Raw genomic sequence first — 230,686 nt, 5'->3', positions numbered from 1 at the left:
AGCGGGCTCAACAGCTTGGCGCACGAAGCGCTTTGGGACATCACTGCCTGCTCACCTGAACCTCAACAGAGCAATGAATGGCAAACGTCCGTGGCCGGCTCAGAGGAAGTCCAGGCAGCATCACAGCCTGGCCTGACCCTCTGGCAGCGGTTGACCAAGGTGCTGGCACCGCCGGCCGCCGCGCCTCGACCTCATCAGTCTATCGAAGCACTGTCCCCGGCAGAAAAACGCATGACCCAGGCAGCCGACCATATCGCTCGCGCAGTGCAGCAATGGGATCGGCTATTAGGCAGCGCCCATACCACCCTCACTTTCATCCTTCAGCCCCTGGTGCACTGGTGTCGCGAGAGTCTGCCAGCGGGTGAGCAGGCCATGCTGAGCGCGCTCCAGCAAACGCCGGGAAGCACCGACCGTTTGCTCGAAGGCGTTTTCGATCGCAGGGTACACGCGGCATTCTTTACCCGCATTCGCGAACAGGCCGCGCCGGTGCCCTGCTACGACATGAACTGCATGCTCGACAGCTCCCCAGCCTTCGGTTCGGACCTGTTCATTGATCGCCTGCACCTCAACGATTTGGGACAGACTGCGTTGGCTAAAGTGATAACGGCCAAGCTCGGACTTGCCCAGGAAAAACCGCAGCGCGCAAGCACACTGTAAGCGTGTCTGACTGACAATCGTCGGGTGGTCTTTCGGACCGGCCTGTTGCATGGCTAGAATAGCCTGTCGTTCCGATTGCCTGAGGCGTACGCTTGACTGTCATGAATAGAGAAGCCGTCCATCCTTGCCTGGCAACTTGCGAGGCAAGCCTGTGAGTCGCTTGCCACAAATGGCACTGGTACTGGCCGCCCTGGCACCTGCGGCGGGGCATGCACTGGAAGTGTCCATCGACCCCCATGCCGATCTGCTCTACCGCCAGGCATTGCCCCTTCTGGAACAGGCCGATACCCAGGAGGATGAAAGCGTCTTGCGAACGGCCCTGGGTAGCGACCCAGAACTGCGTCGTCAGGGGCAGGCCATGGCACACACCTTGCCGACTGCGGTGGCACTGCTCAAGAAGTCGGTCGCACTCGGTCACCCAGTCGCGCAGTACCGTCTGGCGCTCTATTACATGACTTACTTGCCCGCCGCGCAAATACCCGACGCTGCCTGCCCTTTGCTCCAGGCAAGCCTCGACCAGGGGTTTGCGCCGGCGGCGCCTGCCATCGCCACCTGGTGCCCACCTTACAACGCCAGTGCCCAGTACCGCGCCGCTTTGGAGGCCGTACCCAGCATGGCAACCCTCTATGCGCCTTACTACCCCCAGCCTGCCACCCGCATGGCCTGCAGTCGCAGCCAGCCCCAGGGCCTTGAGATGCTGTGGGGACGTCAGCGCGATTACCAGGCTGAGGTCTACCGCCTGCTGGGTGATCTCGATCCGCAACACCGCCACTCATTGCTGCAAAAAGCCGTAGAGACCAACGGCTGTGTCACGGCGCAGCAGCATTTGACCAGCCGGCCCTGACCCACCCGCCGCGGGTCTGGGCGCGGCGCACCAAGCGCGTGACAAGAGAGCAAGAACGTTCAAGCCATCGCCTGTGATGGCTTGGCATGCTGGCCTGCCTTGTCCAGATGCCCATACCTATGCCGTCCATCGCACGCCACGCCTTCCTGCAGGGCGCCATCGCCATCCTGCCGTTGTCGCTTGCTGTCGCACCCTGGGGCCTGCTGGCCGGGTCCATGGCCATCGCAGCCAACCTCAGCGCCTGGGAAGGCCAAGGGCTCTCGGCGATCGTCTTTGCCGGCGCCGCGCAGCTGGTGGCCATCGGCATGCTCAAAAGCGGTGCCAGCCTGGCCTCCATACTCCTGACGACCTTGTTACTCACTTCACAGCACCTGCTTTACGGGTTGTCGATGCGCCCAGCGCTCTCCCCTTTGCCACTGCGCTGGCGCCTGGGCCTTGGATTTCTGCTGACCGATGAGTTCTTTGCCCTGACCAGTCGGCACGACCCCCAGCATTTCAATCGCTGGTATGCCTTGGGCATAGGCTTCACATTCTACGTTGCATGGAATCTGTTCACCTGGGCCGGAATCTTGCTGGGGCAAAGCATTCCACACCTTGATCAGCTAGGCCTGGACTTCTCAATCGTCGCCACGTTCGTCGCCCTGATCACGCCCCTGGTACGTAATCTGCCTACCCTGGCTTGTGTCGCCGTTTCACTGGGCGCCTCAGTACTGTTCAGCCAATGGCATTGGGAAACGGCCTTGGTCAGCGCTGGCCTGCTTGGGATGGGCACCGGTTTCGCGTGCCAGAAGCTTGGGAGGGCTGTGTGATGACCTGGCTGCTTATCATCGGCATGGGCGTAGTGGTCTTCCTCAATCGCTATGCTTTTCTCGAACCGCGCTTACCGTTGCGACTGAGCGCCAATGCGCGTCAATTTTTGGGTTTTGCGGTGCCGGGCATGCTCACGGCCATCTGCGGGCCTATCATCTTCATGCCGGCGCATACGCTCAACCTGCAACCGCTGAACCCTTACCTGTTGGGGGCGGTGGTGGCCGCCGCACTGGTGTGGTTGACCCGCAACGTGATGCTGAGCATGCTGTTGAGCATGTTGATTTTCTTCGTCCTGCGAAGTGTCCTCTCATGAACGCCACGACCTGTGAGCAAACGCACCTATGGCAGGCACCGGCGCTGGGCGATGTGGAAATGCTGCACGCCCGGTATGTGCAACAGCGGTTCGCACCCCATGTGCATGAAGGCTATGTGTTCACGGTCATCGAGTCCGGCGCCCAGCGCTTCTGGCACCGAGGCAGCGAGCACCTTGCCCCCGTTGGCAGCATGGTCCTGATCAACCCGGACGAACTGCACACCGGTGCCAAGGCCCACGAAGCCGGGTGGCGCTATCGCGGGTTCTACCCTGAACATGAGCGCGTAACCGGCGTGCTCGATGAACTGGAACTTGGCCATGCGGGGATGCCGCGCTTTCGCGATAGCGTGATCCACGACCCTGGCCTTGCCAGCGCCTTCAGCCAACTGCATCAACTGTCCGAGAGCAGCGCCAGCGCACTGCATCAACAAACCGTATGGCGCCAGGCGGTATTGGCGCTGGTTCAACGCCACGGTCGCCTGGCCGAACTGTCTGCCCCAGGTCAAGAGCCTCGCGCTGTTGTACGTGCCCGGGAGTTGCTGGAAGCCCACTTGGCCGACCCGCCGTCGCTGGAGTTGCTGGCGGCTGCCGTCAACCTGTCGCCGTTTCACTTCGCACGGGTGTTTCGCCAGGCCACGGGCATGCCCCCTCACGCCTGGCTCAAACAGCGACGTCTTGTAAGGGCCAGGGAACTGCTCAAGCAGGGGCAGCCGCCTGCGGCAGTGGCGTTCAGCCTGGGTTTTGCCGATCAGAGCCACTTGAACAGGCAGTTCAAGCAAGCCTATGGCATCACCCCGGGGGCCTATCGGTTAGCCTGTTTCGCCGCTTGAGTGCGTCAACGCGGCGCAGTCGGTTGGCCGTGGCGCTGCTACACTTAAAAGGCTGAAAGGAGGAGCCGTCATGTCTGAAAGAGAGATCACCACCCTTCTGTCACTGATGAATCAGCGGCAAGCGTGCCTAAGCACCGCCTGCAAGGAGATCGCAGACTGGATCGACCGACAGGGCGACCTGCCGGCGGCCGGTAAGATAAGGGCGAGCCTGAAGGCCCTGGAAGCTGACGAAGCACGTGTGCGCCGAGCACTGACGTCATTGACGCTGGACAGGCCACTGCCGAAATTTCGCAGTTGACCTTGCTGGGGCCGCAAAGCAGCCCCATTGAGTGTTACGGGTGGTCCATGTGCATATGATCATGCTCACCTGGCGCCTGGGCAGTGAGCGCACGTACCTGAGCTTGCACGGCGACTGACTCGGTAGTGCCATCAGCGGCTTGCACCGTCAGGGTCAGCGGGACCTGCTGGCCTTCCTTTATCTGATCGTTCAAGCCCATCAACATTACGTGCAAGCCATTGGGGTCCAGGGTGACGGGCTTGCCGGCCGGCAGCGGAACCGCCTTGACCTCACGCATGCCCATGACGTCCCCGTTCATGGTCATTTCATGCACTTGGACGGTCTTGGCCACGGGCGAGGCGACACTGACCAGCTTGCTGTCGCCACTGGCGGTAATGGTCATGAATGCGCCGGTCGACTGCTGGTGAGGCACGCTGGCGCGCACCCACGCTTCGCTGACGGTGGTCTGGGCCAGTACCGGCCCAGTGATGCCCAGCAGAACCAAGGCCGCCAGGCCGCGCTTAACGGATTGCAATGACATTCAGCAGATCTCCATCAGGGTAACCAGGTCTTCGGCACATTCCTTGGCTGTCAGGGAATGCCCGAGGCTCAGCCGCAGGGTGCCACGGGTGTCGTAGACGTAGCTGGTGGACGAATGGGAAATGGTATAGGTGTCGCCGGCCGGGACCTTTTCGTAGAACACCTTGAACTCCCTGGCCACGGCGTCGATTTCTTCAGGCGTACCGGTAAGCGCGGTGAAGGTCGGGTCGAACGCCTTGACGTAGGCATCGAGCACTTCCGGCGTATCGCGCTCTGGATCGAGCGTGATGAACACCACCTGGAACAGATCACGGTCACGGCCGCGCAGCAGTTTGCGAATTTGAGCAGCTCGCGCCAGGGTGGTCGGACAGATGGCCGGGCACTGGGTGAAGCCGAAGAAGACCATCGGCATGCTGCCATAGAAGCTTGACAGGGTACGGACGTTGCCTTGTGGATCCCGCAGCGAGAACTTTCGCCCAAGGATTTCATTGCTCATGTTCTTGCCGTACTTGAACTCAAGCCCACGCGCCGGACTGCAACCTGCCAGCAGGCCAAGTCCAAGAACGCCCATGCCGGCGACGACTGAACGCCGGGTCAGAAGATCATTCATGAAACCATCCTTTACAGGGAAGGTGCCGACCCTCGGGACGGGCCGGCCAGAAAACCGGCGCATTCTGGCATGCCCCCCATGTCCCTTCTACCCACCGGCGGCGATTACCTCTCCAGGCCGCTGAATACAGGCAGCGGCCAATTGTCGCAGAGGTTGCAAACGTAACAGTTTGTTGCTAGCGCAAAGCGGCACGTCGGCTTACAGGGCCCACGCCAAGTCCGATTCCAGCTCGGCGCAACCCGGAAGCCCTATTAGTAGTAGGCGTTTTCTTTCTGGCTATGGTCAGTCACGTCACGTACGCCCTTGAGCTCGGGGATACGCTCCAGAAGCGTGCGCTCGATGCCTTCCTTGAGGGTAACGTCTGCCTGACCGCAACCCTGGCAGCCACCGCCAAATTGCAGTACTGCAATGCCCTCGTCGACCACATCCACCAGGCTGACCTGACCGCCATGGCTAGCTAGGCCAGGGTTGATTTCGGTCTGCAGATAGTAGTTGATGCGTTCGTTGATCGGGCTGTCTTCATTGACCATGGGCACCTTGGCATTAGGCGCCTTGATGGTCAACTGGCCACCCATCCGGTCGGTGGCGTAGTCCACCAGCGCGTCTTCCAGGAACGGCACGCTGACCGCATCGAGGTAGGCGGTGAAGCTCTTGAGGCCCACAGCAGTGTCATCAGGCTTCTCTTCGCCCGGCTTGCAGTAGGCGATGCACGTCTCGGCGTACTGGGTACCCGGCTGGGTGATGAAGATACGAATGCCGATACCGGGCGTGTTCTGCTTGGACAGCAGATCGGCCAGGTAGTCATGGGCGGCGTCGGTAATGGTTATAGCGCTCATGTAGGTTCCTCACAGACTTGCGCGTCAGTGTACGCCAACGCAGCCCTCTAACAAAGTCCTAGTATTTGACTCGGGAAAGCACATACGGCTGCGCCTGCGCGCTCGGTGCTTGCATCCAGGCCTGCATGCAGCGGTACAGCCCGCGCTCGATCCACTGGTAACTGAGCCACGACAGGGTGGCGATGCAAGGCACGCAGAGGGCGAATGTCAGGTACGGGTCCAGCCCCAGTTGCTGACTGGCAAACCAGCCCAGGTGCAGGACCAGCACATGGATCAGGTACACCGAATACGAGCAGTCGCCCAGCGCCTTGAGGATGCGATTACCCTTGAACAGTGGCTCCATGGCGATGAAGGCGAGGACAACCATTGCACTGGGCAGGCCCCAATGCAGCAGCCTTTGGGACGCGTCGAGCTGATAGATGGCCAACGCGGCTACGGCCAGGAGCCCCATCGGGATCCAAATACCCTGACGGACCAGGCCACGGCGGTAAAGCACACCTATACCAATGCCCAGCAGAAACTCATAGACGATGTCGTTGTTGTAGAAGTGACTGACCACGCCCAGGCGCCCCAGGATTTCACTCACCCCAACCAACAGGCCGGCGACCACCAGTAAATGCAGGCGCCGGCTTACGAGAAACGCCATCCCGAACAGCAGGTAGAACATCATCTCGAAGTTCAGGGTCCAGCCAACGTTCAAGGTAGGGTACATACCGTAACCACCTGGGTTTTCTGCTGGTATGAAAAAGAGTGAACGCAGCAGGTGTTGCCAGGTGAATACCTGATGCGGCATCCATTGACTGAAGGCGAGCAGCATCAAGGCCATCAACGCCGAGTAGAACCAGTAGGCTGGCACGATACGCAGCACGCGGTTGAGCACAAACTGATGCGGGACAACCTGCTTGTCGCAGGTCGAAAGGTAGATGACCAACCCACTGATGACGAAGAAGATATCCACGCCCACCGCACCCCGGTCAGTGAACAATTGGCCGACGGGGCCGGAGGCGTGAAAGTCGAAGAAAACCTGCATGAAGTGGTGGCAGACGACCACCCAGGCGGCGAAAGCACGAAGTGCCTGAAGCGAATACAGCATGAAGTACCCTGCGTTTGCCGGTGCATTCAGGCACCGGCTGCAGCGCAGCTGCCGGTGCCACTCATGGGTTGGGACCGCAGGAGGGCGCGAAAGGTCAGCGCGCCCCGATCAGAGGTTTTCGTAGCGATTCATGTCCAGCACGCCCGTTTCCACGGGGTCGGTTTCCAGAATGAACGCGCTCAGGTCATGGAAGTAACGCCAGAATTGCGGATGGGTACGGCGTATGCCCCACCGCTCTACGATGCGCTCGAAACGAGCGGTATCATCCTTGGCCTGACTCATCAGATCGACGAAAACCGGTACTTCGGCGGCTGGCACGTTGAACATGAAGTTGGGGTAGCTGGTCATGACCCCGGGCTGCAAGGTCAGGGTATCGAGGCCCGGCTGGTAACGATAAGCCTCGCCCAGCAGGAATGCCACGTTGCTGTGCGCCCGGTTGCGCATCAAGGTGTAGACCTGCCGCTGCCCACCCTGCCCTTCGATGCGCAGCAGTGTCGCCTCAGGCAACTGATTGATCACTTTCAACCCGGCTGCAGGACGCGAGACCAGCCGGCTGAGCGACTGCTCTGCGTTGCGAAACTCTTCACTCATCTGCGGGCGCGAGCAATACGCCCCCTGGCAGCGGTTGATCGGATCGGGTGAGGCATTGATGCTGGCGGTACGCGCGATCAACTGCATACCGAAATCGCGCTTGGGATCGCGTGGGCTCAAGGCAAGGCCGCTCGGCGTATCGGCGTCGATGTTTTCATAGTCGAGCCACATCTTTATCTTGCCGCTGTCCTGATACCAGTCGCTCAGGATGTCTTGGCGCGCCTCAGCCGGCATCAGGCGCAGGAAATTGACCTCGGCGCCGTTGCGGATCAGGTCGAAGTACAGGCGCGTCTGCAACTGGTGCGACAGGTTGCCGAAGACGTCGAAGTTGACCGCCAACTGATAGTAAGTGCGTTCCAGCAAGGGATAGTCGAACAGCCACATCGTCAGGGGTACGTCCCCCACCAGGCCCTTGGTCACCGTCGCGCTGTCGAAATGACGGAAGATGCTCAGCAACGCGTTGTCGTTGCCCGTCCACAATGTCGACCAGCCCGGGGCCGGCATATCGGCATAGGCCTCACGGCGCAGTTTCTCGTACTCGTTGCGCTTGTCGCGATAGGCGCGCCACAACGCAAGCACACTGCCCACGTCATCGTTCTGACCTGGCATGGCGAGCAAGGGCGTGGCCTTGCCACGGTAACGGGCATCGGTGACGTAGCGATCGAAAGCCGGCTCCTGGAACAGCGCCCAGAAGTTGTCGCGGATCACGTCCGTGGCAATCTGCCCACGGCAGACCGGTCCGCGTATGAAGGTGCGCACGAAGTACTCGGCGTTGTCGAGCATGAACTGGTAGCGCGCCACCGCCGGGATCGCCTCGAACGTTTCGAAGGGATTGGCGCGGTGCCGAGGGCCGTAGCCTGGCAGCGTGGTCACCTGCCAATCGCCGGCGTAGAAGAGCTGCTTGACCCGCTTGAGTTTTTGCGGCCCGAGGGGGTAAGTAATGTGAGTCTTGTGCACGATCACACCCTGCACGGGAATCAGGCGATAGAAGAACGCTGTGCCGGGCGGATCATTGGGCCTGCGCGTGGCAATGATGTCGGCAGGCTGCCCGCTGGGCGTGCGCGAGCGTACCCATTGGAAAAAGTGCCCCTGCTCACCCCCGGTAAAGTGAATGTGGGCCAGGAACAGGTGCTCGTACAGCCAGCGCCCCACCAGGGCTTCTGAAGCCCCTGGACGATTGAGCAGCGCTTCCCATTCGGCGATCTGACGGGCTTCGCTGGCACTGGGCTTGATCGCCTGGTACTCGACGGGCGCACCCGCCGCCAGCCAGCCACGCAGTGTCGCGTATTCCTGGTCGGTCAGGCCGGTCACGGCCAGCGGCATGCCCTCCTTGGGATGCACACCGGCATAAGCATCGAACTCATGGGGCAACGGGCACATGTTGTTGCGGTTCAGGCCAAGTGCAATCTCATCCGGTACCTTGGCATTTGGGGTGAGCGGCGTCTTGTGCCCCAGTTCGAGCATGCGTGCCATCAGCGCGGCCTGGCCGCTTTGATTGTCGAGCACCGAATAGAAGCCTTTCTTGCGCCACTCGGCCTCGCTATGGGCGTCATAGAACAATCGCGTGGGCGCTACGGCCTTGCTGCGCTCGCCCTGATAGACGGGCACCTTGCTGGCACCGCGCACGGCACCTTCGGCGCCCTCGAGCTTGAGCTGGCAGGCGGCGTCGTTGCAGGCGTGGCAGGCGACGCACTTCTCGGTGAAGATCGGCTGGACATCGCGGGTATAGGAAATGGTTGGAGCTGGTTGAAGACCTTGCCCGAGCACCGCGCCACTGATCAACAGGGCAGCGAGGCCGGCAAGCATACGATGCACCATGTGCGGGATGTCCTGATTATGTGCAGCCAATGCAATGAAAAATTGGCAATGCTTGTATTAATAGCTGGGATGAAGGGTTGGCAACATGAACATATTTCATGAAAACCGGGCGCACCCCTAAAAACCGTGCAGCTTTGTTATGATTCAGCACTTTCTGATTTCCGCCCGACCAGGTAGTTCATATGTCCGACCGCAGCGCTCGTCTTCACGCACTTCAACAAGCACTTAAAGAGCGCATCCTGATTCTCGATGGCGGCATGGGCACTATGATCCAGAGCTACCGGTTGGAGGAAGCCGACTATCGTGGCACGCGCTTCGCCGATTGGCCAAGCGACGTCAAAGGCAACAATGACCTGCTGCTGCTCAGCCGCCCCGATATCATCGCCGCCATCGAGATGGCCTACCTGGACGCGGGCGCCGATATCCTCGAGACCAACACCTTCAATGCCACCCAGATCTCCCAGGCCGACTATGGCATGGAATCGCTGGTGTATGAATTGAACGTGCAAGGCGCGCGCATCGCCCGCCAAGTGGCCGATGCCAAGACGCTGGAAACCCCTGACAAACCGCGCTTCGTGGCGGGCGTGCTCGGCCCGACCAGCCGGACCTGCTCGATCTCCCCCGATGTGAACGACCCGGGCTATCGCAACGTCACGTTCGACGCGCTGGTGGAAAACTACATCGAGGCTACCCGCGGGCTGATCGAGGGTGGTGCCGACCTGATCCTGATCGAAACCATCTTCGACACCCTCAATGCCAAGGCCGCTATCTTCGCCGTGCAGCAGGTGTTCGAAGATGATGGCATCGAGCTGCCGATCATGATTTCCGGCACCATCACCGATGCCTCCGGCCGCACGCTGTCCGGACAGACCACCGAAGCCTTCTGGAACTCGGTCCGGCATGCCAAGCCGATATCCGTGGGCCTGAACTGCGCATTGGGCGCCAAGGACTTGCGTCCTTACCTGGAAGAGTTGTCGAGCAAGGCCGACACCCACGTTTCGGCACACCCCAATGCGGGCTTGCCCAATGCGTTCGGTGAGTACGACGAAACCCCGGCGGAAATGGCGGCAGTGGTCGAGGAGTTCGCCGCCAGTGGCTTCCTGAACATCATTGGCGGTTGCTGCGGCACCACCCCTGGGCACATCCAGGCCATCGCCGAGGCGGTGGCCAAGTACCCACCACGGCCAATCCCGGAGATCGCCAAGGCATGCCGCCTCTCGGGCCTGGAGCCCTTTACCATCGATCGCCAGTCGTTGTTCGTCAACGTCGGTGAGCGCACCAATATCACCGGCTCGGCCAGGTTCGCGCGACTGATTCGCGAGGAAAACTACACCGAGGCCCTGGAAGTGGCGCTGCAACAAGTAGAGGCTGGCGCCCAGGTCATCGACATCAACATGGACGAAGGGATGCTCGACTCCCAGGCGGCCATGGTCCGTTTCCTCAACCTGATCGCCGGTGAGCCGGATATCTCGCGCGTGCCGATCATGATCGACTCTTCGAAGTGGGAGGTGATCGAGGCCGGCCTCAAGTGCATCCAGGGCAAAGGCATCGTCAACTCCATTTCCATGAAGGAAGGCGTTGAGCAGTTCAAGCACCACGCCCGCTTGTGCAAGCGCTATGGCGCCGCCGTGGTGGTCATGGCCTTCGACGAAGTCGGCCAGGCCGATACCGCCGCGCGCAAGCAGGAAATCTGCAAGCGCAGCTACGACATCCTGGTCAACGAGGTTGGCTTCCCTGCCGAGGACATCATCTTCGACCCGAACATCTTCGCTGTCGCCACCGGCATCGAGGAACACAACAACTATGCAGTCGACTTCATCGAGGCCTGCGCCTATATCCGCGACCACCTGCCCCACGCCCTGACCTCGGGCGGGGTGTCCAACGTGTCGTTCTCGTTCCGGGGCAACAACCCGGTGCGCGAGGCGATTCACTCGGTGTTCCTGTACCACGCCATCGCTAACGGCCTGACCATGGGCATCGTCAATGCCGGTCAATTGGAAATCTACGACGAGATCCCGGCGCAGTTGCGGGAAAAGGTTGAAGATGTAGTACTCAACCGCACGCCCCAGGGCACCGATGCGCTGCTGGCCATTGCCGACGACTACAAGGGCGGCGGTGCCACGCGGGAAGTCGAGAACGAGCAATGGCGCTCGCTGCCGGTGGAAAAGCGCCTGGAGCATGCGCTGGTCAAAGGCATCACGGCGTTCATCGTCGAGGACACCGAGGCGTGCCGCCAGCAATGTGCACGGCCGATCGAGGTCATCGAAGGCCCCTTGATGAACGGCATGAACGTGGTCGGCGACCTGTTCGGCGCAGGCAAGATGTTCCTGCCCCAGGTGGTCAAGTCGGCCCGGGTGATGAAGCAGGCCGTTGCGCACCTGATCCCGTTCATCGAGGCCGAGAAAGGTGACAAGCCCGAGGCCAAGGGCAAGATTCTAATGGCGACGGTCAAGGGAGATGTGCACGACATCGGCAAGAACATCGTCGGCGTGGTGCTGGGCTGCAACGGCTACGACATCGTTGACCTGGGGGTGATGGTGCCCGCCGAGAAGATCCTGCAGACGGCACGTGACGAGAAATGCGACATCATCGGCCTGTCGGGCCTGATCACACCGTCGCTGGACGAGATGGTGCATGTGGCGCGCGAGATGCAGCGCCAGGGCTTCGAGCTGCCGTTGATGATTGGCGGCGCGACCACTTCCAAGGCTCACACGGCCGTGAAGATCGAGCCCAAGTACAGCAATGACGCCGTGATCTACGTGACCGATGCGTCCCGCGCCGTGGGTGTGGCGACTCAATTGTTGTCCAAGGAGCTCAAGTCAGGTTTCGTCGAACGCACACGCCAGGACTACGAAGAGGTACGCGCGCGCACGGCCAACCGCAGCGCCCGGACCGAGCGTCTCACCTATGCCCAGGCAGTGGCAGCCAAACCCCAGTACGACTGGGCCGGCTACCAGCCAGCGGTACCCTCTTTCATGGGTACCAAGGTCCTGCATGACATCGACCTGCGCACCCTGGCCCAATATATCGACTGGACGCCGTTCTTCATTTCCTGGGACCTGGCAGGCAAGTTCCCGCGAATTCTCACTGACGAAGTCGTTGGCGAGGCGGCGACCGCCCTGTACGCGGACGCCCGCGAGATGCTCGACAAACTCATCGACGAAAAACTCATCAGTGCTCGCGCGGTGTTTGGCTTCTGGCCTGCCAACCAGGTGGCCGATGACGACATCGAGGTGTACGGTGAAGACGGCGCTGCGCTGGCGACCTTGCACCACCTGCGCCAGCAGACCATCAAGCCCGACGGCAAGCCCAACTGGTCGCTGGCCGACTTCGTGGCGCCCAAGGCCAGCGGTGTGACCGACTACGTCGGCGGGTTCATCACCACGGCGGGTATCGGTGCCGAAGAAGTCGCCAAGGCCTATCAGGACAAAGGCGACGACTACAGCTCGATCATGGTCAAGGCCCTGGCCGATCGCCTGGCCGAGGCCTGCGCCGAATGGCTGCATGAGCAGGTGCGCAAAGACTACTGGGGGTATGCCCGGGAGGAGCAGCTGGACAACGAGGCGCTGATCAAGGAGCAGTACCGTGGCATCCGTCCGGCGCCGGGCTACCCGGCCTGCCCCGACCACACTGAGAAAGAGACCCTGTTCCGCCTGCTCGACGGCAGTGCCATCGGCGAAACGGGCCCAAGTGGCGTCTTCCTGACCGAGCATTACGCGATGTTCCCGGCCGCGGCTGTCAGCGGCTGGTACTTTGCCCACCCGCAGGCGCAGTACTTTGCGGTGGGCAAGGTCGACAAGGATCAGATCGAGAGCTACAGCACCCGCAAAGGTCAACCCGTGAGTGTCAGCGAGCGTTGGCTGGCGCCGAACCTGGGGTATGACAGCTAAGGCTTAACTGGGTCCGTCCAGCTGTTCCCGAGAGGGGCAGCTGGAAATACGGCGCGTGGGTGCCACTGCGCCGTGTAATCGGTAAGCAGGATTACGGGTGAGTGCCCCAATACACCGCCGTGATGACGACCAGCGCGACCAGGCACAGGATTGCCCAGGTATCGACGCTATGGCCGGGCTTGCGCAACTTCGTTGGGTTGGTCATGGCATTGCCTCTTCTAGTGATTATGGGAATGCACCGCACAATCGGCAGTTAAGACCAGCAAAGACCTTTGCTCAAGCAGGGTTTCTCAGTATTCGACCGGTGACGTGAGAAACGGATACTGATAGCCAGCCGTACGCCCTATGGCGCTGTACGCTTTGAAGTCCATGCCGTAGTCGGCCAGCTCCAGTCGTTTGAGCCATTGCCCGGCCTTGGCCTGGTCGATGCTCTGCATCACAGGCAGGCTGTAGTCGCGCAGGCCATCGCGGCCAAACGGCAGGCCGTGGGCATCGTCATTGAGCATGACCATGGCCCAGCCCCCAAGGCTGAAATGCCCGCCCATCAGGACACTCAAGCGTCCGTCCAGACGCGCACGCAATGCCTCACCCGAGCTGTTCACCGCACTGAACATCACATCCTTGCCTGGCTTGAGCCCCGCCTCCTCGAACGCCTGCATGGCCCCAAAGGCCATCTCGTCATTGGCCGACCATACAAGCCGTGTTTGCGGGTAACGTTCGAGCAGAAACCGCGCCTGCTCGTAGGCGCGCTGCCGGCTCCACCCGCCGTATACCACCTGGCGCAAGCGCACCTGGGGGAAGTCGGCCAAGGCGCGGCGCATGCCGTCTTCCCGGCGCTGCGAGGCAGGCGTAGTTTTCACGCCTGAAAACGCGACCAGATCCACTGGACCGCTTGCGGCAGGCAATTGCGCGATCATCTCGCGCAACATCTGGAACCCGGCTTGTTCGTCATTGGTGGTCAGAGACCCCAACGGCTGAGCGAATTTGTCAGGCCGGGCGCTCACAGCCCGTGCCTGGCTGGGCGTCAAGCCGTTGTTGACCAACAGCAGCTTGACCCCCGCCCCTTGCGAGAGGCGCATGATCTCGGGGGCGATGTACTGTTCGTTCACCAGTACCAGGTAATCTGGTCGCCTGGGCCCATCGAGGGCCGCCCGGGCCTGACTCAGGGCGAGATCGGTCCGGCGCTCGCCATATTCCACACGCAAGTCCATGCCCAGTTCATCGGCAGCGGACTGCATGAATCGGCTGTAGCTGGCCCAGAACGTCTCGCCCGGCGAGCCCGGGTTGAGGAAAACCACCGACACCGGCTGCGCACCTGCGGTCAATGGCAGGGCGAAGCACAGGCACAGGCAGCGGCACAGGGCCTTGAGCATAGGCTGAGGTCTCTGAAGCAAACCCAGGATTATACCCACCGGGTCAGGACAAGCGCATAAATGGCAGTCAGTCTCACATAGTTCGTTTGGTTCTTTTCATATGCAAAAACATCACTTTTGCGCATAAATACAACCTGCTATGGTGCCCCGGCTCCGAACCGGAGTGCGCGGCCGTGCGCGCGAATAGCTGCATGCCTGAGACAGGACTTTTATGTACGTATATGACGAATACGATCAGCGGATCATTGAGGACCGCGTCAAGCAGTTCCGTGATCAGACCCGCCGTTACCTGGCCGGTGAGCTGAGCGAGGAAGAATTCCGCCCGCTGCGCCTGCAGAACGGCCTATACATTCAGCGATTCGCGCCGATGCTGCGTGTCGCCGTTCCTTATGGCCAACTCAATGCCCGACAGGTGCGTACCCTGGCCAAGATCGCCCGCGATTACGACAAGGGCTATGCGCACATTTCCACCCGCCAGAACGTTCAGTTCAACTGGCCGGCCCTGGAAGACATTCCCGACATCCTGGCCGAGTTGGCGACCGTGCAGATGCACGCCATCCAGACCAGCGGCAACTGCCTGCGCAACACCACCACCGATCAGTTCGCAGGCGTCGCCGCCGATGAAGTCATCGACCCGCGCCCCTGGTGCGAGATCGTCCGTCAGTGGACCACGTTCCACCCGGAATTCGCCTTCTTGCCGCGCAAATTCAAGATCGCCATCAACGGTTCGAAACAGGACCGCGCCGCCATCGAAGTGCACGACATCGGTCTTGAGCCGGTGCGCAACGACGCTGGCGAGCTGGGCTTCCGCGTTTTGGTCGGAGGCGGGCTGGGTCGCACGCCGGTGGTCGGTTCGTTCATCAATGAATTCCTGCCCTGGCAGGACCTGATCAGCTACCTGGACGCCATCCTGCGCGTCTACAATCGCTACGGTCGCCGGGACAACAAGTACAAGGCGCGGATCAAGATCCTGGTCAAGGCCCTGACACCTGAAGTCTTCGCCGAGAAGGTCGAGGCCGAAATGGTCCACCTGCGTGGCGGCAGCAGCACGCTGACCGAGGCGGAAGTGCAGCGCGTGTCGCGTCACTTCGTCGACCCCCAATACCTGGCGCTGGACGATGTCGACTACAGCGCCCTGGATAGCGAACACCCAGGCTTCGCGCGCTGGCGCTCACGCAACACCCGTGCCCACAAGCGCCCTGGTTACGTGGCCGTGACCCTGTCGCTCAAGCCCACCGGCGTTGCTCCAGGTGACCTCACCGACAAGCAGCTCGACGCCGTGGCCGACCTGGCAGAACGCTACAGCTTCGGCTTCCTGCGCACCTCCCACGAGCAGAACATCATCCTGGCCGACGTGGAGCAACGCCAGCTGCATGCCCTGTGGCTGGAGCTGCGCGAGAGCGGATTCGCCACCCCGAATATCGGCCTGCTGACCGATATCATCTGCTGCCCAGGCGGTGACTACTGCTCCCTGGCCAACGCCAAATCGATCCCCATCGCCGAATCCATCCAGCGCCGTTTCGACGACCTGGACTACCTGTTCGACATCGGTGAGATCGACCTGAACATCTCCGGGTGCATGAACGCGTGCGGGCACCACCACGTCGGTCATATCGGCATTCTGGGCGTGGACAAGAAGGGCGAAGAGTTCTACCAGGTATCGCTGGGCGGTAACGCCGCGCGCGACGCCAGCCTCGGCAAGATCCTGGGCCCCTCGTTCGCCCAGGACGACATGGCTGATGTGATCGAGAAGCTGATCGCCGTCTACGTCGAACAACGCACCGAAGAAGAGCGTTTCATCGACACGTACCAACGCATCGGCATCGACCCCTTCAAGGAACGCGTGTATGCAGCGAATCATTAAGCACAACCAGATCGTCGACGAAACCTGGCACCTGCTGCCCAAGGAAACCTCGTTCGACGAACTGACCAACTGCGACGACTATATCGTGCCCTTGCAGATGTGGCGCGACCATGCCCATGCCCTGAAAGCCCGCGACGGTGGTCTGGGCATCTGGCTGGACAGCGATCAGGAGGCCGAGGAAATTGGCGAGGACGTCCAGCACTTCCAGGTCATCGCCCTGAACTTCCCTGCCTTCACGGACGGGCGCAGCTACTCCAATGCCCGCCTGCTGCGCGACCGCTACGGCTACAAGGGTGAGTTGCGCGCCATTGGTGACGTGCTGCGCGACCAGCTGTTCTTCATGGCCCGCTGTGGGTTCGATGCATTCGCCATCCGCGCCGACAAGGACCCTGAAGACGCCCTGCAGGGCCTGAAGGACTTCTCGGTCACCTATCAGGGTGCCACGGACCAGCCGCTGCCCTTGTTCCGCCGGCGCTGAGCCATTTGTTCGTCACGACCGTGCACCAGACACGGTTGTGGCGGGCAGTGCCCAAACCCGATCACACCGGGTCTGCGTACACATCGACATTGTTGTCGCCGACGCAATTGTGAAGTCTGCCCGGTGATGATTCTCGCTTTGCCCCTGGCACGCTACGCTTTTCGGACACATTCATGCCGAGGAGTCGAACAATGTCCCGTCCACCCCTGCCACCCTTCACCCGCGCCAGCGCCATCGAGAAAGTCCGCCTGGCCGAAGACGGCTGGAACAGCCGCGATGCTGCCAAGGTGTCGCTGGCCTATACCCCTGATACCGAGTGGCGCAATCGCGCCGAGTTTCCCCGCGGGCGGGCCGAGGTTGAGGCTTTCCTGACCCGCAAATGGAATCGCGAGCTTGAATACCGACTGATCAAGGAGCTTTGGGCCTTCACCGACAACCGTATTGCCGTGCGCTATGCCTACGAGTACCGTGACGACAGCGGGCAATGGCACCGGGCCTATGGCAACGAGAACTGGGAGTTCGCCCCGGACGGGCTGATGCACTATCGGCACGCGAGCATCAACGAGCACCCTATCGCAGAAAGCGAGCGCAAGTTCCATTGGCCGCTAGGTCGACGGCCTGACGATCATCCTGGCCTGAGCCAGTTGGGGCTCTGAACCAAGGCCAGGCGCACGGGGGCGCGACGACGCCTGCAAGCGGTGTACAGTATTGGCACAACAACACCGCCAAGGAGCCCGCCCCATGACCGTGACGCTGTCACCGCTGCATATCGATTGCGACTTCGATTCTGGCAACATCGAAGTCATCGACGCCAGCAATCCTGCCCAGGTCCGCCTCGCCATCCGGCCGGATACCCACAGTGGCCACTACCAGTGGTTTCACTTTCGCGCCAGCGGACTGACGCCTGGGCAGAACATCGGTTCAGCCTCGACAACGCCGCTGGCTCTTCCTACAAGAACGCCTGGAGTGGCTACAACGCCGTGGCCTCCTACGACCAGCAGACCTGGTTTCGGGTGCCGAGCCAATTCGATGGCAGTGCACTGAGCTTCGAGATCACGGCGCAGCAAGCGCAGGTCTGGTTCGCCTACTTCGAGCCCTATCCCCGTGCACGCCACAATCAATTGATCGAACGGGCGCTCGCCCTCCCGGGCATCACATTGCTGGCCAGCGGTCGCAGCGTCCAGGGTCGCGATATTCCATTACTGCGCGCAGGCGACGGCGCGGCGGGCAAGCGCAAAGTGTGGTTCATCGCCCAACAGCATCCCGGTGAGCACATGGCCGAATGGTTCATGGAGGGGCTGATCGACCGCGTGCAAGCGGGTGACGCCACTGTCCAGCAACTGCTGGAGCGCGCTGATCTGTACCTGATTCCCAACATGAACCCTGATGGTGCCTTCCTGGGCCATCTGCGCACCAATTACGCCGGCAAGGACCTGAACCGCGCCTGGCAGGACGCCAATGTCGAGCTCACTCCGGAAGTGTTCTTTGCCCAGGCGCAGATGAAACAGCATGGGGTGGACGCCTTCATCGACGTGCACGGGGATGAAGAAATCCCCCATGTGTTCACTGCCGCATGCGAGGGCAACCCAGGTTACACCGCCCGCCTCGCCCACCTGGAGGAAACCTTTCGCAGCACACTGATGAACCTGACGGCAGACTTCCAGACCACCCACGGGTACACCCGCGACGCGCCTGGCCAGGCCAACACGACGTTGGCATGCAATGCCGTGGGGATGGCTCACGACTGCTTGTCGCTGACCCTGGAGATGCCTTTCAAGGACCACGACGATGCCCCCGACCCGCACACGGGCTGGTCAGGCCTGCGCTCCAAGGCGTTGGCCAGCGCCGTATTGGATACGCTCGCCGCGATGGTAGACGACCTGCGCTGAGCCTGCCTTGTCCCTCAGAACTGTACGTCCAGTACGACGCTGTCCGAGTAGCTGGCCGCCGGCGGCGTAGCCTGATCGGTATAGACCCGGGCGCTGTAGTTGAATACCTGGCTGCCAGTGCCAGTGCCAACGCCTGGGTTGACGTCGGCGTCGGCACTGGCCCGCCTGGCGCTGCCGGTAGCGCCCCAGCGAACGGTACCTGCGCCTTTGTAGATGTCGTACGCCAGGTAGTTGTTGGCGGCCGACTTCATGCGCCGCCGTCCGCTCAGCACGTTCTGCCCATCACTGAGCCCGACACTGTAGGCACTGCCTTTGGTGCAGGAGACGCTCAGGCTCTGGCTGACCGTTGCGAAGGCGCTGACCACAGGCGCAGACCCGAAGTTGATATTCGGCGTAACGATCTGGCAATCATTGGTCACCGTCAGGCTGACGGTCAGGTACTGGGTGCCTGATCCGGTATCCCTCCCGATGCACAACCCGCCCAGCGAAAGCCCTTCGCAATAGTTCCAGGTCCAATCCAGCCGGAGGGTTTCCTGATAGAGACCTGCCGCCACGTTACTCCCGATCTGGGTACGAAGGTACAACGGCACAGTCTTGGGCGTACCGTTGAGCAAACCCAGCAGATCGAGGATGCCCGTGCGTCCATATTCGAAAGCAACTCCTCGGCTGATGGGGAAGTTGGTGGTGGCGTCGGCGTACAGCGTGTACGGGATGACATCCCCCGTGGGGCCTAGCAGCCCACCCGTGGTCGGCTGTACCGTCAGCTTGAATGAGTCAGTGTTGCTGAGCACGCTCAACACCGTGCCATTGCACTGCAGGCCGGCGTTGGTTGTGGACGCCGTCTGCACGGCTGTGCGTACCTGCGTCGAATTGAGGGCACCGAACAAGGCTGGCGCGGTGGCCACCGACGCGCATTTGGCCTGGGCAGGCTCTGCGCAGAATACTAGAAACCCTGCGCAGAGCCATGCCTGGTGACGGTTCACTTGCACACCAACGGCCCGATTAACGGGATCGAACCTGTGCTTTCTGGCATGACGAAATCGACCTCACACTGCCCTCCCCCCGCCAGTTCGACCTGCACGCGATTGGTGGGCTGTAAATTTTCCAGGTAGACCAGCCCGTCCCAGCCCACCACGGCTTGCGCGCCGCTTTGCACGTGCCTGACGCGGCTCCCCAGGCCCAGCGGTCGCTGATCGCCATCCACCAGTTCCAGGCTGGCTGCTCGCACCTGCTTGAGTTCGAAGTCGAGCAGGTAACCGCTGCCGCGGCGCACGGCAACGCGCTGCTCCACCTGCGGTGCCAGAATGTCAGGCGGCAAATCCATCGGGTCTATTTCATATTTGCCCCGGTAGTAGGCACTGCTATAGGGCACAAGCAGGTGCCCACGTTTGTCGGTGCGGCCTACCGGCTGGTTTTCGTAGCGCACGGGCACATCAGCGTAACCGGAGGTGCTGACCACGACGAACGCATCATCGATGCGGTTGGCCGCGAACAGGCCGGCGTCCATCCACACGATCGAGCCGCTGGCATCGGCCCAACGGGTCATTTCTCCACTGCTGCCGTAGACACCCGCCTGCAACTGGACCGATTGCAGGCGCCAGGTGGCATCGGCCTGGCGGTAAGCCCTGCGATCGCTGCCGGTGGCATACCCGAGGTTGTAGCCCACCCCGGTGCCCACTGGAACGGCCCGGCTGTAATTGACCCGCTGTTGGTGCTGGCCCTCTTTGGTGCGTTCGATGCCCAAGGCCAGGGTGCCGGTCATGTCGAACGGAATCACCAGCTGCGCCTGCATCGCCCACTGGCGATCACCGACCTCTCGGTTAGCAGAAAGGTAAACGCTGCTGTTGCCCCATAGCGGTCTGCTGTAACTGAGGTTGATCAAACGCGTGCGGGTGCCGTCCCCTGCACGCACATCAAAATAACCTGCGCCTAGATTCCCGTACTGGTTGAGGTTCAGACTCAGCGTCACCTGCTCACTGCTCCTGCTAAGTTGCATGTCGCGCCGATCGATGCGCGTCAGGTCGGCGTAATCGCTATGGCGTTGCAGGCGCTGGTAGCTGAACCCCAGGCGTTGACTGTTGTATTGATAACCCAGGGCGGTTTGCTGACCTTGGCTACCTTCGAAACGGCTTTGAGCAAGCGCAGCATTGAGCACCCCGAACTGCCCTAAGCGCACGTTCGCCCCCAGGCCGCCGAGCATCAGGGACTCGGCCGTTTGCGCATGGGCCTCCAGCGTGAAGGTGTCGCTCAGACCGTGGCGCAGGCTGGCCGAAGCCACGCCTGGGCCGTAACCGAAGTCGCGCACCCCGTAGTCTCGCCTGAGGCTGCCGGCTGCCACCGCGTAGTCAGTCAGACCTTTTTGCAACAGGTTGCTGGTCACGTAGAACGGCAGGGTCGTGGAGACTTGCCGGCCCAGGGTGTCGGTGGTCACCACCACTGCCTCGCCAGCACCGTTGATGAAAGGGACGTTGGTCAGGGTGTAGGGGCCGGGTTGCAATTCGGTGGTGCTGGTTCGATAACCATTGATGAAAAGCTCAAGGGACGTTGGCACGGCCGCTTCGCCTGCAAAGGCGGGCAACGGGTAGGTCACAAGATCTGGCCGGGCGGCAAAGTCCCTGGACAGCTGCAGCCCACCCACGCGCACCGAGCTGCTCCAGGGCAAGGCGGCAGTGATCAGGTCGCCGGCCTCGAAGGTCAGCAACCGTTGCTCGTCGGTGAAGCGCCAGGTGGTGTCGTAACGCAGGAACCCATCACCCGTGCCACTGCGTGTCACACCGTTGAACGAATGCCGCCACTGGCCCGTGCTGGAGACGGTGCCCCAACTGTCGAACATGCGCAGCTCGTTCCAGGCGGCGAGGTAGGTGCCGCTGTCGTCGGTATCGTTCAGGTACAGGTCATAATTGAACACGGCACCGAAGCTGCTGCGCGCATCGGTAGGCGGGTAAAGCGTGCGCTCACCGACTTGCTGATCCGGCAACCAGCCTGGGGGCACATCCAGCAGCAGTTGCTGGTTCTGGCTGTTATATTCGGCATGCATCCCCGCAACGGCGTCCAGCGCCACGTCGCCCGAGGGGTCGCCGGGCAGCGCAAGGCCTGCTGCACGCAGCACCTCACTGTCTATGTAAAGGCGCCCGGCTCTTTGTTGCACCGGCACCAATTCAGCCTTAGGCATCTGGTTCACCGTGAGGTCCAGGTACAAGGTGGCATCGGCAACCGCCGACAGCTCCGTGGGGGGCGGCGGCAGGTCGTCCGCGAGCACCAGGGTTGAGCCGGCCAGGGCCAGCCCCAGACACCCCAGGCGCTTCGTCGCGAACCTCTTCACGCATCGGTCCTGACCATTGTCGGGCCCTCCCTGGCCCCGTGACTTGCCTGTGACTTACCGGCCCTGGCTGATGACGGTCGCCTCACCCTGGCCGTTGACCCGCCCCTTGAGTACCCCCCCGGCACCCACGGTCAGCGGCGCCGGCCAGCGCATGCTGGCCCCAGGCAATACATAGCCCAGCAGTCCTTCTGCAACAGGCTTGGCCTGGTTGCCTTGCTGCACCACCACATCGGTCAAGCGTGCATGCACAGGGCCAGTGTTTCGCAACTCGATATACGGCTTGCCCTGAACCATGACCGGCTGCCAAGTCAGCTGCGGCTTGCCTACCCCCTGCTCGTTGCGCTCGCCGTTCGGGTCCGGGCGACCCCAGAGGCCCTCCCCGTAAACGAATAGCGGCACCGAGTAGCGCATTTGCAGGCGAATCGCGGCCGTGGTGCCGGCCTCGGCCTTGTCCACTGGCACTGCTGGCGGAATCTCATCGATGATGATGCGGTAGGCCTGTTCCTGGCCGGCGGGTGCCGCACCGGTGCGGGTCAGGCGAATGAGTTGCTTCTGACCGGGTGCGACAGTGGCGACCGGAGGGCTGCCGATGATTTCACGTTGCGCGCTGAACTGCTCCTCGAAGCGGCCTTGACGCCAGGCAAACACCCGCACTTGAAGGCTTGCCGCCACTGTGCCGCGATTCTCCAGCCACAGCGCCCCAGCCTTCTGCCCCGCTTCCAATACAGGGTCGATGGGCCAGATCAGTACGGACGTGGCGGCCAACGCCGGCTGGCCACCCACACTGCACAGCAGTAACAAGGCCCGGATCCATTTGCTGCGTGCTCTCATGTAGCCCTCCCTGGGACGGTATGTTGGCGAATCGACCGGTCACCAGGTCAATGTCACCTGGACTACGTCGGTATAGGTGCCGGCAGGCACCGTTCCGGGTAGTTGAAGCCTTCCGTAGACAGGCAACCTTACAGCTGCAGGGTCGGCATAACTCACGTTCACGTTCTGCCCAATGCCGATGCCCTGCGCCAATGCAGCATCCTGGTACAACTGGTAGGGCACTACCTGCGTGCCTCCCGTACGCTTGAGGTTTCGCATGCCTGCGTTGGCGTTCTGGCCAGCATCCAGGCTCATGCTCAACACGACCCCAGGCGTGCATTGCAGCGACACGCTCGAACCGCCCAATGCCGTACTCAACACGGCCGTGGACAAGGCCGACTGCGTACCGTAGTTCAGGGTGCCGTACTGCGTGGCGCCCCCTGTGACCAGACAACCGGCGACAACCTGCGCGTTCACCGCAAAGGTACTGGTGGTGGCTGCACCCAGCGGGCCAGCCAGCATCAGCAGACAGCCGGCAACGCTCCCTGTACGCCAGACGCGCATGTCTCAGAACGTCAGCTCGACGGCGACGGTGTCGGTATAGACACCCGCAGGCAACCCGGCCTTGCCACGCGCTTGCCCATAGAGATTGACGGTTTGCGCTACCCCGGTGCTGGTCGGCAATGTGATCGTGCCGTCGATGGCCAGCAACTGCGTGCGCCCCGCATCGGTATAGAAGTCATAGGGAACGAAATTGCCGGCGCCGTCTGCCAGAGCACGGGTGCCACCGGTGGACTGACCATCGTGGGCGCCTGCGCGTACCCGAATGGCGGGCACCGTGCCCGCGGAACACAGCACGCTCAGTGCCCCGCCGCTGCCGCCGAGTACCTGCGCGTTGGCCGTACCGAACAAGGCATCCTGAGTACCGAAGTTGAGGCTGCCGAAATTCAGGCCTGAGGTGCCAGAACTGCCGTTGACCTGACAAGCCGCAATCAGGGTCAGTGTCGAGTTGATGGTACCTGTGACGGTGGCTGCCGGCGCCTGGGACGCCAGCGCCATGCCCAGCCCGGCGAGGATACAGCGTGAGAGGTGGGTTCGCATCGATATCTCCTTGATGGGTTACCAGTCCAGGGTCACTCTGAGGGTGTCGCGATAAAGGCCAGCGGGTAGCGCACGAGGCTGTGCGACCAGCACGCCGTAAATGGGAATAGGCATTTGCCGAGTGCTGTTGATGACAAAGGGCCGAGCCTGGCCGACCGGGTAGTGGCTGCGGCCCGCTGGATCGACAGCCAGTTGGTACGGGATCAGTTCGCGCCCATTGCTCAGGCGACGTATTCCGTCATCGCCGTTCATGCCAGCGTTGATACTCACCTTGAATGCACGCACCTCAGGCGTACAACTGATCTGCAAGCGGCCTTGGGTGCCAACGTCATCTACCCGGCTGCGAACAGGTTCTTCCCAGTTGGGGCCGCGGGCACCGAAATCCATCAATCCAGGGTTGGCCAGTGTCGCAGGTTGCGTTTCATCACTACTGATCTGGCAAGCAGCACTGATGATCAGTTGCGCCTGGATGAAGCCGGTGGTGGTGCCATGCGCCGCGCCGCCCGGTATGAGCAACGGGCCGAGCGTCAGCAGCAGCATTGATGATCGGTTCACAGCTTCACATCCTTGTGCATGGGTTTACCTACCAGGTGACCGTCACTTTGAGCAGATCGGTGTACCGCCCTGCCGCAGGGGACCAGGCCAGCTTGTCCAGCCTCGCGTACAACGGCAGGTCGACCTGGCCGCTGCCAGGGACCCGCGATGACTGTGGCTCATCGACCATCAACGGCTGGCGTCCGGCGGCATCCCGGTACAGCCGGTAGGGAATGGGTCTGGCACCGGAGCCTGAGATAGCCAGGAACCGCACGGCCCCGCTCCCACCATGCTGGCCGGCGTCCACACGTACCTGATAAGGCGTGTCCGGATTACACGCCAGGCGGGGTACAGAGGGCCCCAACAGCGTCCCACTTCGAGGGGCCTGCGGCCCATCCAATCGTGACACTGCGCCAAAGTCGATGCGCCCGAGTGCTTGTGCACCCGCCTCCCGGGCAGGGTTGACGAGCATGCAACCGCGCTCTACCAACACCCTCACTTCGACCAGAAAATCTGCCGCCAGAGCACTGCCCAGCGGCAGCAGGCCCAAGAGCGCGGCAAACGCGTGCTTGTTCACGTCAGCGTCCCTGTCATTCACACTGTTTTCAAGATTAGCAGCGGGCTTACCCTCAAACCGTTCGACACGCCTGTTTTTTGGTATTAGCAAAAAAGCACTAACGGCTGTGGCAATACCTGAAAGTGCTTGGCAGCTTACATGCGAGATGCGTTTTGACCGCCAAAGCAAGGCAGGCCTAGCGATATTCTGATAGGGTGTATCGCCACCATCCTGCCCCAGACCCATGCGGCATGCAGGTCCCAAACGACAGGAGCGTTTTCTTCGATGACTACCGACCAAACACTTGCCCAGGCGATCGAACGCTGCGCTCAGGAGCCCATTCAAGTGCCGGGTAGCATCCAGCCTCACGGGTTTGTCCTGGTGCTCGATCCCGAGCATCTGCACATCCTGCAGGTCAGTGAAAACATCGTGCAGTGGCTGGGCAGGCCTGCCGAAACATTGCTCGGTTGCAGCTTCGACGAGATCGTCCAGGCTGGCTTCGACATGCGCCAGCACCTGGCGCGGCTGCCCAAAGACGAAGCCTTTCCATTCCATATCGGTGATGTGCGCTTGCACGACAGGGCACCTTACCGAGAGGAGCTTCATCTGCTGGCACACAGGCATGACGGTGTGCTGATCGTCGAGCTCGAGCCACCCAGAGTCCCCGAGGACCTGACTGCCCAGGGTGATTACTACCCGTTGGTGCGCGCCTTCGTCAGCAGCCTGCACCTAGCGGGTAGCCTGGAGGAATTGCTGCAGCAGACCGTGGTTCAGCTCAAGCGTGTGACCGGCTTCGGACGGGTCAAGGCCTATCGCTTCGACGCCCATGGCAACGGTGAGGTCCTGGCCGAGGTTGCCGACCCGGGTTATCCCAGCTTCCTGGGCCTGTGCTTCCCTGCCTCGGATATACCGCGTCAGGCGCGTGAGCTCTATCGGGTCAACCGCATCCGCGTCATCGAAGATGCCAATTATCAGTCGTCACCCTTGTTACCGCCGCTCAACCCAGTCACTGGCAACCCGCTGGACATGAGCTTCACAAGCCTGCGTAGCGTATCGCCCGTGCACCTGCAATACATGCGCAACATGGATACGCTGGCATCGATGTCCTTGTCCATCGTGGTGGATGGCCAGCTGTGGGGGCTCATTTCGTGCCATCATGCACAACCCAGACCAGTGGCTCTGCGCACGCGTACCGCCTGCGAGCTGCTGGCCAGCGTACTGTCGTTGCAGATCGAATCCCGTGAAGCCCACGCCAGCACCCGTCAGTTACTGGAACTTCGCCAGTACATCGTGCGGATGATTTCGTCCATGGCCGACCATGACAGTGTCAGCGAAGGCCTGCGCGCCTTGCCCGATGTACTCATGGCCTTTGCAGGCGCCCAAGGCGCTGCGATCATTTCAGCCGAGTACTGCGAGCGGGTCGGCATCACCCCGCCAGAGGCGCAGGTCAACGCGCTGGTACATTGGCTGGCCCGCCAAGGTGAGGATGTATTCCAGACGGATAATGTACGCCGTGACGTCAGCGAGCTGCCCGAACTGGCCGAGCATGCCGGCGGCGTGCTGGCAGTGGCCATCTCTAAAATTCACTCGCACTACCTGCTGTGGTTCCGGCCTGAGCAGGTGCGCAGCGTCCAATGGGCTGGGCAGCCCACCAAGGAAGTCGCACCGCTAGGCAACCTCGCACCTCGCCATAGTTTCGAACGCTGGCAGGAGCAACTGCATGGCTATTGCGCACCGTGGGACCCGCTGGTCATCGATGGCGTCATGGAGTTGCGTACTGCGGTCTTGGGTATCGTGCTGCGCAAGGCTGAAGAGCTGGCGCAGATGGCCAACGAATTGCGCCGCTCCAACAAGGAGCTCGAGGCCTTCTCGTACAGTGTTTCCCACGACCTGCGTGCGCCCCTGCGCCACATCGCGGGCTATACGGAGTTGCTCGGCGAAATGGAAGGCGCCGGTCTGAGTGAACGTGGCAAGCGGTTCTTGCAACACATCGGCGAGGCTGCTCATTTTGCCGGCAACCTGGTCGACAATTTGCTACATTTCTCGCAGATGGGTCGCTCTGCCCTGCGGATGTCGGACGTGGACCTCAACGCGCTGGTCGAAGCCATTCGCGCCGAACTGGCACCCGACTATGCCGGGCGTGAGATCATCTGGGACGTCGCGCAGCTGCCCCGCGCCTACGGCGACCCGGCATTCATCAACCTGGCATTGAACAACCTGGTGGCCAATGCCATCAAATACACCCGTGGACGTACACCTGCCCGCATCGAGATCACAGCCGTGCAGCATCCAACCGAGACCGAGGTCTGTGTCCGGGACAATGGCGTGGGCTTCGACATGGCCTATGCCAACAAGCTGTTCGGCGTCTTCCAGCGTTTGCATCGCATGGAGGATTTCGAAGGCACGGGCATTGGCCTGGCCAGTGTTCGCCGCATCATTGAAAGGCACGATGGCCGTGTCTGGGCCGAAGGCCAGATCGACAAAGGCGCCAGTTTTCATTTCACATTACCGCGCCCATCCGCGACGCACTGAGGCACCGCACTTACCATGCTAAAACCCATCCTGCTGGTCGAGGACAACCCTCGAGACCTGGAGCTGACGCTCCTGGCCCTGGAACGTAGCCAGTTGGCCAACGAAGTCATCGTGCTGCGTGACGGCGCAGATGCCCTGGATTACCTGTTGCGCCGCGAGGCCTACGCTGACCGCGACGACGGCAACCCTGCCGTGATCTTGCTCGACCTCAAGCTGCCGAAAGTCGATGGGCTGGAAGTACTCAAGGCGCTGCGTGCCTCCCCGGAGCTGCGCAGTATTCCGACCGTGATGCTGACTTCGTCCCGCGAAGAACCCGACCTGCTGCGCGCTTACGAACTGGGCGTCAACGCCTACGTGGTCAAACCCGTCGAGTTCAAGGAATTCGTTGCCGCCATTTCCGACCTGGGCATCTTTTGGGCAGTACTCAACGAGCCACCACCCGGCTCGTTGCGCTTGAACCGTCGCGGCAACTGAGGCCTGCACCACGATGCAGTCTACCCCGCTGAACCTACTGATGGTCGAAGACAGCTCGATGGACGCCGAGCTCACCCTGATGCGCCTCGAGCGTAGCGGGCTGCGCATCCAGTCTCACCTGGTCTTCGATCACAACGGCGTCGAGCATGCCCTTCGCGAAGGGCGCTATGACCTGATTCTGTGTGATTGCGTACTGCCGGGCTCATCGGGCACCGAAGTGCTTTCGATCGCCCAGCGCCTGGCCCCTGATGTGCCCTTCATTTTCCTCTCCGGTATCTACGGAGAGGAACATGCGGTAGAGATGATCCGCCTGGGCGCCACCGATTACGTGCTCAAGAAAAACCTGCCGCTGCTGCCCAAAGCCGTGCGCCGTGCTCTCACCGAGGTGCAGGAGCGCCAGCGCAGACGCCGTGCCGAGGAGGCCTTGGCTGAGGTAGAAGCCCGCGCGCGCATCGCTATCACCGCTGCGGGCATGGGGACCTGGGACTTGAGACCTCAGGAGGGGTTGCTGGCGTGGGATGAACGCTGCAAGGCGTTGTTTGGCCTGCCGCTGGACACCGAGATGAGCCTGGAGGTGTTCTACGCTGGCATCTATCCAGACGACGTCGAGATGGTTCGCAAAGCTGTCAACCTGGCCATGCTTCCGGACAGTGGCGGCAACTATCGCATGGAATTTCGCATCGTGCCGCCCGATGGCCAGGAGCCCCGGTGGGTGCTGAGCAGTGGCCAGAGCCAGTTCGTCGACGGCAAGTGCGTACGTTTTTCAGGCGTTCTTCAGGATGTTCACACCCAGCGCGTGGCCACTCAGGCATTGCGCCAACTCAATGAAATGCTCGGCGAGCGTGTCGAGCGACGTACCCGTGAGCGCGATCGTGCCTGGGAGCTCTCCCAGGACCTGCTGGCCGTGCTCAACCACGACTTGACACCGGTGGCGCTCAACCCGGCCTGGGAAGCCAGCCTGGGCCTTTCGCGGGAACGCCTGAGCCAGTCTTCGTTGCTGCACCTGTTGCCGGAGCCGGATCAGGAACTGCTGCTGACCGAACTGGCGTCGCTGGCCCATGGACGCACCAGTGCCCGTTTCGTGGGCCGGATTCTCCACGCAGGCGGCCAGCAGCGCTGGCTGTCATGGGTCGTGGTACCCGAAGACACCCTGCTCTACGTAGTCGCGCGGGACATTACCAGCGAACGTGAAACTGCAATGGGCTTGGCTGAAGCCAACGCCCGTCTGCGTGAACAAATCAGCGAGCGTGAGCGTATCGAGGCCGCCCTGCAACAGATGCAGCGTCTGGAGGCGGTGGGCCAGCTTACCGCGGGCGTGGCCCACGACTTTAACAACTTGCTGACCGTGATCCTGACCGGGGCGAGCTTTCTGGAGCGCGACCTGGTAAAGGCCGATGTCGAGAAGGCACGAACCCGGCTTACCCATATCAGGGAAGCGGGTGAACGCGGAGCCAAGCTGACCTCGCAGTTGCTGGCATTTTCCAGGCGCCAACGGCTCGAACCTGTGCCGCTGAACCTGAACCGCACGCTTGATGGCCTCGAAGAACTGCTACGCCGCACCCTGGGCGGCAATGTCTCCGTACGCCTGGATCTGGACAAATCGCTCTGGCAGGCGCTTACAGACCCGACCCAGACCGAGATGATCATCCTGAACCTTGCGATCAACGCCCGCGATGCCATGCCGGAGGGTGGGCAATTGACCTTGTCCACGCGCAACACGCGCATTGACGACTTGCCACGCCGCCCGGAAGATCCGGACCCCGGCGAGTACGTCATGATGAGCATTCGCGACACGGGGTGCGGCATGAGCGAAGAGGTACTGGCCAAGGTCTTTGAACCGTTCTTCACCACCAAGGATATCGGCAAGGGCTCTGGCCTGGGCCTGGCGCAGGTCTTCGGGTTTGCCAAGCAGTCGGGCGGCGGTGTGCGCATTGATACCGCACCGGGCAGCGGTACTGAAGTGGCCGTCTATTTGCCTGCGGTGAAGGACCAGGTCGCGAGCGAACCGGAACCGCTGCCATTGACCCATACCATCACCGAAAGCGGTTACAACCGTAACGTGCTGCTGGTGGATGACGACCATCTGGTGCGCGACATGCTGGGCGATGTCCTGCGCCAATATGGGTATCAGGTTCGCCAGGCACACAGTGGGGAGCAGGCACTGGCACTGCTGGACGATGATATCGACTTGCTTCTTACCGATTTCGCCATGCCTGAGTTCAATGGCGCTCAGCTGGCCATGGCGGCGAGAGAGCGCTACCCCAAGCTGCGCGTGGTGTTCCTGACGGGTTATGCAGAGCTCCAAGGGCTGGACCTGCCCGACAGCCTGGTCATTCAAAAGCCAGTACAAGCTGACGAACTCGCCAGGGCACTGAACGAGATGCTGGGTACAGCGACCTGACGCAGAGCACCATGGTCCGCCCCGCGCGGCTTTTGAGAGGAGGCGCATGACACGATGCGCCTCTCGATCAAAGGCCACCCGCCAAAAAACCCCGAATCGCAGAAACGACGAATTCAGCGCTGGTAGCCCATGCACTGAAAAAGAAATGTAGAAAAATGGCAGGGGCGGCTGGATTCGAACCAACGCATGGCAGGATCAAAACCTGCTGCCTTACCGCTTGGCGACGCCCCTGTTTCGGATGCAGCTGAAGCTGCTCTGAAGATTCCAAGTAACTGACAACGCGTTGTTGTCTTGGAATGCGCGGCACTTTATCAACAATGTTTGGGTTTGGGAAGCCCTCTGATAAAAAAATTACCAAAAAACAGCGAGTTAGTCTTCAGCAGCGGTTGAGCGCTACCGTTCGTCGCATTCCTGCCCCTTCTCGTCAACGCAATCGCAAACCTTCATTCCAATGGTTATCGCCACTGTCATGCCCCAAGGAGGATGCCATGCCCGTATCACACGATTTGTACCAAGACCTGCACTACCCTCGCGAAATCGTTCAGCAACGTCGCCAGACCGATAAGGACCTGGACCGTTTGCTCGACGAATACGTCGACATCGATAACCAGGTGCTGGCCGCCGAATCCATCTCGGCAGGCAATTTCGAGGACGACGACCTTCGTCGCCTCAAGGAGCGCCGGTTGGCCGTGAAATACATGATCGAGAGTCAGCTGCAACTCAAAGCATGAGCTGCCCGTAGGCTGTGACCTATCGCAGCAAGCGATCAGTCGATGTCACTTTCTCGATTGGTCACACAGCCCAGGCTGGTGCAAGATCCTCGCTACCGTCTGTTACAAGGAAACGAGCCATTGCCCGCCTGGTTACCTGCCCCGCTGCGCCACCTTGGCAAGCGCCTTCGTCATCGTGCAGTGGCGCCGAGCAACGATTTGGCTGCCGCCTTCGATGACAAGGCGCGTCGATGCGGCTTCACGCTTAGCGAGAGCCAACGTCAGGCCATCATCTGCCTGTCCCAGCAGGTTGAACGGCACAGGACGGGGCAAGCGACGGGCGTGTACCTATATGGCCCGGTCGGTCGGGGTAAAAGCTGGTTACTCGACAGCTTTTTTCAATGGGTGCCCAACCCATCGAAACTGCGCTGGCACTTCCACGACTTCTTTGCCCGCCTGCATCACGGCGTGCACCGCCACCAAGCGATGGGCAATGCCATTGGCATCACGCTCGACGAGTTGATCGGACAAAACGACATCCTGTGCTTCGACGAATTTCATGTGCATGACATTGGTGATGCCATGCTACTGACTCGATTGTTCGAGGCCCTGTTCGCACGGGGCACGCTGCTGGTGCTCACCAGCAACTACGCACCTGAGGGGCTGTTGCCCAATCCGCTTTACCATCAGCGGTTCCAGCCTGTGATCGACCTGATCAACCGTTGCATGGTCATCAAGGAAGTCGGCGGTGAAACGGATTTTCGCAGCCTGCCGGTCAACCGGGCGCTGCAACGTTTCACGCAGGGCCGTTATGTCTGGCCCGGGACCGGTGCGCAGCGCCAGTCCCTGCACATGCCGAAGGGCCACGGCGATACCCTCATGGTCAATAATCGCCCACTACGCGTGCAGGGCGCTGAGGGTGACCAGATCAGGTTCACCTTCGAAGACCTGTGCGAGCAGCCCACAGCCGTGATCGATTATCTGGCATTGGCTCGGCAATATTCGCACTGGATCATCGAGGGCCTGGACGGTTTGGAGGCGTGTTCGCTTGCTGCCCAGCAGCGTTTCGTAAACGTGGTGGACGTGCTCTACGACCAGGATCGGCAACTGACCCTCATTGGCTCGCGCCCGCTGGCGGAAAGTCTCGAGGGATCGCTGCCAGACCTGATGCGCACCCGCAGTCGCCTTGGCCAGCTACAGCAAATGGGCCCCGCAGGCGCCGAAGGCTGAGCAGGGTCGGATTTGCCTTCTCAGCTTGCCCGCGCAAGCCCTGACAGCACCGCTTCGATTTCTTGGAGCACTGCCGGATCGTCCACTGTAGAAGGCGGCGTGTACGCTTGGCCATCGGCGATCTTGCGCAGCACCGCGCGAAGAATCTTGCCAGATCGGGTCTTGGGCAGACGCTTGACCAATCGGACTTGATTGAAGCAGGCCAAGGCGCCAATCTCCTCGCGTACGCTGGCCACGAGATCGACCAGCAGCTGCGATTCAACGATGCCGGCGCCGTCCTTGAGCACCACCAATGCCAATGGCACCTGCCCTTTGATGTCATCGTGAACGCCGATCACTGCACACTCGGCGACAGCAGCATGACGCGCGACTAGATCCTCCATCTCACCTGTAGAAAGACGATGCCCGGAAACGTTGATCACATCGTCCGTGCGACCCATGATGTAGACGAAACCGTCTTCATCGAGATACCCGCCGTCACCTGTGTGATAGTAGCCAGGGTACGTGCTCAAGTAGGCCTGGACATAGCGCGAGTGATCGCCCCACAACGTCTGGCTGCAGCCTGGTGGCAACGGCAGGGCGATGACGATTGCGCCCTGGTGATTGGGGCCGGCCAGATGCCCTTCGTCATCCAGCACCTGCACGTGGTACCCAGGCACCGCACGATTGCTCGACCCTGCTCTTGCCGCGCTCCCCTCGAGCCCCACGCAGGGCGCAGTCACCGGCCAGCCGGTCTCGGTCTGCCACCAGTGATCATGCACCGGCTTGCCGCTTACCCGTTCCAGCCATTGATGGGTACTGGAATCGAGTTTTTCACCTGCCAGGAACAACTGGCGCAGTGAACTCAGGTCATGCTTGCGCAGCAGTTCGGCGTCAGGGTCCTCCTTGCGGATGGCACGCATGGCTGTGGGCGCACAGAACAGCGCATTGACCTTGTACTGCTCCACTACGCGCCAGTAGGCAGAAGCATCCGGCGTGCGGACGCTGATTTTGCTAATTTTACTTTCTTGTCAAACCACGATTGAGGCGAAGCTTACCCTTGGAAAAGCCTGAGCAGGGGCGCCAAGCAGATCACTGATTGTGGAGTGTAGGAAGGGCCCTTTGATAGCTGCATGGAGTCTTGCCATCTGGAGTCAGTTGGATGCGAGCGATCCTGCTTCGCTCATCGACAACCTGCAGTGAACCCGCGATGGGGTGGGGAAACCTGGAGCCAGCATCGCTGACCACGTGCGGTATGAATCAGCGCTGAGACGAGGGCTTCCCTTCAGCCCGACCCTCTTCTGTCGCGTAGTCCTTTCGCAGTGCCTCAACGGCTTTTTTGAATCGGCTTACAAAACCCTCAATATCTCGAGATTTTTGTAACCGCTCGACTTCATAATCAATATCATCCAAGAACAAACGAGTAAACCGCATCATTGTGACCGCTCGAACGGTAGTTTTTAATCCAGAAACCTCCTCAAACGCCAAATTGATATAGGTATCAAGAGAGTCAATAGTTTTACCACCAGTCCACTTTAAGACCTCAGCTTTAAGCTTTTGCCCATCCAACATCAATCGACTGAATTCTTCGGGATTTTCGATTTTATGCCGCTCAATGAGAAGCACAAATAGAGTCGTAATGAACGCATGCCGAAACATATGTGCACATGCCTGCTCCTCAATTTTCGCGATCTTGCGAAGATCCGAAATCTCATTAGTGATAGTGGTGCAACTCAGATGCTTAGCAGTAACAGCCGAAACAAACAAGTAACCGTGATCTTCATCACCAAGCTTTTCCTCAACAAGAGGGGCTCGCCACAATTCGATGTACTCATCCAGCTTTTGTAGAAAAGGTCGTGAAACCGGAACTTCCCGTGACCCCCCACCCCGTTTAAACGTAGGAAGTGTTAGCATTGGATCTTTTTGCCTGAGGGCCTTCTTGATATCAGGAACCTTGAGCATGCCAATTTCGCCACGCCTCCCTCCGAGGTTGACCAATGCGAGAATCATCAATTGCCGCCTAAAAGTGACGAAATCGCTAGTCCCTGCTTCATCGGCGGCCAACCGCAGGTCTTTGATGTTCTTCCGAGAAATAGGATTTCTCTTTTTCTGGCGATCGCCAACAGAAAAGCTACTGTGATACCAGTAATAAACGACCTTTTGCTTGGCATGCGACTCTATACGATACTCTCTTTCAAAAGCCTTAATAATTCCTTCTTCACCTACATACTGATCAACTCCATGCAACCGCCCCACATACTCCAAAAACTTAATACATTCACGACCAACAACTGTAATCCGCTCCTCAGATTTCTTTAAAACTCCCGTCGCTCCGGCCTCCTCCTTGCGAAGCTCATCAATAAAATCACTAAAATCCCCATCAACCAATTCATGAAGCTGCAAACCTCTCTTGTAACAGTAGCGTATTATCTGAGAGATCTTTGAAGCAGATTCTCCGACCGTCCCTCCTTTGCTACCTGAAGTAGTAAGGCCTCCGTGCCCTCTTCCTGGACGGCGCAACAATGAGAGAATATACAGGTTTGCCTCATTGCAAGGCCGGCCATTCGGCCAACTCAGATGGGATAAACCCTGAACTACTTTGCGATAAGCCTTCCCCCTGGCGTAGTAGTCATGCAGTTCCACAGTACCAATGATACTGAAGAGCTGCTTGGTCAGATCAGCCATCAGCGTTTGAACTCGAGGACATTTGCGCCGTCACGGCCCTGACCTTCAGCTGATTTGAGGGGGTATTTTATTGAGATAGCAGACCTCATATCATTCAAGATATCTTCAGCAAAGACAGCACGCTTCCCCGCATCAGCAGTATCGCGCAAGAGCCCGATATTAAACATAGCAGCCGAGACAGCTTGTAAGAGAACCATGTTGGCTTGTCTTGCCACATTCAATTGCAGCAAAGTTTCGTTATACATATTCTTATAATATGCTTTTGTGTAATTTTTTCTGTCATGGCCTTTTGCAATAAACTCATCAAAGGCATCTAGCGCACGGATTCTCATCCTGTTTAGATCATCGAACCCTCCGGGAAAAATCTTTTCCGCATGACTTCGAACGGTATTGAGCGCAGCCCCCTCATATAAAATTCGTTCGCCACCACACATCCTATCAATGCTCATTTTGGCCATACCCCCCTGACTTTTGAGCTTGTTTCTTAGTTCAGGAAGGTCGGTGAATTTTCCCGGCTCACTCTCAACAGCCGTTAAGAATCTTGCCAGCATCATCACATCACATTGCGTGTTCAAGGAGTTCTCCTTTGATCAGAACCATAACCTTCATTGCCTGACCTGATGCGCCATTGAAGAATTTTGGCTCCAAGGTAATTTTCCCTTTCTGGAGAAGCCTGGTCAGATATTCGTCGACACGCTCGGTGACGCCCACCTTGAAGTTATCAACTCCGAACTCTTCCTTGATGAGCTTTGCGATGCTCTTGTACGCTGACCAATCTTCATCAGCAAGCCGCTCGATAAGTGCAGCTGACCTCGCACCCCGAAGCTCTTCGCCGGGAACGCTGGCAGTGATATAATTATAAATATGCTGGAAATTGGAGTGCCCAAAGTACCACCGAAGCGTGCTAAGACTTGCATGTTTATAGCTAGTGTAGAACAAGAGCGCGAAGAACCTTCGCATCTGATGCTGGCGAATATAGTAGCGCCTACCATTCTCATCCAACGGGGACTGAATATAATCCTGAAACAAATCAATGTTTCGATTATAGATATGAACATCTGGCTTGATTAACCAGTTTGTGCCTTTCAGCCCAGGAACCGAAAATAAAGGGTATGTATCATCCGCAAAACCAAGCGCAGATAATTCATCATGTAGCCTCTGCAAATTCTCGAGCATCTCGATCGCAAGCGGATCAAGTGGCCTGGCAATAAGCTGACGAGTTGCAGAAGTTTGTCTTGAAGATTTCTGATTGAAGTACAAAACCCATGCCTTCGAGGCATCAAGACAATTTCGCGGAAGATCTCTAAGCTCTGTACTTCGTCTAGCCGAGAGCAGACCGACGGTTATTTGGATCGCACCAAAGTAAATAGCGATCAACTCTAATAGCCCAGCGTGGGCCCTGACCTTCGCAAAATATTCTGCACTATCGCCCAGTACAGGCGCAGTCCACTCAGCCCAGCCCTGCCGGCGACACGCCAACCCAATCTTGCTGATTTTCAGGTCTTTCAGATCTCTATGTAGGCAACCTCGAAACTCTGCCTCACTCAACCCTAATAGCTTTACGTCCAGCTCCTTGCATTTTCTAGCCAGCGCGCAATAGGACTCAATAAGGCCCCTTCCATATTTTTTATGAAATTTGATCGCCTTTTTCAACGAGGTGCGCATAATCTGAGAGGGTACAGTCTCAAATCGCCCCTGCTCGCCGCCGTCGATGAATACAGCCAAGGAGTGCTCAATGCTTTGCAATGGCGGTAAAGGTAGATTAAGGACACGCAGCAATTTCAAATCTATCAAGGCCATCCGATAGAACCGCAAGCACTCTTTGGACATTGTGATGTGCACTGCAGTTTGAATCGGTACGCCTTTGGCCTCTCTTGTAAAAACCTCATCCGCCATACTGAACATCAGAATAGGCACTATAGGTTTTTGGGACTTGACACCTCCAAGAGTATTCCTATAGAGCACTTGACTCACACGAAGCGAGTGCACATTGTAGCCTTTACGGGCGTTGTACACGTACAGCTTGTTAAGGAGCAGCGCGGCCCTAACTTTAGGAATGATTTCTAGAGGAAGGCCAAGAATGTCCCCTTCAGCCTGAGCATCAGTGATCACCTTCAAATATGGTTTATCGCGAAGGGTCTGCTCAATTTCTAGCGGATCTGAACCATCTAGTAACTCTAGGCAATAATCCCTTAGCCGTGCAGACCACTCATAGACACTTTCAGCAACGAAGTTGCTCAAAGACACTCGCTTAAGAATATCTGTAACATTGTTCGCCGTCAGCGTCTCTAAACCAAACCGAGTGACATTATACTCCTGACTGTCCATTAAGAGCATATCGATGATATGCAGTACCGTATTAAACCTGACGTACTGCGATTTGAGCGCTGTGGTATGAAATCCACTGCCGTCCTTGTTGCTTGTCGCAGCAATCAACCAATGCTTAAAAATGTTTAGCAGAAGAGAGTGCTTAGCCGAAACCAGGCTGACACCGTCTGACAGTTTTACATCCCAATTCAGCTCAACCGGCTTAGAAAAGCCAAAATCGAACAGCCACACTGTACTTTCAAATGGCGTTAGTAACCAAGGAGCCGAATCAAAAGCCCGGCGACTTGAAAGCAGGTATGGCGTCAGAAAAGCCAGTTGATCAGGCAGCGACACGCTGGATGCTCTCCATAGGCCATGGTTTAGCGAGCTCCCGGGCGGCGCGCAGGTGTCTTTTCACCATTGGGTCGATCATTTCTTCAATATGCGACGCAAGCAGATCAGCAAACTTGGCCCAGTACAAAGCCAAGCTATTGATCTCCTGATGTCCCTTAAGATCATCCACGCCCATCTTCAGGGACAAGAGATCGGTGAGAATTTCCGTATTGACGCTGATAACCAAATCATTGTTGTTATCAAGTATGTTTTTGGAGCCCGTCGGATCCGTCAAGCTATCGGGCAACTCCCTCAAAGCGTTGACTTTCATAAACTCGTCGAACTCATAAATAGACTGGAAGCCAAGCTGATTATGGAGAGCCAAAGCTTCGTCATCCAACGACCAGCATACAACCGCCCTTTGGAAGATCCTGACCCAACGCTCATCGAAGAACTCTTGCAGCTTAACTGGCAAGTATGAATCAAGAAGATCTGGACGATACTCGGTGTGACCTAGAGCCTTCGCCATTTCTTCGACACTTCGAGTTAGGATGAACACCCTTACACCACAGGATGCCCTCAATCGCCTCAGGCTCAACTTGACTACTAGCCGCGTCAGCTTTTCGGGAGGGGTTGACGTGCACGACTTGAATTGATCAACTATCTTCTCGATGACATGAGGTTTCGAATCGAGATGGTCAGCAGTCCACGGCTGAGCGTTAGCTTTTTTTGGATATGCAAACCCTTTCGCTGAGGTTAGGAATAGCTTTCGCCACAGCGGGTCACCCACACTTTTCAGATATTTCCGCAACGGCTTAGTAATCTCAATTACCTGCCTAACCAAGACTGCGGTGCGAGGAGACAGCAAAATTTTTTGCTCACTCAAGTCCTTGCCTTTACGATCTTTATAGCCAATCAGGTAATATCCACCGTCAAGCTTTACGAAGCCGGATCGCTGCCCTTTTTTGTTATAAAGATCGAAATCAGCCAAAAAACTCTCAGTGATATCATTGTGAGCTATGACCATCAAGCACTGAAACGGATAGAGTGAACGAGACGTTGGCATGCCGAACAACCGGGCTAACTCAGTCAAGTTGTTGCCGTATCGGTTATCGCTTGTCCGGTCATTTGGGCAGAAGCCCTCGACCTCAAATGTAGCACACATGTTCTCCAGGCCTAGTTCCTGGATTGAAGGGCTTCGACCATTTCTTGATCTTTGACTGAGGATGTAACCTTTCTTCGCTAAAGCCTTTCTACGCAGCTGTGCCCGCCGCAAGGCCCATGCCTGCTTCCGAGCCCAGCATTGAGTGTCATTAATATCTCGATCGATATCCTCGAAAAGGAACTTGATAGCAGCTTCGTTTGTGAAATGAAGGGGCACATCAGTCAGCAGATTGTCGACGTAGTAATCACCGTCGCTGCTCTTTTTCAGGTTCTTCCTCGCCCCTTCATGATCCCCTGTGCTGGGCCTAGGAAGATCGCCATAGTAGGATTTTGCCCATACCCCTGGGTGAACAAATACCGATTCAACAGCGACCACAAAATCTTTCCAACGCTTGGTGGCGTGTCGAAGATCCTCGCCTCGCTCAGACACCCCCCTAAAGAAGCTCACCATGAAGGACTCAAACAAAGCTGGGATACGCATTGAGTCAGTGAAGGTCTCCACCGGCCATATTTTTGGCGAGGCCGATACATGATTGACAAACTCGTTAAATAACGGAATTCCGCCTCGTGCATTTTTAAGCGAATACTTCGCCATCTTGTCGTGAAGCCCAACTACAAAATCATGGCCATGACTATGCCAAAGCCGCGAGAAATCGAGATAGATGGTTTTCCCTTTACGACTTTGGACAGGCCACCCATTCCAGTAAATAGCGTGCTCTGGATTGACCTTATCGCGGACGCTTACCCAGTCGGGATAGTGCTTCTCTAAGAGGTCAGGGCTCCATTCGAATGTTCTTATGTTTGCGCCTTTAGCTGAAGCCGCCTTGAGCATATCCAAAAACCTGCGCGCCACGCGTCGACGGTTCATCAGGTTCCAACCCAGAAACTCATCATTGTGGAGCGCCCCGAGAAAAGCAGGCGCCACCACGTCATTGAAATGCGCCTGGGAGAGGGCATTGAAATCAATCTTGAACCCGAGCAAATGACAGAAGCATTCGAGCACCTTCAAGCTCGCGCTCATCCCCCCCGAAATGTTGGTTTTAGCCCCGTCAAACAACGTGATGACTTTGCGTGAAAGCATCACATAAGGATAGCGCGGGGTAAATTTCGTGGAGTCTAGTAAGGCCATATGAGCACCTTTAGTTAAATTCAGCGCAAACGACGGCTTCCGACCAATTGCAGCCGGCGCTCGAAAGGATACGATATGACAATACGATGACCCGAAAACCTCCCATTTGGCAAGCACTTTTTTTGAACTCGAAACAATGCCATTAAGTACAAAAAAGATATACGACTTAATGCCAAAAACATCAAAACAATAATTATTCAAATATTGACAATTACCCCAATTACAACAAATAAGAAAACCAAAAAATCTTCACTTCTGACGCTTGACTCCGCAACTTCGCTGACTATCATTTGCCTGACATTCAGCCCTCGCTGGGCCATCGTCAGACGGGGATTATCATGGGCTCAAAGCGTAAGCCATTCATCATCGCCAAGGCCGTGAGTGAATCGTTACTGAAGTCTGGGGACATGAATGGCTGGGATGATTCCGAGATTGAGGAGATCTGGAATCTGGCCTCAATCCAACTGAGCGATAGCGATGTCAGCGCTGCTTTTGACGAGATTCTCTCGGACACGCAATGCGTATGTGTCCTTTCCAGACGCCTGTACAAGGTCGATGGTAATGAGACCCTTCGTATTGCGAGCGGCGCTGACAGAATTTCAAACCCGATCAACGTTTTGACTGAGCGATTGCGTGCTCTGGTCAAAGCCGAGTGGCCTTGGCCAAAGCCTGTTACTCAGCATTACACGTGGCATGATTTTACTGCTTCGCTGCTGAAGACTCTTATGGTGAAAGGGGTGGTTCCCAGGCACCTGAAGATAAAACAACTTGAAGATGACTTTGGTATTTAACCCTGCCCAACGTTAGTGTTTCGCTCTAACGGTGGACTATTGGGAGGGGCACCTGGGCTCCTGCAGTCAGCCTTTGCAAAGACGGAGAGTTCCAGGGCAGAACACCCTAGTTAGCCAGCATGTCATGTGTGATGCCGTCCGGCTGACGACGGCCTAATCTTCATGAGAGGCCTGGGTTCTAACTAGGCTTTGTACAGCTCTCAAAATCGCGTACTAGCGAGATTGAGAGCGTTTTAGAGGCTTACCTGAAGCCTGCGCTCAGCCCGCTGAAACCTCTGGTATCAGGCTAGATCACCCTGCCCAATCTGCATGTCATGAGAGATAGGTCGTTGCTGAGTACGACAGTGCACTCCGTGATTACCATGTAGGTTGGGCAGGTTTTATTCCTGGGCATGGATTTACCAGCGGCCTTTCCCGAGGCCATCTATGACGTAATTCCGAACTCGATTATGGATAGTTAGTTGAAGTCTCATTTATCGGCCGGATAAGTCAGGCCACATTTACCTATGTGTTAGCGCAACTAAATCAGCAGCTTTATGAAGCCCAACCAGTAAGGAGATAACCACCATGAGCGTATCATTGGTATTTCAGTACGGAGAGCAAGGCTGGACAGATGCAAACGAGGCAGAGTACCAAATCCTCAGCTGCCTGCAGTGGAAGACAGAAAATCTCCACTCTTTGGAGATCGCTACCAGGCAGAAATTTGCGATCCTGAGCAAAGGTCAACTAGAGCAGAGTATGGTTGATCTTGTGGAGCGTGCTCACTCACTTGGTGCCTTGTCTCCCGTCAACCTCATCGTTGCGGAGGTGGATCAGATTTTTCTCTTCTTGGGTAGCGGCGTTGCCAGCACTACGATTGCTACGGTTGAATCCCTCTGGAACAAGGCCGTCAACGTCAACAAGGATGAGCCGTGGGCGATTCGCCTCGCGAGTGTTGATGAGCTCGCCAACGTTGATTCCGACCTGGACTTCTGGCCTGACGCACAAGAAATCCTGCAGTCGCATGAATTGGGGCTGTCGGAATTCACAACCACGGTGGAAGAGCTACTCGCCTATAGCCCACCTATGGAGCCATCACTTTCTGTTGATGATGGCGCTGAGTTTAGTAAGCCTGATGTTTTGCGAGACCTCTGCATACACGCTTTGATGTCACACGGAGTACGCAAGGGTGAGATCTTGAGTATGACCGTGCGTGAATATCACTCGCTGGTACGAGGCGACTTCCCAACAATCAAGAGCGGCTCGGAAAACAAACCTGTGCCGGTTGAAATCTCAGCTCAGACGGCCAATTTACTCTCCGAGCACATCGCAAATATGAAATTTACGGAGGATCAGTATCTGTTCCCCTCCAGTCGCGACGCTAGCCGTCACATCGCCTTTCATAATCTGTTTCATGTTTATGCATCATGGCGAGAGGAGCAGATCAATAAGGTATTGGAAAATTTCTACGTCATGCAGAAATTGGGACATGCACCGCAGCAAGACATCGACGTTTCCAGGCTTATCAAAGAACGGATGGGACACCAGGCCCTTGAAGCACTGCAGTGCTTTGTCGAGACGTCTGCTGGTTACGTCAAGCCTGGGCAGCAACAGGGGCCTGACGGGTCTTCGAACGCAGGCTCAGGCACCAGCATTAAATGAGTGCGCGCCCTGCGGGACGGCTGGCGTGAACCAAGCCGCTCGCAGGGCGGCGTCTTGGCCCTTCGGGCTTTCATCCTCGCGCCTTCGGCCAGGGCCTGCGCGCTCCGCTTGCTGTTGACGTGAACATTTGATCAAGCTACCAGCAGGAAGACGAACCATCATGTCTAAATCAGCGTTACCCCACTTTCAGATCGACGCTGAGGTGTCTGCAGACGCCTCCTTGCATCTGACCCTCTTACGAATTCAATGCATGCTTGCGCTCATCTCCGCCGAGATGAGTTGGCAAGCGCAGCGATTGCTAATTATCGGGAAAAACTTCAGGTTACAAACAGGTACAGGTTTGAGCTTCTCGTTTAGGAGAAATGAACGATGCTGTCGAACGATTGCACTGGACAAGGCAACAGAGCATCTACTTAATAGGTACATGGAGGTAAGCGGACTTGGGCTTGGTCAATTCCTGTTTCCTTCCATAAGCGATCCTAGCCAGCCCATGAGCAAGGTTGCGGCGTTCGCAATCCGCAAAATGTGGCGGTCTGAAAGCGAGATATCGATATCGCCAGTGGACTTCAAGCGCGGACTTGCAAGGTATCTCCGAGCTTCGGGGCTTATCGCTCAAGCTATGAGCCTTGAGCGTCATCTACCCAGCCGGCCGAAGATCACCTTGGCAGAGCCGATCAAGGCTCAACTCAAGCGGTCTCTGGATAAACGTGGCCCTGAGCTCCCACCCACCTAGCAGTTGCGGAGATGACGTCGCAACGGCTAGCGGGCGCCCCTTCAGGGTCGGCGGGCGTGAACCAAGCCGATCGCTCTGCGGCGTCTTTACTCTTAAGAGCTTCCATCCTCGCGCTTTCGGCCAGGGCCTGCGTGGTCAGTTGCTCTCACAGTGAGCAACTGACCACGCAGGCCACTACCACCCTGCCTATCTAACTATCTGAGCTCTCGGGAAAGCCCTTTCAGACCTTCCCTATCACAAGCTTTTCACGGATCAAGTTGAACAGCTCTGCCTGGTAAACGGCGTCGTCCAAAGCGTCGTGGTTGCCTGAGCTTTCAGGGTTAACAACCTTCTCAATCTCGCTGGAGCGCGTCGATTTCCAGCTGCAGTCAGTAGCACCAAAGTACATCGACTTGATGTCGAGGGCAGCGATGCCGAAGGGGTTTTCGCCCAGGAACAAATGGAAGTAGTAGTTCACGAAGCTCCAATCGAAGGAAGCGTTGAAGCCAACGAACACTACCGTCTGGCCCGCGCCGGCGAGCGACTCGACCCAGGCCTTGAACTGCGCCATCGCATCACGAGGCTCCAAGCCTTCCTCGCGAAGTCTCTCCAGCGACAACCCAGTGACCTCCAGAGCAGCCGGCACGAACTCCTCGGAGATGGGCTTCAGCAAGCATGAGAACTGCTCAGCCGGACTCGAAGTCAGGCACGCGCCGATCGACAGCATGCTGTACTTGCCCGGGATCGGGCCAGACGCCTCGATATCGACCGAGACGAAGATTTCTTTTTCGGCTTTCATAACTACTCCGCTTGAGCTGGTGTCTGGGTGACATCCGCTGGTACCACTACCAGACACCAAGAGCCTGGAAAGATCACTGACCTGGTCGGTATTGAGTGTGGGCAAGGCCCCCTCCTCCGACCTCATCGGACGATCTGCCGCTTACTTGTCTTCCATGACCGGTGATGGTTTCATCGTCAGAATCGACTCAGTCAGATCCTTGAACTCCAGTGGGCGATTCGGAAACGCTTTCGCCATTGCTGTTGGATACAGACGAGTCCGGATATCAGAGTATGTCCACGCAGGCTGACCGTTGCGCTCACCGGTCACAGTTGCCAGGTCGGTCAGTTGTTTGTCCGAAAGCCCCATGCCAGCCAGATCCATGCTGAACAGCTCCTTCCGCTCCGAAGCATCCGGGCGAGTGAACTCTTCAACGATGGCGGCACGTCGGCGGAGGGCTGCATCCAGCACGGAAAGTCGGTTGGTGCATAAGATCACCACGATGCGGCCGCCATACTTACGTAGCTCATCGACGCCCTGAATCAGGGTGTTCACTGCCACCTTGTCTTCGTGGTGACTCTGACTCTGCGATCGGGAGGCCGCAATCGAGTCACCTTCATCGATGATCAGAATTGCCCGGCGTTTCTTGCCCGCAGCCTCAGCGACCTCTGCAAATGCCTGGGTCAACAACGTGCCCATCTCGCCGACCTTACCGGAACCACGAACCCGGTTGCTCAACTTGAACAGTACCGAGTCCTCAGTGCGTGAATCACGGACGATACGGTTGGCAATGCACTCGGCTGTTGCGGTTTTCCCGGTACCGACGTCGCCGTGGAAGATCACTAGAGGATACTGATCGGCCACTAGGTTGCAGATCGGCAGCACACTTTTATGGTGCTGCTTGCTCCACTCGGACAGCTGGCCTTGGTTCAGCAGCAGCTGGAGTTGGTTCTGCACACGCTCATAGCGGCCAGCAAACCCGAGCAATACTTTCTCGCGGTCAGTCAGCTGGATGTCCGGCAGATCAATGGCCGAGTCAAAAACGGAGGTAGTGCTCATCGGGTGTAGTCCTTACGTTCCATGCCGTAGCCATTGCTGGAGTATTCACGCCCACCGCTCTGGGTCAGCTGGGAGTGAGAAATATCCGCGTAACTGGTCGACCAACTGCATTTCATTTTGCTGGCCATCTTTTGCTGGGCATTCGCATCGTAGGCGTCAGTGGTGCCGAGAACGATCCGCAGCTCTGGATTCGAGAGTCTTGGCCAGAGGGCATTTCCTGGGCGCTGGTTCGCAAGCGAGCCAGACTCATTGACGTAGAACCGCGCAGCCTTGTACTCGACTCCGTAACTCAACAAGGTGATATCGACATACTCGAGGTAGCCGTACTTGGCCAGAACCTCAATGTCGTGCCCCCACTGACGTGCCTCAGTTTCGGTGATCGCGCCGCTGCTGGAAGCGATCATCACGAGGTCAGCCGTGATACGCCGCATGACCGCTTCAATATCAGTCGTGGTGAAGGTGCTGGTTTGGGTGGAGGTAGAACTCATGCTGCGTCCTCCACCTTGAAGCCTTTACCGAACAGCTCTTTCCAAACCTCGAAATCATCTTCGATCGATGCGAAGTGCGCGGTTTCCCAAGAATCCTCGGCCAGTTGAACGATTTCCTTGCGCTCATCCTCCGTGATGCGGCTCGCAACGTTGTTGGTGTCACATACCGGGTCGATGATCACCACTGTGTCCTGGAATTGAGGCACCCAGCTGTTCTCAGGGAATTTGATGACCTCCTTGAGGCCGGACTGCGCGATGTACAGTAGGAAATCCCGGAAGCGCTTCTCCAATGAGCCAGCCTTGCCGTTCACTTCAAGCACGTGGGCCATGATCAGTTCGATGTGGAAGGACTTGAGTGGTACTTCCTTCCAGGTACGCCAGCGCTTGGCCAGGCGCACCAAGGTACGGAAGTCCGGATCCTCGTCCTTCCGAACCTTCACGAAATTCACTTGGCACGGTGCGCAGGTTTCAGTTTTCGAGCCATCGATACGGTCGAACTGCCAGCCGTAGCCGTCCTTGTTCGGGTTCTCGATGACCGGAACGATATCAACCTCCAGCCCGGTACCCACGAAGGTCACTTTCGCTGCCTTACGCTGGATTTCGAAGTCTTCAACAGACTTGTTGGGGTACAGGTTGACCAGGGCGTCGTAGATTTTCTGGCTGAGAGTCGAGAAGGTCTCTTCATCTACCTTCTGGCCGCTGATGTAGAACACCACGTCTACGTCGGCCGGGTTCTGAGCGTTGGGCCGCAGGATGGTGTGCTTGGCGAAGGAGCCGGCCTTTACCACCTTCTTGATGGTGATCTTGTCCTGCTTCTTCAGGCTGTCCTTCAACGCTGCGATCAGGCGGTCGACCTGGGCGTTGTAGGTCTCCCGCTTGTCCTTTGGCAGGCGTAACACGTTGCTGTCGTACCATTTGATCTGGGTGTTGGTGAGTGGCATGGGCCATCCCCTCCTAAAAAATGTTGTGTTAGTCGCAAAGCATCCCTACCAGCAGCTACACCACATGCCGACGGATGAGATGGCGCGGCAACTCAAGGCTCAGCCCTGAGTCACCCCTTACGGCTAGCTGCAGTTCACCCTCCCCCTCGCATCCTCCATAACCGTCTAAAAGATCCGGCAGGGAAAATTGCGAACCACAGCTTGCTAGCGTATGATTACTATACGCATAGTTTTTAGATGCAGTCTAGTTTTTATACGCTATCGAGGTTCGAGCATGACAAACGATTCCAAACCCACGGACGACCAACCCACCAGCAAGGGACGGCAAGGAGCACGTTGGGGCCAGGAACGTCGGTTGGAATTCATCGACTATCGACTCCGCTGGGATGGCCAGATCAACCGCAGCAGTCTTACTGACTTCTTCGGAATCTCGGTGCCCCAGGCGTCACTGGACATCACTGAGTACGCGAAACTCGCCGAGAGCAACCTCGAGTACGACACCCGGGCCAGGGTCTATCGGGCAACTGAGTCATTCAAAGCAGTCTTCCCTTCCAGCGCAGTCGAGCGCTACCTGGATGATCTGCTGCGCGTCGCCGTTCAGCCTGAGATCCCCTACGGCAGCTTTCTGGGCTGGCAATCCCCTGTCGCAGCCGTACCCAAGCTGGGTCGGCGCCTGAACGCAGACATCGTTGGGGTAATTCTCCGCGCGATTCGCGAGAAAGAACTTGTCGAGGTCTTCTACCAACCCCTGACAGACCCTGAAGGCGGTGAGCGAATGCTCTCTCCACATGCCTTGGTGCATGACGGTAACCGCTGGCACGTCCGGGCGTACTGCCACAAGCGTAAGGCCTTCCGGGATTTCTCACTGACCCGTATCAAGCACTGCAAATACGTGGGGCAAGATCGGGATCGGGCTGATGAAGACTACGCCTGGAACACCATGGTGAATGTGGTTCTCACCCCCCACCCTGGCCTCACGCCCGCTCAGCGTAAATTGATCGAGAATGACTTCCTGATGGAGGGCGGCGAGATGCATGTCGAATGCCGCCGAGCACTTCTCTTGTACCTCCTGTTCCAACTCAACCTGAATGAAGATCAGGCTGATCAGAGGCCCGAGGTCATCCAGCTAGCCCTCAAAAACAGGGATGAGATCAAAGACCTCATCCAGTATTAACACCTAAAAAATCAGCCAACACTCAACACCTCAGCTACCGGAATTGTCACGATGGCAAAGCTTGAAAATGAATTCATTCTGATTGCGGGCAGCATCTCCAAAAAGACAGAGAAGGCCTCAATCGACCTCGCGCACGACTTCACTCGCGCGGTAACGAAAAGCGTCTTGGCCGCACAGGGTGGCCTTGTGGTCTACCTGGCTGGCTTACCTACCAATGAGGCTGGTGATGCTCTGACCTTCGATTGGACGGTGGCCTATGAGGCAGAGAAACTGTTGGTTGAGTACGCTCCTGCCCATCAGTTGAAAATCGTCACATCGCAACTGGCCATGCGGGAAAAAATGACCCTTGAACAACGGACATTGATTCGCCGTCTTGCCGCCGAGGACTATGCACAAATCGTCTACATCGAAGACGACCTGGTCACCGGCGGGAACATCGGTGATGAACAAGTTGAGGTGGCCACGGCAATGATTGCCCTGGGCGGTGGTAAGGGGGTATCCGACCGAGCACGTAAGCTGCGTAAACGTAAGCTTCCAGTGCTGCCGTTTGACCTGCAGCTAGGGGGCTTCAGCGAAGATGGAGAAGGAGCCCGCGGTCTACGTGATGCCTTCTTCAAGGAACCTCTGACGCTGTTCCCTTTCACTGGCGAGCAGGTAAAGGGACGCCTGGACAGCATGTCCTTGCAGGAGCCTCTTTACAGCCTGGACATGCTTGCAGACCTTTCTGTTGGACTTTTCCAAGCAGAAATCGAGGCCAAGGAGGCAGCACGCTCTCCAGATCTTCTGGTCATCACGGCTATCGCCATTGAGCTCGCCGCGGCGAAAAAAGTCTTCGGCATTGGCGAAGATGTGCCTGCACGCTACTCCAAGAATGGCATTCACTTCTGGCCCGTAACCATTCAGCGAGCAGACGGGCCTCTCTCATGTGTCGTCGCCTCTCTCGGCAACGCTGGCAACGTCAATGCGAGCGCCATCACTACCCTGCTACTTTCAGAGCTGACCCCCAAGAAGGTTTTGATGATGGGGATCGCAGGCGGACGTCGTAAAAAGCTCAGCCTCGGCGAGGTCATTCTGTCCGAACGCGTCGTGTACTACGAAGGGGGTGCAGCACACGCTGGGGGCACGATTGCGCTTAGGCCAGAGATGCAACGCCCAGGTCTGTCTACCCAGCAAGATCTCAGTGCTTACTTCGCAACCGCGTCATTGCCTGATCGCCTGCAAGAGCGTGCGGAGAAGCTGGGCTTCGCGATCCCTATCGAGTCTCCAGCTGGGGAAGTTGCAGCAAGGCTCGTGGTATCGCCGGCAACGATCGCCTCCGGCGAATTGCTCATTCGAGACCCAAAAGTCTTCGAAGGCTTCCAAGGCATTCATGAAAAAGCCCTTGTGGCTGAGATGGAGGCTTACGGGGTCTTCGATGCCTGCGAAAAGCAGAACGTGCCCGTGTTGGTTGTCCGCGGCATCAGCGATTACGGCGACACGACCAAGGACAACACCTTCCACAAGGTTGCGTCAGAGGCGGCGGCCATCGTGACCCTGGATTACGCGACGCACGGATGGACTCGTAAACTGGCTCTCTGAACCATCGAGTCTCGTTGGCGTAAGCACCCTAAAGCCTGAACTGGCCGCCGCATTCGGCGGCCAGTGATTTCCCAGGTCAGCCAGCTGAAAAGAAATTTTCAGCGAGCATGCTTTCGCCCCTGATGATTTTCGTTTGAACTCTCGCTTTCAGCTTACTGCTCAAGTGAGGCAAAGCCGTACGATAGGTTTCTAAAGCCTGCTCCATGTGTCGCTTCTCACTGCCCCTACCAGCCAGATAGAAAAACGTATGCCCGATCCATGCGGTGGTTTTCGCCCATGCGACAGGGTCGCTTTCGAAAGTACGTACAAGCAATGCATCCTGATAAGCCTCAATGGCGCGATGCAGGCACTCTGTGCTCTCGTCAAAATCAGCAAGGGTAAAAAAAGCGTTTCCCAAATTGTGCTTTGTCATCGCCCAATCGCGAGGGTTATTCACTTGACTAAGCTCTTCTAGGGAGTTTTTGTATGCCTCAACCGCCTGCTCTATCAGCTGAGAATTGTTTTTCCGATCCCCCAGCTCGAGAAGTGCATTGGCTTGAGAGTTCAGTGTTCGAGCCCAATCCAACGGAGCGCGCGCTCTAGTACGTTCTTCTAAAGCTGATAGCGCAGCCGCCAAGGCCAGCTCAAGCCAGTCGGAATCCCCATCCCGGAGAGCAAGCTGGAAGTAGAGGTGGGCGAGATTATGATGCGTGGTAGCCCATTCTAGTGGTACCTGTTCCCGCGGCATCTGGGACAATGCGGCCTGATAGGCCTCATCCGCCTGATGGAAAAAATCGAGGTCATCTGTATGTTCGCCCAAGGCGAGTAATGCACTGGCCAGGTCATTCTGTGTAATGCCCCAATGCAAAGGCGAACTCTGCCCACGCTCAAGCAGAGCTGCTCTAAACGCCTGAACACTTTGCTGAAGGAGCGAAACACTATGTTCACGCTCGCCAAGGACACGCAAAGCATTACCCAAGTTATTCTGAGCTCGTCCCCACTCTCGCGGCAGCCGACCAAGAGCTGGCTCAAGCAGAGCATCCTGCAGGCAGGATACGGCCTGACGAAGCCGAATCACGCCACTCTCACGCTCTCCAGCCAGTCGCAGTGCCGCGCCAAGATTGCTTCTTACGATAGCAACCATTAGGACGTCCCCCGCCTCGCTGAAAAACTGCAAAGGCACATTAAAACGTTCAACAGCCTCCACCAAGAGATCCGAGCGGCTATCCCTGCAACCTAATGACATGAGTACGCCACCTACGCCATTTTGAGCGTGAGCGTATGTGACATTGCGAGAGGCACTTGAAGCCGCAACCGCTTCCTTGAACGCTGACTCAGCTAATCGGAGAAGATCATCATGGGGCGCTCGCTCACCTAAAACAGCCAAAGACTTTCCAAGCCAGAGCAATGCTTCACTCCTATCTTGGCCATCGACCGCTTGATCAATCCACTTACGAGACAGCTCAATTGCTACGTTGAGCGGGAAGCTCAAGCCATACTCTTCGCCCTTACAAAAATACGCATCAAGCTCATTTACGAAGGCTTTGCTGAGGATGGGGGCGTCGGGATGATCGAGCGAAATACGCCTGATTACATCGTCAGCTACCTGCTGAGGGTCTTGCAGCAATGTGTACTGCTTAATCGAGGCCTCAAGAAGATCAGCACGCTGACGTTTGATTGACTCGCGCGTGTCAGCCTCTTGCTTATCTAATGTGGCAAGAGCCTCCTCAATTGACTGGGCGCCGTGTTCAAGCTCGCCGGCCTCAATCGACTCACGCACATCAGCCATGGTGTCGTTGACTAGACGGTCGCGGTAGTAGGCAGTGGTGCCTGTTGCATTGATTTCCTCTAGAACGGAAACAGCGAAATCCAGCTCTTTGAGCGCTTGAGATCGATCTAGCAAAAGCTCTGGTCTTAACCGCTTAGCCAGCGCCAGGATTGCCTCATCCGAAATTCGACTATCACCGTCTCTCTGTTGCAGCTTGATGGCTTCAAGAATCTGGGCAAGTGCCTCTTGCGTCTGAGCACTCTGCTCGCTGGCAGCTGAAATTCCCTCATCGACCTTGGAGCCAATCACTCTCACTTCAGCACTGATCGACTCCAGACGTTGCACACAACCCGTCTCGACGTCTTCCAGCCAGGTCTGGAGCCCCCCAGCACTGGGCAGGTCATCCAACCTATCGAGCATCTGATCGATGCGTTCGTCGATGCCTTCTAACGTCTTTAGGCATTGCCGCCCCAGTTTTACCCCAAGACTGCTGACCGTCATCTGAAAAGCCTTTCCAGCTTCAGAGTACTTGTTGGGGGCCTGGATGGTCTCCACAAACACCAAAAAGACGAGATCACCGAAGGTCTGCTGGACGGTACTGAGCCGAGTGAAAATCCCTGCCGACGCGATTTGGGTATACAAAGCTGGAACATCGCTCGCCTGACAGCCGACGATTGCAGCAGCGATTTTGCCAAAGTCCCGAGTCAGCGGGTCAGCACTTTCAGACCCCTTCCCTACCTGCGTAGTGGGAGCGTTAAGTAGAACGAGCTCAAAGTGATCATCAATCAGTGAACCCTCAAGGCTTTTTCCACGCTCAAAGGCCGCAGCGCGAAGCTGAATGAGTTTCGCCTTGAACTTGCCTGAGAAGGTGCCTATGACGGTCGCTTGGCCATCTCCTTCAAATGACTTGCAAGCGGTCAAAACCGATTTGTTCACCTCTAAGGCTGCTTGGATCCAAGCTATTCTGAGGACGCGAAGAAGGTCATCGTTGGCTCCAAGCGAGGCGAACAGGTTGTGATCGTTCAGCCGTGCCGCAACGTTTTTCTTGCGCCACTCTGGCACCAGCTTGATTAACGTTGGGAGGCCTTTGACAACCGTCCCAATCAGCTTTTCCGTCCAGACCATTTGGCACCCCGCTGCAGAAGATTACCGTAGGCTACCAATTACTCCTTTCTTCCGGGTAGCCCGAGATAGAGCGTCCAGGTGAAATCAAGCGATCGGTTAACCCTCCCGTGACAGATAAGGTAGCGCAGCGTATTGCAGCCCTTCGAAGCCGAGCTGTTGTGATTTGCAAGATGGGTTTGCGTTACCAATCTCGAGGCTTTGCCTCCCCATATCATAAGTGGGAGGCTAGGCCTTACTCGCCATCTAAATCACTTCTACGCCCTGGAAGCGCTAGCTGCCTGACGTCCATTTGCGGAACGCCAATCATCGAGGCTGGTAGGCACCGAGATCATCCGGAACTCGTTGGGCGCGAGCGTAACCTTGTAAACCGGAATGTTGATTTCGCTGCAGATGTTCAAAATCTCGAGTGCGTCAGCATCCGAGATTTTAGCTCCGAGATGAACGGCCTTCAGGGGCGCATCGACATTGATACCTTTGACTTCTCTATCGCCATCTGGAACTACCCAGCGCCACTCGCGCTCGTACTTCCAATCGACAGCCTTGCACAACGATGCAGCGATGCCGAAAAGCTCGTTGAAGTCTTTGCCGAGGCGATGAGCTCTGAGGATATGGGTAACCTCGAACAGCTTATCTGTGTAGGCGACAGGCCATAGCGTGAGGGTGGAAAGCTTATTCCGGTGAAGACGCGTGAAGTCGTACTCCATGGCAAACCCGGTGTGGTGGGCGCCGTAGTGGCTCCACATCAACACCGAATCCACACGCTCGCTCAAGCTGCAGATTTTGTAACTGCTTTTGAGCTGATCAATGAGGTTCGGTAGTTGCCCCGCCTGGTGATTCGGCGCCAAGACGTCAACTTCATGGAGCCATTGCTCAACATTCAGGGGGCATGGCTCTCGACCCGATGCCAGCGCCACTACCGCAGCAACGGGGTCGTCGGACGAGAGAGCAGTAGCAATCTGGTCTTCGCAGAAACCTAGCTCGTCGAGCTTTTCCCAAGCAGCGAGTTTCCTATAGTCAATCCAGAAGGCCGTGTCGTATGGGTCATTGAACTCACTGGCTACGCTCAGCCAGAGGGTTTTCTCAGCCAAATTCCTAAATGCGTACTCACCGCAGGGTCGGATCTTGAACAGCCGATCGGGCGTGTGCAGGGTCTTCCCATTTACAAGCTTCGGAATGTCCATATCGCCGATAGTGGCGGACGAAAAATTCTCGATGAAATCCCTTACCCAATCCCTATCCACACGATTTCCTTTTTCTACGTGGCTGCTCAGGCACGAGAAGCTATCACATCCCTGGACGCGTTCAACCCGCCTACGGCCGTGCTCGACATGCTTCCTGAACTTGGATTGCCCAGCCTACCGAACGTAGCCATTCATGCCTGTGGCCCTTACCATTGGCGCTCCCTTGTAGCTGGTGGGTACGGGTATGCTGAAATTACTTGATCGACTCTGGAGCTGGGCCTTCCCCGACAAGAGGCCCGAGCGCGAGAAACAGCAGGAGCGCGACTTCATTCATGCCGTCAACCAGCTCAAGACGTTGAGGGTCACCCCCAGCGGGAGCATGTCGATCGACCCTGAAGAAGTCCGCGACCAGGTGCTCAAAAGTCGCGAGGCATACCGAGATTTGGTCTCTCCTCTGCATCGCAAGCGCTGAGCCGATTGAGGGTGCCGGATCAGGCCCGCCAAGCTAACTTCCCGCAAAGGGTATGCAGATAACATATTGTTTTTTCGTCGGAAATTCTGTAATCGCACCCGTTTCGACCTTGACCAATCTCCCCCAATCAACTTGATTTCAAGCTACTGATAGGGTGAGGAACCATCATGCTCAGATCACTGTTGTTTCAGGTTGAGGAAGACGTTGAGGTCTCTTCGAACGGCGTTTCTCTCGGGGTTGTCAGTTGCCTTCAGTGGAAGTCACCCAACTTCGTGCCGCTAGAGGTTGCGGCCAAGCAGACCCTTGCCTTGATGTGGTGCGGAAGGCTTGATGATGGGGTGCTCAATGTCCTGGAAACGGCTCATATCCATGGCGCGCTTGCTCCGGTCAGGCTGATCGCCGCGCGTGCTGACGTGCTGCATCTCTTCCTGGCCGACGGGGTCTCAAGCGAGACTCTGCCTGCGGTTGAAGCACTGTGGGAAAAGGTCAAAGATGCGGCCAATGTTCAATCTTGGGCCGTCCACTTTATGAATATCAGCGAGATCATGGCCGATCAGACTGCTGATGATTTCTGCGTGACCGCCAAAGAAATCCTCTGGCTGCATAACCTCGGGCTGGCTGATTTCGAAGGCAGTGCCAAGGGTAATCAACTGCGCTGTCATCAAGTCCCGGCGATGTGCGTGACAGATAACTCCCAATGGCATCAGCATGTGCTTTCTGGCCTGGACAAAGACCTTCGCAGGCTTCAAGACCTTATCGTCGAGAGGGACAAGGCTCTGAGCATCGATAAGGGTTGAATCGTTATGTCCGGAACCAGGCTGTTAACGCATTTGATCATACGAAGATTGATCGCCACGCATCTAATGTCGAATTCGCGATGGGTCATGATCAGAGCAACATCTTGGAGCATGACCTCAAGAGCCAGGATTGAAATCAGGGCGCGCCCCTTCGGTGCCGGCTGGCGTGAACCAAGCCGCTCGCTTTGCGGCGTCTTGGCCCTGACGGGCTTTCATCCTCGCGCCTGCGCGCTCCGCTTGCTAAATGAGTACATCTGACTTTTTACACGAGGCACTCGATATGGCGATTGCAGATCTTTTTCGGTTGAGGGCAGATTCATTGGCACAGAGTGATCGCCCGCGTTTCAAGATCTACAGCTGCCTTCAGTGGAAAGGCCGAAACCTGGAAATGATGCCCCAGATCGCTGAGCAGCGGTTTTGCGTGATGTACAACACCTTCCTGGATGAACGCCTGATCACCGCGCTGGAACGAGCCTATGCGCGTGGATTGATGTCTCCAGTCAAGCTGATCGCTCTCCATGACAATGACCTGCGTATGTTCTTGGACACCAAGACGTCCAACAGTACCGCAGCTGCCATGGAGGAGCTTTGGAGGGACTTCACGGATCTCGATGCGACTCGCAGGTATTCGGTGACATTCGCTAGCGAAGACCAGATCCTCTCAGGGCGCTCTGATTACCCATACCTGGACGCGGCTAGAGTGCTTCTTGAAAGCTCTTCTCTTCACCTGGAGCCATACGAGTTTCCTGACCTCGAGCCCTTCGACCCGGAGAGCTTCTCGCCAGATGATCAGTCGTCGTTTATCCATCCACCTGAAGGCTTCTGAATGACCAGAGCGTGCCGTGCCCGGTAGCCAGCAACGCTCGAGCTACAGGCCGGCCATAGATCAGCTAGGGGAAGCACGTCTGAGCATCACAGCTTGTTTTCAGGTAAGGTGAACGGTTTGTTGTCGCTTCCAGGCCGCGAAGCATCTCTTGAACGAAGTCGATTGATCCCTGCAGTTCTTCGATCATTTCCGTGAAGACAGCCTCAAGCTCGCCATGTGCTCCTGAGGCTCGCAGCTCAAGAACCAGTTTCATGAATTCTTCGCCTTGCGCCAGTGGCATCTGAAAACGGCAGTACACCGTATCCTTAGCATCACGACTCATGCCTATCTCCGACTTCGCCCAGTAAAATAGGTATTTGTAACGTGGTTTTTGGAATGTAACACTCTCAATGTTACATTCCAAAAACCACGTTACATTCGCTTATAGCCGGCTCCGAATTCAGAACAGAGACGACACCTGCAGGCGCCTATTTTATCAACTGGCTTCCATTGATGCTAAGTAGGCAGCGACCTGAAGGCTTTCCATAAACCAAATAGCTTCGTCGAGATCCAGATTGAAAGCTCGATGGTCGACCGAGATGCACGGCAGCCTAACGTCTTCATCGAATGCCATCACCACGCGATGAAAGGTCGACCCGCTTACGGATGTAGTTTTTCGCTCGAAGTCATAGGAGGCGATGTACTCGTACCCCTCCCCGCTACCGGAAAAGACATTCATCGTTTCTTCACGAGTCAAATCCGAGCGTTCCGCGATCAATTGCTGCCAGTCCCGGGAGGCGTTAATCAGATCAACCTCTGCATGATCCGCTCCCAAAGAACCTAACAACACATATATAATCAGCAAAGTAGCCAGCTTGTTAGCAATTTCAGCACACTGCAGTGCAGTAAAAACTGATTCCGACTCATCCAAGGTCACCAACACCTGCTCGCCATGCACGTCAACTGATCCGGTGAATTCTCCGTCAAGCCCATAACCATGCCACGCCAATGTCCGCGTAGATCTGTATGAGACCCTCCTTTCTAAGGCGGCCTTGCCTGGCACGCTGTGGCTTTGGCGCCCTACTGTCACGCATTCAAAGTGAGGCTCTATTTGCGCGGTAAGGTAACCCGCAATCCTGAGGTACTCCACCAACCTTAATCCCTGGTTGAAGTCTAGATAAATAGCGTTTCCGTCCAAGAAAATACATGGCTGCAACGAAACCGGATCTGGAATGACAGAGATTTTGAAATAGTTTTGACCTTCGCCGTCAGTTTTAAACGCTCTGAAATCGCCAAAATAAAACCGCTTATTAGCACCACGACTAAGCGTGCAGGATGTCAGCAGCTCCTCTTGCTCAGAAATGGTTCGTGCCTGGATTAGGCCACACCACGCCTTGCTATTCTGGAGAGATTTAACTCTGACTTCGGACATCTCTGCTTCGAATGCCCCTTTGCAATGAAGGATCAAATCGCCAAGGCAATGTGCTAATTCTGCACATTGCTGCGCAGTCAGATAGTGGCTGCGCCCATTAGCAGAAATCATGCAATGGCCTTCCTTTAACTCGAGATCGACTTTACACAAGCGATCATCCGAAAAAGATTCGCAACCGCTTAAAAACTCAACACAGAAATTGGTGTGACTGACTTGCAAAGCTTGATCACTCATAATTTAGGCCGTAATTATTGAAAATAATAATTATATAAACGGCTCAAAATATTCAAACCTTTAGCAAGAAAAGGAAAAATTGATGAGATTTCTGGGCGCTGACGCCACATATTCAAGATACTTTTCAAAACACCACGCAAGCGGATGAGCTGCCTAATAAGCACGTGCTATAGCGATCGCGGCTTCGCTTAAGATTTTTCCTCGGTGGCAATCGGCAAAGTCGTAGAGGTTGTGCCCACCGGCCACTTCTCGAAGCTGGGTTGAGAGTGCCTGACTGGCGCTAACAAGTGATTTGGTACAGCCTCCATCACGTATAGGAGACTTTTCTTTCACTCAATTTTCACGCCCCATGATAGATACTCAAGCTATCCCTACGTGATAGATGCTCCCTTGCCCGCCTAGCAGCGGGCTTTCTTTTGCCTGTGGCTGCGCTTGGCTGACCACGCAGAAACATATCGGAGCATCGGACTACTCGGGCGCGTCCGGGGTGACAAGCAGTTGAAGCAGCTCCCCGATCAACCCTTCTGCATCACTTTGGTACCCTTCACGCCAACTGTATGACCAATCTTGAGGAGATCCGCCCTCCTCCCACTCGGCCAAGGCAAGGGCATTGACGATTTCCATATCAAACCAGATGGCCTGCCACCCTTCAGCGTCTGAGACCAAGTTTGGCTTTTGCCAGACGAATTCAGTCCTCGCTACGAAGTGCGACCAGCTCATCAGATCTTGAGGTGCATCTTGGGCCAGTACCCTTAGCGCCGACACTGTCAGCACAGGTTTCCTCCAACGAACAGGATGCTCGACATCCTGCCAGAGAGTTCGATAAGGGCGTGCCCCATTCGGGGGCGGCTGTCGTGAACCGCACCCTGCCGCTGGCAGGTTACGGCCCGGTAGGGCTTCCATCCTCACGGGCCATCCTGGCCGGCGCGCTCCTCTTGCGGGGCGGATCGCAACGACCTTTATCGCGCGAGACGTTACCCTTTACGACCTTCCGTGCCCCCGGTCAGGCCATCCTCGCCGGCATTGCTCCACTATCTTAGCTGCATCATCGATCACCTCGACTCGAATCCGCGTTGAGGCAACGAGCGACCCGCGAATTAGAAAGCTACGTTGGTCTGATCCTGCTCGGGCTGACGATGGTAGCTAACTGAGGTACCCAGGGTGTCGAACACCACTCCCGTCACTTTGTGGATCACGATTTCGTTCCGGATCAATTCAAGAGCAGGTTGATGACGTCTAATGGGCGCACCGTCCATAAACTCGTCCGAGGCATCCTCCTCCGATTGATCCGCTGGCCAAAACTCGGGGTTGAAATACCTGCCGTCCTCATCACTATCCCAGAGACTCACATGGGAAGCGGCATGAACATTTTCGCAGTTGTGTACCTGCGAGGCCTTGTTGAAAAGGATCACGTTATGGCCATCTAAATCGTCGTCCTGCTTCGAAACTTGTATCGACGGGAAGTAAATACCATCTAGGTTCAATGTCGGATGGGTCGACAGGAAATCTGCTATCGCTTGGGTAATCAGATAGCCTTGGTCAACGCTCTCAGGCATAACGGGCAACAAGAGTTGTTCGCGCAGCTCGGCAAGGAAGGCGCACCGCTGAGCCTGTTCCATGCGCTGCGGTTCGAAGTAGCTCAGATCCCGATTGGGGCGGATACTGCTCAACGCAGCCAGGTTAAGCAGTCGCAGGGGACGGGTGACTTTGAACGTGGCAACCAAAACCTGACTGCCCACTGGGGGGCGAACCTCAGCGATAGCCGTTTGGATGTCGGTGGCACCGTAGAAAACAGACACGCCTTTGGCGTTCATCCGGCCAGCGGCACCAATGCCAGGCGGCGGCGGCCCCAAGAACTTCTCGGGATGCGAAAGCGCCTCAGCCACACCGGCATCATTTGAGAAAACCCGGGCACGCTGAAAGCGATCAAGAGGTGGCCCTGGAGCAATGGTTAGTATCGCGGAGGCCGATCCTCCGACAATGAGCTGCTCGATGCCGCCAAACACCTCTTCTAGCACGCGAGCGGCCGTCGGATTAACGTAGCGGGCTTCGTCACGCAGACTGCGCTCCATTTCTGACCATGCAGAGGACATTTCAGAGGTCGGAGTAACTCCCTCGGTGAAGTGAGGGTCGTCATCATCCCAATCACTCCAGGATTCGAGCAGCACCTCCGCGATCGCCATCATCAGGTCTTCTGAACAACCAAGCATTCGATCAAGTACCTGATGGAGATGCTCTCCAACACAGGGCCGGTCATAGAGTTCCACCGATAGAGGTTGGCGGACGTACTGGAAACTTGCATGAAGCGCCGTTTCACAGGTCTCCACGAGTTCGTCGAAACTGACCACATCCGTCTCGAAGCCACACACGCTGCATTCGTCTTCAGCCTCGAAATCTAGCGCCTCCTGCAGAAAGCGTTCGGTAACACAGTCACGACATACATAAGTGCTCATTAAACAGGCATTCCTTGATATCCGCCCCGAAATCAGTGCCTGAGCAACTGAGAGCATCTGATATAGCACATCCCCACAGCACTCACCCACGACAAGAGCCGCCTTCAGCCCGCAGGTAGGCCGAGCTCAGCCTGATTTTCGTCTGCCTGAATCCACTGGCGAGACGCTCTGACGTGGCCTGCGCACCAACTCGCTACTGGTGAGGCCGAGTAGGCATTGACCTGGGGAGGCACAAACCCCTCTTGGCAGGCTCGTAACAAGACATTCCGGCCAGTGCTTTGAACATCTCAAACCTAAACCCGCTTCTCACGCTTCCTCAATCTTACGATGGATGGCGATTAGCTCTGGCATGAACTGAAGACAATGCGATGTAAAGAACTCACGCGATTTGTTGATCCGATACTTGTCGAACAAACAGTGTAAGGCCTGCTCTAGCTTGGAGTAGTTGGTGGTTTCAAGTTGACTCAGAATCGTGAAGCGGAATGGCACTCCAGTTGTGTAAAGCTGGGTGATTCGTTTGTCGACCGAGCCAGTGGTGATACCGATTTTGACAATCTCAACCTGGTCAGCGGTATAGAGCCCCGTGGAAAGCACGTACAGGGTGCCGATATCTGCTTCCAGCTTGGCGAGATCTTCCCCCTCAATGAAATCATCAGCCTTAATCTCGGCAGAACTCGCATCTGCCAGGAGCGTCATCAGGTGAGGTTTTCTACTCTTGTCTGCCGAAATGTCCGAAGCGCTTCTGCAGGCTAGGTAGATTCGCGCCAGCACCGCATGATCCAAATCCTTGTAGTTGCCTGCCTCAATGTTTCTCAGGTGGCTAGGGGTACCAACGTGTTGCGGGTACTCCGCCTTCACAATTTCTCGGATTTGCTGAGGGGTCAACCCGTCAGGGTGCTGGCGAAGAATCTGCCGAATTACATCGGTAAAGCTGAGTTCGTCCTGCATCATCAATCCTAAAAAATGGCCTGTATCCTACTTAATCGACTAGATACCTTACCTATCTTGTGAGCGAGGTTATCTCTAGCTCTTGAGTGTGAAAGAAGCTATAGCCTTATGCCGATTTCACCAACACTTGCTAGCGTCACTGCCGCGAATCTCCGCAGAAAAAACTCGGCGGGCATCAGAGGGCCCCTTGGCAATCAAGTGCTAAAGCACTTTCATAAGTCATGCGAGCCGTCAATAGTGGGCCCAGCTTCCTCTGAGCATTACATGCCGGCTCCTCAACAAACTACTTGGCCTGAATCGCTTTGCTCGACCAGAAGTCTTGCCAAAGAAGGTTCTCGAGAAACCGGGCACCGCGAGGCTTTCAAGAAAATCAAAAAATGGCGCAGCATACTCTGTACGTAGTAGGAGGCGACCTCTCCTAGGGTTGTGTGGGTTCCCCTTGATAGATCGTCTGACGACAATTCTCATGATTAATCTCGTGTGTAGAAATGATAGATCACCATAGGTGTAGGTTTACGCTGCAGAGCGTGATGATGGTGACCATAAGCTTCGGCATAAAGTAGGCACGACACCGCCCCCATAGCCAGAAATTTCATAACTATCGCACGTCAGGATTTAGGCGTAGGAGTGGGTTGAATCAAGCAGAACATACTTGCAAAAAAGGGGCAGCCACCCCCTAGGGGGTTTAGAAGTTACCGCTGTGGGAGCGAGCGACGATGCTTGCACACCGTCTCCCAACGACCCAGGCGGAAACGCTCGTATTGCCGTACAGGCACTACCTTCTCACGATTGCTCATGATCAGTTTCTCCATCCGTCCTCAGCGGGCTGCTGAGCGCCTTCACACTCCGTATGCGAAGCAGTGCACGTTGAATGCGCGGCGGTACTAGAGATCCTTGGGGGTAGCTGCGAAGGCAATACTAGCAAGGCCAGATGCTGTTGAGAAGGCCATTAGCCACCACCAACAATGCATCCGCCCTAGACTTTAGTAGCCCCAACCTGGCGTCAAAGGCTGATGGGATGAGGCCACAGCGTCAGGCCATCATCAGGTTGTAGTGCTCTTCGAAATCTGTAGCGACAAAGATCTTTTTAAACTGATCTAGGTATTGCCTAGGGTCAATGCCGCCAAATTCACCCAGATTGACGGGGTCGGAGTGAGATTCGCGGTTGATGTACCGGTAAAGAGCTCGGAACTCGGGGTTCGCATCGGACAGGTCATCGATCACCTTCCAGAGCTTTTCCTTACGCTGTACGAAGCCGAAGTAGTATTCCAAGATGTTTCTCATCATGTTTGGGATGAGAGCCGGGGAAGCTTTGCCTTCGAGGGCGTCCTTCATCGTGTGCCAGAAGGCATGGTAGTCATTCCGAATGTCCCGTCTTTGAAGAGGCTGGATGGTACTGTGATCGGCCTTTGACACCTTGAACAAGGTCATTTCGTTTTCGCGCCGGTCGTCCTCTATCAGCTTGATCAGCTCATGGTAGAAGAACAGGTTGTGGGTCATGACAATGACCTGCTTGAAGCGATTGGCCGGAAGGAGTACGTGCTTGCGGATGAGCGAGGCGACATCGTAGACGTAATTATGGGACAGGCTGGAAATTGGATCGTCGATCACGACGATGCGTTGGCTTTTGAGCTTCTTTGACGCGGAATCCAGCTCTCCGTTGCACACCTCTAGGAAGTAGAGGAACGAGATCAGCGTCTTTTCCCCCTCACTGAGCGTATTGAAAACCTTTTCCCTCGCACCTGCCCTCTGCAGTCGGTATTGAGGGATAGGGCCCTCCTCTTTAACCAGCTCGAAGCCTTGCAATCCCAGTAACCCGAGCCAACGGTTGATGTTCTCGACAGCCTGATCAATGTTGGTGGTTTGGGATGTGTACTCCGCTTTTTTCCTTCGAAGCTCGATGATTTCGTCACGCATCGCTTGCACGCTTTCACGCTTCTTGTTGCGAAGCTCTCTGAACTCCTCAATTTTTGGAAGCGTGTCTCGCAGCAGCTCATCGCAAGCGTCTCGATAGCAGTACCAGAAACGCTCGGTGATCATCACCAGATGCCTACCCTTCTCACGAAGCTTGTCGTTGAAAGCTTTTATACGAACCTGCTCCACCTCAATCAGCTGATTGATGCCTGCGATCAGATCGTCGCTTGAGGAGAGCGTGACCACGATAGATGGATTCGAAACCTTCTTATCGAGCAAGGAGAGGTTATCGATCAGTAGCGCTTTGAGGTCGGCAGTCAGCTGAGCCAGTTTTGGAGTGGGGTAGTCTGCGCTGTCAATTTGGGCAACCAGCGTTTCCATTCCGGAACTGTACTGTGACCGTAGCTTTTGCAGCCGGCCGAGCCGTTCCTCATAGGTCTTGTCGAACACCTTTTTGATGTCGTCGTAGAAATCTTTGGGCAGGTTTTGCTGGCAGAGCGGGCATTGCTCGGCATTTAGTTCGAGGTAGCCGAAAGATTGTTTCACCCAGTCGGAGTTACCCAGGGCAAGGATCAGGGCTGAGAGGTAGGACTCGTCAGAAGCGACGATCTGCTCCTGAAGCAGTGAATCTTGCTCGACCACCTTCGCCCAGAAGGAAACGCTCTGAATGGAGCGGATGGGCTGGTCATTAGCCTTGACCAGCTCATTCGCTTCATTTGCTAGTAACTCAAAGGTGTCAGGGGTCTCCGAAAACGCCAGGCTAGTGACCTTATCAAGCATGCGATCTTTGGTGTGGACGCCCTGCAGACAGTAGGCTAGCGCCGTCGACTCTACCTGCTTACGCAGCGCCCAGATACCATCCTTAAAGGATTGCTCCAACGCCTCTTGAGCGGCTTTGGACTCCTTCCCTACCGTCATTTCTGCTTGGTAGTCGGCTTCCAATGCTTGAATCGCGGCCTCAGCCTCCCTGAGTAATTTCTCAGCCTCAACGTTGTCTTCGTTGAGAGTGAATACACCTGGCTGACTACCTCCATGAAAATTCTTCTCGATGAAGGCTTGGTTGTAAACGCAGATATCAGGCTCTACGGCTTGCTCTGAAATGCTGCAGCGTCCGAACGACGGATGATCCAAGGTTTGCAGATAGTTACCGATCGTTGACTTCCCCGCGCCATTTTGGCCGTAGATGAGGTTTATTTTCTTCAGTGGCCCAAGCACCACTGGAGCGACTGGGGAATAACTGGAGACATCACACAACGACACGTTTAGCAGCATGAGGGCAGTCCTTGGCAACCGGCCGATCTGGTTTGGATCAATGATATGGGGCTATCTGCTGATGTTAATAGCACCATAGTGGCAACGAAAGGGCTGCCCCGCACTTCCCGGTTACCTCGGCAGTAAGCAATCCCCCAAATGAGTACATTTGTACTCATGGCCGTATCAAGCCTTCGGACGCCTCACAAGTTGAAGAAGAGCTAGCCGGCCTCTTCGAGTCCAGATTGGCGATAGGCGCATAACCTTCGCTCAACGTAATCAAGGCATTAAACGCTGATGCGAGGGGTCAGATTGACATTCCCTGCCATTCAAGATCGATCGCACTTGCATACCCGCCCTTGGCATACCAGGTCGTCATAGCACGCGACAACATCCTCCAGGCCCATATCCGAGCGTGTCATCAGCACTTTCATCTCAGGGTCGAACGCTTGCAGCAACTGAATCAACACACCAACCTTCATGCACTCCCCCCACTCCGCGACGATTACCCTGACGCAACTGGTTGCCCCTACCCTACAAGCTCAGGATAGAAGGCTTCGGGATGATGCAGCCGGTCTCTTCGAGCCCGAAACGCCGATAGCTATGACCAAGCAGCTTGCCGCACCGTGCGGTCACCAAGCCTTAACAGATGACCGAACCGTCGATGGCCATGATGGATCTGAACGCTACGCCATGAGCCTCAAAACCAAGCTTCGGCCAGTCAGACCTGTAATTGAGAGAGTCATGATGATGTCCATGCACGACCATTTTGGCGCCCATTGCCTGGGCGAGCTCATCGATCTCAGAATAACCGTGCGGGTGGCAGCTAGGAGCCTCATGAGTGACTAGGATGTTCGCGTTCTCCATCGAGAGCGAGAAGTAGTCGTCTGGGTAGATTGCAGAAAGCGCGTGCTGCTTCTTCGTCGCTACGATGTCTTCGTGCTGAGGTCTGTGCGCCAGGCGCTCGAGGTAATCTGCGTAATTCTGAATACCAGTATCAGGGCTGCCTGGTAGCCAGACTTGCGACTCGAAGGTGCCGCCCAGCCCTGCTATACGATGGCCAGCAATCTCCACTACACGGCCATGCAGGCTGCGCTCAGAGAGGCCGCAGCCATAGAGGTTATGCCAATAGGCTGGGCGATCCGTGTCATGGTTGCCGTGAATGAACCAGATCTCGGTGATGTCGAGGATAGGGCGCAGGATCATATCTAGGGGCAAGCTGCATTCGAGGTCACCCAGGAAGACCACTGCCTCGGGACGATGAAGCTTCACCAGTCGGATCACATGATCAAAGCGTCCATGTACGTCGCCGAGAAACCAAATCATTCCTTAGATCCTGCTGCAATATTGCGGTTGGATAGCGATGCATGCTGAGCTGAGGTCATCCAATACGCAGCGCGCGCTGGATGAACATCCGATCCACGTAGCCAATGGATTCTACCCAGGCGTGCTGGTTGTCTCGAATGAATTGGCCAAGCTGATCCACGTCCGCCTTCTCAGGGAAATCCATCAGGTCAGCTAGGCGACGCAGAGTCTGAATAGGGATGCCCATTTCCTCCAGAGCATTTACACCGGGTGGCAGGTGGAAGCTTTCAAAGACCATTCTGACGTGCGTGTAATCGACCTTGCTGTGGATGCCACGCTTAAGCGCATGGTGTTTGACTACATCCTCCATAAGCGCGAGAAGCTTGGGCAAGGTGAATCCGTAGGTATTGGTGATGATTTTCAGGTCGTTGTTCAGCGCTTCGGAGAGTGTGCGCTTCGTCCCCTCGGTCACCCATTGCCGAGCGTATTCAATCTGGCTCTTCAAGTAATTCGAATAGCTGGGCGCGTTGACGTAGCCAGCCAGCTTGGCGATGAGAAGATCTGGCGGATTGACGCTGACGCCGTTGCGGCTGAACGTATGAGGCACCAGCCTGGCGATGATTTTCGCGAATGTCTTGAGGAAATTGGTTGCCGGGCCCCAGTGGAACACGAGCGTGGCGAATTCCGTATCGTCCATCATCTCGACCATACTCTGCAGCTCTTCGAACTGCTCGAAGCGGAAGTAGGAATGTTTTTTCACAAGGTCGAAGGAGACACGATCGCTCGCAAAGACTGCCTCGAAGCGATCCTGAGAAAACTCAGAAAGGTGATCCGGCTGAACGCTAGCGAGCAGGTTAAGCGGCGTTTCGACGTCCTGAGTACCAAGCGGAATTTCAACCTCCTGGTTGAGGTTGTCTTCCGGGATCTCCTCCAGGCAGTAAATCGTACCAACGAAATGCACACCCATCCGCCCAGCGCGCCCTTTGATATTGCCGTGGGTGAATTTGTCGATGCTGCGAGTGCCGTCACGGTTGTCGTAGATCACCACGTTCTTGGCAATGGTGTTTACGCCTTCGATGATGGTCGAGGTACAGATGAGAAAGCGCAGATTGCCAGCGTTGAACTGGTCAGCGGTGTACTGCTGCAGCGCTCTGGGCAGTGCGCCGAAGTGCAAGCCGATACCGTTCTTCAATGCCACGGCGTAGTCCCACTCGGGATCGAATTCCTGGCTCACCCAATCGATATATGGATTGCTGGTCGGGGTGCCATAGCCATACCGGATCAATTCACGCGCCACGGTGCCGGCGACCGTTGGCGACTTGCAGTAGATGATTGTCGCTTCGTCGCAGTGTTGGGCGATCTTTCCAAGCGCCTTGAGCTTGCTTTTTTGATCGTTGGGTTTGATGCCGAACGTGTGAACGTCGAGTGCTACAGTGTTGAAGTCACTGGAGACGAAGGTGTGTGGGTAGCCTAGGTTTTCCAGGCCGCGAATGCTGTTGATAAACGGCCCAGTGAGGTAGAACTGCTTGGAGACTTTAAGTAGTTTACTCAGCGCGATATTGAGCTCGATGACGCGCTCGTCTTTGTAGTCCGTGGTGCCGTTCTTGAGCTCCCGGAACGCCAGCTTGTAAAACTCATCAATTACGAACAGATCGATGTTGACGATGTCGTTTCGCTCGTTCACGCGCTCCTGGGTGAGCACGTACACAGCCCGGTCGGAATGACACTCCTGCGAGCTGTGGTGAATTATCTGGTACCGCTCACCGAACCTGACCTGGAGTCGACGCCGTGTCTCGTCTGCAAGCGCCACGGTCGGCACCACCAGGACAAGCCGCTTCAGCTCACCCAGGCCCAGCAACGAGTCGACGATTGCACTCTTGCCCATGCTGGTAGGTGCGCTGAGCACCACATTGCGCCCTGCTTTGAGCAGATCAAAAATGTGGAACTGCATCGAGTGGAAAACAAAGTTGTCCGAGAAGGGGGTACGGTACAGATCCAGCACCCTCAGCTCATCCGATGTCAGGTCGGAGAACTCCTTTTTCAGGTAAGGGAACAACCCGGACTTTCTCACCATATTTTTGAGCAAGGTGGTGTGTTCAGAGAAGCGTTCACGTGCATCGAGAGCTCGGACGATCAAGTCACGTCCCAGGTCATACGACACTGGGTTGGACAGCAGCTTGTTGATCACAGCCAAGTATTTGAAAGACGAGAAGTCCTTGCTTTGAAGGCTGTGTTTCGCTTGCTCATACACCTGCGTCATACCACTTCCCTCACCTTGTCTTCGACCATCCTGGCTAGCTGCTTAAGGCTTGGTGCGGGGTAAATGAAGATGTGGATGCCTAACTGCCCAAACGGCGAACCCTCTACAAGATCGGCGGCGAACTCTTCAAACAAGGCTGCCGTTTCCCGCTGTAGCTCGTCTTCATGCCCTGGGGTTTCAGGGTCGGTTACCAAGCAGGAGTCATAACCAACAAACAGTACGAACCTGAAGCGATCGAGGTGTGCGTCCAAAGGACGACTGCCGTCCAGGATTTCATCGATGTCATGTCGCAGTAGATACTCATCGTCCTTGACGTCCAGTATTTTGCTACGCGCCGAATCGAAGCATTCCTCGATGACCTCATAGAGCTCATTCCGGAGTTCCGGCAACCGCACAGAGATGTCAGTTTCGGTCACCAGTTCGCTGAAGCCGATCCAAAGCTGATCACCTTCCGATTCGCGACGAACAATGTGCACGTTTTCGAGAATTCTCTCTTCCCCAGGGTTTTCAACGTGCAGCATGCAGGGTATTGGCTGGCTTTCATGATGTTGCCGAATGGTCGCGTGGAGCAGCACTCGCCCCAGGAACTCTCGGACATCGTTAAGCGACTTGAAGACAGATGTACGCAGCCGCTCGCGTTTCTCCACGAGCGTGAGCTTGTGTATATCGGCAATCTCCCTGGGGCGGAGAAAGACCTCGTCGAGCCATTTGCACACGTTCTCGACAATATGTTTGTAGCGGTATTGGCTCAGAAAATATTCTTGGTGCAGTACCTGTCCTTGACGCTTGTCGCAGACCGAAGCCATCGGGGCTCTGAAGGGAGTGAGGATGTGAGGCAACTTACGTTTGACGTAGATTTTGCGGCCTGCCTTGGTCTGGTCATCCACCACCCGTTGGTTAAACCACTCAAAAAGGTCTGACCTGACATAGCACTTGTCGTCTGCACTGTGGATACGGCGAGAACGCTCGCCCTTGCGGGTCACCGTATCGAGGATCAAACACCAAATATCCTCAGCAGCAGCCTCAGAGCTGAGGGTAACCCCGTGCAGATCCTCGGACGACCTTCGAATGTTGGCTATCCCCAATAGCTCCAGCTCGCGAATGGTGTGATACACCTCCCAGGTAGCCGCATCAACCCAATCAGCGACGGTAACGCCAGAGGGCGTCTGGTAGTCCCTGGTTCGCTCGTTGAGGTCGTCGATCAGCTCTTGCCTGCCAGGCTTGCCCGTCCGAGCCGAGGACTTGATCGTCAGATACTCCAGGGTCTTGTTGACCTTGTCTTCAGTGACGATCGAGTATCGCCGTGCCAAGCCTGGGTCTGACTCGCATTGCATCGACTTGTGCAGGATCGAACTGCTAGGAATGGTTTTCTTGTCGGCACCCTTCCCGTTTTTGACAATGTCCGAAATGTTCCAGCGGGTCTTCTCGGTACTTTTGACCTGTACAAAATCGACGTAGCCGTCGGAGACGATATCGATATCGTCCGTGACCTCGCAGCGGACACTGCGGATGGTCTTGTCGCGGAGCATCCGGGTGACATGGAACGCGGCAACGCAGTCCTGGAACAGGAAACCGTGCTTGGCGGCTACACCACCCGAATCATTAGAATCCATCTCGACGTCCGTGACATTTTGCAGAGAATCTAGGGGATTCTACTGCCTTAGTCCATCAAATGGTGGCATTTAGCCCTCTAGCAGCAGCGTTGCACCTCACCGTATGGAAATAGCTTGCCGGTTGTCTTGATGGCAAAGCGGCACTAGCTTGGGCTTTTTTCAACGGGGCCCACATGATGATTCGAGCGATGGAGCTGAGATTTGGCCGGCCACCGCTCTTCATATCAGTCCAAACTCACTAAGCTTTTGACTTGTTACGAGCTAAAGTCGCGACGCCTATGAAAGAAAGATTCCCTTTCAGCGAAACTGCTTCGGCTACTGCCGAATTAGCCCCGACGTCCATTGCAACTCTTAGTCCTAAGCAGAGAAGATTTAGGGCTTCGTCGAGAGCGTACTCGGTCGCTCGCCGCTTATCAACCTTTTCTCTAAACTGCCTAAGCTCCGCACTAAGCCTAACAGGTGCGAATATCAACCTAAGAGACATGATTGCTTCTTCGGCATCTTTGAAGCAGTTATCAAGATAAGCATTATATAGCTGCCTGAAGCCTTTACCTATTGTAGCAATACAGCCTTTCACATCGTCTACTGTTGGCCTGCTAGAGGCGCATTGATCGCTAAGCGTGTAGGCTGACAGTATCGTACTCTCGATAAAGTTTCGACATTCCGCCTCTGACAGTGACCATTCATGGTAGAAGGGGCGGTTTTCAGTTATCAAATTAGCTTCTCGATAAATGCGCACAGCGTCCTGAGGCTCATTGGATACACGATGAAGATACGCCAAGTTTGTAATAACCCTCGGTTCTTCTGGCTCAAAATCAAAAACCGTCTGCGCAAGATCGATAGCAAGCAAAGGCCTATTGGTTTTATGAAAATGCTCAGCCAAATCATATCGCCAAGAGTGCAGACCCTTAATAAAAGCTCCATCCAGGTGCGCTGACAACGCTGCTTTAACTAGACTCTGGAAGTGCTCGGCAATATTCTCAAGATATCCATTCTCCAAAACCTGAACGATCGCTTGGGCAATGTACTTGTGTCGTGTGTAAACGCATGTTGAGGTCGTTGTTGCAGCAGCCTCCTGCCCAAGTGGGCGAATAACTGAAGCGTGGAACTTCCCTACATCACAGCCCAGTACACGCGCCAGCACGGGGATAGAGAGATAGTCTTGCCCTTCGGCATGCATTATAGAAATAAATGCCATAGCATCTTTCAATGTGCCTCCAGACGGGATTTCAATAGTTCCTAATTTATCTAGCATAACTCTAGCATGATCAATCAAGTCAGAGCCATGCCGCACACCAAGCAATGCTCCAAAGAACGCACCCGAGTCCCCCGCAGAATTTGCCTTAGCTTCTTCACGAGCTAGCTTAGTAAAGCGTTCAGCGCGTGCTTGCTCGTCGACGTTAGCTAACTCGCCAAGGCCCGCATCGCCAAAATTAGCCCATGCATCAACAATTTTAGTTGCGTCGTTAAGACTAAGGCCAAAAAGCAGCTCGTGCTTAAAACTACACACTGATTTCCAAGCAAGTTTGTCCGCGTCGCACGCCAGCCAATCTGAATCTCTACTCCCTAGCAAAAACGAAACCTTCCCGCGCGCTAATTCCTGACCACTCGCAACAAAGTTAAATACTGCTTGCGCGGACTGATCAGCACCATCCAACAAGACAAGCCACTTCCCATTGCCAGCCAGAAGTGGAGCCAGCTCTTGGATATTGAATGGCCGAAGGTCGTTTTTCCTTCGAAGTACTGACCATTCTGAATTGTCCTTAACAATTTCGTACGCAGCTTGAAGTAACGCGGTGGTCTTCCCTTCGCATCCGGCCGCAGTCAATAGGGTAACCGTTGCCGTGTCAGTTTCATTTTTCGCTCTAAACGGCGAAACTATCCGCTCCACAATTTCGCGCCGAGGTATAGACCTGGACAACGCTGTTGACCATCCTGGCACGGCTCCATCAAAAAAAGCGAGTGCTTGTGCAGAATCAAGTGCAGCCAGATGCGGCTCGAGATCACTTCCTCTGAGTATCTCCCATCCTCCCGGGGGATGACTCACGGTAGGCTTTCCGCCGACTATCGGCTTCAGAGACGAAGGGAGACGATATTCCCACCAGTCCCCTTTACGATTCAGATCAGAGAACGGGTCGGTATTCAGCACCCAACTTTGATGATTAGTATTCCAATGATAGGATTGCAACGATACAGTACCAGCCTCTATATCCGCACGCCCCCAAAGCAAACCGTTACGCCATGGATCTCCTTCTCTTGATTGAAATGCAGCACCAGACTGAATTGCTAGAAAAAAATCTCCATCTCCATAGCTGGGCTCACTCCATGCATCATGTAAATGACCATGCAGATAAATGCAATTTTGATGCGCAAGCATAGATTTTATAGGGCGCTGCTGTTCTTTCGTAAACCATGATATTGGATGGTGTCCCAAGACGAATGTCAGGCTAGCGCCCTCGACATTACTTAACGCAGCTTCAAGCAGAGGTTTCCCGAGAGTTAAGAGGCCTTCATCTTGGTCATCCTTACAAAGCCAGGCAGTATTAACCCCAACGATACCGACATCTACACCATTGACCGAGGCTCTCGTACTAAAAGCACCCTGCGACGCTTCAAAGTTAGCAGCGTTATTCGTCAAGTCGTGATCAATGTAATTTCTAAAGCGTTCAACAAGCATTTTCCGCTCCCGAGCCCCGCTTTCCGTAGGGTCAAAATAGGGCTCGCGCAGCTTGGAAAATTCAATACGATCAAATGCCTTATTTACTCTACGATCGAGATCATGATTTCCAGGCACCATGAAGGTTTTAGCCTGAATGTCTCCACCGAAAATTTCTAGCAGAGGATGCAGAAATTCATCGCAGAATTTTTCGTATTGATCAGAGGCACCTTTATCAGCTACATCTCCTGTGATGAACACGAAGTCTGGCTTAAATCCATCGGCCACTTTTTTTCTGGCATGACTTAATATCCGAGTAAACATCTGAGACTCTGCATAACCGTCCTTGCCTGTATGGAAGTCAGACAAATGTAACCAGTTGACAATAGGCGACACCGCAAGATACTCCTTGGCATAGATATCATTTGGCCATTATCCACAAATTCAAAGAAAAGTCTACGATTGACATCTGTTATTTTCACTCGCGAGATAACTGCCGTCACAACTGCATCCAGAATCTATTTAAAATCTATAATTGCCTGCATCGAATAGTTTATCTATGAGAGCCGAGACTGCTACGTGCAAGTTTACCATTGCGTGCCAGGACAGATCCCTAGAGGGTATCACGCCAGGAAACAGATTCGTTCAGCCTCCTCTAGCCTTAAATGAAAATTGGAGCCCCTGCGGGGATATGCGACAGCTCTCGGCATCTTTCCGCATAGCACCAGCGCAGATACAAGCTTCAGCTGATGACCGAGCGATTATGGTCATAATGGATTTTAAACGCAGCACCGAAGGCCTCAAAACCCAGCTTCGGCGGTAATGGCTTAACCCTGACGAGCTTCCCGGCGCTATGTGTTGATAGTCAGTAGCGGCTTGAAAACTACATTTAGCAATAAGACGCAGACGCTAAAGATCGGCACCGGAGATAACTGCAGCTTGAGCTTGGTAATATTGCTTAAGCGCCTCCACCGCATCGTTGTATATGGGATGGTCGGGGGAAGAATTTTGAACGGGGAAGACTCAATACCACTCGACGGTAAATCATTAATCGGCGTGTGAGTCTACTACTGAGCTCAAGGCTTCTTAACGGCTCGATGAGCAGATTTAATTTTTTCCTTCTCCTCTTGCGCCTTCTTGAAAGCTAGGGCCATGGTGGTTTTGCCGAGCTGTTGAGAGTGGCGGCTTGGTTTACGGCCGAGGGCTTTCGGTCGTTTTTTCGAGTGAGCCGCAGCGGTGGTATGAGCGCCGCCCCTTTTGGCTGCTTTCGCCTTGATCCGCTGAGTCAGATCGTTTCGGGCATCCGCTAACAGCAGGAAGGCGGTAAGTGTGATCGGCGTGGCATTGGGCAACAGGATTGAGAACTCATGGCTGGTGTCGGGGTTGGCTTTAACCTGGGCTAGGTTTCTCTCTGAAAATGCCTGAGTGTGGAGATGGTGTTCGACTAGCCGTCGGATGTAGAGGCAAATGCTCCGGTCGCCCCAGATGCCCGTGATCTTGAGAAAATCTTTGTCGATGCCGATGATCGACTTCATATAAAACGGCTTCCAGCCTGTTTGTTGCCAAGAATAGCTGGAAGCTTCGGTGGTGACACACGGGATAGAAGGGAGTCTACCGGGGCGACTGCTGTTGTCTGTACACGGGTGCTTGGGCCATGGCGGGCCGAGTTCGTCGAAGAAGACCCGGCCACCACTGGAAGATTGGTAAAAGAATACCGCCGCACCACACACGGGGCAGCTGGCATTGGGATTGACGAAGCTGTCGTATGTGCTGGTCAGCGCACGTGGCCACCAACCTTGTGAAGCGGGAACGACATTTGAAAAGGTCGAACGCCCCGACTGCCCATCCCCACCCCAGCCGCAGGTGCAGTTCAGTGGATGATTCCATGCGTTGCACATAACCACCTCCATACGGCCATGAAAACTAAACGCCTAATCTTACAGTGCATTGCAGCGTAGCATCCTTCAGCTACGCAGCACTTCGGAAGCAGGATCGGAGGGCCGGCCTGTCAGCCTACACCCCTTCTGCCTCGGCTTCGGCCTGGAACACCTCGATGAGCTTTTGGTTGTAGTCGTCGAGGTAAGTCTGGAGACCTTCGCGATCAACCAGTCGCACCGCCGCCGTAGCTGCCAATTCCTTGGCTGACTTGGTGAAGTAGGAGTTGGTGACAACCATCGCTTCATCGCAGCCGTAGAAAGCTTTGGCAGAAATCGCTTGCTGCACAGCAGCGTTGCCCACCGAGCCGCTGTAGTTCTTGGCCTGGATTACCATCGTCTTGCCGAATCGGCTCACGAACAGATCCGCGCCTTGATCAGCAGTCTTCTGTGTCTCTCTTACGTCGTATCCGATGGTTTGGAAAATCTCGACCAGGAACGCCTCAAACTGGAATCCATCCATCGCATCGACCAGGTACATGGTGATGAAGCGATTCGGGTTGAAATGCTCAAGCTGGCTTCCCAAGCGCTCAACTAGGATGTCGAAGTAGATTTCTTCGCACAGGCCCAATCCAAACTGGAAAGCCTGAAGCGGGAGCAAAGGAACGCCGGTCGTGGTCGCAGCCTGAGGGTTGAATTGCAGTCCCGAGAAGGAAGCATCGCTCTCCCACAGGTAGTAGTAAAACAACGCTAGGTCAGCCCGGAAGGTCGTACCAGCCTCCTCGATCCACGACCTCAGCGAGCTGGCCAGGTCGGATCGGATGTGGCGAGTGACCTCGCGAGAAAAGCCGGCATACACAGAGTTGAATGCGGTCGTGAGCAGTAACTTGTCCAACAAGGTAGGCAGTTGCTCAAGCTCGTCAAAGCCCCTGCGAATCAGCACCTCCCTGAAAAGCTCACGTTCGGAGTAAACGCCATTCATCCGAGCGCCTGGCACCGCTGCATCATCCCCACCTCCCCCTACAGGATCGCGGGTGGTGTGAATGAAGTTGGTGAAATACGGCTGCTTCAGCTCTGCGTACTTTCTGAGAACGCTGTTCAGCAGCTCATTGAGCTGAGCCTGCTCCTTCTTCTTGCCCCAGATGTCTTTCAGAAATCCCTTCGACTGGTACTGAAAATCGGGATAGAAGGATGGGTCAAGCGGCGTCATACCTTGCTGAACAAGCTGAGCCTGGGAGGCAGGCTCTGAAGCCCCGCACTGAGGGCAATGGGTCTCAAAGGTCGAGCGATGACAATGATTACATTGATAGATCACGGTATGTCGTCCCTGTGCCTTTAGCCTCGCGCGGCCACTCGCTCTGCTTGCTGAATTGCTGGTTTCGGCAATGCCATACGAAGGCTTTCACGATATTGCTCTGCCGGCGCCTCATGGGTGACCTCGACGACAGCATCATAATTTTCTCTAATGACCTTCTCGATCTCAGCAATCTCGGCTCGGAAGAATTCTTTCCGCCCGTTGACCTTGTTGAGCCGACCAGATGCAAAATGCTCGTGGAGTTTCGCTTCTAATGCAGGAGCGTTGTTCGAGAAAACCATCGCATGCACGTCGAACCAGAACGGTACCGACGCGTCACCCAGCTCGTCGACTCGATCCATAGGCTCAAGGCGACGAGTCATGCCGATCTTGTAAATGCCCTCGCCGAATGCGCCGAGATTAGAGATCACATACACATACCCGGCTTTGGCATTCTGCTCGCGATAATCAATGAGCTTTTCTTCGCTCTCGAGCTCGGCTCGACCTGCCTCAACTTCGGCTAGCTTCACCAACAGCGCCGAGCGCTCCTCATCAGATTGCACTTGCTCAAGGCGAGCCTGCAGGTCACGCATAGCAGTCGTGAAGTGCTTCCGCTCCTTGGCAATTTTCTCTCGCGCCGCACGAATTTCCTGCTCGAGCTTCTGCTGCTCTCGAAGCTCCTCTCGGGCGCGTTTTGCCTCTTCCTTTTCTTCTTGCTTCTTGATCTGGAATTCATGAGCAAGGTGCAGCTCATCGAGCTTGAGATCCAGGTAGATACCGGAAATCTCTACGCTCATAACCTTGCCCAGTCGATTGCAGGCTTCGTACGATTTGAGGATTCGTTTCTCGCCGAGCTCGACGTTGTCGAATTTCACATTGGCTACGCAAGCATCGGCCTCGTTGTTGAACGAGCGGATCACCAGCTTGATCATGTCGTTCACAAGCTTGCGGCCTTGGGCCTGGCTGTTGTTGACCGTCCAGTGCATGTTGCCGGTTGCGGCCTGCCCATTCTTGATCAGGATTTTCTGACGATCACGGACGTGATCCAGTCGAGCCTTGTACTCCTGGCTGCTGGTTAGCTTGAACTTAGGCTCATAGAGGGCAAAGCTTTCAAGGAGCAGCGTCTCTTCCCAGACCAGTATCTGTCCCTGCAGATCAGTCGAGCGCTGTGCGAGAGCAGCCAACTCCCTCTGCGCACGTTGGGTCTCCTCGCGTATGCCCGAGAGCCTGGATTGCTCTTGCGCAATCAGCTGCTGGATACTCGCTACGTCCATGGCGCCGATCTTCGTGACGAGCTCTTGCAACTGCGAATACTGTACCCGGAGCTCCGCAAGCTGCGTTTCTAGAGCCTCCGCTCGCTGTCGGTGAGCTGGGCCTTTCAGATAGTCGCTAAACGACATGGGTTCCTTCCTCGTTTTGAATCGAATGCATAGACCGGAGAAGCACGAGGTAGGTATCGGAACGCCCTACGATGATTTGCCGCTCAAAGCCCACACGACACTAGCTCAATGCACTCTTCCCTGCTGCGAATGAGCGTAACCGGAGTGAAATCATAAAGCCATCATGAAGACAGCTAGGGTGAATAGGTTTACGAGTGACCAGTGGTGCTCATATCAGGCACTGGTGCTCGAGCAGCTCCTCTCGCGAGAAAAACGCGAAGCAGTCTCCCTGGGTCTCGTGTGAATTCTTCATAGTGCTCGTCACCGCATGGAGTACAAATGTTCTCCTTCTGAGCTTAGCGAGATACACTGTATGCATCAACAGTGCGTCGACGCAGGGGAACGCTCGTCACACCTCCTCGCTGTCCTGAACAGAGGAACATTCAGACTGAGGCAGGCCGTGACCTCTACGTGGCATTACTGAGGACGAGCACATATGGAGGAGTTGCACATGTCACTGAAGTCATCATTCGCCATCGTGCTGCGGACGCTTCGCACCAGGCGAAAAATCTCGCAGCGCGACTTCGGAGATACCAGCCGGACTTTCCTTTCCAAACTGGAAGGCGCCCGATCAAGCCTAACGCTGGACAAACTTGAGCAGGTGAGCCACCGGCTTGAACTGAGCTCATTGACGTTGCTGACCCTTACCCTGAGCCAAGAGTCTGGTTGAACTGCCGCAGAACTCATCAATGACGTCCGCTCAGAAATTGAGAGATTGGAACGCGATGGGGATGTGCCGGGCCTAGAACAGGCTGCCCGTCAATCGTGCATACCGCTGGCGTCGTAGGCACGGCTAACACAGATGTGCCCTCCAGCATCATGAATCACAGGCAGTATTCCTGCGAGTCGCCCGCTGGGTGTCGCATAACCTCAATCGCGCCCGGACGCCGCTGGTGATGAGATGGTCGGCCAAGGTTCGTCACTGCTCCAGGTTTCTTCAAGGATCGTTCTGAACACGTCACTGAGCCCTGGGTATCTCCCCGTCCCTTGCAGTACTTGGACGAGCGCGCGCAGATCCTCAGCCTCTTGAGCTGTCAGGATCAAGTCACAGTAGTGCAGCCCTTCTGTGGCTTTGTGAGCTGAGCTTTGTAGTCGTCCTGAATCGCCCCTGGTTTCCTAGACACTCTCCAAGCTCAGGAAATAGCGTTTCTCATACTCTACTGGAGACAGCTGCATAGCACTGCTGTGTCGACGTTTTGGGTTATAGAACATCTCGATGTAATCGAAAATATCACTCCGGGCTTCGTCACGTGTCGCGTAGGTCTTTCGTCGAACCCGTTCCCGCTTCAAAAGCTGGAAAAAGCTCTCGGCTACGGCATTGTCGTGGCAGTTTCCCCGTCGGCTCATGCTGCTGACCACATTGTTGGCCTTAAGGAAGCTTTGCCAATCTGAGCTACTGAACTGACTGCCTTGGTCTGAGTGAATCATCACTTGCTGCTGTGGCTTGCGTCGCCAAACGGCCATCAGCATCGCGTCGATAGCAAGGTCGCTGCACATCCTTGGCTTCATTGACCAACCAATTACTTGGCGTGAGAAGAGATCCGTATCCGTCCGGCAAACACACCTTCCCGACACTACCGCCGAAGGCCATGGTGTCCACCTAATTTAAGTGGACACCAGTTCTAGCCTTTTAAGCGGGTATTTCATGCAGCCAACACGTCGCACCTATTCCAAGTCTTTCAAAGCCCAAATCATTCAAGACTGCGCCCACCCCGGCGCCTCGATTGCCAGCATCGCGCTCAGCCACAGCCTCAACGCAAACCTCGTCCACAAATGGATTCGGCTCCAAGCGCAGAAAAGCACAGCCCTGCAACCTGCATTTGTTCCATTACCTGTTTCGCTGACCAGCGCGAACTTGCACCCGGCAGGATTTAGCATCTGCGTTGAAATCCAGCATCCGCGCGCCACCATCAAAGTAAACTGGCCCACTGAACATGCGGCTACCTGCTCGACTTTTCTTCAAGACCTACTCCGATGATTCGCATCGACGCCATCTGGCTCGCCACCGAGCCTATGGACATGCGCGCGGGCACTGAAACGGCGTTGGCCAAGGTGATTGCGGTGTTCGGTGCGGCGCAGCCGCACTGTGCTTATCTGTTCGCCAACCGCCGCGCTAATCGCATGAAAGTTCTGGTGCATGATGGCTTCGGCATGTGGCTGGCGGCGCGGCGACTGAACCAAGGCAAATTCCACTGGCCTGGCGTTCGCCATGGCGCTGAAATGGAGTTGGATACCCAGCAACTTCAGGCATTGGTGTTGGGTCTGCCATGGCAGCGCGCAGGTGCTGGAGGTTCGATCACACTCCTTTAACGGCTGCCATTAGCCTATCGCTCTATCGCCGCGATTGGCCTGCTCGGGCAATATCGGCGCCATGAATTTACTACCCGATCTCGATCATTTGCCCCCTGAACAATTGCGCGCCTTGGCGGGGCAGTTGATGCAGCGTGTCGCGACACTCGACCAACAAATCGAGACGATGGGTAAGACCGTTGATTTCATGGGCAAGAAGATCGGCCAAGACAAAACGCTGATCGAGAAGCTGACCTTTGAGATCGCCCAGCTCAAACGTCTGAAGTTTGCCAAGCGCAGCGAACAGATGAATCCCGAGCAGGCTAGCCTGCTCGATGATCTGATAGACACCGACATCGCTGCGATTGAAGCTGAGCTTCAGAGCTTGCAGGCCGTGATAACTCCGACCGAGAAAAAGCAAACGCCCAAGCGCAGGGCTTTGCCGGCAGAGTTTCCACGCACACTGATCCATCACGAGCCAGAAAATACCCACTGCCCATGCGGCTGCGCCCTCAAGCGCATCGGCGAGGACTTCAGCGAGAAACTGGACTACACGCCCGGTGTGTTTACCGTTGAACGTCATGTGCGTGGCAAATGGGTTTGTGACGACTGCGAAACGCTGATCCAAGCACCCGTTCCGGCGCAAGTCATTGATAAGGGCATCCCGACTTCGGGCCTGCTCGCCCACGTCATGATCGCCAAGTTTGCCGACCATCTGCCGCTTTACCGTCAGGAGTCGATCTTCGGTCGAGCTGGCCTGGCGATTCCACGCTCAACCCTGGCTCAATGGGTGGGCGTGACGGGCGTACAGTTGCAGCCACTGGTCGACGCGCTGCGCGACGTGGTACTCGGGCAGCAGGTCATTCATGCCGATGAAACACCCGTGCAGATGCTCATGCCGGGAACGAAGAAGACTCACCGTTCCTATGTATGGGCCTATGCCACCAGCCAGTTCTCGGACGCGGCAGCGGTGGTGTACGACTTCAGTCTCAGCCGTGCCGGAGAGCATGCTCGCAATTTTCTGCAAGACTGGAAAGGCAAACTGGTCTGTGATGATTTTGGCGGCTACAAAGCCAGCTTCGAACTTGGCGTGACCGAAATCGGCTGCATGGCCCATGCGCGGCGTAAGTTCTTTGAACTGCACGCCACGAACAAAAGCACGCTGGCTGAGCAGGCCCTGCGTTATATCCAGTTGTTGTACGAAATCGAGAGCGAAGTCCGCGATCTTGAGCCGGATGCGCGACGCCGAATACGGCAAGAAAAAGCCATCCCTGTGATGGAAAAGCTGCATGCCTGGATGATTGCCCAGCGCGATCTTGTGCCCGAGGGCTCAGCCATCAGCAAAGCACTCGATTACAGCCTGAAACGCTGGACAGCGCTGTCGCGCTACCTCGATGACGGAGCTGTACCCATAGACAACAACTGGGCAGAGAACCAGATCCGACCATGGGCTCTTGGGCGTAAGAACTGGCTCTTTGCGGGCTCATTGCGCAGCGGTAAACGTGCGGCTGCAATTATGAGCTTGATCCAGACGGCACGGCTCAATGGACATGATCCGTATGCGTACCTAAAGGACGTGCTCACCCGCCTGCCAACACAGCGGGCGAGTGAGATTACTGAGCTACTTCCGCATAAGTGGGTTCACTCTAACAGTCCAGATTCTCTAGTGAGACATCAGCCTCTTTGGAACGTAGGCAGCTACTGACTTGCGGATTTCTTCCCTAGCCTCATCTGCGCTACCCCATCGCCCCATCTTTACCCACTTACCCGGTTCCAACGCCTTATAGTTTTCGAAGAAGTGCTGGATCTGCGCGAGGAGTAATGCAGGCAGGTCTGAGCACTCCTTAACGTCGCTGTACATAGAGCTGAGTTTTTCATGAGGCACTGCGATCACCTTGGCATCCGCTCCAGCTTCGTCCGTCATGTACATCACACCAACCGGGCGACTACGAATGACAACGCCAGGTGATACCGGGTAAGGACAAATCACTAGGACGTCGAGAGGATCGCCGTCATCGCTCAGTGTATTTGGAATGAACCCGTAGTTGGCCGGGTAGAACATCGGCGTGCTGAGGAAGCGGTCAACGAAGATCTGTCCGCTTGGCTTGTCCACCTCGTACTTGATCGGCGAGTGGTTTGCAGGGATCTCAATAACGGTGAAGAAGTCATCGGGAATCGCTTTACCAGCTGAAATGTCCGTATAGCTCATGTTCATAGCTCCGAAGTTGTAGACGGGGCTGCGCTGGAAGGCGCTTTTCCAAGTGTGCCCATCTCGATTGGCGTTTTTGTGAAAAACACCGAAATTTCCTCACAGTCCAGTCGCTTGAATAATAACTCTGACTCCTCCTCCGTCATTGCCAAGCGAATCTCGGTAGGTTGATCAGCCAGCTCAAAAAAGTGCGATGAGTGAAGTTTTCCAGTGTGTCCAAAACCTTCGATTCCGGTGCATAGCGTGGCACCGCGCAGCCCCATTTCCTTAGCTATGTCGACGATCCATTCGCCGAGCATCTTTCCTTGATAACGACGGTTTTGTTGGGTGAAGAAAACGACCATATAGCCTTTCATTTCAATTTCCTCAGCGAGTACCAATCATTTGGTAGGAAAGTAGTCCGGCAGCGGTCATCGCTAACGAACCTACAACGTGCAATGAAATTGAGCCGAGCGCCCACAGCAATCTTCCTTCTTGGATGAGGGCAACTGTTTCGGCTGAAAAGGTGGAAAAGGTGGTAAGTCCCCCACAAAAGCCCGTGATTATCAGCAAGCGCCATTCTGGACTTAAGGAGGGAGATGCGGCCAAGAGCGCGATGGCTAGGCCAATGATGTATCCCCCGACCATGTTCGCCACTACAGTGCCTGGGGGAATAGTCGGGAACAGAGCGTTGAGCTTCATACCCAAGAGCCAGCGCAACCAGGCACCAAGTGATGCGCCGATGGCGATGACAAAGAGTGATTTCAGCATGACTGCAAATCTCCTCGAAGCTGGTAGGGCCGAGGAGGTGCTGATAACCGCAGATTGCGATAGAGAGTTAATACGGAATTTTGAGTCAATTTCCTGTCCTAGATTCGCGGACAGGGGGCACACCTACGCACCCTGTCCAGGGTTCACGTAGGCATCATCAGCACGGGGCGGTTGTGAGGAGGAATGCCATCTCCTTAGAAGCAACATATCACTCGCGCGATTGTCACGTAAATAGTGCTTCGCAATCGTTGACGCGAGCACGGTTTCCCCTCGACGCCTAGAGACTAGATGAATATTCAAGATACCCGCAGACATCGTCTGTACTCCCAGCCTGCTGGTATTCTGAACAAGTGGGTAGACGCCCGGAGCCTGGGAGCTAGACGACTGCCGTACTTTGATCCGCTGGATGGTGGGGTCGATGCGTCTGTTCTGATATTGCTGGAATCTCCGGCCAGGGATTGCTCGTGGCCACGCTTCGTTTCCCGCGACAACACAGGGCCCTCCCAGCGCAACCTGAAGCGCTTCCTTGAACAGGCGTGCCTCGCGCGTGAGCAGACCATTTTGTGGAATATCTATCCGTGGCTGCCGAAGCTGGACAGTCCTGCCGAAGCGATCACCCGCTCGAAAATCACAGAGGGCGTCACACTGCTGAAAGAGGTAATGGATCTGCTCCCGTGCCTGCGCGTCGTGGTCTTGGCTGGACGCGTGGCTCAAAGAGCGGCACCCGAAATCGAGCATCATCGCCCCGAGGTCAGGCTGTTCGCCATGCCGCACCCAAGCCCGCTTTCGGTGTGTCAGCATCCTGATGTCGCTAAAGACATTGTCGCCACGCTGGCCCGGGCGGCGAACGTGGCGAGTGTCTGATCGTTAGCGACTGGCGCGTTTGGCGTTCAGCGACGCGATACAAGGCGATACAAATAGATTGCCACGGTATGCACCGGCAGCGGTTTTGGTCGCAACCACCAGCCACATGATGGCCAACATCATCACCAGGATAATGCCCAGCACATCAAAAAAGGCCAAGTTCAGCGTCGCGCCGAGCTTCAGCGTGGTCACCGCATATACCCCCAGCGGGAATGTGAAGCCCCACCAGCCAAGATTGAAGGGTATGCCGCCCTTGGCATAACGCGCGGTGATCAACAGCGCCAACAGCATCCACCACAAGCCCAAGCCCCAGAACAGGACACCCGATACTACCCCGATACCCCCGGCCACCACGCCGGCGCCTGACATGCCGTGGGCAGCGAAGATTGCCGGTGCATCGTTACCAATGACCAACATGCCCAGAGCGCCCGTGCCAATTGGCCCCAGCGATAACCAAGACGACGCCGCCATGCTCTCATGGGGCAATTTATGAAGTGCCAGACGCAGTACCAGAATAACCAGTATGCTTAAGGCAACTGGAACCGAGTAGGCCCACAAGACGTAGCTGGTGATCAGCATCGTGAACTGAGCACTGGTATCAGCCAGATGCGGTGCGATGGTACCGCCGCTCGCCGCTGCCACTTCCGCCGCTACCACAGGAAGCAGCCATACAGCAGTCATCTGATCGATGCTGTGCTCCTGCCGGGTAAACATCATGAACGGGATCAGCACCCCACACGCCAGTGCCATGGCGACGTCCAGCCACCAGAGCGCATGGGCCAAGGGGATCACACCGTCTCCCCAGTTCGGCAGGCCGTACTGAACCAAGCCGTTGATGATCGTTGCCAGGCCCATCGGTATCGTGCCGAAAAACATCGAAACCGTGGAATGCCCAAAGATCTGTTTGGCCTCATCGAAGAAGAACACCCAGCGGGCGGCGTACATCAGGGTAAAGACGGTAAACAGCAGGATATTGAACAGCCAAAGCGCCTCCCCAATACCTGTAAGCAGCATACTGTGACCCGGCAACTGCCCCAGGGCCAAGGCCAGAATGCCGGTGCCCATCGTTGCGGCAAACCAGTTAGGCGTGAACTGTCGAATCGCTTCCTTGGGATTGGAAAGCGCCGAGAGCGGCTGGCCGCCCTGCATGACCTTGATAAGGCTGATCTCGCGCATAAAACCTCCGAATGATTGCGATGCGGCAACAGGTTCAGAATAGCGGCATGCATCTATCTGGAAAAACGGATATTTTGAATATGGCATACCTATTTTCAAGGTAAGAAAGTGAAGCTCACACTTCGGCAACTCCACATCTTCCGCGCTATCGCCCAGCTGGGTTCAACCACCCAAGCCAGCGCAACCCTCGCTCTTTCGCAGTCAGCCACCAGCGCAGCACTCCAAGAACTCGAAGGCGCATTGGATATTCGACTCTTCGACCGCGTCGGCAAACGCCTGGTGCTCAACGAAAACGGCCAGGCACTATTGCCCAAGGCTATCCGCCTGCTGGAGGCTGCACTGGAGATCGAGGGTGGTTTTCGGACTGACGTGGTCGCGCGGCTGCGGGTAGGTTGCAGCACGACGATTGGCAACTACATCATGCCGCTGCTGATGCAACACATGGCCGAGCGTGCCGGCGGGACACAGATCGATGTCATCCTGGGCAACAGCGCAGAGATCGCCCGGCAGGCGGCACAATTGTCAATTGACGTTGGCCTGGTCGAGGGGCCGAGCCATCAGCCCACTCTGGCCGTGCAGCCCTGGTGTGAAGACGAGTTGATCATTGTCGCAGCGGCAGATGACCCTCTGGCACACAAGGGGCGGCTTTCGCTTAGTGACCTGCAAGAAGCGCGCTGGCTGGTACGCGAAGAGGGATCGGGTACGGCTGAAGAGGTTCAGCGCTGGCTTTTTCCACACCTGGGTGCCTGGCGCAATGCCCGGCAGATTGGCAGTTCAGAAGCTATCAAGCGGATGGTCTCGGCTGGCGTCGGAATCAGTTGCCTTTCCTATTGGGTGGTTGGAGATCTCATCGCCGAGGGGAGCCTGATCTCGTTGAACCACATGATTCCTGAGCACAAACGGCAGTTGCACGCGATTTATCACAGAGACAAGTTTATCTCCCGCTCTCTTGAAACCTTTTTCAGTGTGATCAAGGATTTCGCGTCGGCCAATGCGAGATGACGGTCAGACCACGCGATGCCCTCATCAAAATGGAAGACGTGTTCACCAGCCGCTTACAGAGATCCAGCACTACCGCCAGATAAAGCCATCCTTCATAGGTGCGGATGTAAGTGATATCGGTCACCCAGACCTTGTTCGGCTCGCTGACCTTGAACTGCCGGGCAAGGTGGTTGGGGTTGGTTTTCCGCCATAAAACCCAGGACGACGGCGATAACCCGTTTGCGAACGCAACCCCTCTGCTTGCATCAAACGACCGACTCGATTTCGCCCGCATGTCTCTCCCAGCTCACGCAGGTCACCATGAATTTTGCGATAGCCGTACACACCTCCGCTTTCGAGCCAAGCATGTTTGATCAAACCAAGCAGACGATGATCTTCTTTTGCTCGGGCAGATTGAGGCTCCGCCAACCAAGCGTAGTAGCCGCTGGGATGCACCTTGAGGGTTTGGCAAAGGCGCCGCACCGGGTAATCCGTCGAGTGCTTCTTGATGAAGGCGTACTTCAGCCGCACTCCTTGGCAAAGTACGCGGCGGCCTTCTTTAAGATGTCTCGCTCTTCCGTCACGCGCTTGAGTTCAGCGCGCAGCTTGCGCAGTTCGGCCTGCTGATCATTGTCTTGCTGACGCTGCTCTTGGGGCTTGCTGTAGACCTTGATCCAGGCGTAAAGGCTGTGCACGGACATGCCCAGGCGCTGGGCAACCTCAGCGACAGGCTTGCCTTTCTCGGTCACTTGCTTGACCGCTTCGATCTTGAATTCTTCAGGGTAACGCTGACGACTCATGGCACCTCCTATTTGGGCCTCATTATGAGGCTTGGAGGTGTCTACGAAACCAGGGGCGATTCATTTTTGACATAGAATCATCGTGATAGAGCGTTACGAGCTGCCGTGGGGCTGAGCGCCTTCGCGCTGCAAGAGTTCATAGGTTGAGTCTTTTATCTGAGGGATTTTCGATGAGTCGTGAGCGTTATCTGGTGTCGTCTTATGGAGACAACCAAGAAGGAACCCGAGTGGGCTTGGCTAAGCTTTTCGAGCTATGCCAAAGACATGGCTCCGGAGTGATTGTCGTGCCAACAATCGGCAATGTGAAGGGTACGATGTTTAGTCAGGTACTACCTGAAGCTCTAGCCAATACCCTGATTACCAAGCGTACAGTCACGTTCGCCGAGGGACAGACCATTACGCTATGCGGATCAACCACCCTCAAAAATTTTACACAAGCAAAGGTCTATCTCGCGTTGTGGGGCCAAGCTGATACCATCGAAAAAATAGAAAGGGATTGTTACTCATGCACAGCTGAGGTCTTCGTAACCTGGCAGCCTGATGACTCTAAAGAGTGGGCTCGCAAACATAAGGTGACGACGATCTATGACGACGGCGTAAAATCAACGCCGGGCTTCTGAGTCGCGCCACGAAGAGCCGTGAGCTCACATCCGATGCCGCGATCTAAGTCGCTCTCTTTAGCCCTTCTGCCCACTATGCCTATCTCGCATGATCAGATATGCCCTAGGGTTCAAAGGAGTTTCCGGATCGCACCCCACCTCTCAGCAATCAGATAGCTCACGGTTAAAAGAAAAGGAACGTGCCCAACCGTAACGTTCGCGAATCTGTAGCTGGGAGTCCCACCCTGAGTGGGATTCCCCGTTCCTGTAGTGGTCTACTAACCCCGGACACCTTTTTAGGCGAAAATGATCGCCACACAGAGGTGTTCGATGAGCAGACAACGACGTACTTTCACTCCCGAATTCAAGCGCGAGGTAGCCTGCCTGGTGCTCGACCAGGGCTATAGCCTTACTGAAGCCGCCCGGTCGCTCGACTTGGTTGAATCGGCGCTACGCCGTTGGGTGAATCAACTCCAGTCAGAACATGGCGGTGCTACGCCAACAAGCAAGGCGCTGCCCCCCGAGCAGCAGAAGATCCAAGAGTTGGAAGCTCGGATCAACCGGCTGGAACGGGAGAAATCGATTTTAAAAAAGGCTACCGCGCTCTTGATGGCCGAGGAACACGAGCGCTTGCGTTCATCGATCAGCTCCGCCGCGACGAGCCTGTCGAATTACTCTGCTCGGTGTTTGAAGTCACTCGCTCGTGTTACTACGTGCATTGCCATAAACGGCGATCTCCCGACGTTGCGGGACTGGCACTGCGTGTTCGGGTTAACGAGCTGTTTACACAGAGCCGTAGTGCCGCAGGTAGTCGAAGCATCATGTGCATGATGCGCGAAGAAGGCATTCAGATCGGCCGCTTCAAGGTGCGCAAGTTGATGCGCGAAATGAAGCTGATCAGTAAGCAACCGGGTTCACATGCTTACAAGAAGGCCACAGTAGAGCGCCCTGACATCCCGAACGTGCTGGAGCGCGCATTCGATGTTACGGCACCGAATCAAGTATGGTGCGGCGACATCACGTATGTGTGGGCTCAAGGCCAGTGGCACTATGTGGCGGCAGTTATCGACCTTTTTGCACGTCGCATGGTGGGCTGGGCGTTTTCACCCAAACCGGACAGCGAATTGGTCATCAAGGCGCTGGACATGGCGTACGAGCACCGCGGGCGGCCGCAGAATGTACTGTTTCACAGTGATCAGGGCAGCCAGTATGGCAGCCGAGCTTTTCGTCAGCGGTTGTGGCGTTACCGCTTCAAGCAAAGCATGAGCCGCAGAGGTAATTGCCTGGACAATGCGCCTATGGAGCGTTTGTTCCGCAGCCTGAAAACGGAGTGGGTGCCAAGTGTGGGCTACATGAGTGCTGCGCAGGCACAGCAGGACATCGGCAGGTTTCTGATGCAGCGCTACAACTGGGAGCGACCGCATCAGTTCAACGGTGGGTTACCTCCGGCGATTGCCGAGGAAAAACTTAATCCGGTGTCCGGGATTAGTTGACCACTACAGAATGACGCAAAGCATCCCGCTTCTCTTCAGCCTCTAATGAGGCTTGTGCCAGTAGGACATAGTTCTTAGTTGGCGGATCAGTATCGATGCGAAGATGATGCTCACCGTGGTGAGGAAGGAAGCGGTATCTACGTATTTGTGCTGCTCGCTGGGCTCCAATCTCCTGCTGGATGCGATGCAGGAACTCTTCGGCATGTGATGTGAGGATGACCTGCTTCGCATCGAGCAAGCCACTCTCAAAGAACGTGCGCCAGATGCCATCCCGATGCTCATCATCAATGGCGTTCACGACGTCGTCGAAGATCACTACTGGGCAGTTTTCGGCGAGATTCTTAGCCAGCAATATTGCTAGGCCCAGACACCGGATATGGCCCTCGCTCAAGATCATCAATGCATCAAAACGCTCACCTGGCTGACCTACAAACTCAATTTCAATTTTTCCGTTCTCGGCAAGCGGCAACCTGAGAGCATGGATTTGAGCAGGTGGAGGATCTTCACGGCTGAACAGGTTGTACAGATCGCGAGCGCTATCACCTAGTCCCTGCAGTAGCTGGGCTGGCAACGCTGCGAGGTAGGCCTGCAACTGAGGCAGGTATCCATCATAGGCGGCCTTGATCCGCCTATTGTGTTCAAGAGTCAGCGCTTCACGTCCGACCTCTTCGATCAGTTGCTGGTTGTCAGCTTCGAACTGGGCAATCGTTGCCTGAGCCTGCGTGAAATCTGTGAGGGCTTGTGATCGAAGAAATTTGCATCGCTCTATCTCGGTCTTGAACCCATCAAGCCTCATCCTCTCCTGGGCCAGAGATTGCCTTTGCTCAGTGATCTGACGGGTAGCGGCATCAGCCTGCTCAACACGATTGACTAGCTCCAAGAGGGCCAGCCATGCCCTATCATCCGCATCCACCCATGGTTGAAACCAGTTGCCTACAGCCGCCGGCGGAAGTTCTGGCAATTGCGCAGCTTGAAGCTCGTTAGGGCACACCTGTGTGACGGCACCACAAGCACGCTGCATTTCGGCATGCAGGGAGCGGAACGACTCGTTAAATCTGTTGGTTGCCGTTTCTGACCGCTGCTGCAAGCCCCTGAGCTCAGCCAATTGCGCTAGCCCTACGCGTGCACGCTCGAATGGGTTTTGGGCAACCTGATCCAGGTGAGTGCCACACGCTGGACATGATGTCGCGTTATCTGTCAGCTGAAGGAGCGCCTCATACAGGTTCGAATACGAGACTTCACCAGCCCGGGCAGTCAGTGCCTGCTGCGCTGCTTGGCTTGCCGCATAAGTCTCATAGGCCTCTCTCCGCTTTTCCTGCAGAGAGGCTGCTGTACATCCATGTATCGCGGGCACAGGCGATTCTAAGACGCCTTGGAGATATGCCAGGCGCCCCGGCGCCTCTTGTGTCCCCAGAATCCAGTTGACGCATGCTTCATAGGTACTGCCCTGATGGATTCGTGCGGCTAGACCCTCTTCTTCCTGGGCTAGACCGGCAACACGCTGCTCGAAGGTGTCAATCAACTGCTGCGATGCTGCAACCTGGTTACGCCTCCCCTCAAGCTGCAAAGCTCTAACGCTTGCGATGCTCAGGTTCTCATCAAGCGTGGCGTTGAAACCCCGGACAAACTCGCTGAACTGATCAACACCAAACAGCGTCGCGATGAGCTGACGCTGGTCACCTGGCGTTCGGGCTGCTATCCGGCCGAAGTCATCGAGCCGGTTCTTCTCCACGAAACAGAACCGATAGTCTTTCTCGCTCGCCTGAATCTGGGAAATGTTCCCACCGTTGAATGACCCAAGCAGCCGTGGGACTTCGTGGCGTCGAAGCCGTGCATTATCGCAGTATGATCGATGGGTAAAACGCTTGGCCTCCGCTTCACTGATCGAGCCAAGCATTGCGGTTTCGAGAGCTTCGAAAAAGCTGCTTTTCCCCGTCCCATTCGGGCCGTATACCAGCGTTATGTTGTGGCTCAGGTCAAAGACTTCAGACTGCATGAACCCACGAAATGGGCCTACCTCCAATCGATTCAACCGCAGGTGAGCACGATCGGCCTGCGCAGGTTGAATGGCCTCCGGCATGTGTGGAACTGTGTTTGCCAAATGCTGGAGCGCAATCGGTGCCAGACGACTGGAGCGTGCCCGCCTCTGCGCACCAACCTCGGCCAAACTCTGCAAATTGGCCATGATCAAATTCGCCATCCGACGCACATCGTCGTACACAGGCTGACCCGCCAGGTAAATCAAGAATCGCTGATACTCCGCTTGTAGGCTCGACATGACAGCTCCATGTGTTGACCAATCATCGTTCCGCTACCTCTTTTGGGTAGTCGAACATGGAGCGTAGATCGAAAACGCCATAGTGGCCTTGTGACACAGATGCAAGTGACGCCGACTCTGTATCTTCCCATTTTCGCCCCCAATGACTAGGACAGGTCACGCAGGAAAGGAGCACGTTGACCAACACTCGGCAGCTGTTGAATGCCCGGATTTCCGGCACAGAGAAAATCCGAAAAATCTCGCCTGATAACGTTGTTGAGCTAAGCGGTATCCCTCGTAAACAAAGGCTTCCACAGAAATAGAAATCAGAAAATAAATCCGCAGAAGGCCTCGTTCGGAGCCTGGAGCAGGCGATCTCAGAAGCTTGAGGCACAGCAGCGTCCGGCTTAGGCAACTGGACGAGCAGATTCCAACAAAGCAAGCGGAACGCGCAGGCCGCTCCGGCCGAAGGCGTGCAGGATGGAAGCCCGCCCAGGGCCGAGACACGAAGGGGCTCGGTTCACGACAGCCTAGCCGCTGGCAGCGGCACGCCAAAAGTAGCCGACACTTCCCCTTCGCTAGATCAATCCGTAGAGACGCGATATTTTTGACAGATAGTGGCATCCAGCCAGCTGGATACCGAGATAGTCACGCTTCAGGTTTGTCAGGAAGGTCTAAGTTGGAAGGCATGGAAAAGCGCCACCCGCGAGAACGGTTCACCAAGCACCTCGTCAAGATGTGCCGCGCACTCGATAAGGCCGCTGCACACGATTTCGAAGTCGATTGCTACGGCGAGACGCTGACTGGACGGATGGAGGCCCTCCAGCTTTGGGTCGTCGGCTCATATGCGAGAGGCGCCCTTACCTGCCCAGACCTCGATGTCGTAGTGAATTTCGACACTACCGGATCAGCCCCATCCCCAGGTGCGATTCAACGTCAGTTCTTCGGATCCCTGCCGTTACTACGCGTGTATGACGGCTCTCCGGAGAAAAACAGATCCGGCGTACCATTCCCTGACGCCGTGCTGATTTGGACGAAGACAGACACGGCCTGGCAATCCAGGATCGACTCAATACGACTCGACCCCACCGCCGGCAGAGCACCACGCGACACCGACATCATCCCATTGCGCGCAGAGCAAATGAGCCTGTGGCCTGAGGACTTGCAGAAAGCCGTGGAGCAACACCAGCAGGGCATTCTCGAGTGGGAATTCATTCCCTTCAACGAGGCCATGCATCACCCAATTCCTGAAAGTGACAAGGGCACACATGAACGCCGACTGCACCTGTTGACACAAGACCTCGGCAAGAAGACTAGAGAGCTGATTCCTGCTGTCTGGCGGCTAGCTCGAGAGCTCGAACCCGACGAGGAATGGGACTGTGGGAAGTACGAGGGTGGAACCCTGACCTGTGGCTCCACCCTGATTCACATCGGTAGGCCTGCCCTACCCCTGCGAATCTTCAACGAGACAACGTACAAGCGGTTGATGCTCATCCCTCATCTCACTGCACGAGGCCCAAATGGAGCATGGTTGATTCGGCGTGGCCCCAAACATTCGCATCTGTCGTTGACGGAGGATCGGACGGCCTACTACGTCGCATTCGATGGCCAGCCAACCTACTACAGCTCCCTGCATAGCTACACAGAGATTTCGACTCTCGAGCTATTCAGAACGCATGACGAAGCCAAGGACTCAATCTTTGACGTTTCTGAAGATGAGATTGAGAAATACAAGGTTTGCCAGGCCAGCAGCAAAGACCTTTACGATCTGATGATCGGAATGGACGTTGTCGAATACGAGGGCCAGCACGTGGCGCTGACTCGAGTCGGCGCCCACCATGCTGAGGAAGAGTATGAGGGCAGCGAGATGGATCATACTCTCCTCAGCTTCCTGAAGCTTCTCAGTGTTCCGGGTCAAGCATCTGGTTCCTGAACGCATTCTCACAAAGGCTCCTGTGATTTCTAATGCTGAAGCCGGCAGAATTCTGCAGTACCTATCACCATTTGTACTGCTGTCGATATGATTTGGTTGGGGTGTGTCCAGGTATCTGGATCAGCGCCCGGAACGATGGACTGTTTGAGGTGCTGATGAAGATCGCCAAGGCTCTGAACACATACGAAATCGAAGATTTGTACCCGCTTTGCCGAGAAGATACGACCCTCCGCCTGCCCAAAAGCATGAGTCACGGCGGCCTATTTGGGGTTGACGCAGCACTTGCTCAGTTGGTGATCAGCTGGGCCCGGGCTCACGAGCAAAGCGTACTTCACCTATACGCGGGCGCTGAAAGCGCTCCTGTTCGAATTCTACAATTGGGCCAGACTGCTGCTGGCCTGACAGCGTTAATCATGTCTTCCCGCATCGAGACCGAGGGTCATGAGGCGGTAGATAAGCGCGCGGCGCTTACTGTCATTAGGCCCTTGATTGAAGCGATGTACGAAGGTGATCTTCGGAACACCTCAAGCGATCGAGGAGCACGTCCCAACACCATCAACCTCTTCAGCATTAATTTCGCGAAGATGGAATTCATCAAGCCCTTCTACTACGGAGGGGCGACGCCTCAGATCCATTCTCACTCCTCCTTTGCAAGCCTGCTGGAGCTTTCATCCTCCCTGATGCATACCAAGCAGGATAAGAGGACGCTCCAAAAGGGTGGGCTGCCAGCCCTCGGTAGCGTACTGGCCGAGCTGATCGCTAACGCCGACCAGCACTCAGTGACCGACGTCCATGGTGTGAAGTACAAGAAAGGTCTTAGGGGCGCGTCGGTAAAGGCCGGCAAGATCAAACGAGAGGACATACATCTCGTCTCGGACAAGGAGCCTCAGTTCGCAATATTCGTGATGCGAAACATGCTCAGGGATTCGGAATACCTTGAGTTCATCGAGATCTCTGTCATCGACAGCGGGCCAGGCTTGGCAAGACGCTGGCTGTCGGCGAAGAGAGGAACCCCTGTAGAAGCGCTCAACGACCTGCCCTTGTCAGAAGAGCTTGAGGCCACCTTGGAGTGCTTCAAGAAGCATGTCACGACAAAAGACTCAGCCACTTCTGGTATGGGCCTGCACAACGCAGTCCAGGCACTCAACAAGCTAAAGGCCTACGTCCGTCTTCGTACAGGCAGGGTTTGCCTATATCAGGCATTTCAAGGCCAAGACCAAGTCGTGGAGTTCAACCCCAAAAACTGGAGCGGTGACCGTGAGCTGGCGGCAGCTGAAGGCACTGTATTCACCATCTGCATTCCGGTGAACTGAGATGCCTGATCTGTTTGACTTCGAAGTAGTCCTCACCCCTACCGCAACCGCTGAACCAGCCCATGTGGTGGTTTTTTTCACGGGCCCTGAACGAATCACAGACGCCCACATTACTGAAGCGCTGCAGAATCGTTTGAACGAGTACGTCCTGCCCGACCACGTCACATTCCTTGTTCCCGAGTGTCACCGGGAATGGATCAAGGAACAGTGTGCAAGCAAGTCATCCGCCATAGCCATCGCTCTGGAGCGTCGCGCCAACGGCGGAACACCTTCCTACGGTTTCTCGTTTTTCAATGAGCATGGCGAGATCAAGAAATACGTCAATGTTGCCGGAGCCGATAGGAAAATTGGCGAGCTGATCACCCGAGCGGCAGATGACTTTGTTCAGGCCGGGATGAAGAAGCTGGTCAAGTGTACATCCGTGCTGACAAAGGCGCCGGCAGGTTTCCTCTTCTCTAAGCCATCGTCACGATCGTCCAACTATTTCATTCGAGCTGAGAACCTGCTTACTGAGGCCCTCCACTCGCATTTCCTGGCATTCACGTGCCTGAAAGTGATCAAAGACTCTACGGGGGCGGGCCTGCGCGAAGCTGACACCGTATACCTCGACACCATGGCATTCCTGCCAGTAGCGCTGTCCATTCAACTTTTCCAAGAAAATTTTGGCAAGCCAACGATTCAGAATATCAAATCGTTCCACTCCCACGATGGACTGAAGGATGGCCCACTCCCCGATGGCGCCTCATCGCTATGCCTTATCTCTGCCTCCACTAACTGCGGTCTGGCCAAGGAATGGATCAAGGTCAACGGCGCTTCGCCAGCTCGGGTAGCCACATTCTTGTCCTTCCTCACTGATTCCGATTCATGCAAGGTGCTGTACACGGTAGAGAAACCTGAAGATTTTGAGTCAGTGTCCGAGTCGGAATCGACCGAAGGTCGCCGTCTGATCCGTATTCACGGTGAGCGGTTCGTAGCACAGCACACCGAAACCAGGCTGCTCAACATCAGCATGAGTCACCTGCCCGAAGGCCTTCAGAACAGATTTTTCTCGTTCATGGGCAAAGGTCTGTTCACGTGCTTCAGTCAAATCCCGAACAGGGAGCGATTCCGGACTGTCCAAGTGGACAAGAACAAGCTTGTCCAAACCAAAGAATTCACTGAGTGGTTTCAGAAGGTGCTGATGGAGGAGTCGCCAGCATCGACTTCTCTTATCATCCATGATGATGACCAAGCCAGCGAAACGATGGCAGCTGAAGCTTTGAAGTTTCTCCAAGTCAGGGGGCTCACCTGCGATGTGGTGAGCGCAGCTAAATTCAACCCTAACGAAAAATTTGATGGATCAGTAATCATAGTGGCTGCCGCTGCTGAACGAGGTACTTTGCTCCTCAGCATCAGTCGCCGCCTCCGGTCAGCTCAGAAAACTGGCACTCGGATCTACCTGGTTGGTGCGCTTCTAGGTCGCTCTTATGAATTGATGAATGAGCTAGCAGCGAATCTCACTCAGCCACCCAAGGGAAGTCGGAAGTACGTCTTCAAGCCTTTCATCGAAATTCCAGCCGCTAGTTTGTCCTGTAACAGCCATTGGAACCAGGAGTACAAGCTGCTCAGTCGGATGATTGCGTTCGATGGATCCAGCGCATCCGAGTCGGTAAAAGCTCGGGTTGCGGCTTTCGACAATGCGGGAAGGGATGGACTCTCAGACCAAGCGTTCTGGCCGAGCAGCTATCAACCTGGGCAGATGAAGCTCACCAAAGGTTTTGCCTTTGTAAGCGGTGATAAAGACGTCACCGTGGCCGCCTGCACGGACATCTTCCTGACAATTCTATGGATTCTTCAGAACGCTCGAGAAAGCGCCAAAATCGCTGACTCGAAGCGACTAGAGTCAGGGGAGCTCCAGCAGGTGCTCCTCTCCCCTGAAATCTTTTCCCGGTACGATGACGGGATCATCCAAGGGGCGTTTCTTCGCGCAGCACTGCCGACCGAATTGGACTACAGCGCCCATGAAACCCACAGCGCGTCCATGGCCGACATCATCCTGCGGGTTGTTCAGGGGCACGGCTTCGAGCGTGGTGATGCCTCCATGGAATTCATCACGGCTCTCGCAATCGGAAAGATTCGTCTTCACAAGGAAGTAGAGGAGAAACTACGAAACAGCATCAAACAAGCTCTTGTAGCCAAGGTTGGTAACATCGACCTTCTACTAGGTGAGGAATCACCAATCTAGAACCCTGATGAACGCGACCTCGGTTAACCGGTGCTCCGATGGCCGAGGTCGCGTTATTAAATATCAACGGCCGCCTCACTCGAAACACTGATTTTCAAGGACTGGTAGGCTGCTTTGCTGCCAAAAACGAGGCGACCCATAATTGATTGGCGAGCCACTGCGTTTCATCAGGGCTGAACAGCCATTCCTCACAACCAAATTTCAGCAGGACTGATGCCTCGTATGGCCTGATCAACAGATCGTAAGTGGCCTGCTCCTCATCACTGAAGCCGAAATCTGGATCTGGGGATGGGTCTGGGTAATGTAGCGTTCCACTTGCAACAAAATTTGCACCATGCCCCTTGTGAGTAATGGGGTCGGTGGCGTCATGGGAGAGATGAAGGCTAGGGATGATCAGTTCGGCCCAAAGAAAAACTGAGTCGTGGAGCTTCGTGTCTTCCTTGCTCCAACCACCTGTTAACGAGCAGCGTAGATGGAAGAGCGCATGCACCAAGCTTGATGCGACCAGATGGGCCTGGCGCGGCGTGTACGCTACTCGCAAGCCATTAAACCAGGTATTGATGAGGCCTGACTCCATCAGCCTTAAAGAAACTCCAAAGGTTTCACTTGTGCCTGAAACATAGAAAATCGAAGGAGCTTTAAAAGAAGTGTTAGGCTGAAGCAGCTTACGGGAGGCCATGATATTACCTAAATTATGCGCTTATTCTTATAAACGGTTCATTTCACAAAACCTTGAGCACAATTTGATTCTTAACCGCAAAATTTTCCAAGCAAAACCTTCAATGACAGTAATCGCAGCTGTCCAAACAGCAGGGAACGGATACAGCTTGGCTATGAGCTCTCCGATGGTGATTGCTGAACAAAACGGAGGCAGCCCACAATGTATCGCGCGTCATGAGCAAGCGGAGCGCGCAGACCGCTCCGGCCGAAGGCGTGCAGGATGGCAGCCCGGAGGGCCGAGACCTGCAAAAGCAGGGCTCGGTTTACGACAGCCTGTCCGCGGAGCGGCACGCCCAGACTTCAGCCCCTAGGAATTTATTACTTATGGAGCTTGCTAAACCGCTCGATTACGACACTTGGCGCAACACTCGGCCAAGATTCTAGATTTCCGGACTTGCGCCAGAAGTTTATGATGCACCAGGCAAAGAACAACGCAGGCACTGCACCGCCGAGCATTGAATAGCTGTGCAGAATCGATATGACTTCTGACTGTCGGTGATGCGCCAAAACGGGCAGGAGCGCAAGAAGAAATACAGCTACATACGCCACTGCGAACCAGATTGCTCCGTAAAACATCATATACACAGGAGTCGCCAGACGAAGCTTAGTCAGAGTGCGAATCCGTCCACCTTCCTCTTTGAAGGCATAGATCGCGCCTGTGTTTTTGAGTTTGTTCCTTGACTTTTTGTAGACACAATAAAAGTCATAGTGCTTACCAGCCTCGATTTCTTCGTAAAGCTGAATTGGAATGACGGTATTCGGCACCAGAACACCATCAATCTTCATTATGACTTGAACACTACCCTCCCTGTGCTCAAAGACTCGAATATCTTCAAGCTTTCCAGAGACCTTGATGTAATCAGCAATCACTACGACTAACTCCTGTCATAAAAATTTCCATCACCCGTTTTCAGGCAAAGGCAGAGTGTCAGCAGCTTCACGGGGAAGCCGCTTAGTTCAAAAAACTATTCTTTAGTGCAAGCGGCCAGGGCTAATAAAGAACCCCTTCGACCCCACCTTCAAAAAATCTCTCAATCCAGCCCGGCCGCCATCCCTGCGAAACGACGCTAAGACGTACCGTGAATTCAGCGTAGTAACGACCCAAAAGCGGCCTTCTTTCTGAATGCTCTGAATATCGGACGTGCGTAGGTAGTGCCCATCAGCAAATCGGCCGATTGGATTGGCTGCATGTACATGCCCAAATACGACGCCCACAGCGCTGCAGGCAATAATCTGGGCATTCACAAGAAAGGCAGTCACTGGCTTCGTGTACCCCTGCCCCACTGCACGCGCGATTCGCAAGAGATCAAAGTCGGAATACCGCCGGCTGTGCAGATCTACTTCGTAAGTGTTGGAGTCGGACATGTAACTAGCCCTTTGCTCTGGAGATGAGTGAGGTTGAAAAGGGAAGAGTGAAATCAGCTTGAGGCTCGATATAGCTCTCTCACCTTGCTGAGTGAGGCTCGGTCAAAATCTGCATCGCAGGAGTCGTTGTAGATTTCCCCGCTTTCCACCTCAAGCAAACACACAGGGCAATCATTCCTGTCAAACCCTAGGGACACCGAAGTCAGACGCTCCATACGCCAGCGCTCGCTGCCATTCAGGCGCCCGGGGGTTACCACCTGGACATCTTCGACGACGAATTCATCATTCTGGGTCTTGAGCAGTTCATGAAGGCGAGGCTCATCATTCAACATCTCTTCACTCCTGATGAACCTACCTTCGACTAGGCGTTTCACACTCAGGTGGTACCAGTGAGTAGAAAGAGACCTCGAAATCGAATGCCAATGGGACAGGCCTTCGCCGAACATTCCAGGCACGCCTGCCATTTCATTTAGGTGTGTACGAAACATGGGAATGCCTCAGAAACCAGCTGCACCACGTCAAAGCGATGATGGTTAGACGATAGAAAAGATGGCTTGGATCGACGACAGCGTCCGATGCCCAGGGCCCATCAGTACGTAGATGGTATTGCGCGTTGCGAACAGGTAACCGTCCTTGAACGAGGTTCCCATTGATGAGCGCACCCAGTGGCCTGGCTCAAAGCGACGCTGCTCGTCATGCACGACTTTATGAGCAAAAAGGAACATTGGCTCGCAGCCGGCAGCGGTAACTTTCGCCCGCTCATCATCAGTGACGATGGCATCGAGGATCACCCACTCCTCTACGACACACAGAGGCATCCTTTTGTAGTGCTCCCGTGCAGCCTTCAGGACTTCCTCAAGGGATAGCTCTGACCCCATGAGCTCAATACCAGAATCACTTAGGAGGCCGTCCTTCAGGGGAATGTCCACCAGCTCCTCGTCCTCGCTACGCAAATTTCAACAAAATTGAAGGGCTACTAAACGCATACCGCCACTGCCACAAATATATCTTTTTGTGTGGCGGCAGGCAAACGCGGCATACCGTCTCTTTTTGAAGGGATAGTCCTATGTCGTTGCGCAGCTCGTATGCGTCCGTCCTCCAACTGCTCCGGTCGCATAAGGGTCTTTCTCAAGAAGATCTTGCTCGCTCCGTCACCCAGGCGACTGTCAGCAGCCTAGAACTCGCTAAGAGCTCGGCCACCGTTGACACCAGCTTTCAGCTAGCCAGTGCTCTCCAAATTGAACCTGTAACGCTATTAGCGCTGGTTGCCGCTGCTCATCAAGAATGCACAGCTCGAGAAGCCCTTACAGCAGCGCTAGAGCAGCTAGAGGGCTTAGGGCTGGCAGATACCCCAATGCCTAACGAAATCGAACAGGTCGTTCCGCAACGGCTTCTCCAAGCTAGAGAGCGATGGGCTGCTGTACAGGAGCTCAAGTCTCGGGGCTACACGCGGTCACAAGCAAAGAAAGAGTTGCAGCTCCCGGAGAGCACCCTCAGGCGACTTTGGAACCAAGAGCGCTGAGTCGGCACCAGCAATCGAGGGGGCCTTGCAGGATGGTGTGGGATTGGTCGACTGGCAGTTCAGGTTCACTCCCTATCAAACCGCTCCAGGTTGAATGGTTTGGTCAGTGAACAGCAGGCGCAGGGGCGAATTATCGAGAAATGGGTGGAAGCCTACGATTTTGGGAGGTGCGCCGAGGTGGCAGAACGAGTGGGCAAATCGATCTGACAATTGTCAGAGGTTGAGCTGATTATTGAGAAAGGCTGTAGGGCCCGGAAATGCTCAGGCCGCCATGCGTGGTGCTGAGATTTTTGACAAGAAATGGGGGGTTTTGGGGAGTTCTAGCAATTTGGGCTTGCCTTCGTAGAAGACGCTCGTGCAGCCGCACATCAGCGGCCCATACACGATCAACGAGTGCCCCACCACCCAGCCCACGTCGGAGATACCCCACCAGACATCGCCTGGCTGCATGCCGTAGACGGTGCGCATGGCATAGTGCAGCGCAACGGCATTACCGCCATTCTCGCGAACGATGCCTTTGGGTTTACCGGTGGTTCCTGAGGTGTACATGATGTACAGCGGGTCTGCCGCATCCAGCTCCACAGGCGCCACTGGCTGAGCACCGACGACGGCCTGAGCCCAATCCAGGTCTCGGCCTGCCTGCAACGGCGCTTGCGCATGGGGCCGTTGCCAGACCAACACGTTGCGCGGGCGGTGCTGGGCCAGTTCCAGAGCGCGATCGACCAACGGCTTGTACTCGATGACGCGCTCGAACTCCAGCCCACAGGAAGCGGTTAGCAGCAACACCGGGCGCGCATCATCGATACGCAATGCCAGCTCATTGGCCGCAAACCCGCCGAATACTACCGAGTGAACAGCACCGATGCGCGCGCAAGCCAACATGGCCATGGCGGCCTGGGGCACCATCGGCATGTAGATGATGACGCCATCGCCCTTTTGTACCCCAAGCTGGCGCAGCAGGCCGGCCAGTCGCGCGACTTCTTCGCGAAGCTGAAGGTAGGAGAGCGTCTGCTGGGTGCCGGTCACCGGGGAATCGTAAATCAGCGCCAACTGATCTCCCCGACCCTGCTCGATCTGGTGATCCAGAGCCAGGTAACAACTGTTCAATCGTGCGTCAGGAAACCACCGGTGAGTGCCATCGGCATTGTTCTCGAGAACCACGGTGGGTGCGCGGTACCACGCCACCGAGCGCGCCTGCTCTGCCCAGAAGGCGGCGGGGTCGGTAATGGATTGGGCGTAACTGTGCTGATAGCTCATGGTGAGTTGACCCGATGTTGTTGTTCTTGAAGGGCGAACGCTGAGTATGGATGCCCTGCACCCAGGCGCCAGGCGCGATATGGCCTAACTGACCTGCATTTTTGCAGCGTGGGCAAAAGCCATTCAATGCGGCGATAAACTCACTAGAATAGCGACCAGTTTTTACGGTGAGTACCTCAATGGACATCGATCAGGCCCGCACTTTTCTGGAGGTTGTGCGCAGTGGCAGCCTGGTGGCGGCTGCAGAGCGCCTGTGCGTGTCGCAGACAGCAGTCACCGCCAGGTTGCAGCGGCTCGAGCAGCAACTGGGCTGCACCCTGTTCACAAGAAGCCGGGCTGGCGCCCGCCTGACCAGCCACGGCGAAGCCTTCGTCGGGTATGCCAACCAGCTGGTGCAGACTTGGGAGGCAGCACGACGCGACCTGCCCCTGCCACCGGGCTATCAGCAGGTGCTGCACCTTGGCGGCGAGGTGAGCCTTGGCAACCCGATGATGCTCGACTGGGTCACTGCGCTGTACCAGGAGCTTCCTGGCCAGAGCATCCACAGCGAAGTGAGCGATGGCGAATCATTGCTGCGCAAGGTGGAGATGGGCGTACTTGACGCCGCGCTGGTGTACCAGCCGATCTACGGGCCGGGCTTGCAGGTGGAGCAGCTGATGGAAGAAAAGCTGGTGCGGATCCGGCGGGTCGAGCGACCGGAGCCGTACATCTACATCGACTGGGGTGAGGCGTTCCGCCGGCAACATGACGCCGCCCTGCCCGACTGCGCCCGCGCCGCACTGCGCTTTAACCTGGGGCCGCTTGCCTTGCAGTTCATCCTCGACAAGGGCGGGAGCGGCTATTTTCGCACGCGAGTGGTGCAGGCTTACCTAGACAGTGGCGTCTTCGAGCGCGTACCGCACGCGCCGGAATTTACCTACCCCACTTTTCTGGTCTACGCCCGCGAGCGTGACAGCGACGCGTTGCAACAGGCCCTTGGCATCCTGCGCCGGCTTATCGCAGCCGAGGCCAGCGACTGGTCACAACGCTGGGATCCGACGCTCTGAGGCATTGGCGCTGCTGAGCAACTGGCGCTTGAGCCCGGCGATCAGGTCGGTCTGGGTGACCACCCCTACCAGCACGTCGCCGTCGAGCACCGGCAGGCAGTGCAGCCCCTGCTCGCACAGCAGCGGCAGCAGGCGCTCCAACGGGTGTTGGCTGCTGACACTGACGACCCGGCGGCTCATCACCTGCGCCATGCGCACGGGCTTGCGCCCGAACAGCCCCCGCCAGCTCAAACGCGCCTGCTGCATGGCCGGGCCTACCAGGTCGCTCAGGCTGACGATCCCCACCAATGCGCCGTCCTGCACCACCGGCAGGGTCTTGACATGATGGCTGTCGAGCAGCTTCCAGGCTTGCTGCAAGGTGGTGTCAGGGCTGACGAACTGTACGTCCTTCGACATCACCGACGCCGCCGTGATGCCCCCTAGGCTGCGCTGCAGGGCGTGCTGCTCGGTGGCGAGGATGATGCGCTCCAACTCGTCACGGGTTACGTCGACGAACTCGCCCAACTCTTCCAACGCCTGAGCCAGGTCTTCACTGCGGATGCCGACGCGCTCACTTGGCAGCGGGTCGTGAGTGTGGTGCAAATCCTTACGCGGTGCAGCGCCTTTGGGGTAGCGCACACCGGTCAAGCGGTTATAGACGATGGCCACCGCGACGAGAATCAGCGCGTTGAGCAGTACCGGCTCCAGCAGATGGTCACCCAGGGCGGTCAGCCCTGGGTCGGCCAGAACTGCACTGACCGCCACTGCGCCACCGGGCGGGTGCAGGCAGCGCAGCAAGCACATCACCAGGATGGACAGACCCAGGGCGGCGGCGGCGACCCAAAGCCCGGGACCAAAACCGTCCCGCATTGCCAAGCCAACGATGCCGGCCAAGGCATAACTGCCAAGCACTGGCCAAGGCTGTGCCAGGGGGCCTGAATGAACGGCGAACACCAGCACCGCCGAGGCTGCCAACGGCCCGAGCAGGTGCAAGGCGATATCCGGGCCATAAGCCAGGCTCGTGAGCCAGCCTGCCAGGAACAGGCCGACCAATGCGCCGACACCGGCACGCAGCCATTGGGTGGGAGGGATGTTCATGGGGGCAGGTAATAGCCACTGCAGAAGACGTTCGGTACGCGAGGCAGGCATGTCGTTTCGGGTTCTGTATAGGTCTGGACGAAAGAGGAACCGTAAGCCTTGGCCAGTGGTGCGCGGTATTGACAGTTGTCTTGGACGCCGGCGAGCGAAGGCTACGAGGAGCGATTCTGCCGAGCGACGTCGATTTGGGCTAATTCAAAAAAATGTGGCAGTGGTGCATTTTTTTTGCAGTACAGCCGTTTGCCTGCTGGCAAGTGGGAACCGGGCCGCGCTGTGGGACTCAGCGCTGATCACAGGCTACGGCGCGGCAATTGGATATCCACACGCAATCCGCCCATCGGGCTTTCTAGCAGTTGCAGCTGCCCACCCCAGGCCTGGACGATGTCACGCACGATGCCCAGCCCCAGACCGTGCCCATCGACTTCCTCGTCAAGGCGAGAACCCCGTTCGAGCACTTGCACACGTTGCTGATAGGGGATGCCAGGGCCGTCGTCGTCGACCCACAGCTGGTAATGGTCCTCGGAGGTTGCGATGCCCAGGTGTACCTCACTGTCCGCCCATTTGCAGGCGTTATCCAGCAGGTTGCCCAGCAGTTCCAGCATGTCTTCGCGATCCCAGGGCAGCAGCAGGCCAGATGGCACGGCATGGCTCAGCACCAGGCCCTCGCCATGGATCATGCCCAAGGTGCTCAGCAACCCTGGCAACTCCTCATCACAGGCAAATTGCGCACCTGGCAACGCATCGCCTGCCAGGCGTGCGCGGTTGAGCTCGCGAGCCAGGCGCTGCTCGATCTGCTGCAACTGCTCGCGCATCTGTGCACGCACCTCAGGCAAGCCCTGCAGGCGCTCGTTGGACGCCAGGCTAAGCAGTACCGCCAGGGGTGTTTTCAGGGCATGGCCCAGGTTGCCCAGTGCATTGCGCGAGCGTCGCAGGCTGTCTTCGGTATGGCTGAGCAAATGGTTGATCTGGCCAACCAACGGCACCAGCTCACTGGGTACTTGGGCATCGAGTTGGGAGCGCTGACCCTGCTGCAACTGGGCGATTTGCTGTCGAGCCCGCTCCAGTGGGCGCAGCGAGCGGGTGACGGTCATGCGCTGAAGCACCAGCACCAGGGCCAGCGCGACCAGGCCCATGCCCAGCCCAATTTGCTGAAGGCGCCGGAAGCCTTGGCGGACAGGCGAGTAATCTTGGGCGACACTGATGGATATATCCTGCCCCAGGCGCCGGTAATCAGCACGCAGCGTCAGCAACTCCTGCCCCTCAGGACCAAGCTCGTGCCGGTCCGACAGACCAGGGGCCGACGGTTTGGGCAGGTTCATGTCCCACAAGGAGCGTGAACGCCAAGTGCCTTGGGCAAAGTCGATGCGAAAGTAGTAGCCAGAAAACGGCCGCTGATAAGCCGCCGAGATGCGTTGCTCGTCGAGCTGCATGCCTGCAGGCCCGCGCACCAGTGCTACCAGCAGGTTCTCGCTTTCATTGCGCAGGCCGTTTTCCAGGTAGCGTTGCAACCCGGCTTCGAACAGCCATAGCGTCAGCTGCGCCAGTACCACCCCGACTACCACCAGCACGGCAATCAAGCCCAGGCTGAGCCGCGCCTGGATCGACTTCACGCAGCGCTCCCGGCGTATAGGTAGCCCTGGCCGCGCCGTGTCTCGATCACCGTGCGGCCAAGCTTTCGGCGCAAGTGGTTGACGTGAACCTCGAGCACGTTGGAGTCGCGCTCGGTCTCGCCATCGTAGAGGTGCTCAGCCAGGTGGCTTTTGGACAAGATCTGCTGGGGATGCAACATGAAATAGCGCAACAGGCGAAATTCTGCAGCCGTGAGCTGAATATCGACGCCCTCGCGACTCACGCATTGGCGACGCTCGTCCAGATGCAAGCCGGCAGCTTCGAGCTTTGGCTGGTTGACAAGCCCACGCGCGCGGCGCAGCAGCGCCTGAATGCGTAATTGCAATTCTTCGGGGTGAAAAGGTTTGCTGAGGTAATCGTCGGCGCCGGTCTTCAGGCCTTCGATGCGCTCGGCCCAGGAACCACGTGCCGTCAGGATGAGTACGGGTGCCAGTAGACCGCCTGCACGCCACTGCGCCAGGACTTCGAGGCCAGGCAACCCTGGCAGACCAAGGTCCAGGATGATCAGGTCGTACGGTTCGCACTGGCCCTGATAGACCGCATCACGGCCATCGGCCAGCCAGTCGACGGCGTACCCCTGACGCTGCAGCGCCGTGGTGAGTTCGTCTGCCAACGGGACGTTATCCTCGACAAGCAACAAGCGCATTCAGTCATCTTCCTCATCTTTGAGCAGGGCGCCAGTAGCAGCATCGAGCTTGATTTCCCGTACTACGCCGTCAACCGTCAGCAACTCGACCTCGTACTCATAGCGGTCGTCGTCTTCTTCAAGCTCTGCCTCCAGCAAACGCGCGCCTGGGTGACGGGCCATGGCCGTCTCCAGCAGGTGTTCTAGCGGTAGAATCACGCCCTTCTGGCGCAAAGCCAGTGCCTCATCCTGGTCCAGGTCACGGGCAGCGGCCAGCGAGCACGCGGCCAGCAGGGCGAGGGCCAGATAGCGCGCTGCCCGTGGTGGTGGGTTCATCAGTTGTCTCGCTCATCCTTCAGCAGTTCACCGGTCTTGGCATCGAAGGCCACGTCCCACTCCACATTCTGGGGATCGCGCAGTTCGACCTTGTACACGTAGCGGCCGTATTCGTCTTCAAGTTCCGAGTCCTTGACGGTGGAACCCGGGTGCTTGGCAATCGCGGCCTTCTTGAGTTCATCCAGGGACTTGATGGTCTTGTCGTTGACCAGTTTGACCACTTCGTCAGGCTGCACATCCTTGGCGAATGCAGCAGTGGCACCCAACGACAGGGCAGCGGCGGTGAACAGTGCAGTCAAGGTTTTCATCGTTCGTTTCTCCATAATGCTGTACACGTTGTCTACGCAATCAACATTAACCAGCAGTCCTTAACTCAACCTGAAAACAGCTGGCCGCATGATAGCGCAGCCGGCAGACACCCGGACACGCCTCGAACTGCTGCATCACTCTATAATGCTGCGCCCGTCGCCGCAGAGGACCACCATGAGCGCCATACACGTCAAGTACCCCGCCCTTACCCTGAAGGCTGGCCATCGCGCCTTGCGCCAAATCAGAGAGCGCGGGCTGCAGGCTGTCGACGTCGGCGTGCTCCCAGGTGCAGCAGGGGGGCCGAAACCGTTGGGCATTCAGGGCCTGGACCTGGCGCTGTTCGGCCAGTTCCTGCCAGCGGCCCCTCGCCCGCGCGCGCTGATCGGCGCATCGATTGGCGCCTGGCGCTTTGCAAGCGCCTGCCTTGACGACCCGGTTGCCGGGTTGCGGCGGCTAGGGGTGCTCTATACCGAGCAGGATTTTGCAAAAGGCGTCACCCCGGCCCAGATCACGCGCAGTTGCCAACGCATGCTCGATGACCTGTTGCAGGGTCGTGACGGCCAGGTGCTGGCGAACCCGGCGTACCGGTTGAACATCCTGGTCGTCAAAAGCCATGGCCAGCTCGCTCACGATCATCGCGGCCGACTGGGTATGGGCCTTGGCTCGGTGATCGCCAGCAACCTGCTGGGCAGATCTCGCCTGGCCCGACATTTCGAGCGCGTGATTCTGCACGACAGCCGCAGCCAGCCACCGCTTGATGCCCTGACGGATTTCCCGACGCGCTGCCTGCCGCTGGACCTGGCTAACCTGCGTCATGCCCTGCTTGCCTCGGGTTCGATCCCCATGGTCATGGAGGGAGTACGGGACATACCTGGAGCCGGCTCCGGTATGTACCGCGATGGCGGGCTGCTGGACTACCACCTTGACCTGCCCTACGGGGGCGATGACCTGGTGGTCTACCCGCACTTCACCGACAAGGTCGTCCCTGGCTGGTTCGACAAGGCCCTGCCGTGGCGCAAGGGCGATGCCAGGCGCCTGCAGAACGTACTGCTGCTGGCGCCCTCGCCGGCCTACCTGGCAACCCTGCCTCACGGGAAGCTGCCCGATCGAAACGACTTCAAGCGCTTCATGGGCGATGCACCGGCGCGCAAGCGCTACTGGTACAAGGCCATCGATGAAAGCCAACGCCTGGGCGATGAGTTTCTGGAATTGGTCGCCACCGGGCGGCTGCATGAACGACTGCAAGCCTTGTGATGGGCATGCTGGTAAACTGCGCGCATTATTGATTCAGACAGAGTTTGACTGCGTGGAAATCTTCAAAGAATTTATGTTCGAATCCGCCCACCGCCTTCCCCATGTGCCCGAAGGCCATAAATGCGGGCGTCTACATGGGCATTCGTTCAAGGTCGGCCTTCATCTGACGGGTCCACTCGATCCGCATACCGGCTGGATTCGCGACTTCGCCGAAATTAAGGCGGTGTTCAAACCCATCTACGAGCAGCTCGACCATAACTACCTGAACGACATCCCTGGCCTGGAAAACCCCACCAGCGAAGTCATCGCCAAATGGATCTGGGATCAGGTCAAACCGTTGCTGCCAGAACTGTCCAAGGTGCGTATCCACGAGACGTGCACCAGTGGTTGCGAATACAGCGGGGACTGAGCCCGTAGGCAGGCTCGTCAAGCGCTGACGCTCACCCCCACAACGCCTCGCCTGGTCCGGCGTCCTGGGGGCCCAGCAGCGAACCTGCCCCGATCCAACTCCACCCGATCAGCAGCGGGCAGCCGTCTCCAGCACATGAATCGTTAGCGAACCGTGCTGCCCTTGCTGGCCCGTGATCAACCGACGGCCATGCTGGGGCCACAGCAACGTCGCAGGTCCGCCGTTCAAGTGCTGCAACTGCACATTGAGGACAGATGTACCTTCGTCCAAGGTTTTGGGATCAAGTCCTTCGAGCTTCCAGAGAAAGTCTGGGAGCGCTCGCTGGCTGGTCCAGCGCTTGGCCAGGCTTGTCGTCCAACCGCGCTGCTCTCTTAGGGTAAAGTCGAGGCGCCTGCCGTGACTGTCGAGCGGCCATAGCTCATAGACATGGCTGTTCCCATCGCTGTAGGCGGCAAACCAAAAGTGGTCGCATGCCATGCGAAATTCGGCGATGTTCCAGCGATTCCCAAAGAAATCATTCGTCTCGACCACTAGCCCAGCTCTGGGAGACCACTCACTGCCTTCGTCGAACCTTGCCGTTACCAGGCCTCCTGCGGTTGATTCACCGTCAGGCCGCCACCAGGCACGTCCAATGAAGCTGTATTGAGGCTGAAATCTGTACCTGGCACGCGCCTTTTCCAGCGCCGTTCCCCAAGCCCACTCGCGAGCCTGATGTCCATAGTCGAGAATCTCCAGTGCTATCCGGCCAGGCTCGCCGCGTACGGTATTGATGAGCGATGCGTCTGCTTCTTTATAGCGCCTTACGCGATGCCCTTGGGCATTCTCCAGAATCAGGTTGCACATTCGCGCACCGCGCTTGATACCGGCGTAGTTCATCGCCTGCACCGACCATAAATGGGTGGGATTGGAAAGACGCGGCTGCCCGGCGCTTGGCTCATTCGCGCGTTTGACCGCAACGTACCCCGACACCGTAGAGGGATTGTTGTAGAGGATACGGTTCAACGGCCGCCACCCGCTGTCGTAAGGCCGGATTTCGTTTCGCCCCATCCTCCCCTGAGGCAGCAACGTAGGCACCGAACCAGAACAGCTCGCCATACCGGTGGCCGTCCTTGGTGTAGTCCTCTGGCGCCAGTTGCAGTGGCCCCTTTCCCTCGGGCTCAGCTCGCCAGTAGTTATACCAATGATCGTTGTGGATACCGGCCCCGCCGACGTGAAGCCACATAGGGGCAAGCTTGTCCTGGTAGTCCCACCATCGATCCGGCTGAATCAGCTCGTCGGTCAACTGCCACCAGCAGCGGGCAAGAAACGAGAGTTCAGGATGATAAATGTAGTCGGTCATGATGGCTCACTCTTGGGTCGCAATGTGAGCTAAACGCTAAGCAACGCCGGCCGCGCATTGCAGAAGGAAGCGCTCTACATCAAGAATGTCGAATCGATCGACCTGAGTTCACCCCCGCTGGCACTGACCGAGGTCCCCCTTGAATCGCAAGCTCGACGCTAGTGGAGGGCCAAACAGCGAAGTAGAGGAGAAGACGACTACTCCAACGCGCTGTTGAGAAACGATGGCGCGATGTAGCGCTGGTAATGCGCCTCTGACAACAGAAAGAACTCACGATCAATCGCATCGCGCAGTTGCGGCAGTTCCCAGTCGCGGAACTCGGGCAGCAAGGCCATGCCGTAGGCCTCCAAATCCCGAATCATGCGCGCGCCCCTGGCAATGAGCTGGTAGGCCCAGCAGTACTCGGACTGCTGCTCGACATACCGTATGGCACGCTGCTCCAGTTGCTGGCGCAGCACGCCTTTGTCGAACACCTCAAGCTTGGCCATCATCACCTGAACCAGCAGTTGCTCCAGGCGTAACCAAACCGCGCGTTTCTGCGCATCGTCGTAGCCATTCCAGTGGATGACCTCATGGTGGAAACGCTTGCATCCCCGGCATACGGTGTCCCCATAAACCGTGGAACACAGGCCGACGCAGGGCGTTTTGATGGACTTGTTGGACATGAAATACAACGGCTTGAAGGTGGAGTACGCGGCCATGTTAGCCCTTTGTCTAACCAGGGTCACCCGCTAAAGTCATCATCGCCGCCTTACCTTCCAGCGATTTATACCGTAGAATCATCCGGCCTTTTCGAAGGCAACAATGTCCGTTGGAAGCTGTTTTCAAAGCGTCACGAGCACAGTTGATCCGGCAGAACGACGTTGGTCCGGGCCTGCATCCCCGCAGGCCCGAGCCAGCCCTCATCAGATACTCGTTCTGCAGGCGTAAAACTTTGAAAGCAGCTTCCGCAAGGATTTCTTGCGACCCTGGCCAGGCGGCCCAAGAAGCCATGACGGCGCATGGGTGCAAGGAATGCTGGATGAGCGTCCCGGACCCCTTAAAGGGGCCACTGATGAGGGAAATAACTGTGCTTGAAGCCTACCGCAAACACATCGAAGAGCGCGCCGCGCTGGGTATCGTGCCCCAGCCGCTGAACGCCGAACAAACTGCAGGCCTGGTCGAGTTGCTGAAAAACCCGCCGGCCGGCGAAGAAGCCTTCCTCGTAGACCTGCTCACCAACCGCGTACCGCCTGGCGTCGATGAGGCGGCCTATGTCAAGGCTGCTTTCCTTTCGGCTCTCGCCAAGGGCGAAGCCACTTCGCCGCTGATCGATCGCAAGCACGCCACCGAACTGCTGGGCACCATGCAGGGCGGCTACAACATCGAGACGCTGGTTGTGCTGCTGGATGACGCCGAGCTGGGCGCCGTCGCGGCCGAGCAGCTCAAGCATACCCTGCTGATGTTCGATGCCTTCCATGACGTGGCTGAAAAAGCCAAGGCCGGCAATGCTCATGCCAAGGCCGTGCTGGAATCCTGGGCCGCCGGCGAGTGGTTCACCTCGCGCCCGGCCATCGCCGAGAAATACACCCTGACCGTGTTCAAGGTGCCTGGCGAAACCAACACCGACGACCTGTCCCCTGCCCCAGATGCCTGGTCGCGCCCTGACATCCCGCTGCACGCCCTGGCCATGCTGAAAATGGCCCGCGACGGCATCGAGCCGCAGCAACCAGGCTCGGTGGGCCCGCTGGCTCAGATCGAAGCAGTCAGGGCCAAGGGCTACCCGGTCGCCTACGTGGGTGACGTGGTGGGTACCGGTTCTTCGCGCAAATCCGCCACCAACTCGGTGCTGTGGTTCTTCGGCGACGATATCCCGTACGTGCCAAACAAGCGTGCTGGCGGTTTCTGCTTCGGCACCAAGATCGCCCCGATCTTCTACAACACCATGGAAGACGCCGGCGCCCTGCCGATCGAGTTCGACTGCACCGACCTGGCCATGGGCGACGTGATCGACGTCTACCCGTTCAAAGGTGAAGTACGCCGTCACGAAAGCGATGAGCTGGTAACCACGTTCGCGCTCAAGACCGAAGTGCTGCTCGACGAAGTGCGTGCCGGTGGCCGTATCCCTCTGATCGTCGGCCGCGGCCTGACCGAAAAAGCCCGTGCCGAGCTTGGCCAGGGCCCATCGGACCTGTTCAAGAAACAAGAGCAGCCTGCCGACACCGGCAAGGGCTTCACTCTGGCGCAGAAGATGGTCGGCCGTGCGTGTGGCCTGCCGGAAGGCCAGGGCGTTCGCCCAGGCGCCTACTGCGAGCCGAAGATGACCACCGTGGGTTCCCAGGACACCACTGGCCCCATGACCCGTGACGAACTCAAGGATCTGGCTTGCCTGGGCTTCTCCGCCGACCTGGTGATGCAGTCGTTCTGCCACACCGCGGCCTATCCGAAGCCAATCGACGTCACCACCCACCATACCCTGCCAGACTTCATCCGCACCCGTGGCGGCGTGTCGTTGCGCCCAGGGGACGGCATCATCCACAGCTGGCTGAACCGCATGCTGATGCCCGATACCGTGGGTACCGGTGGCGACTCGCACACCCGCTTCCCGATCGGCATCTCCTTCCCTGCAGGCTCCGGCCTGGTAGCCTTCGCTGCCGCCACCGGCGTCATGCCGCTGGACATGCCAGAGTCGATCCTGGTGCGCTTCAAAGGCAAGCTGCAACCTGGCATCACCCTGCGTGACCTGGTGCACGCCATCCCTTACTACGCCATCCAGCAAGGCCTGCTGACCGTCGAGAAGAAGGGCAAGAAAAACGCCTTCTCCGGTCGCATCCTTGAAATCGAAGGCCTGGACGAACTGACCGTCGAGCAGGCCTTCGAGCTCTCGGACGCTTCGGCTGAACGTTCGGCTGCCGGTTGCACCATCAAGCTGCCGGAAAAAGCCATTGCCGAGTACCTGAAGTCCAACATCACCCTGCTGCGCTGGATGATCGGCGAAGGCTACGGCGATGCACGCACCCTGGAGCGTCGCGCCCAGGCCATGGAAGCCTGGCTGGCCAACCCTGAACTGCTGTCGGCCGACGCCGATGCCGAATACGCCGAAATCATCGAAATCGACCTGGCCGACGTCAAGGAGCCTGTGCTCTGCGCCCCGAACGACCCGGACGATGCTCGCCTGCTGTCCTCGGTACAGGGTGAGAAGATCGACGAAGTCTTCATCGGCTCGTGCATGACCAACATTGGCCACTTCCGCGCCGCTGGCAAGCTGCTGGAAAAGGTCAAGGGCGGTATTCCGACCCGTCTGTGGCTGGCCCCGCCGACCAAGATGGATGCACACCAGCTGACCGAAGAAGGCTACTACGGCATTTACGGCAAAGCCGGTGCGCGGATGGAAATGCCGGGCTGCTCCCTGTGCATGGGTAACCAGGCGCGAGTTCAGACCGGTTCGACCGTGGTGTCGACCTCGACCCGTAACTTCCCGAACCGCCTGGGCGACGCCACCAACGTGTACCTGGCATCGGCCGAGCTGGCTGCGGTGGCTTCGATCATCGGCAAGCTGCCGACCGTCGAAGAGTACATGCAGTACGCCAAGGACATCGACAGCATGTCTGCCGACGTCTACCGCTACCTGAGCTTCGACCAGATCGCCGAGTTCCGCGAAGCGGCCGCCAACGCCAAGATCCCAGTGGTCCAGGCGTAAGCCAGGCAGCCATCGACTGGCTGCATGAAAAAGCCCCGGCAGTGATGCCGGGGCTTTTTTTGCCATTTCAAACGGTCGGGCACCTGCTAAAGACCTGCAGACGCCTTCGTGAACGTGACCAGGCGGCGGCGAGCACGCCTATCAGAAACTATCACCAGGAACGCGCACCCAGCCCTCCATCAACACGCGAGCGCTGCGACTCATGATGGCCTTGGTCACCGACCACTGCCCATTGATCAGGCGTGCTTCTGCACCAACCCGCAGGGTGCCCGATGGATGCCCGAAGCGTACTGCACTGCGCTCACCGCCGCCTGCAGCCAGGTTTACCAGTGTCCCCGGGATGGCCGCCGCCGTGCCGATCGCGACGGCAGCAGTGCCCATCATCGCGTGATGCAGCTTACCCATGGACATGGCGCGCACCAGCAAGTCGATATCTTCCGCCCTGACCTGCTTGCCACTTGAGGCGAGATAGGCATGTGCCGGCGCCAAGAATGCCACCTTGGGGGTATGCTGGCGGGCGGCAGCCTGCTCTACATGCTCGATCAGCCCCATGCGCAGCGCACCATGGGCCCGTATCGTCTCGAACCGCTCCAGGGCAGCCGGATCTCCATTGATGGCATCCTGCAATTCCATACCGCTGTAGCCGAGGTCGGCTGCATTGAGAAACACCGTTGGGATACCGGCATTGATCAACGTAGCCTTGAAGGTGCCAACCCCTGGCACCTCCAGATCGTCCACCAGGTTACCGGTAGGGAACATCGCCCCGCCTTCCCCATCGTCGTCGGCAGCCGGATCAAGAAACTCCAACTGCACTTCGGCGGCCGGGAACGTCACGCCATCAAGCTCGAAGTCGCCGGTCTCCTGCACCTGACCGTTGTCCATCGGCACATGAGCCACGATGGTCTTGCCGATGTTGGCCTGCCAGATACGCACCGTGGCAACACCGGTGCCGGCTAACTGCGCGGAGTCTACCAGGCCACTGCCGATGGCGAACGCACCTACTGCCGCGGAAAGGTTGCCGCAATTGCCACTCCAGTCCACGAAAGGCTTGTCGATACTAACCTGGCCGAACAGGTAGTCCACATCATGATCAGGCCGCTCGCTGGCGGACAGGATCACGACCTTGCTGGTGCTGGACGTTGCCCCGCCCATGCCGTCGATCTGCTTGCCATAGGGGTCGGGGCTGCCGATTACCCGCAGCAGCAAGGCATCGCGTGCCGGACCTGGCGTTTGCGCTTGTTCCGGCAGATCTTGCAAACGGAAGAACACGCCTTTGCTGGTGCCGCCACGGATGTAAGTGGCCGGAATCTTGATTTGAGGTGCATGTGCCATTAATTGAAGCCTCTTGGATGGGCCCGAGCCAGGGCGGGCGCCTAGGGCCGCAATGCGGCCACGTCGCGTTAAACGGTCGCTTCGAGGAAGTCCTGGGCAAAACGTTGCAACACACCGCCCGCTTCGTAGATCGACACCTCTTCGGCCGTATCCAGGCGACAGGTCACCGGTACGTCAAAACGCTCTCCGTTGCGACGGGTAACCACCAGGGTCAGGGTGGCGCGCGGTGTACGGGTGCCGATCACGTCATAGGTTTCGCTGCCATCCAGGCCCAGTACCTTACGGTCTGTACCTGGCATGAATTCGAGGGGCAAGACGCCCATACCCACCAGGTTCGTGCGGTGGATGCGCTCAAACCCCTCGGCGACGATGGCCTCCACGCCTGCCAGACGAACCCCTTTGGCAGCCCAGTCGCGTGAAGAGCCCTGGCCGTAATCGGCACCGGCCACGATGATCAGCGGCTGCTTGCGCTGCATGTAGGTCTCGATCGCTTCCCACATGCGCATGACTCGGCCTTCGGGCTCAAGGCGTGCGAGCGAGCCCTGCCTTACACTGTCATCTTCGTTGCGCACCATCTCGTTGAACAGCTTGGGGTTGGCGAAGGTGGCGCGCTGAGCCGTGAGGTGATCTCCACGGTGGGTGGCATAGGAATTGAAGTCTTCTTCAGGCAAGCCCATTTTGGCCAGGTACTCTCCCGCCGCGCTGTCGAGCATGATGGCATTGGAGGGCGACAGGTGATCGGTGGTGATGTTGTCCGGCAGTAACGCCAGTGGGCGCATGCCACGCAAGGTGCGCTCCCCAGCCAAGGCGCCCTCCCAGTAGGGTGGGCGACGGATGTAGGTGCTCATGGGACGCCAGTCGTACAGCGGCGCGACCTTGGGCCCGTGGTCCTGCTCCACGGCGAACATGGGAATGTAGACCTTGCGGAACTGTTCGGGCTTGACCGCAGCGCGAACCATCGCATCGATTTCGTCATCGCTGGGCCAGATATCCTTGAGGCGGATTTCCCGCCCATCCGATGCCACACCCAGCACATCCTTCTCGATATCGAAACGGATCGTACCCGCGATGGCGTAGGCCACGACCAACGGTGGGGACGCCAGAAATGCCTGTTTGGCATACGGGTGAATACGGCCATCGAAGTTTCGGTTACCAGACAGCACCGCGGTGGTGTACAGGTCCCGGTCGATGATTTCCTGCTGGATGGTCGGGTCGAGGGCGCCGGACATGCCATTGCAGGTGGTGCAAGCAAAAGCGACGATGCCGAAGCCCAACGCTTCGAGCTCCGCCTCCAGGCCCGCCTCTTCCAAGTACAGCTGTACAGCCCTGGATCCAGGAGCAAGCGATGACTTGACCCAAGGCTTGCGCGCCAGCCCCAGCCTGTTGGCATTGCGTGCCAGCAACCCGGCGGCAATCACGTTGCGCGGGTTGCTGGTGTTGGTGCAGCTGGTGATGGCTGCAATGATCACCGCCCCGTCCGGCATCTGCCCGGGTACCTGCTCCCAGGCACCCGCAATCCCCTTGACGGCCAGCTCGCTGGTGGCCACCCGGGCATGGGGGTTTGAGGGGCCCGCCATGGTGCGCACTACGCTGGAGAGATCGAAGTCCAGTGTGCGCTCGTAGACTGCGTCGGCAAAGCTGTCGGCCCATAGACCCGTGGCCTTGGCGTAGGTCTCTACCAGTGCGACCTGCTGTTCCTCGCGGCCCGTCAGGCGCAGGTAGTCGATGGTCTGTTGATCGATGGCGAACATGGCCGCCGTGGCGCCATATTCTGGAGCCATGTTGGAGATGGTGGCGCGATCGCCGAGCGTCAGAGCACGGGCGCCTTCTCCATGGAATTCGAGGTAGGCGCCGACCACCTTCTGCTTGCGCAGAAATTCGGTCAGGGCCAATACCAAGTCGGTTGCCGTCAGGTTGGGCGCCAGCTTGCCGGTGAGCTGGACGCCGATGATTTCCGGCAGACGCATCCAGGAGGCGCGCCCGAGCATGACGTTCTCGGCCTCAAGCCCTCCCACGCCGATGGCAATCACGCCCAATGCGTCCACATGAGGGGTGTGGCTGTCGGTGCCGACACAGGTGTCCGGGTAGGCCACGCCGTGATCGTTGTGTACCACGGGCGACATCTTCTCCAGGTTGATCTGGTGCATGATGCCGTTGCCAGGCGGGATGACATCGACGTTCTTGAACGCTTTCTTGGTCCAGTTGATGAAATGGAAGCGGTCTTCGTTGCGGCGATCCTCGATGGCCCTGTTGCGTTCGAACGCCTGGGGATCATAGCCGCCACATTCGACGGCCAGTGAGTGATCGACGATCAGCTGTACGGGCACCACCGGGTTGACCTGGGCAGGGTCACCGCCCTTGTCGGCGATGGCATCGCGCAAGCCGGCCAGGTCGACCAGCGCGGTCTGACCCAGGATGTCATGGCAGACGACCCGGGCCGGATACCAAGGGAAATCCAGGTCGCGCTTGCGCTCTATCAGCTGGGCCAACGACGCCTGGAGCGTACCGGGGCTGCAGCGGCGCACCAGGTTCTCGGCCAGCACGCGCGAGGTATAGGGCAAGCCCTGATAGGCGCCGGGTTTGATGGCCTCGACGGCAGCGCGGGCATCGAAATAATCCAGGTCGGTGCCTGGCAAGGCTTTGCGGTAGGCAGTATTCATATCGTTATCAGGCTCGGTCACGGATGGCGTTCAAGGGTGCGCGTGCGGGCAGACATGCTGGGCCACCCCGCGAGGCCAACAAGACCTGCGCGGGGTGGGCGCCCATCAGCGCTGCTCGATCGGCACGAACTGACGCTGTTCGACGCCGGTGTATTCGGCGCTCGGACGGATGATGCGATTGTTCTCACGTTGCTCGAACACATGCGCTGCCCAGCCGGTAAGCCGCGAGCAGACGAAAATAGGGGTGAACAGCTTGGTCGGTATGCCCATGAAGTGATACGCCGAGGCATGGTAGAAGTCGGCGTTGGGGAACAAGCGCTTCTGCTCCCACATGGTCTTGTCGATGGCTTCGGACACCGGGTACAGCACCGTGTCGCCCACTTCATCGGCAAGGCGCTTGGACCAGCCTTTGATCACCTCGTTACGCGGGTCGGACTCTTTGTAGATGGCATGGCCAAACCCCATGATCTTGTCCTTGCGCTCGAGCATGTGCAGCAACTCGGTCGACGCTTGCTGCGGGCTCTGGAAGCGCTCGATCAGCTCCATGGCCGCCTCGTTGGCACCGCCGTGCAGCGGGCCGCGCAGCGAGCCGATGGCGGCGGTGACGCAGGAGTACAGGTCCGAGAGGGTCGAGGCACACACCCGGGCGGTGAAAGTGGAGGCATTGAACTCGTGCTCGGCGTAGAGAATGAGCGATACGTTCATCACCTTCACATGCAGCTCGCTGGGCGGCTTGCCATGGAGCAACTGCAGGAAGTGGCCGCCCAAGGTGTCTTGGTCGCTGACGCAGTCGATGCGCACGCCGTGATGGCTGAAGCGGTACCAGTAACACATGATCGCCGGGAAGACGGCCAGGAGCCGGTCGGTCTTGTCGCGCTGGGCATCGAAGGTGAGCTCGGGCTCGAGGGTTCCGAGCACGGAGCAGCCCGTGCGCATCACGTCCATCGGGTGAGCGTCGCGCGGGATGCGCTCCAGTACTTCTTTCAACGCCTGCGGCAGGTCGCGCAGGCCTTTGAGCTTGTGCTTGTAGTCGGCAAGCTCGGCTTGGCAGGGCAGCTCGCCATACAACAACAGGTAAGCCACCTCCTCGAATTCGGCATGGGCGGCCAGGTCACGGACATCATAGCCCCGATAGGTCAGCCCAGCGCCGGCCTGACCGACCGTCGACAGGGCCGTCTGCCCGGCAACCTGACCGCGCAGGCCTGCGCCGCTGAGTACTTTTGCTTCGGCCATGGTGCTTCTCCTTTCTTGAACTTGTTATGGAATGCTGGCTGGCTAACCCTTACTTACCCCTGAACCTGGGCGCTGCAGCGCGCTCAGCTGGCAGGTCAGCCTTTTTTCTGTGCAAACAATGCATCGAGATGCTGCTCGAAAGCGTGGTACCCAATGGCCTCGTAAAGCTCCATGCGTGTCTGCATGGTATCGATGACGTTCTTCTGCGTGCCGTCGCGGCGCAGGGCCGCGTAGACGTTTTCGGCAGCCTTGTTCATGGCGCGGAACGCCGACAGTGGATACAGCACCAGCGACACATCGACCGAGCCCAGTTCTTCGGTGGTGTACAAAGGGGTGGCACCGAACTCGGTGATGTTGGCCAGGATGGGAGCCTTGACCCGGTCGGCGAAGGTCTTGTACATCGCAAGTTCGGTGATGGCTTCGGGGAAAATCATGTCCGCACCGGCCTCGACACAGGCGGCCGCCCGATCCAGCGCCGCATTGAGCCCCTCGACCGCCAACGCATCGGTACGGGCCATGATCACGAAGCTGTCATCGGTGCGGGCATCGACCGCCGCCTTGATACGATCGACCATCTCCTGCTGGGTGACGATTTCCTTGTTCGGACGGTGGCCACAACGTTTGGCGCCTACCTGATCCTCGATGTGAATGGCCGCGGCGCCAAACTTGCTCATGGCGCGCACGGTACGGGCAACGTTGAAGGCCGAGGCGCCGAAACCGGTGTCCACGTCCACCAGCAATGGCAGGTCGCACACATCGGTGATGCGCCTGACGTCGGTCAGCACGTCGTCCAGGCCACTGATGCCCAGGTCAGGCAAGCCCAGCGAGCCTGCCGCCACACCGCCGCCGGACAGGTAGATGGCCTTGAAGCCGGCACGCTTGGCCAGCAAGGCGTGGTTGGCATTGATGGCGCCAACGACTTGCAGCGGGCGCTCGGCGGCCACTGCATCGCGAAAACGCTGGCCTGGGGTGCTCTTGACGGTCATTTTTCACCTCGTGTGCTGGGGGTGTGGTCGCCTTGGTAATGGCGCTCGATGTTGCGTTTGGACGCAGCGATGTGACGGCGCATCAACAGCTCGGCCAACTCGCCGTCACCCTCGGCGATCGCGTCCAGGATGCGGTGGTGCTCGGCGAAAGCTTGGCGTGGCCGATTGGGTGTGGCCGAGAACTGGATACGGTACATGCGCACCAGTTGGTACAGCTCGCCGCAGAGCATCTTGACCAAGGTCTGGTTGCCACTGCCCTGGATGATGCGATAGTGAAAATCGTAGTCACCCTCCTGCTGGTAGTAGCCTACGCCCGCCTGAAAGGCAGCATCGCGCTCATGGGTTTCCAGCACCTGGCGCAGCTCGTCGATCTCGGCCCTGCCCATGCGCTCGGCCGCCAGGCGGCAGGCCATGCCTTCGAGCGACTCGCGGATTTCATAGAGTTCGATGAGTTCGGCGTGGCTCAGTGAAACCACACGTGCGCCCACATGGGGCACACGAACCAGCAGGCGCTGGCCCTCGAGGCGGTGAATGGCTTCACGCAGCGGGCCTCGGCTGATGCCATAGGTGCGGGCAAGCTCCGGCTCGGAAATCTTGCTCCCTGGGGCTATGTCCCCCCGCACAATGGCCGCTTGAATCCGCCTGAACACATGCTCGGACAGGGTTTCCGATTCCTCGTTGCCAGCAGCGTCACTGGGTGAAAGCACCTGCATATTGTTGACACCATGCCTAAATAATTGCCATCAATCTAGCTGAACCACATGCACCGGTCAAAACATTATCCCTGATTGTCGACAATAACCGTTCCAAGAAACTAGCTTCCGATCAGGGTGTCAGATCGCGCACCGCTGGCGTCAATACGTCGGCGTGATAGAATGCCGCGCCTTCGATGGAGTATGGATAGCCCGTCTGCCCCGCCAGCATGGTGCCGGCAGATCAACGAGGAAGCTTGTGCAGCCGTTGCCAGTCGCCTTACCCCGAACCTTGCACAATACCGCGCCAGGACTATGAAACTGACACCCTTTGCTTTGCTGATTAGCCTCCTCCTGTTGCCGGCCCTGAGCCAGGCAGCCGGCAAGACCGTGTACGGTCTGAACGAATATGCTCGCCTTGGCGACCTCGACCTCGAAGTGGCGGCCAAGCTCGACACCGGGGCCAAGACTGCCTCGCTCAGCGCCCGCGACATCAAGCGTTTCAAGCGCAATGGTGAAAGCTGGGTGCGTTTCTATCTGGCCATTGACGCTGCCCATTCCCATCCCATCGAACGCCCGCTGGCGCGCGTTAGCAAGATCAAGCGCAGGGCTGGCGACTACGACGCCGAATCGGGCAAGGCCTACACCGCGCGCCCCGTCATCGAGCTGGACATCTGCATGGGCCAGGCCACGCGCACCATCGAAGTCAACCTCACCGATCGCAGCGCTTTCCAGTTCCCATTGTTGATCGGCTCGGAGGCCTTGAAGCATTTCGACGCCCTGGTCGACCCAAGCCTTAAATATGCGGCCGGCAAACCTGCCTGTGCCACCGACGCTCCCAAAGCAGAGTAATTCCGATGCGCTCTCTTACCCTCCATCTGAAAGTCCTGATCACCGTCCTGGTGTTGCTGGGCGTAGCGGTCACGGCTTATCAGATCTTCGTACTTGGCATCCCGGTGACCGAGGATGAAACGGACGATCTGTGGAACATCGATGCCAAGATCGAATTTGTGGCCAGCACCAAGGACCCGGTAAAGGTCCAGATGTTCGTGCCGCCCCTGAATCGGGATTATGTGAGCCTCAACGAAAGCTTCATCTCCAACAACTATGGTGTGAGCGTCAACCGCGCCGATGGCAACCGCAAGGTCACCTGGTCCGCTCGGCGCGCCAGCGGCAATCAGACCCTGTACTACCGGCTGGTGCTGACCAAGCGCTACAGCACTGAGAAAGCCAAGGTCAAGGGCCCGACTTTCCGCGACAGCCTTGCAGTAGAAGGCCCTGAGAAAATCGCCGCCGAAGCTTTGATGGCACCGATTCGTCAGCATTCGGCTGATGTCGAGACGTTCGTCAGCGAAACCATCAAGCGCGTCAACAACCTCAACGACGACAACGTCAAGCTGCTGCTGGCAGGCGATACCTCGCCGATGAAGAAAGCGCAGGTCATTGACCTGCTGCTGTCCATCGCTCACGTGCCGATGGAGAAGGTGCACACGATCCGCCTGGTGGCCGACACCCCGCAAACCCCGGAACTGTGGTTGCGCAGCTTCAACGGCAATGACTGGCTGTATTTCAACCCCGAAACCGGTGAGCAAGGCCTGCCCAACGATCGGCTGCTGTGGTGGACCGGGGATGACAACCTGATCACGGTCGATGGCGGCAAGCGGGCCAACGTAACCTTCAGCATGAACAACAGCGAGATGAACGCCATCCGCCTGGCCAAGCTGACGGACGAGAACACCGACGCCGACTTCCTCGAATACTCCCTGTACGGGCTGCCACTGCAGACCCAGCAGACCTTCATGATCATGGTCATGATCCCCATCGGCGTGCTGGTGATTCTGGTGCTGCGCAACCTGATCGGCATCCAGACCCTGGGCACTTTCACACCGGTCCTGATCGCCCTGGCCTTCCGCGAAACACAGCTGGGCTTCGGGATCGTGCTGTTCACCGTCATCACCGCGCTTGGGCTATCGCTGCGCTCCTACCTCGAACACCTGAAGCTGCAGATGCTGCCCCGCCTTTCGGTGGTGCTGACATTCGTCGTGGTGTTGATCGCCGCCATCAGCCTGTTCAGCCACAAACTGGGCCTTGAGCGCGGCTTGTCGGTTGCGCTGTTCCCGATGGTGATCCTGACCATGACCATCGAACGCCTGTCGATCACCTGGGAGGAACGCGGCGGCGGTCATGCCATGAAAGTGGCCATCGGCACCTTGTTCGCCGCGTCTCTGGCTCACTTGCTGATGATGGTGCCGGAGCTGGTCTACTTCGTGTTCACCTTCCCGGCCGTACTGTTGATCCTGGTGGGCTTCATGCTGGCAATGGGTCGCTACCGCGGCTATCGCCTGACCGAGCTGGTCCGCTTCAAGGCATTCCTGAAGAAGGCGGACGCCTGATGTTCGGCCTGATCAAGACGTGGAAAGCCCTGGAGGCCCGGGGCATCATGGGTATCAATCGGCGCAATGCAGACTATGTACTCAAGTACAACAAGCGCCACCTGTACCCGATCGTCGACGACAAGATCATCACCAAAGAGCGCGCGCTGGCAGCCGGCATCCACGTGCCGGAAATGTACGGTGTCATCGAGACTGAAAAGCAGATCGAGAAGCTCGACGAGATCATCGGCGGGCGCAGCGACTTCGTGATCAAGCCAGCTCAGGGTGCCGGGGGTGATGGCATCATGGTCATCGCCGACCGTTTCGAAGACCGCTATCGGACGGTGTCCGGCAAGATCATCAGCCATGAAGAAATCGAGCACCAGATTTCCAGCGTCCTCACCGGGCTTTACTCGCTCGGCGGCCATCGCGACCGCGCCCTGATCGAGTACAGGGTCACCCCGGACCAGATCTTCAAGAGCATCAGCTATGAAGGCGTGCCGGACATCCGCATCATCGTCCTGATGGGCTACCCGGTCATGGCCATGCTGCGCTTGCCCACGCGCCAGTCCGGCGGGAAGGCCAACCTGCACCAAGGCGCCATCGGCGTAGGCGTGGACCTGGCCACGGGTGTGACGCTGCGAGGTACCTGGCTGAACAACATCATCAGCAAGCACCCCGATACCACCAACGCAGTGGACGGCGTACAGCTGCCGACCTGGGACGGGTTCATGAAGCTGGCAGCCGGCTGCTATGAGCTGTGCGGCCTAGGGTACATTGGCGTGGACATGGTGCTGGATCAGGAGAAAGGCCCACTGATCCTCGAGCTCAACGCGCGTCCAGGGCTGAACATCCAGATCGCCAACGATTGCGGCCTGACGCAACGCACCCATGCGATCGAGGCGCACCTTGAGGCACTGGCCAAAGAGGGTGTGACCGAAGACGCCGAGCAACGCGTGCGCGTGGCCCAAGGGCTATTCGGCCACAGGCCCGGCCACTGAGAAGGGGGCTGACCACCAGCCCCGGCAAGATGAAGATGGCGAATGTCGCCCTGACGCTAGGCGCAATGCCTGCGCCGGACTACAATCGCCGTCCTCGCTTTTACATCGCCGTCCCTACTGATGCCGACCTGTACGTTGTACGCCCTGCCCTACCAGCCCGACCCGGCTGCCTACTTTTCCTGCCTGCGTGATGCGCCGGGTGCCATTTTGCTCGACAGCGCTCGCCCCGGCGCAGAGCGCGGCCGCTTCGACCTGATAAGCGCGTGGCCTGTGCAGCACCTGCAGGTGCTGGCGGACGAAACGGGGCGCGCCTTCCTGCAACGGTTGCGCGATGCGCTGGCTGCCTTGGGACCTGCACAGCTGCCACCAGAGAGCGAGCTGCCGTTTGCCGGTGGGTTGATCGGTTACCTGAGCTACGATTTTGGTCGTCGGCTTGAACACCTGCCGACCCAAGCGGTGGACGACCTCGGCCTGCCGGATGCCCAACTGGGCGTGTACGCGTGGGCGCTGGCGACCGATCACGCGACCCGTACTAGCCAACTGGTGTTCCATCCAAGCCTGGGCAGTGAAGAGCGTGAGCGACTGGTGCACCTGTTCGAGGAATGCGAGCCTACGGCCAATGGGGCTTTCAAGCTGCTCGCGCCGATGACCGGGGACCTTGCGCCCGAGCAGTACCATGCAGCCTTCGAGCAGGTTCAACGCTACATCCAGGCAGGTGACTGCTACCAGATCAACCTGACCCAACGGTTTCGCGCTGCTTGCCAAGGCGATCCCTGGCGAGCTTATCAAGCGCTTCGCCAGGCGTGCCCAACACCGTTTTCCGGGTTCCAGCAATTGGCAGATGGCAGCGCCTTGTTGAGCTTCTCGCCTGAGCGTTTCATCCGCGTCAGCAAGGGGCATGTGGAAACCCGTCCGATCAAGGGCACCCGTGCGCGGGGCCTGGATGCTGCCGAGGACGCGCGCAATGCCGAGCAGCTACGGCAAAGCCCCAAGGACCGGTCGGAAAACCTGATGATCGTGGACTTGTTGCGCAATGACCTGGGCCGTACGTGCGAGATTGGCTCTGTCAAAGTGCCTGAGTTGTTCAGCCTGGAAACCTACCCCAATGTGCACCACCTGGTCAGCAGCGTGACGGGGACGCTGGCGGCTGACAAGGACGCACTGGACCTGATCGGCGACAGCTTCCCTGGTGGCTCGATCACCGGCGCGCCCAAGATCCGCGCGATGCAAATCATTGATGAGCTTGAACCCACTCGCAGAGCGCTCTACTGCGGATCGCTGCTGTATGTCGATGTCCGCGGCGAGATGGACAGTTCTATCGCCATCCGCAGCCTGTTGATCAAGGACGGCCAGGTCAGTTGCTGGGGCGGTGGCGCCGTGGTGGCCGACTCTGAATGGCAGGCCGAGTACGAGGAGTCGATTGCCAAGGTGCGGGTGCTGATGCAGACCTTGCAGGCGATCTAAGGCGGTTTTACCCCGTCAACCGCTGGACGCACCTCGGCGCGCCCGCAACCAGGGTAGGTTTTTTGTTACCATTGCCTCACTACGAGCGCCCAGCGCCACAGCCAAGATGGAAACCGCCTGATGAGCCAACCTTTCGACGTCGCTGCCCTGGCAGCGGCTTACGCGGACAAATCCCCACAGGACATTCTAAAGCTCGCCTTTGAGCATTTCGGCGACGACCTGTGGATCTCCTTCAGTGGTGCCGAAGATGTGGTGCTGGTGGACATGGCCTGGAAGCTGAACAAGCAGGTCAAGGTCTTCAGCCTCGACACCGGACGGTTGCATCCAGAGACCTATCGCTTCATCGAGCAGGTGCGCGAGCATTACAACTTGCCCATCGAAATCCTGAGCCCCGACCGCAGCAAGCTCGACCCTTTCGTCAAAGACAAAGGCCTGTTCAGCTTCTACCGTGACGGTCACGGCGAGTGCTGCGGCATACGCAAGATCGAGCCCCTGCGCCGCAAGCTTGCGACCGTCAGCGCCTGGGCGACGGGGCAGCGCCGTGACCAGAGCCCAGGGACGCGCAGCCAGGTGGCAGCCCTTGAGGTCGACACAGGCTTCTCCACCCCGGAGCGCACGCTCTACAAGTTCAACCCCCTCGCGCAGATGACCAGCGAAGAAGTATGGGGCTATATCCGCATGCTTGAGCTGCCCTACAACAGCCTGCATGAGCGCGGTTTCATCAGCATCGGTTGCGAGCCCTGCACGCGCCCTGTGCTACCCAATCAGCACGAGCGCGAAGGTCGCTGGTGGTGGGAGGAATCGACCCAGAAGGAATGCGGCTTGCACGCCGGCAATCTGATTACCAAGGCTTGAAACGCGGGCGGCATCAGTAAAAGGGCCGCTTGACGGCCCTGGCATCCAAGCATCAGTGCACCGGTAGCTCGACACCTTCGAACAGGGCCTCAAGCTCCTGCTTGTTGTGACACTGAATGGCCTTGGCCATCACTTCACGGGTCAGGTGCGGCGCAAACTTCTCGATGAAGTCGCACATGAACCCACGCAGGAAAGTGCCACGCCGGAAGCCGATCTTGGTGATACTGGCCTCGAACAGTTCGCTGGCGTCCAGGGCCACCAGATCACCGTCCAGCTTGGCGTCGACCGCCATGCCCGCAACGATACCCACGCCCAGACCGAGACGGACATACGTCTTGATCACGTCCGCGTCCGCCGCCGTGAACACCACCTTGGGCGTCAAGCCACGGTTGCTGAAGGCTTCATCCAGCTTGGAGCGCCCGGTAAAGCCGAACACATAGGTAACGATGGGGTACTCGGCCACCGCTTCAAGGGTCAGCTTGGGCAGCTTCGCCAATGGGTGGCCCTGCGGAACTACCACGCAACGGTTCCACTTGTAGCACGGCATCATGATCAGGTCGCCGAACAGCTCGAGCGCTTCTGTGGCGATGGCGAAATCCACCGTACCGTCGGCGGCCATCTCGGCGATCTGCATCGGGGAGCCCTGATGCATGTGCAGGGACACTTCCGGGTACTGCTTGATGAAGCCACTGATCACCGGAGGCAAGGCGTAGCGAGCCTGGGTATGAGTAGTGGCGATGGAGAGCGTGCCCTTCTTCTCGTTGGAAAACTCCTGGGCGATCTGCTTGATACTTTCGACCTTGCGCAGGATCTCGCCAGCGATGTTGATGATGCGCTCTCCAGCCGGGGTGACACGCGTCAGATGCTTGCCGCTGCGAGCAAATACCTCGACGCCCAGTTCGTCTTCGAGCAGGCGAATCTGCTTGCTGATCCCCGGCTGCGAGGTATACAGGCTTTGCGCTGTCGCGGAGACGTTGAGGTCATGGTGCGCTACTTCCCAGATGTAGCGCAGTTGTTGAAGCTTCATAGGTTTCCCTCAGTTCAGCATGGGTCAGCGGCAGCGGGCAGCGACGATATATAACTATATTAGTGGTAATCGCAATAAATCTAGAACTATTTTGTTACACAGCTTGGAATATGCCTACAGCGTAATTCAGGCCTTCCTACGACCTAAATGCTGTGCCAAAGGGACCATGTAGACCGGCACCGGCGAAAGCTGTAGCAGTCTGACCGCGGTCCTACCCAAGGGCACGTCCACGCCGGCCCCGGCGCTGTGGCTGCCGAAGACAAGCAAGTCGACGCTCATACGCTGCGCCTGATCCAGGATCACTTGCGCAGGGTCGCCCTGGCGTACGCGTACCGCCTTGAGCACTGCCAGATCGGCTTGCTCCCCCAGCTCTTCTCGAAAATTTTCCAGTACACGCTGCTCGATGTTGGCCATTACCGTGCCTACGCCCTGGCTGTGCAGCTGATCAAGGGTGTGTTCATCCAGGTAACTTTGCAGGAGGGATTCAGCAAACTGGCCCATCGGTTCGACCGCATGAATCACGTACAACTCGGCACCGAATGTGCGCGCCAACGCAAGCGCATGCTGCATCACGAATGGCGCATAGACGCCGAGGTCTGTGGCGTACAGCAGAGAGCGGATCATTCGACCTCCTCGACTGCCATGGCGGCAGGGCAAGCTTGAGCTTAGCAGCGCATCAGCGCCTCGCTTGCCAAGGCTGATGCATGACTGCGCCTAGCGCATGGTCCCTTCACTGCGTTTACCGAGGTACGTCAGCGACTGGTACAACATATCCATGCGGGGCAAATGGCAACCTGCCGCCTGGACGCGGGCCAGAGGTGCTGCATAGATGGCTTCTATTTCGAGCGGCCGATGGTGAACATGGTCGTGGTACATGCTGGGCCAGTAATCGGGCATGCGCTCGGTCATGCTCAGCAGCTGCTGGGCGTAGCCTGCGGGCATGGCATGACCACAAGTGGCGGCGCCCCCTATCACCTCCTCCATCAAGGCTTGCACCAGCGTGCGAGCATGGCTGTCGCCCAGCAGCTGGGCCGTGCTGGCATCGAGCAGCACTGACAAGCCGTTGAATGGGACGTTCCAGACCAGCTTCTGCCACCGTGCGCCAGCCAGATCAGGCATGCCGACGGCATTCACCCCCGCAGCCTGGAACAATGAAACCCCCTGCTCCACCAGGCGGCGTCCGCCATCGCTACTGGGGCCGCTGTGGTAACCCAGGTTCACGGTGCCTAACGCCTGATGGCGAATCACGCCGGGCGCCTGGCGGTCGGCGCAGACGAAGCACAACCCGCCAAGCAAGTGCATGTCAGCACGAAGCAACGGGCGCAGTTGCGCTTCGACATCCAGTCCGTTCTGCAGCAGGACCACGTTCGCATCCGGTGCAGCGGCCTGCACGATCAGCGGTGCCAGTTGAGGGTTGCCAGTGGCTTTGGCACCTATCAATAGCCAATCGCACGGCGGCATTTGCGCGGCGTCGGCGTAGCAATTCACGTTGCCATGCAGCTGCCCATGGACAGCACTGTGTACGGTCAGCCCATGCTGACGGACCGCTTCGTACTCGCTTCTGAGCAAAAAGTGCACATCGAAGCCGGCCTTTGCCAGCAACAGCCCGTAAAAGCCGCCTATGGCGCCACTGCCGATGATGCCAATCCGGGGGTTGCGCGCGCGCATGCGGTTCTCCTGCTCATGTCAGGCTGTTTTCACACCGGTCAAGCACCTTCGCGCAGGTCAATGTTCGCTGTCCACCCCGCCACCCGGAAAAACCCCGTCTGCGCGGGGCAATGCCCATTGTGGCGCAAACGCTAACGCGCTAAGGTTCGGCTCCCCGCTGCGATTATTCTTGCTGCTGGGCCGCACGGGGATAGCTGGCGGCCGGCACCCGTGACCTGACGAGTAACACGATGGCTGATTTACCGATCGATGACTTGAACGTTGCATCCAACGAGACGCTGATCACCCCCGACCAGCTCAAGAAGGAAATTCCCCTTAGCGCCCAGGCCCTGCAGACCGTGACTGCTGGCCGTGACGTGGTGCGCAATATTCTCGATGGCAAGGATCACCGCCTGTTCGTCGTGGTCGGCCCTTGCTCCATCCACGACATCAAGGCCGCGCATGAGTACGCAGAGCGCCTTAAGGCCCTGGCCGAAGAAGTGTCAGACACGTTGTACCTGGTCATGCGTGTGTATTTCGAGAAGCCGCGTACCACTGTGGGCTGGAAAGGCCTGATCAACGACCCCTATCTGGACGACTCCTTCAAGATTCAGGATGGCTTGCACATCGGTCGCAAGCTGCTGCTGGACCTCGCCGAAATGGGGCTGCCCACAGCCACTGAGGCACTGGACCCGATTTCCCCTCAATACCTGCAGGACCTGATCAGCTGGTCAGCCATCGGTGCACGTACCACCGAGTCGCAGACCCACCGCGAAATGGCCTCGGGCCTGTCGTCGGCTGTCGGATTCAAGAACGGTACCGACGGTGGCTTGACCGTCGCCATCAACGCCCTGCAGTCGGTGTCCAAGCCGCACAGGTTCCTTGGGATCAACCAGGAAGGTGGCGTTTCCATCGTGACCACCAAGGGCAACCCCTACGGGCATGTCGTGCTTCGCGGCGGCAACGGTAAACCCAATTACGACTCGGTCAGTGTCGCCCTGTGCGAACAGGACCTGGCCAAGGCCAAGATCAAGGCCAACATCATGGTCGACTGCAGCCATGCCAACTCCAACAAGGATCCGGCATTGCAACCGCTGGTGATGGAAAACGTAGCGAACCAGATTCTGGAGGGCAACCAATCGATTATCGGGTTGATGGTCGAGAGCCATCTGAACTGGGGCTGCCAGTCCATTCCCAAGGACTTGTCGCAGTTGCATTACGGCGTCTCCGTGACGGACGCTTGCATCGACTGGTCAGCGACTGAGAAGACGTTGCGCAGCATGCGCACGAAGTTGAAGGACGTACTGCCTCAGCGCAATCGCGCCTGAGACCTCAAGGGGCCATCCAGGCCCCGTTGCCCGAAGCAGTGGTCACACCTTGCTGGCGTGACGCTGCTGACGCTCCATGTAACGTTCCACGTACGAGCACGAGGGTATCACCGTGTAGCCCATCTGCTCGGCATACTGCAGCGCGCGCTCGGTCAGGGCAGCGGCGATCCCACGTCCGCGCAAGGCGTTGGGTACGAACGTGCGGTAGATGTCCAGCGTCTGCTTACCCAAGTCCATGTAGGTGAGGTAGGCACGATGACCGTCCACGTTGGTCTCGAACTGATGACCCGCCTGGTCATGGTGGATGGTCAGCGCTTCGCTCATCACTACTCCTTGCGGGCCTTTCCGGCAGACCCTTAGCCTGATCGATAGTCAATACCCGGCACACTTGGCACATGCATCATCTATTGCGCGTTGGACCGCTGGACGTCTGCGTTCGTTCGGGCTTTCTGTAAACCCACATACTAGGCGCATACCCGTGGATTGCTCAAGTGAAGCGCTTTGAATGAATGCAAGCTACCAACCGCTTACGCTGTTAAGTGTGACGTTAGCTTTGCCGACAAATGATGTACGACTAAGACGCACAAAGACAGTAGAAGTCACCCTTAGTTCAACACGAAAGTTGCCGTTAGTGTCGTGTTGCACCGCTGCCTCGGGGCTGGGAGCCACTGGCCAGTGTGGGCGCAGACACTGCGCACTGTTTTTTTTTGCAGTTCTTGCGTTCAGTCAGTTTACTTACTACAAGTAATGGGTACTATGTACGCCGGCCAGTTTCTCTTTTCTGAGAGATGGCTCATTAATAGAAAGTCCTTGAAGGGGAACACGATGAACAACGTTCTGAAATTCTCTGCTCTGGCTCTGGCCGCAGTTCTGGCTACCGGTTGCAGCAGCGTCTCCAAAGAAACCGAAGCTCGCCTGACTGCAACCGAAGACGCAGCAGCCCGCGCACAAGCTCGTGCCGATGAAGCCTACCGCAAGGCTGACGACGCACTGGCAGCCGCTCAGAAAGCTCAGCAGACCGCTGACGAAGCCAATGAGCGCGCACTGCGCATGCTGGACAAAGCCAGCCGCAAATAATAGTCCTTCGGGGCTGTTATCAAGCCGACCCCCTTGGGGGTCGGCTTTTTTTTGGTTTCGAAATCGCACGTTGGCGCGATGCGCCGCCCAAGACGCCTGGTGCGCCTTGGCAACGCCGTTCGCACAGCGGGTTACTGCATCTCCTCTGGAAGCGTCGAGACCATGGGTGTGGCGCCCTGATTGTCGACGGGCACGGCAATCTCCACCGGCATACCGTCTTCAGCAGCCACGACATCGCGGACCATGTCCCAGTTCATGCGCAGGTTATTGGCTAGGTCTTCGCGCTTGAGCAACGCGTTGATGACCGCCGTATGCTTGTCGACCACCGACGGATTGCCCTGATCATCCAGCGGCGTATGGGCTTCGAGGTATACCTTGCCCCCGCTCAACCCGAACTTGTACGGTTCGTTGATGATGCGAACCGGCGTACCCACTGGCACCATGCCCGACAGTTCCAGCACATTGTTGTTGAGCATGCGGAAGCAGCCATGGCTGGTACGCATGCCAATCCCGAATTTCTTGTTTGAGCCGTGGATCAGATAACCTGGTACGCCCAGGGTGAACTTGAAGGGCCCGAGCGGGTTGTCCGGGCCGGCCGGAACCACGGCAGGCAAGATGTCGCCATCGGCCGCATGTTCGGCCCGAATCGACGCCGGCGGCGTCCAGGTAGGGTTTGGCGTCTTGGCGATGATCTTGGTATTGGCAATTGGCGAACCCCAGCCTTCGCGACCGATCCCCAGCGGGAAGGTGTGCACGACATTCTCGCCCTTGGGGTAATAATACAAGCGGTATTCGGCAAGGTTGATGACGATACCTTCGCGAGGGCCCGGTGGCAGGATGTAGCGCGTGGGCAAGATGATTTCGGTGCCGGCGCCAGGCAGCCAGGGATCGACGCCCGGGTTGGCGGCGATCATCTCCAGATAGCCCAGATCATTGGCCGTACCGATATCGGCGAATGTATCCTCGTACTTGGCCTTGATCACATGCACCTGACCGACGATGTCGTCCCCAGGTGGCGGCAGTGGCAACTCCAGTGCGACAGTGGGCCCCGCTACCAGCAAGGCGGCCAGGGACAGGCTACGAGTGACGGCGGGAAAGCGCGGCAACATCCGGTAAATCCTTTGGAAGGTGGGACGAAAGCCATGATTGTACACCCCCGCCCCAAGCAGCGGGAGGCACCCGGAGCCCGACACGGTTACAGATGATGAAAGGTGCGCGCCTAGACTGCCTGCAGCTGGGGCCAGATCGGCCGCATGCCCCGCCGTTGCGCGTCCAGAATGGCACGGCACAGCTCGCACAGTCGGGTATCGCGATAGATGGTGCGTGGTACGCCGGACCAGCGGGGGTGCGCGGGCAATAAACCCCCGCACAATGTTCTGTCTACCGGCACGCCGAGTTCGAGCTGCCGCGCGACCAGGTGAACGCGACTTTCCTGGCAGGCGAACAGGTCAAGCTGTTCGTCGGGCTCGATCAATTGGTAGGCGAAAAGGGACCAGGCAGGGCGCGGCATCGGGGGTACTCGGAACGGGGGGCGCAACATTAGCCCAAACCCGCCCCCGTTTAAAGCGTCAGAGCAACGGTTTAAGCACCGGCCAGGCATTTTCCAGCAGCCGCTGCTGGGCGCCCTGGGCGGGATGGATGCCGTCGGCCTGCATCAACTCAGGAACGCCCCCTACCCCTTCCAGGAAAAACGGCACCAGGGCCACCTGCTTTTCCTTGGCCAGCTCCTCGTACACCTTGGCAAAGGCCGTGGTATAGCGAACACCATAGTTGGGAGGCAGCTGCATGCCCAACAGCAGCACCTTGGCACCTGCCTGGCGCGACTGATCGACCATTGAGGCAAGGTTTTGTCGCAATTGCGCTGGCGGCTGCCCGCGCAACCCATCGTTGCCTCCCAACTCCAGCACCACCACCGCCGGCTTGTGCGCCGCCAGCAACGCAGGCAGCCGCGCTTGCCCGCCGGCGCTGGTGTCGCCACTGATCGACGCGTTGACCACTTTGTCGTCGAAACCTTCCTGGCGCAGGCGGGTCTGCAACAAGGATGCCCACCCGTAGCGGGTATCCAGGCCAAAACCTGCGCTGATACTATCACCGACAATCAGCACCGTTCCCGCAGTCGCGCTCTGGGCCAGGCAATACAGGGCCAGGCCGGCACTCATCAACCACATTCGCATCGGATTCTCCATGGGCCCCAGCATGCTCGTTGCGCAGCACCTTAGCAAAGTGGTCACCAGCGCGGAAGGTGAACTCACCATCCTGCACCCCCTATCGCTGGAGCTGGCCGCGGGGGACAGCCTTGCCATCGTCGGCGCCTCAGGTTCAGGCAAGTCGACCCTGCTTGGGCTGCTGGCCGGGCTTGATCAGCCCAGCGAAGGTTCGGTGACGCTCGCCGGGCACGACCTTGGTGCGCTCGATGAGGACCAGCGGGCGCGCATCCGGGCCGAGCACGTGGGCTTCGTGTTCCAGTCGTTCCAGTTGCTCGACAGCCTCAATGCACTGGAAAACGTGATGTTGCCGCTGGAACTGCATGGCCGCGCAGACGCGCGCGATCACGCGCGCGCTTTGCTCGAACGCGTAGGCCTAGGGCAACGGCTGAGCCATACGCCGCGGCAACTGTCGGGCGGTGAGCAACAGCGGGTGGCCCTAGCCCGAGCCTTCGCCGCTCAGCCCGCCGTGCTGTTTGCCGACGAACCGACGGGCAACCTCGACAGCCACACGGGCGAGCGTATCAGCGACCTGCTGTTCGAGTTGAATCAGGAGCGCGGCACCACGTTGGTCCTGGTAACCCATGACGAGCGACTGGCGCACCGTTGTCACCGTCATATCCGCCTGGACGCGGGCCAGTTGGTCAGCCCCCTGGAGGCCGGATGAAGGGCATGCCGGCGTCGCGCCTGCTGGGGCTGGCCTGGAGGCAGCTGCTGCGTGATCTCAGGGCCAGTGAAGTTCGGGTGTTGTTCTTCTCGCTCCTGGTCGCCGTAGCGGCCAGTACTGCCATCGGGTATTTTGGCGCACGGCTCAACGGTGCCATGCAATTGCGCGCCAGTGAGTTTCTGGGCGCCGACCTGGTGCTGCAAGGCAGCGCCCCAGCGGCGGCGTCACAAATTACGGTAGGCGAGGCCCTGGGGCTGCATCACGCCCAAGTGGTCGAATTCACCAGCGTGGTCGGCGCAGATAACGGTATCCAGCTCGCGGGGGTAAAGGCCGCCGATAACGCCTATCCACTGCGTGGCCAGGTGCGCAGCGCCGCCGAGCCTTATGCCGAGGAAAACCCAGGCGGCGGGCCGGCAGCCGGCGAGGTGTGGGTAGAGCCCCGGCTGCTGGCGGGATTGGGCATGAACATCGGCGACAGCATCGATGTGGGCATGAAGACCCTGCGCATCAGCCGCGTGCTGACCTATGAACCGGATCGGGCGAACAACTTCTACAGCCTGACCCCACGGGTGATGATGAACCTGGCGGACCTGCCGGCGACCGGTGTGATACAACCCGGCAGCCGCGTGACTTACCGTGACCTGTGGAGCGGCCCTGCCGCGGCATTGGCGCAATACCGTGCCAGCGTCGATAACACGCTTTCGGCCAGCCAGCGGTTGCGCGACACCCGCGATGGCAACCAGCAAATCGGCGGCGCACTGGGCAAAGCCGAGCGCTACCTGAACCTTGCCAGCCTCGTTGCAGTATTGCTGGCCGGTGTCGCCGTGGCGCTGTCTGCCAGCCGCTATGCCGCCAGGCGCCTGGACGCCAGCGCCCTGCTTCGTTGCCTGGGACTGTCGCGGCGCCAGGCACTGCTCCTGTACAGTTTGCAGCTGGCCATGCTCGGGTTTGCAGCGGCGATCGTGGGGGCCGCAGTAGGCTGGCTCGCGCAGCTGGGTTTGTTCGAGCTGCTGCACGGATTACTGCCCAGCGACGTACCGCCAGGCAGCCTGTGGCCGGCCTTGGCTGGAATCGCCACGGGCCTGGTCGCGCTGACAGGCTTTGCCCTGCCGCCGATTGCAGCTTTGGGTAAAGTGCCCCCGTTGCGGGTGTTGCGTCGTGACTTGCTCCCTGTCCCTCCCAGCAGCTGGCTGGTCTACGGTGCAGCCTTGTTCGCCCTGGGTCTTATCATGTGGCGGCTAAGCCTTGACCTGCTGCTGACCTTCGCACTCCTGGCAGGTGGCCTGGCGGCGGCCCTGGTCCTGGGCGGGTTGCTGTGGCTGGGTTTGCGTAGTCTGCGTCGGCTCCTGTCAGGGGCGCCGTTGGCCTGGCGGCTAGGGCTGGGCCAGCTGCTTCGCCACCCCACGGCCGCCGCTGGGCAGGCCCTGGCCTTCGGGCTGATCCTGCTGGCCATGGGCCTGGTCGCGCTGCTGCGTGCAGAGCTGCTCGACACCTGGCAGGCACAGCTGCCTGAAGACGCCCCGAATTATTTCGCACTCAATATTCTGCCTGACGATCAGGATCGCTTCGCCCAACAGCTCAAACAGATCAACGCCGCTGCTGCTCCTCTGTACCCGGTCACCCCGGGGCGGCTGATCGAGATCAACCAGCAGCCCGTTCAACAGATCGTCACGAAGGACTCCGCAGGCGAACGCGCCGTGCAACGTGACCTGAGCCTGACGTGGGCGGCGCAGTTGCCTGACGGCAACCAATTGACCGGTGGCCATTGGTGGCAAGGGTCACCAACCGATGTCGAGGTACCTGGCGTATCGGTAGAGGCCCAGCTCGCCGAAAGTCTTCAGCTGAAGTTGGGCGACACACTCACGTTCGATATTGGTGGCCAGCAACGTCAGGCCAAGGTGATCAGTCTGCGCAGCGTGCATTGGGACAGCTTCCAGCCCAACTTCTACATGATCTTCCAACCCGGCACATTGCAAGGGCTGCCTACGACCTATCTGACGAGTTTTTACCTCGCCCCCGGGCATGATCAGGAGATCGTCGCCCTGTCACGCGCATTTCCTGCGGTGACCATCCTCCAGGTCGATGCATTGCTCGCCCAATTGCGCAGCATACTTGCCCAAGTCACGTTGGCAGTAGAGTATGTGCTGCTGTTCGTACTGGCCGCGGGATTGGCCGTTTTGTTCGCAGGCCTTCAAGCCACCTTGGATGAGCGCATTCGCCAAGGTGCGCTCTTGCGTGCCCTGGGAGCCCAACGCCAGTTGCTGGTCAAGACACGGCGCATCGAATTCGGCTTGCTGGGGGCTTTGAGCGGTTTGCTGGCGGCGCTAGGGTGCGAGCTGATTACCTTGGTGTTGTATCACTACGCTTTCGCTTTGCCCTGGAGCCCGCACCCGTGGTTGCTGCTCATGCCCGTCGCAGGCGCGCTGCTGGTAGGCTGCGCGGGTGTGCTCGGCACTCGCCGCGCACTTGATGCCTCACCGCTCACCGTCCTGCGTGAAGGGTGAAGCCAAGGCGGTCCTGCGTGACTCGGGACCGTCTTGCCGACGTGCCAGGCTTACGGCGAGCAGCTGCCCTGGCCGTGCTTCTCCAAATACCGCTGCTGGTCTTGGTCAGCCACCTGAAGGTGCGATGCGCTCTGGCTCGATCCCGATGTGTTCATGAAGTTGTTCGATATGCTCAGGGCGGATACCGCAGCACCCGCCTATGATCGTGGCGCAGGGGAAAGGCGCCACAGCATAACTGTTGGCCGTCACGATCCGCGCCGGCGCTTATGAACATCTAATGCGCCTGGAGCACGTGCTCTGGGGGCTCGATCAGCCCAAACGCCAACCGTTCCGGCTGCCTGAAGGGGGTTCCGCTGCGCTTGAGCACCTGCTCCGTTCCACCGTCAAGCAGGTGATTGCGATAAGCCATTTGCATTGGTGACAAGCGCCGAGGGCGAAGGTCGCCAAGCCTGACGCACCTGGCGCCTGCGGGTTGGAGAAGCCTCGCAGATCACCAGGCTGTCGAACGAGTACCACGCCTGTGAAACGGCGGTGAACGGTTGGCTGAAAAAGCGTTGAAAAACTACGCGGCCTTGCAACCCAGGCTGCGCATCAGATCGCGGGTTGCGTCGAGAAAGACCTCGTTGATCGCCTCGGCACACTCTGGCGTCAAGCGGCTTGAAGGGCCTGACAGCACCAATGCCCCGACCAGTTCATCGCCTGCCCCGTAGACGGGAAAGGCTACCGAAGCCGCATGCGGGTCCGTGGCCCCCATCGAGAAGAACGGCTTCTGCATGGTGATGCCGCTGGCAAACGGTGTACGCAAGGCCTGGGCGCCGGCCGCATCGTCCATCGGACGCATATCGCCAGGTTGAACGTGCATGCGTAGGCGATGGGGGGAGTTCACCCGGTACTGACACATGCGGTAGGCGCCGTGGCGCACGTAGAACGACGCCGTTTCACCCGTACGCTCGGCCAGAAGGTGCAGCCTGGGCATCACGTGCCGCTCCAGATCGATACCCTCTTCGTACACGGCGTTAAGCCGCATCACTTCACTGGCCAGCTGGTAGCGACCGTCGGCCATGCGGTTGACATAGCCGTGATTCTCAAGCGAAACCATCAGGCGCATGATGGTACTTTTGATCAGCCCGGTACGCTCGACGAGCTCGACGAGCGTCAGCGCCGTGTCCCCCACCTGAAACGCAGAAAGTACCGTCAGCACGCGGTCGGCCGAAGCCACTCCATTGACCGCGGGACGCGGCCGGACATTTACCATCGAGAGTTCCTCACCTGTGAATGATGCAAGTCATTGTCGGCATTGAAAGCGCCCATTATCTGGCAATGCCCTGACGACCGCCATCACAGCTGACCACATCGATTGGGTGGTTGCGCAATCTGCAGCCAGTCGTCCGGGGCTTCTTGCAAGCATGCGGACGCACCATGAACTCGGCCATGGCCATGACGTGGCTCAGCTGCACGGACCATTCACCGCTGACTCCAGTGCTTGATCCAGTGCTTGAACATGGCGCATCTGGGCGGTTAACGTCTGTAGCCTCCCGGCTACCCTGTGCCACCTCCCCGTGCGCGCAGCGACAATGTTGGCCGGGTTCGGATATGGAAAAAAGCAAACATGGCAACTGACCTCATCACCGAAGCAGGCTACCAAGCCCTGAAAGATGAACTGGACTGGCTTTGGCGAGATGAGCGACCAGAGATCACGCGCAAAGTGACCTGGGCGGCGTCACTGGGCGATCGCAGTGAAAATGCGGACTACCAGTACAACAAGAAAAGGTTGAGGGAAATCGACCGTCGTGTCCGCTACCTTCGCAAGCGCATCGAGAACCTGCGCGTGGTGCCTTACTCGCCCGCGCAGGAAGGAAAAGTGTTTTTTGGAGCATGGGTGACCATCGCCAACGAGCACGACCAAAGCAAGCGGTTCCGAATCGTCGGCGCGGATGAAATCTACGACCGCAAGGACTTCATCTCCATCGACTCACCGATGGCCCGGGCCTGCATAGGCAAGTGCGTCGGGGACGAGATCATGGTGCGCACACCCACGGGAGAAGCCTACTGGGACGTCACCGACATTCAATACGATGCACACGAAGCCGCGCCACGATTCGTCAAACCCTGATCGCTTTGCACCGTCACAGGAGACGGCAGACTTTCAGCGTGCCGTGATCAGCCCTTGGCGCGCGATACGGACCAGATGGCCGATCACTTCGGCCGAGGCCTCGGGCGCGGGCGCTTGAATCACGGCAAGGTCGAACCGGTCATTGGCGTACTGGGCGAAATGCTCGCCGGTCTCGGCAAACTGGATCAGGAATGCACGGGCCTGGCCTCGTCGACGAGACAAGCCTTCAAGGTGGCGCAAAAGTGTGGGCTGGTGCGCCCCCCCAAGCAGGATGCGCGGGGTGCGCGACGCCTGACTGACAGGCAGAGGGCTTAGACAGACACTGGTACGTGGGCAACTCATGGTGAATTCTCCGCCTCGCCAATCTCGCTGGGCAGCGGTGGGAGGCGTCACCGAACCAGCGCTTTAGCGGTATTTCGGGACACCCCTCGGGCGTCTCTGCGCCCCGCAAGTAGCTGTTTAAATCGGCGCAGGCGTCATGCTAGAGCGATTGAACCGAACATGCAAGCGCACGATTCTGGCCAATTGCCCGCCTCGGTGCAGCCTCGCTTAGTGCTTGCCCTTGGGCTCCAGCACCCGCCGCTCCCGATTGAACGCCAGGAAGTACTTGTTCACGCTGTTGACGAAGTTGACCGGCCCCATGCCCACCTGCTCCATGGCGATGCGTTCGGTCTGGAAGAACCATTGGTTACCGTTGAGCCCACGCTTGCGCGCTTCGGCGCGCATGGCTTGCACGCGCTCGGGCCCCAGGTTGTAGGCGGCCAACACGAACGCCATGCGCTCACGTTCATTGATGCGGGGGCTGGAGAAGAACTTGCGACGGATCAGGGCCAGGTAACGCGCACTGGCCTGAACGTTGCCGTCCACCGTCTTGATGTTACTGACCCCGACCCGCTGGGCAGCCGCCGGCGTGATTTGCATCAACCCGTGTGCGCCCCCTGCCCCCCGCGCGGCCGGGTTGAGGGTCGACTCCTTGAATGCCAAGGCGGCAAGGTTGAGCCAGTCGATCTGCTGCGCCTGGCCATGCTTTTGCAACACGGCGCTGACCGAGGCCAGCCGTTGACGGTCCTGGCGGGCGAGCGGGTTGTGTACCCGGTACTGACGCCGATAGATGCGTTCGAATGCTGCATCCTCGTTGTCAGGGGCGCGATAGTTCTGTAGGAAGCGGTCGACCGATGCCTGCAACTGCGGCGAGTCACGACCAACGTACCAGCGCATGGCTTGCGAGGGCCCCAGGTGCACGCGCAGGTTGACACGCAGCTTCGGCATGACCTTTGACCAGCGGCGGGCGATCGGCTGTTCGACCACGGTCAAGTGATAGATACCGGCCTGGACCATCTCCAGCACATCCTCGATCGCTAGGGTCGGATCGACCCACTCCACCTTGACCGGGGGACGCTTGCGCATGGCCAGACGCTGGTTCAGTTGCTCGATCAACGGGCCCGCGGCACTGGCGCTTGTCAGCGCGATGGTGCGACCTGACAATTGTTCCGCCTGGCTGAAGGCGCGCTCCCCCTTGCGCCCAACCAACACCAGCGCCACCTGATCACGCACTGGGGCAGTTGCTACTACGTTACGCACCGTGGCAGGATCGAGCAGTTCCCCTGGTGCAGCCAAATCGCCTTCGCCGCGCCCCAGTGCGCCTAGGAGCTGCTCCTTGGCGCGTGGGATCAGTTTGAGCTCGATACGCTGGCTGTCCTCTACCCGGGCATTGAGAAAGTGCTCGAGCGCGCGCAAGCGGTAGTACTCGACGCCCACTGGCTCGCCTTTCACTTCCCCAGAGCTGTTGCGGCTTTGATTGACCAGCACGCGCAAGACCTTGCTGCTGCGAATGTGCTGGAGGTCGCGGGCATTGGCCGGCGCAATGTGATGCTGCGGGCCCGGTGGACGTACCTGCGTCTGCGCTTGGCTGACCAGAGGCAACCCTAACAGCAGCATGAACATGAGCCAGTAGCGTGGCATTTGAGGTATCCGTCGTGAGTGGGTGGCCAGCATGACGTTCGCCACGTTTGGGCTTGAGGTCAAAAAGACCATGCCCTGGACTTGAAGTTCTTGGACAGCCAGTTCGGCACGGGCTTTTGCTATGCTGGCGTCCCTGCGGCACGAGGTAGCACCATGCAATTGATCGATATTGGCGTCAACCTGACCAACAGCAGTTTCGATGGCCGCCAAGCGGAAGTGGTCCACCGCGCCTTGGAAGCGGGCGTCGAGCAAATGGTCCTGACGGGCACCAGCCTGCCTGTGAGTGAACAGGCCATTGTCCTTTGCCAGCAACTGGACAGCGCGCAGACTCACCTGTTCGCGACGGCTGGCGTTCACCCGCACGATGCAAACAGCTGGAACAGCCAGAGCGAACAGCACATGCGCCAACTGCTCGCCGAGCCGCGGGTGCGCGCCGTGGGCGAATGCGGCCTGGACTTCAACCGCGATTTCTCTCCACGCCCTGCGCAGGAGAAGGCCTTGCACGCCCAGCTGGCATTGGCCGTGGAGTGCCAACTTCCGGTGTTTCTCCATGAGCGCGACGCCAGTGAGCGCCTGCTGGCCATCCTCAAAGAGTATCGCGACCACTTAAAAGCAGCCGTGGTCCACTGTTTCACCGGGGAACGTGCTGCGCTGTTCAGCTACCTGGACCTGGACCTGCACATCGGCATCACTGGCTGGATTTGTGATGAACGGCGCGGGACGCACCTGCATGGATTGGTGGGCAGTATACCCACCGGCCGCTTGATGCTGGAGAGCGATGCCCCCTATTTACTGCCGCGCAGCCTGCGCCCCAAGCCCAAGAACGGGCGTAACGAGCCGGCGTACCTGCCTGAGGTCCTGCGAGAAGTGGCACTGCACCGCAGGGAAACCCTGCAAGATACCGCCGCGCACACCACTGCCACGGCCAAGGCATTCTTCGAATTGCCGTCGCAATCCTGATATCTCTTGATACATATCAACACCCCTCGAGTCGCCGCGGGCACAATGATGGCACCTTGCCAATATTGTTTCCGCTCAACTCAGAGAAGACCTGCCCATGGGTGCCTGGCTTAGCAATGTTTCCCTGAAATACAAGTTCTGGGCGGTCAACGCCGTCGCTTTCGTGACCACCTTGCTGCTGGTGCTGTACGCCGTCCATCTGGAGCAGCGCGCCCGTGCTGAAGGCGCTGAACATCAAGCAAACGCCCAGGCAAACCTGCTGGCAGCGTGGCCACAAGGCCAACCTTTGCCTCTTTCGGCAAGCGTCATCACCTGGGGTGCAGGGCAGATGCCCTCCTTTGCCGGCGAGCCCCTGGAGGCCTTGCGCGGCGCTCAGGGCTGGATAGCGCTGCCCTCCAACCAACTGTTGGGACAAGACCCCATTCAGGGCGCTCATGTGCTGCAGAGCGGTGATCAGCGTGTTGCCGTGATCGCCCAGTCACCCAGCCTGCGCCAGGTCTTCATCGATCGATTTACGCATTACGCGGTGTGCGTGTTGATTCTGATGCTGGCCATGCTCGCCGCTTCGCAACTGCTGATACGCTTTCTACTCAGCCAACTCAACACGCTCAAGGACGTGATGCTGCATGTGGAAAAAACCGGTGATCTGGCGGCGCGTGTACCGCTGGCCGGCGGTGACGAAGTCGGTCAGATGGCGGGCGCCTTCAACGCCATGCAGGGCACCTACCACCGTATCGTCAGCACCGTCGCCACCACCGCAGCACAGCTCGACTCAGGTGCCGCGCGTCTTGCGGCCAGCATGAACGAGGTCCGTCACGGCATGCTCGGCCAGCAAAGCGAAACCGACCAAGCCGCGACAGCCATCAATGAAATGTCCGCCACTGTCTACCATATCGCCCAGCATGCAGGGGCGACCCGCGATCTGTCCCAGACTGCCGACACGCTCGCCGGCGGTGGGAAAGACGTGGTCAATCGCGTGCAGACGTCCATTGCCGGGCTTTCCAGCGGCGTTCAGCAGACCGCCGAAATGATCCGTCAACTCGCCGAAGACAGCCAGAAGATCAATGGTGTGGTCAGTGTCATTCACAGCATTGCCGAGCAGACCAACCTGCTGGCATTGAACGCGGCCATAGAGGCGGCCCGTGCCGGTGATCTGGGTCGTGGGTTTGCCGTGGTGGCCGATGAGGTCCGCAACCTGGCCAAACGCGTTCAGTCATCTACCGACGAGATCACTACCATGGTGTCTGCCCTGCAGTCAGGCACGCGTGATGCGGTCGAGTTTATGCAGGAAAGCTCCTACAAAGCAGACGATTGTGTGAAACAGGCCCAGGAAGCAGGAGCGGCATTGGCCGAGATCACTGGGGCAGTGGCGCAGATGCGTGAAAGCAACACCCAGATCGCCGTGGCTGCCGAACAACAGAGCCAGGTGGCAGAGGAAATGAACCGTGCCGTCGTCAGCATCCGTGATGTGACCGAGCAAACCGTGCAGCAGACCGTAGGTTCGGCCACCACCAGTTCGGAACTTGCGACACTGGCCGGGGCGCTGAACAAGGCTATAGGTCAACTGAAGCTATAACGGTCATAGGCAGTGGCGATTGGCTCTGGCCGCGCCTGCACACTACGCTTTGGGCATGACCGAGAGGAAATGCCCATGAACAAACGTCTACCCAATCTGCTCGCCTGGCAATGGCGCGGCTACCCGCACAGTCATCGTCACCCTGCAAACCTGGTGCTGCATTTGATTGCGGTTCCGCTGTTCATTCTGGGCGTCCTGTTGATCGTGTCCGGATTGTTAGGGCTGGATATCGTGCAGCTGGCGGTCGGCGTGCTCGCCCTGGTCGCGGCCCTTGGACTTCAACGTCACGGCCATCGCCTGGAAGCTGATACCCAAGAGCCCTTCATCAACCGCACCGACCGTGTTCAACGTGTACTCAGCGAGCAGTTCATCACGTTCCCGCGTTTTGTGGTGAGTGGCGCGTGGTGGCAGGCCTGGCGCGACCGTCACAAGCCTCGGCGGTGACGGGCATCACCCAAACACCGTCACCGTTTGCCTGCTCAAGGCCAACAATGCGCCGTCTGCACTCCATAATGCAGCGGCCGCATGGCCATATCCCTCGCGTGCGTACTCGGTTTCCACACGGTACTGGCACCAATCGCCAGCGTTCAGCGAGCGTACAGACTGGACGAACTCGATGGTCCAGGTAAGTGTACTGCCGGCTGCAGGCTGTCTGAGCATGGGCAGAACGCTAGGTGGCCAGGCGTCTACCAACGCCAGCAGGTGCGCCTCGTTCATTTCCCCGTCTTGCAGGTCACGCAGGCGCACCCAGCCCCCCATGGTGCGCGAGTCATTGCCGCTGAACGGAAGCCCACCGATCGCCCAGCGCAACTCCAGGTTTTTCATGAATTGCGGTGTCACACCTGGGATATGAGGCAATGGTGCTGCACTCGCCTCAAGCGCCGGCATTTCTGGTGCAGGTACGGCGGGTACGGACACGGCAGAGCTTCGTGCAGCCCCGAAACTGCCCTGTACCAGCGTCACCACCTGTCCTTGCTGCACGGCGCGGCCCAGCAGCGTGCTGACACCCGTGCCATGGCGCAATAGCTCGACCTCCAGCCGAATCGGGGTATCTGCCGAGGCAGGACCCACGAAAGTAATGGCCAGTGAGCGCACCGGGCGGTCATGACCTAGCCGGGAACGCATCGCCTCGAACACCATGGCAGCCATCAGGCCGCCAAAAATCGCTCGCCCCTGGCCCCAGCCTGCCGGTACGCGCACGCTGTCGGGATGAGCTCTGGCAGCCTCGAGCACTTGTTCGAACGTCATTGGGCAGCTCCTGCACGGGTAACGGTGCTCCCATCCTAGCCGGCCCTGGTCCCTGCAACAGCCTTCATATCGGTCATTGTCCGGGCTTGCGACGGGCCAACGCAGCACCCAACGCGTCCAGCGTGCTGTCCGACCGCCGCTCGGCCTCTTCCAACTGGTGTTGCCATCCGCTAATGCAGCCCGCCAGATCGGCGTGCTGTTGCGCTTGCAGCAACCATTGCAGACGGTCATGCCAATCCCCCAGATCGCCCTGTGCTCGTTTCAGGGTGCGTTTGAGCTTCTTCGGGGCGTGGCCGAACGGGGGGTAGGCTTCGTCTGCGTACCGCGCTCGTTTGATCAGCAACCGCAACCGGTGACGATCGTGATTGGGATCCTGCAAGGCCTCGGTCAGCTTGCGCCACTGTTTGCGCAAGCGTTTCTCGATACGCTTGTCCAACGCCTGAATCAGGCCATCGCGATCTGCGCCACGCAAAAACGCGGGAAACGCATCCACCGCCCCCAGTAATCGGGTCAGCTGCGGGCTGCGTGCGACGCTGGCGTAGGATGGCCCTCGCCCTTGCAGACGCCTGCGCCCGGCCTGCTCGAACCCTTGGGTAATGAGGGCGGCGCCCAGCACTTCGGCATCGCGCAGCGGCGTGGTGAGCGTCCCTAGCGCCTTGGCGGCACTTTCGAGTTGCTCCACACCAGGCAGCCCGCGCAGTGGTCGTACCAGGCTGCGCAGGCGGCGCACGGTGGTGCGCAGGTCGTGCAGGGCTTCACTGTCGGTGTCGACCGCCAGGCGTTCGCGGCACGCCAGGAGCCTGACGTGCAAGGTGATGATCTGGGCGATGAGGTGATCAAGCATGTCAGACATGTGGCAACCCTCGATCAACGGCCGGCACGGGACTCACGGATGTAGAAGCGTGCTTTTTCAGCCTTGCGCGTGCAGCTTTCGTAACCCTCGAATTGCTGCTGCGTCTTGGCGCCTGTAAGCAGCGACAGCGCCTTGGAATAACTCACGGCCCCCGCAAAGCCTTCAGCCTTGGCCAGGTCAAGCTCCTTCCAGGCGGCGTCCAGTTGTGTGGCACAGCTGTCACGGTACGCCGTCTTGCCAGCGCAACCAGCAAGGGTCAGGGCAATCAACGGCAGGCAGATCCAGGCTTTCATCAGCTAAACCTCTGAGGGAGAGAAACAATGCATGTTCGACGCCAACCCCTTGTAAAAGTGCCCGCCTGGCTTTGACCAAGCAGGTCCTCGACAGGTTGCGCATTGCTGCCAAGGGTACGATGCGTGCATTGTAGAGCTTAAGTGGCGAACGCTGAGGGAAGTTGATGAACAAACGCGTGGCATTGGTGCTCGGATCAGGCGGGGCCAGAGGGTATGCGCACATCGGCGTGATCGAGGAGATCGAACGTCGCGGATATGAAATCGCATGCATTGCCGGGTGCTCCATGGGAGCGGTCGTTGGCGGCATTTACGCTGCAGGCAAGCTTGAGCAATACAAACGCTGGATCGAGAGCCTGGACTATCTGGATGTCCTGCGCCTGGTGGATGTTAGCTTCAGTCTGGGCGCTATTCGGGGCGACAAGGTCTTCGGTCAGATCCGCAAGATAGTAGGCGACATCAACATTGAGCAATTGCGCATTCCTTATACCGCCGTTGCAGCTGACCTGACCAACCAACAGGAAATCTGGTTTCAGGAAGGCTGCCTGCACCAAGCCATGCGCGCCTCGGCTGCCATACCCAGTCTATTCACGCCCGTGGTTCAAGGTAACCGAATGCTGGTCGACGGCGGCATCCTCAACCCGTTACCCATCGTGCCCGTGGTATCGAGCCACTGCGACCTGATCATTGCGGTCAACCTCAACGCCACCAACCAGAAGCAGTATCAACTTCCAGTGATAGAGCGACCTGCAGCCTTCAAGATGAGATTCGATGCACTGATCAACTCGCTTGGCTCGCACCTGCCGTTTCGCCGCAAGCCCGCCGAAGAGTTGGTCCGTATTGAAAAAGGCATGACGCGCGATCGTTTTTCTCCCGTGAACCCGTGGCTGGCCGAATCGGCAGATCCGCAGGCACAGCAGCCTACGGCGGCCCCCGAAAGCGAAGGCGCACCCAAGTCTGCCACCGGTTCGTTCATCATCGACAACGTAGGGCCGGCCTCGCTGCTGGACTTGATCAACCAGAGTTTCGAAGTCATGCAGACTTCACTGGCGCAGTACAAGATCGCCGGCTATCCGCCTGACGTACTGATCAACGTGCCCAAGCGTGTGTGTCGCTTCTTCGAGTTCTACAAGGCGCCCGAGCTGATCGCACTGGGCCGCGAGATCGCACGCGACACATTGGACAATCATGAGGGTGTCAAACGCTAACGCTTGCGGTGCCTGCGCACAGGAAAAAAAACAGGCCGCTTATAGCGGCCTGTCGCGTGTTTCCAAACGGCTTTAGTAACGCGTGATGTCCGCGTTGGCCTCCAGCTGTTTGCGGTAGGCGGCGAAGTCCTGCTGACCCGCACGAGACGCCAAGTAGCGGCGGATCTGCTGCTTCTCTTCATCAGTGGCCGCAGCACCGTCATTGACACCCTTGAGTTGCAGCACGACCAGGCTGCCATCACGCAGCACGACGCTGCCATAGACGGGCTTGTCCTTGGCTTGCGGCTTGCCGAGACGGAACAATGCCTGCAGCTCGACAGGATCGATACCTTCCTGACCACGCGAGACGGCTTCATAGGGCTTCCAGCCCTGGTCTTCCTGAACGCTTCCAGGGGCGATGGAGCCGTCACGCAGCCCCGCGATCAGCTTGTCCGCCTTGGCCTTGAGGGCAGCGGTGGCTTTCTCTTTGGCCAGATGCTCGCGAATGTTCTTGGCAACCGTCTCGAGTGGCAGCTGTGCAGGCTTGCGGTGTTCCTTGACGCGCAGTACCACCGTCGTCTCCGGATCGAGCTCGATGGCGGTGCTGTTGGCACCCTCTTCCAGCACTTCCTCCGAGAACGCTGCCTGCACCACGGAGCGGTTGGCAGTGATACCGTCGCCGCCTTCGCGACCGAACGGAGCGGACGTTTGCACCTTGAGGTTCAAGTCCTGGGCCGGCTGCACCAGGTCGGAGGCCTCGTAAGCGGCATCCTGCAACTGCTTGCTGGCGTCCACGTAGCGTTGCTCGACCAGTGGCGTCTTGAGGTCGCGGGTCAGCTTGTCTTTCAGGCTCGCGAAGCTCGGCACCTCGGGCGCTTCAACGCCCAGCAGCTTAATGATGTGATAGCCGTATTCGGTACGAACCGGGGCTGAGACCTGACCGTCGTGCAGCTGATACAGCGCCTGTTCGAACGCCGGATCGTACACACCAGGGCCGGCAAAGCCAAGGTCACCGCCGTTGCTGGCCGAACCTGGGTCCTGGGAAAATTCCTTCGCCAACGCGGCAAAATCTTCACCCTTGGCCAGGCGCTGTTCGATTTCGTCAGCACGCGCCTTGGCTTGGGCATCGGTGGTCTTGTCGTTGACCTCGATGAGGATATGCGCCGCGCGGCGCTGTTCGGCCAGGTTGGCGATCTCTTTCTCGTACTGAGCCTTGAGCGCCTCGTCAGTGACCTTGGCCTGGTCAAAGAACGACGATTTCTTGAGCTCTACGTAATCGATGACGACTTGGTCAGGCGACATGAACTCTTTGGCATGGGCGTCATAGTGCTGCTTGACCTCTTCGTCGCTGATCTTGATCGCGGCTGGGTCGGCCTTGAAGGTCAAGGACGCGAAATCGCGGGTCTGCTTCTCAAGGCGTGCAAACGCATCGACTTGCTGATCGGTTACGAAGCTGCTGCCGGCGATCCCGGCACGTAACTGCCCGATGAGCATTTCTTCACCGAGCATTTCGCGAAACTGCATACGCCCATAGCCCATCTGGCGGATGACCTGGTCGAAGCGGTCGCTGTTGAACTTGCCGTCAACCTGGAACTCCGGCGTTTGAAGCATGACTTGATCGAGCGCAGCATCGGAAAACGCGAATTTGGCATCCTTCGCACCTTCGAGCAACAGCTTGCGGCTGATCAGACCCTTGAGGGCCTCTTCACGCAGCAGCTTGTCGTCAAGCAGCGCAGGATCGAAGTCCTTGCCCAGTTGCTGCACCAGCTGGCGGCGCTGCATGTCGGCCGCCTGGCTCAGCTCGTTCTGGCTGATCGTTTCGCCGTTGACCTTGGCAGCATCCTGGCTGTGGCTGGCGGCTTGGAAAATGGCTTCGAACCCGGTCAATGCCATTAATACGACAATGAGACCGATAATGGTTTTGGCAATCCAACCTTGTGAATTGTCCCTGATATTTTGCAGCATGCGTCCCCCAGAGACGGCTGTACCACTGCGTCGACAACCGCGGAGCGTGGGTAGAGTCCTGATAAAAGAAAGGCGCATCCGAGGATGCGCCTTTTCTTAGCATACGAATCAGGCGGTAACGTTTGCGTCCCGCCTTCAGCGTGCTCGGACCTGGCCTGGCCGGGTCCGGCTGAAAGAGACGACTTAGTTGACGGCGTCTTTCAGGCCTTTACCTGCCTTGAAACCTGGAACCTTGGCGGCTTCAATTTTGATCGCCTTACCGGTCTGCGGGTTACGGCCAGTACGCTCAGCGCGTTCCTTGACAGTGAAGGTGCCGAAGCCGACCAGAACGACAGAGTCGCCTTGCTTCAGGGCGCCGGTGACGGTTTCGATCACTGCGTCCAGCGCTCTGCCAGCAGTGGCTTTGGGAATGTCTGCATGTGCGGCGATAGCGTCAATCAGTTCCGACTTGTTCACTCGTAAGTCCCCTTGTGCTCTATTGAGTATGTTTCTAAGTATGTAAAGAAAAGCGTGTGAAAACGGTGCTGGGTGGCCTGATGACACTCACGTGCCGCTTTATAGCAAGGCGCCGAAAATACTGTCAAGAAAGCCACCCGGGCTGAAACTGTTAGTGCGTGCTAATTCTTTCCTTTGCCTCACTGTCGCGCTTATCGTCCTTCGCGACAATCTCGGAAGCCACATCTGGCAAGGGCTCCGGGGCGTATTGCAGCGCAATTTGCAGGACTTCGTCAATCCATTTGACCGGTTTGATCTGCAGATCCTGTTTAATATTTTCCGGGATTTCCTTCAGGTCGCGCACGTTCTCCTCAGGAATGATCACCGTCTTGATGCCGCCCCGGTGTGCGGCCAGCAGTTTTTCCTTGAGCCCGCCAATGGCCAGAACCTGGCCGCGCAACGTGATCTCGCCTGTCATCGCTACATCCGCGCGCACAGGTATCTGAGTGAGTGCCGACACCAGCGCGGTGCACATGCCGATGCCTGCACTCGGGCCATCCTTGGGGGTGGCGCCTTCGGGCATATGAATATGAACGTCGTGCTTTTCATGGAAGTCTGCTGCGATCCCCAGGCTGCGGGCACGGCTGCGCACCACTGTCTGCGCGGCCGTAATCGACTCGACCATGACGTCACCGAGCGAACCGGTCTTGATCAATTGGCCCTTGCCAGGAATAACCACGGACTCGATGGTGAGCAATTCGCCGCCCACTTGTGTCCATGCCAGACCCGTCACCTGGCCGATCTGGTCCTGCTGCTCGGCCAGGCCATAACGGAACTTGCGCACGCCCAGAAGGTGTTCGAGCTGCTCGCCGGTCACCTTGACGTTGACCTGCTTTTGCCCTGCATGTTCCTTGACGACCTTACGGCAGACCTTGGCAATCTGACGCTCAAGACCACGCACACCCGCTTCGCGCGTGTAGTAACGAATGATGTCGCGAATGGCCGAGACATCGATCTCCAGCTCTTCTTTTTTCAGGCCGTTCGCCTTGACCTGCTTGGGCACCAGGTATTTGACTGCGATGTTTATTTTTTCATCTTCGGTGTAACCCGGCAGACGAATGATCTCCATCCGGTCTAGCAACGCTGGCGGGATGTTCATCGAGTTGGAGGTGCACAGGAACATCACGTCCGACAGGTCGTAATCGACCTCCAGATAGTGATCGTTGAAGTTGTGGTTCTGCTCGGGGTCCAGCACCTCCAGCAGTGCCGAGGCCGGATCGCCGCGCATGTCGCTGCCCATCTTGTCGATTTCATCGAGCAGGAACAGCGGGTTGCGAACGCCCACTTTGGTCATCTTCTGAATCAACCGGCCGGGCATGGAGCCGATATAGGTCCGGCGGTGGCCGCGGATTTCAGCTTCATCCCGTACCCCGCCCAGGGCCATGCGCACGAATTTACGGTTGGTCGCAGCGGCAATGGATTCGGCCAGGGACGTCTTGCCCACGCCAGGTGGGCCAACCAGGCACAGCACTGGGCCACGGATTTTCTTGACGCGCTTTTGCACGGCAAGGTACTCGAGAATACGGTCCTTGACCTCTTCCAGACCGTAGTGGTCTGCATCAAGAATGTCTTCGGCCTTGGCAAGGTCCAGGCGCACTTTGCTCTGCGCTTTCCAAGGCACCTGAACCAGCCAGTCCAGGTAGGAACGCACTACGGTGGCCTCAGCCGACATCGGCGACATTTGCTTGAGCTTGTTCAGCTCAGCCTGGGCCTTGGTCATGGCGTCCTTGGGCAGGCCAGCGGCCTCGATACGCTTTTTCAGCTCCTCGAGCTCGTTGTGACCCTCATCACCATCGCCAAGCTCTTTCTGAATGGCCTTCATCTGCTCATTCAGGTAGTACTCGCGCTGGCTGCGCTCCATCTGCTTTTTCACCCGGCCACGGATGCGCTTTTCGACCTGCAGCAGGTCAATCTCGGCATCAAGCAGGGCCAGGACATGCTCGACCCGCGTTGGCAGGTCGACGATTTCCAGAATTTCCTGTTTCTGCTCGATCTTCAGGGCCATGTGGGCGGCCATGGTGTCGACCAGACGCCCGGGCTCATCGATGCTGTTGAGCGATGACATCACTTCGGCAGGCACTTTCTTGCCCAGTTGCACGTACTGCTCGAACTGCGAAAGCAGTGTGCGCACAAATACTTCCGACTCGCGCTCTACAGCCTCGGTTTCGTCGATCAGGGACACTTCGGCGCGCACATGGCCATCGACTTCACTGAAGCGCTCGACAGTACCCCGCTGCTCACCTTCGACCAGCACTTTCACGGTACCGTCAGGCAGTTTCAGCAGCTGGAGCACGGTGGCTACGGTACCAACGCGGTATAGCGCGTCTTCGCCCGGATCGTCATCAGCCGGGTTTTTCTGGGCGAGCAGGAGAATCTGCTTTTCGCCCGTCATCGCGGCTTCGAGGGCCTCGATGGATTTCTCACGCCCCACAAACAGCGGGATGACCATGTGCGGGTAAACAACGACGTCGCGCAATGGCAAAAGAGGCAAGTCGAGGGTGGTCTTCATGATTTCGCCTCTACAGCGGCCTTAGTGGCCGGAAACCGTGGAATTGATGTTTGGACCTAATGTGGGGGTACACCCACGAAATTACAAGCGCTGGCGCAGGAAAAGCAAAAAGGGGGCCCAAGGCCCCCTCTGTGCTACACGGTCAGGCGACCTGCCCCTTGATCAGGCGTCAGGCGCGGCCTTGGCTTGCGGCTCGCTGTTCTCGTAGATCATCAGCGGCTGCGAGGTACCCTCGATGACGCTTTCATCGATCACCACCTTGCTGACTTCCTTCGCAGAGGGAATCTCGTACATGGTGTCGAGCAGCACGCCTTCCAGAATGGAACGCAGGCCACGGGCGCCAGTCTTGCGCTCCAACGCTTTGCGAGCAACGGCCTTGAGCGCATCACTGCGGAACTCGAGGTCGACGCTTTCCATCTCGAACAGCTTGGCGTACTGCTTGGTCAGCGCGTTCTTGGGTTCGGTCAAGATCTGGATAAGCGCTGCTTCGTCCAGCTCATCAAGCGTTGCCAATACTGGCAAGCGGCCCACAAACTCGGGGATCAGGCCAAACTTGACCAAGTCGTCAGGCTCGACCTCACGCAGAGACTCGCCGACTTTCTTGCCCTCTTCCTTGCTGCGCACTTCAGCACCGAAGCCCATGCCACCTTTGGTGGAGCGGTTCTGGATGACCTTTTCAAGGCCGGAGAACGCGCCACCACAGATGAACAGGATATTGCGGGTATCAACCTGCAGGAATTCCTGCTGCGGGTGTTTGCGGCCGCCCTGTGGAGGGACGGAAGCAACAGTGCCCTCGATGAGCTTCAGCAAAGCTTGCTGCACACCTTCACCCGAAACGTCACGGGTGATGGACGGGTTGTCCGACTTGCGCGAAATCTTGTCGATTTCGTCGATGTAGACAATACCCATCTGGGCTTTTTCCACATCGTAGTCGCACTTCTGCAGCAGCTTCTGAATGATGTTCTCGACGTCCTCCCCCACATAACCGGCTTCGGTCAGGGTGGTGGCGTCCGCGATCGTGAACGGTACGTTCAACAGGCGCGCCAGGGTTTCGGCAAGCAAGGTCTTACCCGAGCCCGTCGGGCCGATGAGCAGGATGTTGCTCTTGCCCAGCTCGACGTCGTCACCCTTCTTGTCACGCTGGTTCAAGCGCTTGTAGTGGTTGTAAACCGCCACGGCAAGCACCTTTTTCGCGCGTTCCTGACCAATGACGTACTGGTCGAGGATACCGCTGATTTCTTTCGGCGAAGGCAATTTGTGCGCGCTGCTTTCGGCCTGGGCTTCCTGCACCTCCTCGCGGATGATGTCATTGCACAGGTCGACGCACTCGTCGCAGATAAATACCGAGGGCCCGGCAATCAGTTTGCGCACTTCGTGCTGGCTTTTGCCGCAGAAGGAGCAATAAAGCAATTTGCCGCTGTCCTCGCCGTTACGGGTGTCAGTCATTCGATCGATCCAATCCGGTAGGCTTGCAACACAAGATGAAGGCAATTGCGGGCTTTTTCAAGTCCGCAGGCAGGCGCGTCATGCGCCTACCTGCCCTGGCCTCCCGCTTCAGGAAGCCAGTTGCCGCTTGTCGTATACCGAGTCGATCAGGCCGTACTCGGCTGCGCGCGAGGCGCTCATGAAGTTGTCACGCTCGGTGTCGCGCTTGATGGTTTCCAGATCCTGGCCGGTGTGGTAGGCCAGAAGCTCGTTCAGGCGCGCCTTGATGTTCAGGATTTCCTGGGCATGGATCTCGATATCGGTAGCCTGGCCCTGGAAACCGCCCAGTGGCTGGTGAATCATCACGCGCGAGTTCGGCAGGCAGTGACGCTTGCCCTTGGCACCGGCGGCGAGCAGGAACGCACCCATGCTGCAGGCCTGGCCGATGCAGATGGTCGATACGTCCGGCTTGATGAACTGCATGGTGTCGTAGATCGACATGCCGGCGGTCACGGACCCACCCGGCGAGTTGATGTACAGATGGATATCCTTGTCCGGGTTTTCCGCCTCAAGGAACAACATCTGTGCGACGACGAGGTTGGCCATGTAGTCTTCGACCGGGCCAACAAGGAAGATCACGCGCTCCTTCAGGAGGCGCGAATAGATGTCGTAGGCGCGTTCGCCACGGGCGGACTGCTCGATAACCATAGGGACCAGGCCGCCTGCAGCCTGGATGTCAGAGCTCTGCTGAATAAAAGAATTGCGGGACATGTCCTGCGCTCACTCCCAAATAGTCATGGCTTGAATACACACAAGCCAGCGCGAAGGCTGGCTTGTGGGGGCTTCCTGCGAAAAGACCGCTTACTCGGCTTCGTCAGGTGCCTGGGCTGGCTTGACGGCCTCTTCATACGAGACCGACTTGTCAGTCACAGTCGCTTTCTGCAGAACAGTATCCACAACTTGTTCTTCAAGTACAACCGAACGCACTTCGTTCATCTGCTGGTCGTTCTTGTAGTACCAGGCGATGACTTGCTCAGGCTCCTGGTAAGCCGAGGCCATCTCCTCGATCATTTCGCGAACCTTGGCATCGTCTGGCTTGAGGTCATACTGCTTGACCACTTCTGCGACGATCAGGCCCAGCGCAACACGGCGCTTGGCTTGCTCTTCGAACAGCTCGGCCGGCAGTTGCTCAGGCTTGATGTTGCCACCGAACTGCTGAACAGCCTGCACGCGCAGACGGTTGACTTCGTTTTCCAGCAGAGCCTTCGGCGCTTCGATCGGATTGGCGGCCAGCAGACCGTCCATGACCTGGTTCTTGACCTTGGTCTTGATGGCCTGGCGCAGTTCACGCTCCATGTTCTTGCGAACTTCGGCGCGGAAGCCTTCCAGGGTCGATTCCTTGATGCCGAACTGTGAGAAGAACTCTTCGTTCAGCTCAGGCAGCACAGGGGCCGACACGCTGTTGACGGTGATGGTGAACTCGGCGGCCTTGCCGGCCAGGTCCAGGTTCTGGTAATCCTCTGGGAAGGTCACGTTGACGACGCGCTCTTCACCAGCCTTGGCGCCGACCAGGCCGTCTTCGAAGCCTGGGATCATGCGGCCGGAGCCCAGCACCAGCTGAGTACCTTTGGCCGAGCCACCGGCGAACGTTTCACCGTCAACCTTGCCAACGAAGTCGATGTTGAGCTGATCGTCGGTTTGAGCGGCGCGCTCGACGGCTTCGAAACGCGTGTTCTGCTTGCGCAGCACTTCCAGCATGTTGTCCAGATCGGAATCGGCGACTTCGGCGCTCAGGCGCTCGACGTTGATCGACTCCAGGCCGGCAACGGTGAACTCCGGGAACACTTCGAAGACCGCGACGAACTCCAGGTCCTTGCCTTTTTCGAACGACTTGGGCTCTACGGACGGCGCGCCGGCAGGGTTCAGTTTCTGCTCGACGATGGCTTCGTAGAAGGAAGCCTGAACCAGATCACCGAAGGCTTCCTGGCGGGCATCGGCCTCGAAGCGCTGACGGATCACGCTCATGGGCACCTTGCCAGGACGGAAGCCGGCAACCTTGGCGCGCTTGGCAGTCTGCTGCAGACGCTTGTTGACTTCGTTCTCGACGCGCTCAGCCGGAACGGCGATGGTCATGCGGCGCTCGAGAGCGGAAGTATTTTCAACAGAAACTTGCATGGATATTCCTCGTTGCACAGACGTTAGCCGGCGTTAGCCCGACTCCAGAATCAAGGGCAAGCATTCTAGTGAGTCGCGCTGCAGAAGTCACCCCACTCGGGACGACCTGAAACAACGCCGGTCGATTAACTTTCAAGGGCCGCACGGCACACCGCGCGACCTGTTTCCAATAAGCCTGGCCCGACATTCCGGCCAATACGTGCCGCAACATCTTGCTCAACAAATACACCTTGAACCGCACGGCCCTTATTCGAGCTCGATCTCGTTGAACTGGCAGTACTCCTCCCAGGACAATCCAAGCGCATCGGCCACCTCTCGATGGGTCTCCAAGCGCATGGCCCGCAATTGCTCCGGGGTTTCAGCGATCAGCTCAAGTGCGAGCTCCCAGGGCTGGATGCCTCGTTGTTCAGCGGCATCCTCGAACGCCCACTGAATTTGCTGCGCCTGTTCACGAGCATCCAGCGCGCGGATCTCTTCGAGCAGGTGAGGGTTCGCTTCGGCGAAACGCTGCAGCGCGGCAGCCTGGCGGGCTTCTTTTGAGATCATTGGCTATGTCCTGGTACTTCCCGCTTCACCGGGTTTCAACCGGCTGAAATCTATCAGCTTTTATTGGGATGCCACCAGCGGATTGCAAGGGCGGCTAGCAACAAATACCGATCCCCCGCTTCATGTCGGCGGTTCACCTGAAAGGTGCGGCCAGCAGCGGAGCCGCCCGTGTGGCGAGCCAGCCCCCTTGGGAGCGGGCGAGTCGAGCGCGATGACTGCCCTGATTACCACAGGATCAACCACGCCACGCACTCACTCAGGGTCCGGACGCACCAAAAACAAAAGGCGCCCGATCTCACGATCAAGGCGCCTTTCATATAAAGATGGGGTGGACGATGGGAATCGAACCCACGACAACTGGAATCACAATCCAGCGCTCTACCAACTGAGCTACGCCCACCATATTGCGGTGTAACGGTACTGCCTTACTGAAGCATGGTGCGGACGAAGAGACTCGAACTCTTACAGCTTGCGCCGCTGGAACCTAAATCCAGTGTGTCTACCAATTTCACCACGTCCGCGTAACGCTTAAAACAAAGGCGCCAGTTACAGCGCGGCGCCTTCGAAGAATATGGGGTGGACGATGGGAATCGAACCCACGACAACTGGAATCACAATCCAGCGCTCTACCAACTGAGCTACGCCCACCAAAACGCGTTCAATCACCTTGCTTGCCAAAGCTGCCTAAGTGGCGCACCCGGCAGGACTCGAACCTGCGACCATCCGCTTAGAAGGCGGATGCTCTATCCAGCTGAGCTACGGGCGCTTAAGCATGAAGCCTAACCGAACAAGGCACTGACAGCTCACTGCCAAACGACTCATTCTGCCCGACTTCGCCAACCAGTGCTAGGCTGTGCCCGACAAGTGCGGCGAATCTTATAGCCGACCCCTGGGGTCGTCAACAACTTTCTAAAAAAAATTTAAATTATTGAAGGGGTTAGGGCATTTGCCCGACCGCCCGCCTTTGCCCTCCGGCCATGTCGTGCGAGAATACGCGTTCTTTATTGTTTCCCTTCCGATGGTTAATCACGCGTCTATGACTGCACAACTAATCGATGGCAAGGCGATTGCCGCCAAGCTGCGCCAGCAAATCGCTCAACGTGTCGCGCAGCGGCGCCAGGAGGGCCTGCGCACGCCGGGCCTGGCAGTGATTCTGGTCGGCACCGACCCTGCCTCCCAGGTTTACGTCTCGCACAAGCGCAAGGATTGCGAAGAGGTAGGCTTCCTGTCGCAGGCCTTCGACCTGCCGAGTCACACCACGCAAGAAGCACTTACTGAACTGATCGATCGTCTCAATGACGACCCGTCCATTGACGGCATCCTGCTGCAACTGCCGCTGCCCGCGCACCTCGACGCATCGTTGCTGCTCGAGCGCATCCGCCCGGACAAGGATGTGGACGGCTTCCACCCCTACAACGTCGGTCGCCTCGCACAACGCATTCCGCTGCTGCGCCCCTGCACACCCAAAGGCATCATGACCCTGCTTGAAAGCACGGGGCAGGACCTGTACGGCATGAATGCCGTGATCGTCGGGGCCTCCAACATCGTTGGCCGGCCAATGGCGCTGGAGTTGTTGCTCAGCGGATGTACGATCACCGTGTGCCACCGCTTCACCCAGGACCTGGCAGGACATGTTGGGCGCGCGGACCTGGTGGTCGTAGCCGCGGGCAAACCCGGGTTGGTCAAGGGTGAATGGATCAAGGAAGGCGCCATCGTCATCGATGTCGGCATCAACCGTCAGGAAGATGGCAAGCTGGTGGGCGACGTCGTCTACGAAACCGCCCTCCCCCGTGCTGGCTGGATTACCCCGGTACCGGGTGGCGTGGGCCCGATGACCCGCGCCTGCCTGTTGGAAAACACCTTGTATGCGGCCGAGACGCTTCACGGCGATTGAGGCGAGCGAGCATGGCGGCCCTGCCGTCATTGCGTGAGCGAGGGGCGGTCATCGGCCGCCCCATTTTGATTCAGGCGAATTCGATTATCGGTTAGCCTGCGCATCCTGCCACCGCATGTAGTCATCGCTAATCACTGCCCCTGCCATCCAACGCCAGAACTCCTCCTGGCCCTTCCTGCCAACGCGCGGCAATTCCCACTGTACAGAATGATCTAGCAACTCATTACCGCATTGGGCTTGCAAGAAACACGTCTGCGCTATACATGCTGAGCCCGCTCGGGCCTTTAGGCCACCTGCGGCCTATATCCCATAGTCCCTCGCGCTTAACGCTGCGCTCCACTGGCAAGCTTATTGCTGCCTATATCCCGCCGCCTAGGCTCTGGGTTCTTGAATTGGTGATCTCGCGCTCACTGCACATCGATAGAGCATAAAGAGCCTTCGCGCACCATGACTGGTCAGACCGGTAAGGCCAAAAATACTTGCATTGCTCCGCGATTAGGCGTTTTATGGCCAGGCGCTGAACAAACCGGTAAGACCACAATAATTAAGTCCTGCGCTCATTCGCCCCGTGCGGCCAACGAAGCAAGGACACCGACCTGAGATCACTCCCATGCTCAAATGGTGCTCGCGTTCGATCTTCCTTCAAGTCGTGCTGGGGCTGGCCCTTGGCGTTGCTTGCGGCCTGAGTTTCCCCGACCTTTCCTTGCAGCTCAAACCCCTTGGCGATGGTTTCATCAAGCTGATCAAGATGTTGATCGGCCTGATCGTCTTTTGCGTAGTGGTCAGCGGCATTTCCGGTGCCGGTGACCTAAAGAAGGTCGGTCGCATCGGCCTCAAATCGGTCATCTACTTCGAAGTGCTTACCACGCTGGCCCTGATCATTGGCCTGGTGTTCGCATTCACCAGTGGTATCGGTAGCGGCGCCAATATCCACCTCGACCAGTTGTCCGGCGCTGACGCCAGCAGCCTGGCCGAACGTGGTCAGCACATCCATGGCGCCACAGCATTCTTCATGGACCTGATCCCCACCTCGGTGATAGGCGCCTTCGCCGACAACAATATCCTGCAGGTACTGTTGTTCTCGGTACTGTTCGGCAGCGCGCTCAACCTGGTCGGCGACTCGGCTGCGGGCATTTCACGGCTGATCAACGAGCTCAGCCATGTGATCTTCCGCATCATGGGCATGATCGTGCGCCTGGCGCCCATTGGCGTGTTCGGCGCCATCGCTTTCACCACCAGCAAGTACGGCCTGGAGTCGCTGCAGCATCTGGGCGGCTTGGTGGCGCTGTTCTACCTGACGTGTGCAGGGTTCGTGCTGATCGTGCTGGGTACCGTCATGCGCTTGTCGGGGCTGAAACTGCTGCCCCTGATCAAGTATTTGCGCGAAGAACTGACCATTGTTCTGGGTACGGCTTCTTCCGATGCCGTGCTCCCGCAAATCATGCGCAAGCTCGAACACCTGGGCATCGGCAGCTCGACGGTCGGGCTGGTGATTCCCACCGGTTATTCCTTTAACCTTGATGGTTTCTCCATCTACCTGACCTTGGCCATCGTCTTCATCGCCAACGCGACCGGTACGCCCCTGGCGATGACCGACCTGCTGACGATCCTGCTGGTTTCACTGGTGACGTCCAAGGGCGCGCATGGGATTCCCGGATCGGCGCTGGTGATCCTTGCCGCGACACTGACGGCAGTCCCTGCGATCCCGGTGGTGGGCCTGGTGTTGGTACTGGCCGTGGATTGGTTCATGGGCATCGGGCGCGCACTGACCAACCTGATCGGAAATTGCGTTGCCACCGTGGCCATCGCCCGCTGGGAAAAAGACATCGACCTGGAGCGCGCTCAGAATGTGCTCGACGGCAAGCCTGGTTTTGCGCACAACCCGCGTAAGCAGCCTGCAGCCCACCAACAGGAATTCTGAAAGAAAAGGGCCGGCTCGCATGCCGGCCCCTGAAGGAGCGAAACGTGATCAGCTCATCAACCGTCGTCAACGCTGTGGTGGAAAAGCTGCGTCAAGCCCTCGCCCGTGGCCAATGGCGCAGTGGCGACATGCTCCCAGGCCAGCGAGAACTGGCCGAACAACTGGGCATCAGCCGCCCGAGCCTGCGTGAGGCGGTCATCGTGCTCGAGACCCTTGGGCTGGTGCGCGCTTTGCCTGGCAAAGGTGTACTGGTGCTGGATGCCGAGCCAACTGCCTCGGTTTCGGCGCCCACTAGCAGTGCACAGGCCAGCCTCGCCGATGTGCTGGAGCTGCGTTACACCCTCGAACCCTTCATCGTCGGACTGGTGGCTCAGTCGGCCAACAGCCAGGACATCGGCCAGCTACGGCTGACCCTGATGGATATGCGTGAAGCCTTGGAGGCCGATGACAGCGAAGCAGGCATGAACGCCTACATTGCCTTCCACCAGGCGCTGTTTGCCCTGACCACCAACCCGATCTTCCAGAGCGTAGTGGAGCAAACGGGAAATGCCCTGAAACAAAGCGCCGACATGCTGCGCAATTCGCCCGAGCACCTGGCTGCCCGGCTCAAGGAAAATGAAGCCGTGGTGCGCGCGATCCGTGAGCGCAACAGCACACAAGCCAGCGCCCAGATGCGCCAACACATTCTTGCCGAGGGTTCGCGCATGGGCATTGCGCTCAATGTTCCTGACGAACATCGGCACCCATAATCCAGGAGAGCGACCATGAATGGTACACATCGCCTGCCCGATCTGCTTGCAGCCGGTGAGACCCGACTTTCTGCTGAACAGATCTACCCACGGTTGTTCGATGCCATTCTGGAGCAGCGCCTGCCGCCTGGCACCTTGCTGCCAGAGCAAGCGCTGGGCCAGGCATTCGGCGTGAGCCGCACGGTCATCCGCCGGGTGTTGGGCCGCTTGAGCGACCAGCGGGTAGTGGTGCAACGTCCAAGCCACACGGCTCACTTGGCTGCGCCCGATCCTAATCAGGCGCGCCAGGTACTGAGCGCGCGGCGGCTTGCCGAGACCACGCTGATTACCCTGGCCGCCGAGCGCGCCCGTCCCGGGCAACTCAAGCAGCTACGCCAATTGGTCGAGCGTGAACGCATGCACCATGAAAAAGGCGAACGCTGCGCCGCTATACGTCTGGGTGGGGAGTTTCATCTGAAACTGGCCCAGATGGCTGCCAATGAACCGTTGTCGCGCTTTCTCAATGGGTTGGTGCCCATGACGTCCCTTATCATCGCGCGCTACGAGTCACCGTGCTGTGACCATTGCGCCTGGCAAGAACATGCAGCGCTGATCGACGCGCTCGAGCGAGGCGATGCACAGGCAGCCCTCACCCTGATGAACGAGCATCTTGACCGGCTTGAAACCAAGCTCCGACTGGACTGAGCCGGGTTGGTCGTCAAGGCCTACTGACAGCGTCGCCTCACGCTGCAGCCATTGCCGAACTGGGCAGGCCGAATAGTTTGTCGAAGGCCCAGTTGTAGACGAAGGTGTAGCAAGGCACCAGCACGATGAATGCCATGTCCACCAACAGTGCATCGACCAGACTCATGTCCAACCACCACGCGATCAGCGGAATCAGGTAGATCACGAGGGTCAGCTGAAACCCTACTGCGTGCACTACGCGCCTAGCCACGCTGCGCCCTCGTGTGGCTTGCCGGCTTTCCCAATACTCAAACAACGTGTTGTAGATAAGGTTCCAGATCATGGCGATGGTCGTGATCATCACCGCAAGCGGACCCGTGTGAGAGGCCTGGGTATCGGACAGGTAGGCCAAGCCCAAGGTGGACATGCACAACCCAATCAACTCATAGAACGTTACATAAACCAGTTTGCGCTTCAAACCCTGCACTGCATCGACCTCATTCAAATAGCGTGGGCCGGGTATAGTGAGTCATTAGATCTGACAGCAAAAGTTAGCAGCTTTCAGTCTGACTGACAGGAGAAGCGTATGTCATTTAACAGTGAAACCATCCAGGTCTTTCTCACCGTACTGGACAGAGGCTCGTTTTCTGCTGCCGCGCGCAGCCTGCAGCGCGTGCCCTCGGCAATCAGCATGGCAATTGGCAACCTGGAGGCCGAGCTGGGTTATGACCTGTTCCAGCGCGGACCTCGCGAGGTTCGCCCCACAGCCCAGGCCCTGGCACTTGAGCCCCATGCGAGGTTGATTGCCGAGCAGTTGGGTTTGCTGCAAGTCCATGCTGTAGAGCTTTCCCAAGGCCTGGAGAGCAACCTCACGTTGGCGGTTGTTCCAGATGTTGACCAGCGGCCCTTGATAGCTGCCATTGCCGAGGTCGGCGAACGTTATCCATTGCTGGAAATAGCGATACTGAGTGCGCCGCAAGAACAAGCGTTGGGTTTGCTGGACAGTGGTCGGGCAGACCTGTGCGTGGCATTTGCAGGGCTTCAAGTTGACCCGCAGCGCGGGTTTCAGCTGATGGGTGTCGAGTCTCTGGTGGCGACCCTCGCTCCCCATCACCCGGCCGCACGGCCTGGTGCAATCCAGAACCTCGAAGACCTTACAGGCGTGCGGCAGATCCTGGTACGCAGCCGCGACCTGCCATTGAGCGATCCGCGCATGGTCATTGGTGCCACGCATTGGACGACTGACAGCTTCGATATCGCCCTGCAGATGGTCGAGGCAGGCCTGGGTTGGGGTGATCTGCCGCTATCCAGAGTCGCGCCTCTACTGGACGCGGGCCGCCTGCAACGTCTGACCTTCCATAACACGCGCAATGAGCTGCAACTCCCGGTGCATGTGTTCTGGCGCAAGCAGCAACCGTTGCTGAAAGCTGCAAGGATGCTGGTCGAGCGGCTGGCCTTGAGGTGATCGCCGCTTGTCGAAAGCTGTGAGAAATTTCCGTAGGCGTATCAACCTTTTATCCGCCACGCCGATACCCCTTTCGACAGGGCTGATAGCGCACTACACCCGCGCTGCGCCCTCCCGTTAATGGCTCAAGGTCTCGAAACATGAACCTGAAATTTCGCCACAAGATTCTGCTCAGCGCCAGCGGCGTAGTAGTATTGGCATTCGCCTTGTTCACGCTGTACAACGATTACCTGCAACGCAATACGATCCGGCAGAACATCGAGGCTTCGGTCGAACAATCCGGCGCATTGACCGCCAGTAGCGTGCAGAACTGGATGAGCGGGCGCATTCTCGTGCTGGAAAACCTTGCGCAAGACATTGCCCAGCTTGGAACGGGGGAAACCCTCGCAGGCTTGGTGGATCAGCCTTCCTACACACGCAACTTCCTGTTCACCTACATGGGCCAGGCCAACGGGGTGTTCACGCAGCGCCCGGATGCGCAAATGCCTGCCGACTACGATCCACGTAAACGCCCTTGGTACAGCGCAGCTGCCAATGCCGGCCAGACCCTGCTGACCCCACCCTATCAAGCGGCCGTGGGTGGCTTGGTGGTGACGGTAGCCATCCCGGTCAAAAGTCGGTCCAATGGCGAGCTATTGGGCGTGGTGGGCGGCGACGTCAGCCTCGATACGCTGGTCGAAATCATCAACAGTGTCGACTTTGGCGGCATAGGCCACGCGTTTCTTACCGACAGCGACGGCCAGGTGATCGTCAGCCCCGACAAAGACCAGGTCATGAAAAACCTGAAGGACATCTACCCTGGCGCCAATCTGCGCGTAGCACCGGGTATGCAGGACGTCGTGCTCAATGGCCAGGAACGTTTGATTTCGTTTGCGCCGGTAGCGGGCCTGCCCTCGGCCAAGTGGTACATCGGTCTTTCGATCGACAAGGACAAGGCTTATGTAGCCCTGAGCCAGTTCCGTACTTCGGCGCTGATTGCCATGCTCATCGCGGTCGCTGCTATCGCAGGCCTGCTTGGCTTGCTGATTCCTGTGCTGATGCGCCCCTTGACCACCATGGGTCGCGCCATGCGTGACATCGCCGAAGGCGAAGGTGACCTGACCCGCCGGCTGGCGGTGCAGCATCAGGATGAGTTCGGCGAGTTGGCCACCTCCTTCAACCGCTTTGTCGAGCGTATCCATGCCTCCATCAGCGAGGTGTCGTCGGCCACACGACTGGTCCACGACCTGTCTGAAAAAGTCGTCAGCGCTTCCAATGCGTCCATCAACGGCTCTGAAGAACAAAGCATGCGCACCAACAGCGTGGCAGCAGCGATCAATGAACTGGGTGCCGCGACCCAGGAAATCGCGCGTAACGCAGCTGATGCATCGCAGCATGCGAGCGGCGCCAGTGAGCAGGCCCACGATGGCCGTGCCGTGGTGGAGGAAGCGATCAGCGCCATGACCTCGCTGTCGCAACGCATCAGCGAATCGTGCGCACAAATCGAAACCCTGAACGCCAGCACCGATGAAATCGGCAAGATCCTTGATGTGATCAAGGGCATTTCTCAGCAAACCAACTTGTTGGCCTTGAACGCGGCCATCGAAGCCGCTCGTGCAGGCGAGGCCGGCCGTGGCTTTGCCGTTGTGGCCGATGAAGTGCGAAACCTTGCCCACCGTACGCAGGAATCGGCCGAGGAAATTCATCGAATGATCACTGGCCTGCAGGTAGGCTCACGCGAGGCGGTGCATACGATGAATACCAGCCAGGTTTCCAGTGAGCAAACCGTCCAGGTAGCCAACCAGGCAGGTGAGCGCCTTGCCAGCGTCACTCAGCGCATCGGCGAAATCGACGGCATGAATCAGTCAGTGGCCACTGCCACCGAAGAACAGACTGCCGTAGTGGAAAGCCTCAACCTGGATATCACCCAGATCAATGCCTTGAATCAGCAGGGCGTGGAAAACCTCAATGAAACGCTGCGCCATTGCGATCAATTGGCCCAGCAAGCCGGCCGATTGAAGCAACTGGTGGGTAGCTTCCGAATCTGACGGTCAGGGTCGTATCGGGGGCAGCTCCATAAGCAGGGCTGCCCCAGTTATAACCTAATAACGAACAAGTCTATTTAGCTATAAAAAAATCTATATGCTGGCTGCATCCGATAACGGGCAAAGCTGGGCAGTCGAGTAGCGTATGGATGTAGGTTCTTTCGGTTTTACCATTGCAGGATTGGTCGTAGGCTTCATTGTTGGCATGACGGGTGTAGGCGGTGGCTCGCTCATGACGCCAATCCTGCTGTGGTTCGGGATTAACCCGGCAACGGCAGTAGGCACCGACCTACTCTATGCGGCGATCACCAAGGCCAGCGGCGTGTGGGTGCATGCGCGCAACAAGAACATCGACTGGAAGATCACGGGGCTACTGAGCTTCGGCAGCGTTCCCGCCGCTGCACTGACGTTGTGGTTCCTCAGTACGCTTCACACCGACACCACGGCGGTAAATGCGATTATCAAGCAGGGCCTGGCCGTTGTATTGATCCTCACAGCCTTGGCTATCTTGTTCAAATCGCGTCTGCAGGCATTCGCCAGCCGCCATGCCGGTGACCATTACCATCTGAGCGATCGTAGCCTCAATACTCTGACTGTTCTGACCGGGGTGGTGTTGGGTGTCATGGTAACGCTCACTTCCATCGGGGCTGGCGCCCTGGGCACCGTCGCGCTTTTCCTGCTCTACCCTTCCCTGATCACACGACGCTTGGTGGGTACCGAGATAGCCCACGCCGTCCCGCTCACGCTGGTGGCTGGGCTGGGTCATGCGGGCATGGGTAACATGGACTGGTCATTGCTCGGCTACCTGCTGCTGGGTTCACTGCCAGGTATCTACCTGGGTAGCCATCTGACTGGGCGCATATCGGACCGAGTGCTGCGCCCATGCCTCGCTACGATGCTGCTGTTGATTGGCTATAAGCTGGCGTTCTGAGGGCAGTTGATCCGCAACCGCCACTGCCCGCTGAAGCTTAACTCGATGCGTGACAACGGCAGGACATCGATACGTTGTCCTGCCGTCATTGGGCAGCCCAGCACCTGTACCAATACTGCACGCATGACCATTGGGTGAGTGACCGCGGACCATTCACCCGGCCAATCAAAATCTCCTAGCCAAGCGCTCATGCGTTGGCAAAGCGTCTGAAAGGACTCCCCTCCATGTACCTCGCTCGCGGGGTTCTCCAGCCAGTCGGCCAAGGCCGACGGCTGCTCGGCTTGTAGGCGCTTCAATGGCAGCCCTTGCCATCGCCCCATGTCGCAATCTGCCAATCCTGACGCAATCTTTGCATCACCCCAGGCCAGGGCGGTTTGCTGAGCGCGTTGTTCCGGCGCTGTGAGGATCTGAGATCCGCCGTGCGGTACGCTGCGGTGGGGCATGGACACCAGTGAGTCTGCCGGCTCAGGGAAATATCCGCGCTTTTGGGCCAGCGTTAATCCATGGCAGATCAGGGTAAGGCGAGTGGCTTTCACCTTGTAGGCCTCGGGTGTAGGAATGAACAGGTTAACAGGGAAGGCGACTGTTCTAATGACCTCGTCAGGATCGGCTTAGCGTGCACCAGGTGATTCATTGGCCTAAGGCATTTATTGTCGTCAAACGTCCTGAGCACGGTCATATGAGTACACAGCATTGAGATTTTTCACAGCCCAAAGACAAAACCCCTACCTGCATACGCAGATAGGGGTTTTGCGAAATGAATCTTGACAATGACCTACTCTCACATGGGGAAACCCCACACTACCATCGGCGATGCATCGTTTCACTACTGAGTTCGGGATGGGATCAGGTGGTTCCAATGCTCTATGGTCGTCAAGAAATTCTGTAGCCAGAATGTCCTGTTGGACAGCCCAGCGAATTCGGATATGTGATGTTTGTGATGCGTTGCGAACTTTCGGTTCATGTCATCTTCACCACCGCAATCTGCAGAAGCAAATTGCTTGGGTGTTATATGGTCAAGCCTCACGGGCAATTAGTATTGGTTAGCTCAACGCCTCACAGCGCTTACACACCCAACCTATCAACGTCGTAGTCTTCGACGGCCCTTTAGGGGATTCAAGATCCCAGTGAGATCTCATCTTGAGGCAAGTTTCCCGCTTAGATGCTTTCAGCGGTTATCTCTTCCGAACATAGCTACCCGGCAATGCCACTGGCGTGACAACCGGAACACCAGAGGTTCGTCCACTCCGGTCCTCTCGTACTAGGAGCAGCCCCTCTCAAATCTCAAACGTCCACGGCAGATAGGGACCGAACTGTCTCACGACGTTCTAAACCCAGCTCGCGTACCACTTTAAATGGCGAACAGCCATACCCTTGGGACCGGCTTCAGCCCCAGGATGTGATGAGCCGACATCGAGGTGCCAAACACCGCCGTCGATATGAACTCTTGGGCGGTATCAGCCTGTTATCCCCGGAGTACCTTTTATCCGTTGAGCGATGGCCCTTCCATACAGAACCACCGGATCACTAAGACCTACTTTCGTACCTGCTCGACGTGTGTGTCTCGCAGTCAAGCGCGCTTTTGCCTTTATACTCTACGACCGATTTCCGACCGGTCTGAGCGCACCTTCGTACTCCTCCGTTACTCTTTGGGAGGAGACCGCCCCAGTCAAACTACCCACCATACACTGTCCTCGATCCGGATAACGGACCTGAGTTAGAACCTCAAAGTTGCCAGGGTGGTATTTCAAGGATGGCTCCATGAGAACTGGCGTCCCCACTTCAAAGCCTCCCACCTATCCTACACAAGCAAATTCAAAGTCCAGTGCAAAGCTATAGTAAAGGTTCACGGGGTCTTTCCGTCTAGCCGCGGATACACTGCATCTTCACAGCGATTTCAATTTCACTGAGTCTCGGGTGGAGACAGCGCCGCCATCGTTACGCCATTCGTGCAGGTCGGAACTTACCCGACAAGGAATTTCGCTACCTTAGGACCGTTATAGTTACGGCCGCCGTTTACCGGGGCTTCGATCAAGAGCTTCGCTTGCGCTAACCCCATCAATTAACCTTCCGGCACCGGGCAGGCGTCACACCCTATACGTCCACTTTCGTGTTTGCAGAGTGCTGTGTTTTTAATAAACAGTCGCAGCGGCCTGGTATCTTCGACCAGCAAAAGCTTACGGGGCAAGCCCTTCACCTTCGCCGGCGCACCTTCTCCCGAAGTTACGGTGCCATTTTGCCTAGTTCCTTCACCCGAGTTCTCTCAAGCGCCTTGGTATTCTCTACCTAACCACCTGTGTCGGTTTGGGGTACGGTTCCCAGTTATCTGAAGCTTAGGAGCTTTTCTTGGAAGCATGGTATCAACCACTTCATCGCCTAAAGGCAACTCGTCATCAGCTCTCGGCCTTGAAATCCCGGATTTGCCTAAGATTTCAGCCTACCACCTTAAACCTGGACAACCAACGCCAGGCTGGCCTAACCTTCTCCGTCCCTCCATCGCAATAACTGGAAGTACAGGAATATTAACCTGTTTTCCATCGACTACGCTTTTCAGCCTCGCCTTAGGGACCGACTAACCCTGCGTCGATTAACGTTGCGCAGGAAACCTTGGTCTTTCGGCGTGCGAGTTTTTCACTCGCATTGTCGTTACTCATGTCAGCATTCGCACTTCTGATACCTCCAGCAAGCTTCTCAACTCACCTTCACAGGCTTACAGAACGCTCCTCTACCGCATCATCATACGATGATACCCGTAGCTTCGGTGCATGGTTTGAGCCCCGTTACATCTTCCGCGCAGGCCGACTCGACTAGTGAGCTATTACGCTTTCTTTAAAGGGTGGCTGCTTCTAAGCCAACCTCCTAGCTGTCTAAGCCTTCCCACATCGTTTCCCACTTAACCATGACTTTGGGACCTTAGCTGACGGTCTGGGTTGTTTCCCTTTTCACGACGGACGTTAGCACCCGCCGTGTGTCTCCCATGCTCGGCACTTGTAGGTATTCGGAGTTTGCATCGGTTTGGTAAGTCGGGATGACCCCCTAGCCGAAACAGTGCTCTACCCCCTACAGTGATACATGAGGCGCTACCTAAATAGCTTTCGAGGAGAACCAGCTATCTCCGAGCTTGATTAGCCTTTCACTCCGATCCACAGGTCATCCGCTAACTTTTCAACGGTAGTCGGTTCGGTCCTCCAGTCAGTGTTACCTAACCTTCAACCTGCCCATGGATAGATCGCCCGGTTTCGGGTCTATACCCAGCGACTAAACGCCCTATTAAGACTCGCTTTCGCTACGCCTCCCCTATTCGGTTAAGCTCGCCACTGAATATAAGTCGCTGACCCATTATACAAAAGGTACGCAGTCACCTAACAAAGTAGGCTCCCACTGCTTGTACGCATACGGTTTCAGGTTCTATTTCACTCCCCTCTCCGGGGTTCTTTTCGCCTTTCCCTCACGGTACTGGTTCACTATCGGTCAGTCAGTAGTATTTAGCCTTGGAGGATGGTCCCCCCATATTCAGACAAAGTTTCTCGTGCTCCGTCCTACTCGATTTCATTGATAAGAGATTTTCGTGTACGGGGCTATCACCCACTATGGCCGCACTTTCCAGAGCGTTCCACTAATCTCAAATCAACTTAAGGGCTGGTCCCCGTTCGCTCGCCACTACTAAGGGAATCTCGGTTGATTTCTTTTCCTCAGGGTACTTAGATGTTTCAGTTCCCCTGGTTCGCCTCTTGCACCTATGTATTCAGTACAAGATAACCAGCTTGTGCTGGCTGGGTTCCCCCATTCAGAGATCTCTGGATCACAGTCTGTTTGCCGACTCCCCAAAGCTTTTCGCAGGCTACCACGTCTTTCATCGCCTCTGACTGCCAAGGCATCCACCGTATGCGCTTCTTCACTTGACCATATAACCCCAAGCAATCTGGTTATACTGTGAAGACGACATTCGCCGAAAATTCGCACGTCGCTCTTTCGAGCAGAACTCACAAATTTTACCTTAGCCTGAATTCCAGCAGTGAAACTGGTCTTCAGTCTATTTCTATCACATATCCGAATTTTTAAAGAACGATCTGACAAAAGTCAGAAATCAACATTCACACCGGAATGTTCATTTCTGTATTCTGAACAGTGCTGCAAACCTGAAGGATTGGTGGAGCCAAGCGGGATCGAACCGCTGACCTCCTGCGTGCAAGGCAGGCGCTCTCCCAGCTGAGCTATGGCCCCGTATTCTACGGCTGAACCAAGTAATGGTAGGTCTGGGCAGATTTGAACTGCCGACCTCACCCTTATCAGGGGTGCGCTCTAACCAACTGAGCTACAGACCTATAACAGGGTCGCGTTACAGCATCGTCTTTTACAATGAATCAAGCAATTCGTGTGGGAGCTCATCAGCAGGCTGATGTCGTCGATTAAGGAGGTGATCCAGCCGCAGGTTCCCCTACGGCTACCTTGTTACGACTTCACCCCAGTCATGAATCACACCGTGGTAACCGTCCCCCCGAAGGTTAGACTAGCTACTTCTGGTGCAACCCACTCCCATGGTGTGACGGGCGGTGTGTACAAGGCCCGGGAACGTATTCACCGCGACATTCTGATTCGCGATTACTAGCGATTCCGACTTCACGCAGTCGAGTTGCAGACTGCGATCCGGACTACGATCGGTTTTGTGAGATTAGCTCCACCTCGCGGCTTGGCAACCCTCTGTACCGACCATTGTAGCACGTGTGTAGCCCAGGCCGTAAGGGCCATGATGACTTGACGTCATCCCCACCTTCCTCCGGTTTGTCACCGGCAGTCTCCTTAGAGTGCCCACCATAACGTGCTGGTAACTAAGGACAAGGGTTGCGCTCGTTACGGGACTTAACCCAACATCTCACGACACGAGCTGACGACAGCCATGCAGCACCTGTGTCAGAGTTCCCGAAGGCACCAATCCATCTCTGGAAAGTTCTCTGCATGTCAAGGCCTGGTAAGGTTCTTCGCGTTGCTTCGAATTAAACCACATGCTCCACCGCTTGTGCGGGCCCCCGTCAATTCATTTGAGTTTTAACCTTGCGGCCGTACTCCCCAGGCGGTCAACTTAATGCGTTAGCTGCGCCACTAAAATCTCAAGGATTCCAACGGCTAGTTGACATCGTTTACGGCGTGGACTACCAGGGTATCTAATCCTGTTTGCTCCCCACGCTTTCGCACCTCAGTGTCAGTATCAGTCCAGGTGGTCGCCTTCGCCACTGGTGTTCCTTCCTATATCTACGCATTTCACCGCTACACAGGAAATTCCACCACCCTCTACCGTACTCTAGCTTGCCAGTTTTGGATGCAGTTCCCAGGTTGAGCCCGGGGCTTTCACATCCAACTTAACAAACCACCTACGCGCGCTTTACGCCCAGTAATTCCGATTAACGCTTGCACCCTCTGTATTACCGCGGCTGCTGGCACAGAGTTAGCCGGTGCTTATTCTGTCGGTAACGTCAAAATTGCAGAGTATTAATCTACAACCCTTCCTCCCAACTTAAAGTGCTTTACAATCCGAAGACCTTCTTCACACACGCGGCATGGCTGGATCAGGCTTTCGCCCATTGTCCAATATTCCCCACTGCTGCCTCCCGTAGGAGTCTGGACCGTGTCTCAGTTCCAGTGTGACTGATCATCCTCTCAGACCAGTTACGGATCGTCGCCTTGGTGAGCCATTACCTCACCAACAAGCTAATCCGACCTAGGCTCATCTGATAGCGCAAGGCCCGAAGGTCCCCTGCTTTCTCCCGTAGGACGTATGCGGTATTAGCGTTCCTTTCGAAACGTTGTCCCCCACTACCAGGCAGATTCCTAGGCATTACTCACCCGTCCGCCGCTGAATCAAGGAGCAAGCTCCCGTCATCCGCTCGACTTGCATGTGTTAGGCCTGCCGCCAGCGTTCAATCTGAGCCATGATCAAACTCTTCAGTTCAATACTGCTTGGGTTTTTAAGAAACCCTAAACTTGGCTCAGCAATCTCAAATGACTATGTGATTTCTCGCATGGTCACTTGTGATGCTGATAATCTTTCTGACTATCAGTCCGTACTCACAAGCACCCACACGAATTGCTTGATTCGATTTGTTAAAGAGCGTTTGGCTAAGAGTGTTTCGTCTCAACCGAGGCGCGCATTCTACGCTTTCCTCATTGCCTGTCAAGCGTTTATTTTGAAGTTTGTTTCGAGAAACTCGTTCAACTTCAAAGGCTTGCAGTCGTCCAGCGCGTCAACTTGATGCCCGACTGCGCTGGAGTGGGGCGAATTATAGACACTAATTTCTCAGCGTCAAGCATTAATCTTCTCCGGATGTCATTTCAGGGGAACGCCTAACGCGCTGTTGCTGTCTCTCTCACCATTGCGCACTATAGTGCGCAAAAAACACCCTCAGGTAATTCGCCCTCATGACAAAACCGCCTCGCAGCCTGGCTTCGGTGCTATTCCCAATAGGCCTGCTGCTCATCGCCATGGCATCGATTCAGACCGGCGCTTCAATCGCCAAAAGCATGTTCCCGCTCATTGGCGCACAAGGCACGACCTCACTGCGCCTGATTTTCGCCAGCCTGATCATGATTGCACTCTTAAGGCCATGGCGGGCGCGCTTCAATACTCGCACCCTGCGCAACGTCGTGATCTATGGCTTGGCGCTCGGCGGCATGAATTTCCTCTTCTATATGTCCTTGCAGACGGTGCCGATTGGCATCGCGGTGGCCCTCGAGTTCACCGGACCACTGGCAGTGGCAATATTTGCCTCACGCCGCGCGATCGACTTCATCTGGATCGCGCTGGCCATTTTCGGTCTACTGATGTTGCTGCCCGCAGGCCATGGCGGAGAGGCGCTGGACCCACTGGGCGCCTGCTACGCAATCGGCGCGGGGGCGTGCTGGGCACTCTATATAGTCTTCGGCCAACGGGCTGGTGCTGAACATGGCGTGCAAAGCGCAGCGCTGGGGGTGCTGGTCGCAGCACTGTTCATCGCACCGATTGGCATCGTGCATGCCGGTAGCCTGCTGCTGACGCCCGCGGTCATCCCCATGGCGATCGCTGTGGCGGTATTGTCTACCGCCCTTCCCTATAGCCTGGAAATGGTTGCGCTCACGCGCATGCCCGCGCGCACCTTCGGCACCCTGATGAGCATCGAGCCTGCCTTCGGCGCCTTGTCCGGGCTGCTGTTCCTGGGCGAAGTGCTGTCATTTACGCAATGGCTCGCCATCGGCGCAATCATCGCGGCCTCCGTAGGCACGACTCTGTCCATGCGCCATGGCCCAGGACCCGCGATAGTTGCCGATTGACAGGGAAAAACTTTCATCGGAGGCTGCGTGGGTGTTGTGGCGTCACCGCTCGCTGATTAAGCTGTCCCAGCGCAGTCGAATAGGGACGCTGTACTCTTCAGGACGAACCCGAGCGAAAACGACGGACCCAGCCAGCTGATCCGTCCTGCATTTAAGGACAGGAATGAAACGTATTTTGCTCATCCTGGCCATCTTGGCTATTGCTGGATGTGCCGCCACGGCTAAGACCGAGGTCAAACGGGGCAAGAAAGGCCTGCATATCAATTGCTCTGGCCTGTCTTCTTCATGGGACAACTGCTACAGCAAGGCCGCGAGCGCCTGCACCACCCGCGGGTACCGCGTCGTCGCCCGCTCAGGCGACAGCGACGAAGAGGACGGCGATTATCTATTCGGCATCAACCCTGCCGGCTACACCAGCCGCAGCATGATCGTCATTTGCAAATGACCGGGGCAGCCTGATGGCTGCCCTCATCCACTAAATCGCCACGGTACGTGACAGCAGCCAGGCCAGCGCCTTTCCTTCCAGGAGCGGAGCCAATCGCTCTCGCACCGTGGAGTGGTACGCATTGAGCCAGCAAACCTCTTGCTCAGTCAGCCGCTCCAACAACAGACAACGCGTATCGATGGGGCACAGCGTCAACGTCTCGAAATCGAGAAATTCACCGAATGCACTGCGCCCGACGCTTCGCGCGGCTACCAGGTTTTCAATACGTACCCCCCATTGCCCAGGCCGGTAGGTGCCAGGCTCGATTGAGCTGATCATGCCTTCCAGCATGGCGGTCTGGGGCGTGGGCGCTGCCAGATAGGCGATCACCTGGGGCCCTTCATGAACATTGAGGAAATAGCCCACGCCATGGCCTGTGCCGTGGCCGTAATCGACCTGGTCGGCCCAGATTGGCGCACGGGCTATGGCATCAAGCATGGGCGACAACACGCCACGCGGGAAGGTCGCCCGCGACAGCGCAATCATGCCCTTGAGCACACGGGTACAGTCGAGCTTCTGCAAATCGCTCGGTTGCCCGATGGGGACCATACGCGTGATATCCGTCGTCCCACCGAGGTATTGGCCGCCTGAGTCGATGAGCAGCAGGCCGTCGCCCTCGATCACCGCGTGTGACTGATCGGTGGCCCGGTAGTGGGGCATCGCACCATTGGCATTGAACGCCGCAATGGTCGAGAAACTCAGTGAGACGAAGCCCGGCCGCCGGGCGCGCGCCGCAGTGAGTTGCTCATCGACGGTCAGCTCGGTCACCACCTGGCTCCCTCGCGCTTCTTCAAACCAGGCGAAAAACTCACACAAGGCGGCGCCGTCCTGTTCCATCGCCCGACGAACATGCTCAAGCTCGCCCTCAGCCTTGCACGCCTTGCTCAGGGTGCTGGGATTCGGGCCTTCCACGAGCACTACGCCCTCTGCAAGCGGCTCAAGCAATCCGCACGTCACCCGCGCCGGGTCCACCAACAAGCGATTTCCAGGTGACAGTTGACCAAGCGCGCGGGCGGCCTCGCTGTAGTCTCGTACTTCGATGCCATCCTGGCGCAGCGCCTGACGCAGGGGCTCATCGACTTTTGCCGAGGCGATGAAAAGCTGCGCACGCTGCGTATCGATCAGGGCAAACGCCAGAAACACCGGATTGTAGGACACATCACTGCCGCGCAAGTTGAACAACCAGGCAATGTCATCCAAGGTGGCGATGAAATGACTGTCCGCGCCTTTAGCCTGCATCGCCTGCCGCACCCGTGCCAGCTTCTGCGCACGGCCCACCACCGCGTATGGCGCAAGATGTGAGTACACCGGGCTGGACGGTAGCGCCGGCCGGTCGCTCCAGACGCGGCCCAGCAGATCCTGGTCAGTCACCAGCTTTGCGCCTCGTTGGCCAAGGCGCTCTCGCAATTGGCGCGCCGAAGCCAAGGCCATCGCACGACCATCCACACCCGCGCAACCTTGTGGTTGAACCTGTTCAGCCAACCAGTCCAGCGCGCCCGGCTGCCCGGGTGACAATTTCATCAATTCGATGCCGCTACCTGCCAGCTCTCGCTCAGCCTGCTCCCAATAGCGGCTATCGACCCATAGCCCGGCAAACTGCTGGGTGATGACCAGGGTGCCAACCGAACCGGTGAAGCCCGACAGCCATTGGCGACCTTGCCAATACCCTGGCAGATACTCGGAAAGATGAGGGTCGGCCGATGGAACCAGCAGGGCATCAAGCCCTTCTGCGGCCATGGTCGCACGCATCGCGGCAAGACGCTGGGCCGTGGTCTGTTGGGGAGTGGTGTGCACGATCATGCCCTTTTCTGTGGCGACATCGGTTATGCCTGAGCAATTGATGATGGAATAGCTACCCGCGTACTGCAATCAGCAATTGCTGGGCTACACGCCTCCGGGAAAGGTCCTACGCCGGACTGTACCGCCGATCCTGCCATGCTGAACTTAACCAAGGTCCCGGATTCATAGGCAGTACAGTCTCCCTGCAAGGCGGATCGCCATGCCCAATGCCTGTCAGCACAAACAAGGCGTCGTGATACTCGACACTCGCCCCCATACCCCCGATCACGAGCACGCCGTCTACCGCAAGCTATCGGAAGGCTTCGCACAGCTGCTGGGTTGCCCCGTGGTTGACCTGAACGGACCGCCAGAAGCGCACGCCTCCTATTACTACATGCTCACACAGCCGCTGGTTGACCCGGCCCATCTGACAGCCCTTGGCATAGAGAGCGAGGCCGACTTTTTCGGCGGTGCCGTCGCCCATCCCTTCATGGCCACCAAAGCCATTTCGCATCCTCTGCCGCCAGGTGCTCCACCGAAGCCTGACTGGCCTGAAGCATTTGCGCGGCAGGCGTGCGAGGCGCTGCTCAAGGGCTACACCGTGTTTGACAAGGCCACCGCACGGCGCGCGGCTCAACTACTATTGGTGGAAGGGCCCGCACGACTCAAACCCGTGCGCGCATGCGCGGGTCGAGGGCAAGTGGTGTTTTCTACGCTTGAGGAATTCGAACCCCTGCTCTGTTCAGTGGATGACGAAGAACTCATGACCTGGGGCCTGGTGCTGGAGCAGAACCTGACCAACGTCGAGACGTTCAGCGTCGGCCAGGTACGGGTTGCAGGATTGGTGTGCAGCTATTACGGCACACAACAACTGACCCAGGATCACCAAGGTATCGAGGTGTACGGCGGCTCTGACCTGACCTTCGTACGAGGAGGCTTTGCGTCTCTGCTGGGCGAGCCCTTGGAAGACAGCGTTCGCCTGGCGATCGAGCAGGCAATGGCTTATGACCAGGCTGCCGAACGACACTTACCTGGCTTCATCGCCTCACGCCGCAATTACGACATTGCCCGCGGCACCGACACCAAAGGTCAGATCCGCAGTGGCGTGCTGGAGCAATCCTGGCGGATGGGCGGTGCCAGCAGCGCCGAATTGCTCGCCCTGCAGGCATTCGCTGCCAACGGCCTGGTCAATCGAGTGCGCGCTAGCACCCACGAAGTGTTTGGCACGCCCGCGCTACCCGCGCACGCTACTCTCTTTTACCAAGGAAATGACAGTGAACTCGGACAACTCACCAAATACGCGCAGCTCCGACACGTTGGCCATTCAGAGTGAGACGATAGAGTTGCCGGTGAACGGGGATACCATCTGCGCGACCCTGGTCAGCCCCGGCAGCAAAATCCCCGGCATCCTGTTCGTACACGGCTGGGGCGGTAGCCAGCAACGCGATCTTGCCAGGGCGCGGCACATCACAGGACTTGGCTGCGTCTGCATGACCTTCGATCTTCGTGGCCATGAAAAAACCCAAAGTCAGCGTCTGACAGTGACGCGAGAGCAGAATCTGCAGGACCTGCTGACGGCCTACGACCGGCTGGTCAGTCACCCCACCGTGGACGCCAACGCCATCGCCGTGATCGGCAGCAGCTACGGCGGCTACCTGGCCACCTTGTTGACATCAATGCGCCCGGTCCGCTGGCTGGCCCTGCGGGTACCGGCCATGTACTGGGACGAGGAGTGGAATACGCCCAAGCAGTCCCTGGACCGACAACGGCTCAATGACTATCGCCGTCGCCCCCTGGCGCCATCTGACAACCGCGCACTGGCTGCTTGCGCCGGGTTTGGCGGCGATGTTCTGCTGGTGGAGTCCGAGCACGATGATTACGTACCCCACAGCACGCTGATGAGTTACCGCTCAGCCTTCAGCAGTGCCCACTCGCTCACCCACCGGATCGTCGACGGCGCCGACCACGGCCTGTCCACCGAAGAAAGCCAGAAGGCCTACAGCGCACTGCTGGCGGCATGGATCAGCGAAATGGTCATTGGTGCTCGCCTGGACCGCTATCCCCACTACGCCCCCTGGTACGCATGAAGCTCACACCATCTGGCAGTACAACGCTCCGTCAGGATGGCGAGCCAGACTCCGCAGCGCCGTGAAGGCAGTGAAGTTCACGGCGCTGGCATGATACTGCTGGAGCATGCTCAGAAACGACCCGTCCAGCACTTGCTCGATGGCCGCCTCACTGGCCTCCCGGTTGGTCCACTGCAGCGACTGCAACACACGGCAGCCATCTTCGCTGGCCTGGACACTGACCGCCCGCAGGTCTTCACAGCCTGCTGCCAATGACTCACTGCGCAGCACCAGTGCCTGGGCCAATGCCTGCTGAAAGACGACGGCGACCCGATATTCGATCATCTGGGTGTACCAGATGGCAGGGACACTTCCTGACATCAACAACCTCCTGACAAGGGATACACATCGCAATGCCCGGAAGGTTAAAACCTCAACCAATCTCGAGGTCAAGAGGTTCGCTGTCCATTTCAACCTGCCCTCCAGGCTGTGGTGCCACCACCTGCCGCCGAAACGCACTGGGGGTGACACCTGTAGCGCGCTGAAAGACCTTGCGAAACGCCCCCGGGTCCCGATAACCCACATCCCAGGCGATCTGGTCGACTGTCCTGCGCGTGAACTCCAGCAGACGTGCTGCCCGGCACACCCTTATCTGCTGACAGTATTCGGTAGGGCGCAACGCTGTGGCCAAGCGAAACCGCCTCAAGAACGTGCGTGGTTCCAGGCAGGCGCGCGCCGCCATCGCTGCGAGGTCCGCCGTGCGTGCGCCTGTAGCTTGTAACCAGTGCTGAACCTTCAGGACGGCTTCATCGCCATGATCGAGCAACGGGTTGAGGCGAGTACCGGGCAAAGCGTCAGGTACCGGTTCTACTGCCAGGAAGTTCGCGGTGTCGGCTGCAACGGTATTGCCCATAAATCGTTGCACCAGGCACAGGCCCAAAGTGGTCCATGCCATCAGGCCAGCGGAGCTGACGATATCGCCGTCATCGAGCAACGCCTGTTGAACCTCGGCCCTGGTGTGCGGGTAACGCGCCTCGAGTATCTGCACATGATTGCGGTGAGCGCATGCAGTGCGTCCATCCAGCAGACCACAGGCCGCAATGAAGAATACCCCGATGCACACGCAGGCCAGTACGGTGCCCTCCTGATGCAATCGGCACAAAGCCGAACGATGGCGAACCAAGCAGGCGTCGTCGGGAATGGCATGCAGGCTTGGCGGGATGATCAGAACACGCAGTCGAGCATCACTGGCATCCCCTAGTGGGGGCTCAGCCAGCAGCTCCCCCTCCGCACCCACACGCCATACGCTGATACGTACACGAGGCGCCTGGGCCGCACCCAAGGTGTCAGCCATGCGGTTAGCCACGGCGAACAGGTCTTGCAGGCCGTGGATCGCTGCCTCTTGTGCATCGGGATAGCGAAGCAGGCCAATCTCCAGAAAACGAGCCATGTCAGTTTTGCCCCGCATAGTGTCTTTCGCGCCGATTCACGCCTATCGCGCGACAGCCTATAACTAAGCAACCGCCAAAACCACTGCCCTTGGAGGCAACATGAGCACCCATGCACTGATCATCATCGATATCCAGAACGACTATTTCCCAGGCGGAAGGTGGCCACTGGAGGGCGCCGAGCGCGCCGCTGAAAATGCGGCCCGCCTGCTCCAGGCTGCGCGCGATGCGAAAGACTTCGTCGTGCACGTACGCCACGAGTTCGACAGCGCCGACGCTCCCTTCTTTGCCCCAGGCTCTTCGGGCGCAGCCATTCACCCGCGTGTTCACCCGTTACCTGGAGAGGCTGTGATTCTCAAGCACAAGGTCAACGCTTTTCTCTCGACCGATCTTGCGCCGACGCTCGAACGCCAGGGTATAAAGTCGCTGACCGTCGTGGGCAGCATGAGCCACATGTGCATCGATGCGGCGGTGCGCGCAGCAGCCGACCTCGGGTATGTCGTCACGGTCGCCCATGATGCCTGCGCCACCCTGGCCCTGGAGTTCAACGGCAAATGGGTACCTGCTGCACAGGTGCATGACGCATCGATGGCGGCCCTGGCGTTCGCCTATGCCTCGGTGCGCAGCACTGATGCACTGCTCGAAGAAGCTGCCGGTCGCACCTGAGCGGCTTTCGGCCAGTACGGCCCTCAGATTACAACGTTGCGCACGAACTTCACTGCCGTCGCGCCATCGTTGCGATAGGCGTAACGGCAATTGCTGGCGAATACGTGAAAGCGGCCCTGCTCGAGTCGGTGCTCGACACCCTCGATGATCAGCGTCAGTACACCTTCGACCACGTAGATCTGCTCGCTCCAGCCTTCGGCATCCGCCTCGCTGCGATAGTGCTCGCCGACCGCCAGCGTCCATTCCCACAGCTCGACTTCACGACGGGCCATGCTGCTTGCCAGCAGGATGGCCCGGCTTTGCGGATGTTCACCCGCCCAGGCCAACTCTTCGATACGACCAGGGTTACGCTGGTCAGGCGCCTGGATCAATGTACTGAACGCCACCCCGAGTGCCTCGGCGATGAGGTCGAGCGTGGTAAGGCTGACATTTTTCTCGCCAGCCTCAATCGCCACCAGCATGCGACGACTCACACCTGACCGCTCGGCCAAGGTTGCCTGGCTGATGCCAGCAGCGTTACGCAGACTGCGAACGTTCAAGCTCACGTGTTGCAGCACCGAAGCGCGATGCGAAGCGTCGTTGTGCACTATAGTGCTCATCCCTAGTTGTTGCGCAGTATACTGCCCACTTTGCGCCGATTGTGCGCCCTGTCCTACGAGCCTGCAACCGCATGAATCAGTCACGCCCGCAACGCCCCACCCTTACGTTCCGTCTCAGCAAAGCCGAGTGGGTGCTGGTGTTCATCACCATGCTCTGGGGCGGTACCTTCCTGCTGGTGCACAACGTGATGGCCGTCAGCGGCCCCATGTTCTTCGTGGGTCTGCGCTTCGCCGCGGCCGCCCTGTTCGTCGGCATGGTCTCGGCGCGCGCTCTGCCAGGGTTGACCCTTGTCGAACTCAAGGCAGGCCTGTCGATTGGCGTGTTGATTATGTTGGGCTACGGCTTGCAAACCATGGGCCTGCAGACGATCAGCAGCAGCCAGTCGGCGTTCATCACGGCGCTTTACGTGCCCTTCGTACCCCTGCTGCAATGGCTGATACTGGGCCGGCGCCCGGGCCTGATGCCCAGCCTTGGGATCGGCCTGGCTTTCGTTGGGCTGATGCTGCTGGCCGGCCCGCAGGCCGGTAGCCTGCACATGAGCGAAGGCGAGCTGGTTACACTGGTCAGCGCCATCGCCATCGCGGGCGAAATCATTCTGATCAGTCGCTTTGCCGGGCGCGTCGACGTTCGCCGCGTTACAGTGGTGCAACTGGCAACGGCCTCGGTGCTGGCATTCATGATGATGCTGCCTACCCAGGAATCGGTACCCGACTTCTCCTGGCTTTTGCTGAGCAGTGCGATTGGCTTGGGCCTGATGAGCGCGGTGATCCAAGTGGCGATGAATTGGGCACAGAAATCGGTATCACCCACACGGGCTACGCTGATCTACGCCGGTGAGCCAGTCTGGGCCGGCCTGGTCGGACGGATAGCGGGAGAACGCCTGCCGGGATTGGCACTGTTGGGCGGCCTGCTGATCGTCATCGCCGTGGTGATCAGCGAGTTGCGAGTGCGTCGCAGGCCTGAACCTGCCGATACCGAACTTGCACAGAATGAACGTCAACTCAAGACCGGTCTCTAAAGGTCCGACTGTCCTTTGTAAAAAACTGTTATAAAAAAACAGCCTGTCACAGCCCTTTTGTATGATTCTGCGACAGGTTGTGTGTTGGTCGATGACCCGTCCGGCACGTATGATCCTTGGAAAACCTCTCAGAATAGAACTCTATGTCTTTGATAGTGCTATTGCTTCTGCCGTTCGTGGGCAGTTTGCTGGCAGCCGCGCTGCCGCACAACGCACGTAACGCCGAGTCCATACTCGCCGGGCTCGTGGCCTTGGTCGGCACCGTCCAGGTAGCACTTCTCTATCCACAGGTGGCCCATGGCGGTGTCATCCGTGAAGAATTCCTGTGGCTGCCCAGCCTCGGGCTCAACTTCGTTCTGCGCATGGACGGCTTTGCTTGGCTGTTCTCACTGCTGGTGCTGGGCATCGGTACGTTGGTGTCTCTGTACGCGCGCTACTACATGTCGCCACAGGACCCGGTGCCGCGATTTTTTGCCTTCTTCCTTGCATTCATGGGCGCAATGCTGGGGCTGGTGCTGTCGGGCAACCTTTTACAACTGGTGTTTTTCTGGGAGCTCACCAGCCTCTTCTCCTTCCTCTTGATCGGCTACTGGCATCATCGGGCCGACGCGCGCCGTGGCGCCTACATGGCGCTGATGGTTACCGGTGCCGGAGGCTTGTGCCTGCTGGTGGGGGCGCTGCTGCTCGGCCATGTGGTGGGCAGCTATGACCTGGACAAGGTCCTGGCTGCAGGTGACACCATACGCCAGCATGCGCTTTACCCAGTGCTGTTGCCCCTGATCCTGATCGGCGCCCTGAGCAAGAGCGCGCAATTTCCCTTCCATTTCTGGCTACCGCATGCCATGGCAGCACCCACGCCGGTGTCGGCGTATTTGCATTCGGCAACCATGGTCAAGGCCGGCGTATTTTTGCTGGCGCGCCTGTGGCCAGTGCTGTCGGGTACCGACGAATGGTTCTGGATCGTCGGGGGTGCTGGTGCGCTGACGCTGCTGCTCGGTGCTTTTGCAGCGATGTTCCAGAATGACCTCAAAGGCCTCCTGGCCTACTCGACCATCAGCCATCTGGGCCTCATCACGCTGTTGCTGGGCCTGAACAGCTCGCTGGCCGCCGTCGCGGCGGTCTTCCACATTCTCAACCATGCAACCTTCAAGGCGTCGTTGTTCATGGCCGCTGGCATCATCGACCACGAAAGTGGTACGCGTGACATCCGGCGCCTGAGCGGCCTGGTCCGGCTGGTTCCCTACACAGCCACTCTGGCCATGGTCGCCAGCGCCTCCATGGCGGGGGTGCCGCTGATGAACGGCTTCCTGTCCAAGGAAATGTTCTTCGCCGAAACCGTGTTCATCACTTCCAGCGCCTGGGTCGAAGCCATGCTTCCGGTGATCGCCACCCTGGCCGGCACTTTCAGCGTGGCCTACGCGCTGCGCTTCACGGTCGATGTGTTCTTCGGCCCCACCGCCCAAGACCTGCCGCATACGCCACACGAACCCCCGCGCTGGATGCGCGCGCCGGTCGAGCTGCTGGTGCTGACATGCCTGGTGGTCGGTATTTTCCCCGCCCAGTCCGTAGGCCCGTTGCTGGCCGCTGCGGCACTGCCGGTGGTAGGGGGTACGCTACCCGAGTACAGCCTGGCCATCTGGCACGGCTGGAATGCGCCTTTGATCATGAGCCTTGTGGCCATGAGTGGCGGCGTGGTTCTGTACCTGCTGTTGCGCAAGCAACTGCGACGGGGCCGCTTCCCCTGCCCTCCCGTGATGGGCCGATTCGACGGCAAACGCCTCTTTGAGTACGGCCAGGTGCAGCTGATGCTGATGGCGCGGCGCATCGAGCACCTGCTTACCAGCCGGCGCCTGCAGGCGCAGCTGTTCATGCTGGTGGTAGCCGCCTTCCTCGCCGGCCTGACACCCATGCTTTACAGTGGCCTGACCTGGGGCGAACGGCCCAAGATCCCGGGGTCAGGGGTATTCGTCGCACTCTGGGTGATCGCCATTGCCTGTGCGATCGGTGCGGCGTACCAAGCCAAGTACCACCGTCTGGCGGCCCTGACCATGGTCAGTGTGTGCGGCTTGATGACCTGTATCACCTTTGTGTGGTTCTCCGCGCCTGATCTGGCCCTGACCCAGTTGGTCGTCGAAGTGGTGACCACTGTCCTGATCCTTCTTGGTCTGCGTTGGCTTCCACGTCGTATCGAAGGTGTGTCGCCTCTGCCCGGCAAGTTCGACCGCGCCCGCGTGCGTCGCTTGCGCGATCTGCTACTGGCGGTGTTGGTTGGCGCAGGGATGGCCGTGCTGTCCTACGCCATGCTCACCCGCCCTACGCCCAATGACATCTCATCGTTCTACTTGAGCCGCGCGCTGCCACAAGGTGGTGGTACCAATGTGGTCAATGTGATGCTGGTGGATTTCCGCGGCTTCGATACCCTGGGCGAAATCACCGTGCTGGTCGCGGTGGGGTTGACGGTTTTCGCGCTTCTGCGTCGCTTCCGCCCACCCAAGGAAAGCATGCAATTGCCGACCCAGCAGCGCCAGTTGGCACCAGATGTCGTCACCGACCTGATCAACCCGCGCCACGCTGCCGATACCGCACTGGGCTTCATGATGGTGCCCGCTGTACTGGTGCGCCTGTTGCTGCCAATCGCGCTGCTGGTGTCGATGTACCTGTTCATGCGTGGTCACAATCAGCCAGGCGGCGGCTTCGTCGCAGGGTTGGTGACTTCGGTGGCGTTCATCCTGCAATACATGGTCGCAGGCACCCAGTGGGTAGAAGCGCAGATGCGCCTGCGGCCCTTGCGCTGGATGGGCACCGGCCTGCTCTGCGCAACCTTGACCGGTGGCGGCGCCATCGTGTTCGGCTACCCGTTCCTGACCACCCATACGGCGCACCTGCACCTTCCTCTGCTCGGAGACATCCATCTGGCAAGCGCATTGTTCTTCGACGTCGGTGTGTTCACCGTGGTCGTCGGCTCGACCCTCTTGATACTCACAGCCCTGGCCCACCAGTCGGTACGTGCCTATCGCCCGGCCAGTCCAGGCAAGACCCGTAAAGCAGGAGCCGCCTGATGGAAGAAGTGATCGCAGTGGCCATTGGCGTGCTTGCCGCCTCCGGGGTCTGGTTGGTGCTACGCCCGCGCACCTATCAGGTGATCATGGGCTTGTGCCTGCTTTCCTATGGGGTCAACCTTTTCATCTTCAGCATGGGCAGCCTGTTCATCGGCAAGGAGCCCATCATCAAGGAAGGCGTGACCCAGGACCTGTTGCACTACACCGATCCGCTGCCGCAGGCCCTGGTACTCACGGCAATCGTCATCAGCTTCGCCATGACCGCCCTGTTCCTCGTGGTGCTGCTGGCATCGCGCGGCCTGACCGGCACCGACCACGTAGATGGCCGGGAGCGTGAGGAATGAGCGGCATGAGCCAACTGATCGTTGCCCCTATCCTGCTGCCGTTGATTACCGCGGCAGTCATGTTGCTGCTGGGCGAAAAGCATCGATTGATCAAGGCACGGCTGAACTTGCTGTCGACCTTCGCCGGTCTTGGCATCGCCGTCAGCCTGCTGCTCTGGGTGCGTACCCAGGGCCAGGCAGAATCGATCGGCGTCTACCTGCCGGGCAACTGGCCAGCCCCGTTCGGCATCGTGCTGGTATTAGACCACCTGTCGGCGCTGATGCTAACCCTGACCGGCGTCATCGGGCTAAGCGCCCTGCTGTTCGCACGGGCACGCTGGGATGGCGCCGGTGCAAGTTTTCATGCGCTGTTCCAGATCCAGCTGATGGGGCTGTACGGCGCATTCCTGACGGCAGACCTGTTCAACCTGTTCGTGTTCTTCGAAGTGCTGCTGGCAGCTTCATACGGTCTTCTGCTGCACGGGTCCGGCCGCGCACGCGTGCGGGCCGGCTTGCATTACATCGCCGTCAACCTTTTCGCGTCGTCGTTGTTCCTGATTGGCGCGGCAATGCTGTATGGCGTGACGGGTACATTGAGCCTTGCGGACCTGGCCCTGAAGATTCCGCTCGTACCCGAGGCCGACCGCGGCTTGCTGCATGCAGGCGCAGCGATCCTCGCCATGGCGTTTCTGGTCAAAGCAGGCATCTGGCCCTTGAACTTCTGGCTCGTCCCAGCCTATGCGTCTGCCAGCGCGCCAGTGGCTGCACTCTTTGCGATCATGACCAAGGTAGGGCTGTATGCCGTGCTGCGGGTATGGACGTTGCTGTTCTCCGGGCAAGCGGGGGCATCGGCCCACTTCGGCGGGGATTGGCTGGTTTACGGAGGCCTGGCGACCCTGGCCATGGCGGCGGTGTCGATCCTGGCAGCGCAGCGCCTGGAACGCATGGCGGCGTTGAGTATTCTGGTATCGGCTGGGACCTTGTTGGGGGCGGTGGGCTTCTCACAATTGGCGTTGACCGGAGCAGCGCTGTTCTACTTGGTGAATTCTACCCTGGCCTTGTGCGCCTTGTTCCTTCTGGCCGAACTCATCGAGCGCTCGCGGTCTGCCAATGAGTTGCCATTGGACGAGGAAGAAGACGCCATGCCGGCCTTGCTGGAATCGCTTCACCCCCCAAAAGGCATCAACCTCGATGACAATCAGAAAGCCGTCATCGGGCAGGTCATTCCATGGACCATGGCATTTCTGGGCTTGAGCTTCATCGCTTGCGCGCTGCTGATCATCGGCATGCCACCGCTTTCAGGCTTCGTTGCCAAGCTCAACTTGATCAGTGCCCTGTTCAACCCCAACGGTCTGGGGGTTCCGAGCCCATACACACTGGGCGCCGCTGGCTGGGGCCTTGTGGCCTTGCTGGTCTTGTCGGGAATGGCATCGCTGATCGCTTTCGGACGCGTCGGCATTCAACGTTTCTGGAAACCCGAAGAGCGGCCCTCTCCGGTGCTCAGGCGTTTCGAATGCCTTCCGATCGTGATATTGCTGGGCCTGTGCATGCTGCTCAGCTTCAAGGCCGAGCCACTGCTGCGTTATAGCCTCGACACCGCCGCCAGCCTTCAGGCGCCTGATGCCTATATCGATGCAGTCATGGCGGCGCAGCCGAAACCTGGCCCCACCTCGCTCGACGTTCAGGTGCAGCCATGAGCCGACTCTTTCCTGCCCCCCTGCTATCGGCATGCCTGTTCGGCCTGTGGCTGTTGCTCAACCTTTCGCTGAGTCCGGGTAACCTCATCCTGGCCGCTGTGTTGGGGACACTGGCTCCGCTGCTGATGGCGCCATTACGGCCGCAGCATGCCCACGTCCGACGGCCCTGGGTCATCGTCAAGCTGATCGGCCGGGTTGGGGTGGACGTCATCCTGTCCAACCTGCAGGTCGCTCGCGGCGTTCTGGGTGCTGGAAGGCGACCGCCTCGCTCAGGTTTCGTCCACATTCCCCTGGATCTGCGCGAGCCCCATGGGCTTGCGGCGCTGTCCATGATCACGACGGTGATCCCTGGAACCATCTGGTCGGAACTGGCCCTGGACCGTAGCGTGCTACTGCTGCACGTATTCGATCTGGATGATGAAGCGGCATTCATCCAGCATTTCAAGGAAGTCTACGAACGTCCCTTGATGGAGATCTTTCAATGAGTGGACTGCTCGCCAACGCTGTTCTCGCCAGCTTGTTCATCTTTGCGCTGGCTATGTGCCTTACCCTGCTTCGGCTATTCCGAGGCCCTTCTGCGCAGGACAGGGTTCTGGCCCTGGATTACCTGTACATTCTGGCAATGCTGACCATGCTGGTACTGGGCATCAGGTATGCCAGTGACACCTATTTCGAAGGGGCCTTGCTCATTGCATTGTTCGGCTTCGTTGGCTCCTTCGCCTTGGCCAAGTTCCTGCTGCGTGGTGAGGTGATCGAATGACCGAGGCACTCAATCTGCCGTTCTGGCTTGAAATGATCACAGCCATACTGCTGGTAGCTGGCAGCCTTTTCGCACTGATCGGTGCAATTGGCCTGCTGCGCCTGAAAGACTATTTCCAACGCATGCACCCCCCAGCGCTGGCCTCGACCATCGGGGCCTGGTGCGTCGCGCTTGGCTCGATCATCTACTTTTCATGGCTGAAAGAGTCATTGGTGCTGCACGCATGGCTGATTCCCGTGCTGCTGTCGATCACGGTGCCCGTGACTACGTTGTTACTGGCGCGCGCCGGGCTGTTTCGCAAGCGTCAGGCCAAAGAGCCGGTACCCGAGGAGGTCAGCAGCGGTCTGGACCGTGGCAATTGACCGCAGTTAGCCTGGTTGCTCACTCAACTGCTGCAGTGCGCGTCTGACCATGGCGACGTAATGAGGCGGGCCTTGGGTATACAATTGGGCAGCTACCCAATCCAACCATCGCCCGCGCATCGCTTCACGGGCTGCGAGCAGCCGCTGCGCCTCGGCCATGGCGCGCGCCTGGTGCTCACGGTGATAGCGTTCCCGTGATCCAGGCGCTTGTTCTGGCAGCGTCACTCGCTTGCCTTGAACGTCGTCAGCTCACCCTTGCGCCATTTAGCAACCTTGCCGGTTACGGCTTTCAATAGCTTGCCGAGCCCTTCCTGAATTTGCTGCTCGGCGGCAAACACCAGCATCACGCCATGGCCTTCACGCAGTACGACCCCCTCGCCTTCCGGGACCGATACGAACGCGTAGTCGCCTATCCCATACACATTGAGCTTGATATCGCGAAAGCGCATTTCCAGCTTGCCGCCTTCGCGGCTGGGCAGCACGGCGGCACGAAAATGATCGCCGACTTTCAACTCAAGGCGCTGCTTGTCGTCGACCACCAGCGCACTTTCCGTGTCGATCTCGGCCATGTAGAGGCCTTCGGGGTTTTGCTCGGTGACATAGACGAATCGACCCTGGAACAACTGGGCCAGTTTCCCGCGCAAATCGCCAAGGACGAACAACGCGTGTGTATCAAGAGTGCTGACTGCCAATGAAGTAATCCTCAACCGTTTACAACCCGCCCTCGCAGGTGCTCGCGAAGCACGGCCATTTCAAATCGATAGGCAATGAGATTAATAAAACGCTGGGCGACATGTCTGTGCCCGCTGACGATGCAGCGTGCAGGATTTTTTACTCTAACGGCCGGCGTTGTTGTCGCTTACATACCCTTGGCCATGCCCAAGCGCTGCCGGCGTAACGTCTGACATTGCATGCCCATGAAAATGCGATTCCGGATGGGTGCATGACCTTGGAGCCTGATGGCGGCTCACACACTATCATCGGCGGGATATCCGAAAACAGTGAAATCCTAGAGAGACGCCATGTTTTAACAGGCTTGCCGGTTACTGCGCAACTGCTCCAGGCGAATTGCATGGGGCGTTGCGGTTTGATGCCTGAAATGCAAAAAGCCCCACGAATCGCTCCATGGGGCTTGGCAACCTGAGCGGCTCAGGCCTGACGCTGATGGCGATCAAGCTGCTCGTGGCGCTCTTGTGCTTCGATGCAGTATTTGGTGGTTGGGCTGATCAGCAAACGCTTGAGACCGATCGGTTCACCGCTGTCGTCGCACCAGCCGAAGCTCTCGTCGGCGATACGGTCCAGCGCCATCTCCAGTTGGGGAAGCAGGCGCTGATCGCGATCGATGGCATTCACCAGCCAGCTACGCTCTTCTTCGACCGATGCTACATCGGCAGGATCCGAGGGGGTATCCAGGCCTTCGATGGTGGCACGGCTCAGCTCGATGCGTTCATGGGTCTCGACTTTCATTGCTTGTAGCAGCTGAGTGAAGAAGCTCAGCTGTTCAGCATTCATGTAGTCATCGGCCGGCATGGCCAGCAACTGTTCCTTGGTCATCGATTTCTCTATGAAAATAGGTGCATTTAGGCGATTCGTTTGCCGCCGACGCCTAGGCATCGGCAGCGGAATTTTTTCAAGCGCCAGTCGGCACTCTTCAACAAGGGGCGGCAGTCTAAGGCGCAGCGTCGCCTTGAGCAACAGCAAAATGGGGTGGCGTTGGCATTCGCTGCTTACAATCCGCCGGCCGGTGCTTGCGTCTGAAGGCCTAGGCGCGAGTTTGAGCAGCGCGGGTAGATTCGGGAACATGTTTACTGCAAGGCAACGGTAACCTTAGAAACTATAATGCCGTGCTACCTAGATGGCGATGAGGGAGCGCTTCGCACTCCATCGCGGGACAAGCCCGCTCCTACAAAGGGCGCTTCATATACATGCCATTTATAAGCCTCACTGTAATAATCAATTACGAGGCAGCAACCACTGAGCGCAACGAAACTTCAAATTCAAGATCAACACGCCCATCCCGATCTTGATCTTGATCTTGATCTTGATCTTGATCTTGCTCTTGCTCTTGCTCTTGCTCTTGCTCTTGCTCTTGCTCTTGCTCTTGCTCTTGCTCTTGCTCTTGCTTTTGCTTTTGCTTTTGATCTTCGCGACTTCAGAAGGCCGAACGCAGGTCTTGCGGAGGGAGGTGACAGGCATGGATGCCTGTCAAGCGCTGGGCCCCAGGATGGGGCCTGCAGCGCGGTCCTCCCGGGAGCAAGACCGGAGTGAGGGGACCCCGAAGCGCAGCGTAGGGGCCGTATGAATGGAGCGCAGCCTTTTTTGGTTACTTTTTGTGGCGTTTGACAAAAAGTAACTCGCCGTAAGGGCGAAAAGGTGATTAAGCGTCGCCATCGCAAATGGACTATGCTCTCTTTCAATACCCACACCAACCCAATCAAACTTCAAACTTCAAACTTCAAACTTCAAAGCGTTGGCGCCTATATTGAGTTGGTATTCATTGGCGCGGGTGGCGCACAGTCACCCTTCCGCCCTTACGGCGGCTCACTTTTTGTCTTGTCAAAAAGTAAGCAAAAACCGCCTGCTCCTATCATCCGGCTCCTACGCTACGCTCCGGGGTTCCCTCGCTCCGGGCTTGCTCCCGGGAGGACCGCGCTGCAGGCCCCATCCTGGGGCCCAGCGCTTGACAGGCATCCATGCCTGTCACCTCCCTCCGCAAGCCCTGCGCTCGGCCTCCTGAAGTCGCGATCTGTGGCGCCTGGACTATCGCGCGCTTAGAAGCAAGAGCAACGGCAATGGCAATGGCAATGGCAATGGCAGCATCAGCATCAGCATCAGCATCAGCATCAGCATCAGCATCAGCATCAGCATCAGCATCAGCATCAGCATCAGCATCAAGGATTGCAAACCACTTAGGCTATTTGGTCAATGCCTCCGATTCCAGCTGCCGCAGACGCCGCCCGTCCGGCAACATGATCTCAACGGTCGTCTCGGAGACCCGCCGCTCAGGCTGGACCGCCTGTTGCTGCGCCTTGCGCGCTTCAACCCTGCGCTCGATCACGCTGGGGTAGCGAGACGCCAACAGGCCAAGCGCAGCAACAAACAGGACCACCCACACTATCGCACCGGCATCACCCTGAGCGCGACGCCTCTTCATCCTTGAACCACCGTGCAAATCACTGCAAAACGCCCCCTGTCAACGATCCTTGAACTGCGCTTCACGCTTGGCAATGAACGCGGCCATGCCCTCTTTCTGATCTTCGGTCGAGAACGCCGCATGAAACACTCGCCGCTCGAACCGCACACCTTCGCTGAGCGTGACCTCGAACGCGCGGTTGACGCTCTCCTTGACCATCATGCTCACCGGAATGGACTTGGCAGCGATGGTGGCGGCCACTTTCAGCGCCTCCTGCAACAGCTCGTCCTGCGGCACGACACGCGCCACCAGCCCTGAGCGCTCCGCTTCCTCAGCACCCATCAGGCGACCGGTCAGGCACAACTCCATGGCTTTGGCCTTACCCACCGCACGGGTCAAGCGCTGCGTTCCACCCATGCCCGGCAACACCCCCAGGTTGATTTCCGGCTGACCGAACTTGGCATTGTCACCCGCCAGAATGAAGTCGCACATCATCGCCAGTTCACAACCACCGCCCAGCGCAAACCCCGACACTGCGGCGATGATCGGCTTGCGCCGATTGGCAATGCGGTCGGCATCGCTGAACAGGTCGTCCACGTAGATTTGCGGGTATTTGAGCTCAGCCATTTCCTTGATGTCTGCGCCAGCTGCAAACGCCTTCGCCGAACCTGTGAGCACCACGCAGCCAATGCCAGGGTCGCGCTCAAGCTGATCCAAGGCCTGGTTCAGTTCGTTGACGATCTGCGCGTTCAAGGCGTTGAGCGCCTGCGGGCGATTGAGCGTGATCAGGCCAACCTTGCCATGAATGTCCAACAGGATGGTTTCGAATGCCATGTGGTCTGCTCCTTCAAAGATTGCGCGCAATGACCATGCGCTGAATATCGCTGGTGCCTTCGTAAATCTGGCAAACCCGCACGTCACGATAGATGCGCTCCAGCGGGAAGTCGCTCAGATAGCCATAACCGCCCAGGGTCTGCAAGGCATGTGAGCAAACCTTCTCGGCCATTTCCGAGGCAAAGAGCTTGGCCATGGACGCTTCCATCAGCGCAGGCTGCCCCGCATCGCGCAAGGCGGCAGCGTGCAACACCATCTGCCGGGCGACGGCGACCTGGGTTGCCATGTCCGCCAACCGGAAAGCCACGGCCTGATGCTCGATCAGCGGTTTGCCGAAACTCTGCCGCTCCTTGGCATAGTCACGGGCCACTTCGAACGCGGCGCGCGCCATGCCTACGGACTGCGCCGCGATGCCGATGCGTCCGCCCTCGAGATTGGCCAAGGCAATCTTGTAGCCTTCACCCTCCTCACCCAGTCGGTTGGCCACAGGCACGCGCACGTTCTCGAACACGATCTGACAGGTGTCGGACGCATGCTGGCCGAGCTTGTCCTCGACGCGGGCCACCTGATACCCCGGTGCGTCGGTCGGCACGATGAACGCGCTGATGCCGCGCTTGCCTGCCTGCGGATCCGTCACGGCGAACACGATCACCACCCCGGCATTCTGGCCGGAGGTGATGAACTGTTTGCTGCCACTGAGCACGTAGTCGTCGCCCTCGCGGCGCGCACGGGTTTTCAGGCTGCTGGCATCGGAACCTGCCTGAGGCTCTGTCAGGGCGAACGCCCCAAGCATGGCGCCGGTTGCCAGCGGCGTCAGGTACTCGCGCTTTTGCTGCTCCGAGCCAAAACGCAGAATAGGCACACACCCTACCGAGTTGTGCACGCTCATGATGGTCGAGCACGCACCATCGCCGGCAGCGATCTCCTCCAAGGCCATGGCATAGGCCACATAACCGGTGTCGCTGCCGCCCCACTGCTCAGGCACCAGCATGCCGAACAAGCCGAGCGCTGCCATTTCCTCGATGGCTTCGCGCGGAAACCGATGGTCCTTGTCCCATTGTTCGGCAAACGGTCTCAACCGTTCCTGTGCAAAGCTGCGCACAGCATCGGCGATTTGTTGTTGTTCCTCGTTGACCAGCATGGTTCACCTCACTCCAGGCATTCGACAGCCATGGCCGTGGCTTCACCACCGCCAATGCAGATGGCCGCCACCCCGCGACGCAGGTTGTTCTGGCGCAGGGCATGCAACAGGGTGACCAGAATGCGCGCCCCTGAGGCGCCGATCGGGTGGCCCAAGGCGCAAGCGCCGCCATGAATGTTGACCTTATCGTAGGGCAGGTCCAGATGCTTCATGGCTGCCAGGGTCACAACCGCGAACGCTTCGTTGATTTCGAACAGGTCGACATCGCTCAGCGCCCATCCCGTACTCTTGATCAGCTTGTCGATGGCCCCAATAGGCGCGGTCGGAAACAGGGCCGGGGCATCGGCGAAGGCCGCATGGCCGTGGATGATCGCCATCGGCTTCAGGCCTCGCTTGTGCGCCTCGGAGCGACGCATCAGCACCAGCGCTGCCGCACCATCGGAAATGGAGCTGGCGTTGGCAGCCGTCACCGTACCGCCGTCTCGAAACGCCGGGCGCAATTGGGCGATCTTGTCCAGGCGTGCCTTGGGCGGCTGCTCATCGTCTTTGACCAGACGGCATTGCTTGCCTTGCGTCACCTCTACCGGCACGATTTCATCCGCAAAGCGGCCACTGAGGATGGCCTGTTGGGCACGGGTAAGCGATGCGATGGCGAAATCGTCTTGGTCTTTACGGCTGAAACCATTGGCCTGGGCACAGTCCTCGGCAAACGTGCCCATCAAGCGACCCTTGTCATAGGCGTCCTCAAGACCATCCATGAACATGTGATCGATCACCTTGCCATGGCCCATGCGGTAACCGCCGCGGGCCTTGTCCAGTAGATAGGGGGCGTTGCTCATGCTCTCCATGCCGCCGGCGACCACCATGTCGGCGGTGCCTGCCGCCAGCAGGTCATGGGCGAGCATGGCGGCCTGCATGCCGGACCCACACATCTTGTTGAGCGTGGTACAGGTGGTGTGCTTGCCCAGGCCAGCACCCAGTGCAGCCTGACGCGCCGGCGCCTGGCCAAGGCCAGCCGGCAACACGCAGCCGAACAGCACCTGATCGACGCTGTGCGCCTCCACGCCCGCGCGCTCAATCGCGGCGCCAATGGCCGCGCTGCCCAACTGCACGGCAGAGAGACTGCTAAGCTCGCCTTGTAATCCACCCATCGGGGTTCGGACTGCGCTGACGATGACGATGGGATCTTCGCGGGTGTTCATGGGTGTAATCCTCACTTGGCTGCCATGCGCAAGGCACCGTCCAGACGGATGACCTCACCATTGAGCATGCTGTTCTCGATGATGTGGCGCGCCAGCGCCGCGTATTCCTCTGGACGCCCAAGCCGCGGAGGAAAAGGCACACCCGCTGCGAGCGAGTCACGAACCTCGGGCGTCATCCCGGCCATCATCGGCGTTTCGAAAATGCCTGGCGCGATTGTCATTACACGAATACCGTAACGCGCCAGCTCGCGCGCGGCGGGCAACGTCATGCTGGCAATGGCCCCTTTGGACGCTGCATAGGCACATTGCCCGATCTGGCCGTCGTAGGCCGCGACGGAGGCCGTGTTGATGATCACGCCCCGCTCGCCTGCGTCGTCCGCCCCTCCCTCGGCCATGGCCTGGGCACATAACCTCAGCAGGTTGAAGCTGCCCACCAGGTTGACATTGATGACGTGGGCAAAACTGCTCAGACGGTGCGGGCCTTGCTTCCCCACTACCTTTTCAGCGCCCACGATGCCTGCGCAGTTCACCAGACCGTGCAGGCTACCGAACGCTGCCAGTGCCGCCGATACGGCCGACTGCGCAGCGGCTTCGTCACTGATGTCGGCCACGCTGAAGCGCGCGCGCTCGCCCAGCTCGTGGGCTTTGGCTTGCACGGCGTCGCCGTTGAGGTCCACGAGCATGACCGAAGCGCCTGCCTCGATCAGCATGTGCGCGGTAGCGGCGCCCAGACCGGAGGCTGCGCCGCTGACGATGAAGTGTTTGTTGGCTATTTGCATGATCGGTTTCCTCTCAAACGCCGGCCGTGGTGGCGAGCTGCGCGTGTTGTCGAGCTACTTCCTGATTGCGCAGGATGAAGCGTTGCAGCTTGCCGCTGGGTGTCTTCGGCAACTCGCTGACGAACTCGACTTCTCTGGGGTAGGCATGGGCGTAGAGGCGCTGGCGGACATGCTGGCGCAATTGCTCTTCAAGTTCGGCGCTAGGGCCGTAACCCGTGGCCAGCACCACGAATGCCTTGATCACCTCGGTGCGTTCAGGATCAGGCTTGCCGACCACTGCCGCTTCGATGACGGCCGGGTGCTCAATCAGTGCGCTCTCCACATCGAAGGGCCCAACCCGATACCCGGACGTGGTGATTACATCATCGCTGCGCCCGACGAAGCTGATGCTGCCATCGGGGTTCAGTTCGACGGTGTCGCCGCTCAGGTAGTACTTGCCAACGAAGGCCTTGGTTGGCAACCCGTGGTAACCGGCGAACCAGCACAGGGGCGATCGTTCGCGATCCACCGCCAGGATACCCGGCTGACCGGCGGGCAGTTCGCGTCCCTGCTCATCGAGTACGACAATGCGATGCCCCGGTATGGCAAAACCTGCAGATCCCACGTGCACCGGGTGGGCCAGGCCGTGATGGTTACACAGCACCATGCCCAGCTCCGTCTGCCCATAGTGGTCATGAATGGTTACCCCGGCATGCTCGGCGAACCAGCGGATCACTTCAGGGTTCAACGGCTCTCCTGCACTGCTCACCACGCGCAGGCGTCCTTTGACTGGGGTGCTGAACTGATCACCGGCTGCAATGAGCAGGCGAAAGGCCGTTGGCGAGCCGGCCAGGTTGTTGATGCCCAGCTGGGTAATGACCTTCGTACAGCTGTCGACACTAAAGGGGCCGTTGTAGAAGGTGGTCGCCTGCCCGAGTGAAAGCGGCCCGGTCACTGCGTAATAAAGTCCGTAGGCCCAGCCTGGGTCCGCCAGGTTCCAAAACCTATCCTCTGGGCGCAGATCGATGGCATCACGCATGTAGCCTTGGAACGCTACGATGGCCCGTAGCGGGACCTCAAGGGGTTTGGCAGGGCCGGTGGTTCCGGATGTGAACATCAGGAGGAAGGGATCGTCACCTGTGAGCATGACCGGTTCACATTCAGGCGAGGCGTTTTCAAGGCACTCCTGGAAGTCCAGCTCGCCGTCACGGGCATCGACCGTTATCGTGAGCGGGCAGCCGTGTACGTCATCGAGCTTTATCCGGTTGCTGCGGTCAGTCACCACGACACGGGCATGCGACTGGTGCAGTCGATGTTCGATGGCAGCAGGCCCGAAGGCGGTGAACAACGGCTGATAAACGGCACCCAGACGCCAAGTGGCTAGAATGGTGATCAACAGTTGCGGGGTGCGCGGCAACAGCCCCGCTACACGGTCGCCCGCACTCACCCCGTGGGCGCGCAAGACACTGGCAAAGCGGGTGGCCAGTGCCTGCAGGTTGTCGAAACTCATCTGTTCGCAGTTGCCTTCGCTGTCCAGCCAGTTCAGGGCCAGCTTGTCGAAGCCAGTGTGGCGATCACAACATTCGACACAGGCGTTGAGGGCCTGCAGTTCGCCCTGCAGGGCAGCCTGCGCGGCCCCAAGGTAATGGAACGAGCGAACGGCCTCGGCGTAATCACGCATCGTCAGACTCCTGCTTTTTATTGTTGGAGTGCACTGTCAAGTCAGGACGATGTTCGCGCCGCTCAGGGGTAACCACAATGGCCAAACCATTCATTGTGAATGATCGGTTTGGCCACAACGGCGGTTAAGACAATCCGCGTTCGCGACCTATAAGAAACTGCCGAGTCAGTTCGAACACCAGCGACTGGTCCTGAGTGGCTTGTTCGGTGTCCAGGCTGTCTAGCAGAAGCTGATAATCGATGGCATCCAACGTTGATTGTCGCAAGGCCAATGCCGATCGACGTGCGGCGAACTGAGCGTGCAGCGCCTCGAACACCTCGGTATGCCGCTCATGGATATAATTCGCCCAGAACACACGTTGGGACAGGCTCATCGACAGCGCATCAGGGGTCATCGCTGCGATCACCTCACGGTAGGCGTTCTCAAGCTGAGTGCTGGTCAGCTCGGCAGCATCGGCGTAGAGCATGCTATGGGGCTGACACGGCAGGTTCAGGCGAGCCCGCAACCTCACACGGTAAGCCAGGCTGACGGCAGCCTGATCCACCCTCTCCAGCGCTGCGAGGCGCTGCAACACATCTCGCCTGGCGACCTGCTCAAGCCGGTCCAGACGAAACAGTTGCTGCCCGATACCCAATAGCTCATTACCGCGCTCCGGCGCGACGTTGTGCTCAGACCTATCGATAAGTGCTCTGACTTGAAGCTCACTGAACCGATCAGCAACGGTGTTCATGCAGGTTAACGGCAGGCGAGCCAGACTATGGATTCTCTGGCGCAGCTGCTCGTTTGCGTCAACTGCTTCGAGTAATGCCCACACTCGCTCCGCCAGCTGGAACGGTGCAGTGTCGTAGTCGCCGGTATCCCCGAGAAGCCCCAGCAACCGTACCAGACCATCGCTGCCCGGATCAGCCACCAAGCGTGACCAAAGCGCCTGACGGCTGACGCGCAAATGCGGATCGCCTGCATCGAGCCATAGATCACGGGTCACCTGCCGGTCGATTACGCGTCGTGGCTCGGGAAGATGGAAATGCTCGGCGATCGAATCAAGGGCAAACAGCCGCTGCATCTCGACGCTGCTCAACCGGTTTCGCTCCACCATGAAACCCATTCGGCGGGCATGTGGCAGCTGTACAATTTCCGCTGGCACAACGTGCAAGAGGTTGTCACGCAGGTCGGCGCGTTCCAAGGTGCTGCACAACTCCAACCCCGAGGGCCACGCACCCAACCTGCAGCGACGCAAGTTCAATTCGACAAGGCGCGTCAACTGGTTATAGCGCATCTCGAATGCCCCCAGCGGGTTGTAGCTCAGATCCAGGTGAGTCAACTGCGGCAGGCGGGTCAATGCGTTCAAGGCCTGATCGTTCAGCCGAATGTTGTTGCGTGCCAGGCGCAGGGTGCGCAAATCGACCAGGTAGGCGACTTCTGTAGGCACGCCGAGCAGGCCGGTGCTGCTCAGGTTCAGCTCTCTTAAGCGGGTGAAGCTTGAAAGGAACCCAGTAGGCATATGCGTGATCGGCACATCACGGATGACCAATGAGCGTGTCAGCTCGAACTCGATATGGGCAGGCAGTTCGGGGAGACTGCCGACATTCAGGTTGATAATGCTCAGCCGTTGACCAGCCGTCTCATCGCCCAGAGGTTCGCCCATCTGTCGCCAGGCGCGGCGGATCTGATCGGCGACCTGTCGACGAGCCCGCTGACGGGCCGGATTGGACTCAAAGCCTGTCCAGCGGCTCAGGTGTCTTTCAAGGTCAGCATGGTCCTCTTCCAGTTCCAGCAAGGCGTCATAGGCAGTATGTGGGCCTGTAAGCAAACGCGCCAAACGGTTGTCGATCGCACTGTCGTCCAGGCCAGGGTACAGGTTGCGCAAACGGCTTCGCAGTAGGCTGTCGGGGTTACGTCGTCGAGCCGGGCTACCACTGAGTGGGTAGCCTATGCGACCGTCGGGCATACGACGGCCTGGATTGAACCAACGATCCTGTCGAGGCCAGCCCAGCAGTTGCTCGACTTCGGCGTGCGTTTCAGGCAACTGCTCAATCAGGCGATCACGCAAGGTCGAGGCAGCGTGATCGCCATCCAGATCAAGCGCAGTACGCTGGGAAGGCTCCAGCAATGCGAGCAGCGTCTGGTAGAAGTCGTTCGACTCATCGACCACTGCTCCATAGCCTGCTTCTGGCTCTTCGATCGCCCGGAAACGCCCCTCCTTGTGAACGATCTTGACCAGATTGGCGCCCGGCAGCTGATTACCTACCGCCGCAATCCGGCGCGCACCCGGGCCGTCTGTCCAGAGCTCGATGTGACGGGCCGGCCATGCATCCAATCGCTGCAGCAGGGCCAACGCGAGTTCGCCCGCTTCATCGCAGTAAGCGTTAGGGAGGTACACACCGCACATGGCCCGGGTCAACCTGGCAACACGCAGCAACGAAGCACCCTGGCGTAGGCAACGCAACGGCAGTTTTCCCATGCTCAGAGCAAGATCGCGCTCGGTTCGCCCTACGTCCGCGGCCAACGCTTGAACGTAACGCTCGGGCAAACCCGGCATGCCTGTTCTGATGACGGCCGACAACGGGTCATCGACCGCTGGCACCTGGCACAGGTGCTGGAACATTAGCCCACGTAAGCGATCTGCATGCTCAAGTAGGTTTTCCTGCAGCTGCACAAGGCTACCGCTACCGGTTTGTTCCAGGCACCACTGCACCAGCGCGCTTTCATCTCGCGGGCTCGCACTGTGTTGAAGGGCGGTAAAAAACCTGCTGACACGCGCATTGGCTTCGAAACGCTCCAGGCTGTCACACAAACTGGCTGGAATGTCCCGCGCCTCCACCAGTAACCCGCGAAGTGCCGCGACATCCATTCCGGCGGCCTGCATCACCCTGCTGGCCTGCTGATGAGTGAGCGATCTAGGCTGAGGCCAAAGCTGTTCAAGCATGAGATCAGGCTGATCCATTTCCACTGCTCGACCAGCGTTCAACTGCCAGCTTCGCTCGCCGAAGTGCTCCAGAACTGGCCCAAAGCCTGCCGGACGCCGAGCATGACGCAAGCGCCATGGCTCATTTGGATCAGGGCGATGCGCCTGGAAATAACGTTTGCCACTACGGAAAAAGGCTCGCCCCCAGTCTCTGTACAGACCGTCGCTGTGCAATTGCGGGTCCTCCGGCAAGCTGGCATAGACCTTGAGGTCGTTGGCCCATAGCCGCGATTTCCCATCGACCCCGCGCACGGGTTCCAGCCCTTCTACGAAATCAGTGGCCGCATAGCCTCTGGCCAGAACATTGGCTCCGGCGCCGACAACCGCAGTCACCGCCAGCGTCTCGGCCACGCCAAGCATCTGCTCCAGAGCCTCGTGCTGATGACCGTGATACCAATCAGTTGCACCCTCGAAGACTTCCGAAAGCGTTTGCACCACCAACTGCCCAAGCAGCATCGCGCCCACCACAGGTATGAAAAGCCCGGCCAGGTTGACCAGATTCCAGCCCAACGAGCGCCACTGCTTGCGTCGCGCTTCAGAGGCGTCTCGGTCCACCTGTGCGGTGGGTACCAACAGCAGACGGGCGTCGTCTTTGATTCGCTGAACCTGTTGGTCGACCAGCCTGGAGAAGATATCCTCAGGTCCCGTGACGCCTTCAAGGGAAAGGTCAGACACGGCGTCGCTCAAGCGCTTGCTCAATGTATCGAGGAAGCGTGCGCGCTCTTCCACAGACACCAACTGACTGAAGTAAGCCCGGTAATCCTCCTTCTGCAGAGCGGCCGCGAGCACGGTGTTCATTTCCTGAATGGACGTGAAATGGCGCAATGCCTGGCCAGGATCGCTGGGTCTGTAGAGTACGATCCCTCGATCCACACCTTGCCGATCGCGCAACTGGACGACTACGACATCGCTCAGGGTATGCCCCAGCATGCTCAGCATACCCGGATAGGCACCCAGCTCAGCGTGAGAGGCCTCATCGTTTGCCAAGCCCGCCAACGCAATCTGCTGTCTTGCCGTTAAATCACCGCGCAGCGCCGCCACTTCGGTGGCCAACGCAAACGCCGCTCGCTTGTCTGCAATCAGCGCTTGGCAGGTGTCATCGGTGAATACCTGCGACAAGAGCTTCTGGTAACGCCCGCCCGCATCCAGGTCCCGGCACGCTTGCACCAGTGCATCCGTGCCCGCAGTGAGCAGGGCGTCTTCACCTGTACTCACCAAACCGGTGCCCAGATAGAAGCTGGCCTGCTCGTTAAAATTCTGCATCAGGCGCAAGACGGCAGGCTCTCTCACCTCGATGACCTCATCGACAGGCAGGACCATGCCATGCGGGACCTTGAAATTGCGCCGTATCTCCCGCCACTGCAGCGCATCCAGGGCCGGACTGCCCGGCAGGTGTGCAACCAGCCTCTGCATATGCAGCTCAGCGAAGCTTTGCAGTGGAATCAACCGCCGAGTAAAGGCGCGCACACGCTCCTGGCTGCCCTGGTGGGCCTTGAAGCGATCACGCAGGCGGTTGAGTTGAGCGGGAGAACCCCGCTTGAGCCACTCAGGTAGGCGCGCGGCTATGAAGTCATGGGTAGCGCTGGCGACCTTTGCAGAGGAGGGATTCGGGCCGGGAGCGGTCGTGGGAGAAGCTGTCATCGTGTAGTCCTGTCGATGCTGATTCAACCTCGACTGTGTGATGGGCGCTCAGCGACTGGCACACGGAAACCTCACCTAACCGACCTTCCCTGCACCCAGGGCCAACGTTCGATAGTGACCCGGATTGCAACCAAACCACTTGCGGAAGGCCTTGTAGAACGAACTGCTGTCGGCAAAGCCCAGACGCGCTGCAATTTCCAGCATCCCCACCTGCTCTTGAGCCAGCCAGCTGATAGCCAATTGACGCCGCACGCTGTCCTTGAGGGCCTGATAGCTATGCCCCTCCTCTGCCAACCTGCGCCGTAGCGTGGAGGCCGACAGGCATAACTGGCGGGCAAGTTCATTCGCATCGGGCCACGACGCTGGGTCGCGCTCGCTCAGATCGCGTCGAATGCGTCGAGCGAGGCTGTCAGGGTCCCGATACTTGACCAGGATATTGGCCGGCGCCTGGGCCAGAAAACGCTGCAGCTCATCGTCGCTGCGCCGGATGGGCTGATCGAAGCAGTCGGCTGCCAGGATCATGCGGGTGCGCGGGCGCGAGAACTGCAGGTTTTCCGAGAACATGACACGGTAGTCATCGCAGAACGCAGGTTCGGTGCAGCGCAACTCGATGGCCAGGATCGGGATGCGACGCCCTGCCAGCCAGCACGCTACACCATGGACGATCATCCAGAATGTGAAGTAAGTGAATGCTCGTCGAGGCTCATCACAGGGCTCGAAGATGACGATCTCGGCCAGGCTTTGCTGCCGAATCAAGTGGGGCTGTAGATGATCCAGGGTCAACGACAGGAAAGCCAGTGCGGTTTCGATACCTGCTCCGATCGTCGGTTGTCCCCTGCTGGCACGGCAGAGAAATGCCAAGCTGCCGCTGCGTAGCCCGCGCGGGTCCATGGCAAAGAACTCATCGTTGCAGCGCCGCGCCAGCAGGCGCCAGAGGCGTGCGTAAGCAGTTGCCGGCACGCGCGCACCTGGCATCGTGAGCAGATGCGGCTCGATGCCTGCCTTGCGCAGCACCAGAGGCGCGTCGCCTGCTTGATGACAAGCCTGCAACAACGCCTCGCGTACCAGTTCGATGGAGATAGTGTCCTTGTCGCTCATTGACGGCCCAGTTTGCTCGAATGCAGCCATCTTAGGACCACAGCGCCAAAAGGCTAGCATTTGATCACCACAGGCCCAATCACCCTGGTAAGGCTTCACCCTCCCGGGCCAGTGCTTGGCGTGTGAGTTCGAGCGCCTTGGCCTTTACCGCCTCATCACACGCCTTGGCGATTGCCCTGGCCTGGGTATCGTACTGGGCATCTGTCAGACTCTCACGCCCTGCATAGAGCGCCTCCATCTGCTGCACGAACGGCTCGCATAGAACGTCAAAGGCTGTGCGGTACTGGCGTTGCAGGTGATCGAACCAAAAGCCACGCTCACTGATGTCCATGGCCAGATCATCGCTGGCCTCGGCTGCGCGAACCGCTGCTTCGGCTGCGTTCAGGTGCTCTTCCGTGACCCCTGCAATCGTCCTGAACTGCATGGTGGTTGCCTGACCTGGCAACTCCAGCGTGCGCGCCAGCCCCACCCTGTAGGCAAGGCTGACTTCGATCTGATCCACCTCCTCGCCACGGGTTTCGCGACTACTCATGTCTTGGCGGGCGTAGGCCTCCACTTGGTCCAGGCGGAAGAAACGTCGCGCCAGACTTAACAGTTCGCCTTCTGCGTGTTCTCCAGCGGCCGCCTCGACCGACGCACTCAGTAACCTGATCTCAAGCAAGCCGAAACTGGATATGACACTGTCCACGCACGTACGAGGTTCACTGGCCAAGGCAAAAGTTTGTTCGCGCAGTGCGGTGTTACTCTCGATTCTGTCTAGCATTGCCCAGACCCTGGCCTCCAGATCGTCCCTGGCCAGACGAAAATCACTGGTGTCAGTGAGTTCACCTATGAGCGTGAAGAAATCGCCACTGCCAGACTCATCCACCAAACGGTTCCACTGGGCGGTACGAGCGTCCTGTTGTGCTGGGCTCAAGCGCTCGACCCAACGGCTGAGATGAAACGCGTCACCGTCGGCACTGACCTCGCTTTCGGAGGTGCGACTGGCATCGATCCACAAGTCGCGGTAAAGGGCAGGCAGAGGGTTGCCCGTCAATGCCAATCTGCTTCGCCAATGGTTTCGCTGAGCCCGCAAGGGCAAGGGCAGCTCGCCGATATGGTTGTCACGCAGGTCTACATACTCCAGCGAAACCGCTCGCTCCAGATGGACCGGGACTTGCGTCAACCCCACTCTACGAAGCCCCAGCTGACGCAGGCGAGGTAATCGGTCCATGGCAATCGTGAAATGGCCGATACTGTTGTCGCTCAGGTCAAGCACACTCAGCCTCGGCATGCCCGCAAGCACTTCTAAACCAGCATCGTCCAGATGCAGGCTATTGCGCGAAATCGTCAGCTCCTGTAGTTCACGCAACTGCGAAAGCCCAGAGGGGAGCCGGGTCAGGGCGTTGTTGTCCAGGTTCAGCGTCGTAATGCCATGAAAGGGCCTGAGAAAGCGTTCGGGCACTTCACCCAGCCGCATGTTGGCCAACACGACCTCGCTGACATGGCCGAAACCCTCCACCGCGCTCAAGTCGGGCAGCTCGCCAGCACCAATATCCGATAGCGATAGCAGCATACCTGGGTCCCCATTGGTCTGCCGCCTACCTGCGTGCCCCTGAAAGCGCCAGCAGCGCCTTAGCTGGTCGCTGACTCTACGTCGCAGCGCTACATTGGCCGCATCGGCAGGCAGTGCAGTCCATTGCTCAAGGGTCAGGTCCAGGCGCGAGTATTGGCCCTCGAGCTCCAGCAAATGGGTGAAAGGCGAACCGGGCTGCTCCTCAAGCACTTGAAGATAGAGTTCGAGTTGTTGTGCGCTGAAACCTGGATACAGGCTGCGCACGCGATCCTGAAGCGTCCGCTCGGCCAGGTGGTTGACGCTGCCGCGACCACTTAGCAAGTAGCCATAGCGATGATCAGGCAGGCGGGCGGGTGGGCGAAAGGTCGGCTGGCTCACCTGCATGCCCATCAGTTCCTGCACAGCCCTTCTTTGTGCCGGAATGCGCGCTTGCAAGCCTTCCCGCAGCGCTTTCACACCATCGGTTGTTGACCACCCCAAGCGACTACGCTGGTCTTCAGGCAGAAGCTGCCAAAGCCTCTCAAGCAAACCGCAGGCGCCAGGCACGTCTTGTGGAACGGGTTTGCCCCCCTCATAGACCGACATCTGCCCATGCTCCCACACCAGTACCTTCACACTGGCGGGATCCGTCACCGGGTACAGCTGTGCCAATACGCGCCCTGTGGGTGACGCTTCGCGAACCTGGACATTGTGGGCCATGGGCCATGCAGGTTCTTTTCGCAAGAGCCCGAAGACCAGCGACGCCAGGTCAGGGTGATAGGCATTTTCAAGGTACAGGCCTTGTAATGCGCGACAGGCGCGGGCCTCCTGTAATGCCAGGCGCGCCTTCTCGGCAAGCCCCAGATCAAGACGGCCCTGCGCGAGCAATCGCTCACACTGCTCGGCAGTGCCATTGGCTATTACCCCTTCAGCGTAAGCATCGGGTAACCCTGGAAAATCACGTTGGATTGCCGCCGCTTCGGGACTCATGGCAAGCCTGTGCGTCAAGTGGCTCATCAGGCCCTCACGCAAGCGAGGCGCCTGCGCGAGGATCGACGCAGATACGGAGGCAGGTGCGCGCTGTTGCTCGGTCAGCTGATCGAGGCACCATTGCAACAGAGGGGGATCGTTCTTGCCCTGGTGGCTCGCGAATGTGGCGAAGAAGTCTTCGATGCGCTTATCGGCTTCAAACCGTTCCAATGTGTCGCGCAGACGTACCGGCAACGCCCTCTGCTCAGCGACCGCCCGGCGCAACTGAGCCTGGTCCACGTCGGCGACCTTGAGTATCTGAGTCACACGTCCCGAATCCAGGTCGCCAGTCACGGGCCAGAGATGACTCAACAAGGCTCGCTCGCCACTCCACAATTGCGGTCGCTGCCAGTTCAGCCGCCAGCCATGCTCACCGTTCCAGTCCAACGCCGGCCCGAAGCCCGTCTTGCCATCGTTGCGCACTAGGCGCCAGGGGGATGACGCAGTCTTTCTGCTGACGGCGTAATAAGCGCCTTCATGAACCCACCAGTGCCTGTCGCCGTGCTGGAACAGACCATTCTGGCCTCGTACGGCATTGTGAGGCACGTCAACTGCTCGATAGCGCCTCAAGTCTTCAGCCCACAGCCGAGGCGATGCATTATCCAGTTCGACTGGCACCATCTCGTCAACGAAGGCGCTGCGCATGAAGCCGCGTGCAACCGCCGCGCCACCTGCCGCCGTCAGTGCGGTAACTGCAACCGTTTCGGCCACACCCAGTACATGCTCCAACGCTTCGTGCTGATGGCCCCGCGACCAGTCATACACCGCTACGCCAATTTCACCCAGCACGTCGACTACGGTCGCGGCCAACATCATCACGCCCAGCTCCGGGACGAACAACGCTGCCATCTGTGCCAGGTTCATTCCCACCTGTTCAAGCGTCTGCAGCCGTTGAAGCCTTTGCAGCCTATCTACCTCTTCGACAGGCACCAGAAGAAACAGGGCGTCCGCTTTGATGCGGGCCACTTGCAGCCCAGCCAGCTCGGCAAACAGCGATGCGCCGGCGGTTTTGCCGGTCACTTCAAGATCAGGGGCTGCATCACTCAGACGCTTTTTCAGCACTGTCTGAAACGCTGCCCGGGCATCGGCCGCCACTAGCCTCAATAGATCGAAGGCATGCGCTGGCGTTTTGAACAGGTTCACCATGTGGGCCTTCAAACTGTCCAGATCGTCAAACTTCTTCAAAGGCCCATGGGGCAGGTAGAGCACCACCCCTGCACCCGGGCTGGCCTGGCCGCTGGCCCCGCCGTCGGACAGTTCGATCACCAGCGCCCCGATCAGTGCATGTCCGAGCACATGAAGGTGCTTGACCACGACTGCCAGTTGCTTCGGATCAGGCGCCACCACCTTGTCAAAGGTTTGCCCCAGGGCAGCGGCATCCACTTCGCTGATGTCGCCTCGCAGCCCGGCAACGTCAACGGCCAACGCAAGGCGCGCGCGCTGGCCCTGGGCGAGCAGCGTGCAGGCGGCGTCGTCAAAGAAGCTTTTGAGGTAGTCCTGATAGCGCTTGCCCGTGTCCACCAAGCGGCAGGCAGTGGCCAGGCTCGCACTGTTCACCAGCAGTGGCGCGGTCAAAGACATGCCATGAGCCCCGGAGATGATGCCGCTGCGGGCGTCGAAGCTCGATCCGGAGGGAAAATTCTGCATCAGGTGAGCCATGACAGGGTGAAACGTGTAGTGATGACGTAGCGTCTCGCCCCCAAGCACGCTATAGCTGTCCCAGCGCTCTCGCCAGAGCGCATGCGTCAGATCCACCTGCACGCCCAGCTTCTGCTCTATCGTGGCAGTCAGCATCTGCTCTGCGTACCACTTCGGCGAGACCATGCCTTTGAACAGTGACGCCAGGCGCTGCTCGATACGGCGGTTTTCTTCAGCGTGCATGCGCAGGGCTTGTATCTGCCCTAAAGAAGCGGCACGCAGCCATTCAGGCATGTGCTGTGCGATGAATCTGTCGGTATGGTTCGAAGGCGTAGTGAGGACGGCCATGCTAGGCTCCAGGTTAAGGGTTGCCGCGCACCTTTACCGAACCTTGCGAATCAATACAGAGGGAACTCGATCACCTCACACAGCCGCATTGCCCTTCTGCGAGGCAGGATGCCAAGGGGCAGACCTGGCAGCCAACCCCTTTACCTCCAAAGCCAGTACCTGGTTGGCGGTTATCGCGGTAGCTGCACCTGAGGCTTGCTCGAAGCAAAGATCGCCCAACTGGAGATGAACAGCGCGGCGATCAGCGGGCCGATGACGAAACCGTTGAGGCCGAACACCGACAGGCCGCCCAGAGTCGATACCAGGATCAAATAGTCGGGCATGCGGGTGTCCTTGCCGACCAGGATAGGCCTAAGCACGTTGTCTACGAGGCCGATCACCAGCACGCCGAATGCGGTCAGGATCACGCCTTGCAGGATTGCGCCGGTCATCAGGAAGTAGATCGCCACCGGCCCCCAGACGATGCCTGCGCCAACGGCAGGCAGCAGCGAAAGGAAAGCCATCATCACCGCCCAGACCAGCGCGCTGGGGATCCCCAGGATCCAGAAAATCAAGCCGCCCAGCGCCCCTTGGGTGATGGCCACCAGCACGTTGCCCTTGACCGTGGCGCGCACCACACGTTTGAACTTCAACTGCAGGCGACGCTTCTGGTGTTCAGGCAGCGGCACGGCCATGCGCACCTTGCGCACGACCTCGGCGCCCTCGCGCAGAAAGAAGAACAGCAGGTACATCATGATGCCGAAGCCAACCACGAAGTCGAATGTGCCCTGGCCAAAGCTGAAAGCCTGGGTAGCCAGAACCTGGCTGCCTTGGGAGGCCCAGGTGGTGATCTTGTCACGCAAGGCTTCCAGGTTGCCCATGCCCAGGTTATCCAGCGCGTTCTGGGCGAACGTTGGCAGCATGTCCTTGCCCCGCTCGACATAACCTGCGATGTCCAGCTGGCCGCTCTGGATGCGTTGATACAGCGTTGCCCCCTCCTGCACCAGCAGACCGCTGATGATGATCACCGGCAGTACCGCCACCAGTAAGCAGATGAGCGTGGTCACGGCAGCGGCCACATTGCGTCGGCGCCCGAAGCGCATGAGCAGGTTGCGTTGCAACGGCGCGAACAGGATGCCAAGGATTACCGCCCAGAAGATGGCGCCGTAGTAAGGCAGCAAGATCCAGACGAAGGCAATGGTGACCAGTGCCAGGAGCACCGCCAGCGCCTTGTTCTGCAAAGCAGTTTCGTTCATTTCCGGTCCTCGGATGGGTTCTGGGGTATTAGTGCGTGGTGCTGGGGTAAAAGTGCCACCTGCCCCTTGATTCAGATCAATAAGGCCCAACCGCAAGCGGCTTAGCATCCGCGCCCTTTAACCGGTGTATTCATGAACTCCGTTGCCAAGCCCGAATTGCTGGCGCCTGCCGGCACGCTCCACACCATGCGCTACGCCTTCGCCTACGGTGCTGATGCGGTCTATGCCGGCCAGCCCCGCTACAGCCTGCGGGTGCGCAACAACGCCTTCGACCATGCCAATCTGGCGTTGGGCATCCAGGAGGCGCACGCGCTGGGCAAGCGCTTCTATGTGGTGGTCAACATCGCGCCTCACAATGCCAAGCTCAGGACCTTCCTCAAGGACCTGGCCCCTGTGATCGCCATGGCACCGGACGCGTTGATCATGTCCGACCCGGGCCTGATCATGCTGGTACGCCAGCATTACCCGCAGATGCCCGTGCACCTCTCGGTACAGGCCAACACGGTCAACTGGGCCAGCGTGCAGTTCTGGCAGCAGCAAGGCATCAGCCGCGTCATCCTCTCGCGCGAACTGTCGCTTGAAGAAATCGAAGAAATTGGCCAGCAGGTGCCTGGCATGGAGCTGGAAGTATTCGTGCATGGGGCACTGTGCATGGCCTACTCAGGCCGCTGCCTGCTGTCGGGCTACCTGAACAAGCGCGATGCCAATCAGGGCAGCTGCACCAACGCCTGTCGCTGGAAGTATGATGTTACGCCGGCAACCGAGAGCGTCACAGGCGATATCGTGCGCGAAGTGCAGCCGACCTTGGGCCAGGGTGCGCCCACCGACCAAGTGTTCCTGCTGCAGGAAAGCGAGCGTCCCGGTACCGAAATGCCCGCATTCGAGGACGAGCACGGCACCTACATCATGAACGCCAAGGACCTGCGGGCCATCCAGCATGTCGAGCGACTGGCGCGCATGGGCGTGCACTCGCTGAAGATCGAGGGTCGCACCAAGTCGCATTTCTATTGCGCACGGGCCGTGCAGTCCTACCGAAAAGCCATCGACGATGCGGCCGATGGGCAGCCTTTCGACCGCACCTTGATGGACAACCTCGAATCCTTGGCGCAGCGGGGCTACACCGAGGGCTTTCTGCGCCGCCATGTGCACGACGAGTACCAGAACTATCAGCGGGGCAGCTCGGTTTCCGAGCGCCAGCAGTTCGTGGGTGAACTGACCGGACAGCGGGTAGACGGCTGGGCCGAGGTCAAGGTCAAGAACCGCTTTGCCCTGGGCGACCACCTGGAGCTGATGACACCGCGCGGCAATTACCACTTCGACCTGAATCAGTTGCATGACCGGCAGCAGCAGGCCATCGAAGTCGCACCCGGGGATGGCCATGTGGTGTACCTACCAGTACCTGAACAAGTGTCGTTGGCGTTCGGGCTACTAATGCGCGACCTGAACGGTGACCCGGCCGCTGGCTGACGGAACTGTAATGCGCCGGTCAGCAGGTTGAAAGCCAGACGGGGCGACCCTGGCGCCTTGCGCGTTTGGACCAGGCCGTGCGCTATGCTGGGCGCAGGCCACACGTTTATCAGGAGCTCATCCATGCTGCGATCGAATCGGCTGGCCCTTGGCCTGCTGGCCTTCACCACCCTTGCACAGGCCACCGACACCATTGATGTCTACCGCGACCCCAACTGTGGGTGCTGCAAAGCCTGGATCAGTCATCTCAAAGACAACGGCTTCACTGTGAACGACCATGTCGAAACGAACATGAGCGCCGTCAAGCAACGCCTGGAAGTCCCGCAGCGGCATGCGTCGTGTCATACCGGCGTCATCGCTGGCAAGTTCGTCGAGGGCCATGTCCCCGCAACCCAGGTCCATGAGCTGGCTAGCCGCAGTGACCTCAAGGGCATGGCCGTTCCCGGCATGCCGGTCGGTTCGCCGGGCATGGAAATGGGCGAGCGCAAGGATGCCTATCAGGTCATCGGTATCGACACTGAAGGCAAGGACTCGGTGGTCGCCGATTACTGACCCGGGGCTGGTTTCACGCTTGGTAACACCTTGCGCCTCTATGGCAACTGCCCGGCTGCTACAGTCGAGTCTTCCTACTTGATCTGACATGGAGTGCCTCATGCTGCGAGCATCCGCCCTGGCCATGGTGTGCCTGGCCAGCAGCCCGGCCATTGCCGCCGAATCGCCTACCTATGGCGCCCAGCTCGAAGGGTTCGACTACCCGCATACGCTCAAGCATTTCGACTTCGAATCACAGCGCCAATCGCTGCAGATGGGTTACATGGACGTCCCGGCTTCGGGTAATGCCAATGGCCACACGGTCGTGCTCATGCACGGCAAGAATTTTTGCGCAGCGACCTGGGAAACCAGTATCGATGCCCTGACCAAGGCAGGCTATCGCGTCATTGCCCCTGACCAGATCGGCTTCTGCACCTCCAGCAAACCTGCCCACTACCAGTACAGCTTCCAGCAACTGGCCAGCAACACCCATGCACTGCTCGAACACCTGGGCGTGAAGCAGAGCATCGTGCTGGGGCATTCGACCGGGGGCATGCTCGCCACCCGCTACGCCTTGATGTACCCGCAGCAGGTCACGCGCCTGGCCATGGTCAATCCGATCGGCCTTGAAGACTGGAAAGCCCTGGGGGTGCCCTACCGCACCGTTGACCAGTGGTACGACCGCGAACTCAAGCTCGACGCAGCCGGGGTGCGCGAGTACGAGCGCAAAACCTACTATGCCGGCCGCTGGAAACCTGAATATGAGCGCTGGGTGCAGATGCTGGTGGGCCTGAATCAGGGCCCAGGTCACGAACGGGTCGCGTGGAACTCGGCCTTGATCTACGACATGATCTTCACTCAGCCGGTTTATCACGAGTTCAAGGACCTGCAGATGCCGACCCTCTTGTTGATCGGTGACAAGGACACTACGGCAATTGGCAGCGACATCGCGCCACCGCAGCTCAGGGCCAAGCTGGGCAATTACGCCTTGCTCGGCCCGCAGGTGGCCAAGCTCATTCCCAAGGGCGAACTGATCACCTTCGAGGGCATGGGCCACGCGCCGCAGATCGAGGAACCCAAGCGTTTCAACCGCACGCTGATCCAATGGCTGAACCGCTGATCGGGCGCGGCCGCATCAGGCAAAGCGCTGCAGCTGCATTTCACGCAGCCGGCTGAGGGTGCGCTGGTAGGGAAAGGCGAGATACCCCTACGTGTACAGCGCCTCGAGCGGCACTCCTGCTTCCAGGTACAGCGCCACCCGGCGGTCGTAGCATTCGTCGACCAGGGCGATGAAGCGGCGCACGGCATCGTCCTTGGGCGAGAGTGCCGGCAAGTCGCGGTCGCCCGCTAGTACACGCGAAGCACCGTCCTCCGTGCCGCGGGCAATGCGTCCGGTCTGTTGCTGACCACTTAGAGCCGGTATGTCCGACACCAGGATCGCCGCGAAACGGTCACACAGCATCATGAATTCCTGGGTAGCCATCGGTTGTTCGCACAACGCGTCGAAACGGCACCAGATGGCCTTCGCACTTCGGCGCACTACCTGTACCTGGCGACTCCCCAACATGAGGGGCCGGTCGGTGCCTGGATCGTCTGGGCTCAGCCGCTCGAAGACCGCAGCCAGGTGACTGCCCCGGTCGTCGGTCACCCAGTAGCGCTGGCACGGCAGACCTGGGTGTTGCCGGTGGTCTTGCTCGCCCGCTACCGGCAGCACACGCATGTGCCGCTCGATGGCAGCGATGGCGGGCAAGAAACGTTCGCGGTTGAAACCGTTGCAATACAGTTGGCCGGGCGGTTGATTGGACGTGGCAACCACGACCACGCCCAAGTCGAACAGGACCTGAAACAAACGGCCTAGGATGATCGCGTCGGCAATGTCGCTGACAAACAGCTCGTCGAAGCACAGCACGCGAATCTCGCTTGCCAGCCCCTCTGCCAGCGCCATCAAGGGGTCCGGCGTGCCGTTGAGCTCAAATAACCGACGGTGCACCCAGGCCATGAAATGGTGAAAATGCTGGCGGCGACTCGGCACGGTCAGGCAACGATGAAACTGATCCATCAACCAGGTCTTGCCACGCCCTACTGGCCCCCAAAGGTAAAGGCCGTGCGTGGATCGTCTACCTTCGACAGCCTCGTAGCAGGCCTGGAGCGCCTCGATGGCAAGGCGCTGTGCGGGGTCCACGACAAAGCCCTGGGTTTCCAGGGCTTGCTGGTAGCGCTGCAAGGGATTGGTGGTCATGGCGCATTGTACCTGTCGCCTCCTTGCCGACGACAGTGCTGCTTCAGTCTGGCTGCGCCAGCCCCACCTTCAGCAGCTCGCCATCCTTGTCATCGGTCAACACGTACAGGTAACCGTCTGGTCCTACCCGAACATCACGAATGCGCGCTTTCAAATCGCCCAGCAGGCGCTCTTCGTGTACCACCTTGTCGCCCTCGAGCTGCAGGCGGATCAGCTCCTGCGTGGCCAACGCGCCGATGAACAGGTTGTGATCCCACGCCGTGAACACGGGGCTGTCATAAAATGCCATGCCACTAACCCCGGGCGACTTTTCCCACACGTGGTTCGGATCGACCATGCCATCGACATGTTTACCCTTGGCCTCCGGAATGGGCAGCATCGAATAGTTGATGCCGTGGGTTGCGATGGGCCAACCGTAGTTCTTGCCCGGCTTCGGGATATTGATTTCGTCACCACCGCGGGGACCGTGTTCGTTAGTCCACAAAGCGCCAGTCCAAGGATTCAACGCAGCACCCTGCTGGTTACGGTGGCCAAACGACCAGATTTCCGGCCGCACGTTTTTCTGGCCATAGAACGGATTGTCCTTGGGTACTTCGCCGTCTGGCAGGATGCGCACCACCTTGCCTTGCAGCTTGTCCAGATCCTGAGCCGTCGAGCGCTGATTGTTCTCGCCCAGGGCGATGAACAGGTACCCGTTGCGGTCGAACACCAGGCGCGACCCGAAATGGTTACCCACCGACAGTTTGGGTTGCTGACGGAAGATGACGGTGAAGTTTTCCAGCCGGGCACGATCGGTCGACAGCTGGCCGCGGCCCACAGCGGTCCCCGCCTTGCCGTCGCTGCCCTCCTCGGCATAGGACAGGTAGACCGTGCGGTCCTTGGCGAACTCGGGCGACAAGGCCACATCCAGCAAGCCGCCTTGGCCCTCGGCCCAGACTTTAGGCACGCCATTGATGGCCGGGCCGACCTTGCCTTCGGCGTTGATGACGCGCAGGTTGCCTGGGCGTTCGGTGACCAGCATGTCCTGGCCGCCAGGCAGGAACGCCAGCGCCCACGGCGTACGCAGACCATTGGCCACGGTATCGACGGTAAGGGTGCCCTCTTCACTTTTGAACGTCTGCTGGGCAGCGGCATTGGCCAACAGAGGCGATAACGCGGCAGCGGCCAGGGTAACCAGCCAGGTTGCTCGAGACATGCGAAGTTCCTTTGACATATACAGGGTACTGGAGTCAGGGCGCGCGCGGGTTATCCCGCGGGGGCCGCACAGGCTCCAGATTGGGCGTTTGCTGCTGACGGCGCAGGTTTTCACCGTTGCCGATGCCGCGGTTCTCTACCGTCGGGGTGCGCGGTATGGGCTGGGTAGACGGACCGCGCACAGGCGGCGTCGCCGGGACGCTGCCCTGGCGGCTGTTGGGATTGGCACGCTGTACGGGGCTGTTGTAGGGGTTGTTGCCATTGGCGGCAACGTGCAGCCACGGCTGCGCGGTCGCATGGGTAGGTAGCCAGACGGCCATGCCTGCTACCAACAACGGTATTGTCAGTTTCATGCTTCACCTCCGTACGAAAACGCCTGGCCTGGTGGCTTTGATAGCCTACGGCGCAAAGGGTTCGAGTCAAAAGGCTTGGCGACGCTACAGGTGATTCACGATGTTTCAGCCAGCGCCCACTGATCGGGGCGCCGGTGTGGGTTAGGCCGTGCGCAACGGCCTCAGTAGGCCAGGCTCCAGGTCAGTGTGTAGGTCCTGCCTCGACCTTGATAATCGTAGAGGTAGGCAGGCCCATAGGTGGGCGCGTAGAACAGCGTCGCACGCTGGCCCCATACGGTGCTGTACTGCTTGTCCAGCAGGTTCTGGACACCTGCGCTGAAGGTGCCGTAATCGGTCTCCTGGCTGCCCAGCAGATCGAGCGTGGTGTAGCCATCGATCTTGTGCTGGGCGTCGTCCTTCAAGCTGAAAGCGCGATTGGCCTGCAGCCGCGCACTGCGCCCGTCATCCTTCCAGCCAATGAAAGCGGTGGCTTTGGACAAGGAGGCATAACGCGCATCGCGCTTGCGCCACCCGCCGCCGTCTGCCTCTTCCTCGGAACGGGTGAGGTGCAGCGTGCCGCCGGCTTCCCAACCTTGGTCGAAGTGGCGCGTGAGTGCCCCCTCGAAGCCAAAGTCGCGACTCTTCTGGTCTTCGACGTCAATGGTGAGGGTTTGCGAATCCACATTGATGATCTTGTCCGACCAGATGTAGTACAGCGCAGCTTGAGCGTCCCACTGCACGTCGGCATAGCGCCAGCCCACTTCCACCTGGCGGCTCTTGATCCCAGCCAGCGGGTTGTCCCCGACACTGAGGCCGGGCTTGCCGTAGTACTTGGCCGGATCGGGCAAGTCAAAACCTTCACCGTAGTTGGTCCACAGCTGATGGCCGTTCTTGAAGTCGTAGATCGCCCCCAGGTTGTAGAGATTGACCTGGTAGTCGTTACTGCCGCCCGGAACGCCTTTGTAGTCACCCACATCCACATCCATCTGCTGGCGCCGGGCCCCGCCGGAAAACGTCAGGTTGTCGGTGGCGCGCCATTCGAGCTGGCCATACAGCGAGACCCCATCGACGACATAACTGGGGTAGCGCGCAGCCTTGCTGGCCTTGTCCAGGTCCAGCCCGCCACTTTCGGAGGACACACGTGCATCGAACACGGTTTGGTCAGCGTTGAAACGTTCGCGGTCAATGTCCACGCCATAGGTGAACTTCAGCGTGTCCCACTGCTTGGCGAACAACCCTTTGAGGCTGGTGACCTCGAAGTTCTGCTGCGAGGCTGCAAAATACACCCCGCGCGAGCCGGTGGGTGTCCCTCGGTTGTAGTAAGGGAACGGGTAGAAGTTGTTGTTTTCCTTGCGGTAGGAAGCCTGCAGGTAGAAATCCTGGCCCAGCACATCATTGTGGTGGTAATTGGCGTTGAGCAGCAGGCGCCGGGTGCGTGGGTTCAGGTCAGACGAGTACCCACTGCGCAATTGGGCCTCTTCCAGGTCGGAGGGGCCGTTGTAATTGAGGTTGGGAAACCAGATGCCGGTGCTGCCATGGTTGCCGGAATCGTAGTACTGGGCCAGCAGGTCAAGGCTCTGTTGCTCATCGAACTGCATGCCCAGGCTACCAAGCAGGTCCAGCGTGCGGTTGTATTGCAGGTCGGTCTGGGTATTGTCGATGAAGATCTGATCGCCTGCCCCATCGTAGAACGCCTCGTTCTGCTCGCCGGACACACCAAGACGGGCGGTGAAGCGCTCGTTGCCACCGCTGACCGACTGGGCAAAGCGGGTCGCCAGATCATCGCTGTTGTTGAAGCCGCTGCTGGCGCCGAGCTGGGTTTCGAAATGCGCAGGGCCCGCCTCGCCCTTTTTGGTCACGATATTGATGATGCCCCCGGTCGCACCGCCTCCGTAGATGGCGCTGGCGCCGGACAGTACTTCGACCCGCTGGACGTTGAACGGCGAGATACTGTCGAACTGGCGCGACAGGCCTCGCGAGCTGTTCTGGCTGACGCCATCGATCATCACCAGCACGCTGCGCCCACGCATGTTCTGCCCGTAATTGGTGCGCCCCTCCGGCGCCAGGTCAAGGCCAGGCACCAGTTTGCCGATGGCTTCCTTGAGGCTTACGCCACTGTCGATCTGCTCGCGAAGCTGCTGCTGATCGACCACCCATACGGTGCCTGGGATCTCGCTGATGGCGGTGCTGGTACGTGAGGCCACGCTCACTTCGATCGGCTTGAGGTTGATGGCTTCCAGGGTGGAATCGCGCTTGCGCAGCGTCACCGTGCGCGCATCGGTGAACTGCCAGCTCAAGCCGCTGCCTTCGAGCAACCGCTGCAAGGCGTGTTCGACACTGTAGGCGCCCTGCAAGGTCGGGCTCTGCAGACCCGCCACATCAGCCGTGGTGTACAGCAAATGCAGGCCGGCCTGATCGGCAAAGCGCGTCAACGCCTGGTCCAGCGGCTGCGCCGGGACGCTCAGCTGAACCTGCGCGGTCTGCACCTGCCCTTGCTGTGTCGCCGCAGCGACATGAGCAGGCAGCGTGCCGGCCAACACGGCCAACGCGCCGCACGACATCAATACAGGTGGCAGAAAACGGCAGCGGCTATTCGAGGGCTTGGGCATGAGAGGCACGAGAAAAGCTTCCAGGCAAGTCGTGAGTGGGAATGGTTTGCGGCTTAGCCCCACTACGACGATCCAGCTCACAAGAACTTGCAGTACCGATGGAAACTTTTTCGGATGAGTCTCGAAACGACCGCTGCGAGGATCAATACACCACTGCGAGCCACGGCAAGTAGGTGACTTTCAGGCCATATCGCTGCTCCAGGGTGCGCAGCATGGCTTGCGGTTCGTCCAGGTCGAACACGCCACTGACCTCAAGACCCGCCAGCTGTTGGTCGGACAACACGATGCGCCCAAGGCGGTAACGCTCAAGCTCAGCGAGCACCTGCCCCAGAGGCTTGCCATTGAAGATCAACTTGCCCCGTTGCCAGGCCAGCTGCGCCTCGGCATCGGGCGCCACGCTCAAGGGCTGGGCGCCCTGCCGAGCAGCCCCCTGGCCAAGCACCACATGCCCGTCGCGCCGCACGCTGAACCTCGCGCCGGTGCCGTCTACCGGCAGCCCTGTCGTTTCGACCACGAAAGGACGGGCATCGGCGGACGTCTCGAACAGCGCTTCGCCAGCCACGACCACCACCCGACGTTCGTGCGCGTCGAATTCCAGCTTTATGGCACTGGCGCTGTTAAGGGTGACACGGGTGCCATCGGGCAAGGTGAGCATGCGCCGCTCGCCGGTGCTGGTGTGATAGTCGGACAACCACACAGGTGCCTGCTGCCACGCCATCCAACTGCCCAGCATCAACGCCATGCACGCGGCAACGCCTGCCTTCTGCAGCCATCCCCGGCAGTGCCGCAGCGCCTGGCCGATGTATTTGGCCACCATGCTTTCGGACACGCCGAGCCTTTGCGCGACCTGCCTTTGCGTCAACCCTTCCACGCGGTTGAGCAAGAGCGCCTGACGCGCTTTGGGGGGCAGTTGCAGCAGGGCCTGGTCAAGAATCATCAGGCGCTCGCTCGCCAGCAGCGCCGCCTCCGGTGCCGGCGCGCCACAGGCCACGTGTGCCATGCCCTCGCTGTCGTCGTGGCACGCGGCGAGGCGCTGATCACGACGCAGGGCATCGATCGCAATGTTTCCCGCCACGCGAAAAATGAAGCGGCGCGGGTGCAGCACCGGCACGCCGTGCGCATCGATCTGCGCAAGCCTCAGGTAAGTTTCGTGGGCAACCTCCGCAGCGCGCTGGCGGTCACGCATGCGCCGTGTCAGAAACTGCAACAAGTCGTCATAGTGTTCCTGGAAACTTGCCAGCAGGCCCGGCACGTGAGACGTCAGCATGGTTAGGCAACTACACAGTAAGAGAAATTGTCGGGCGTTAATGAGAAACAGTATCTTTCATCTTCACCGACACTTTCAACGCTGCCGAGCATTTGCCACACTGCCGGACGATTCTTCCCAAGGCCTGCCCCATGACCCTACGCCCTTTGCGCCTCACCCGTCTGCTCACTGTCCTGCTGATGTCGGCGACCTTGAGCGCGTGCGCGCTGTTGCAAACCCGGGACCCGGTTTCGATCAGCGTAATCGGCCTGGAACCCTTGCCTGGACAGGACTTGGAAGTGCGCATGGCGGTAAAGCTGCGGGTACAAAACCCCAATGAAACACCGATCGAGTACAACGGTATTGCAGTGAACCTGGAGGTCAACGGCCAGCCCTTGGCAGCGGGCGTCAGCGACCAGGGCGGACAGATTGGCCGGTATGGCGAGGCTGTGGTCCAAGTGCCGGTGAGCATCACCGCGTTTGCGTTTCTGCGCCAGGCGTATGGGCTAGGCCAGTTGAACACGCTGCAAGGTCTGCCCTATACGCTGCGCGGCAAACTGGCCAGCGGCCCCTTCGGCACGGTGCGGTTCAGTGACAAAGGCACGCTGGACCTGCCCAAGGGCAGCGAGTGGTAGGGCGACACGTGCAGGGCTTAGCGAGCGGCGCTGGCAGCGGCCATCAGCTTGTTGACTTCGCTGCGCACCATGCTGGCGTATTCAGGGGGCGTCATGGTGTCCAGCTCATTGCGCACCCATTCGGCCCATTTGCCCTTGCGCCGAGGTTTTTCAGCGATCAGCCGGGCCGCCTCGCCCTTGGCCTTACCCAGGTTTGCTTGCCACATCTCGAACAGCCGGGCTTTCTCGGCCTCGATCTGTGCCCGTTCCTCGTAGCTCATGTTGGCCAGATTGAAACTCATGGATCACCTGCCTGATGGAAATGACCGGTATCTTACACCAAGGCGCCAGCGCCCACTGCGAGGCAACTTTTCTGGCGCACGAGTATCCATTGTTCTAACGACCCGTCCAGGAGGAGCATGGCATGGCCCGTAAAAATGCCGCAGTACCCGACAGCGACCAGATCAAGGACCAGGTATTCAGCGAGCTACAGGCGCTGATCGAGGAATCCGAGCGGTTGCTCAACGACAGCGCCGCGCTGGTGGGCGAAGAAGCCGAAACCCTGCGCACCCAGATCAGCCTCAAGCTACGTCAGGCCCGCGAAGCCGCCGGTAACCTGCGTGACAAGGCAAAGCCCATGGTCGCGGCCACCCAGGATTACATTGGCGGCCACCCTTGGCAGACCGTGGCTCTTTCAGCGGGCGTCGGCCTGGTGGTGGGCCTGCTGCTGGGTCGACGCGACTGACACCCACCCTGCCGCCTGCTGAGCTCAGGCGGCCTGTGCCAGCGGTATGCCGCTGTGAAAACGCAGCTCTTGATCCGCTGAGGCGATGAGTTCCGCTTCTGCGGCGCGTACCAGTTCAACCCGACGCGCGATGTCCGCCTCATCGCCATAGTGATGCGCCAACTTGAGGTAGCCCTGATAGTGGCGCGCTTCACTTTTGAGCAGGCCGTGATAGAAACGGCCCAGCTCTTCATCCAGGTGCGGCGCCAGGGCCGCAAAACGTTCGCAGCTGCGTGCCTCGATGAATGCCCCGACCACCAGCGTATCCACCAACTTGACCGGCTCGTGGGCGCGCACCAGACGACGCAGGCCCGAGGCGTAGCGACCGGCCGACACAGGGCGCAGCGGTACGCCTCGACGCTTCATCAGCCGCAAGACCTGCTCGTGATGAACCAGCTCTTCGCGCGCCAGGCGCGACATCATGTTGATCAGGTCAAGATGGGTGTTGTACTTGGCGATCAGGCTCAATGCCGTGCTGGCCGCCTTGAACTCGCAATTCTTGTGATCGATCAGCAGCGTTTCCTGATCGGCCAGCGCCGCCTCGATCCAGGCATCGGGTGTGGGGCAGCCCAGGAAGGCGTCGATTTCAGGGATCAGGGACATAAGCGATACGACCATACGGAGACAGGCAGGGGCGGCGATTATAGCGGCGGCAGCCAGCGGCGTCAGTGGCTATGCTTGATGTGCATCAAGCGTCAGCGCAACGCGCGCGGCCTATAGTCTGGCACCGCCTGCCCACTTTCCAGGGAGTACACGCCCATGCAAGCCGTTCGCAGCATTCTCGTCGTCCTCGACCCCGAGCACGCCCACAGCCGGGCGCTGACGCGCGCCAAGCTGATCGCCAGCGTCACGGGCGCACGCCTGCACTTGTTGATGTGTGACAAGCGGCACGATCACAGTGCGCTGTTGAGCCTGCTGGGCAACCAGTTGCAGGAAGACGGTTTTGACCACGTCACCCACGAAGCGGCGTGGCGAGACAACCTGCATGACACCATCATCCACGTGCAGCAGCGCGAAGGCTGCGAGTTGGTGATCAAGGAGCATCGTCCCGACAATCCACTGAAGAGGGCTTTGCTCACCCCTGCCGACTGGAAGCTGCTGCGCGCTTGCCCATGCGCGGTGCTGATGGTCAAGAGCGAGCGACCATGGACGGGCGGCAATGTTCTGGCAGCGGTGGATGTGGGCAACCAGGACGAGGATCACCAGCGCCTGCATGCCAGCATCGTCGACCATGGCTACGAGATTGCCAGGCTGGCCAAGGGGGCGCTGCATGTGATCAGTGCCCACCCTTCGCCCATGCTGTCGGCGGCCGACCCTGTCTATCAGCTGAGCGACACCATCGAACAGCGTTATCGCCAGGCGTGCGCTGCTTTCCAGGCACAGTACGGTATCACCGACGAGTGCTTGCACGTGGCCGAAGGCCCGGCCGATGTGCTGATTCCCCATACCGAAAAACAGCTGGATGCGGTGGTGACGGTGATCGGTACCGTGTGCCGCACAGGGCTTACCGGCGCATTGATCGGCAATACTTCCGAGGTGGTACTCGATGCGTTGGAGGGGGATGTACTGGTATTGAAGAGTGAAGAGGCGATAGCGCATCTGGTGGGTTCGGCGCGGGGGTGAACCGTATGCAGTCCCTGTTGTGCCGTCTCGACCCTCAAATCGCGCTTGCGAGGTGAGGGTCAAGAGGGTATCTACACGGGGACCTCGCTAGCTGCCGGAGGCGGCGTCAGAGAGCTGTATATGCTAACTGCAACGGCAGCCAACACCTTTCAGCCCAGCGCCTCCTTCACCTTGGGATCCAACCCCTCCCCCGCATTATTGGCCTCGATCCATTCTCCCAACTGCCGGCGCATGGCCGGCGTCCAGAAGTTGTGTAGATGCTGGCGAACGCCCTGCACAGCCAGGTCCCGATTCGGCTCGCTGTCGAAGTAATGGGCAATCTGGTTGGCCATCTTCACCAAACTGTCCTGGCTCATTGGCGCACCTCGGCTTTCTCGGCGGTTCGGCGCTCCTGCAACAGCCGACGCTGCTCGTCGCTGAAGTCCTGGTAGCGCTTCTGCCACTGGGATGGCTGGAACACCTTGACCACCTCCACTGCCGTGACCTTGTATTCCGGGCAGTTGGTCGCCCAGTCCGAGTTGTCCGTGGTGATCACGTTCGCACCCGACTCCGGGAAGTGGAAGGTGGTGTAGACGACACCTGGCGCCACGCGGCTGCTGACCTTGGCGCGCAGCACGGTCTGCCCGGCACGGCTGCCGATACCGACCCAGTCACCGTCCTGGATGCCACGGCTTTCGGCATCGGTCGGATGGATCTCGAGGCGATCGGCATCGTGCCAGGCGACGTTGCCTGTGCGCCGGGTCTGGGCGCCGACGTTGTACTGGCTGAGGATGCGCCCGGTGGTCAGCAGCAGCGGATAGCGGCTGTTGACCTTCTCGTCGGTCGGTACGTACCCGGTCAGCATGAACCGCCCCTTGCCCCTGACGAACTGGTCGATGTGCATGGTAGGAGTACCATCGGGCGCTGCATCGTTGCACGGCCACTGCAGGCTGCCGTGGCGCTCGATTTCGGCATAGCTCACCCGGCGGAAGGTCGGCGTCAGGCGAGCGATCTCATCCATGATCTCGGAGGGGTGCCGGTAGTTCATCGGGTAGCCCAGCGCATTGGCCAATGCCACGGTCGCCTCCCAGTCAGCCTTGCCCGCCAGTGGCTCCATGACCTTGCGAACCCGGGAGATCCGGCGCTCGGCGTTGGTGAACGTGCCGTCCTTTTCCAGGAACGAACTGCCCGGCAGGAACACATGGGCAAACTTGGCGGTTTCGTTGAGGAAAATGTCCTGCACCACCACGCACTCCATGGCCAGCAGGGCGGCGGTGACGTGCTGGGTATTCGGATCGCTCTGGGCGATATCCTCGCCTTGGCAGTACAAGGCCTTGAAGCTGCCATCGAGGGCTGCTTCGAACATGTTGGGGATGCGCAGCCCCGGATCAGGGTGCAGCGTCACACCCCATGCCTGCTCGAACTCGGCCCGTACACCTTCGTTGGAAATGTGCCGGTAACCCGGCAGCTCGTGAGGGAACGAGCCCATGTCACAGGAACCCTGGACGTTGTTCTGGCCGCGCAGCGGGTTGACCCCTACCCCTTCACGCCCGATGTTGCCGGTGGCCATGGCCAGGTTGGCAATGCCCATCACCGCAGTGCTGCCCTGGCTGTGCTCGGTCACGCCCAAGCCATAGTAGATGGCCGCGTTGCCGCCGGTGGCATACAGCCGGGCCGCGGCGCGAATCTGTTGCGCTGCAACGCCACACACCTCGCCCAGCACTTCAGGGGCATTTTCCGGCAGGCTGACGAAGTCGCGCCAGCGGGCGAATTCTGCGGTTTCGCAGCGCTCGTCGATAAAGCGCTGGGCCAGTAGTCCCTCAGTCACGATCACGTGGGCCAGGGCGTTGAGCATGGCCACGTTGGTGCCGGGACGAAGTTGCAGGTGCAGCTCGGCCCGGGCATGGGGCGAGTCCACCAGGTCGATGCGGCGAGGGTCGATCACGATCAGGCGCGCGCCTTCACGCAGGCGGCGCTTGAGCTGTGAGCCGAACACCGGGTGCGCATCGGTCGGGTTGGCGCCAATGACCAGCACCACATCGGCCTTCATGACCGAATCGAAGCTCTGGGTACCAGCCGACTCGCCCAGTGTCTGTTTCAGGCCGTAGCCGGTGGGGGAATGGCAGACTCGCGCGCAGGTGTCGACGTTGTTGTTGCCGAAGGCGGTGCGCACCAGTTTCTGAACCAGATAGGCCTCCTCGTTGGTGCAGCGACTGGAGGTGATACCGCCGATGGAGTCCCGGCCATACTTGAGCTGGATGCGGCGCAACTCGCTGGCGGCGTAGGCCACCGCCTCGTCCCAGCTCACTTCCTGCCACGGATCTTCCAGGCGCTTGCGAATCATGGGCTTGGTGATGCGGTCCGGGTGCGTGGCGTAGCCCCAGGCAAAGCGGCCTTTGACACAGGCATGGCCGTGGTTGGCCCCGCCGTTCTTGTCCGGGACCATGCGCACCAGTTGGTCGCCCTTCATTTCGGCACGGAACGAGCAGCCAACGCCGCAATAGGCGCAGGTGGTGATCACCGCACGCTCCGGCTGGCCCAGTTGCACCAGGCTTTTCTCCGTCAGCGTCGCGGTCGGACAGGCCTGCACGCAGGCGCCGCAAGACACGCACTCGGAGGTCAGGAAATTGTCGCCCCCGGCCGCCGCTACCCGGGATTCGAAGCCGCGCCCGGTGATGGTCAAGGCAAAGGTGCCCTGAATATCTTCGCAGGCACGCACGCATCGGCTGCAGACGATGCACTTGCTGGGTTCGTAGTCGAAGTACGGGTTGGAAATGTCCTTCCTTTCGGTCAGATGGTTCGCACCGTCATAGCCGTAGCGCACCTCGCGCAGCCCCACCTGCCCCGCCACGGTCTGCAGTTCGCAGTTACCGTTGGCCGAACAGGTCAGGCAATCGAGGGGGTGGTCGGAGATGTAGAGTTCCATCACGTTACGGCGCAGGCCCGCCAGGCGCGGCGTTTCGGTGCGCACGACCATGCCTTCAGTGACCGGCGTGGTGCAGGAGGCCGGGTAACCGCGCATGCCCTCGATTTCCACCATGCACATGCGGCAGGAGCCGAAGGCTTCGAGGCTGTCGGTGGCGCACAGCTTCGGGATGGTCGTGCCGAGCATGGCTGCCGCACGCATCACCGACGTGCCAGCCGGAACGCTGATCGCGCGGCCGTCGATGTTCAGGCTGACCTGCACCTCGCTGTCGCGGGCGGGGGTGCCCAGGTCAGTTTGCGGATCGAAGATATGGATCATTGCGCGGCCTCCGCTTGGGTCAGCCCGAAATCGGCAGGGAAATACTTGAGGGCGCTGGCGACTGGGTAAGCGGTCATGCCGCCCATGGCGCACAGCGAGCCGTATTGCATGGTGTCGCACAAATCGCGAAGCAGCAGTGCATGGTCATGGCGCTCGGTGATGTCATCACTGGCGATCAGCCGGTCCACCACTTCCATGCCACGGGTCGAGCCGATACGGCACGGGGTGCACTTGCCGCAGGACTCCTCGGCACAGAACTGCAAGGCGAAGCGGGCCATGCTGGCCATGTTCAAGGTGTCGTCGGCAACCACCACGCCGCCGTGGCCGAGCATGGCGCCCACGGCCGCGAAGGCCTCGTAGTCCAGCGGTGTGTCGAAATGGCTGGGAGGTACCCAGGCGCCCAACGGCCCACCCACCTGTGCGGCCTTCAGCGGCCGGCCACTGGCCGTGCCACCGCCGTAGTCCTCCACCAGTTCACGCAGCGTCAAGCCGAAGGCACGTTCCACCAGGCCGCCATGGCGAACATTGCCCGCCAACTGGAACGGCATGGTGCCCAGCGAGCGGCCCATGCCGAAATCGCGGTAGAACGGCGCTCCCTTGGCCAGGATGATAGGCACCGAGGCCAGGGTCAGCACGTTGTGCACCAAGGTCGGCAGGCCGAACAGGCCTTCGAGGGCCGGGAGCGGCGGCTTGGCGCGGACGATGCCGCGCTTGCCTTCGATGGATTCGAGCAGCGCGGTTTCTTCACCGCAGATGTAGGCACCTGCGCCCACGCGCACTTCCAGGTCGAACGCCTTGCCGCTACCGGCCACATTGGTGCCCAGGTAGCCTGCCTGGCGTGCGATGACGAATGCCTGATCAAGTGTGCGGATGGCGTCGGGGTATTCCGAGCGCACGTAGATGTAGCCCTTGTCAGCACCCACCGCGAGGCCCGCGATGATCATGCCCTCGATCAACAGGTACGGGTCGCCTTCCATCAGCATGCGGTCGGCAAACGTGCCGGAGTCGCCTTCGTCGGCGTTGCACACCACATACTTCTGGGCAGGCTTGGCGTCGCGCACGGTGCGCCACTTGATGCCGGCAGGAAACGCAGCCCCGCCACGACCACGCAGGCCGGAATCGAGCACGGCAGCCACCACCTCGGCGCCGTCCAGGGCAACGGCCGCTTCCAGCCCGGCAAAGCCGCCATGGGCGCGGTAATCATCCAAGGACAAGGGTCGGGTGATGCCGGCGCGCGCGAACAGCAGGCGCTGCTGGGTCTTGAGATAAGGCATGTCTTCGACAGCCCCCAGCGCCAGCCGGTGGTCTGCCTCTGCACCGATCATGGCATCCAGCAGGCCGGGCACGTCCTGTGGCGTCACCGGCCCGAAACCCTGGCGCCCCTGCTCACTGTCGCACTCAAGCAGCGGTTCGAGCCAATAAAGCCCACGAGAACTGGTGCGCCGAATGTCCAACTGCACATTGCGCCGCTCGGCCTCGCGCTGCAACGCCTCGACCACTTGGTCTGCGCCGACGGCACGGGCCACCGAATCACCGGGTACATGGACCTTCAGCATGTGGCGCCCTCCTGGCAACCCTTGACCAACTCGCGTAGCCGCTCGGGCGTGAGCCGGGCGTGCACCTGACCGTCCAGCTCAAGGGCCGGCGAACAGGCACAGGCGCCCAGGCAATAGACCGGGCGCAGGCTGATGGCACCGTCGGCGCTGGTGCCATGGTCATCGAGCGCCAACTGCTCGCGCAGCTGTGCGGCCAGGGCCTCGGCGCCACGGCTCTGGCACGACTCGGCCCGGCACAGGCGCAGGGTGTGCCGGGCAGGCGCAGCGGTACGGAAATCATGGTAGAAGCTGATGACGCCCTGGACCTCGGCCCGGCTCAGGTTGAGTGCATGGGCGATCTCACCGATGGCGGCATCGGGAATGTAGCCGACGGCATGCTGAATGGCGTGCAGGATCGGTAGCAGCGCACCAGGCGTTTGCTGGTGATCGGCCACGATACGTTGGACAGCGGGCAGGTGGAACGTTTGATCAGGCATACAGCGGACCTCGGCATCACGGCCCGCCCCTGTTGTTGTATTGGCGGGTTCCGGCGTGTTCTGCTGCGGCGCATCAGCCACGTCACGGTGGCGTGGTGCTGACGGCCTCCTTGCCATCGACCGTGCGTCTGCGCGCGGGTCCGACGGCATCCTGCAAGCATGGCACTTGCAGCGCCAGAAGGTTGCGCGCGAACGACCAGGCACATTCTGAAACCGACGTCCGGTTCTTTCACTTACGGTGCGATCGTCGGACGGCGCAGCACAGGGCTGTGCACCCTGACGGTCCAGCGGGTGCAAGAACCGCTTCCCGGGTACCTGCTACCGACACGCGTGGCCAGAACCGGCTCGACTACCTTTGGCGCTGCGTTTAAGCTGGCGCCTTTTCGTACGCATGGAATCGCGTTTGTCCAGCACATACCAAGGAAGCTGCCTTTGCGCGGCAATAGGTTATGAGCTGCTTGGCCCGCCCAGGGCCATCAGCCACTGTCATTGCAGCCAGTGCCGCAAAGGCCACGGTGCTGCATATGCCTCATACGGTAGTGTGCCGCGTGAGGCGCTGCGCATGCTGCGCGGCGCCGACCGGCTTGCGGCTTACGCCTCGTCGCCCACAATCCTGCGCCAATTCTGTTCATCCTGCGGCTCGAGCCTGTTCTGGTCACGCAGTGCAGGCCAATACGCCGATTGGATCTCGATCGCCCTTGGCACCCTCGATACCCCCTTCATACCGACACGTGATACCCACCTGCATCTCGACGCCGCGGCGCCATGGCACCTGCCATCGACCCGGTCTGAGATCGACCCACTGAAAAGGAAGCCCAATGCGTAAACTCAAACTCGCCCTCGCCGCCCTGCCGTTCTTCGTCATCGCCGGTTGCGGCAATGACGCCCTGGAAGGCACCTATGAGCAAACCACGACCGTGATGGGTATCCAGAGCCCGAAACAGACGTGGGAGTTTTCCAAGGACTACATCATCACCAACGGCAACAAGCTGAAGGTGGATGAATGGGAGCGCAAGGATGACATGGTCACCGCCCGCAACAAGGATGGCATGGCGTTGATCAACGTACGCGTGCTCGACGGCGGCAAGCGCCTGGAGGCCGTCGGCGGTAGCGACATGGCCAAGAACGTCTTCGTGCGCGTCGACTAAAAAGCCTGCGCCCCGCCCACCGCCGATAAGTGCATTACGGCGGTGGGCGGGGCATGCCACGCTACAGATCGTCTACGCCCTGCTCAGAGCTTGAAGGTGCTGACCATGTCGTTGAACGAGATGGCCAGGCGCGACAATTCCTGGCTGGATGCGCTGGTTTGATGCGCACCGGCCGAGGTCTGGGTCGACAAGTCCTGGATGTTGATCAGGTTGCGGTCCACCTCGCGGGCCACATGGGCCTGCTCTTCGGACGCCGTGGCGATCAGCAGGTTGCGATCGTTGATCTGGGCGATGTTCCGGGCGATCCGCTCCAGCGATTCGCCGGTCGCCTGGGCCAAGGCCTGGGTGCTGTCGGCCAGGTTTCGGCTGTTGCCCATAGCCTTGACCGCATCGTCGGCACGCGACTGAACGCCTGTGATCATGGCTTCGATCTCACCCGTCGAGGCCTGGGTACGCGCCGCCAGTGCCCGTACTTCGTCTGCCACCACCGCAAAACCTCGGCCCTGCTCGCCAGCGCGTGCCGCCTCGATGGCCGCGTTAAGCGCCAGTAGATTGGTCTGTTCGGCAATGCCCCGGATCACATCGACCACCTTGGCGATTTCGCGCACGCTACCGGCCAATTCCCCCACGATGACCGTGGACTGCCCGATTTCGCTGTTCACGCTGGTGATGGCCTGCACGGCTTCCCGGGCCTGGTCGCGGCCACTGGCCGCTTCCTCGGACGTCTGCCGGGAGGCTTCGGAAGTGGAGGTGGCGTTGCGAGCCACTTCCTCGACTGCCGCACTCATTTGCGTGACCGCCGTGGCGGCGAGCTGAATTTCATCATTCTGGCGCGTGAGCCCGCGGGTGCTCTCATCTGTGACGGCGTTGAGTTCTTCGGCCGCAGAGGCGAGCTGATCCGCTGCATTGGCGATTTGCTCCAGGGTGCGTTTGAGGCCTTGCTGCATGCCCCCCAGGGCATTTAGCAGTTGCCCGGTTTCGTCGGCGTGACCTGTGGCCACGGGTTTACTCAGGTCGCCGCCTGCAATGCGCTCGGCCGTGTTCACCGCCAGCGCGATCGGTTTGCTGATGACACGGCTGATGAACATGCCAAGCAAAATGGCCGCCACGAACGCCGCACCGATGCCCAGGTACAGGTTGAGCTTGGCCGCCGCCTCGTTGTGTTTTGCCGCTCGCGCGCCTTCATCGATCTGCCGGTTATTGGACTCGACCATTGTGGTCAATTCGTCGAGCACGGTACGAAACGCCTGATGCAATTCGCCGGCCATCAATTGCCTGGCTTCAGCCAGATCACCTCGTGCGATGGTGGCTACCGTCCGATCCATGATGGCCTGGTAGGCTGGCCAGTCCTTTTCCATGCGATCGCCGGCAAGGCGTTCATCATCGGCCAGGGGCGTGGCTCGGTAGACTGCAAATGCCTGCTCGCTGCTCTGCCGGTTTTCTTTCATCGACGCAAGAATGGCAGCGCGTTCAGCTTGCGGCGCATTGATGGCGGTGGCCGCCACGAGTCGGTAAAGGTCGCGGCTCTGGGCAATGGCACTGGAGCGTGCCTCTGCAACTTGTGCCACGGACACGAGGTTATTGGAAAACACCTGTTGCAAGCTGGACGAGAGCGAGCCGATTCCTTGGCTACCGACAACTCCAACACTCAAGGTGATCAGTGCGCACAGCGCGAAAGCGAGGTACAGCTTGACCGACAACCTGGCATCGTAGAACCAATTCATGAGTTGAAACCTGAACGAAGTGAAAGAAAACAACAGTGTCAAAAGAGCGGGTGCAACGGACCTGTAGCCGTAGCTTGGGCACCTGGCCTGCCAGCTGTCAGCCGCGCATCATGTCAGCCGCCTGTTCAGTGGCCTCCGTCGTGCGCGTGGCCAGCTTGCGTACTTCATCAGCCACCACTGCAAACCCCCTGCCCGCTTCCCCGGCACGTGCTGCTTCAATGGCCGCGTTGAGTGCCAGCAGGTTGGTCTGGCTGGCAATGCTCTGAATGGTGCCGACGATCTGGGTGAGCTTGGTGATGTTGGATTCCAGGGTGCGCTGGTGCGCAGCCTCCGTCTCGCGCATGGCCGACTGCTGATGCTCCAGGTCCACGTCCACCAATGCCCCGACCACACGTAATGGCGCGCCATAAGGGTCGCGCTTGGTCTGGCCACGGGCGCGGAACCAGCGGTACTCCCCGCTTTTCATCTTGAGTCGGTACTCGATATCGAACGGCGTCTTGCCTGTACGGTCGTTCAGGTGCGCCTGGAAGGCTTCCAGGCTGTAGGCCTTGTCCTCCGGGTGCAGGCGTGAGGCCCAGCTGTCCAACACATCCGGAAATTCCTCGACGGTTTCGAAACCCAGCAAACGCCGAAACTGGGGCGACCACCAGAAGGGGTTCTTGGGGTTGACCGGGTCACCGGCGATCACTTCCATGTCCCAGAGCCCGTCGGAGAGCATTTCCCGTGCCAGTTCGAAACGGGTGATGATCACGTCGTGCTCTTGTTCACGTTGCAACTCATCGTGGATGTCGCGCAAGGCGCCAGCAACGCGCAAAGGCACGCCACGTACATCGCGCAGGGTTTCGCCTTGGGCGAAGAACCAGCGGTAGCTGCCGTCTTTCATGGCCAGGCGGTTGCGCACCCGGTAGGGGGTCATGCCTGATTTGTCGTTCAGGTGGCGGGCAAAGGCGTCCAACGTGGCGGCCTTGTCTTCCGGGTGCAGGCGATCAGCCCAGCTGGCCAGGACATTGGGAAAATCGCGCTCGTCGCGAAACCCCAGCATTTCGCGAAATTGCTGCGACCACCAGAAGCGGTTGCGCGGGTTGACCGGATCACCTGCCACCACTTCCATGTCCCACAGGCCTTCGCTGGAGGCACGGTTGACCAGGTCAAAACGGGTTTCCGAGGCGCGCGCATTGGCGTCGGCCTCGGCCAGCATCAGCCGGGCGTTTTCCAGCTCGCGCTCGAGCTCGGCAATACGGCCTTCACGCGCAGTGGCATGCAACTCACGCGAGGTCCATTCACGTTGCACGTCTGTCCATCTGGGGGCAGTGCGGCCACCGTCAGTGTGGGTTTGCGGGAGGGAGGCAGCCAGCTGCGTGAGCGCCTGACGCTCGCCGCGGTTACGAAAAAGATGAAGCATGGGTCGGTACTCGGAGGAAGACGAAAAAGACCAATCCCTGGCTTCAATACTGGGTCACGCACAGCAATCGCAGGTCGCGATCAATGCTGCCTGACCGGTAGTGCGTACTACGACAGCAGCACAACGACAAAGGTTGCGCGGCAATGACATCATTACGATATCAGTTATGTGAGGGTGCCAAGCAAGCCCCAAGCGGGCCGCTAGCGCCGGCCACCCACACAGGCCAATCAGCCGGCCAGATCGATCAAAGACGCTTGTCGCCCTGGGCCCTTTTGGCAGCCAGCTCAGCGGCAGTGCGCTTGCGGCTACGGTGCTGACGGTAGTAACCCATGCCCGCCTGGTAGGCAATCACTGCCAGAATCACCACCGAGGCGACCAGCCAACCGGTGGATGCCATGGCGCTGAAAAATCCGGCAAGCACAGGCTTGGGCCAGTAGCTGACGATGGCCAGGCTCAACCAGGGTGCAGCGATCAAGAACAGGACTGGCGCCCAAAAACCCCAGAAAAGAATCTCGCCCAACACCACGAAATTTTCGTTCCAGGACGGGCCTGGGGATAACGGGTTCTTCTTGGCCATGAATGCTCCTGCTTTCCACGTCGGCACAAGCGGTGCCGTTCCATGCACAGGTTGACGGCAAGGGTGCGGAGCAGGTCACAGGACAGGTCTGCGGTAAATCGGACGGTGGCCATCAAGGGGGCGCTCGTCGGCAACGGCTGGCGATGCCATGTAGGCCCCGGAGAAACATCGCAATGGCATTCGTCGAAATCGAACCCGAAACAGCCTGACTTCAGATTCCCTTCAGATAAGCACTCGACACTGTCTCCCATCGAACCTGCTGGGAGACGTTTCATGACCCACCGTGACTGGAGCCACCTGCTTCCACTGGCCATCGGCAGCCAGGCCGATCGTCAGGCAACATTGTCGCTACACCTGGCAGACGACCCGGGGCGAATGGCCCTCGAGCGGTTCATCCATCAGTGCTTTGCGCTTAGCCATCAGGCCGACATTCAGCATTTCCTGCCGCAGTTACTGGCGTTTCACGACAGCCAAGGCCGGTTGACAGCCGCCGCGGGCATTCGCCCAGCCAATGACGGCGCCCTATTTCTGGAGCGCTACCTCGACATGCCTCTGGAAGACGCCGTGTCCCGTGTGGTCGGGGCAACCCTGCCGCGCAGTTGTATGGTCGAGGTGGGTAACCTGGCCTCGCTCAGCGCGGGCAGCGCGCGCTTGATGATCGCTGCGGTCACGTGGCTGCTGGCCTCACGCGGCCTGCACTGGGTCGCATTCACCGGCGCGGCGACGCTGATCAACAGCTTCCAGCGACTGGGGCTGAGGCCCGTCGTCCTGGCGCCAGCCGATCCTGCTCGCCTTGAGGACCAGGCTGAAATATGGGGCACCTACTACAGCCATTGCCCTCAGGTGTTTGCCGGAAATATCCGTTACGGCTTCGATGCCTTGACCCGCACAGGCGTCTTTCAGCGCCTTGGCTTTCCGGTCCTGACAGAGGAATCCGGTCATGCGGCATGAACTGAACCGCTTCAAGGCCTTGCTGAAGGAACACGCTCAACGCCAGCCTGACGCCATCGCCGTGCAAGGTGCCGACCAGCACCTGACCTATCGCGCTTTGTTCGAGGCGGTCGAGGTACGCGCCGCCTGGCTTGGGAGCCAACCTCAGGGCGCATTCGCCCTGGCCTTGGACAATGGCCCGCAACTGCTGCTGTGGGACCTTGCAGCGCTGTTCGCCGAACGTCCCTGCGTGGTCATCCCTCCGTTTTTCACCCGCGCTCAAATGTCCCATTGTCTCAGGCAAAGTGGCGTCACCCTGGTGCTGAGCGAAAGCGGATGGGACTCGCGCCTTGTCGAGCTGGGCTACGCCCCACACGCTCGGCCGGGGTTCTGGCTCTGTAAATCGTTCGCTGCGGCGGCCATTGCGCCCGAAACGGCAAAAATCACCTACACCTCCGGCAGCACGGGATCACCGAAAGGTGTCTGCCTGAGCGTCGAGGCGTTGCTGGGCGTGGCCCATGAACTTGAGGCGGCTAGCCGCGCCAGCGCACCCATGCATCACCTGGCCGTTCTGCCACTGGGCGTTCTGCTGGAAAACCTGGGCGTATACGCCGCGCTGATCGCCGGGGCCTGCGTGCACCTGCTCAGCCAGCAGCACCTGGGCATCAGCGGCGCCACCCAGGTGGACTTCAAGCGGCTAGTGGGTGTGATTGTGCAGCGTCAGGCCCAGAGCCTGATCCTTGTGCCGCAACTGCTGATGGGGCTGGTTGCCGCTGTTGAACAAGGGGCGATGCCCGCTGAGCAGCTGAGGTTCGTCGCCGTAGGTGGCGCTCGGGTATCGCCCAGCTTGCTGGCCCGTGCCGAGGCTGTCGGGCTTGCGGTGTACGAAGGCTATGGGCTGTCTGAATGCGCGTCGGTGGTCGCGCTCAACCGTCCGGGCAGCGTCCGCCGTGGCAGTGTGGGCAAGCCGCTGCCCCACGTGCAGGTGCGCATCGCGAAGGATGGCGAGGTGCTGGTGGCCGGTTGCACGCTACTGGGCTACCTCGATGCCGCGCCTTTCGACGGTCGATGGTGGGCAACCGGGGACCTGGGCCATTTGGATGACGACGGCTACCTGTACCTCGACGGACGCAAGAAGCACCAGTTCATCACCAGTTTCGGCCGAAACGTCAGCCCTGAATGGGTAGAGGCCGAACTGACCCAGAGCGGCGTCATTGCCCAGGCATTCGTGCACGGCGAGAGCCTGCCAGGCAACGTGGCGTTGATCTGGCCGATGGACCCGAGCCTGAGTGACGACCAGATCGACCAGGTAGTGGGCCAGTGCAATGCACGGCTGCCCGATTACGCACGTGCCCACCACTGGCGACGCCTCACGGCGCCGCTCAGCGTCACCGATCAAACCCTGACAGCCAACGGCCGCCCTCGGCGCGAGGCGATTCTTGAACGCTATCAATCTCTGATCCGCATACCCCAGGAGTGAGTTCGCCATGTCCTTCTTTGAAACGTTGCAACTGCAAACCGCCCATGAGCGCCAGGCGCTGTTCGGCGTTCCGGTGATCCGCGAGGCCATGGCTGGGCAGGTCAGCCTCGATAGCTACATCGCATTTCTCACCCAGGCCTACTACCACGTGCGCCACACCGTCCCGCTGATGATGGCATGCGGGGCGCGCCTGCCCGCCCGGCTCGAATGGCTGCGCGGTGCCGTGTGCGAGTACATCGAGGAAGAATACGGCCATGAACAGTGGATCCTCAACGACATCGAGGCCTGTGGGGGCGACTGGGAGGCGGTACGCGACGGCCGACCCGCGCAGTC

General features: G+C 58.7%; 195 protein-coding genes, 7 tRNA genes, 3 rRNA genes, 6 pseudogenes and 1 riboswitch (2 of these 212 running past the window's edge). Of the genes and pseudogenes, 83 read left to right on the top strand and 128 right to left on the bottom strand.

Annotation, left to right across the window (positions count from 1 at the left end):
- The 6 genes from MOP87_RS08045 to MOP87_RS08020 all read left to right on the top strand — a co-directional run.
- On the top strand, positions 1 to 657 hold the 3' portion of the coding sequence (locus tag MOP87_RS08045) for a hypothetical protein (RefSeq protein WP_242810372.1). 411 nt of this gene lie to the left of the window's left edge; the window shows 657 of its 1,068 coding nt (coding positions 412–1,068); the start codon falls outside the window, past its left edge; the stop codon is at positions 655 to 657.
- A 151-nt stretch (positions 658 to 808) separates the two neighbouring features.
- Positions 809 to 1,501 carry a hypothetical protein gene (locus MOP87_RS08040; RefSeq protein ID WP_027914651.1) on the top strand — a complete coding sequence of 231 codons (693 nt, stop codon included), beginning with the start codon at positions 809 to 811 and terminating at the stop codon, positions 1,499 to 1,501.
- Between the two features lie 119 nt (positions 1,502 to 1,620).
- Complete coding sequence (locus MOP87_RS08035; RefSeq protein ID WP_242810371.1) at positions 1,621 to 2,310, top strand: AzlC family ABC transporter permease; 690 nt, start codon at positions 1,621 to 1,623, stop codon at positions 2,308 to 2,310.
- Positions 2,310 to 2,624 carry an AzlD domain-containing protein gene (locus MOP87_RS08030; protein WP_104926072.1) on the top strand — a complete coding sequence of 105 codons (315 nt, stop codon included), beginning with the start codon at positions 2,310 to 2,312 and terminating at the stop codon, positions 2,622 to 2,624. Before MOP87_RS08035 ends, MOP87_RS08030 begins: the two co-directional genes overlap by 1 nt.
- The gene (locus MOP87_RS08025) at positions 2,621 to 3,454 is read left to right on the top strand and encodes an AraC family transcriptional regulator (protein ID WP_027914648.1); all 834 of its coding nucleotides are present in this window, start codon (positions 2,621 to 2,623) and stop codon (positions 3,452 to 3,454) included. Before MOP87_RS08030 ends, MOP87_RS08025 begins: the two co-directional genes overlap by 4 nt.
- 70 nt (positions 3,455 to 3,524) lie before the next feature.
- On the top strand, positions 3,525 to 3,752 hold the full coding sequence (locus MOP87_RS08020; RefSeq protein ID WP_027914647.1) for a hypothetical protein: 228 nt from the start codon (positions 3,525 to 3,527) through the stop codon (positions 3,750 to 3,752).
- A 34-nt stretch (positions 3,753 to 3,786) separates the two neighbouring features.
- Here the strand turns inward: MOP87_RS08020 and MOP87_RS08015 are convergent, their stop codons facing one another.
- From MOP87_RS08015 to MOP87_RS07995, 5 genes are all read right to left on the bottom strand, one after another.
- Positions 3,787 to 4,272 carry a copper chaperone PCu(A)C gene (locus MOP87_RS08015; RefSeq protein ID WP_242810370.1) on the bottom strand — a complete coding sequence of 162 codons (486 nt, stop codon included), beginning with the start codon at positions 4,270 to 4,272 and terminating at the stop codon, positions 3,787 to 3,789.
- The gene (locus tag MOP87_RS08010; RefSeq protein WP_027914645.1) at positions 4,273 to 4,881 is read right to left on the bottom strand and encodes an SCO family protein; all 609 of its coding nucleotides are present in this window, start codon (positions 4,879 to 4,881) and stop codon (positions 4,273 to 4,275) included.
- 251 nt (positions 4,882 to 5,132) lie between these two features.
- Positions 5,133 to 5,717 carry a Fe-S biogenesis protein NfuA gene (gene nfuA, locus MOP87_RS08005; protein WP_023536208.1) on the bottom strand — a complete coding sequence of 195 codons (585 nt, stop codon included), beginning with the start codon at positions 5,715 to 5,717 and terminating at the stop codon, positions 5,133 to 5,135.
- A 58-nt stretch (positions 5,718 to 5,775) separates the two neighbouring features.
- Positions 5,776 to 6,810, bottom strand: coding sequence for an acyltransferase (locus MOP87_RS08000; protein WP_242810369.1), 1,035 nt, complete (start codon positions 6,808 to 6,810; stop codon positions 5,776 to 5,778).
- 108 nt (positions 6,811 to 6,918) lie between these two features.
- Positions 6,919 to 9,219 (bottom strand): fatty acid cis/trans isomerase, encoded by a 2,301-nt coding sequence (locus MOP87_RS07995; RefSeq protein WP_242810368.1) that lies wholly within the window; start codon positions 9,217 to 9,219, stop codon positions 6,919 to 6,921.
- 182 nt (positions 9,220 to 9,401) lie between these two features.
- Here MOP87_RS07995 and metH point away from each other — a divergent pair, with 182 nt between their 5' ends.
- The gene (gene metH, locus MOP87_RS07990; protein ID WP_027914642.1) at positions 9,402 to 13,109 is read left to right on the top strand and encodes a methionine synthase; all 3,708 of its coding nucleotides are present in this window, start codon (positions 9,402 to 9,404) and stop codon (positions 13,107 to 13,109) included.
- 290 nt (positions 13,110 to 13,399) lie between these two features.
- Here the strand turns inward: metH and MOP87_RS07985 are convergent, their stop codons facing one another.
- Entirely contained in the window at positions 13,400 to 14,482 is a 1,083-nt protein-coding gene (locus MOP87_RS07985; protein WP_242810367.1) for an ABC transporter substrate-binding protein, read from the bottom strand.
- A 211-nt stretch (positions 14,483 to 14,693) separates the two neighbouring features.
- On the opposite strand from MOP87_RS07985, the gene MOP87_RS07980 reads away from it, so the two are divergent.
- The 4 genes and pseudogenes from MOP87_RS07980 (at position 14,694) to MOP87_RS07965 (ending at position 18,713) form a co-directional block, all read left to right on the top strand.
- On the top strand, positions 14,694 to 16,346 hold the full coding sequence (locus tag MOP87_RS07980) for a nitrite/sulfite reductase (protein ID WP_027914640.1): 1,653 nt from the start codon (positions 14,694 to 14,696) through the stop codon (positions 16,344 to 16,346).
- Complete coding sequence (locus MOP87_RS07975; protein WP_027914639.1) at positions 16,330 to 16,824, top strand: DUF934 domain-containing protein; 495 nt, start codon at positions 16,330 to 16,332, stop codon at positions 16,822 to 16,824. Before MOP87_RS07980 ends, MOP87_RS07975 begins: the two co-directional genes overlap by 17 nt.
- 191 nt (positions 16,825 to 17,015) lie before the next feature.
- Positions 17,016 to 17,480: a nuclear transport factor 2 family protein gene (locus MOP87_RS07970; RefSeq protein WP_242810366.1), complete on the top strand. Its 465-nt coding sequence runs from the start codon at positions 17,016 to 17,018 to the stop codon at positions 17,478 to 17,480.
- An 85-nt stretch (positions 17,481 to 17,565) separates the two neighbouring features.
- Positions 17,566 to 18,713: pseudogene (locus tag MOP87_RS07965) on the top strand (M14-type cytosolic carboxypeptidase).
- Positions 18,714 to 18,727: 14 nt separating this feature from the next.
- Here MOP87_RS07965 and MOP87_RS07960 read toward each other — a convergent pair.
- From MOP87_RS07960 to MOP87_RS07930, 7 genes are all read right to left on the bottom strand, one after another.
- Positions 18,728 to 19,696, bottom strand: a complete 969-nt coding sequence (locus MOP87_RS07960; protein WP_128610602.1) for a spore coat U domain-containing protein — start codon at positions 19,694 to 19,696, stop codon at positions 18,728 to 18,730.
- Positions 19,693 to 21,990, bottom strand: coding sequence for a fimbria/pilus outer membrane usher protein (locus MOP87_RS07955; RefSeq protein WP_145279286.1), 2,298 nt, complete (start codon positions 21,988 to 21,990; stop codon positions 19,693 to 19,695). Before MOP87_RS07955 ends, MOP87_RS07960 begins: the two co-directional genes overlap by 4 nt.
- A gap of 99 nt (positions 21,991 to 22,089) precedes the next feature.
- Entirely contained in the window at positions 22,090 to 22,866 is a 777-nt protein-coding gene (locus MOP87_RS07950) for a molecular chaperone (RefSeq protein WP_104926065.1), read from the bottom strand.
- A gap of 39 nt (positions 22,867 to 22,905) precedes the next feature.
- Positions 22,906 to 23,409 carry a spore coat U domain-containing protein gene (locus MOP87_RS07945; protein WP_049696184.1) on the bottom strand — a complete coding sequence of 168 codons (504 nt, stop codon included), beginning with the start codon at positions 23,407 to 23,409 and terminating at the stop codon, positions 22,906 to 22,908.
- Between the two features lie 3 nt (positions 23,410 to 23,412).
- Positions 23,413 to 23,946, bottom strand: coding sequence for a spore coat U domain-containing protein (locus tag MOP87_RS07940; protein WP_023536078.1), 534 nt, complete (start codon positions 23,944 to 23,946; stop codon positions 23,413 to 23,415).
- An 18-nt stretch (positions 23,947 to 23,964) separates the two neighbouring features.
- Complete coding sequence (locus MOP87_RS07935) at positions 23,965 to 24,501, bottom strand: spore coat U domain-containing protein (protein ID WP_027914632.1); 537 nt, start codon at positions 24,499 to 24,501, stop codon at positions 23,965 to 23,967.
- A gap of 28 nt (positions 24,502 to 24,529) precedes the next feature.
- Positions 24,530 to 25,057, bottom strand: a complete 528-nt coding sequence (locus MOP87_RS07930) for a spore coat protein U domain-containing protein (protein WP_033736750.1) — start codon at positions 25,055 to 25,057, stop codon at positions 24,530 to 24,532.
- Positions 25,058 to 25,321: 264 nt separating this feature from the next.
- On the opposite strand from MOP87_RS07930, the gene MOP87_RS07925 reads away from it, so the two are divergent.
- From MOP87_RS07925 to MOP87_RS07915, 3 genes are read left to right on the top strand one after another with little or no spacing between them, the layout of a single operon-like run.
- Positions 25,322 to 27,568 carry an ATP-binding protein gene (locus MOP87_RS07925; protein WP_110606820.1) on the top strand — a complete coding sequence of 749 codons (2,247 nt, stop codon included), beginning with the start codon at positions 25,322 to 25,324 and terminating at the stop codon, positions 27,566 to 27,568.
- A 15-nt stretch (positions 27,569 to 27,583) separates the two neighbouring features.
- The gene (locus tag MOP87_RS07920) at positions 27,584 to 28,042 is read left to right on the top strand and encodes a response regulator (protein ID WP_027914629.1); all 459 of its coding nucleotides are present in this window, start codon (positions 27,584 to 27,586) and stop codon (positions 28,040 to 28,042) included.
- Positions 28,043 to 28,055: 13 nt separating this feature from the next.
- Positions 28,056 to 30,443: a hybrid sensor histidine kinase/response regulator gene (locus tag MOP87_RS07915; protein ID WP_027914628.1), complete on the top strand. Its 2,388-nt coding sequence runs from the start codon at positions 28,056 to 28,058 to the stop codon at positions 30,441 to 30,443.
- A gap of 156 nt (positions 30,444 to 30,599) precedes the next feature.
- Here the strand turns inward: MOP87_RS07915 and MOP87_RS07910 are convergent.
- A tRNA-Gln gene (locus MOP87_RS07910) sits at positions 30,600 to 30,674 on the bottom strand.
- 257 nt (positions 30,675 to 30,931) lie between these two features.
- Between MOP87_RS07910 and MOP87_RS07905 the strand changes: the two genes are divergently transcribed.
- Together MOP87_RS07905 and zapE (MOP87_RS07900) are read left to right on the top strand one after the other, a co-directional pair.
- Positions 30,932 to 31,174, top strand: coding sequence for a hypothetical protein (locus MOP87_RS07905; RefSeq protein WP_027914627.1), 243 nt, complete (start codon positions 30,932 to 30,934; stop codon positions 31,172 to 31,174).
- A gap of 120 nt (positions 31,175 to 31,294) precedes the next feature.
- The gene (gene zapE, locus MOP87_RS07900; protein WP_242810365.1) at positions 31,295 to 32,383 is read left to right on the top strand and encodes a cell division protein ZapE; all 1,089 of its coding nucleotides are present in this window, start codon (positions 31,295 to 31,297) and stop codon (positions 32,381 to 32,383) included.
- Positions 32,384 to 32,403: 20 nt separating this feature from the next.
- Here the strand turns inward: zapE (MOP87_RS07900) and MOP87_RS07895 are convergent.
- The 5 genes and pseudogenes from MOP87_RS07895 to MOP87_RS07875 all read right to left on the bottom strand — a co-directional run.
- Positions 32,404 to 33,366: pseudogene (locus tag MOP87_RS07895) on the bottom strand (AMP-binding protein); the annotation flags it as partial.
- Positions 33,367 to 33,622: 256 nt separating this feature from the next.
- Positions 33,623 to 35,047: a site-specific integrase gene (locus MOP87_RS07890; RefSeq protein ID WP_242810364.1), complete on the bottom strand. Its 1,425-nt coding sequence runs from the start codon at positions 35,045 to 35,047 to the stop codon at positions 33,623 to 33,625.
- Entirely contained in the window at positions 35,047 to 35,622 is a 576-nt protein-coding gene (locus tag MOP87_RS07885) for a hypothetical protein (RefSeq protein WP_242810363.1), read from the bottom strand. The genes MOP87_RS07890 and MOP87_RS07885 overlap by 1 nt, the downstream gene beginning before the upstream one ends.
- Positions 35,606 to 37,708, bottom strand: coding sequence for a hypothetical protein (locus MOP87_RS07880; protein ID WP_242810362.1), 2,103 nt, complete (start codon positions 37,706 to 37,708; stop codon positions 35,606 to 35,608). Before MOP87_RS07880 ends, MOP87_RS07885 begins: the two co-directional genes overlap by 17 nt.
- Entirely contained in the window at positions 37,695 to 39,980 is a 2,286-nt protein-coding gene (locus MOP87_RS07875) for a hypothetical protein (RefSeq protein WP_242810361.1), read from the bottom strand. The genes MOP87_RS07880 and MOP87_RS07875 overlap by 14 nt, the downstream gene beginning before the upstream one ends.
- A 338-nt stretch (positions 39,981 to 40,318) precedes the next feature.
- On the opposite strand from MOP87_RS07875, the gene MOP87_RS07870 reads away from it, so the two are divergent.
- Positions 40,319 to 40,771, top strand: a complete 453-nt coding sequence (locus MOP87_RS07870; RefSeq protein WP_242810360.1) for a hypothetical protein — start codon at positions 40,319 to 40,321, stop codon at positions 40,769 to 40,771.
- Positions 40,772 to 41,338: 567 nt separating this feature from the next.
- The gene (locus tag MOP87_RS07865; RefSeq protein WP_242810359.1) at positions 41,339 to 42,412 is read left to right on the top strand and encodes a hypothetical protein; all 1,074 of its coding nucleotides are present in this window, start codon (positions 41,339 to 41,341) and stop codon (positions 42,410 to 42,412) included.
- Positions 42,413 to 43,365: 953 nt separating this feature from the next.
- Here the strand turns inward: MOP87_RS07865 and MOP87_RS07860 are convergent.
- The 4 genes from MOP87_RS07860 to MOP87_RS07845 form a co-directional block, all read right to left on the bottom strand.
- Entirely contained in the window at positions 43,366 to 43,923 is a 558-nt protein-coding gene (locus MOP87_RS07860) for a 3'-5' exonuclease (RefSeq protein ID WP_242810358.1), read from the bottom strand.
- A 141-nt stretch (positions 43,924 to 44,064) separates the two neighbouring features.
- Positions 44,065 to 44,961: an ATP-binding protein gene (locus MOP87_RS07855; RefSeq protein ID WP_242810357.1), complete on the bottom strand. Its 897-nt coding sequence runs from the start codon at positions 44,959 to 44,961 to the stop codon at positions 44,065 to 44,067.
- On the bottom strand, positions 44,958 to 45,449 hold the full coding sequence (locus tag MOP87_RS07850) for a hypothetical protein (RefSeq protein WP_197890216.1): 492 nt from the start codon (positions 45,447 to 45,449) through the stop codon (positions 44,958 to 44,960). The genes MOP87_RS07855 and MOP87_RS07850 overlap by 4 nt, the downstream gene beginning before the upstream one ends.
- A complete protein-coding gene (locus tag MOP87_RS07845; RefSeq protein ID WP_242810356.1) occupies positions 45,446 to 46,390 on the bottom strand; it encodes a CBASS oligonucleotide cyclase in 945 nt (314 codons plus the stop codon). Before MOP87_RS07845 ends, MOP87_RS07850 begins: the two co-directional genes overlap by 4 nt.
- Before the next feature lie 355 nt (positions 46,391 to 46,745).
- Between MOP87_RS07845 and MOP87_RS07840 the strand changes: the two genes are divergently transcribed.
- Both MOP87_RS07840 and MOP87_RS07835 read left to right on the top strand, forming a co-directional pair.
- Entirely contained in the window at positions 46,746 to 47,564 is an 819-nt protein-coding gene (locus MOP87_RS07840; RefSeq protein ID WP_242810355.1) for a WYL domain-containing protein, read from the top strand.
- A gap of 51 nt (positions 47,565 to 47,615) precedes the next feature.
- A complete protein-coding gene (locus MOP87_RS07835) occupies positions 47,616 to 49,142 on the top strand; it encodes a purine phosphorylase (protein WP_242810354.1) in 1,527 nt (508 codons plus the stop codon).
- Between the two features lie 76 nt (positions 49,143 to 49,218).
- On the opposite strand, the gene MOP87_RS07830 is transcribed toward MOP87_RS07835, so the two are convergent.
- On the bottom strand, positions 49,219 to 52,014 hold the full coding sequence (locus MOP87_RS07830) for a tetratricopeptide repeat protein (RefSeq protein WP_242810353.1): 2,796 nt from the start codon (positions 52,012 to 52,014) through the stop codon (positions 49,219 to 49,221).
- Positions 52,015 to 52,268: 254 nt separating this feature from the next.
- A complete protein-coding gene (locus MOP87_RS07825) occupies positions 52,269 to 53,255 on the bottom strand; it encodes a DUF2971 domain-containing protein (RefSeq protein WP_242810352.1) in 987 nt (328 codons plus the stop codon).
- A gap of 184 nt (positions 53,256 to 53,439) precedes the next feature.
- Here MOP87_RS07825 and MOP87_RS07820 point away from each other — a divergent pair, with 184 nt between their 5' ends.
- The 3 genes from MOP87_RS07820 (at position 53,440) to MOP87_RS07810 (ending at position 55,290) form a co-directional block, all read left to right on the top strand.
- Positions 53,440 to 53,667, top strand: a complete 228-nt coding sequence (locus MOP87_RS07820; protein ID WP_242810351.1) for a hypothetical protein — start codon at positions 53,440 to 53,442, stop codon at positions 53,665 to 53,667.
- A gap of 167 nt (positions 53,668 to 53,834) precedes the next feature.
- On the top strand, positions 53,835 to 54,464 hold the full coding sequence (locus MOP87_RS07815) for a hypothetical protein (RefSeq protein ID WP_242810350.1): 630 nt from the start codon (positions 53,835 to 53,837) through the stop codon (positions 54,462 to 54,464).
- A gap of 280 nt (positions 54,465 to 54,744) precedes the next feature.
- Complete coding sequence (locus tag MOP87_RS07810) at positions 54,745 to 55,290, top strand: hypothetical protein (RefSeq protein WP_235200021.1); 546 nt, start codon at positions 54,745 to 54,747, stop codon at positions 55,288 to 55,290.
- 64 nt (positions 55,291 to 55,354) lie between these two features.
- On the opposite strand, the gene MOP87_RS07805 is transcribed toward MOP87_RS07810, so the two are convergent.
- The 13 genes from MOP87_RS07805 to MOP87_RS07745 form a co-directional block, all read right to left on the bottom strand.
- Positions 55,355 to 55,612, bottom strand: coding sequence for a hypothetical protein (locus MOP87_RS07805; RefSeq protein WP_242810349.1), 258 nt, complete (start codon positions 55,610 to 55,612; stop codon positions 55,355 to 55,357).
- 153 nt (positions 55,613 to 55,765) lie between these two features.
- On the bottom strand, positions 55,766 to 56,935 hold the full coding sequence (locus MOP87_RS07800) for a hypothetical protein (RefSeq protein ID WP_242810348.1): 1,170 nt from the start codon (positions 56,933 to 56,935) through the stop codon (positions 55,766 to 55,768).
- 468 nt (positions 56,936 to 57,403) lie between these two features.
- Positions 57,404 to 57,709 carry a hypothetical protein gene (locus tag MOP87_RS07795; RefSeq protein WP_242810347.1) on the bottom strand — a complete coding sequence of 102 codons (306 nt, stop codon included), beginning with the start codon at positions 57,707 to 57,709 and terminating at the stop codon, positions 57,404 to 57,406.
- 323 nt (positions 57,710 to 58,032) lie between these two features.
- Positions 58,033 to 59,388 carry an RES family NAD+ phosphorylase gene (locus tag MOP87_RS07790; protein ID WP_235200026.1) on the bottom strand — a complete coding sequence of 452 codons (1,356 nt, stop codon included), beginning with the start codon at positions 59,386 to 59,388 and terminating at the stop codon, positions 58,033 to 58,035.
- A gap of 306 nt (positions 59,389 to 59,694) precedes the next feature.
- Positions 59,695 to 60,336 carry a GIY-YIG nuclease family protein gene (locus MOP87_RS07785; RefSeq protein ID WP_242810346.1) on the bottom strand — a complete coding sequence of 214 codons (642 nt, stop codon included), beginning with the start codon at positions 60,334 to 60,336 and terminating at the stop codon, positions 59,695 to 59,697.
- Positions 60,337 to 61,368: 1,032 nt separating this feature from the next.
- Positions 61,369 to 63,522: an AAA family ATPase gene (locus tag MOP87_RS07780; RefSeq protein WP_242810345.1), complete on the bottom strand. Its 2,154-nt coding sequence runs from the start codon at positions 63,520 to 63,522 to the stop codon at positions 61,369 to 61,371.
- Between the two features lie 621 nt (positions 63,523 to 64,143).
- Complete coding sequence (locus MOP87_RS07775) at positions 64,144 to 64,827, bottom strand: metallophosphoesterase (RefSeq protein ID WP_242810344.1); 684 nt, start codon at positions 64,825 to 64,827, stop codon at positions 64,144 to 64,146.
- 55 nt (positions 64,828 to 64,882) lie between these two features.
- Positions 64,883 to 67,066, bottom strand: a complete 2,184-nt coding sequence (locus tag MOP87_RS07770) for a DEAD/DEAH box helicase (protein WP_242810343.1) — start codon at positions 67,064 to 67,066, stop codon at positions 64,883 to 64,885.
- A complete protein-coding gene (locus tag MOP87_RS07765) occupies positions 67,063 to 68,679 on the bottom strand; it encodes a dsDNA nuclease domain-containing protein (RefSeq protein WP_242810342.1) in 1,617 nt (538 codons plus the stop codon). The genes MOP87_RS07770 and MOP87_RS07765 overlap by 4 nt, the downstream gene beginning before the upstream one ends.
- A 238-nt stretch (positions 68,680 to 68,917) precedes the next feature.
- Entirely contained in the window at positions 68,918 to 71,731 is a 2,814-nt protein-coding gene (locus tag MOP87_RS07760; RefSeq protein ID WP_242810341.1) for a metallophosphoesterase, read from the bottom strand.
- 680 nt (positions 71,732 to 72,411) lie between these two features.
- Positions 72,412 to 73,233, bottom strand: coding sequence for a hypothetical protein (locus MOP87_RS07755; protein WP_242810340.1), 822 nt, complete (start codon positions 73,231 to 73,233; stop codon positions 72,412 to 72,414).
- Between the two features lie 115 nt (positions 73,234 to 73,348).
- Positions 73,349 to 74,524 (bottom strand): restriction endonuclease, encoded by a 1,176-nt coding sequence (locus tag MOP87_RS07750; RefSeq protein ID WP_242810339.1) that lies wholly within the window; start codon positions 74,522 to 74,524, stop codon positions 73,349 to 73,351.
- Between the two features lie 20 nt (positions 74,525 to 74,544).
- Positions 74,545 to 75,903: a DUF4041 domain-containing protein gene (locus MOP87_RS07745; protein WP_242810338.1), complete on the bottom strand. Its 1,359-nt coding sequence runs from the start codon at positions 75,901 to 75,903 to the stop codon at positions 74,545 to 74,547.
- Between the two features lie 490 nt (positions 75,904 to 76,393).
- Here MOP87_RS07745 and MOP87_RS07740 point away from each other — a divergent pair, with 490 nt between their 5' ends.
- Complete coding sequence (locus MOP87_RS07740; RefSeq protein ID WP_242810337.1) at positions 76,394 to 76,612, top strand: helix-turn-helix domain-containing protein; 219 nt, start codon at positions 76,394 to 76,396, stop codon at positions 76,610 to 76,612.
- Between the two features lie 446 nt (positions 76,613 to 77,058).
- Here MOP87_RS07740 and MOP87_RS07735 read toward each other — a convergent pair.
- Positions 77,059 to 77,484 (bottom strand): annotated as a pseudogene (locus tag MOP87_RS07735) (IS3 family transposase); the annotation flags it as partial.
- Between the two features lie 103 nt (positions 77,485 to 77,587).
- On the opposite strand from MOP87_RS07735, the gene MOP87_RS07730 reads away from it, so the two are divergent.
- The 3 genes from MOP87_RS07730 to MOP87_RS07720 all read left to right on the top strand — a co-directional run bounded on the left by MOP87_RS07730 (position 77,588) and on the right by MOP87_RS07720 (position 79,936).
- Positions 77,588 to 77,920: a transposase gene (locus MOP87_RS07730; protein WP_053870528.1), complete on the top strand. Its 333-nt coding sequence runs from the start codon at positions 77,588 to 77,590 to the stop codon at positions 77,918 to 77,920.
- Positions 77,917 to 78,252, top strand: a complete 336-nt coding sequence (tnpB, locus tag MOP87_RS07725) for an IS66 family insertion sequence element accessory protein TnpB (RefSeq protein ID WP_028697114.1) — start codon at positions 77,917 to 77,919, stop codon at positions 78,250 to 78,252. The genes MOP87_RS07730 and tnpB overlap by 4 nt, the downstream gene beginning before the upstream one ends.
- 61 nt (positions 78,253 to 78,313) lie before the next feature.
- Positions 78,314 to 79,936: an IS66 family transposase gene (locus MOP87_RS07720; RefSeq protein WP_033737846.1), complete on the top strand. Its 1,623-nt coding sequence runs from the start codon at positions 78,314 to 78,316 to the stop codon at positions 79,934 to 79,936.
- On the opposite strand, the gene ppa is transcribed toward MOP87_RS07720, so the two are convergent.
- The 3 genes from ppa to crcB are packed head-to-tail and all read right to left on the bottom strand — an operon-like array spanning position 79,895 to position 81,190.
- Complete coding sequence (gene ppa / locus MOP87_RS07715; RefSeq protein ID WP_028697115.1) at positions 79,895 to 80,440, bottom strand: inorganic diphosphatase; 546 nt, start codon at positions 80,438 to 80,440, stop codon at positions 79,895 to 79,897. The genes MOP87_RS07720 and ppa overlap by 42 nt on opposite strands.
- Before the next feature lie 2 nt (positions 80,441 to 80,442).
- Complete coding sequence (locus MOP87_RS07710; protein WP_028697116.1) at positions 80,443 to 80,796, bottom strand: DUF190 domain-containing protein; 354 nt, start codon at positions 80,794 to 80,796, stop codon at positions 80,443 to 80,445.
- Positions 80,797 to 80,806: 10 nt separating this feature from the next.
- A complete protein-coding gene (gene crcB / locus MOP87_RS07705; RefSeq protein WP_028697117.1) occupies positions 80,807 to 81,190 on the bottom strand; it encodes a fluoride efflux transporter CrcB in 384 nt (127 codons plus the stop codon).
- Positions 81,191 to 81,331: 141 nt separating this feature from the next.
- Positions 81,332 to 81,393: riboswitch (Fluoride riboswitch) on the bottom strand.
- A gap of 85 nt (positions 81,394 to 81,478) precedes the next feature.
- Here crcB and MOP87_RS07700 point away from each other — a divergent pair.
- Positions 81,479 to 82,054, top strand: coding sequence for a uracil-DNA glycosylase (locus MOP87_RS07700; protein WP_028697118.1), 576 nt, complete (start codon positions 81,479 to 81,481; stop codon positions 82,052 to 82,054).
- A gap of 3 nt (positions 82,055 to 82,057) precedes the next feature.
- Here the strand turns inward: MOP87_RS07700 and MOP87_RS07695 are convergent, their stop codons facing one another.
- Positions 82,058 to 83,230: a TDT family transporter gene (locus MOP87_RS07695; protein WP_028697119.1), complete on the bottom strand. Its 1,173-nt coding sequence runs from the start codon at positions 83,228 to 83,230 to the stop codon at positions 82,058 to 82,060.
- A 108-nt stretch (positions 83,231 to 83,338) separates the two neighbouring features.
- Here MOP87_RS07695 and MOP87_RS07690 point away from each other — a divergent pair, with 108 nt between their 5' ends.
- A complete protein-coding gene (locus tag MOP87_RS07690) occupies positions 83,339 to 84,232 on the top strand; it encodes a LysR family transcriptional regulator (protein WP_028697120.1) in 894 nt (297 codons plus the stop codon).
- 58 nt (positions 84,233 to 84,290) lie between these two features.
- Here MOP87_RS07690 and MOP87_RS07685 read toward each other — a convergent pair.
- Positions 84,291 to 85,011: pseudogene (locus MOP87_RS07685) on the bottom strand (IS3 family transposase); the annotation flags it as partial.
- Between the two features lie 170 nt (positions 85,012 to 85,181).
- Between MOP87_RS07685 and MOP87_RS07680 the strand changes: the two are divergent.
- Together MOP87_RS07680 and MOP87_RS07675 are read left to right on the top strand one after the other, a co-directional pair.
- Positions 85,182 to 85,631 carry a hypothetical protein gene (locus MOP87_RS07680; protein WP_242810336.1) on the top strand — a complete coding sequence of 150 codons (450 nt, stop codon included), beginning with the start codon at positions 85,182 to 85,184 and terminating at the stop codon, positions 85,629 to 85,631.
- A gap of 309 nt (positions 85,632 to 85,940) precedes the next feature.
- Positions 85,941 to 87,103 (top strand): IS3 family transposase gene (locus MOP87_RS07675; protein WP_242810335.1). Its coding sequence is split into 2 segments (ribosomal slippage): positions 85,941 to 86,196 and positions 86,196 to 87,103, totalling 1,164 coding nucleotides; the frame shifts between segments, so codons are not numbered across the junction.
- On the opposite strand, the gene MOP87_RS07670 is transcribed toward MOP87_RS07675, so the two are convergent.
- Positions 87,096 to 89,381, bottom strand: a complete 2,286-nt coding sequence (locus MOP87_RS07670) for an AAA family ATPase (protein WP_242810334.1) — start codon at positions 89,379 to 89,381, stop codon at positions 87,096 to 87,098. The two genes, MOP87_RS07675 and MOP87_RS07670, sit on opposite strands and share 8 nt — an antisense overlap.
- A 658-nt stretch (positions 89,382 to 90,039) precedes the next feature.
- Between MOP87_RS07670 and MOP87_RS07665 the strand changes: the two genes are divergently transcribed.
- The 3 genes from MOP87_RS07665 to MOP87_RS07655 all read left to right on the top strand — a co-directional run bounded on the left by MOP87_RS07665 (position 90,040) and on the right by MOP87_RS07655 (position 94,830).
- On the top strand, positions 90,040 to 91,293 hold the full coding sequence (locus MOP87_RS07665) for a hypothetical protein (RefSeq protein WP_242810333.1): 1,254 nt from the start codon (positions 90,040 to 90,042) through the stop codon (positions 91,291 to 91,293).
- Between the two features lie 155 nt (positions 91,294 to 91,448).
- The gene (locus MOP87_RS07660) at positions 91,449 to 92,606 is read left to right on the top strand and encodes an ATP-binding protein (protein ID WP_242810332.1); all 1,158 of its coding nucleotides are present in this window, start codon (positions 91,449 to 91,451) and stop codon (positions 92,604 to 92,606) included.
- Position 92,607: 1 nt separating this feature from the next.
- Positions 92,608 to 94,830, top strand: a complete 2,223-nt coding sequence (locus tag MOP87_RS07655; RefSeq protein WP_242810331.1) for a hypothetical protein — start codon at positions 92,608 to 92,610, stop codon at positions 94,828 to 94,830.
- A gap of 94 nt (positions 94,831 to 94,924) precedes the next feature.
- On the opposite strand, the gene MOP87_RS07650 is transcribed toward MOP87_RS07655, so the two are convergent.
- From MOP87_RS07650 to MOP87_RS07630, 5 genes are all read right to left on the bottom strand, one after another.
- The gene (locus MOP87_RS07650; RefSeq protein WP_242810330.1) at positions 94,925 to 95,509 is read right to left on the bottom strand and encodes a hypothetical protein; all 585 of its coding nucleotides are present in this window, start codon (positions 95,507 to 95,509) and stop codon (positions 94,925 to 94,927) included.
- A gap of 359 nt (positions 95,510 to 95,868) precedes the next feature.
- Complete coding sequence (locus MOP87_RS07645) at positions 95,869 to 96,420, bottom strand: hypothetical protein (protein ID WP_242810329.1); 552 nt, start codon at positions 96,418 to 96,420, stop codon at positions 95,869 to 95,871.
- A 102-nt stretch (positions 96,421 to 96,522) separates the two neighbouring features.
- Entirely contained in the window at positions 96,523 to 96,915 is a 393-nt protein-coding gene (locus MOP87_RS07640) for a hypothetical protein (protein WP_242810328.1), read from the bottom strand.
- 53 nt (positions 96,916 to 96,968) lie between these two features.
- Positions 96,969 to 97,247 carry a hypothetical protein gene (locus MOP87_RS21780; protein WP_347402993.1) on the bottom strand — a complete coding sequence of 93 codons (279 nt, stop codon included), beginning with the start codon at positions 97,245 to 97,247 and terminating at the stop codon, positions 96,969 to 96,971.
- A gap of 201 nt (positions 97,248 to 97,448) precedes the next feature.
- Positions 97,449 to 97,844, bottom strand: a complete 396-nt coding sequence (locus tag MOP87_RS07630; protein WP_197890097.1) for a hypothetical protein — start codon at positions 97,842 to 97,844, stop codon at positions 97,449 to 97,451.
- 137 nt (positions 97,845 to 97,981) lie between these two features.
- Here MOP87_RS07630 and MOP87_RS07625 point away from each other — a divergent pair, with 137 nt between their 5' ends.
- On the top strand, positions 97,982 to 98,437 hold the full coding sequence (locus MOP87_RS07625; protein WP_185280167.1) for a helix-turn-helix transcriptional regulator: 456 nt from the start codon (positions 97,982 to 97,984) through the stop codon (positions 98,435 to 98,437).
- Positions 98,438 to 98,767: 330 nt separating this feature from the next.
- Here the strand turns inward: MOP87_RS07625 and MOP87_RS07620 are convergent.
- Positions 98,768 to 99,694, bottom strand: a pseudogene (locus MOP87_RS07620) (AMP-binding protein); the annotation flags it as partial.
- 179 nt (positions 99,695 to 99,873) lie between these two features.
- Here MOP87_RS07620 and MOP87_RS07615 point away from each other — a divergent pair.
- The gene (locus MOP87_RS07615; protein ID WP_242810326.1) at positions 99,874 to 100,740 is read left to right on the top strand and encodes a LysR family transcriptional regulator; all 867 of its coding nucleotides are present in this window, start codon (positions 99,874 to 99,876) and stop codon (positions 100,738 to 100,740) included.
- Here the strand turns inward: MOP87_RS07615 and MOP87_RS07610 are convergent.
- From MOP87_RS07610 to MOP87_RS07590, 5 genes are all read right to left on the bottom strand, one after another.
- On the bottom strand, positions 100,714 to 101,868 hold the full coding sequence (locus MOP87_RS07610; RefSeq protein WP_242810325.1) for an HPP family protein: 1,155 nt from the start codon (positions 101,866 to 101,868) through the stop codon (positions 100,714 to 100,716). The two genes, MOP87_RS07615 and MOP87_RS07610, sit on opposite strands and share 27 nt — an antisense overlap.
- Before the next feature lie 239 nt (positions 101,869 to 102,107).
- On the bottom strand, positions 102,108 to 103,427 hold the full coding sequence (locus tag MOP87_RS07605; protein WP_028686943.1) for a sensor histidine kinase: 1,320 nt from the start codon (positions 103,425 to 103,427) through the stop codon (positions 102,108 to 102,110).
- Positions 103,424 to 104,092, bottom strand: coding sequence for a response regulator transcription factor (locus MOP87_RS07600; RefSeq protein WP_242810324.1), 669 nt, complete (start codon positions 104,090 to 104,092; stop codon positions 103,424 to 103,426). The genes MOP87_RS07605 and MOP87_RS07600 overlap by 4 nt, the downstream gene beginning before the upstream one ends.
- A complete protein-coding gene (locus tag MOP87_RS07595) occupies positions 104,093 to 104,407 on the bottom strand; it encodes a PepSY domain-containing protein (protein ID WP_027914620.1) in 315 nt (104 codons plus the stop codon).
- Entirely contained in the window at positions 104,407 to 104,715 is a 309-nt protein-coding gene (locus MOP87_RS07590) for a PepSY domain-containing protein (protein WP_027914619.1), read from the bottom strand. Before MOP87_RS07590 ends, MOP87_RS07595 begins: the two co-directional genes overlap by 1 nt.
- Before the next feature lie 175 nt (positions 104,716 to 104,890).
- Between MOP87_RS07590 and MOP87_RS07585 the strand changes: the two genes are divergently transcribed.
- Positions 104,891 to 105,970, top strand: a complete 1,080-nt coding sequence (locus MOP87_RS07585; RefSeq protein WP_242810323.1) for a patatin-like phospholipase family protein — start codon at positions 104,891 to 104,893, stop codon at positions 105,968 to 105,970.
- Between the two features lie 52 nt (positions 105,971 to 106,022).
- Positions 106,023 to 106,379, top strand: coding sequence for a 6-carboxytetrahydropterin synthase QueD (gene queD, locus MOP87_RS07580; RefSeq protein WP_110606844.1), 357 nt, complete (start codon positions 106,023 to 106,025; stop codon positions 106,377 to 106,379).
- Positions 106,380 to 106,487: 108 nt separating this feature from the next.
- Here queD and MOP87_RS07575 read toward each other — a convergent pair whose 3' ends face one another.
- The 3 genes from MOP87_RS07575 to MOP87_RS07565 form a co-directional block, all read right to left on the bottom strand.
- On the bottom strand, positions 106,488 to 107,381 hold the full coding sequence (locus tag MOP87_RS07575) for a hypothetical protein (protein WP_242810322.1): 894 nt from the start codon (positions 107,379 to 107,381) through the stop codon (positions 106,488 to 106,490).
- The gene (locus tag MOP87_RS07570; protein WP_242810321.1) at positions 107,314 to 107,718 is read right to left on the bottom strand and encodes a hypothetical protein; all 405 of its coding nucleotides are present in this window, start codon (positions 107,716 to 107,718) and stop codon (positions 107,314 to 107,316) included. The genes MOP87_RS07575 and MOP87_RS07570 overlap by 68 nt, the downstream gene beginning before the upstream one ends.
- A 197-nt stretch (positions 107,719 to 107,915) precedes the next feature.
- Complete coding sequence (locus tag MOP87_RS07565; protein ID WP_023536066.1) at positions 107,916 to 108,383, bottom strand: DUF1289 domain-containing protein; 468 nt, start codon at positions 108,381 to 108,383, stop codon at positions 107,916 to 107,918.
- A 404-nt stretch (positions 108,384 to 108,787) separates the two neighbouring features.
- Between MOP87_RS07565 and acnB the strand changes: the two genes are divergently transcribed.
- Complete coding sequence (gene acnB, locus MOP87_RS07560; protein ID WP_028686940.1) at positions 108,788 to 111,397, top strand: bifunctional aconitate hydratase 2/2-methylisocitrate dehydratase; 2,610 nt, start codon at positions 108,788 to 108,790, stop codon at positions 111,395 to 111,397.
- A 141-nt stretch (positions 111,398 to 111,538) separates the two neighbouring features.
- Here the strand turns inward: acnB and prpF are convergent, their stop codons facing one another.
- From prpF to MOP87_RS07535, 5 genes are all read right to left on the bottom strand, one after another.
- Positions 111,539 to 112,729: a 2-methylaconitate cis-trans isomerase PrpF gene (gene prpF / locus MOP87_RS07555; protein WP_242810320.1), complete on the bottom strand. Its 1,191-nt coding sequence runs from the start codon at positions 112,727 to 112,729 to the stop codon at positions 111,539 to 111,541.
- Positions 112,730 to 112,797: 68 nt separating this feature from the next.
- Positions 112,798 to 115,389, bottom strand: coding sequence for a Fe/S-dependent 2-methylisocitrate dehydratase AcnD (gene acnD / locus MOP87_RS07550; protein ID WP_242810319.1), 2,592 nt, complete (start codon positions 115,387 to 115,389; stop codon positions 112,798 to 112,800).
- 105 nt (positions 115,390 to 115,494) lie between these two features.
- Positions 115,495 to 116,622 (bottom strand): 2-methylcitrate synthase, encoded by a 1,128-nt coding sequence (prpC, locus tag MOP87_RS07545; RefSeq protein ID WP_027914611.1) that lies wholly within the window; start codon positions 116,620 to 116,622, stop codon positions 115,495 to 115,497.
- A 95-nt stretch (positions 116,623 to 116,717) separates the two neighbouring features.
- Positions 116,718 to 117,608 carry a methylisocitrate lyase gene (gene prpB, locus MOP87_RS07540; RefSeq protein WP_028686938.1) on the bottom strand — a complete coding sequence of 297 codons (891 nt, stop codon included), beginning with the start codon at positions 117,606 to 117,608 and terminating at the stop codon, positions 116,718 to 116,720.
- Positions 117,605 to 118,321, bottom strand: coding sequence for a GntR family transcriptional regulator (locus tag MOP87_RS07535; protein WP_110606823.1), 717 nt, complete (start codon positions 118,319 to 118,321; stop codon positions 117,605 to 117,607). Before MOP87_RS07535 ends, prpB begins: the two co-directional genes overlap by 4 nt.
- Positions 118,322 to 118,615: 294 nt before the next feature.
- On the opposite strand from MOP87_RS07535, the gene MOP87_RS07530 reads away from it, so the two are divergent.
- The 5 genes from MOP87_RS07530 to MOP87_RS07510 all read left to right on the top strand — a co-directional run bounded on the left by MOP87_RS07530 (position 118,616) and on the right by MOP87_RS07510 (position 123,992).
- Entirely contained in the window at positions 118,616 to 119,152 is a 537-nt protein-coding gene (locus MOP87_RS07530; RefSeq protein ID WP_027914608.1) for an ATP-dependent zinc protease, read from the top strand.
- Between the two features lie 5 nt (positions 119,153 to 119,157).
- Complete coding sequence (locus MOP87_RS07525; protein ID WP_027914607.1) at positions 119,158 to 120,693, top strand: inactive transglutaminase family protein; 1,536 nt, start codon at positions 119,158 to 119,160, stop codon at positions 120,691 to 120,693.
- On the top strand, positions 120,693 to 121,673 hold the full coding sequence (locus MOP87_RS07520) for an alpha-L-glutamate ligase-like protein (RefSeq protein ID WP_242810318.1): 981 nt from the start codon (positions 120,693 to 120,695) through the stop codon (positions 121,671 to 121,673). Before MOP87_RS07525 ends, MOP87_RS07520 begins: the two co-directional genes overlap by 1 nt.
- A 120-nt stretch (positions 121,674 to 121,793) precedes the next feature.
- Positions 121,794 to 123,137 carry an aminodeoxychorismate synthase component I gene (gene pabB, locus MOP87_RS07515; RefSeq protein WP_104926061.1) on the top strand — a complete coding sequence of 448 codons (1,344 nt, stop codon included), beginning with the start codon at positions 121,794 to 121,796 and terminating at the stop codon, positions 123,135 to 123,137.
- Positions 123,138 to 123,257: 120 nt separating this feature from the next.
- Positions 123,258 to 123,992 carry a phosphoadenylyl-sulfate reductase gene (locus MOP87_RS07510; RefSeq protein ID WP_027914605.1) on the top strand — a complete coding sequence of 245 codons (735 nt, stop codon included), beginning with the start codon at positions 123,258 to 123,260 and terminating at the stop codon, positions 123,990 to 123,992.
- A 52-nt stretch (positions 123,993 to 124,044) separates the two neighbouring features.
- Here the strand turns inward: MOP87_RS07510 and cysB are convergent, their stop codons facing one another.
- The 3 genes from cysB to MOP87_RS07495 all read right to left on the bottom strand — a co-directional run bounded on the left by cysB (position 124,045) and on the right by MOP87_RS07495 (position 126,687).
- Positions 124,045 to 125,019, bottom strand: coding sequence for an HTH-type transcriptional regulator CysB (gene cysB / locus MOP87_RS07505; RefSeq protein WP_242810317.1), 975 nt, complete (start codon positions 125,017 to 125,019; stop codon positions 124,045 to 124,047).
- A 126-nt stretch (positions 125,020 to 125,145) separates the two neighbouring features.
- On the bottom strand, positions 125,146 to 125,643 hold the full coding sequence (locus MOP87_RS07500; RefSeq protein ID WP_242810316.1) for a universal stress protein: 498 nt from the start codon (positions 125,641 to 125,643) through the stop codon (positions 125,146 to 125,148).
- A 90-nt stretch (positions 125,644 to 125,733) separates the two neighbouring features.
- Positions 125,734 to 126,687: a putative 2-dehydropantoate 2-reductase gene (locus MOP87_RS07495; protein WP_242810315.1), complete on the bottom strand. Its 954-nt coding sequence runs from the start codon at positions 126,685 to 126,687 to the stop codon at positions 125,734 to 125,736.
- Positions 126,688 to 126,917: 230 nt separating this feature from the next.
- Between MOP87_RS07495 and MOP87_RS07490 the strand changes: the two genes are divergently transcribed.
- A complete protein-coding gene (locus MOP87_RS07490) occupies positions 126,918 to 127,994 on the top strand; it encodes a 3-deoxy-7-phosphoheptulonate synthase (RefSeq protein WP_242810314.1) in 1,077 nt (358 codons plus the stop codon).
- A gap of 42 nt (positions 127,995 to 128,036) precedes the next feature.
- On the opposite strand, the gene MOP87_RS07485 is transcribed toward MOP87_RS07490, so the two are convergent.
- Positions 128,037 to 128,318 carry a GNAT family N-acetyltransferase gene (locus MOP87_RS07485; RefSeq protein ID WP_023536046.1) on the bottom strand — a complete coding sequence of 94 codons (282 nt, stop codon included), beginning with the start codon at positions 128,316 to 128,318 and terminating at the stop codon, positions 128,037 to 128,039.
- 501 nt (positions 128,319 to 128,819) lie between these two features.
- On the opposite strand from MOP87_RS07485, the gene oprI reads away from it, so the two are divergent.
- Positions 128,820 to 129,071: an outer membrane lipoprotei OprI gene (gene oprI, locus MOP87_RS07480; RefSeq protein WP_003259780.1), complete on the top strand. Its 252-nt coding sequence runs from the start codon at positions 128,820 to 128,822 to the stop codon at positions 129,069 to 129,071.
- A gap of 131 nt (positions 129,072 to 129,202) precedes the next feature.
- Here the strand turns inward: oprI and MOP87_RS07475 are convergent, their stop codons facing one another.
- The 3 genes from MOP87_RS07475 to MOP87_RS07465 all read right to left on the bottom strand — a co-directional run bounded on the left by MOP87_RS07475 (position 129,203) and on the right by MOP87_RS07465 (position 131,245).
- The gene (locus MOP87_RS07475) at positions 129,203 to 130,180 is read right to left on the bottom strand and encodes a L,D-transpeptidase family protein (protein WP_027914601.1); all 978 of its coding nucleotides are present in this window, start codon (positions 130,178 to 130,180) and stop codon (positions 129,203 to 129,205) included.
- Positions 130,181 to 130,290: 110 nt separating this feature from the next.
- Positions 130,291 to 130,581, bottom strand: a complete 291-nt coding sequence (locus MOP87_RS07470) for a hypothetical protein (protein WP_027914600.1) — start codon at positions 130,579 to 130,581, stop codon at positions 130,291 to 130,293.
- 58 nt (positions 130,582 to 130,639) lie between these two features.
- On the bottom strand, positions 130,640 to 131,245 hold the full coding sequence (locus tag MOP87_RS07465) for an arylesterase (protein WP_104926058.1): 606 nt from the start codon (positions 131,243 to 131,245) through the stop codon (positions 130,640 to 130,642).
- 10 nt (positions 131,246 to 131,255) lie between these two features.
- On the opposite strand from MOP87_RS07465, the gene MOP87_RS07460 reads away from it, so the two are divergent.
- Entirely contained in the window at positions 131,256 to 131,942 is a 687-nt protein-coding gene (locus MOP87_RS07460; RefSeq protein ID WP_028686934.1) for an ABC transporter ATP-binding protein, read from the top strand.
- Entirely contained in the window at positions 131,939 to 134,446 is a 2,508-nt protein-coding gene (locus MOP87_RS07455; RefSeq protein WP_242810313.1) for an FtsX-like permease family protein, read from the top strand. The genes MOP87_RS07460 and MOP87_RS07455 overlap by 4 nt, the downstream gene beginning before the upstream one ends.
- Before the next feature lie 562 nt (positions 134,447 to 135,008).
- Here the strand turns inward: MOP87_RS07455 and MOP87_RS07450 are convergent.
- Positions 135,009 to 135,701 carry a helix-turn-helix domain-containing protein gene (locus MOP87_RS07450; RefSeq protein WP_027914595.1) on the bottom strand — a complete coding sequence of 231 codons (693 nt, stop codon included), beginning with the start codon at positions 135,699 to 135,701 and terminating at the stop codon, positions 135,009 to 135,011.
- A gap of 354 nt (positions 135,702 to 136,055) precedes the next feature.
- Here MOP87_RS07450 and greB point away from each other — a divergent pair, with 354 nt between their 5' ends.
- Entirely contained in the window at positions 136,056 to 136,559 is a 504-nt protein-coding gene (gene greB / locus MOP87_RS07445; RefSeq protein WP_049696270.1) for a transcription elongation factor GreB, read from the top strand.
- 33 nt (positions 136,560 to 136,592) lie between these two features.
- Here the strand turns inward: greB and MOP87_RS07440 are convergent, their stop codons facing one another.
- Together MOP87_RS07440 and MOP87_RS07435 are read right to left on the bottom strand one after the other, a co-directional pair.
- The gene (locus MOP87_RS07440) at positions 136,593 to 136,901 is read right to left on the bottom strand and encodes a hypothetical protein (protein WP_027914594.1); all 309 of its coding nucleotides are present in this window, start codon (positions 136,899 to 136,901) and stop codon (positions 136,593 to 136,595) included.
- A gap of 207 nt (positions 136,902 to 137,108) precedes the next feature.
- Complete coding sequence (locus tag MOP87_RS07435; protein ID WP_088523000.1) at positions 137,109 to 138,521, bottom strand: transglycosylase SLT domain-containing protein; 1,413 nt, start codon at positions 138,519 to 138,521, stop codon at positions 137,109 to 137,111.
- Positions 138,522 to 138,674: 153 nt separating this feature from the next.
- On the opposite strand from MOP87_RS07435, the gene MOP87_RS07430 reads away from it, so the two are divergent.
- From MOP87_RS07430 to MOP87_RS07420, 3 genes are all read left to right on the top strand, one after another.
- The gene (locus tag MOP87_RS07430; protein ID WP_027914592.1) at positions 138,675 to 139,481 is read left to right on the top strand and encodes a TatD family hydrolase; all 807 of its coding nucleotides are present in this window, start codon (positions 138,675 to 138,677) and stop codon (positions 139,479 to 139,481) included.
- A gap of 97 nt (positions 139,482 to 139,578) precedes the next feature.
- On the top strand, positions 139,579 to 141,057 hold the full coding sequence (locus MOP87_RS07425) for a methyl-accepting chemotaxis protein (RefSeq protein ID WP_242810312.1): 1,479 nt from the start codon (positions 139,579 to 139,581) through the stop codon (positions 141,055 to 141,057).
- Between the two features lie 75 nt (positions 141,058 to 141,132).
- Positions 141,133 to 141,501 (top strand): hypothetical protein, encoded by a 369-nt coding sequence (locus tag MOP87_RS07420; RefSeq protein ID WP_027914590.1) that lies wholly within the window; start codon positions 141,133 to 141,135, stop codon positions 141,499 to 141,501.
- 6 nt (positions 141,502 to 141,507) lie between these two features.
- Here MOP87_RS07420 and MOP87_RS07415 read toward each other — a convergent pair whose 3' ends face one another.
- The 3 genes from MOP87_RS07415 to MOP87_RS07405 form a co-directional block, all read right to left on the bottom strand.
- A complete protein-coding gene (locus tag MOP87_RS07415) occupies positions 141,508 to 142,305 on the bottom strand; it encodes a thioesterase family protein (protein WP_028686928.1) in 798 nt (265 codons plus the stop codon).
- Between the two features lie 73 nt (positions 142,306 to 142,378).
- Positions 142,379 to 143,158, bottom strand: a complete 780-nt coding sequence (locus MOP87_RS07410) for a CHAD domain-containing protein (RefSeq protein WP_110606830.1) — start codon at positions 143,156 to 143,158, stop codon at positions 142,379 to 142,381.
- Positions 143,159 to 143,172: 14 nt separating this feature from the next.
- Positions 143,173 to 143,451, bottom strand: a complete 279-nt coding sequence (locus tag MOP87_RS07405; RefSeq protein WP_023536014.1) for a hypothetical protein — start codon at positions 143,449 to 143,451, stop codon at positions 143,173 to 143,175.
- A 164-nt stretch (positions 143,452 to 143,615) separates the two neighbouring features.
- Between MOP87_RS07405 and MOP87_RS07400 the strand changes: the two genes are divergently transcribed.
- Positions 143,616 to 144,656 carry a patatin-like phospholipase family protein gene (locus MOP87_RS07400; RefSeq protein WP_027914587.1) on the top strand — a complete coding sequence of 347 codons (1,041 nt, stop codon included), beginning with the start codon at positions 143,616 to 143,618 and terminating at the stop codon, positions 144,654 to 144,656.
- A 72-nt stretch (positions 144,657 to 144,728) separates the two neighbouring features.
- On the opposite strand, the gene MOP87_RS07395 is transcribed toward MOP87_RS07400, so the two are convergent.
- The 11 genes from MOP87_RS07395 to MOP87_RS07345 all read right to left on the bottom strand — a co-directional run bounded on the left by MOP87_RS07395 (position 144,729) and on the right by MOP87_RS07345 (position 154,516).
- Positions 144,729 to 146,600: a SurA N-terminal domain-containing protein gene (locus MOP87_RS07395; RefSeq protein ID WP_242810311.1), complete on the bottom strand. Its 1,872-nt coding sequence runs from the start codon at positions 146,598 to 146,600 to the stop codon at positions 144,729 to 144,731.
- A gap of 183 nt (positions 146,601 to 146,783) precedes the next feature.
- On the bottom strand, positions 146,784 to 147,056 hold the full coding sequence (locus MOP87_RS07390) for an HU family DNA-binding protein (protein WP_028686926.1): 273 nt from the start codon (positions 147,054 to 147,056) through the stop codon (positions 146,784 to 146,786).
- Positions 147,057 to 147,207: 151 nt separating this feature from the next.
- A complete protein-coding gene (lon, locus tag MOP87_RS07385) occupies positions 147,208 to 149,604 on the bottom strand; it encodes an endopeptidase La (RefSeq protein WP_027914584.1) in 2,397 nt (798 codons plus the stop codon).
- 162 nt (positions 149,605 to 149,766) lie between these two features.
- Positions 149,767 to 151,050, bottom strand: a complete 1,284-nt coding sequence (clpX, locus tag MOP87_RS07380; RefSeq protein ID WP_023536000.1) for an ATP-dependent Clp protease ATP-binding subunit ClpX — start codon at positions 151,048 to 151,050, stop codon at positions 149,767 to 149,769.
- 108 nt (positions 151,051 to 151,158) lie between these two features.
- The gene (clpP, locus tag MOP87_RS07375) at positions 151,159 to 151,800 is read right to left on the bottom strand and encodes an ATP-dependent Clp endopeptidase proteolytic subunit ClpP (RefSeq protein ID WP_023536171.1); all 642 of its coding nucleotides are present in this window, start codon (positions 151,798 to 151,800) and stop codon (positions 151,159 to 151,161) included.
- 90 nt (positions 151,801 to 151,890) lie between these two features.
- Positions 151,891 to 153,204, bottom strand: coding sequence for a trigger factor (gene tig / locus MOP87_RS07370; RefSeq protein WP_088523004.1), 1,314 nt, complete (start codon positions 153,202 to 153,204; stop codon positions 151,891 to 151,893).
- A gap of 246 nt (positions 153,205 to 153,450) precedes the next feature.
- The gene (locus MOP87_RS07365) at positions 153,451 to 153,750 is read right to left on the bottom strand and encodes a DUF6388 family protein (protein ID WP_125921974.1); all 300 of its coding nucleotides are present in this window, start codon (positions 153,748 to 153,750) and stop codon (positions 153,451 to 153,453) included.
- Positions 153,751 to 154,074: 324 nt separating this feature from the next.
- Positions 154,075 to 154,150, bottom strand: a tRNA-His gene (locus tag MOP87_RS07360).
- Between the two features lie 36 nt (positions 154,151 to 154,186).
- A tRNA-Leu gene (locus MOP87_RS07355) sits at positions 154,187 to 154,271 on the bottom strand.
- Between the two features lie 51 nt (positions 154,272 to 154,322).
- Positions 154,323 to 154,398: transfer RNA gene (locus MOP87_RS07350), tRNA-His, on the bottom strand.
- A gap of 41 nt (positions 154,399 to 154,439) precedes the next feature.
- Positions 154,440 to 154,516: transfer RNA gene (locus MOP87_RS07345), tRNA-Arg, on the bottom strand.
- Between the two features lie 270 nt (positions 154,517 to 154,786).
- Here MOP87_RS07345 and folD point away from each other — a divergent pair.
- From folD to MOP87_RS07325, 4 genes are all read left to right on the top strand, one after another.
- Positions 154,787 to 155,644, top strand: a complete 858-nt coding sequence (folD, locus tag MOP87_RS07340) for a bifunctional methylenetetrahydrofolate dehydrogenase/methenyltetrahydrofolate cyclohydrolase FolD (protein ID WP_027914581.1) — start codon at positions 154,787 to 154,789, stop codon at positions 155,642 to 155,644.
- A 610-nt stretch (positions 155,645 to 156,254) separates the two neighbouring features.
- On the top strand, positions 156,255 to 157,565 hold the full coding sequence (locus tag MOP87_RS07335) for a C4-dicarboxylate transporter DctA (protein ID WP_027914580.1): 1,311 nt from the start codon (positions 156,255 to 156,257) through the stop codon (positions 157,563 to 157,565).
- A gap of 44 nt (positions 157,566 to 157,609) precedes the next feature.
- Positions 157,610 to 158,314: a FadR/GntR family transcriptional regulator gene (locus MOP87_RS07330; RefSeq protein WP_145279265.1), complete on the top strand. Its 705-nt coding sequence runs from the start codon at positions 157,610 to 157,612 to the stop codon at positions 158,312 to 158,314.
- Positions 158,315 to 158,329: 15 nt separating this feature from the next.
- A complete protein-coding gene (locus MOP87_RS07325; RefSeq protein ID WP_088523005.1) occupies positions 158,330 to 158,998 on the top strand; it encodes a GntR family transcriptional regulator in 669 nt (222 codons plus the stop codon).
- Between the two features lie 37 nt (positions 158,999 to 159,035).
- Here MOP87_RS07325 and MOP87_RS07320 read toward each other — a convergent pair whose 3' ends face one another.
- Positions 159,036 to 159,464: a PACE efflux transporter gene (locus tag MOP87_RS07320; RefSeq protein WP_110606833.1), complete on the bottom strand. Its 429-nt coding sequence runs from the start codon at positions 159,462 to 159,464 to the stop codon at positions 159,036 to 159,038.
- A 99-nt stretch (positions 159,465 to 159,563) separates the two neighbouring features.
- On the opposite strand from MOP87_RS07320, the gene MOP87_RS07315 reads away from it, so the two are divergent.
- From MOP87_RS07315 to MOP87_RS07305, 3 genes are all read left to right on the top strand, one after another.
- Positions 159,564 to 160,442: a LysR family transcriptional regulator gene (locus MOP87_RS07315; RefSeq protein WP_242810310.1), complete on the top strand. Its 879-nt coding sequence runs from the start codon at positions 159,564 to 159,566 to the stop codon at positions 160,440 to 160,442.
- Between the two features lie 140 nt (positions 160,443 to 160,582).
- The gene (gene mcpA / locus MOP87_RS07310; protein WP_027914575.1) at positions 160,583 to 162,469 is read left to right on the top strand and encodes a methyl-accepting chemotaxis protein McpA; all 1,887 of its coding nucleotides are present in this window, start codon (positions 160,583 to 160,585) and stop codon (positions 162,467 to 162,469) included.
- 142 nt (positions 162,470 to 162,611) lie between these two features.
- A complete protein-coding gene (locus MOP87_RS07305) occupies positions 162,612 to 163,397 on the top strand; it encodes a sulfite exporter TauE/SafE family protein (RefSeq protein ID WP_197874111.1) in 786 nt (261 codons plus the stop codon).
- On the opposite strand, the gene MOP87_RS07300 is transcribed toward MOP87_RS07305, so the two are convergent.
- The 6 genes from MOP87_RS07300 to MOP87_RS07275 form a co-directional block, all read right to left on the bottom strand.
- Positions 163,379 to 163,933 (bottom strand): histidine phosphatase family protein, encoded by a 555-nt coding sequence (locus tag MOP87_RS07300; protein WP_027914573.1) that lies wholly within the window; start codon positions 163,931 to 163,933, stop codon positions 163,379 to 163,381. The genes MOP87_RS07305 and MOP87_RS07300 overlap by 19 nt on opposite strands.
- 226 nt (positions 163,934 to 164,159) lie before the next feature.
- A 5S ribosomal RNA gene (gene rrf, locus MOP87_RS07295) occupies positions 164,160 to 164,275 on the bottom strand.
- Between the two features lie 134 nt (positions 164,276 to 164,409).
- Positions 164,410 to 167,302 (bottom strand): 23S ribosomal RNA (locus MOP87_RS07290).
- A gap of 243 nt (positions 167,303 to 167,545) precedes the next feature.
- Positions 167,546 to 167,621 (bottom strand) — tRNA-Ala (locus MOP87_RS07285).
- 24 nt (positions 167,622 to 167,645) lie between these two features.
- Positions 167,646 to 167,722, bottom strand: a tRNA-Ile gene (locus MOP87_RS07280).
- An 85-nt stretch (positions 167,723 to 167,807) separates the two neighbouring features.
- Positions 167,808 to 169,344 (bottom strand): 16S ribosomal RNA (locus MOP87_RS07275).
- The 16S, 23S and 5S rRNA genes sit together here with 2 tRNA genes alongside, the layout of an rRNA operon.
- Positions 169,345 to 169,811: 467 nt before the next feature.
- On the opposite strand from MOP87_RS07275, the gene rhtA reads away from it, so the two are divergent.
- Together rhtA and MOP87_RS07265 are read left to right on the top strand one after the other, a co-directional pair.
- Positions 169,812 to 170,699: a threonine/homoserine exporter RhtA gene (gene rhtA, locus MOP87_RS07270; protein WP_027915731.1), complete on the top strand. Its 888-nt coding sequence runs from the start codon at positions 169,812 to 169,814 to the stop codon at positions 170,697 to 170,699.
- A gap of 163 nt (positions 170,700 to 170,862) precedes the next feature.
- A complete protein-coding gene (locus MOP87_RS07265) occupies positions 170,863 to 171,144 on the top strand; it encodes a hypothetical protein (RefSeq protein WP_023534016.1) in 282 nt (93 codons plus the stop codon).
- 30 nt (positions 171,145 to 171,174) lie between these two features.
- On the opposite strand, the gene MOP87_RS07260 is transcribed toward MOP87_RS07265, so the two are convergent.
- Positions 171,175 to 172,983: an aminopeptidase P family protein gene (locus MOP87_RS07260; RefSeq protein WP_242810309.1), complete on the bottom strand. Its 1,809-nt coding sequence runs from the start codon at positions 172,981 to 172,983 to the stop codon at positions 171,175 to 171,177.
- Positions 172,984 to 173,176: 193 nt separating this feature from the next.
- On the opposite strand from MOP87_RS07260, the gene MOP87_RS07255 reads away from it, so the two are divergent.
- Positions 173,177 to 174,295 carry a DUF3182 family protein gene (locus MOP87_RS07255; protein ID WP_145280766.1) on the top strand — a complete coding sequence of 373 codons (1,119 nt, stop codon included), beginning with the start codon at positions 173,177 to 173,179 and terminating at the stop codon, positions 174,293 to 174,295.
- Entirely contained in the window at positions 174,279 to 175,049 is a 771-nt protein-coding gene (locus tag MOP87_RS07250) for an alpha/beta hydrolase (protein ID WP_027915734.1), read from the top strand. Before MOP87_RS07255 ends, MOP87_RS07250 begins: the two co-directional genes overlap by 17 nt.
- Before the next feature lie 3 nt (positions 175,050 to 175,052).
- Here the strand turns inward: MOP87_RS07250 and MOP87_RS07245 are convergent, their stop codons facing one another.
- Positions 175,053 to 175,409 carry a hypothetical protein gene (locus tag MOP87_RS07245; RefSeq protein WP_027915735.1) on the bottom strand — a complete coding sequence of 119 codons (357 nt, stop codon included), beginning with the start codon at positions 175,407 to 175,409 and terminating at the stop codon, positions 175,053 to 175,055.
- Between the two features lie 52 nt (positions 175,410 to 175,461).
- Positions 175,462 to 176,496 carry a helix-turn-helix domain-containing protein gene (locus MOP87_RS07240; RefSeq protein WP_027915736.1) on the bottom strand — a complete coding sequence of 345 codons (1,035 nt, stop codon included), beginning with the start codon at positions 176,494 to 176,496 and terminating at the stop codon, positions 175,462 to 175,464.
- Positions 176,497 to 176,578: 82 nt separating this feature from the next.
- On the opposite strand from MOP87_RS07240, the gene MOP87_RS07235 reads away from it, so the two are divergent.
- Positions 176,579 to 177,142 (top strand): cysteine hydrolase family protein, encoded by a 564-nt coding sequence (locus MOP87_RS07235; RefSeq protein ID WP_111475679.1) that lies wholly within the window; start codon positions 176,579 to 176,581, stop codon positions 177,140 to 177,142.
- A 23-nt stretch (positions 177,143 to 177,165) separates the two neighbouring features.
- Here the strand turns inward: MOP87_RS07235 and MOP87_RS07230 are convergent, their stop codons facing one another.
- Positions 177,166 to 177,729, bottom strand: coding sequence for an XRE family transcriptional regulator (locus tag MOP87_RS07230; RefSeq protein WP_088523839.1), 564 nt, complete (start codon positions 177,727 to 177,729; stop codon positions 177,166 to 177,168).
- 83 nt (positions 177,730 to 177,812) lie between these two features.
- Between MOP87_RS07230 and MOP87_RS07225 the strand changes: the two genes are divergently transcribed.
- From MOP87_RS07225 to MOP87_RS07195, 7 genes are all read left to right on the top strand, one after another.
- A complete protein-coding gene (locus tag MOP87_RS07225) occupies positions 177,813 to 178,760 on the top strand; it encodes a DMT family transporter (protein ID WP_028687292.1) in 948 nt (315 codons plus the stop codon).
- Between the two features lie 143 nt (positions 178,761 to 178,903).
- Entirely contained in the window at positions 178,904 to 181,819 is a 2,916-nt protein-coding gene (locus MOP87_RS07220; protein WP_049696279.1) for a monovalent cation/H+ antiporter subunit A, read from the top strand.
- The gene (locus tag MOP87_RS07215) at positions 181,819 to 182,163 is read left to right on the top strand and encodes a Na+/H+ antiporter subunit C (protein WP_023534014.1); all 345 of its coding nucleotides are present in this window, start codon (positions 181,819 to 181,821) and stop codon (positions 182,161 to 182,163) included. Before MOP87_RS07220 ends, MOP87_RS07215 begins: the two co-directional genes overlap by 1 nt.
- Positions 182,160 to 183,839: a monovalent cation/H+ antiporter subunit D gene (locus tag MOP87_RS07210; protein WP_028687294.1), complete on the top strand. Its 1,680-nt coding sequence runs from the start codon at positions 182,160 to 182,162 to the stop codon at positions 183,837 to 183,839. The genes MOP87_RS07215 and MOP87_RS07210 overlap by 4 nt, the downstream gene beginning before the upstream one ends.
- On the top strand, positions 183,836 to 184,324 hold the full coding sequence (locus tag MOP87_RS07205; RefSeq protein ID WP_028687295.1) for a Na+/H+ antiporter subunit E: 489 nt from the start codon (positions 183,836 to 183,838) through the stop codon (positions 184,322 to 184,324). Before MOP87_RS07210 ends, MOP87_RS07205 begins: the two co-directional genes overlap by 4 nt.
- Positions 184,321 to 184,599 carry a K+/H+ antiporter subunit F gene (locus MOP87_RS07200; RefSeq protein ID WP_027915743.1) on the top strand — a complete coding sequence of 93 codons (279 nt, stop codon included), beginning with the start codon at positions 184,321 to 184,323 and terminating at the stop codon, positions 184,597 to 184,599. Before MOP87_RS07205 ends, MOP87_RS07200 begins: the two co-directional genes overlap by 4 nt.
- Positions 184,596 to 184,961 (top strand): Na+/H+ antiporter subunit G, encoded by a 366-nt coding sequence (locus tag MOP87_RS07195; protein WP_027915744.1) that lies wholly within the window; start codon positions 184,596 to 184,598, stop codon positions 184,959 to 184,961. The genes MOP87_RS07200 and MOP87_RS07195 overlap by 4 nt, the downstream gene beginning before the upstream one ends.
- 6 nt (positions 184,962 to 184,967) lie before the next feature.
- Here the strand turns inward: MOP87_RS07195 and MOP87_RS07190 are convergent, their stop codons facing one another.
- The 15 genes from MOP87_RS07190 to MOP87_RS07125 all read right to left on the bottom strand — a co-directional run bounded on the left by MOP87_RS07190 (position 184,968) and on the right by MOP87_RS07125 (position 205,198).
- Entirely contained in the window at positions 184,968 to 185,186 is a 219-nt protein-coding gene (locus MOP87_RS07190; protein WP_027915745.1) for a hypothetical protein, read from the bottom strand.
- Positions 185,183 to 185,653 carry a hypothetical protein gene (locus MOP87_RS07185; protein ID WP_027915746.1) on the bottom strand — a complete coding sequence of 157 codons (471 nt, stop codon included), beginning with the start codon at positions 185,651 to 185,653 and terminating at the stop codon, positions 185,183 to 185,185. The genes MOP87_RS07190 and MOP87_RS07185 overlap by 4 nt, the downstream gene beginning before the upstream one ends.
- 457 nt (positions 185,654 to 186,110) lie before the next feature.
- Entirely contained in the window at positions 186,111 to 186,515 is a 405-nt protein-coding gene (locus MOP87_RS07180) for a TraR/DksA C4-type zinc finger protein (RefSeq protein ID WP_023534004.1), read from the bottom strand.
- Between the two features lie 399 nt (positions 186,516 to 186,914).
- Positions 186,915 to 187,157: a hypothetical protein gene (locus MOP87_RS07175; RefSeq protein ID WP_242810308.1), complete on the bottom strand. Its 243-nt coding sequence runs from the start codon at positions 187,155 to 187,157 to the stop codon at positions 186,915 to 186,917.
- A 564-nt stretch (positions 187,158 to 187,721) separates the two neighbouring features.
- Positions 187,722 to 187,853 (bottom strand): hypothetical protein, encoded by a 132-nt coding sequence (locus MOP87_RS21755; RefSeq protein WP_278187572.1) that lies wholly within the window; start codon positions 187,851 to 187,853, stop codon positions 187,722 to 187,724.
- Positions 187,854 to 187,875: 22 nt separating this feature from the next.
- Positions 187,876 to 188,115 carry a hypothetical protein gene (locus MOP87_RS07170; protein ID WP_242810307.1) on the bottom strand — a complete coding sequence of 80 codons (240 nt, stop codon included), beginning with the start codon at positions 188,113 to 188,115 and terminating at the stop codon, positions 187,876 to 187,878.
- 39 nt (positions 188,116 to 188,154) lie between these two features.
- Positions 188,155 to 188,928, bottom strand: a complete 774-nt coding sequence (locus MOP87_RS07165; RefSeq protein ID WP_242810306.1) for an enoyl-CoA hydratase — start codon at positions 188,926 to 188,928, stop codon at positions 188,155 to 188,157.
- A gap of 13 nt (positions 188,929 to 188,941) precedes the next feature.
- Positions 188,942 to 190,069 (bottom strand): acyl-CoA dehydrogenase, encoded by a 1,128-nt coding sequence (locus tag MOP87_RS07160; protein WP_027914981.1) that lies wholly within the window; start codon positions 190,067 to 190,069, stop codon positions 188,942 to 188,944.
- An 8-nt stretch (positions 190,070 to 190,077) separates the two neighbouring features.
- Complete coding sequence (locus MOP87_RS07155; RefSeq protein ID WP_242810305.1) at positions 190,078 to 191,271, bottom strand: acetyl-CoA C-acyltransferase; 1,194 nt, start codon at positions 191,269 to 191,271, stop codon at positions 190,078 to 190,080.
- An 11-nt stretch (positions 191,272 to 191,282) separates the two neighbouring features.
- Positions 191,283 to 192,050 (bottom strand): SDR family NAD(P)-dependent oxidoreductase, encoded by a 768-nt coding sequence (locus MOP87_RS07150; RefSeq protein WP_104926045.1) that lies wholly within the window; start codon positions 192,048 to 192,050, stop codon positions 191,283 to 191,285.
- A gap of 13 nt (positions 192,051 to 192,063) precedes the next feature.
- On the bottom strand, positions 192,064 to 193,710 hold the full coding sequence (locus MOP87_RS07145) for an AMP-binding protein (RefSeq protein ID WP_027914984.1): 1,647 nt from the start codon (positions 193,708 to 193,710) through the stop codon (positions 192,064 to 192,066).
- A gap of 124 nt (positions 193,711 to 193,834) precedes the next feature.
- Positions 193,835 to 198,316 (bottom strand): NEL-type E3 ubiquitin ligase domain-containing protein, encoded by a 4,482-nt coding sequence (locus MOP87_RS07140; protein WP_242810304.1) that lies wholly within the window; start codon positions 198,314 to 198,316, stop codon positions 193,835 to 193,837.
- A 75-nt stretch (positions 198,317 to 198,391) separates the two neighbouring features.
- A complete protein-coding gene (locus MOP87_RS07135) occupies positions 198,392 to 199,414 on the bottom strand; it encodes an AraC family transcriptional regulator (RefSeq protein WP_242810303.1) in 1,023 nt (340 codons plus the stop codon).
- Positions 199,415 to 199,493: 79 nt separating this feature from the next.
- Positions 199,494 to 203,963, bottom strand: coding sequence for an NEL-type E3 ubiquitin ligase domain-containing protein (locus MOP87_RS07130; RefSeq protein ID WP_242810302.1), 4,470 nt, complete (start codon positions 203,961 to 203,963; stop codon positions 199,494 to 199,496).
- 170 nt (positions 203,964 to 204,133) lie between these two features.
- Entirely contained in the window at positions 204,134 to 205,198 is a 1,065-nt protein-coding gene (locus MOP87_RS07125) for an AI-2E family transporter (protein ID WP_027914987.1), read from the bottom strand.
- 132 nt (positions 205,199 to 205,330) lie between these two features.
- Here MOP87_RS07125 and yegQ point away from each other — a divergent pair, with 132 nt between their 5' ends.
- From yegQ to MOP87_RS07110, 3 genes are all read left to right on the top strand, one after another.
- Complete coding sequence (gene yegQ / locus MOP87_RS07120) at positions 205,331 to 206,665, top strand: tRNA 5-hydroxyuridine modification protein YegQ (protein WP_242810301.1); 1,335 nt, start codon at positions 205,331 to 205,333, stop codon at positions 206,663 to 206,665.
- Between the two features lie 123 nt (positions 206,666 to 206,788).
- Positions 206,789 to 207,217: a DUF411 domain-containing protein gene (locus MOP87_RS07115; RefSeq protein ID WP_027914989.1), complete on the top strand. Its 429-nt coding sequence runs from the start codon at positions 206,789 to 206,791 to the stop codon at positions 207,215 to 207,217.
- Between the two features lie 100 nt (positions 207,218 to 207,317).
- Complete coding sequence (locus MOP87_RS07110; protein ID WP_104926041.1) at positions 207,318 to 208,316, top strand: alpha/beta hydrolase; 999 nt, start codon at positions 207,318 to 207,320, stop codon at positions 208,314 to 208,316.
- A gap of 15 nt (positions 208,317 to 208,331) precedes the next feature.
- Here MOP87_RS07110 and zapE (MOP87_RS07105) read toward each other — a convergent pair.
- From zapE (MOP87_RS07105) to MOP87_RS07085, 5 genes and pseudogenes are all read right to left on the bottom strand, one after another.
- Positions 208,332 to 209,435: pseudogene (gene zapE / locus MOP87_RS07105) on the bottom strand (cell division protein ZapE).
- A gap of 43 nt (positions 209,436 to 209,478) precedes the next feature.
- Positions 209,479 to 210,630, bottom strand: a complete 1,152-nt coding sequence (locus MOP87_RS07100) for a PQQ-dependent sugar dehydrogenase (RefSeq protein WP_027914992.1) — start codon at positions 210,628 to 210,630, stop codon at positions 209,479 to 209,481.
- A 34-nt stretch (positions 210,631 to 210,664) separates the two neighbouring features.
- On the bottom strand, positions 210,665 to 210,982 hold the full coding sequence (locus MOP87_RS07095) for a hypothetical protein (RefSeq protein ID WP_242810300.1): 318 nt from the start codon (positions 210,980 to 210,982) through the stop codon (positions 210,665 to 210,667).
- Between the two features lie 161 nt (positions 210,983 to 211,143).
- Complete coding sequence (locus tag MOP87_RS07090; RefSeq protein ID WP_242810299.1) at positions 211,144 to 213,570, bottom strand: TonB-dependent receptor; 2,427 nt, start codon at positions 213,568 to 213,570, stop codon at positions 211,144 to 211,146.
- A 142-nt stretch (positions 213,571 to 213,712) separates the two neighbouring features.
- On the bottom strand, positions 213,713 to 214,837 hold the full coding sequence (locus MOP87_RS07085; protein ID WP_242810298.1) for a sigma-70 family RNA polymerase sigma factor: 1,125 nt from the start codon (positions 214,835 to 214,837) through the stop codon (positions 213,713 to 213,715).
- A gap of 131 nt (positions 214,838 to 214,968) precedes the next feature.
- Here MOP87_RS07085 and MOP87_RS07080 point away from each other — a divergent pair, with 131 nt between their 5' ends.
- Positions 214,969 to 215,451: an LEA type 2 family protein gene (locus tag MOP87_RS07080; protein WP_242810297.1), complete on the top strand. Its 483-nt coding sequence runs from the start codon at positions 214,969 to 214,971 to the stop codon at positions 215,449 to 215,451.
- 17 nt (positions 215,452 to 215,468) lie between these two features.
- On the opposite strand, the gene MOP87_RS07075 is transcribed toward MOP87_RS07080, so the two are convergent.
- On the bottom strand, positions 215,469 to 215,732 hold the full coding sequence (locus tag MOP87_RS07075) for a hypothetical protein (protein ID WP_027914997.1): 264 nt from the start codon (positions 215,730 to 215,732) through the stop codon (positions 215,469 to 215,471).
- A 122-nt stretch (positions 215,733 to 215,854) separates the two neighbouring features.
- Here MOP87_RS07075 and MOP87_RS07070 point away from each other — a divergent pair, with 122 nt between their 5' ends.
- The gene (locus MOP87_RS07070; RefSeq protein WP_027914998.1) at positions 215,855 to 216,175 is read left to right on the top strand and encodes a DUF883 family protein; all 321 of its coding nucleotides are present in this window, start codon (positions 215,855 to 215,857) and stop codon (positions 216,173 to 216,175) included.
- A 24-nt stretch (positions 216,176 to 216,199) separates the two neighbouring features.
- On the opposite strand, the gene MOP87_RS07065 is transcribed toward MOP87_RS07070, so the two are convergent.
- On the bottom strand, positions 216,200 to 216,817 hold the full coding sequence (locus MOP87_RS07065; protein ID WP_027914999.1) for a tRNA-(ms[2]io[6]A)-hydroxylase: 618 nt from the start codon (positions 216,815 to 216,817) through the stop codon (positions 216,200 to 216,202).
- Between the two features lie 156 nt (positions 216,818 to 216,973).
- Here MOP87_RS07065 and MOP87_RS07060 point away from each other — a divergent pair, with 156 nt between their 5' ends.
- Positions 216,974 to 217,837 carry a universal stress protein gene (locus MOP87_RS07060; protein WP_242810296.1) on the top strand — a complete coding sequence of 288 codons (864 nt, stop codon included), beginning with the start codon at positions 216,974 to 216,976 and terminating at the stop codon, positions 217,835 to 217,837.
- Positions 217,838 to 217,986: 149 nt separating this feature from the next.
- Here MOP87_RS07060 and MOP87_RS07055 read toward each other — a convergent pair whose 3' ends face one another.
- The 4 genes from MOP87_RS07055 to MOP87_RS07040 are packed head-to-tail and all read right to left on the bottom strand — an operon-like array spanning position 217,987 to position 223,092.
- A complete protein-coding gene (locus MOP87_RS07055; RefSeq protein WP_049696289.1) occupies positions 217,987 to 218,193 on the bottom strand; it encodes a formate dehydrogenase subunit delta in 207 nt (68 codons plus the stop codon).
- Positions 218,190 to 221,060 (bottom strand): formate dehydrogenase subunit alpha, encoded by a 2,871-nt coding sequence (gene fdhF / locus MOP87_RS07050; RefSeq protein ID WP_049696290.1) that lies wholly within the window; start codon positions 221,058 to 221,060, stop codon positions 218,190 to 218,192. The genes MOP87_RS07055 and fdhF overlap by 4 nt, the downstream gene beginning before the upstream one ends.
- Positions 221,057 to 222,616, bottom strand: coding sequence for a formate dehydrogenase beta subunit (locus tag MOP87_RS07045; protein WP_027915003.1), 1,560 nt, complete (start codon positions 222,614 to 222,616; stop codon positions 221,057 to 221,059). Before MOP87_RS07045 ends, fdhF begins: the two co-directional genes overlap by 4 nt.
- Positions 222,610 to 223,092 carry a formate dehydrogenase subunit gamma gene (locus MOP87_RS07040; protein WP_242810295.1) on the bottom strand — a complete coding sequence of 161 codons (483 nt, stop codon included), beginning with the start codon at positions 223,090 to 223,092 and terminating at the stop codon, positions 222,610 to 222,612. The genes MOP87_RS07045 and MOP87_RS07040 overlap by 7 nt, the downstream gene beginning before the upstream one ends.
- A 391-nt stretch (positions 223,093 to 223,483) precedes the next feature.
- Between MOP87_RS07040 and MOP87_RS07035 the strand changes: the two genes are divergently transcribed.
- Positions 223,484 to 223,918 carry a GFA family protein gene (locus MOP87_RS07035; RefSeq protein WP_305955245.1) on the top strand — a complete coding sequence of 145 codons (435 nt, stop codon included), beginning with the start codon at positions 223,484 to 223,486 and terminating at the stop codon, positions 223,916 to 223,918.
- Complete coding sequence (locus MOP87_RS07030) at positions 223,911 to 224,240, top strand: hypothetical protein (RefSeq protein ID WP_023534182.1); 330 nt, start codon at positions 223,911 to 223,913, stop codon at positions 224,238 to 224,240. The genes MOP87_RS07035 and MOP87_RS07030 overlap by 8 nt, the downstream gene beginning before the upstream one ends.
- A gap of 83 nt (positions 224,241 to 224,323) precedes the next feature.
- Here MOP87_RS07030 and MOP87_RS07025 read toward each other — a convergent pair whose 3' ends face one another.
- The 3 genes from MOP87_RS07025 to MOP87_RS07010 all read right to left on the bottom strand — a co-directional run bounded on the left by MOP87_RS07025 (position 224,324) and on the right by MOP87_RS07010 (position 227,943).
- On the bottom strand, positions 224,324 to 225,964 hold the full coding sequence (locus MOP87_RS07025; RefSeq protein WP_027915005.1) for a methyl-accepting chemotaxis protein: 1,641 nt from the start codon (positions 225,962 to 225,964) through the stop codon (positions 224,324 to 224,326).
- 97 nt (positions 225,965 to 226,061) lie between these two features.
- Entirely contained in the window at positions 226,062 to 227,366 is a 1,305-nt protein-coding gene (locus MOP87_RS21750) for a PAS domain-containing protein (RefSeq protein WP_181074156.1), read from the bottom strand.
- A 244-nt stretch (positions 227,367 to 227,610) separates the two neighbouring features.
- Positions 227,611 to 227,943 carry a hypothetical protein gene (locus MOP87_RS07010; RefSeq protein WP_125922372.1) on the bottom strand — a complete coding sequence of 111 codons (333 nt, stop codon included), beginning with the start codon at positions 227,941 to 227,943 and terminating at the stop codon, positions 227,611 to 227,613.
- 273 nt (positions 227,944 to 228,216) lie between these two features.
- Between MOP87_RS07010 and MOP87_RS07005 the strand changes: the two genes are divergently transcribed.
- The 3 genes in view from MOP87_RS07005 to MOP87_RS06995 are tightly spaced (at most 7 nt apart) and all read left to right on the top strand, a layout consistent with a single transcriptional unit that may run on beyond the window.
- On the top strand, positions 228,217 to 228,894 hold the full coding sequence (locus tag MOP87_RS07005) for a thermostable hemolysin (protein ID WP_125922371.1): 678 nt from the start codon (positions 228,217 to 228,219) through the stop codon (positions 228,892 to 228,894).
- Positions 228,884 to 230,353, top strand: coding sequence for an AMP-binding protein (locus tag MOP87_RS07000; protein WP_242810294.1), 1,470 nt, complete (start codon positions 228,884 to 228,886; stop codon positions 230,351 to 230,353). Before MOP87_RS07005 ends, MOP87_RS07000 begins: the two co-directional genes overlap by 11 nt.
- A 7-nt stretch (positions 230,354 to 230,360) precedes the next feature.
- Positions 230,361 to 230,686: the start of an iron-containing redox enzyme family protein gene (locus MOP87_RS06995; RefSeq protein ID WP_027915009.1), read on the top strand. 355 nt of this gene lie beyond the right edge of the window; 326 of the gene's 681 nt are visible here — the first part of the coding sequence; its start codon is at positions 230,361 to 230,363; its stop codon lies beyond the right edge, outside the window.

Origin of the sequence: Pseudomonas sp. I3-I5 (assembly GCF_022699445.1) — a bacterium.
Taxonomy (GTDB): domain Bacteria; phylum Pseudomonadota; class Gammaproteobacteria; order Pseudomonadales; family Pseudomonadaceae; genus Aquipseudomonas; species Aquipseudomonas fulva.
The sequence above is the reverse complement of the archived record's forward strand: the minus strand, read 5'-3'. Positions and strand labels throughout refer to the sequence as shown.

What these genes read in the sequence shown, in the direction of transcription:
- MOP87_RS08035 (WP_242810371.1), top strand. Translation starts at nt 1,621, where the DNA reads ATGCCGTCCATCGCACGCCACGCCTTCCTGCAGGGCGCCATCGCCATC.
- MOP87_RS08030 (WP_104926072.1), top strand. Translation starts at nt 2,310, where the DNA reads ATGACCTGGCTGCTTATCATCGGCATGGGCGTAGTGGTCTTCCTCAAT.
- MOP87_RS08025 (WP_027914648.1), top strand. Translation starts at nt 2,621, where the DNA reads ATGAACGCCACGACCTGTGAGCAAACGCACCTATGGCAGGCACCGGCG.
- MOP87_RS08020 (WP_027914647.1), top strand. Translation starts at nt 3,525, where the DNA reads ATGTCTGAAAGAGAGATCACCACCCTTCTGTCACTGATGAATCAGCGG.
- MOP87_RS08015 (WP_242810370.1), bottom strand. Translation starts at nt 4,272, where the DNA reads ATGTCATTGCAATCCGTTAAGCGCGGCCTGGCGGCCTTGGTTCTGCTG.
- MOP87_RS08010 (WP_027914645.1), bottom strand. Translation starts at nt 4,881, where the DNA reads ATGAATGATCTTCTGACCCGGCGTTCAGTCGTCGCCGGCATGGGCGTT.
- nfuA (WP_023536208.1), bottom strand. Translation starts at nt 5,717, where the DNA reads ATGAGCGCTATAACCATTACCGACGCCGCCCATGACTACCTGGCCGAT.
- MOP87_RS08000 (WP_242810369.1), bottom strand. Translation starts at nt 6,810, where the DNA reads ATGCTGTATTCGCTTCAGGCACTTCGTGCTTTCGCCGCCTGGGTGGTC.
- MOP87_RS07995 (WP_242810368.1), bottom strand. Translation starts at nt 9,219, where the DNA reads ATGGTGCATCGTATGCTTGCCGGCCTCGCTGCCCTGTTGATCAGTGGC.
- metH (WP_027914642.1), top strand. Translation starts at nt 9,402, where the DNA reads ATGTCCGACCGCAGCGCTCGTCTTCACGCACTTCAACAAGCACTTAAA.
- MOP87_RS07985 (WP_242810367.1), bottom strand. Translation starts at nt 14,482, where the DNA reads ATGCTCAAGGCCCTGTGCCGCTGCCTGTGCCTGTGCTTCGCCCTGCCA.
- MOP87_RS07980 (WP_027914640.1), top strand. Translation starts at nt 14,694, where the DNA reads ATGTACGTATATGACGAATACGATCAGCGGATCATTGAGGACCGCGTC.
- MOP87_RS07975 (WP_027914639.1), top strand. Translation starts at nt 16,330, where the DNA reads ATGCAGCGAATCATTAAGCACAACCAGATCGTCGACGAAACCTGGCAC.
- MOP87_RS07970 (WP_242810366.1), top strand. Translation starts at nt 17,016, where the DNA reads ATGTCCCGTCCACCCCTGCCACCCTTCACCCGCGCCAGCGCCATCGAG.
- MOP87_RS07950 (WP_104926065.1), bottom strand. Translation starts at nt 22,866, where the DNA reads ATGAGAGCACGCAGCAAATGGATCCGGGCCTTGTTACTGCTGTGCAGT.
- MOP87_RS07945 (WP_049696184.1), bottom strand. Translation starts at nt 23,409, where the DNA reads ATGCGCGTCTGGCGTACAGGGAGCGTTGCCGGCTGTCTGCTGATGCTG.
- MOP87_RS07940 (WP_023536078.1), bottom strand. Translation starts at nt 23,946, where the DNA reads ATGCGAACCCACCTCTCACGCTGTATCCTCGCCGGGCTGGGCATGGCG.
- MOP87_RS07925 (WP_110606820.1), top strand. Translation starts at nt 25,322, where the DNA reads ATGACTACCGACCAAACACTTGCCCAGGCGATCGAACGCTGCGCTCAG.
- MOP87_RS07920 (WP_027914629.1), top strand. Translation starts at nt 27,584, where the DNA reads ATGCTAAAACCCATCCTGCTGGTCGAGGACAACCCTCGAGACCTGGAG.
- MOP87_RS07915 (WP_027914628.1), top strand. Translation starts at nt 28,056, where the DNA reads ATGCAGTCTACCCCGCTGAACCTACTGATGGTCGAAGACAGCTCGATG.
- MOP87_RS07905 (WP_027914627.1), top strand. Translation starts at nt 30,932, where the DNA reads ATGCCCGTATCACACGATTTGTACCAAGACCTGCACTACCCTCGCGAA.
- MOP87_RS07890 (WP_242810364.1), bottom strand. Translation starts at nt 35,047, where the DNA reads ATGGCTGATCTGACCAAGCAGCTCTTCAGTATCATTGGTACTGTGGAA.
- MOP87_RS07875 (WP_242810361.1), bottom strand. Translation starts at nt 39,980, where the DNA reads ATGGCCTTACTAGACTCCACGAAATTTACCCCGCGCTATCCTTATGTG.
- MOP87_RS07870 (WP_242810360.1), top strand. Translation starts at nt 40,319, where the DNA reads ATGGGCTCAAAGCGTAAGCCATTCATCATCGCCAAGGCCGTGAGTGAA.
- MOP87_RS07865 (WP_242810359.1), top strand. Translation starts at nt 41,339, where the DNA reads ATGAGCGTATCATTGGTATTTCAGTACGGAGAGCAAGGCTGGACAGAT.
- MOP87_RS07860 (WP_242810358.1), bottom strand. Translation starts at nt 43,923, where the DNA reads ATGAAAGCCGAAAAAGAAATCTTCGTCTCGGTCGATATCGAGGCGTCT.
- MOP87_RS07855 (WP_242810357.1), bottom strand. Translation starts at nt 44,961, where the DNA reads ATGAGCACTACCTCCGTTTTTGACTCGGCCATTGATCTGCCGGACATC.
- MOP87_RS07850 (WP_197890216.1), bottom strand. Translation starts at nt 45,449, where the DNA reads ATGAGTTCTACCTCCACCCAAACCAGCACCTTCACCACGACTGATATT.
- MOP87_RS07845 (WP_242810356.1), bottom strand. Translation starts at nt 46,390, where the DNA reads ATGCCACTCACCAACACCCAGATCAAATGGTACGACAGCAACGTGTTA.
- MOP87_RS07835 (WP_242810354.1), top strand. Translation starts at nt 47,616, where the DNA reads ATGGCAAAGCTTGAAAATGAATTCATTCTGATTGCGGGCAGCATCTCC.
- MOP87_RS07830 (WP_242810353.1), bottom strand. Translation starts at nt 52,014, where the DNA reads ATGGTCTGGACGGAAAAGCTGATTGGGACGGTTGTCAAAGGCCTCCCA.
- MOP87_RS07820 (WP_242810351.1), top strand. Translation starts at nt 53,440, where the DNA reads ATGCTGAAATTACTTGATCGACTCTGGAGCTGGGCCTTCCCCGACAAG.
- MOP87_RS07815 (WP_242810350.1), top strand. Translation starts at nt 53,835, where the DNA reads ATGCTCAGATCACTGTTGTTTCAGGTTGAGGAAGACGTTGAGGTCTCT.
- MOP87_RS07810 (WP_235200021.1), top strand. Translation starts at nt 54,745, where the DNA reads ATGGCGATTGCAGATCTTTTTCGGTTGAGGGCAGATTCATTGGCACAG.
- MOP87_RS07805 (WP_242810349.1), bottom strand. Translation starts at nt 55,612, where the DNA reads ATGAGTCGTGATGCTAAGGATACGGTGTACTGCCGTTTTCAGATGCCA.
- MOP87_RS07800 (WP_242810348.1), bottom strand. Translation starts at nt 56,935, where the DNA reads ATGAGTGATCAAGCTTTGCAAGTCAGTCACACCAATTTCTGTGTTGAG.
- MOP87_RS07790 (WP_235200026.1), bottom strand. Translation starts at nt 59,388, where the DNA reads ATGAGCACTTATGTATGTCGTGACTGTGTTACCGAACGCTTTCTGCAG.
- MOP87_RS07785 (WP_242810346.1), bottom strand. Translation starts at nt 60,336, where the DNA reads ATGCAGGACGAACTCAGCTTTACCGATGTAATTCGGCAGATTCTTCGC.
- MOP87_RS07780 (WP_242810345.1), bottom strand. Translation starts at nt 63,522, where the DNA reads ATGCTGCTAAACGTGTCGTTGTGTGATGTCTCCAGTTATTCCCCAGTC.
- MOP87_RS07775 (WP_242810344.1), bottom strand. Translation starts at nt 64,827, where the DNA reads ATGATTTGGTTTCTCGGCGACGTACATGGACGCTTTGATCATGTGATC.
- MOP87_RS07770 (WP_242810343.1), bottom strand. Translation starts at nt 67,066, where the DNA reads ATGACGCAGGTGTATGAGCAAGCGAAACACAGCCTTCAAAGCAAGGAC.
- MOP87_RS07765 (WP_242810342.1), bottom strand. Translation starts at nt 68,679, where the DNA reads ATGGATTCTAATGATTCGGGTGGTGTAGCCGCCAAGCACGGTTTCCTG.
- MOP87_RS07755 (WP_242810340.1), bottom strand. Translation starts at nt 73,233, where the DNA reads ATGTGCAACGCATGGAATCATCCACTGAACTGCACCTGCGGCTGGGGT.
- MOP87_RS07745 (WP_242810338.1), bottom strand. Translation starts at nt 75,903, where the DNA reads ATGTCGTTTAGCGACTATCTGAAAGGCCCAGCTCACCGACAGCGAGCG.
- MOP87_RS07740 (WP_242810337.1), top strand. Translation starts at nt 76,394, where the DNA reads ATGTCACTGAAGTCATCATTCGCCATCGTGCTGCGGACGCTTCGCACC.
- MOP87_RS07730 (WP_053870528.1), top strand. Translation starts at nt 77,588, where the DNA reads ATGCAGCCAACACGTCGCACCTATTCCAAGTCTTTCAAAGCCCAAATC.
- tnpB (WP_028697114.1), top strand. Translation starts at nt 77,917, where the DNA reads ATGATTCGCATCGACGCCATCTGGCTCGCCACCGAGCCTATGGACATG.
- MOP87_RS07720 (WP_033737846.1), top strand. Translation starts at nt 78,314, where the DNA reads ATGAATTTACTACCCGATCTCGATCATTTGCCCCCTGAACAATTGCGC.
- ppa (WP_028697115.1), bottom strand. Translation starts at nt 80,440, where the DNA reads ATGAGCTATACGGACATTTCAGCTGGTAAAGCGATTCCCGATGACTTC.
- MOP87_RS07710 (WP_028697116.1), bottom strand. Translation starts at nt 80,796, where the DNA reads ATGAAAGGCTATATGGTCGTTTTCTTCACCCAACAAAACCGTCGTTAT.
- crcB (WP_028697117.1), bottom strand. Translation starts at nt 81,190, where the DNA reads ATGCTGAAATCACTCTTTGTCATCGCCATCGGCGCATCACTTGGTGCC.
- MOP87_RS07700 (WP_028697118.1), top strand. Translation starts at nt 81,479, where the DNA reads ATGAATATTCAAGATACCCGCAGACATCGTCTGTACTCCCAGCCTGCT.
- MOP87_RS07695 (WP_028697119.1), bottom strand. Translation starts at nt 83,230, where the DNA reads ATGCGCGAGATCAGCCTTATCAAGGTCATGCAGGGCGGCCAGCCGCTC.
- MOP87_RS07680 (WP_242810336.1), top strand. Translation starts at nt 85,182, where the DNA reads ATGAGTCGTGAGCGTTATCTGGTGTCGTCTTATGGAGACAACCAAGAA.
- MOP87_RS07670 (WP_242810334.1), bottom strand. Translation starts at nt 89,381, where the DNA reads ATGTCGAGCCTACAAGCGGAGTATCAGCGATTCTTGATTTACCTGGCG.
- MOP87_RS07660 (WP_242810332.1), top strand. Translation starts at nt 91,449, where the DNA reads ATGAAGATCGCCAAGGCTCTGAACACATACGAAATCGAAGATTTGTAC.
- MOP87_RS07655 (WP_242810331.1), top strand. Translation starts at nt 92,608, where the DNA reads ATGCCTGATCTGTTTGACTTCGAAGTAGTCCTCACCCCTACCGCAACC.
- MOP87_RS07650 (WP_242810330.1), bottom strand. Translation starts at nt 95,509, where the DNA reads ATGGCCTCCCGTAAGCTGCTTCAGCCTAACACTTCTTTTAAAGCTCCT.
- MOP87_RS07640 (WP_242810328.1), bottom strand. Translation starts at nt 96,915, where the DNA reads ATGTCCGACTCCAACACTTACGAAGTAGATCTGCACAGCCGGCGGTAT.
- MOP87_RS21780 (WP_347402993.1), bottom strand. Translation starts at nt 97,247, where the DNA reads ATGTTGAATGATGAGCCTCGCCTTCATGAACTGCTCAAGACCCAGAAT.
- MOP87_RS07625 (WP_185280167.1), top strand. Translation starts at nt 97,982, where the DNA reads ATGTCGTTGCGCAGCTCGTATGCGTCCGTCCTCCAACTGCTCCGGTCG.
- MOP87_RS07615 (WP_242810326.1), top strand. Translation starts at nt 99,874, where the DNA reads ATGGACATCGATCAGGCCCGCACTTTTCTGGAGGTTGTGCGCAGTGGC.
- MOP87_RS07610 (WP_242810325.1), bottom strand. Translation starts at nt 101,868, where the DNA reads ATGCCTGCCTCGCGTACCGAACGTCTTCTGCAGTGGCTATTACCTGCC.
- MOP87_RS07600 (WP_242810324.1), bottom strand. Translation starts at nt 104,092, where the DNA reads ATGCGCTTGTTGCTTGTCGAGGATAACGTCCCGTTGGCAGACGAACTC.
- MOP87_RS07595 (WP_027914620.1), bottom strand. Translation starts at nt 104,407, where the DNA reads ATGAACCCACCACCACGGGCAGCGCGCTATCTGGCCCTCGCCCTGCTG.
- MOP87_RS07590 (WP_027914619.1), bottom strand. Translation starts at nt 104,715, where the DNA reads ATGAAAACCTTGACTGCACTGTTCACCGCCGCTGCCCTGTCGTTGGGT.
- MOP87_RS07585 (WP_242810323.1), top strand. Translation starts at nt 104,891, where the DNA reads ATGAGCGCCATACACGTCAAGTACCCCGCCCTTACCCTGAAGGCTGGC.
- MOP87_RS07570 (WP_242810321.1), bottom strand. Translation starts at nt 107,718, where the DNA reads ATGACCGACTACATTTATCATCCTGAACTCTCGTTTCTTGCCCGCTGC.
- MOP87_RS07565 (WP_023536066.1), bottom strand. Translation starts at nt 108,383, where the DNA reads ATGTCCAACAAGTCCATCAAAACGCCCTGCGTCGGCCTGTGTTCCACG.
- prpF (WP_242810320.1), bottom strand. Translation starts at nt 112,729, where the DNA reads ATGGCACATGCACCTCAAATCAAGATTCCGGCCACTTACATCCGTGGC.
- acnD (WP_242810319.1), bottom strand. Translation starts at nt 115,389, where the DNA reads ATGAATACTGCCTACCGCAAAGCCTTGCCAGGCACCGACCTGGATTAT.
- prpC (WP_027914611.1), bottom strand. Translation starts at nt 116,622, where the DNA reads ATGGCCGAAGCAAAAGTACTCAGCGGCGCAGGCCTGCGCGGTCAGGTT.
- prpB (WP_028686938.1), bottom strand. Translation starts at nt 117,608, where the DNA reads ATGACCGTCAAGAGCACCCCAGGCCAGCGTTTTCGCGATGCAGTGGCC.
- MOP87_RS07535 (WP_110606823.1), bottom strand. Translation starts at nt 118,321, where the DNA reads ATGCAGGTGCTTTCACCCAGTGACGCTGCTGGCAACGAGGAATCGGAA.
- MOP87_RS07530 (WP_027914608.1), top strand. Translation starts at nt 118,616, where the DNA reads ATGAAACTGACACCCTTTGCTTTGCTGATTAGCCTCCTCCTGTTGCCG.
- MOP87_RS07525 (WP_027914607.1), top strand. Translation starts at nt 119,158, where the DNA reads ATGCGCTCTCTTACCCTCCATCTGAAAGTCCTGATCACCGTCCTGGTG.
- MOP87_RS07520 (WP_242810318.1), top strand. Translation starts at nt 120,693, where the DNA reads ATGTTCGGCCTGATCAAGACGTGGAAAGCCCTGGAGGCCCGGGGCATC.
- pabB (WP_104926061.1), top strand. Translation starts at nt 121,794, where the DNA reads ATGCCGACCTGTACGTTGTACGCCCTGCCCTACCAGCCCGACCCGGCT.
- MOP87_RS07510 (WP_027914605.1), top strand. Translation starts at nt 123,258, where the DNA reads ATGAGCCAACCTTTCGACGTCGCTGCCCTGGCAGCGGCTTACGCGGAC.
- cysB (WP_242810317.1), bottom strand. Translation starts at nt 125,019, where the DNA reads ATGAAGCTTCAACAACTGCGCTACATCTGGGAAGTAGCGCACCATGAC.
- MOP87_RS07500 (WP_242810316.1), bottom strand. Translation starts at nt 125,643, where the DNA reads ATGATCCGCTCTCTGCTGTACGCCACAGACCTCGGCGTCTATGCGCCA.
- MOP87_RS07495 (WP_242810315.1), bottom strand. Translation starts at nt 126,687, where the DNA reads ATGCGCGCGCGCAACCCCCGGATTGGCATCATCGGCAGTGGCGCCATA.
- MOP87_RS07490 (WP_242810314.1), top strand. Translation starts at nt 126,918, where the DNA reads ATGGCTGATTTACCGATCGATGACTTGAACGTTGCATCCAACGAGACG.
- MOP87_RS07485 (WP_023536046.1), bottom strand. Translation starts at nt 128,318, where the DNA reads ATGAGCGAAGCGCTGACCATCCACCATGACCAGGCGGGTCATCAGTTC.
- oprI (WP_003259780.1), top strand. Translation starts at nt 128,820, where the DNA reads ATGAACAACGTTCTGAAATTCTCTGCTCTGGCTCTGGCCGCAGTTCTG.
- MOP87_RS07475 (WP_027914601.1), bottom strand. Translation starts at nt 130,180, where the DNA reads ATGTTGCCGCGCTTTCCCGCCGTCACTCGTAGCCTGTCCCTGGCCGCC.
- MOP87_RS07470 (WP_027914600.1), bottom strand. Translation starts at nt 130,581, where the DNA reads ATGCCGCGCCCTGCCTGGTCCCTTTTCGCCTACCAATTGATCGAGCCC.
- MOP87_RS07465 (WP_104926058.1), bottom strand. Translation starts at nt 131,245, where the DNA reads ATGCGAATGTGGTTGATGAGTGCCGGCCTGGCCCTGTATTGCCTGGCC.
- MOP87_RS07460 (WP_028686934.1), top strand. Translation starts at nt 131,256, where the DNA reads ATGGGCCCCAGCATGCTCGTTGCGCAGCACCTTAGCAAAGTGGTCACC.
- MOP87_RS07455 (WP_242810313.1), top strand. Translation starts at nt 131,939, where the DNA reads ATGAAGGGCATGCCGGCGTCGCGCCTGCTGGGGCTGGCCTGGAGGCAG.
- MOP87_RS07450 (WP_027914595.1), bottom strand. Translation starts at nt 135,701, where the DNA reads ATGGTAAATGTCCGGCCGCGTCCCGCGGTCAATGGAGTGGCTTCGGCC.
- greB (WP_049696270.1), top strand. Translation starts at nt 136,056, where the DNA reads ATGGCAACTGACCTCATCACCGAAGCAGGCTACCAAGCCCTGAAAGAT.
- MOP87_RS07440 (WP_027914594.1), bottom strand. Translation starts at nt 136,901, where the DNA reads ATGAGTTGCCCACGTACCAGTGTCTGTCTAAGCCCTCTGCCTGTCAGT.
- MOP87_RS07435 (WP_088523000.1), bottom strand. Translation starts at nt 138,521, where the DNA reads ATGCCACGCTACTGGCTCATGTTCATGCTGCTGTTAGGGTTGCCTCTG.
- MOP87_RS07430 (WP_027914592.1), top strand. Translation starts at nt 138,675, where the DNA reads ATGCAATTGATCGATATTGGCGTCAACCTGACCAACAGCAGTTTCGAT.
- MOP87_RS07425 (WP_242810312.1), top strand. Translation starts at nt 139,579, where the DNA reads ATGGGTGCCTGGCTTAGCAATGTTTCCCTGAAATACAAGTTCTGGGCG.
- MOP87_RS07420 (WP_027914590.1), top strand. Translation starts at nt 141,133, where the DNA reads ATGAACAAACGTCTACCCAATCTGCTCGCCTGGCAATGGCGCGGCTAC.
- MOP87_RS07415 (WP_028686928.1), bottom strand. Translation starts at nt 142,305, where the DNA reads ATGACGTTCGAACAAGTGCTCGAGGCTGCCAGAGCTCATCCCGACAGC.
- MOP87_RS07410 (WP_110606830.1), bottom strand. Translation starts at nt 143,158, where the DNA reads ATGTCTGACATGCTTGATCACCTCATCGCCCAGATCATCACCTTGCAC.
- MOP87_RS07405 (WP_023536014.1), bottom strand. Translation starts at nt 143,451, where the DNA reads ATGAAAGCCTGGATCTGCCTGCCGTTGATTGCCCTGACCCTTGCTGGT.
- MOP87_RS07400 (WP_027914587.1), top strand. Translation starts at nt 143,616, where the DNA reads ATGAACAAACGCGTGGCATTGGTGCTCGGATCAGGCGGGGCCAGAGGG.
- MOP87_RS07395 (WP_242810311.1), bottom strand. Translation starts at nt 146,600, where the DNA reads ATGCTGCAAAATATCAGGGACAATTCACAAGGTTGGATTGCCAAAACC.
- lon (WP_027914584.1), bottom strand. Translation starts at nt 149,604, where the DNA reads ATGAAGACCACCCTCGACTTGCCTCTTTTGCCATTGCGCGACGTCGTT.
- clpX (WP_023536000.1), bottom strand. Translation starts at nt 151,050, where the DNA reads ATGACTGACACCCGTAACGGCGAGGACAGCGGCAAATTGCTTTATTGC.
- clpP (WP_023536171.1), bottom strand. Translation starts at nt 151,800, where the DNA reads ATGTCCCGCAATTCTTTTATTCAGCAGAGCTCTGACATCCAGGCTGCA.
- tig (WP_088523004.1), bottom strand. Translation starts at nt 153,204, where the DNA reads ATGCAAGTTTCTGTTGAAAATACTTCCGCTCTCGAGCGCCGCATGACC.
- MOP87_RS07365 (WP_125921974.1), bottom strand. Translation starts at nt 153,750, where the DNA reads ATGATCTCAAAAGAAGCCCGCCAGGCTGCCGCGCTGCAGCGTTTCGCC.
- folD (WP_027914581.1), top strand. Translation starts at nt 154,787, where the DNA reads ATGACTGCACAACTAATCGATGGCAAGGCGATTGCCGCCAAGCTGCGC.
- MOP87_RS07335 (WP_027914580.1), top strand. Translation starts at nt 156,255, where the DNA reads ATGCTCAAATGGTGCTCGCGTTCGATCTTCCTTCAAGTCGTGCTGGGG.
- MOP87_RS07325 (WP_088523005.1), top strand. Translation starts at nt 158,330, where the DNA reads ATGAATGGTACACATCGCCTGCCCGATCTGCTTGCAGCCGGTGAGACC.
- MOP87_RS07315 (WP_242810310.1), top strand. Translation starts at nt 159,564, where the DNA reads ATGTCATTTAACAGTGAAACCATCCAGGTCTTTCTCACCGTACTGGAC.
- mcpA (WP_027914575.1), top strand. Translation starts at nt 160,583, where the DNA reads ATGAACCTGAAATTTCGCCACAAGATTCTGCTCAGCGCCAGCGGCGTA.
- MOP87_RS07305 (WP_197874111.1), top strand. Translation starts at nt 162,612, where the DNA reads ATGGATGTAGGTTCTTTCGGTTTTACCATTGCAGGATTGGTCGTAGGC.
- rhtA (WP_027915731.1), top strand. Translation starts at nt 169,812, where the DNA reads ATGACAAAACCGCCTCGCAGCCTGGCTTCGGTGCTATTCCCAATAGGC.
- MOP87_RS07265 (WP_023534016.1), top strand. Translation starts at nt 170,863, where the DNA reads ATGAAACGTATTTTGCTCATCCTGGCCATCTTGGCTATTGCTGGATGT.
- MOP87_RS07260 (WP_242810309.1), bottom strand. Translation starts at nt 172,983, where the DNA reads ATGATCGTGCACACCACTCCCCAACAGACCACGGCCCAGCGTCTTGCC.
- MOP87_RS07245 (WP_027915735.1), bottom strand. Translation starts at nt 175,409, where the DNA reads ATGTCAGGAAGTGTCCCTGCCATCTGGTACACCCAGATGATCGAATAT.
- MOP87_RS07240 (WP_027915736.1), bottom strand. Translation starts at nt 176,496, where the DNA reads ATGCGGGGCAAAACTGACATGGCTCGTTTTCTGGAGATTGGCCTGCTT.
- MOP87_RS07235 (WP_111475679.1), top strand. Translation starts at nt 176,579, where the DNA reads ATGAGCACCCATGCACTGATCATCATCGATATCCAGAACGACTATTTC.
- MOP87_RS07225 (WP_028687292.1), top strand. Translation starts at nt 177,813, where the DNA reads ATGAATCAGTCACGCCCGCAACGCCCCACCCTTACGTTCCGTCTCAGC.
- MOP87_RS07220 (WP_049696279.1), top strand. Translation starts at nt 178,904, where the DNA reads ATGTCTTTGATAGTGCTATTGCTTCTGCCGTTCGTGGGCAGTTTGCTG.
- MOP87_RS07215 (WP_023534014.1), top strand. Translation starts at nt 181,819, where the DNA reads ATGGAAGAAGTGATCGCAGTGGCCATTGGCGTGCTTGCCGCCTCCGGG.
- MOP87_RS07210 (WP_028687294.1), top strand. Translation starts at nt 182,160, where the DNA reads ATGAGCGGCATGAGCCAACTGATCGTTGCCCCTATCCTGCTGCCGTTG.
- MOP87_RS07205 (WP_028687295.1), top strand. Translation starts at nt 183,836, where the DNA reads ATGAGCCGACTCTTTCCTGCCCCCCTGCTATCGGCATGCCTGTTCGGC.
- MOP87_RS07200 (WP_027915743.1), top strand. Translation starts at nt 184,321, where the DNA reads ATGAGTGGACTGCTCGCCAACGCTGTTCTCGCCAGCTTGTTCATCTTT.
- MOP87_RS07195 (WP_027915744.1), top strand. Translation starts at nt 184,596, where the DNA reads ATGACCGAGGCACTCAATCTGCCGTTCTGGCTTGAAATGATCACAGCC.
- MOP87_RS07180 (WP_023534004.1), bottom strand. Translation starts at nt 186,515, where the DNA reads ATGACCAAGGAACAGTTGCTGGCCATGCCGGCCGATGACTACATGAAT.
- MOP87_RS07175 (WP_242810308.1), bottom strand. Translation starts at nt 187,157, where the DNA reads ATGCCTGTCACCTCCCTCCGCAAGACCTGCGTTCGGCCTTCTGAAGTC.
- MOP87_RS21755 (WP_278187572.1), bottom strand. Translation starts at nt 187,853, where the DNA reads ATGCTGATGCTGATGCTGATGCTGATGCTGATGCTGATGCTGATGCTG.
- MOP87_RS07170 (WP_242810307.1), bottom strand. Translation starts at nt 188,115, where the DNA reads ATGAAGAGGCGTCGCGCTCAGGGTGATGCCGGTGCGATAGTGTGGGTG.
- MOP87_RS07165 (WP_242810306.1), bottom strand. Translation starts at nt 188,928, where the DNA reads ATGGCATTCGAAACCATCCTGTTGGACATTCATGGCAAGGTTGGCCTG.
- MOP87_RS07160 (WP_027914981.1), bottom strand. Translation starts at nt 190,069, where the DNA reads ATGCTGGTCAACGAGGAACAACAACAAATCGCCGATGCTGTGCGCAGC.
- MOP87_RS07155 (WP_242810305.1), bottom strand. Translation starts at nt 191,271, where the DNA reads ATGAACACCCGCGAAGATCCCATCGTCATCGTCAGCGCAGTCCGAACC.
- MOP87_RS07150 (WP_104926045.1), bottom strand. Translation starts at nt 192,050, where the DNA reads ATGCAAATAGCCAACAAACACTTCATCGTCAGCGGCGCAGCCTCCGGT.
- MOP87_RS07145 (WP_027914984.1), bottom strand. Translation starts at nt 193,710, where the DNA reads ATGCGTGATTACGCCGAGGCCGTTCGCTCGTTCCATTACCTTGGGGCC.
- MOP87_RS07140 (WP_242810304.1), bottom strand. Translation starts at nt 198,316, where the DNA reads ATGACAGCTTCTCCCACGACCGCTCCCGGCCCGAATCCCTCCTCTGCA.
- MOP87_RS07135 (WP_242810303.1), bottom strand. Translation starts at nt 199,414, where the DNA reads ATGAGCGACAAGGACACTATCTCCATCGAACTGGTACGCGAGGCGTTG.
- MOP87_RS07130 (WP_242810302.1), bottom strand. Translation starts at nt 203,963, where the DNA reads ATGGCCGTCCTCACTACGCCTTCGAACCATACCGACAGATTCATCGCA.
- MOP87_RS07125 (WP_027914987.1), bottom strand. Translation starts at nt 205,198, where the DNA reads ATGAACGAAACTGCTTTGCAGAACAAGGCGCTGGCGGTGCTCCTGGCA.
- yegQ (WP_242810301.1), top strand. Translation starts at nt 205,331, where the DNA reads ATGAACTCCGTTGCCAAGCCCGAATTGCTGGCGCCTGCCGGCACGCTC.
- MOP87_RS07115 (WP_027914989.1), top strand. Translation starts at nt 206,789, where the DNA reads ATGCTGCGATCGAATCGGCTGGCCCTTGGCCTGCTGGCCTTCACCACC.
- MOP87_RS07110 (WP_104926041.1), top strand. Translation starts at nt 207,318, where the DNA reads ATGCTGCGAGCATCCGCCCTGGCCATGGTGTGCCTGGCCAGCAGCCCG.
- MOP87_RS07100 (WP_027914992.1), bottom strand. Translation starts at nt 210,630, where the DNA reads ATGTCTCGAGCAACCTGGCTGGTTACCCTGGCCGCTGCCGCGTTATCG.
- MOP87_RS07095 (WP_242810300.1), bottom strand. Translation starts at nt 210,982, where the DNA reads ATGAAACTGACAATACCGTTGTTGGTAGCAGGCATGGCCGTCTGGCTA.
- MOP87_RS07090 (WP_242810299.1), bottom strand. Translation starts at nt 213,570, where the DNA reads ATGCCCAAGCCCTCGAATAGCCGCTGCCGTTTTCTGCCACCTGTATTG.
- MOP87_RS07085 (WP_242810298.1), bottom strand. Translation starts at nt 214,837, where the DNA reads ATGCTGACGTCTCACGTGCCGGGCCTGCTGGCAAGTTTCCAGGAACAC.
- MOP87_RS07080 (WP_242810297.1), top strand. Translation starts at nt 214,969, where the DNA reads ATGACCCTACGCCCTTTGCGCCTCACCCGTCTGCTCACTGTCCTGCTG.
- MOP87_RS07075 (WP_027914997.1), bottom strand. Translation starts at nt 215,732, where the DNA reads ATGAGTTTCAATCTGGCCAACATGAGCTACGAGGAACGGGCACAGATC.
- MOP87_RS07070 (WP_027914998.1), top strand. Translation starts at nt 215,855, where the DNA reads ATGGCCCGTAAAAATGCCGCAGTACCCGACAGCGACCAGATCAAGGAC.
- MOP87_RS07065 (WP_027914999.1), bottom strand. Translation starts at nt 216,817, where the DNA reads ATGTCCCTGATCCCTGAAATCGACGCCTTCCTGGGCTGCCCCACACCC.
- MOP87_RS07060 (WP_242810296.1), top strand. Translation starts at nt 216,974, where the DNA reads ATGCAAGCCGTTCGCAGCATTCTCGTCGTCCTCGACCCCGAGCACGCC.
- MOP87_RS07055 (WP_049696289.1), bottom strand. Translation starts at nt 218,193, where the DNA reads ATGAGCCAGGACAGTTTGGTGAAGATGGCCAACCAGATTGCCCATTAC.
- fdhF (WP_049696290.1), bottom strand. Translation starts at nt 221,060, where the DNA reads ATGATCCATATCTTCGATCCGCAAACTGACCTGGGCACCCCCGCCCGC.
- MOP87_RS07045 (WP_027915003.1), bottom strand. Translation starts at nt 222,616, where the DNA reads ATGCTGAAGGTCCATGTACCCGGTGATTCGGTGGCCCGTGCCGTCGGC.
- MOP87_RS07040 (WP_242810295.1), bottom strand. Translation starts at nt 223,092, where the DNA reads ATGCCTGATCAAACGTTCCACCTGCCCGCTGTCCAACGTATCGTGGCC.
- MOP87_RS07035 (WP_305955245.1), top strand. Translation starts at nt 223,484, where the DNA reads ATGGAATCGCGTTTGTCCAGCACATACCAAGGAAGCTGCCTTTGCGCG.
- MOP87_RS07030 (WP_023534182.1), top strand. Translation starts at nt 223,911, where the DNA reads ATGCGTAAACTCAAACTCGCCCTCGCCGCCCTGCCGTTCTTCGTCATC.
- MOP87_RS07025 (WP_027915005.1), bottom strand. Translation starts at nt 225,964, where the DNA reads ATGAATTGGTTCTACGATGCCAGGTTGTCGGTCAAGCTGTACCTCGCT.
- MOP87_RS21750 (WP_181074156.1), bottom strand. Translation starts at nt 227,366, where the DNA reads ATGCTTCATCTTTTTCGTAACCGCGGCGAGCGTCAGGCGCTCACGCAG.
- MOP87_RS07010 (WP_125922372.1), bottom strand. Translation starts at nt 227,943, where the DNA reads ATGGCCAAGAAGAACCCGTTATCCCCAGGCCCGTCCTGGAACGAAAAT.
- MOP87_RS07005 (WP_125922371.1), top strand. Translation starts at nt 228,217, where the DNA reads ATGACCCACCGTGACTGGAGCCACCTGCTTCCACTGGCCATCGGCAGC.
- MOP87_RS07000 (WP_242810294.1), top strand. Translation starts at nt 228,884, where the DNA reads ATGCGGCATGAACTGAACCGCTTCAAGGCCTTGCTGAAGGAACACGCT.